Raw genomic sequence first — 230,686 nt, 5'->3', positions numbered from 1 at the left:
CGTGCCAGCGACCAGCAGCCGCTGACTTCGGCGGAAATGACTTCGGATGAAAAGAACGCCATTTCGCACAGGGGCAAGGCCTTGGCGGCCATCATGCCGATTCTCATCGGCTGGGTGCTGGGGGACGGCCATATTAGAGGCTGATAAATCCTTATGGATTCCGTAAGGTGAACGGTCGCGACACATCGACGATCATGCTCTGAGTGCCGGTCGCACTTGAATCATGCAAAGAAACGCGAAGGTGCGATTTTTTTATCTCTATGATACAGTCGGCGGTATTGGGGACAAGTTAAAAGTAAAGTCGATCTGTTCTAGCAGATGATTCCATCGGGATTTGGGGGTTTCGTATTGAAGCGATTGCAAGAACGGAACAACAAGGGATCACTGCACGTGAACCGTTCGATCATCGCTGTTCTGATAACCCTTCTGGCGACTCTGGCCATGGTTGTTCCGCTAGGGTTGAGCGCTCTGTCGGCCAGTCAGGCCAATGCCGTTGATGGACAGGACGAGACGGCGAGCAGGAAGCCTCTGCTCTATAGGATGTTGGCCTTCAACGACAAGATTGATTCCTGGCAGGATGAGCTGCGCATGGACTTCATCCTGCGCGTGAAACATAACGAGTTCAAGCCGGATTGCGTCGACCTCGGCAAGTCGGACACCGGTGGCAAGGCGAAATGTAATTTATCTTTTATATATCAGTATGTAGGTTCTGATAACCCTGCAGATTACTATCGGATAAGGTATATAAATAGTATAACTCCAGATAATTATCTTGAAAATAACAAAAACGGGCATACATATGATGGAGCTGTATCATGGGCTGGGAATCATGTGGAGCGTTTTACGGTTCATAAGATAATCAATTCAGGTTTATATGACTACTTGGCCGTATCCATCGAAGGCGACATGAACATTGCGGATAAGTCTACAGATCCTGCAAAGTTCGTGGCTGGTGGTCACCCTGAGCCTTTGAATGTCTTTGCTATTGTCGGTGAACAGAATGATGCCCTGTCCTGTGGTAGCTCTTCGTGGGCATGGGGTACCGCCACCTGCTCAACTTTCGATCCAGCCTCCATGAGTAACTTGCAGGATAGATCTTCAAATATCACCGCGAGTTTATCGAAGGATAAACAGATGAAAGTGTATATGGGTGACTGCTTGGGTAGCGGAGGAGACGACCTGAAATGCAGTGGCCCATATTCTTGGGTTGGATGGGACTATTGGCCACAACTTTATAACATGTACCAGGCCAACTGGGGTATGGTGACCGATTATGGTTTTCCGGCTTATAGCGATGGTACGGTTGGAAAAATAAATGCCACAGCCCCGGGCACGGCTCCGGCACGGTCTTTCTTCGTGTATTGGATGAACTTGCGTGGTCCAGGCAACAAAACCAATGGCATATGTTCTGAGACCAGTTCCTATTACTATCAGTGGGTGGCTCTTAAGGACAGCCAGTGGGTGCCAGTTAAGGAGCTGACTCCTGAGCCGGTCCTGGTGACAGGCCAGCAGCCGAGTCCCAACACTTTGACTACCACCTACGGACTGCAGGGCATGGTCAATACCAATGCCGCTTATAACGTCAATCCGACTGACCCAAAGTATGCGAATACCACCAACGTGCTTTTTGCGACTGATAAGGATGGCAATCCCATGCCTGCTCAGAAGGCTGATGGCGGGATTGATTTCAAGGAGGCCAAGGAGAAGCAGGATCTTGACGGCTATTTCAAGCTGGTGACCTGGCCTGACACCAGAAATTCTGATGGCACGGAATGTACAGCCGTCAGCCCTGAGGTGTACAGCCCCAAGAGCGCTGGTCTTGTGGGGATTGACGATAGTATGTCCGCCGCGCAAAAGGATACGAATCTCTCTGCGGGTTGGACGATTGATACTGCTTTTTATAAGTATGATGTGCCCCGTCCTGATGATCCGACAATCACCAAGATCGAGAATGATGCGGATGCCGGCTTGGATGCTTCTGGGAGCGTGTATACGTCGAAGCTTGACCCGATAATCAGCGGTGAGTGCACGCCTTCCAAGGATGAGAAGCATCCCAATACGGTTGTTCTGTATGGCGAGGATCCCAGCAATCCCATTGTGGAGGGGCAGGGCACAAATGGCGATGACCTGGTGAAAAGCTCGGACACCTGGGGCTTCAGGCTGGGCGAAGCTGTTTGCGAGACCGACACTGGCAGCAAGCAGGGAGGGTCCTGGTGGATACAGGACACCAATAAGCAGTATCCGTCGCCGGACCCCGGCAATAAGTACAACGGCTACAGGCGTTATCATGCCTGGGTGGTTGAGTCCACGTCAGGGTTCGGCTTGACCTCCTACTTCTCGAATATTGGCACGGCTTATTTCGTCTCGGGCGAGAACGTCCCGGATGCGAGCAAGTTCTCGGTCACGGTGCCCCATACGGTCAACGGGAGCCTGCCGACAGGTTCAGTGGTTACGTTCCAGGGTGAGGTGTCGCCTGTGTATACGGCCTGGTCCTCGGGGAAGTTGGGGATGACTGATTCGAGGATGGTCGTTTCGATGAAGCAGAATGCTGCCTCGGACTGGACGCCCTTGCTGACCACTCCGGCCAACACCTTCCAGAGGGATGCGGCGGCCGGCGCTGCTCCTTCCGTCACTGACCCCACATCAGGTCTCACGCTGAGCCTGACCAAGACGGCGGCTTCCACCTGGTCCTGGTCGCTGAACATACCTGCTGACAAGTTCACCGGTTACAACGGTGACGACGAAACGCAGACCTATACTTTCCATGTTGAGATGATCAACCCGATGAACCTCCGTTCGGGCCCGGCATCCATCGAGCGGAAAATCGACATGACGCCCACCACACTGACCATTGACCGCCATGACGTCTTCCAGGTGGCCGGCAGGGCCTACAAGTATGTGGACGGGGACAGGAAGATTCCTGAGACCAAAGGCACCCTGGTCCATATAACCTGGCCCGGCAAGACCAATAGCAGCACTGATGTCGCAGTGGGGGATCAGGGTTCGTGGCAGGCAACTCCGCCTGAGGGCGTCAATCAGGGGCAGTTCTCTGCTCAGGTGCTTTCGGATGATGCCGAGGGCTCTGACGCGCAGGGCAGGTTCCAGGGCGGGAACCAGTCAGCCTCGGTGTCGCATGAGCTGGACTTCCGGCCTTCGACCTCCTCCTTGCCGCTTACCGGGGGATGGCCGCTTTCCGTGCTCAGGATCCTGCTGCTGATAGCCCTAGGCCTGGTGGGCTTCGTGGCCTGCCTGAGGAACAGGCAGGAAAGCCGGCACTGACCTCGGTCGTATAAGACAGGGCCCGCCCTCATCCTTCCAATTTCATGGAGATGAGCGCGGGCCCTGTTTTTTTAATTCCCGTGTTGCTGCCGTTGCCAAGGCAGTGTTCGCCCCCAATCCAGACCGGTCGGAAGACGACAACATTTTGCCTCTCGCAGCTGTGTACTGGCCCTGCCGTGGTCAAGAACTTGAACGGACGCAAAACACCCCACCTGAATCCCAGATTATGCCCTTGATTTCTGTAGCCTTGGAAAGGCAAAGAAAATTTATATGCATTGTTGTGCTCTATGTGCAGTTGCCTTAATTGGGGGTAGGTCAAAAGCAGACTTGATTTGTTCTGGAGCATGATTTCATTGTGGTTTGGGGGGTATTGTATTGAAGCGTTTGCAAGAACGGGGCGCTAAGGGTTCACAAGGTGTGAACCGTCCGATAATTGCCGTTCTGGTAACCCTTCTGGCGACGCTGGCCATGGTTGTTCCGCTGGGGCTGAGCGCGCTTTCGGCCGGTCAGGCCAATGCCATCGATGGGCAGGACGAGACGGCCAGCAGGAAGCCGCTGCTCTATAGGATGTTGGGCTACAACAACAAGATTGATTCCTATCAGGATGAGCTGCGCATGGACTTCATCCTGCGGGTAAAACACAACGAGTTTGACCCTTCTTGCGCCGACGCCACTTCTGGTGCCGATACCAAGGGCAATTGCAATCTGGCCTTTGTCTATCAGTACAAGGGGTCAGATGACACTTCCTTTTATCGCAGAATAAAGTATCTGAACACCATAGCCTCAGCATCATCCTCGGATCAGCCCTGGTCCGGAGCCTACAAGTGGGCGCAAAATCAAGATGAGTATTTCACCGTGCACACCATAATAAACTCCGGTTTATATGACTATCTGACCATTTCCATTGAGGGTGATCTGGCGCTGAAGAATTCTGCTGATGCGTCATATTACCAACCTGGTGGTGCCAACGAGCCGGTGAATATCTACGCAGTCGTTGGTAAACAGGACGATGCACTGTCCTGCCTGCGCCCTAGCAACTCGTGGAGTTGGTCTAGCGGAATCGATAATTGTCGCAATTTTGACCCTGACACCATGATCAATGCGCCGGACAGGGTATCCAACATTACTTCAACTTTAGCGGCGAACGACAAGAACTTCACCCTATATATGCAAGAATGCCTTGGCACGGGTGCTGATCTTCAGTGCAGCGGCCCGTATTCTTGGGTTGGTTGGAACAGCAACCCAAATCTCTACGGAGGCAATCAGGCTAACTGGGGCATGGTAACCGATTACGGTTTTCCTGACTACAAGAGCAATGCTACTGGGCCAATCGCCGGCACTGATCCGGGCACAGCTCCGGCACGGTCGTTCTTCGTGTACTGGCTCAATGTGCGCGGCAGTACCAAAGCTAACCCTGATGGCATATGTTCTGAGACCAATTCCTACTATTACCAGTGGGTGGCTCTGAAGGATAGCGAGTGGGTGCCAGTTGATGAGCTGACCCCTGAGCCGGTCCTGGTGACAGGCCAGCAGCCGTCCCCCAATACGGCGACTACCACGACCAGCAAGGCGGCCCAAGTCAGTAAGTATTCGGCTTTCAACTTGCCCAAACAGCCGGATAATCCCAATGAGATGTTTGCCACTGACAAGAACGGCCAGCCCATGCCTGCCCAGAAGGCTGATGGCGGGATTGATTTCAAGGAGGCCAAGGAGAAGCAGGATCTTGACGGCTATTTCAAGATGGTCACCTGGCCTGTCACCACGAACCGGGACGGCAGCGCTTGTACCGTCAGCCCTGAAGTGTACAACCCTGATCAGAAGGGCCTCGTCGGTATACGTGACGGCATGAACAGCTCGGATATAGAACGGAATATTTCAGCGGGCTGGACGATCAATAGTGCCTTCTATAAGTACGATGTGCCTCGTCCTGATGATCCGACGATTACGAAGATCGAAAACGATGCTGATGCCGGTTTGGATGCTTCGGGCAGTGTGTATACGTCGAAGCTTGATCCGGTGGTCAGTGGTGAGTGTACGCCTTCCAAGGATGCCGCGCGTCCCAACAAGGTTGTTCTCTACGGCGAGGACCCAGCCAATCCGATTGTGGAGGGGCAGGGCACGAATGGCGATGACCTGGTGAAAGGGACGGACACGTGGGGGTTCAGGCTGGGCGAGGCTGAGTGCCAGGTCGATCCCAAGAGCAAGCAGGGGGGTTCCTGGCGGATACAGGACACGAACAAGCTGTATCCGTCGCCGGATTCTGGCAACAAGTACAGCGGCTACAGGCGTTATCATGCCTGGGTGATCGAGTCCATCTCCGGATTCGGTTTGACCTCCTACTTCTCGAACATCGGGACGGCCTATTTCGTTTCGAGTGAGAACGTCCCGGATGCCAGCAAGTTCTCGGTCACGGTGCCTCATACGGTCAACGGGAGCCTGCCGGCGGATTCGGTCGTCGTGTTCAAGGGTGAGGTGTCGCCTATATATACGGCCTGGTCTTCGGGAGGGCTGGGGATGACGGATTCGAGGATGGTCGTTTCCATGAAGCAGAACACTGCCTCTGATTGGACCAGTCTGCTGACCACTCCGGCCAACACCTTCCAGCGGGATGCAGCAGCCGGCACCACGTCTTCCGTCGCGGATTCCGCAACGGGCCTTACGCTGGGCTTGACCAAGACGGCGGCTTCCACGTGGTCTTGGACGCTGAACATCCCTGCTGACAGGTTCAGCGGCTACGACGGCAGCGACGAGACACAACTGTATGATTTCCGCATTGAAATGGTCAACCCGATGAACATCCGTTCGGACCCGGCATCCATCGAGCGGAAGGTCGACATGACGTCCACCACACTGGTCTTGGAGCGGTACGACGTCTTCCAGGTGGCGGGGAAAGCCTATAAGTATGTGGACGGGGACAGGAAGGTTCCCGAGACCAAAGGCACCCTGGTGCATGTGACCTGGCCCGGCGGCAGTGGTACGGATGTCGTTGTGGGGGACCAGGGTTCGTGGCAGGCGGTTCCTCCTGAGGGCATCAACCAGGGGCAGTTCTCTGCTCAGGTGCTTTCCGACGATGCCGAGAGCCCTGACGCCCAGGGCCGGTTCCAGGGCGGGAACCAGTCGGCCTCGGTGTCGCATGAGTTGGAGTTCCGTCCTTCCAACTCGGCTTTGCCTCTTACTGGCGGATGGCCGCTTTCCGTGCTCAAAATCCTGCTGCTGATAGCCCTCGGCCTGGCCGGCTTCGTGGCCTGCCTGAGGAACAGGCAGGAAAGCCGGCACTGACCCCGGCAGCATCAGACAGGATCCGCCCCCGCCCCATGAAGTTGAGAGGATGAGTGGGGCCCTGCCGTTGCCAGTCACCCGCACCCCTAACTCAGACTGTTCTTAGTCAAGACTAAGGACGGTCGCGAAACACCCTTTCTGAATCCCAGATCACGCTTTCAGTCTCGGTACTCTTAAAGCATGTAAAGGGGACAAGAAGATGCCATAAGTGAGGATACGGTACTTGTGCTCCAGGGTTTCGTGGCCTGCACCGGGGACCAATCAAGCGTGCAGTCCATCTGATTCTGGAGATGGTTGCATTGAGGTGTGGGGGGTAGCGTGTTGAACCGATTGCAAGAAGGGGTCAATGAGGGTCCACGGCATGTGGATCGCCCTATAGTGGCTGTTTTGATAACCCTTTTGGCGACGCTGGCCATGGTTGTTCCGCTAGGGCTGAGCGCGCTTTCGGCCAATCAGGCCAATGCCATCGATGGGCAGGGCGGGACGGCCAGCAGGAAGCCTCTGCTCTATAAGATGCTGGCCTATAACGACAAGATTGATTCATACCAGGATGAGCTGCGGATGGACTTCATCCTGCGCGTGAAGCACAACGATTTCAATCCGCAATGCGTTCCGATGCGTGATACTTCTCCCTATGATTCAGTAAAGTGCAATCTGTCTTTCGCATATCAATATGAAGGAGCGCAAAGTCCGTCCCACTATACCCGGATTCGGTACCTGAATACTATTTCAACAAATCCCAACGACCCCACTGGCGGTGCTGAGCAATGGGCGGAAAATGAGGAGCAGTTCTTTACGGTTCATAAAGTGATCAACTCTGGTTTATATGATTTCCTGGCTGTATCCATAGAGGGTGATTTGTCCTACATGGATACCTCCTTGGATCCGAAATATTATGTGACTGGCGGTTATCCGGAGCCTTTGAACGTCTTCGCAATTGTTGGTCAACAAAACAATACGCTCTCGTGTGGAGGTTCTCCATGGGACTACACCACGAATGACTGCACATCCTTCGATCCGAGCTCTATCGGCAGCAACGTCCAAGACAGGGTCGCCAATATCACTGCAGACCAGGGTAAGGGCATCAAGCTTTACATGGGCAACTGCCTAGGTAACAGTCCCCACCCTCAGTGCAGCGGACCTGCTTCTTGGGTTGGCTGGAATGGTAATCCCCCTCTTTATGGTGGTCACCAGGCCAATTGGGGCATGGTAACGGATTATGGATTTCCTATAGGAGCCAATCCGGTTCCAGGAGTAGCGCCCCCCAAGTCCTTCTTTGTATACTGGTTCAATTTGCGTGGAAATAACAGCGCTGGTGGAATATGTTCCACGACCAACTCCTATTACTACCAATGGGTGGCGCAGAAGAATAGCCAATGGGTGCCTGTCGATGCGCTGACGCCTAAACCGGTGCTCGTAACTGGTCAGAAGCCAGCAGTAAACGGCTTGACCAATTCCTGGGGTCTTCAATATCAGGTCAATGACAATACGGCTTACAACGTCGATCCGACTGACCCAAAGTATGCGAATACCACCAATGTGCTTTTTGCGACTGATAAGGATGGCCAGCCTATGCCTGCCCAGAAGGCTGATGGCGGGATTGATTTCAAAGAGGCCAAGGAGAAGCAGGATCTTGACGGTTATTTCAAACTAGTTACTTGGCCTGTCACTACTAATGCCGATGGCACCCAGTGCAAGCCGACGGCAAGCACTCCTGAAGTCACCACTAAGATATATGACCCTCAACAGGATAGCCTTGTTGGGATAACAGACGATATGTCTACAGCCCAGAAAAACACGAATCTGGATGCAGGATGGGCTATCGATACTGCCTTCTATAAGTATGATGTGCCTCGTCCCGATGATCCGACCATCACCAACATTCAGAATGACACCGATGGCTCCTTGAATGCCTCAGGAAGCGTCTATACCGGCAAGCTTGATCCGGTGGTCAGCGGTGAGTGCACTCCCTCCAAAGACGACACGCATCCCAACACGGTTACTCTGTTCGGCGAGGATCCCGGCAATCCTTTCAAGGAGGAGCAGGGCAAGAGCAGTGACGACCTGGTGAAAAGCTCGGACTCCTGGGGGTTCAAGCTGGGAGAAACGGTGTGCAAGGTCGATCCCAAGAGCAAACAGGGAGGGTCCTGGCAGATACAGGACACCAATAAGCAGTATCCGTCGCCAGATCCCGGCAACAAGTACAATGGGTACAGGCGTTATCATGCCTGGGTGACTGAGTCCGCCTCCGGGTTCGGCCTGACCTCCTTCTTCTCGAACATAGGAACAGCCTATTTCGTCTCCAACGAGAATGCTCCGGATGGCAAGCTCTCCGTCACAGTGCCCCACACGAAAAACGGGATTCTGCCGGCAAACTCGGTCGTCACCTTCAAAGGCACTGTTTCGCCTATAAATATGGCCTGGTCCTCGGGTGGGCTGGGGATGACTGATTCCAGGCTGGCCATTTCCATGAAGCAGAATGCTGCCTCGGACTGGACGCCCCTGCTGACCACTCCGGCCAACACCTTCCAACGGGATGCGGCGGTCGGCACTGCTTCTTCCGCCGCGGATTCCGCCTCGGGACTCACGTTGAATCTCACGAAGACGGCGGCTTCCACCTGGTCCTGGACCTTGACCATATCGGCTGACAGATTCACCGGTTACAACGGCGACGACGAAACGCAAAAGTATACCTTCCAGGTCAAGATGATCAACCCTCTGAATGTCCCTTCGGACCCGGCTTCCATCAACCGGACGGTCGACATGACGCCGACCACGCTGACCTTGGAGCGGTACGATATCTTCCAGGTAGCAGGCAAGGCCTATAAGTATGTCAACGGAAACATCAGGGTTCCTGAGACCAAAGGGACTCTGGTCCATATAACCTGGCCCGGCAACAGCAGCACAGATGTCGCCGTGGGAGACCAGGGTTCATGGCAGGCGACTCCGCCTGAGGGGATAAACCAGGGAAAATTCACCGCTCAGGTTTCTTCCGATGATGCCGAAAGCGCTGATACTCAAAGCAGCAACTTCCGAGGTGGAAACGAGTCGGCTGCGGTGTCACACGCACTGGAATTCCGGCCCTCCACCTCATCCCTGCCCTTCGCCGGAGGATGGCCGCTTTCCGTGCTCAGGATCCTGCTGATGTTGATACTGGGTCTGGCTGGCTTTGTGGCCTGCCTGAGGAATAGGCAGGAGAGCCGATACTGATTTTCGGGCGGCATAAGGCAGGGCCTGTGCTCATCTCCGCGGAATTCGGGGGATGAGGGCAGGCCCTGCTTGTGTTTCCTGTGCGCGAGATGGGACTCGAGCCCAGACATCTGAAGGACAGCTGGCGGGAGAGCCGCTTGGCAGCGTCGAACTGTCTACCTTTCCATGACAAGGTGGTCTCCACCTCCAACCCGGACCAGCCAGATGAAGACCATAAACGGTTGTGAAATACCGCTCGTGAGACACCCTATGGGAATCCTTGATAATGCTTGCAATTCCAGTGCTCCTGGAGCATGTATGGAAAAGGCGAAGATGCTATTTTTTTATCTCTATGATAGAGTCTAAACAGTTGGGGACAAATGAAAAAGCAAAGTAGAGCTGCTCTGGCGAATAATTATATCTTGATTTGGGGGTATTGGATTGAAGCGATTACAAGAACGGGACGCTAAGGGTTCACAGCGTGTGAGCCGTCCGATAATTGCCGTTCTGGTAACCCTTCTGGCGACGCTGGCCATGGTTATTCCGTTTGGGCTGAGCGCCCTTTCGGCCAATCGGGCCAATGCCATCGATGGACAGGACGAAACGGCCAGCAGAAAACCCCTGCTCTATAGGATGATGGCCTTCAACGACAGGATCGATGCCTACCAGGATGAGCTGCGCATGGACTTCATCCTGCGCGTGAAGCACAATGAATTTAAGCCGGATTGTGTCGGTGTTGGTGGGACTGACACCAAAAATCCGTCACAATGCAATTTATCTTTCATATATCAGTTTGTTGGTTCCGAAAACCCTGACTATTACAGGCGCGTGCGGTATATGAACACTATCACCCCGGATGATTACGTAGACAGCAATAAAAATGCCTACGCTTATGATGGTGCCTTAGCCTGGGCCAGGAACCAGGCTGAGTTCTTCACCGTTCATAAGATTATCAATTCTGGTTTGTATGACTACCTGACCATATCCATCGAGGGTGATATGAACATTAAGGATACGTCTACAGATCCCGCAAAATTTGCTGTTGGCGGTCACCCCGAGCCCTTGAATGTCTTTGCCATCGTTGGTGACCAGAACAAGGCCCTGTCTTGTGGCAATTCTTCCTGGTCCTGGACTACCAATAACTGCACAAATTTCGATCCGGCTTCCATGAGTGATTTACAGGCTCAGGATAGATATTCAAATATCACAGCGAGCATGTCCCAGGATAAACAGATGAAAGTGTATATGGGTTACTGCTTGGACAGCAAAGAGGATATGAAGTGCAGTGGCCCGTATTCCTGGGTCGGTTGGGACTACAATCCAAATCTCTACCAAAACAATCAGGCTAATTGGGGTATGGTGACGGATTACGGTTTTCCTGATTATAAGAGCAATGTTACTGGGCCAATCGCCGGTACTGCTCCGGGCACAGCACCGGCACGGTCTTTCTTCGTATACTGGCTGAATCCGCGTGGCAGTACAAATGACAATCCTGATGGCATATGTTCTGAGACCAATTCGTATTATTACCAGTGGGTGGCTCTGAAGGATAGCGAGTGGGTGCCTGTCGATGAGCTGACCCCCGAGCCGGTCCTGGTGACAGGCCAGCAGCCGTCTCCCAATACGGCGACTACCACGACCAGCAAGGCGGCCCAAGTCAGTAAGTATTCCGCTTTCAACGTGAGTCCGAAGGATCCTCAATATCTCGACAACCCCAACGTGCTGTTTGCCACTGACAAGGATGGCAATCCCATGCCTGCCCAGAAGGCTGACGGCGGGATTGATTTCAAGGTGGCCAAGGAGAAGCAGGATCTTGATGGCTATTTCAAGATGGTCACCTGGCCTGTTACCACCAATCGGGACGGCAGCGCTTGCACCGTAAGTCCTGAAGTGTACGACCCCAAGAGCGCTGGTCTTGTAGGGATAAACGATGGTATGTCCGCCGTGGAGAAGGATACGAATATTTCTGCGGGCTGGACAATCAACAGTGCCTTCTATAAGTATGATGTGCCTCGTCCCGATGATCCGACAATCACCAAGATCGAAAATGACGCTGACAGTGCTTTGGATGCTTCGGGGAGCGTGTATACGACCAAGCTTGATCCGGTAATCAGCGGTGAGTGTACGCCCTCCAAGGATCCTGCGCGTCCCAACAAGGTCGTTCTCTACGGCGAGGATCCCAATAATCCTATTGCGGAGGGGCAGGGCACGAATGGCGATGATCTGGTGAAAAGCTCGGACACATGGGGATTCAGGTTGGGCGAAACCGCATGCGAGGTCGACACCGGTAGCAAGCAGGGGGGTTCCTGGCGGATACACGACACGAACAAGCTGTATCCGTCCCCGGATCCGGGCAACAAGTACAGCGGCTACAGACGTTATCATGCCTGGGTAACTGAGTCTATCTCCGGGTTCGGCCTGACCTCCTTCTTCTCGAATATCGGCACGGCTTATTTCGTCTCAGGCGAGAACGTCCCGGATGCGAGCAAGTTCTCGGTCACCGTGCCCCACACGGTAAACGGGAGTCTCCCGGCGGATTCGGTGGTCACATTCAAGGGTGAGGTGTCGCCCGTGTATACGGCCTGGTCCTCGGGAGGGCTGGGGATGACGGATTCAAGGATGGCTGTTTCCATGAAGCAGAATGCTGACTCGGACTGGACGCCCCTGGTGACCAGTCCGGCCAACACCTTCCAGAGGGATGCGGCGGTCAGCACTGTGTCGTCCGTCGCGGATTCCGCGACAGGTCTTATGCTGGGCTTGACCAAGACGGCGGATTCCACCTGGTCCTGGTCGCTGGATATTCCTGCTGACAAGTTCGCTGGCTACAACGGCAGTGACGAGACGCAGACCTATACCTTCCAGGTTGAGATGATCAACCCGATGAACCTCCGATCGAATCCGGCATCCATCGAGCGCAAGGTCGACATGACGTCCACCACACTGGTCTTGGAGCGGTACGACGTCTTCCAGGTGGCTGGCAAAGCCTACAAGTACGTGGACGGGGACAGGAAGGTTCCCGAGACCAAGGGGACCGCTGTCCGGATAACCTGGCCTGGAAGTGGCAACAACAGCACCGATGTCATTGTGGGGGACCAGGGTTCATGGCAGGCGACTCCGCCCGAGGGTGTCAACCAGGGTGAGTTTACTGCTCAGGTGCTTTCCGACGATGCCGAGGGCCCTGATGCCCAAGGCAGGTTCCAGGGTGGAAACCAGTCGGCCCCGGTGTCGCATGAGCTGGAGTTCCGTCCTTCCAACTCGGCTTTGCCTCTGACCGGCGGATGGCCGCTTTCGGTGCTCAAAATCCTGTCGCTTATGGCGTTGGGCCTGGTCGGCTTCGTGGCCTGCCTGAGGAACAGGCAGGAAAGTAGGCACTGACCCCGGCAACATTAGATAGGGCCTGTCCTTGCAGGCCCTGTTCTTAATTCCCGTGCGCGAGATGGGACTCGAACCCACACGTCCGAAGACACAGGAACCTAAATCCTGCGCGGCTACCATTACGCCACTCGCGCGTAAGACATGCCCTGCTGTTGAAAAGGCAGCTGGAGAAAGAGCCACTTGACAGAATCGAACTGTCGACCTTCTCATTACGAGTGAGACGCTCTGCCAACTGAGCTAAAGTGGCCTTCGCCTCCCGTCCGGACCCGCCGGAAGAAGACAACATGCTACATCATACTGGATGCGCGCGATAAAAACGCCTTGGGCTTCGGGCCAAGGGTGTACAAGCTTCTTGACACAATGGAGGGCATGGATCTCGATGATTTCTATGCCGTCATTCCGGCCGGTGGCGTGGGTACCCGGCTCTGGCCATTGAGCCGCCAGGACCGGCCCAAGTTCCTCTACGATCTGTTGGGATCAGGCAGAACAATGATCCAGGGCACCTTTGACCGGCTGGCTGGCATCTGCGGGACCGATCATGTGGTCGTCTCCACTGGCCAGCGGCATGTGGATCAGGTGCGTCAGCAGCTTCCTGATCTGGCTGAGGACGCGCTCTTCGCCGAGCCTGTTCCTCGCGATTCCACGGCGGCCATTGCCCTGGCTACTGCTGTGCTGGCACAGCGGCACGGCGGGGAAATCATCGTGGGCTCCTTCGCCGCCGACCACGTCATCCGAGACGACAAGGCGTTTGCGGCCTCAGTGGGGCAGGCGGTGGCAGCGGCCCGAGCCGGGTATGTGACCACCATCGGTATCGCAGCATCCCGTCCTTCAACAGCTTTCGGCTACATCCACCAAGGCCCCTCCCTGGCCGATCGCATTCCCGGTGCCCCTGATGCCCGCCTGGTCAGCGAATTCGTCGAGAAACCGGATGCCTCCACGGCACAGGCCTACCTGTCCACAGGAGAGTATCGCTGGAACGCCGGTATGTTCGTCATGCAGGCGCAGGTGCTCCTGGACTGCCTTCGTCGTTACAAGCCGGAGCTCCACGCCGCGGTCATGGCCATCGCCCAGGTCTGGGACCAGGGCGGGCAGTCCCGCAGCCAGGCTATGGAGAAGCATTGGCCGGGCATCGAGAAGATCGCCTTTGACTATGCCGTAGCCGAGCCCCTATCGGCGGCCGGCGGCGTGGCGGTTGTTCCCGGGGGTTTCGATTGGGATGACATCGGCGACTTCAATTCAGTGGCGGGTCTGCTGCCGTCCTCCAACAGGCGCAACATCAAGATTCTTGGGGATGCCGACCGGGTCATGTATCTGGATTCCGCTGGAGACATGGTCGTGCCAGGCTCCGAACGCACGGTCGCCCTTCTCGGTGTGGATGACATGATCGTCGTCGACACTCCCGACGCGCTCCTGGTGGCCCCCCGGGCCCGCAGTCAGGAAGTCAAGGACATGGTGGCCAAGCTGGCCCAGTACGGCTGTGACGACATACTCTGAGAGCAATCCGGATCGGTTAAGAAGATTGACCGATTTTGTTGTCTTCTGTCTGCTTTTGTGAGTAGTTTGGGTTACAGAACCGGGTGCTCGTCAGACCGGGCATCACCTCATGAAAGGACCCGAACAACCATGGCCATCAATCCTCCAGTGGACGCTACCAGCACCAAGGCCTGGGCGGCCTTGCACCAGCACTTCGACGACATGCAGCGCCAGGGGATCGATCTGCGCGCATGGTTCGCCAAGGATCCGCAGCGCACCGAAAAGCTCAGCTTCGAGCTGGGTGATCTCTATATCGACCTGTCCAAGAACCTGATTCAGCCCGAGACTCTGTCACTGCTGGCGCAACTGGGCCGTGAGGTCGGCCTTGAGGAGCGGATCGAGGCCATGTTCAATGGCGAGCACATCAACAACACCGAGGACAGGGCCGTCCTGCACACAGCCCTGCGCCGTCCCGAGGAGGATCGCGGCCGACTGATTGTGGACGGTCAGGATGTGGTGGGTGACGTCCGCGACACCCTCAAGCGCATCTATGCCTTTGCCGACCAGGTCCGTTCGGGCAGCTGGACCGGTCTGACCGGCAAGCGGATCACCACTGTGGTCAACATCGGCATCGGCGGCTCCGACCTTGGCCCGGTCATGGCCTATGAGGCCCTGAAGCCTTATGCGGATGCCGGCATCAGCGCCCGCTACATCTCCAACATCGACCCCAACGACCTGGCCGAGAAGACTCGCGATCTGGATCCGGAGACCACACTCTTCATCATCGTCTCCAAGACCTTCACCACCCTGGAGACCCTGACCAACGCCCGCCAGGCCCGCGCCTGGCTCCTGAAGAGCCTGGGCGAGCGTGGCCTGCTGTCCAAGGACGGCGAGGACCTTTCGGCCGAGGCTATCCGCCGGCATTTCATCGCCGTCTCGACCGCCCTGGACAAGGTGCGCGACTTCGGCATCGATCCGGACAACGTCTTCGGCTTCTGGAACTGGGTCGGTGGCCGGTACTCGGTGGATTCCGCCGTGGGCACCTCCCTGGCCATCACCATCGGCCCGGACCGCTTCGAGGAGTTCCTCAAGGGCTTCAACACTGTAGACCGCTACTTCCGCGCCACCCCTCTGGATCGGAACGTGGTGGCCCTGATGGGTCTGCTCAACGTCTGGTATGTCAACTTCTTCGGCGCCCACTCGCACGCCGTGCTGCCCTATGACCAGTATCTGCACCGCTTCCCGGCCTACCTGCAGCAGCTGACCATGGAGTCCAACGGCAAGTCCGTGCGCTGGGACGGCACCCCGGTGACCAGCCTGACCGGCGAAATCTTCTGGGGGGAGCCCGGCACCAACGGACAGCACGCCTTCTACCAGCTGATCCACCAGGGCACCCGCCTGATCCCCGCCGACTTCATCGCCTTCGCCAACACCCCCAATCCGGCCAAGGACGGCGACCAGGACGTGCATGAGCTCTTCCTGGCCAACTTCCTGGCCCAGACCAAGGCATTGGCCTTCGGCAAGACCGCCGACGAGGTCCGCGCCGAGGGCACCCCGGAGGCGATCGTCCCGGCCCGTGTCTTCACCGGCAACCGGCCCACCACCTCTATCTTCGGTGATGCGCTGACCCCGGCCGCCCTGGGCGAGCTGATCGCCCTCTACGAACACATCACCCTGACCGAGGGCACTGTCTGGGGCATTGATTCCTTCGACCAGTGGGGCGTTGAGCTGGGCAAGAAGCTGGCCCGCGAGATTACGCCGGCCATCTCCCGGGACGACCAGGCGTTGGCTGAGCAGGATCAGTCCACAAAGTCCCTGATCGCCTTCTACAGGGCCCACCGCCGCTGATGTCCGGCCGGGCCCATGCAGGTCCGGCTCGTGGTATATTATTGGACAGTTGTTTGCCGGAAGGGTAGCTGCCGCATGGGCTCCCTTCCTTTCAGGTCCAGCCGGATGCCCCGGCGGATCGGCACCCCCGACGGCAGACCGTCGGGTTCCGTCCAGGATCGCCTCCTTTGGTGGTTGCGGTCCATGTCATGGGTCGATGTGCGGCGGCCATGGAGGAACAGCATGAACGCGATTCAGGAATTCGACGCCAGCCACATGAAGCCTGCGGAGCAGATCCCCGACTTCCGCCCCGGCGATACCGTCGAGGTCAACGTCAACATCACTGAGGGCAACAACTCCCGTATCCAGGCTTTCACGGGCGTGGTGATCGCCCGTCAGGGCTCCGGCGTGCGCGAGACCATCCTGGTGCGCAAGGTCAGCTTCGGCGTGGGCGTCGAGCGTCGCTTCCCTCTGCACTCCCCGCAGATCGACTCCATCAAGGTGCTGCGCCACGGCCGTGTCCGCCGAGCCAAGCTCTACTACCTGCGTGGTCTGCATGGCAAGGCCGCCCGCATTGTCGAGCGTCGCGACAACAAGGCCGAGTCCAACAAGTAGGTTTCGACCAGGGCGACCCAGCCCAAGGCTGGCCGCTAACACCCGGGATGCAATTCTCCCGGGTTTTTCCATGCTTGGGTGTGTACGCTATGAGGCATGCGGAACCTGTTCGTGTGTGGGTTCCGGCGGATGACAAGGAGTGGATATGGCCTTTCGGGATGAGGCAGCGACCTCGTCGGGACTCTGGTACCCGGACGGCAGACAGGCCACCTCAGCCCCGGTGCCGCCCCGTCATGCCTTGGACCGCCCCGGTGGACGCGGTTCCACCAGGGGAAGCCACCCGCGGCTGGGTGAACGCGGTTTCCTGCCCGAATTTCTGTTCGAGCTGGTTGCCCTCTTGGCCGTCGTCGCCGTCCTGCGCATATTTTTGTTCAGCATCTACGTCATCCCCTCCGGCTCCATGGAGAACACCCTTGGCGTCGGGGACAGAATCCTGACCACTCATCGGCTGACCAGATCCATGCTGGCCCCCCGCCGAGGGGATGTGGTGGTCTTCACTGACCCTGCCAATTGGCTGGGTGAAGAGTCCACACCCAGCTTCCGTGGCAGTCACCTGGTCAAGCGTCTGATCGGCATGCCCGGCGACACCGTGGCCTGCAAGGGTCATGGCGCCCCGGTCACCGTCAACGGCGTTGCCCTGGACGAGAGCTCCTACCTGCGCCCAGGAGTGGAGCCCAGCTCCTTTGCCTTCAATGTCAAGGTGGACCCTGGTTACGTCTTCGTCATGGGCGACAACCGTTCCAATTCCGCCGATTCCCGTCTGCACAAGGACGACGGCCACAATGGCCTGGTCCCCATGGACAACATCAAAGGCACCGCGCTGCTTACCTATTACCCGGTGGGCAGCTGGAAGCTGCTCAACAACCAGCACAAGGTCTTCGACGCCGTGCCCGAGCCGACGCAGGATTGAACCGGCTGTGAGGCGGATCCTGCCGACCCTGGCCACCGAGGCTGCCTTGGCCGGCCAGGGAGCCGAGTATGTGCTTGGTCTGGATGAGGTCGGCCGCGGAGCCCTGGCGGGTCCGGCCATGGTCGGCGTGGTGGCTGTCCGGTCCGCTGACCTGCCCAATTTGAAGGTCCCTGACGGGGTGGCTGATTCCAAGATGCTGACTCCTGCGCGCCGGCTGGCCATGTACCGTGACCTGGAGGACTGGGCTGCCGGCTGGGCGGTGGGGGCCTGCTCCAACCATGAGATCGATCAGTGGGGCATCGTCCATGCCCTGGGCATCGCCGCCCTGCGTGCGCTGGCTGAATTGGAGCAGGGGATGGACCTGGGGCCTGGCCGCCGTCTGGCCGCCATCCTTGACGGCCCCAATGACTACATCACCCCGGCCGCCGACAGTTTTGACGCCCCCGACCTTCCTGTTCTGCCCAAGGTCTCCACCCAGGTCAAGGGCGACGCCCACTGTGCCAGTGTGGCCTGCGCAGCGGTCATCGCCAAGGTCACCCGTGACCGGCTTATGGTCCGTCTGGCCGCCTCCGACCCCGCCCTGGCCCCATACCAGTGGGAGCACAACAAGGGCTATGGTTCGCCTGCACACCTGGAGGCCATTCGCCGTCTGGGGCCCAGCCGTCTGCATCGGGTCAGCTGGCATTTGCCCTCGTCCGGTCCCGGCAGGGGCTAATATCGGAACGGTCGACACGGCTATCGGAAGAAGGTCACATGCCCGCAGGCAACGGGGGCAGGTCACGGTCCAAGCGCCCCTCCATGTTCGAGGTTGCCCGGCTGGCCGGGGTCTCCCACCAGACCGTTTCCAGGGTCATCAACAATTCCAAGGACGTTTCTCCGGCGACGCGGATCAAGGTCCAGCAGGCCATCAGGAAGTTGGGCTACCGACCCAGCAACTCTGCGCGGGCCCTGGCATCCAGCCGCAGCCGGACCATCGGACTGGTGGCTGGCGGCGTCAGTCTCTTCGGGCCTGTCTCATCGATCACGGCCATCGAGACCGTGGCCCGTTCCCATGGTCTGTTCATGTCGGTCATGATGGTGGACGAGTCAGCTTGTACGCTTGCCGGATTCCAGGAGCTCTGCGGCACCTTCCTGGAGCAGAATGTGGATGCCTTCATCTTTCTGACCCCCACCGACACCATGTTCCAGGCCGCCTGCCAGGTGGAGGTGAGCCAGCCCCGGGTCATCGTCACCTCCACGCATGGCATCACCAGCGTCGAAGAGGCCCTGAGCCGCCGGCGGGGTGAAGGCCGGATAGCCATGACCGGAATCGACCAGTGGGGCGCCGTGCAGCGGCTGGCCCGGCTGCTGGTCTCCCGGGGCCATAGGCGGGTGCTCTATATGGCCGGTCCCTCTCAGTGGCGGGATGCCTCCACCCGACTGGCCTCCTGGAAGGTGGCCTGCGCCCGTTGCCGCATACGCACGGCCGTGGTCCACGCCCGCAGCTGGGAGGCGGGGGAGTCCTACACGCTGATGAACCACCTGATCGATCAGCGGGGCATGAGTGGCACCTCCCTGCCTTCAGCCGTGGTCACCGCCAACGACAACCAGGCCGTGGGCGTGGCGCGGTCCTTGCAGGAGCACGGCATCCGCATTCCCAGTGACATCAGCTTGGTGGGCTTCGACGACGTACCCACGGTTGACAACATGTTTCCGCCGCTGGCCACGGTCCGTCCCCGCTTTGAGGATCTGGGGGTGGCCACCATGCGGCAGGTCCTGGCCCTGCTTCACCAGGGGCAGCCGGTGGACTTCCCGGTCACCCACCACGGTGTGGGGCTGATCCAGGCGGATGTGATCCAGCGTCGGTCCCTGGGCTACGCAGTCGAGCGCATCTGACCACTGTTGGCTCGCATTGAGCGGGCTTGCCTGATGACCTGGTCTCAGTTACAATCGTAAGCAGACTATGTGAGCGTTAACATATCAGGCAAAGGAGCGGACATGGCTGTTGGCGAACAAGGCGTCATCGTAAGCGAACTACAGGAGGGCGCGACCAGTCTGGGCATCGAATTCGGCTCCACCCGCATCAAGGCTGTGCTGATCGACCACGACTACCGGACGCTGGCCACCGGGGACGTCGAGTGGGAGAACCGGCTGGAGGACGGCCTGTGGACATACTCCATGGACCAGATTCACCAGGGTCTGCAGGCGGCATATAAGGCCATGGCCGAGGATGTCCGTCGCCAGTACGGGGTGACGCTGACCAAGATCGGCGCCATGGGGATCTCGGCGATGATGCACGGCTACCTGGCCTTCGACAAGGATGGCCAGCTGCTGGTGCCCTTCCGCACCTGGCGCAACACCAACACCCGCCAGGCCCATGAGGAGCTGTCGCAGGCCTTCAAAATCAATATTCCCGAGCGCTGGTCCATCGCCCACCTCTACCAGGCCATCCTGAACGGCGAAGAGCATGTGCCCAGGGTGGCCTACATCACCACCCTGGCAGGCTACATGCACTGGAGGCTCTCCGGCCGCAAGGTCATCGGCATCGGCGACGCCTCGGGCATGTTCCCCATTGACTCCTCACGCAAGGAGTTCGACAAGGGCCTGCTGGACATCTTCTCCCGACTGCCCCAGGTTCAGGACCAGCCCTGGGACATCCACGACCTGCTGCCTGAGCCGTTGACCGCCGGCAGCGATGCGGGGGCACTGACCGCAGAAGGCGCCGCCCTGCTCGATCCCAGTGGTCAGCTGCAGCCCGGCGTGCCCATGGCCCCGCCCGAGGGCGATGCGGGGACCGGCATGGTGGCGACCAACGCGGTTCGTCCCCGCACCGGCAACGTGTCTGCAGGCACATCCATCTTCGCCATGGTGGTCCTGGAACATCCCCTGCGTGACTTCCACCCCGAGGTGGATCCGGTCACCACACCGGCTGGGGATCCGGCCGGCATGAGCCATGCCAACAATTTCACCTCGGACCTGAACGCCTGGGTTGGACTGTTCGGGGACTTCGCCAAGGCCGCCGGTCTGGACCTCAAGGGAGATGCGCTCTACGCCACCCTGTTCAACCAGGCCCTTCTTGCAGACAAGGACGCCGGCGGACTGATCAACTACTGCTTCTATTCCGGGGAGTTCTTGGCTGGCCTGGAGGAGGGCCGGCCGGTCTTTGCCCGCGGCCCCGAGGGACGGATGACCCTGGCCAACTTCATGCGCGCCCAGCTCTTCTCGGCCTTCTCGCCGGTCACCATCGGCATGGATGTGATGACCCGGCAGGAGCATGTCCAGGTGGACACGATGGTCGGTCACGGCGGCATCTTCGCCACCCCCAAGGTGGCCCAGCGAATCCTGGCCGCCGCCTTCAATGCCCCCATCAAGGTCATGTCCACCGCTGTGGAGGGGGGCGCCTGGGGCATGGCCGTCCTGGCCGACTATCTGGGCCATGCCGACCAGACCCTGGCCGACTACCTGGATGCCAATGTCTTTGCGGGCGTCCAGTCCACAACCGAGCAGCCGGACCCGGCTGATGTGAAGGGCTTCAGAACCTTCTTCGACCGCTTCACCAAGGGCCTGCCCATCGAGCAGGCGGCCGTGAAGACCATTCCCCTGCAGGGATGAGGCCGGGAGCTGAAAACGTCAAGCGGCCGGATCAGCGGGATCGGGCCGGGAAAAGGAGTTGCTGATGGTGTCCTTGGCTGATTATTCGCCCGAGGTGCGCGACGAGGTGAAACTGGTGCGCGAGCAGGTGGCCACCCTGCATGCGCAGCTGACCAGGTGGAATCTGGTGGTCTGGACGGCGGGCAACGTCTCGCAGCGCCTGCGCTCCGCCGATCTGATGGTTATCAAGCCCTCGGGGGTGCGCTATGAGCACCTGACCCCGGGATCCATGGTGGTCACCGATCTGGATGGCAATGTGGTCGACGGAGCCGAGGCTCCCTCTTCGGACACGCTGTCCCACGCCTATATCTACCGGCACATGCCCGAGGTCTACGGCGTGGTCCACACCCATTCCACCTATGCCACCGCCTGGGCGGCCACCGGCAGGGACATTCCCTGCGTGCTGACCATGATGGGCGACGAGTTCGGCGGCCCCGTGCCGGTGGGTCCCTTCGAGCTGATCGGCTCCGAGGCCATCGGCAAGGGCGTGGTCGACACCCTCAAGGATCACCCGGGCTGCCCGGCCGTGCTCATGCGCAACCATGGGCCCTTCACCGTGGGAGCCGATGCCGAGGCAGCGGTCAAGGCGGCTGCCATGACCGAGGAGGTGGCCCACACGGTCTGGGCAGCTGAGCAGATCGGCACGCCCAAGCCCATCGATCCGGCCGACATAGCCAAGCTCAACGACCGGTACCAGCACGTCTACGGCCAGCGCTGAGCTGGAAAACAAAAGCAAAGGAGCAAGAAGTATGAGCATGAAAAATCCCTTCGAGGGCAAGGAACTCTGGTTCGCCGTTGGTTCGCAGGACCTCTACGGCGAGGAGACCCTGCGCCAGGTGGGCGTCCAGGCTGCGGACATCGCCAAGTCCCTCAACGACTCGGGTCGGATCCCAGTCAAGCTGGTCTTGAAGCCCACGCTGAAGGATTCGGACTCCATCCTGAATTTCATGGTCGATGCCTCGTCGAACCCGGCCTGCATCGGCGTGGTGGCCTGGATGCACACCTTCAGCCCGGCCAAGATGTGGATCAGGGGTCTGGAGAAGCTGCGCAAGCCGCTCCTGCAGCTGAACACGCAGCATCATGTGGAGATTCCCTGGGACACCATCGACATGGACTTCATGAACCTGAACCAGTCGGCCCATGGCGACCGTGAGTTCGGCTACATCCTGACCAGGCTGGGAATCCCGCGCAAGATCGTGGTCGGCCATTACACCGACCCCGAGGTTGCCGACAAGATCGGCGTCTGGGCGCGTGCATGCGCAGGCTGGGATGCCGCCAACAACATGAAGGTCTGCCGCTGGGGTGACAACATGCGCGATGTCGCCGTCACCGAGGGCGACAAGACCGAGGCTGAGAGGGTCTTCGGCGTCTCCGTCAACACCTGGCCGGTCAACGAGCTGGTGGACCATGTGAACGCCGTCACCGACGACCAGGTCAAGGATCTGATCGAGGACTACAAGCGCAGCTATGAGGTGGCTCCCGAACTTCTGGACTCCCGGTACGACTCCCTGGTGGTGGCCGCACGCGAAGAGCTCGGCATGCGGGCCATGATGGAAGAGGTGGGCGCCACCGCCGCCGTGGACAACTTCCAGGATCTGGGAGGCCTGCGTCAGCTGCCCGGCGTGGGGGCCCAGCGGCTGATGGCTGACGGGTACGGATTCTCGGCAGAGGGCGACTGGAAGACCTCGGTTCTGATCCGGATCGGCAACGTCATGGGCTACGGTCTCAAGGGCGGCTGCTCGCTCATGGAGGACTACTCCTACAACTTCGTGCCCGGCCACGAGGAGATCATGGGCGCCCACATGCTGGAGGTCTCGCCCACGCTGCTGACTGAGGGACGGCCCCGCCTGGAAATCCACCCCCTGTCCATCGGCGACAGGGAGGACCCGGTGCGTCTGGTCTTCACGGCCACCCCCTGCACTGATGCTGTGGTCGTCTCCCTGGCGGATGTACGCGAACGCTTCCGCCTGGTCATGAACGTGGTGGATGTGGTCGAGCCCGGCGGTTCCCTGGCCAAGCTGCCTGTGGCACGTGCCCTCTGGAAGCCCCGGCCCTCGCTCAAGGTCTCGGCTGAGTGCTGGCTGCGCGCCGGCGCAGCCCACCATACCTGCATGACCACCACCGTTGGTCGCGAGGCCTGGGAGGACTTCGCCCGGATGGCCGGCGTGGAGCTCGCCGTCATCGACGAGAACACCGAACCGCGCCGTTTTGAGGCCGATCTGCGTGCAGCCGAGCTCTACCACCGGCTGGACAACCGGCACTGATCACCTGTTCCAGGAAAGATAACAAGGCCCTGCCGCTGTATAAGTGGCGGGGCCTTTACATGTTCGGCTTGTCGGTTTGCGTTGTCCCTCCTTTGTCGGTACAGTGATGATTAGGCAATGGGAACAGTGGCATGTCCCAAAGTTGACATATTGCCCACCCCCCTGAGTCGGGGAAGTGATCGGTTGGGGAGGCGAAGATGTGCCTGGCCATCCTGTGCCTATTAACAAAGAAGGGAATGCGTGCATGCACATGCAACGAGATAATGAAGGGATAAGGCTCCCTAAGCTTTTAGGCTTGGCGGTTGCCGGAGCGACGCTCCTGGCGGGCATGGTAGTTTTGCCTGCCACCCAGGCTTCGGCCGCTACTGACTATGGATATAATGCCGAAGATGACTTCAGGCCGGGTGCAGTTCAGAGCGACGTGCACCCCCAACTGACAGTTACCAAGTACCTGTCGCTGGCTCAGGGGTACAGCCCCACGGGTTCTTCTAAGGATGCCGTTGAGTTGAGCAAGAATGCCGACTTGGTTCCTGCCAAGGGCATTGCTTTCAATGTCAGGGAAGTCATTCCCCAACCCGGTCAAAATCTATCTGACATTAGTGCCTCGGATGAGAACACATATAAGGTCACGGCCAACTATATCGGTATCACTGACGGCCAAGGTGTGATCAATACCTGGTATCCGGCTGACACTGCAACCAACGCTCCAGCGGTTGATATTTCAGATTCGTCGAAAGCTGTCAGCTTCCCCGGAGGTGCCAACCATTGGTACGTGCTGGTAGAGAATCGTGATGAGTCGCCGGCTTTCAAGGCTAACAATCCGAATAAGCTTGATAGCAACAAGTATCAAGATGCAGCACCGTCGTTCTTTGGTCTGCCTTATGCGGCTAACTCACTCGATGCCACCGATACTGCAAGCCAGGTTCAAGGATACATTTACCATCTGCACCTGTATCCGAAGAACATGAACATCACGCAGTTCTCCAAGACCGTCCAGTCGGTCAAGGATTCGCAGAATAATGTGAAGCCTCAGCGGACAGCTGTTGCTGGAGATACGATTAGCTACAAGCTGACTCAGAAGCTCTACAACACTGGCGTGAAGACACCAAAAGACGGCAAGCTTGATGTCAGTGAGCTGAATGGCGACGGTAAGGATCTGCGTATTGTTGATCGCATGTCCAGCTCTCTGAAGCTGAAGGGCGAATTCAAGGTTGTGCTTCATGCAGATGGAGTTGATGATGTGCAATTGGCTGAAGGTGCTACTGCTGATTATACGGAGTCACAGCCAACATCAAATCCTAACTCTTTTGGGGATAATAAGATGTTCGCCAATGAAGCCCCGAGCAGTAATGTATCTTATTACCAGTTTGATTTCTTCAATACTCTAACCAAAGTAAAGAACTTCACTCCAAAGGCTTTCCTGCTTGTCATAACTTATGATGCCACGGTCACTGGAGATGGTGATTCGACTGGCACCGATGGTGTGGCCAACGATGCAGCTTCCGATTTCACCGAAAACGTTGACGCAGATGGTAACCACCAAGATCCAATTCGTGAGCATACGAATGTGATCAATGCTGTTATTGCTTTCGGTGCTGTGCAGAATGAAAAGACAAAGTTTGCAGCTCTGCCCGACACTGAGTTCCGTCTGATCAAGTCTGAGAAAGAGCCGGATGAGTATCTTGCATCTGATGGAAACTTCTATGCCACCGATAAGGTGCCTGAAGGCGTCGTGCTCTACAAGGCCACGGCCAACAAGAATGGTTTGGTAGCGTTCGCTGCTTTGCCTGTCTTCGGCACGCCAGCTCCAACTAAAGACGCCGGCAAGACAGTGCAGGCCGGTGATTGGTTGCTGAAAGAGACCAAGACCCCCAAGGATTGGCGTAACCCTGGCATTCCCTTCCACACAGTAACATTTGGGGATGCCGGTAAGACTGAGGAGCAAGTCGCTCAGGAGTATGGACCTCATGCCACAATTCAGCCTGATTATACAAAGCTTGGGTTTGGAAAGTTCGGAAGGACACCTAAGCAGATCACTGACGGTGGTGGCACAGCGATACAGTTCAATAATGTGCCAGTACAAACTTACTTGGCACATTATGCGACTTCTGATGCTGATGCGCCTCTGGCCCTGCCCCTGACTGGTGGTCGTGGCATCCTGCTCCTGCTGGTTGTAGGTGCCCTGATCATGGGTGGTGCCCTGTACGCCCGTAATCGGCGAAATAACGCCGCCCGGGCCTGATGATCACGGTCACATCAAGAATCATGTGAGGTGACCCGATGGCGGACGGTTCCTCCGTGAATCGTCCGCCATTTTCATACGGACCGTTGAACTTTTACGATCCGCACATGTCGGGACGCTGGTTTGGTTTCTTCGGACCAGCAGAACTGACGCAACCACGTCGTCGAAAGGCGGCCTTGGAAGGGAAGGTTTATGAAGGGAATTGCCTTGCCGAAATGCCTCGCCCACCGGGTCCTGCCCTGTCTGATTGCGGCCGTGGCCTGTTTAGGCCTTACCGCTTTCGATATGACGCCGGCGGCAGAGGCGGAGACGGTCAACCCGACCCTGACGGTGCAGCTCAAGAGAGGGCATTCAGGTCAAGGTGGTCAGAGCGACATCCTTCCGAGTGCTCCTGTATCTGCTGGAGCAGGATATGTCTTTCGTGCCCTGAGGCTGGATGCTGGTACTCTGAAGAGCCGGGTGGAGGCACTAGACCATAATCCTGGCGCTGATAAGGCGCAAGGGGCCATCAGTAACGAGGTGGCAGCCAACCCAGATGCTTTCAAGGACAAGACGCAACCCGCTGAATACTATGGTGTCTCTGATCAAAATGGCACTATAACCAACGCATCAGAAGCCAAATCACAAGGTGTCTGGCTTACAGGAGCCAATCTTGATTTAGACGCATCCAGTCTGACCGGAGGTAGTCCCGCTGTTTTTGATGGCGACTATTTCCATGCTTCATACTGGTTGGTCACCCTGGTAGCCACACCCAAGAATGCAAAGGTAAAAACCGATCCAGTGGTCGTACAGTTGCCGCTCTACCGCGAGCAGGGTGAAGTCCATCCACTTTATGATGTGACTATAAGCCCCAAACTTGTGGACATACCTCAGGTCGTCCCAGTCGTGCGATCTGGAGGTCATGGCAAGCTGGCAGCTACCGGCGTCTCCATGGTGGCGCCTGGCATTCTGCTTATGATCCTGGCCATGATGGGCCTCTACTTGGCGGTAGTCGCACGATCCTGGAACAGGGATGAGCGTTAGGTATTCTCATGGCAATGTCGGTGTGATGCCATCAAACGGCATCGTAGACATCTGTGAGGATGTGTAAAGACCGGCGGTATCATACAGGTGCCGCCGGTCTTTGTATGTCAAGAACTAACAATCGGACTATTTGAAGCGGGCATGAGAAAGGCTATAGATGGACCAGTACACTGACTCGGCTACTATGAGCCCATCCCAGACGACCGGAAACGGTGATGCCAACGTATCCATCCCGGCTGAGTCAGCCTCGTCAGACATGCCTGTTGAGCAAGGGGACATGCCACCTTCCTATGCTCCTAGTTCCGAGGTGCCGCCCTCCTATCCACCTTCGGCAACACCTGAGGATCGCGGAGCTTCAGAATCGGATGATTCAGATGTAATAGCAGCTCCAGTGACAGTTCCAGGCCACGCTACAACGTCTGCTCCGATAATTGTCGTTTCGGGAAATCATTCCCAGGACACAGATCAACAAGGTAAAGCAGATCAGGAAGCTGCGACTGCATCCAAACAGGCCAAGAACGGCGGCAAGGCTAGCAAGTCAGGGCGGGGGTTCGGCCTCCTAGAGACCTTGGCCTTCCTGATTGGTCTGGCAATCTTTCTCTATCCCCTGCTGGCAGCCTATGTGAACTATTCCAAGGATTCCTCCGCAGTAGACAACTACGATCAAATCGTGGATGCACTCTCGCCTGCACAGCGCAGGGCGATGTGGCGTGATGCCAAGAAGTATGACGAGGAATTGGGCAAGCCTACGCTGAGGGACCCCTTCAAGTACAAGGAAGTCAAGGAACCACTGGGCCGCTACTACAAAATCCTCAATGTGGACGGTAAGGGCATGATGGCCTATGTGGAGATCCCCAAGATCAATGTCAAGCTGCCCGTGCGGCACGGTACCAGCGATGAGGTGCTCAAGGACGGCACCGGGCACATCGCCACAACCCACGTGCCTACAGACAACCGAACAATCCACTCCGTTATTACCGGACACACCGGCGAAGTCGGCTACATGCTTTTCGACAACCTGACGCAGTTGCGCAAGGGGGACGTCTTCCAGATACGAGTGCTCAAACGGCATATGAGCTACAAGGTGGATCAGATCAAGATCATCCTGCCTACTGATGTGAGCGCACTGCAGCCAGTCCAGAATTCCAACTATGTGACCCTACTGACCTGCTACCCCTATGGTGTCAATTCCCACCGTCTGATTGTGCGTGGGCACTATATCGGCGATGACGTACCTCCCACCCAACCTGAAGGGGCGCCCATTTACATGGTCTGGGTGCTTCTGGCCCTGTTTTTGGCCTGCCTGGTGGGCTGGTACCTGCTCTCACGTCGTCGGCGCAACTGTCGTCACGAACTGGAGCAGATGGAACATCTGGAATCCCGCGCGACAGGACCGGGGGCCATGGGCGAGCCGCTGGCCACGATCATGGTCAGCCATGAGCAGGAGACCCGTTCAGAAGCCACCCGCCGCCGTCGGTTGATCAAAACCAGACGGATTTGCAGCGCGCTCATGTGGCTGTTGGCTGTGCTCGGCCTCTTCTTCGCCTGGGGTACGGTCGGCATGATGATGAGAATCAGTCTGCTGCCCGTATTCGACCTTGGCTACCACTGGTTCGACACCCACGTGCTGTACTTCTTCGGCATTAGCAAATTCTAAGCCGGTGTATGAGCGCACGCTTGACCACATGCGCCAGTTCTGCCGTAATCGGGCTTTTGCCTGGTTCTAGAATGGAGCGAGCATGGCCCGGCAGACTGCTGGGCTGCATCCTGGGAAGGTGTGGACCATGACAGCAGTTCCTGACATCTTATTGTCTGACGGCAATCGCATTCCGCAGGTGGGCCTGGGCGTGCTCAGGATCGACGATGATCAAACCGCTGGGGTAGTGCAATCCGCCCTGGAACTGGGTTATCGCCACATCGATACGGCGGCGGGCTATCGCAACGAAGGCGGCGTGGGCCGTGGCCTCAAGGCATTCGGTTGCCAGAGCGGTCCTGGGCGTACCAAGCTGTGGCTGACTACCAAGCTGCGTGACTCCGAACAGGGGTATGACAGCGCCCTGCGGGCCTTTGACCGCCAGCTGGCTCTGCTGGGCACTGACTATGTCGACATGTATATGATCCATTGGCCAACACCGTTCGATTGGCGGGCCGACCAGGTTTGGCGCGCATTCCATCGGCTGCGTGATGAGGGGCGGGTGCGGACCCTGGGGGTCTGCAACTTCCTGCCGGAACATCTGGAACGGCTGCGCCAGGAGACAGGGGAGTACCCTGCCGTGGATCAGATTGAATTGCACCCCAGCTGGCAGCAGCGCGCGGTGACCGCCTTCTGCAAGGAGCATGGCATAGCCGTCCAGGCATACTCTCCATTGGCGCGAGGCGCAGACCTGAGAGCCGGTGGCGGCAGGCTGGAGAAAATAGCCCAGGCCCACAGGGTCACGCCGGCCCAGGTGGTGCTGCGTTGGCACATCGAAAACGGGACCATCATCATTCCCAAGTCTGTCCACCGCGAAAGGCAGGCGGAGAACCTGGACCTGTTCGGCTTCAGCCTGACCCCTGAGGAGCATGCCGCCATCGATGCCATGGATTCCCCGGTGCGCGCAGGACACGACCCGATGACCTATGCCTACGCCTGACCGCTATGATGGATGATTCATGCAAGCAGTCGACATAGGAGGTATCGGCGGTAGATGACCGGTCCGAGACGCAGAAGATATCGGTATCGAGGCCGCAGTCGGTACGGTTCGGTTTGGAGGAATCCCGCCCCGGCCCGCTTCCGTCGCGAATCACTCACGGAACGGGTGCTGATCCTTCTGGTAGTGGCTGTGGTTCTGGGCATCAGCATCGGTCTGATACTGCCAAGGGTCAATGGTGGAGTCGGACGGCTGACCGGACGATATACGGCAACTGGCGACGCGGCTCAGACCCTGCAGAGTCTGACAGTGGATGATCATGCACGCCCTGGCCGTCAGTACCGGCGTGAGGCCTTCGGCTTCAAGGAGACCGATGAGGACGGCAACGGCTGCAACGTGCGCGAAGATGTGCTGACCCGTGACCTGACTGATCTGCGCACTACTACTCCTGGCGGGTGCAAGGTGGCCAGTGGTCGTCTGCAGGACCCTTATACCGGGCGGACCATCGAATTCGTCAGAGGGCCGAAGACCAGCTCGGCTGTGCAGATTGACCATGTGGTCGCCCTGGAGAATGCCTGGCGGTCAGGAGCCAGTAAGTGGGACACGGCCCGCCGCTACCGTTTTGGCAACGACCCTTACAATCTTCTCGCCGTGGACGGCCCCGCCAACCAGGCCAAGGGGAGTGCCTCGGCCGACTACTGGCTGCCCGAGAACAAGGACTATCAGTGCTCCTATGTGGCCCGTCAGATAGCGGTCAAGGACAAGTACTCCTTGAGCGTCACCAGCTCGGAAAAGCAGGCCATGCTGGCCGTTCTGCATACCTGCCCGGGCCAGCCCCTTCCGCAGGATCGCTGATCGCTGGCATACAGGAGACCGATACTTCCACCGAAAGAACAAGCTGACAACTGACATCTTTCAGTTGACGTCTTGTGTTTACCAGTCTGTCGATCCTGCACCTTGCGATGAATCTGGTCAGATCTAGCGGGTACCGGAGAAAGACACCCCGGTGATCAGTCCTGGGTTTTGGATTCGGCGGTGGAGGCGGTGACGGCAGGGGAGTCGGTGTGGATGATGTGCATATGACGCAGGAGCATGCGGGTCATCTGGCGTCCGGAGCCGGCGCCGTTTCCGCGAACTCCGAAGTAGACCAGCAGGACCATGCCCAGGCAGATCAGTGCCGAGATGCGCAGGGCCCACTGCACGCCGAAGATGTTGGCTGCGATCTGGGTGGAGTGGCCGCCGCCCAAGGCGTTGTGGCGCAGGGTGGTGATGGTCTCCATGAGGATGACCAGGATGGGTGCGCCGACAGCGCCGGCGATCTGCCGGGCCGTGTTGGTGACGGCCGAACCGGCAGAAACGTCCTTGGGAGCCAGGTTGTTCAGGGACCAGGTGGTCAGGGGCATCAGGGTGAAGCCCATGCCGATCTGACGGATGAACTGGCAGATGGAGACCAGGCCGATCCAGGTGTTGGCACCGATCATGCTCATGGCGATGGTGCCCAGCAACAGGACCGAGCAGCCGGTCATGGCCACGGGTCGAGCCCCCCAGCGGTCCAGCAGCCGGCCGCCGAAGAACTGGGCGATGGCGGTGCCGATGGCTCCAGGCAGCATGACCAGACCGCTCATGGTGGCTGAGAATCCGCGATCCGTCTGGATGTACATGGGCAGGATGACGGTGACCGAGCTGAAGGCGAAGAAGGACATGGATGCGATGATGGTGCCCACGGTGAAGTTCTTGATCCGCAGCACATGCAGGTCCAGCAGGGGCTTGTCGTGGTGGAGCTGGCGAAGAACGAACCAGATGATCCCGATCAGGCCGACCAGCATGAAGGGCCAGGTCATGAAGGAGGTGATGGGGAAGTTCTCGATGTTGGTGAAGCCGAACATGAGTCCGCCGAATCCGAAGATGGACAGGGCCACCGAGAAGAAGTCCGCCTTGACGCTGGTGTCACGCTGGCCGAAGTTGCGCAGGCCGAAGATGGACAGGAGCAGCGCCACAGCCCCGCAGATGCTCAGCGTCAGGAAGATGGAGCGCCAGCCGTTGGCATCGGTCTGCCATCCGCCCAGGGTGGGGCCGATGGCCGGGGCCACGCTCATTGCCAGGCCCACGGTGCCCATGGCCATGCCGCGCTTGGACAGAGGATATATGGAGAAGACGGTGATCTGCAGGACGGGCCACATGGTTCCCGTGCCTATGGCCTCAAGGATGCGGCCCAGCAGAACCAGGGCGAAGGTCTGCGACTGCCAGCTCAGCAGGGACCCCAGGGTGAAGACGGCCATGGAGGTGATGACGATCTGCCTGGTGGAGAAGCGTTTGGTCAGAAAACCGGTCAATGGCACCATGACGCCCATGACCAGCTGGAATACCGAGGTCAGCCACTGGCCGGTGGTCAGGGTGATGTGGAACTCGTCCACAATGGTGGGCAGGGCCGAAGCCAGCTGCAGCTGGGTGAAGTTGCCCAGGAAGGTGATGACGGTCAGGATGGCCAACGAAAGGAAGGCTTCATGGGTGAGCTTTCCGTTGACGAAGGCTCCATCCTTGCTGAGGGTCCGCCCTTGCTTGGCGAGCTCCTGCTTCCTCATGCAATCACCACTTCCTTTAGGTTCAGTTTTCGCTGCGCATACCACTCCCTGCGGTGCCGTCCTAGAAAGCAAATCAGGGCATACCGATACCGGTGACACTAAGAAAAGAACAAGAGGGCTAAGCGTCTGACAATGACCTTATAATATACCCGGTAGTGGATTGTGATTGGGTTTTTCCACATGGCTGACGCGGATGTAGCGACCTTGTCCGGCGGTCAGCGTTTCCAGTATGCTGTGTGAGGCGAGCTTCGGTAATGTGAATACGGGAAGGTCAAGCACGGGCTGATGAGGACGGACGTTTGAAATGCAACGGCGGTCAAGGTAGGTAGCATGCACGCACATGGTCATGGTCGTGGTAGATTCGCGGCCCTCCTCATGTCCCTGGCAATGATGATTTCCCTGGCTGCCTGCGGCGACAACGTCCCCGTCGATGGCGGCGAGACAGGCAATACTGCGGATCAAACCCTCTTCCAAGGCGAGTTCGCCGGATCTGGCGCATCCTCCCAGCAGAGCGCTGACGAGGCCTGGATAGCCGGCTTCCACAAGCAGCATCCGGGGGCGCGTATCTCCTATGACCCGGCAGGTTCCGGTGCCGGGGTCAATGCCTTCCTTTCGGGTTCGACCATCTGGGCCGGCACCGATGCACCGCTGACCGCCGATCAGCTTGAGCGCTCGCGAAAGGTCTGCGGTTCCGGTATGGCCTTTGACCTGCCCGTCTATGCCACTCCAATCGCCGTGGCCTACAATCTTCCTGATCTGTGGCCCAAGGGTTCAGACGGCCATCTGCGGATGGACCCGGCTCTGATCGCCATGATCTTCTCTGGAAAGGTCACCAACTGGCGGGATCCGCGCATCGCAGCCCTCAACCCGGAGGCCAATCTGCCCGACCTGGACATCACTGTGATTCATCGTTCGGACAAGTCCGGCACCACGAAAAGCTTCCTGTCCTATCTGCACGACACCGCCGGGTCCGCCTGGCCTTATCCAGCGGGTGAGAATTGGCCCAACGACCTGGGGCAGGGTGCCAAGGGCACTGCCGGGGTGGTCATGACCATGAACCAGGCAGAGGGCACCTTCGGCTATGCGGACGCGGCACAGACCACCGGGTTGGGGACCGTGGCCGTCCAGGTGGGGAAGACCTGGCAGCCGCCTACAGCAAAGACCGTGGCCAACCTGCTGGATTCGGCCCAACGGGATCCCCAGGCCAGCCAGCCCGGCCGGGTGGTCCTGACCGTGGACCATCGCACCACACGGAAACACACCTATCCCATCGTCCTGGTCTCCTACGATGTGGCCTGCACCGTCTATCGAAACGATCAGGACGGATCCAAGGCCCGGTTCGCCAAGGCCTGGTTGACCTATCTGCTGAGCGAGCAGGGCCAGCGCATGGCTGCGGCCAATGCGGGCAGCGCCGAGCTGGGGCAGGGGCTCCGCAGTCAGGCCATGGCCTCGGTGGAGACCATTGGGGGGAAGTCATGAGCGAGAAACCGGACGAGGCTGCAACCCTGAACAAGGCCAAACGGGTGGACCGGATCTTCAAGGCCTGTGCCACCGGGGCGGGCATCCTGATCCTGCTGGCCCTGGCCGCGGTCACCCTCTTTCTGATCCTGCGGGCCTTTCCGGCCTTCACCGGGGATACGGATTCCCGCACCCAGGCCATCCTTTCCCTGAGCGGGGGACGGGCCAGCAGTTTCCTGGGTTATGTGGGCCCGCTGGTTTTCGGCACCGTTCTGATTGCCGGCCTGGCCCTGCTCCTGGCCTTTCCCGTCTCCCTGGGTATCGCCCTCTTCATCGGCTACTACGCCCCCGCCCGCCTGTCCACGCTGCTCAGCACGGTGATCGACCTGCTGGCCGCGGTGCCCTCGGTGATCTACGGGCTCTGGGGGGCTCTGGTCCTGGTTCCCAATATCACAGGCTTCTGGCGCTGGCTGTCCGTTCATTTGGGCTGGATCCCGCTCTTTTCCGGACCCGCTGCAGCACCGGCCCGGTCCGTGGCCACGGTGGCCCTGGTGCTGGCGGTCATGATCCTGCCCATCATCACCTCGGTCACCCGAGACATCCTGATCCAGGCCCCTCGACTTCAGCAGGAGGCCGCCTTGGCCCTGGGTGCCACCAAGTGGGAGATGATCCGGCTTGCGGTCCTGCCCTTCGGCCGCTCGGGCATCATCTCGGCCTCCATGCTTGGGCTGGGGCGCGCCCTGGGCGAGACCATGGCGGTGCTGATGATCCTTTCGCCCGGTTTCAGCTACTCCCTGCGGCTGCTGCAGGCTTCAAAAAGCCAGACCATCGCCGCCAACATCGCCGCCCAGTTCCCCGAGGCGGACTCCCAGGGCGTGGCCCTCCTGGTTGCCACCGGTCTGGTCCTCTTCATCATCACCTTCATCGTCAACTATCTGGCGCGCAGGATCACAGCAAAGGCGGGTGCATGATGGCAAGCCGAACTGATCGTGGACCGGTCATCGATTTTGACCGCTTCAGGCCCACCAGGTCCTCCATCCGGGCGCGCAAGCGTAAGGACCGGCTGATGACCGTCCTGATCGGGCTCTCCTTCCTGGTGGCCCTGATTCCGTTGGTTTCGGTGCTCTGGGTCAGCCTGTCAAAGGGGGTGCAGCGGCTGACACCGGACTTCCTCACCCACAATATGAGCGGGGTGGTAGGGGGCAACCCCACGCCGACCGGAGGTTACGGCGGCATCCTGCACGCGGTAATCGGCACCCTGGAGATCACCTTTGGATCCATGGTCATATCCATTCCGGTGGGTGTCATGTGCGCGGTCTACCTGGTCGAGTACGCCCATGGAGGCCGTCTGGCCAAGGCCATCAGTCTCATGGTGGACGTGATGAGCGGGATCCCCTCCATCGTGGCCGGCCTCTTCGCCTTCTCCATGTTCGCCCTGGTGGTCGGACCGGGCACCGTCAACGGCCTGGCCGGTTCGGTGTCCCTCTCCCTGCTCATGCTGCCCACGGTGGTCAAGACCTCCGAGGATATGCTGGCCGTGGTTCCCGACGACCTGCGCGAGGCTGCCTACGCCTTGGGAGTGACCAAGCAGCGGACCATCACCAGCATTGTTCTGCGCACGGCCCTGCCCGGCATCGTCTCGGGCACCATCCTGGCTGTGGCACGGGTCATCGGCGAGACAGCGCCCCTGCTGATCGCCTCGGGCTTCATCGCCACCACCAACCCCAACCTCTTCTCCGGGAGGATGACCACCCTGCCGGTCTTCGTCTACAACGAGTATTCCCAGGGGCTGGCTGTCTGCGGACTGGGGGCCGATCCGGGATGCCTGAGCGACATCCACATGCAGCGGGCCTGGGCTGCGGCCCTGGTACTGATCCTTATCGTCCTGCTGCTCAATCTGCTTGGGCGGCTGGTCTCGCGCATCTTTGCTGTTGGGCGGACCCGTTGAGCGCCGCCATGAGAGAAACGGAGGCCGGAACATGGGCCAACGCATAGACATCAACCACCTCAACGTCTACTACGGCGATTTCCTGGCCGTCCAGGACGTGAACATGCGAATCCAGGCCAACAAGGTCACCGCCTTCATCGGCCCCTCCGGTTGCGGCAAGTCCACGGTCCTGCGCACCCTGGACCGCATGCACGAGATCACCCCGGGGGCGCATGTGAGCGGGCAGGTGCTCTTGGAGGGTCGTGACCTTTACGGACCGGATGTAGACCCGGTCGAGGTGCGGCGGGACGTGGGCATGGTCTTCCAGAGGGCCAACCCTTTCCCGACCATGTCCATTCGGGAGAACGTCCTGGCCGGCATACGGCTGAACAAGAAGCACATCGCCAAGTCGGACGCCGACGATCTGGTGGAGTGGGCCCTGCGCGGAGCCAACCTTTGGAATGAGGTCAAGGATCGCCTGGACAAGCCGGGCATCGGGCTCTCGGGCGGTCAGCAGCAGCGGCTCTGCATCGCCCGTGCCGTGGCCGTACACCCCCAGGTCCTGCTCATGGACGAACCCTGTTCGGCCCTGGACCCCATCTCCACCCTGGCTGTGGAGGATCTGATCAACGAGCTCAAGCGGGACTACACCATCGTCATCGTCACCCATAACATGCAGCAGGCTGCCAGGGTCTCGGACTATACGGCCTTCTTCAACCTCAAGGCCGTGGGTCAGCCTGGCCACCTGGTGGAGATGGACGACACCACCACCATCTTCTCCAACCCGCACGAGCCGGACACCGAGCGCTACATCTCCGGTCGCTTCGGCTGAGACGGAACCGGTCTGCGCACCCGCCCGTCAGGTATCATGGTCCCGGCATCCACGGAAGGAGCGAGGGCATGGGAGTATTGCTGGAACCGGCCACCCTCTTGGGCATCATCCTGGTGGGCTACCTGTTCAAGCGTTTTGGTCTCTTTCGTCCACTGGACTACCGGGTGTTACAGACCGTTGTGTTCGATCTGGTCCTGCCTGGGGCCATCATCTACTCCTTCGCCACCAACCCACACGATCCCAGCCTTCTTCTGGTCTCGGCCTTCGCCTTCGTGGCCTCGCTGATTCCGCCCCTGGCCATCTTCCTGACCAGCAGACATCGGCCCACGGCTCAGCGGGCTTTTCTTATGCTCAATGGATCGGGTTTCAACATCGGATGCTTCTGCTTCCCCATGCTTCAGTCGTTGCTGGGCACGGCGGCCCTGGTGCCCGCCGCCATGTTCGACATCGGCAACTCGGTCATGGTCTCTGCCGGGACCAACGTCATGACCCAGGGGCTTCTGCATATTCGACCGGGCCAATCCCTGGATCCCGATGCGGGGGAGCCGGTCAAGCTGGATGACCCAGATGCCCGCAAACTCCATCGCAAGGCTGCAGCCATCTCCATAGCCAAGGGCTTCCTGAGCTCGCCATCCTTCGACACCTACATGGTCATGGTGTGCTTTACCTTGGCCGGAATCTCGTTGCCGGACTGGTCGGCCCAGATCACCCGTCCATTCTCGGCCGCCAACGCCTTCTGCTCCATGCTTATGGTGGGCATGCTCATGGACCTGCCCGGCGGACGGGATGATGTCAAGTCAGTATTGCAGATTCTGGCCTGGCGACTGCCCTTCGGCATCCTGTTCGCGGTGGCCGCATGGTATCTGCTGCCCTTCGATCCTCTGATCCGTCAGGCGGTGGCCCTGTGCTGCCTGGCTCCGACGGCGGTTTTTGCCACCATGTTCACCGACAAGGTCCTGGGGAACGCCCGTCTGGCGGGATTCACCCTGGCTCTGACTGCGGTGATCGGTGCCGTGCTCATGGTTGTGGCGCACCTGCTGATGGGTGCCCTCTGAGATTTCAGTCCTTCTTCTTGTCTTTGCCCTGGTCGCGGCGCTCCTGCTCCTGACGCAGGGTGCGGCCCTCGCGGGTGCGCTGCTTGTTGACCGTGGCGGCTGCAATCCGTTCGGCAGCTCGTTCATCCTGACCACGATCGACCTCGCTGTCATGCACGTGCTGATACTGCTTCTGATCGTCCGGATCCCAATGATTGTTCCTGGCCATATGCCCCTCCTCGAAAGCGCCGTGCCCCTCAACTCATCCCCATGCGGGAGGGCTTCAGGGCCGTGCCGGTATGCCGATTATAGGTGAGCGGAAGGTTCTGCAGCGGTATTGGAGCTCAATAGGAGGGACCTGTAACAGAAAAAGCCGAGTGCTCGTGATATTCTTTCCTTGTCTCATCGCCAAATAAGACAATAAGGAATCGAATATGCATAAGCTATTTCGGCTTTCGGATAATAATACCACAGTCTCTACGGAAGTGGTAGCAGGCATCACCACCTTCTTCGCCATGGCCTACATCATCGTGGTCAATCCCTCGGTGCTCTCCACGGCGGGGATGCCTTGGGGCGCCGTCTTTCTCGCCACCCTGATCGCTGCCATCATCGGCACCCTGATCATGGGTCTGGTGGCCAACGTGCCCTACGGCGTGGCGCCAGGAGTCGGACTGGATGCCTTCTTCACCTTCACCGTGGTCAAGGGGCTGGGCTTCACCTGGCAACAGACCATGTGCATGGTCTTCCTGTGCGGCCTGATCAACATCCTGGTCACGGCCACCAAGCTGCGCAAGATGATCATCCAGGCCATTCCGCCCCTGCTCCAGCACGCCATCGGCGGCGGCATCGGCGTCTTCATCGCCTATGTGGGTCTGCTCAATGTGGGCATCATCAAGTTCACTCCTGACAAGACCTCGGCAGCCGGCGCCAACCCAGGGCTGACCACCTTCAACACCCCCGGTGTCATCCTCTTCGTCATCGGCTTGTTGCTGACCGTCTTCCTCCTGATCTTCAAGTTCAAGGGCCATCTGGCCTTCATCAACAAAGGCGCCTTCGTCATCGCCATCATCGCGGTCACGCTCCTGGGCATCCCCATGGGGGTCACCAGCATGGCCAAGTCGGTCGATCTGGGCCAGGCCTGGTCGCAGCTGCCGCAGACCTTCCTGGCCATTTTCAGTCCGGAGGGCTTCCCCGCGCTCTTTTCCGACCCGGCCAAGCTACCGGTGGTTCTGGTGACCATCTTCGCCTTCTCCCTGTCGGATACATTCGACACCATCGGTACCTTTGTGGGCACCGGTCGGCGCTCAGGCATCTTCTCGGCCGAGGACGAGCAGGCTCTGGAAACCGGTCGCGGCTTCAGCTCCAAGATGGATAGGGCCCTGTTCGCCGACGCTACGGCCACCTCCATCGGCGCCCTCTTCGGCACCTCCAACACCACCACCTATGTGGAGTCCGCTGCGGGCATCGCAGCCGGTGGCCGGACCGGACTGACCTCGGTGGTCATCGCCGCCTGCTTCGCGCTCAGCGCCATCTTCGCTCCGCTGATTTCGGCTGTGCCTTCGGCGGCCACTGCGCCCGTCCTGGTCATTGTGGGTTGTATGATGATGAGCTCCTTCGCCGAGATTGAGTGGGGCCAGCTGTCTGAGGCCATTCCGGCCTTCTTCACGGCCATCTTCATGGGCTTTGCCTACTCCATCTCCTACGGTGTGGCCGCAGGTTTCATCACCTACTGCCTGACCATGGTCTGCAAGCGCAAGGGCAAGGAGGTCCACCCCATCATCTGGGCGGTCTCGGCCCTCTTCATCCTGGACTTCGTGCTCCAGGCCGTGCTCTGAGCACGGTTTCGCAAACACAAGGCATCCACAAGCAGCCATTCGTCAGAACCATTGCTCAGCTGTGCAGATAGTCGTCATGCTGTTGTCGGGTTGATCTGACTGTTTGAGGGTGTGAATAGAGCAAATCAGGCACAGAGACCGCAGCGGGGCCCCGCCACTACATGGGTGGCGGGGCCCCGCTCGTTTGTGCTTGTCAGTGCTTGCGGCGAGCGGCAGTCTTTCCATTTTGTCCGCTTTGCGTTTCAAGGCGCTGTCGTTTGGCGGCCAGTCCACCGACCGCAGCCAGCGAGCCAACCATGAGGATGACTAGGATGCCTGCCTCTCCGGTCAGAGGGAGGACACCATAGTGGATGAAACGGAAGGCATTGGTCTCATCGTTGGGCTGTGGAGCCCCATTGAGTGTCCAAGCGATGCTGACAGTCGTATCGCCGGCATTATGGTTCGGTGTCAGCACGGTCCAGGCGCCGTCCTGTTGCCCTGTGGAGTTTAGGCTGGTTCCACTGACGCCTCCGAATTGCACTGTGGACGGGGTGCCCAGTCTGAAGGGGAAGAGCACGCTGACAGGGGAATAGACCGTCTGCGTCGCGTTGTTCCCCAGCCTTCCCTGGCCATTGTCTCCCCACCCCATGGAGCTACCGGTGGAGGCTATGGCCAGGGTGTGGCCAGTCCCGGCGCTGATCTTGACGAAGTGGTCGATGCCTGACGGATTGCCCATTCTGGTTGGCTTGTTCAGGCTGCCTGTGCCTCCGGTCCCCAACATGCCTGATGAGTTTCGGCCCCAGCCCCAGATGTTTCCGTTCTGGTCCAGCGCCAGTGAATTGCCGCTGACCCTGCTGCCTGTCAGCTGTGTGAAGGTGCTGACGTTTGCAGGCATGGCTACCAGGGACGGAGCAGTCCTCGTGGTGGTGTCGCCCAGGCCGAGTTCTCCATTGCTGTTCCCGCCCCAGGACCATAGGCGTCCCAGATCATCGAGGGCGGAGGAGTGGCCGCTGCCCGCGATGATCTGAACAGGCCTGAATCCGCCTGTCGGGTTGGTGCCGGGTTTGGCCTGGACGGGTGTGGAGGTGTAGCCGTTGAGTGCTACATCGCTCGTGTTGCCCAGATCGCCGTTCTGGTTCGATCCCCAGCCCCAGGCACGGCCCTGGGTGTCAGTCGCCAGGGAATGTGAGCCGCCCGCACTGACCTGTGCGTAGCGGAATCCCGTCGTCTCGCCCTGAGGGGTTGCGACCTGGACGGGTCTGGTGGTGATCCCCGTCGTCGCCACAGTGCTTGAAGGAACGCCCAGTTTGCCGAACTCATTTGATCCCCAGCCCCAGGCTCTGCCTTGCTCGTCTACGGCCAGGACATGAGTGATTCCTGCGCTGACACCAGTGAGTGTGAAGTTAGTTGCCGTCATACCGCTAGGGGCTTGCACACGAATCGGGTTGGAGCTGTATGCAGCTGAGCCATTGGTGGCAACGGCATTGCTGCCCAGCTGTCCAGAGCTGTTAAGCCCCCATGCCCAGACATGGCCCTGGCCATCCAAGGCCACTGAGAAGGCTTTTCCTGCGCTGACCTGTATGAATCGGTTCACGCCTGTTGGTTTGGGAATCTGTACCGGGGTCAGGCGGTCCGTCGTGGTCCCATCGCCCAGCTGTCCGTATTTATTGGCACCCCAAGCATAGATGTTTCCATCCGACCCGAGGGCCAATGAATGATCATCGCCGGCGCTGACCTGGCTGAACCTATTGCCCCGCGCTGCAGGAGGTACCAGTGTCACTTTGGTCTGACCGCTGTCGGGCCCCTGCTTGGGAGAAGTGGTCCATCGCCCGGTGCCTGCCGTCCAGTGGGCTGTCAGTTTCAGGGGACCCTTGACGGGGGAAGTAAAGTCATAGGCCGCATCGCCGTTGAACCAGCCGTCGAAGAGGAAGCCAGGACGGGTCGGGTCTTGATTCGGTCTGGAAGCTGTCTGGTCTTCGACGACCGACTGGCTGGTGGGCTGGCTGCCGTCAGCCTTGTCAAAAGTGACGACATAGGAGGGCGGGTCATAGGTGTAATCCAGGATGTCATCGGGCTGCGGACCATAGAGATTCCAGGTGATGGTCGTATCCACTCGACCCTTCCTGTGGGCTGGCGTCACCACCTGCCAGTTCGTACCTGCTTTTTTCAGATTGCTGCCCAGTGTTTGATCGAATTTGACCGCAGTAAGATCCGGTGTAAGCGGGAAGGCCGCCAAACCAGGTGTCAGCCTCATTGCTTTGCTGTTGTCATAACCCGTGGGGATGGTCGGGTCACCCAGTTGGCCCCCGCAGTTCCACCCCCAGGTATACAGGTTCCCATCTGACCCCAGGGCTAAGGATTGCTCCCAGCCAGCATAGAGCCGAACCCAGCTGGTTTCCTGTCCGGGCACGGACGATTTCGGCTTTTGCACAGGCCGGGGTCTGATGATGTGGCTGGTCTGGCCGGTGGGGACGTCTGGCAAGCCCAGATCGCCGTACCAGTTGACGCCCCAGGTATAAAGATTGCCATCTGAGCCGATTCCCATGCTGTGGTAGTCCCTGCCCATGACCTGCTTCCAGGTGAATCCTGCAGGTGTCCCATTCGGACGAGGTATGAGAGTCGGCACATGCCTGTCTGTTGTGGTGCCGTCTCCCAGACGCCCGCTGTCGTTCCACCCCCAGCCGTAAAGATCCCCGTTCGTAGTGATGGCGAAACTGTAATCGGCTCCTACATTGAATTGCGAGAAGGTGACCCCATTGGGCTGAAGGACTTGGGTGGGTGTCAAACGATCTGTTGTGGTACCGTCTCCTAGGCGACCATAACTGTTCCATCCCCAGGCATAGAGTTTTCCGTCGGATCCCATGGCCATGGAGCTGTACCGTCCCGTGGCCGGCTGGGTAAAGGTGATTCCCGCCGGCTTGCTTACGGGGACGGGTTTAGTGCTGTATGCAGCTGGATTGTTGGGACCTCTCGGAACGCTGGTATTGCCGAGTTGCCCATATGCGTTGAGTCCCCATGCATAGAGATTGCCGTCTGATCCCAAGGCCACAGTATGGTCCCACCGGGTTTCTGCCTGCTTCCAGGTAAATCCTGGCGCGGCCCCATCAGGCTTTTTCACCGGGGCAGGTCTGCTGCGGTTTTCGGTGGTTCCATCGCCCAGCTGTCCAGAAGCATTGAATCCCCAAGCGTAAAGGTTGCCATCCGAACCCATGGCCAGGGCTGAATGATCACCAGCGTCTACTTTCGTGAAAATGAATCCTTTTGGTGCATTGGCTGGCTTAGATACTTTTATTGGGGCTTGGCGATCGATGTTTGTGCCGTCGCCTTGCTGACCGTAAGCGTTTTTGCCCCAGGAATAGATGTTGCCGTCCGAGCCAAGAGCCAGTGACTGGGTGGATCCTGACGTGATTTGTGAGAATTTGATGCCCCGGGTTGCTGGGGGAGTTACCGTCACGGTGGTGCCCCCCGATATAGCTCCATGTGCAGGTGCCAGGGACCAATGGCCATCACCGGCTGTCCATTTTGCAGTCAGCTTCAGGCTGCTGGTGACGGGCTGGTTGAAGTCGTAGGCTACTTGACCGATGAACCAGCCATCGAAGAGGTACCCATGCCTGGTGGGGTCGGTCGGTCGTTTCGCCAGACCTCCCGAAAGGACAGTCTGAGAGTCAGGGGTTGCTGTGTCGGCTTGGGTGGTGTCAAAGGTGACCGAACATTGATTATTTGGGCAGGAGCTCGTCGATCGGGTGGAAGGGGCAGGGCTTGCTGAGCCTTGTGAAGTGGGGGATGGAAAGGCTGGAGAGGGTGTTGTTTGGATAGGGGAATCCAGCTTCTGAGTTTCTGTTGGCGAGGGGGCAATAGAAGGAGTTTGGGTTGAGCTGGGTATACCAGGGGTCACCCCTTCGCCTTGATTTTCCATGCTTTGCGATGCTGTCGGGGATGCGGTGGCATCCGCCTGTGCCAGGTCAATTCCCGAGAGATTTCCTAATATGAGCCCTGAGGCGATAATGGCTGCAAGAGAAGCTATACAGCATGCACGACTTCTGGATGACGATTGCATACGGTCCCCTTTGAAAGCAACGGCGCATGCAACGTGGCACCTGCATTCCCAGCTCAATCCCCATGACCGACGTGCATGACGTTCAATCAAAATCAGTTTATATCATGTGGTTCTGGAATACCAAGTTCTCATTGAGGCCTGTCTTTTGCCTTGGTGGTCGGATTCGCGGCAGGAAATTGGGATTGGTTGTTTCGTGGATATAAAAAGAACTTCCGGCAAGCCGAACCAGCCTGCCGGAAGTTCCTGATTGAGTTGTATGAAAAAGGATCAGTACCAGTTGGTTGACTGGGATTGGGCCCATGCGCCGCAGGGGTTTCCGTAGCGACCCTGGATGTAGCCCAGTCCCCAAACAATCTGGGTGTGGGCATCGGTCTGCCAGTTGGGGCCGGCCGAGGCCATCTTGCTGCCGGGAAGCGCCTGAGGAATGCCATAGGCACCAGATGGGTTGGAGGCATTGGTCCGCCAGCCGGACTCCTTGTTCCACAGCTGCACCAGGCAGGTGAACTGGTCCTCGCCCCAGCCTCGGGAGGTGACCAGACCGTGGGCGATGCTTTGGGCCGTACCCACGGGGACCGTGGTGGTGGTCGAACCTGACTTTGCGGGAGTACCGCCGCCGGTGCCCACCAGAACCACCTTGTCGACGGGGACCGTCTTGACGAAGGAGGCGAAAATGTTGCTGGTCAGGTGCTTGTTGCCGGCTGCCGTGACCAGGCTGGTGGTCTCCATGACGCCGTTCTGTCCCTCCGTCTTGACCTTGGTGGTGCCTGCCGGGAGGGAGTTGGTCTTCTCTTCGATGGTGTTGAAGGGAATGGGCGACTCCTCCGTCTTGACCTGGGCGTCGGCCCGGTCGATGCGGATGACGGTCTTCTCAGTGACGCGAGCGGTCAGGGACGGGGTGATCTGGTCCCCAGGCTGCAGGGTGATGTCCCCGGCCTCCAGCACGGATTTGACATCGGTGAAGCCTGTACCCAGGACCACCTTGTTCTTCCCATTGATCTGCACATTTACATAGGATGTGTTCGCGTTGGCTCCGCCCGCGCCGTTGCGGATGGCCTGCCTGGTGCTGCCGCGGGACACCGTGTCCACATCCTGGGTGGCTGAATAGGATGTTACGCCTGACTTGGCCGAGCTCTCAGTGGATGTGTAGAAGTCGCGCGAGACGAAGCCCGCGCCAACGACCATGCCGAGAACAGTGACGCCGGCAGCCAACCGCAGCCACTGACGCCTGGTCAGAGCCTTGACCGCACTCATCCGTCCTCTACGGTGGTTCGCCATTACTCTCCTCTGTTGGACCGACAGATCCTCAGTGATCAGTCGACGTAACGCTTCCTATCGACCGCATGCTTCCGGTAGCGCCGAAAGGGTCACTGGACAAACACATCACTACTTTAGTGCAAATCGGTCTTGGAACCAACTCGACTGACTCAGGCCTGTGCGGGGGTTGACAAATCGGCCTTGCGTGCCTGGTCGATCAGGTCGTTCAGATCCGAAGACCTGAGTGCGCCGGCCTGCTTGAAGATGATCTGTCCCTGCTTGGTGATCATCAACGTGGGCACTGCCTGGATGTCGGCGGCCGCGGCCAGATCCTGGTTCTGGTCGATGTCCACCTTGCCGAAGACGATGTCGGTGTTGGCCTGCGAAGCCTTCTCGAAGATGGGGCCAAAGGCCTTGCAGGGTCCGCACCATGTGGCCCAGAAGTCAATCAACACCAGGTCGTTGTCCTTGATGGTCTGCTCGAAGTTTTCCGAAGTAATAGTCGTGGTGGCCATGGTAACGCTCCTTGAAGTCGTTTGTCTGTCGCGCGGGAAGCTCCCGTGCTTAGCAACCGCTTTCAATCATCAGCATTCCATCAAGGCTGGAGAAAGCGCCCGAATATGCTCTGGGTGGAGATGTCCGCCGGGGTCCCGTGGCCGGTCAAGCCTGGTACGGATAATGGAGACATGCCAGTGCTGAACGACGAGATTCCCAATGATGACGACTTCGATGCCGATCGCGACCGTGGCGCCTTCTCACACATCACCCCAGAGGACTTCAACCGGGGTTTTTCAGGCTCGAATCCCCCCGGATGGCTGGACCGTGACGCCATCGACCGTGCGCGGCGATGCCTGCCCATGCCCTATGTGGAGGTGGTTCCGGTTCGCGTGGATGAAATGAGCGCCGTCACCCAGGTGGGCACCCTTCTACGCGTGGATGATCAGGGTAACATCGAGCGCACCCTGATCACCGGACGGATCCTCTACCACGAGACCATCAGGGAGGCGCTGGCCAGAAACATCGCCAAGGATCTGGGCCAGCTGGCCCTGCCCATGCTGCCTGCCAGCCCCCAGCCCTTCACCGTGGCTGAGTTCTTCCCCACGCCGGGGGTCTCGGAGTACTACGACCCGCGTCAGCATGCCATCGCTCTGTGCTACCTGGTGCCGGTGGCCGGGGACTGCAAGCCCCAGGATGAGACCCTGGATGTGGAATGGATCGATCCCAAGGGGGATATGCTGGAGTCCTTCATGAGCCAGATGCCCGGCGGGCATGGCAAGGTGCTGATGAGCGCCCTGACCTGGGCCGGTGCACTATGAGCCGCGAATCCTTGGAGGCGGGCATGAGCATTGTCAATACCGTATATCGCCAGGGGGAGGGGCTGCCCCTGGTGCTGGTCCATGCCTTCCCTGTGGACCACCGCATGTGGGATCGGTGCGCGGCCTCACTGATCGCCCAGTCGGATCGTGTGGGTATGACCCCCTTCCCGGTCTATGCCCCGGATATGCCCGGTGCAGGCGATTGCCCCCTGCCCGGGCCGGCATCCTGCGGCCAGGCAGACTCTGACGGTGCCCTGCCGGGTGCGCTGGATGCCATGGCTCGAGCCTTTGTGGACATGATTGTCGCCACGGGGGCGCAGAAGGCCATCTGGGTCGGGCTTTCCATGGGAGGCTACCTGGTCGAGGCCGTAGCCAGGCTTTACCCGCAGATGGTGGCCGGTCTGGCCCTGTGCGACACCACCATGATGGCTGACCGTCCGGCCTCCCGGGCCAGGCGGCTGCAGATCGCCCGAACCTGCGAGGAGGAGGGGACGCTTGATCCGGTCATGCACTTCGCCAGGCCCCAGGAGGGTGATTCCACGGTCAAGCGTTCTCCTGCCTTCGTGCAGACCATGACCGAATGGATACAGTCCCAGGATCCCCGGGGCATCGCCTGGCGGGAGCGGATGGCTGCGGGTCGCCCGGATCAGAGCGATCTGGTCGGCCGCATCAGAGTTCCCGTGGCCCTGGTCAGCGGCCGCTGCGATCCCTTCAGCCCTCCACGCGCCATGGAGCCTCTGGCTCAGGCCATGCGTCAGGCCGGCACCGACGTTACCTTCACTGCCATTGACGACTGCGGCCACTTCAGCGCCGTCGAACATCCGGATCAGGTGGCCAAGGCCCTGCTGGATCTGGTTCATCGTGTAGGGAGGCTCTCATGAGCGATTCTGAGACGGTCTTCTCCCCGCTGGCCCTTACCGAACCCCTGCCCTTCCTGCCCCTGGCTCAGGGGGATGTGGACTACGACACGGTAGCGCGGCAGCAGCCCGGTCTGCTTGACCAATTGCTGGACCAGGACGGCACTGGGGTCATCCTGGTGCGGGGCGAGAAGGTGGCTGTGCCCAAGGGCAAGGGGGCGCTGGCTGGTCGCACTGGAGCCAGCATCCGTCTGGCCACCCTGCCTGCTGCATACTTGCGGGATCCTCTGACAGGCTCGGCAGACCAGTGCGAGCCGCCCTGCTACTACCTTGGGAAGGCCGACCAGCAGGCCTGGCTGGCCCTGGATCTGGATCTTGCCTGCACCAATCAAGCTGTTCAGGACCCTCTTCGTGATCTGGCTCAGGCCGCGAATCAGCGCTTCGACTGGCTTGGCCTGCGCGAGTATGCCCCTCATGGCCGTCCGCGTCAGGTGGGCCTGGCAACCTGCGCAGTCGCCCTGTCCGTATGGCATGGACGTCAGGCTTTCTGCCCCCACTGCGGCGCGCCGGTTCATCCCTGCCAGGCCGGATGGGCCCAAATCTGCCAGGGGGATGAATCAGGGGACCAACACACGCTCTTTCCCCGCATCGAACCCGCAGTGATCATGGCCGTGGTGGATGGCCGCGATCGGCTCCTGCTCCAGCACAACCAGAAGTGGCCTTCCGGCTTTCGTTCGGTCACTGCCGGATTCGTCGAGGCTGGGGAGAACCTGGAGCATGCAGTCCGGCGGGAGACACTGGAAGAGGTGGGCCTGAACCTGGGGGAGATGCGGTACCTGGGCTCCCAGCCCTGGCCCTTCCCAGCCTCCCTGATGGTGGCCTTCAGAGCCAGATCCCTGGATACGGACATCCGGGTGGACGGTCAGGAGACCGATGAGGCCGACTGGTTCACACGGGAGGAATTCAGCGCCGCTCTGGCCTCGGGCCGGTTGCGCATACCCCAGGCGGCCAGTGTGGCCAGGCATATGATTGAGCAGTGGTACGGCAGCGAGCTCTGATTCATCCGAGTGGTGTTGCGCCCCAGGACCTGGTCTCGTCGTAAGATATTTCAAGGAACTGTCAGCAGCGAAAGGTGTGTTATGGCCATGGAGGGGCAAGAAGAGCCTCGTATCTCGGATGTCGACCAGGCCGAAACAGTGACCATGCCGCCGACGATCGGGGAGGGGCCTGACCCTGTGGACCTGTTCGCCGACGAAGAGGCAGAGCGGGCTTTCGGGGCAGGTGCCGCCCACAAGGCTCCTTCGACCGGCCATCGAGGACGCACCATCCTGGCCCTGCTGCTTCTGGCTGTGCTGATTCTGGTGGGTTGCTGGTTTGGCGTCCGCGCCTTCTTCCGTGATCGGGTGGCCCCCGGCGTCACCCTGGGTGGGCAGGTCATGATGGGGCGGACCAAGGACCAGGTCAGGCAGATCGTCGATCGGCAGGTTCGTGACTCCCAGGTGGAACTCAAGGGTGAAGGCACCTCTGCCCGGGCAGGACTGAAGGACCTGGGCGTAAGCGTGGATTCGGATGCCACGGTCACCAAGATCATGAACGCCAAGGGCTCTGCAGGCCTCTCCCGGCTGAACCCATTCCATGGCGAGGCGGTGCCGCTGGTGGCCGAGCGGGATCAGCTGGCCATGGACAAATATCTGACTGAACGGTTCATTCCCCGCCAGGATCGTTCCGTTCCCTCCACCATCGTTTTTGATCAAGGTGCACACGCCTTCCGGCCCCAGGAGGGTCGTGGAGGCAAGGCGCCTGAGCTGGGCCGCGTGCAGGATGCCGTCTCATCCTTGATAGACAAACCTGGAAGGCGTCTGGCCGTAGGGGTGGTCTACAAGGATGTGACCATGCCCATCAGCCTGGACACCGCCAATCAGGTGGCCTCTCAAGCCAACCAACGACTGGCCAAGGACCTGGTCATCAAGGGTGCTGATGATGATCTCATGACCGTCCCGGCGGCAACAGTGGCCACCTGGGTCAAACCGGTCACCGATCTTGACAAGGGGACCATGGAGCTGGGCTTTGATCGGCAGGCCATCAAGCAGTATCTGGACCAGGAGCTGGCCCGGCAGCTGGACCGGGATATGGTCACCGCCGTCAACGTCAAGAACACCAAGGGTGATGTGGTGGCCGAGACCACCAAGGGAGTGGACGGTGTCCGGGTCACGGATGTGTCCGCCACGGCGGACCTGGTCGTCAAGGCCCTGGAAGAGGGCGACACGAATCCGGTCCAAGCGAGCGCCGAGATCACGCCCCACAAGGAGCAGACCAGGGTGGCCCGCTACGATGTGCCCGACGGCGACATCTGGATTCAGGTCAACCTCAGCGACCAGACCGCCACCGCCTACCACGGCACCACCCAGGTCAAGACCTTCCCCATATGCTCAGGCAAGCCTGATAACGGGAAATGGTCCGACACCGGCACCTTCTTCATCAATGTGCGCTACGCGGTCCAGACCATGCGTGGGCAGGGTTACGTCACTCCCAATGTCAAATGGGTGTCCTACTACAACGGCAGCGAGGGCTTCCATACGGCCAGCTGGAACTCTGCCGGCATCGCCAAGGGAGACCCTGCCCAATACGGATCCCACGGCTGCATCAACATGTATGAGCAGGACGCCAAGTGGATCTTCGACAACGCCCCCATCGGAACCATGGTCAAGGTGGAAGGGCAGGTTCCGTCGGGTCCGGCCCGCTAGGAGCACTTGCTCTGACAGACGGTCGAGTAGGCTGGAACCATGAGCGATGAACACAGTGATGGAACCTCCCGCCTGGATGTGCCCGAACACCTGCGGTATTCCCAGGATCATGTCTGGATCGACCCCAGCCAATCCCCGGCGCCCATGGGCGTGACCGAATATGCGGCGGACCAGCTGGGAGACCTGGTTTTTCTGGACCTGCCCGAGACTGGCACCCACGTCGATGCCGGCGATGAGGTCATCGAGCTGGAGTCCTCCAAGGCAGTTGAGCCGGTGGTCTGCCCGGTGGCAGGCACCATCGCCTACGTCAACAGGGCAGCCTCGGACGATCCTGAGGTCATCAACTCCGATCCCTATGGGGAAGGTTGGATAGCCAAGATCGACCTGGAGGACGATGAGCCCGATCTGATGAGCGCCGAGGAGTACGGTCAGCTGCTGAAGACCCTGAACTGACGGGTCCGGTTATGACAAGGCGATCCGGCCGCAATGAAGACCTCTTACGGGTCCATTCGGTCAGCACCACCTTCGATTCAGCTGCGCCCGGGGAGGGCATCGAGAGCAGGCCGGCCCCGGTCCGCCTGCTGAGGCGGCTGATTACTGGCGCTTTCGACCTTTGGGTAGGGCTGTCCATCAATATGACCGGGCGTCTGGGCTGGTCGGCCGACGTTCAACCATACGTGGGCTACGGTACCGAGTCCTACTCCCGGCTGGTCTGCCGTACCATTCTGACCGACGGGCGCAGACGTGAGGATCCGGCCATACGTGGCATCCGCGGTCTGCTGACCGTACCCGCACCCAGGACCAGGGTCAGGCTGGCCATCGACAGCACGGCCATCGGGAGGGTCCAGGTGGGAGACTCCGCGGTCTACGATGCCGTCGATCCCAGTCGCAGCCTGAGTGCGGATGCGGTCTTTTCCGACCGGTCGGGCTACCTGGATCTGGTGGCCGAGCATCGACTGACCCCAGGCGTGCACCGGGTCTCCTACCAGGTGCGGGGCCGCCGGCCGGTGGACGCGCCTTTATACATCGTGCCCGGTCAGACCCCTGTCGGCGTCATATCCGACGTGGACGACACCATCATGATCAGCCAGGTGCCCAATCATTGGAAGGCTGCCTGGAACCTGCTCCTGTCAGATCCACATCGCCGGGCCTCGGTGCCGGGCATGGCCGTGCTCTACAACCGTATCCGTGACCTGGACCCCCGGATACCCTTCTTCTATCTGTCGGCCTCGCCCTGGAATGTGGAGGGATCCATACGCGGCTTCATTCGCGACCACGGCTTTCCGGCCGGCCCCCTGTTGCTGCGGGACCTGGATCCCAGACCCAAGACCTTCGTGCCCTCCATCGTGCAGCACAAGATGGAGTTTATCCGCCAGCTCATGGCCGACTTTCCCAAGATGCGCTTCGTGCTCATGGGCGACGATGGGCAGAGCGATCCCTCCACATTCGCCCAGGTGGTGCGGCAGTATCCGGGACGGGTCCTGGCCATCGGCATCCGTCAGTTGAGCCCCCAGGAGACCGGGCTGGGAACCTTGGTCAAGCGGACTGCCACACAACCGGTACCGGTGACGCAGGTGCCGGTCTTCTACGGGACCACGGGTGCCAATCTGATGCGAACCCTGCTGCCCTATCTGCGTCGTCGCGCCCGAATATAATCGCCCCATGAGTTTTTCGGCCGTCAATTCCGCGCCTCCTCGTGCACAACGCCGTCCCACTGATCGATGCTTCCATGGGGATCACTTCGAAGATCCCTACGAGTGGATGCGCAACCGGGAGGATCCTGCCACCAAGTCCTACGTGCGTGACCAGAACCGTTACTGCCAGGAACGGCTTGCCGGTCAGGAGGGTTTGCGGGCCACCCTGCTCAAGGAGTTCACCGACCGGGTACAGCAGACCGACATGTCGGTGCCCACCCGGATGCATGGATACTGGTATTTCTCCCGGACGCTCAAGGGCCAGGAGTATGGGGTGCAGTGCCGCCTGCCGGTGCGCGACCAGGATGACTGGGACCCTCCTGCTGTTAAAGCCGATGCGGCGCCTGGTTCCATGCCGGGCGAGGAGGTCATCTTCGACGCCAACGCCGAGGCCAAGGGGCATGACTTTTTCTCTCTGGGATGCCTGGACCTGAGCGCCGACGGCCGGTGGATGCTCTATGGACTGGACACCAGGGGCAATGAGCGCTACGACCTGCGCATCCGGGATCTGAAAGACGGTCGAGACCTGCCTGATCGGATCGACCAGGTCTCCTCAGGGGCGGTGCTGACCCCCGACGGACGCTGGGTCTTCTACACCGGCCTGGATAAGGCCTGGCGTCCGGACACGGTCTGGCGGCATAAGGTGGGCACTTCGGCCGACCAGGATGTCATGGTCTACAAGGAGGACGACGAGCGCTTCTGGGTGGGGCTGGGACTCAGCTACGACGAATCCGCCATGCTGATTGCCACCGGGTCCAAGACCACCAGTGAGGTGCTCATGCTGGACCTGAAGGATACGCAGGGCGAGTTTGTGCCCTTGATCCCCCGCAAGGAGGGGATTGAGTACGACATCAGCCTGGCCCGGTTCGAAAATGCCGGTCCGGCGGGGGAGGACCTGCCGGTGGCCGTGGTCTACCACAATGTGAACAACCCCAACTTCGAGGTGGATCTGATCGACCTGCGCAGCCACCGTCCGCCCTTCCGTCTTGGAGAAGGGGTGCGGTTGGCCCAGGGTAGTCCCTACGGCTGCGAGCGCTCCGGAGACCTGGCCTCCCTGCCGCCCGAGAAGCCCTATCGGGATCCAGGCAATCCGGCCATACTCCAAGGCGCTCGCGGGCTGGGCATCGAGGGGCTGGGCATCCACCGCAGCTTCGTGGTCCTGACCTACCGGGCCGACAGCCTGCCCCACATGGCTGTCATCGCCAAGGACCAGGCATTGGAGGATCTGCGGGCGGGCCGACCCTGGCGCTTCCGTGAGGTCCTGCCCGATCAGGCCAGGGACGGCATTGACCGTCTCTACAGCATCGGTCCCACAGACAACCCCTCCTATCAGGCCCCTGGGCTGCGCTACATCCGGGGCAGCTATGGAACCCCGGCTGAGTTGCGGGAGCTGGATCCGGTCAGGGGCGTGGACCGATTGCTCAAGCGGGCCCGCGTTCTGGGCGACTTTAGACCTGAGCGCTATGCCGAGCGTCGAATTCTGGTCCGCGTCAGGGATGGGGCCCTGGTGCCGGTCTCTCTGGTCTGGCGGCGGGGCATGCATCCGGCGCTGGACACATGCGGAAAGACCGGGCCCGATGACACGGTCATCCAGGCCCCCGGCCACCCCGAGCGCCGTCCCTGGCCGGACCAGGATCCGGACAAGCCTGCTCCCATGTTCATCACCGGGTATGGAGCCTACGAGATCAGCCAGGACCCCGGTTTCTCCACAGGTCGGCTCAGCCTGCTTGACCGAGGTGTGCTCTATGCCGTCCCCCATGTGCGCGGCGGCGGGGAGATGGGCCGCGCCTGGTACGAGCAGGGTCGTCGGCTGCACAAGGTCAATACCTTCCTGGACTTCATTGATGTGACCGCCGCACTGCAGGATCAGGGCTGGGCGGATCCACGTCATACCGTGGCCAATGGCGGGTCGGCAGGTGGCCTGTTGATGGGGGCCGTGGCCAATATGGCTCCACAGCTCTATGCCGGCATCGAGGCGGACGTGCCCTTCGTGGACGCGCTGACCAGCATCCTGGATCCGAATCTGCCGCTGACCGTGACTGAATGGGATGAGTGGGGAGACCCTCTGCATGACCAGCAGGTCTACCGGTATATGCGCTCCTACTCGCCCTACGAGAACGTTCCTGACGCTGATCGTCGGCGCCGGCTCTTCGGCAGCGACCACTTCCCCGCCATCCTGGTGACCACCTCCATGAACGACACCCGCGTGCTCTACGTGGAACCGCTCAAGTGGGTGGCCAGGCTGCAGGAGCCGCAGGTGGGGGCCGACGCGCTCATCAGGATCGAGGTCCAGGCAGGGCACGGGGGCATAAGCGGACGCTACCGGCAGTGGGAGGAACTGGCCTTCGAGAACGCCTGGTGCCTGTCCATCATGGTCCCCGCAAGCCGCTGATTCCGGTCTGTCCGGGATTCGGTCGGGGTCGTGAAAGGGGCTTGGTTGGCTCGTTATGCTCGGGGTATGACAAATAGCAAGCAGAAAACATATCACATTGCGGTCATTGCCGGTGACGGCATCGGCAAGGAGATCGTTCCCCAGGCTCAGGCCGTCCTGGAAAAGGTGACCCGGGGCAAGGCAGACATTCGCTACGAGGACTTCGACCTGGGCGCTGAGCGCTACCTGCGTGATGGAGCTGTTCTGCCCGATGAGGATCTGGACCGGCTCAAGCAGCAGGACGCCATTCTTTTGGGGGCCATTGGCGACCCCCGCATCAAGGCTGGCATCCTGGAGCGGGGACTGCTGCTCAAAATGCGTTTCGAGTTGGACCAGTATGTCAATCTGAGGCCTTCCAAGCTTTACAAGGGTGTGGTGTCGCCCCTGGCCAATCCGGGCGACATCGACTTCGTGGTCGTGCGTGAGGGCACCGAAGGGCTCTACGCCGGGGCCGGCGGCTCAATTCGCCGGGGCACCCCCCAGGAGGTGGCCACCGAGGTCTCCATCAACACGGCCTACGGGGCGGAAAGGGTCATCCGCTATGCCTTCCAGCTGGCCATGAAACGTCGCCGCCGTCTGACCCTGGTCCATAAGAAGAACGTGCTGACCAATGCGGGAGACATGTGGCAGCGGCTGGTCGACCAGGTGGGCCAGGAGTATCCCGATGTGGAGCGCGAGTACCTGCACATCGACGCCTCCACCATATTCATGGTGACCGAGCCCAGCCGCTTCGATGTGATCGTGACCGACAACCTCTTCGGTGACATCCTCACGGACGAGGCGGGAGCTGTGGTAGGAGGCGTGGGTTACTCGGCCTCCGGCTGCATCAACGCCTCGGGCACCTACCCATCCATGTTCGAACCCATCCATGGATCCGCTCCTGACATTGCCGGCAAGGGAATCGCCAACCCCACGGCGGCCATCCTCTCGGCCGGAATGCTCCTGGATCATCTGGGTTTCGAGGACGAAGCGGCCAGCATTGAGCGGGCTGTGGAGGACGACATCGAGCGCTCCGGCTCCGCCCAGAGGAGCACCGAGCAGATCGGCAGGGATATTCTGGCCCGGCTGTGATTGGGCTTGACGGCGGCTAGACTGGAGGGCATGACTATGGATGATGCCCCCCAGCCGGACGACCGGCAGTCCAGCGATACGCCGACAGGGAATCCTGGTTTCGGCCCCTCTCCGTCCCCACAGGTACCGCCCGAGCATCGGGGGCCTGCCGGTGGGGATGCTCCTGCTGGAGCAGCTGATGGACAGTGGCAGGCCCCGGGCTACCCGACTGGCCATGATGCCGGCGTCGGGAATCAGAATCCTTATCAGACCGGTCAATATCCCAGTAGCCAGTATCCCCAAAATGGGTACCCGACGGGGCAGAGGTCCAATGCCGGATATCCGTTCGCCCCTCAGTACGGCGGTCAATATCCAGGGGTCTATCAGACAGGACCCTACCGGCCCAGTCAGTACCCGACCGCCGGTTATCCAGCTGGTCAGCAATATCCTGCTGGCCCGTATTCCGATGGACGGTATCCGGGCGGGCAGTATCCTGGCAGTCAGAATCCTCAAAGGCCATATCAGCCCGGACCAGGCTATCCCAGCCAGTATCCGGCTGGCCAATACCCCCAGGGTGGGTATCCGGGCAATCAATACCCGGCGGGCCCGTATCCCGGCACTCAGTATCCTGGCGGGCAGTATCCGCCGCAGTCCTCCATGCCCTGGCCCTATCCTGGCATGCCCAACGGCAGGGGCCCCTATCCCATTTCACCCACCCCGCACAACAAGTTGGCAGCCGGTCTGCTCAGCATCTTCCTGGGCTGCTTCGGCGTGGGCAACTTCTACCTGGGCAGGACCGGCCGTGGCGTGGCTCAGCTCATGCTAACCCTGATCGGCTTTCCCTTCTTCTTCATTGGGCCGACCATATCCATGATTTGGGGGCTGATCGAAGGCATCCTGACTCTGACATCCTCGACTGGTTCCTTCTGGCATCGTGATGCTCGCGGATGGGAGCTGACGGATTGAATCCGGCCCGTCTGCGCGGCGTCGGCAAGCAGATGGGCGGCAAACTGGCGGCCGTAACCCTGACTCTGGGCCAGGGATCCGACACCTGTCCGTTTATCGCCTCATGCAGGATTGACGGCGATTTCTTCACGGAGCCAGCCCCGGCAGCCTCTCAGGAATCCGAAGGGAATCATGGGCCGGTATCCCGGCTGGAGTCCGCAATCTGTGGCCTCCCGTTGCCCCTGGACCCCGGTCTGGCTCTGGAGAGGCTGGACAGGGTCATGGCAGAAGGGGATGGCCAACGGGTAGTCGGTGTGTCCCCTTGGACCCTGGTGACCGCGCTGGAGCGTGCCCTGCCGGATGGACTGGTCATTGACGGACAAGGGGAGTCCGACCAACTGCCGTCGGCACCGGACAGGACACATTCCAGGCAGTCTCAGCCGGATGAGGCCGAGTGCCGCCGTCGTTGGTCTGGCCTGAAGCTGGACCTGATCAGGGACCGTCCACGTCAGCCGGTCATGCAGATGGCCATGGACCAGGCTCTCAATGATGCCGTGGCCCAGGGCCAGTTGCCACCCACCTTGCGCATCTGGAACTGGGCGGCGCCGGCGGTGATCCTGGGGCGTTTCCAGTCCCTGAGCCAAGAGGTCCACGTCGAGCGGGCACGCAGTCTGGGCTTTACCCTGGTCCGCCGCTGCACGGGGGGAGGCACCATGGTCATTCAGCCTGAACGAGCCATTACGTATTCCCTTTATCTGCCTTTGGATTTCGTGAAAGGGGCCGACCTGATCGACTCCTACCGTATTTGCGACTATTGGCTGGTTCGTGGTCTACGCATACAGGGGGTTCAGGCCGGCTGGCAGGGCATGAATGACATCGCCTCCCCAAGGGGCAAGATGGGTGGCGCCGCCCAGCGCAGGTTGCCAGCAGGCTCCCGCGGGCCGGGCGGGCTGCTCCACCACACCACGCTTTCTTATTCGGTGGATGCTGATCTGATGGCCCAGGTGCTCAACGTGGACCCGGAGAAATTCCATGACAAGGCCGTGACCTCGGTCAGAAGCCGGGTGGACCCCATCGACAGGCAGACCAGTCTGTCCCGCCAATCCCTGATCGATGCCCTCCTGGACACCCTGCCCTCCCTGGTGGCGGATCTGCGCATATCCAGACCAGCGCCCGGGGTCGAGCAACGGGCCCGCACTCTGGTCGGGCAGCGCTACGGCCGTGAGGAGTGGACCGCCCAGATCGCCTGACCGGGAAGGGGGGTTGATGTGTGTGGGTATAATCGTGCTCAGTCGCGTCGAACCCGGCGTGAGGTCATCAACCATGCGTGAGTCGGTGCAGACCCGCCAGACATGGCGAAAAGGAGTGCGGAGTATGGCGGTTCATAAGCCCAACGAGATTCCCGATGACGGGAACGCCCTCAGGCAGACCGCCCTATTCAAACAGGTGCCCAGACAGGACGCCGACCAGCTTTTGGACAGCATGCACGAGTCCACCTACGCCAAGGGGTCCACGGTCTTTCGACAGGGGGACACCGACCACCGCATGTATCTGCTGGAGGAGGGCCGGGTCAAGCTGGTCCGCCAGTCACCCGACCGTCGCATTCAGCTGCTCAGCATCCACGGACGCGGGGAGATCCTGGGCGAGATTCCCGTCTTTGACCCCTCCGGCGGGCCGCGTACCGCCTCGGCAGTGGTCATGGTCAACAAGACCAAGGTGGCTGCTCTGGACCACGATGCCCTCTTCGACTGGCTCAACCAGCATCCCAAGGTGGCTGTGGATATGCTTCAGGTGCTGGCCCACCGCCTGCGGACCGACAACGAGCGCATCTCCGACCTGGTCTTTCTGGATGTGCCGGCCCGACTGGCCAAGACCCTGTTGGATCTGGCCACACGCTTCGGCGAACCCTTCGAGCAGGGGCTGATGGTCCCCTACGATCTGACTCAGGAGGAGCTGGCTCAGCTGGTCGGCGCTTCACGCGAGACCGTCAACAAGGCCCTGATGGACTTCTCCAACAGGGGATGGATCTCTCGCAAGGGCCGCACCATCATCATTTTCCAGCCCGGACCGCTGATTCGACGCTCGCGCATGTGAACGCCACTGTTCGGTAGAGCCGACGGCCTAGGATGGAGACCATGCCCGAACAAAAGAAATCCATGTCGGTCAGGCGCTTCTTTACGCTGTTGCTGGCTTACCTCATCTTCTGCGTCGCAGGTGGCGTGGTAGTCTCTGGTTTCCTGTTTCCCGCTGTCTTCGGCATCAACGCCGCCTCCAGGAATCTGATGCCTGCCCTGAAGACGGACAACATCGACTTCAACGTCAACGATCTGCCCCAGCAGTCCCGGCTCTACGCCTCCGACGGGCACACGGTCATCGCCACCTTCTATGCGCAGAACAGGATCGTGGTGCCCATCAAGGACGTCTCCGACTACATGCAGAAGGCCGTGGTGGCCCGCGAGGACCGTCGTTTCTTCGAGCATGCCGGCGTGGACACCCAGGGCGTGCTCAGGGCCTTCATCCAGACCTACATCAAACAGGGCGACACCCAGGGCGGCTCCTCCCTGACGCAGCAGTATGTCAAGAATGTGCTCATGAGCCAGGCTGAGGAGAACAACGACCCCATCGCCGAGTACCACGCCCAGGAGGAGACCATAGCCCGCAAGATGCGGGAGATGCTGATTGCGGTGCAGATGGAGAAGAAGTACTCCAAGGCCGAGATTCTTCAAGGGTATTTGAACATAGCCCAGTTCGGCACCAACGTTTACGGGGTTGAGTCGGCAGCCAGGCGGTACTTCAGCAAGTCGGCCAAGGACCTGGATCCGGGCGAGGCCGCCACCATCGCCGCCGTGACCAAGAATCCCGCCCGCTTCGATCCAACCGTCAATATCAAGGCCTCCCAGGAGCAACGGGACATCGTCCTGGATCTGATGCGTCAGGAGAACTACATCACCCAGCGCCAGTATGACGAGAACAAGGCCAAGCCTCTGGACCAGATGCTGCACGTGCAGTCGGTCGATGCCGGATGCCAGGCGGCTGGAGACGCAGCCTTCTTCTGCGATTACGTGACCAAGCAGATCCTCAACTCCAAGGAGTTCGGCAAGAGCCAGGAGGAGCGCAACAAGCTCCTCAAGGAGGGCGGCCTGGATATTTACACCACCATGGACGTCAACGCCAACGCCGCAGCCATGAAGGCGGCCCGGGACACCATCCCCGTCGATGATCGAAGCGGCTTCGAGGTCACGATAGCCTCCATCCGCCCGGGCACAGGCGAGGTCCTGGGCTTCGGCATCAACCGCATCTACGATGCCACCCAGGACTCGGGCGGCGGCACACGCACGGCCATCAACTACGCTGTGGATCAGGTCGACGGCGGTGGCTGGGGTTTCCCTGTGGGATCCACCTGGAAGCCCATCAACCTGGTGTCCTGGATGAAGGCCGGCAAATCCATCAACCAGCCCCTGCGCACCTCCACCAGCTACCCTCAGACCTCCTTCGCCTGCAAGATGGCGGACGGCACCCCCTACGGGTTCGGCACCGGCAGTTGGCATGTGGAGAACTCCGGCGGCGGCACCACATCTCCGGAGACCCCCCTGCAGGGTCTGGTGCGTTCGCACAACACCACCCAGGCCTCCATGGCCCAGCAGATCGGTCTGTGCGCCATAGCCGATACGGCCAAGGAGATGGGCTACCACAATTCGCCCAAGGATCAGATGGACATCCACTCGGTCAACACCTTCCAGCCGCCTATGGTCATTGGTGCGGTCCAGGCCTCCCCGCTGACCATGGCCAACGTCTACGCCACCATCGCCGCCAAGGGGGTGGCCTGCAGCCCCATAGCCATGACCAAGGTGATCGATAAGAACGGCAAGTCCGTCAAGGTGCCCAAGGCCAACTGCCATCAGGCCATCGATCCGGGCATCGCCGAGACCGCCGCCTATGCACTCAACCAGGGCGTTGTCCAGCCAGGAGGCGAGGCATCCACGACCCAGCTGGACGGGGGACGCAAGACCTTCGCCAAGACCGGCACCCATGAGGACAAGTACATGCTGACCGGCGGATTCGTGCCCCAGGTGGCCGCCTTCGTCACCGTGGGCAATGCGGAGGGTCAGGTCTCCTTCACCAACAGGACCATCAACGGAAGGTCCATGCACACCTGGTACGGCATGTATATTGCCACCCCGGCCTGGAAGGACTTCATGAACACCTACCTGGCCGCAGCCAATATCCAGCCGGACAACTCCTACGGCAATCCCGATCCCCGGTTCACCGGCGGGGTCCAGCAGCCTCAGCCGTCCCAGCAGTCCCAGCAACGGTCCTCGGGCAGACAGCGGCAGAGCTACCGTCACAGCCAAGGAGGACAAGAAGGCAACCAGCGGACCAGTCAGGACCAGTCGCAGACGGTGGATTCGCCGGAGGACTAGGGCCTGTGCCTACAATGGAGACCATGAGGGATTCGTCAACGGGCGGACCACGAGGGGTGCGGCCGCCCGCCGGGAGAGGCAGGAACTGATGGTCCAGGAATACTCAGAGCTGGATGACAAGGCCCCTCGGGCCGACAGCCGGGTCAAGGAAGATCAGGCGATGCCGGGGCCGGTGAGCGGCTCCGGCAGGCTGGATGTCTCCAAACCGATCCGGCCCTTCGAGTCGGATGCCGCCGACGGAAAGAAGAAGGCTGGCAAGGCTGCCAAGGGGGTCAAATCGGCCAAGAAGGGCAAGAAGGACAAAAGGGCCAAAAAGGCTGGGAAATCAAAATCAGGCAGAAGGCGGGAGAGGGCCCTGCCTGCGCTCTTCCAGCCCATGGAACTGCGCGACCAGCATATCCGCAACAGGATCTGGATGCCGCCCATGGACACCTATTCGGCCCTGCGGCACGACGGGGTTCCTACCAACTTCCACTACCAGCACTATGTGTCCCGGGCCCTGGGCGGCTTCGGAGTCGTCATCGGGGAGGCCACGGCCGTCAATCCCCAGGGGCGGATCTCGCCCTGCGATGTGGGACTGTGGAACGACGAGCAGACCAGGGCCTGGCAGGGCATCGTCCGGGATGTCAAGGCCGCCGGGGCAGTGCCCATCGTCCAGCTCAACCACTCTGGTCGCAAGGGTTCCTCCGGGTGCTCCTCCATGGGCTACATCAACGCCACCGTGCCCGTGGCCGAGGGCGGCTGGCAACCTGTAGGCCCAAGCCCCATCGCCTTTGGGAGGATGGCGGTCCCCGTCCAGCTTTCGCGGGCCCAGATAGCCTCCATCGTGGCCGACTTCCGCTCCGCTGCCGTGCGAGCCGTTCAGGCCGGCTTCCTGGCAGTGGAGCTGCATGCCGCCCACGGCTACCTGCTCTCCCAATTCCTTGATCCCCTGATCAACCGACGAAACGACGAGTACGGGGGTGACCTGTCCGGCAGGATGCGCCTGCTGATCCAGGTGACCGATGCCGTGCGCGAGGTCATTCCCTCGGGCATGCCCCTGCTGGTGCGCATGTCCGCCACCGACTGGGCCACCGGCGGTTGGGGCCTGGACGAGACCATCCGCGCTGCCAAGGTGCTCAAGCTGCATGGGGTGGACCTGATTGACGTTTCCACCGGGGGTCTGGTGCCAGGCGTGAAGATTCCGGCCGCTCCCAACTACCAGGTGCCCTTCTCCTACCAGGTGCGCAGCCAGGTGCTGATTCCCACCACCGCGGTGGGGCTGATCACCAAACCCAGGCAGGCTGATCGGATCGTGCGCAAGGGCCTGGCCGATGCGGTCGAGATCGGTCGAGCCAGCCTGCGCGACCCCTACTGGCCGCTCAGGGCCGCCTACAAACTGGGGCTGTCCGCTCAGCAGGCCCCCTACCCTGAGCCTTACCGGCGCGGGGCCTACGGCATCGCACGCTGAGAGCGGCCATGGACGTTGTTCGTGGCGGAGCAGGGATCGTTGTGGTCATGCCCACCTACCAGGAGGCTGACAACATCGGGGTGACCCTTCCTCGGCTTTTGGCATGCTGCCCCGAGGTCGATGTCCTGGTCGTCGACGACAACTCGCCGGACGGCACCGGCGCCCTGGCTGAGGATATGGCCAGTGGCAATCCTCGCGTGCACGTCATCCATCGGCATGCCCGCCGCGGGTTGGGTCCAGCCTACGTACAGGGGTTCCGTTGGTCGCTGGAGCATGGCTATGACCTGATCTGCGAGATGGATATGGACGGTTCCCACCGACCTCAGGATCTGGCCAGGATGCTGGCTGTGGCCCGAGGAGAAACGTATCCGGGCTTGGTCATCGGCTCGCGCAGGGTGCGCGGAGGCCGCACTCAACATTGGCCCTGGCATCGGGATCTGATTTCGCGCGCGGGATCCTGGTATGCCCGCACCGCCCTGGGATCCTCGGTAAGGGACATGACCGCCGGCCTGCGGGTCTATCGAGCGGACGTGTTGAGGCGGATCGATCTGGGAAGGGTCCGATCCAGCGGCTATGTCTTCCAGGTGGATATGTTGCGCCGAGTCCAGGCCATGGGCGTCAGTGTGGTCGAAGTGCCTATTGTCTTCGTGGAGCGGGTTCGCGGCAGCTCGAAGATGGATGCCGGGATCGTGCTGGAGGCCATGGCCCAGGTGACGCTGTGGGGATTTGAACGGTTGACCCGTCGAAACTGACATTGGCTCATATTCGTGTTCGTTTTCATAAGCGACCCTGCAGGCCTTGTTGGGACCTTAAAGGACAAGTTACACTTCGGTGATTGGATTTCTGTAAGAGTCCTGGCAAGCCTCAGGTGTATGGAAGAATGGTCTCAGTACCTGAGAAATGTCGATTTTCGCCCTTGCATCTGGGCAGCGACCGCAGTCCGATTGCCAGCTTGCCAATTTGGGCGAATGTGTGCGATAATGTTCGAATGATATCGTCACAACGCCAACACCTGATATTGAACCGGTTGCGTACTCGTGGCGCAGTCCGTATCACCGCCCTCTCCAAGGAGCTGGGCGTCTCCGCCATGACCATCCGCCGTGACATTGCCGACCTGGCGGACAAGGGCCTGCTCAAGAGGGTCCACGGAGGGGCCGTCACCACCAGCTCGCTTCTGGCTGAGCCGCTCTTCTCGGTCAAGTCGCAGATGGACATGGGCCTTAAGGACACCATCGCCCGTCGCGCCATCGACTATGTCTCACCGGGCGACGTCATCGCCATCGGGGGAGGGACCACGGCCTATGTCTTCGCCCAGCACCTGCTGGAGAGCCGCCAGTGCGCGGGCGTGACCCTGCTGACCAATTCCATCCCCGTGGCCGAACTGGTCCAGGCCATGGAGAGCAAGGATGTGGAGGTCATCGTCACCGGCGGTGTCATCACCCGATCCAACTCCCTGGTCGGCCCCATTGCAGACAAGGTCATCGCCTCCCTGCGGGTCAACACGGTCTTCCTGGGGACCCACTCGGTCTCCATTCCGCGGGGTTTCCTGATGCCAAACTCCTTGGAGGCGGCTACGGATATGGCCCTGATGGACATCGCCGACCGGACCATCATCCTGACCGACCACACCAAGTGGAGCTGCACCTCCCTTTCCCTGTTCGCCTCCTTCGACCAGGTGGACACCGTCATCACCGACGACCAGCTGGACCAGGAGTCGGCCGAGGCAACCCGGTCCCTGGTCAAGCGGCTGGTCCTGGTCCCGGTCAACCCCGAGGAAGGCCAGGCTCAAGAGGGTTCCTCCGACGTGTCTAAGGCCGATGCCGGGAAAGCAGCCCAGATTCAATGAACGACCGGTCACACAGGGGTGCGCAGGTTGCCATAGCGGGTTGCCATGGATTGTCAATCATCACGGACGATGAAGGAGCAGCATGAAGTCAGAGCAGTATGTCCCCCAACGGTATGTTCCCGGCGACTATGCCAAGGGGCACATCCGCATCACCCCCACCAGGCTGGCCGACGGGCGTCGGTTCTTCTACCTGGACGATGATCCCGAGTATGTATCCGGCCGCAGGACCAGGCGTCTGGACGATCCTCGTCCGCTGACCGACCGGTTCGCCCCGCACCAGGATCAGGAGGGCAGGACGGTGCCCTTCCAGCCGCCGCAGATGCGCCGGGACCCTCTGACCGGAGACTGGATCCCCATGGCCACGGCCCGGATGAACCGGCCCATCACCGCCGGGCCACAGGCCACCGCCAAGGGCAACCCCCTGGCCGCCAGAAAGCCCGGAGACCCCTACCAGGATGGGGAGATCCCCGATGTGGACTACAACGTGGCGGTCTTCGAGAACCGCTTCCCCTCCATGATGCAGGTGCCCGATATGCAGGCGGCCGACCAGCCATCCCTGGTGGACGGCAATCCCCTCTGGCCGGTGCGCGAGGCCAACGGACGCTGTGAGGTGGTCTGCTTCGACCCTGACGAGCATGCACTCCCTGCCGATCTGCCTGTCTCGCGTTTGCGGACGGTGGTGGAGGCCTGGGCCTTCCGCACTGCTGAGATCTCGGCCATGGAGGGCATCGAACAGATCTTCCCCTTCGAGAACCATGGACAGGAGATCGGCGTCTCCCTTGCCCACCCCCACGGACAGATCTACTGCTATCCCTTCATCGCCCCCCGCCTTGAGCAGGAGCTGAGGCAGTGCGCCGCCTACCGGGAACGCACCGGCGGCAACCTCCTGGCGGACATCCTCAAGGCCGAGCTGGACTCCGGTCGACGGGTCGTCTTCCGCAACGCCACATGGGTGGCCTATGTGCCCGCCGCCGCCCGCTGGCCGCTGGAGGTCCACATGGCCCCCGTGCGCGACGGGATCCTGAGCCTGGACCAGCTGAACGACCAGGAGCGCTGGGACCTGGCCGTCATGTATTCCACCCTGCTCAAGCGGGGCAACGCCTTCTTCGACAAGGGCGACGGCAGGGGGATGGATCTGCCCTACATCGCCGCCTGGCACCAGGCCCCGCTGCACGATCCGCGACGGGAGGACTACCGGCTCAACCTGCAGTTCTTCTCCTTCCGCCGTGCCGTGGACAAAATCAAGTATCTCGCCGGGTCCGAGTCAGGCATGGCCGCCTGGGTGTCGGACACCACCCCTGAGCGGATCGCCGACCGATTCCGCCAGCTGGGGCCCCTGGACCTGGAGAATGGAGAGAATCAATGACGACGACAGTCCAATTCATACAGGCCTGGACCCATGGCGCTGACGGCCAAGGGGCCACCAAGGCCCGCGAGCTCTTCCAGAAGGTCTATGGCGAGGATCCCCAGGGCGTCTGGAGCGCTCCCGGACGGGTCAACCTGATCGGCGAGCACACGGATTACAACGCCGGGCTCTGCCTGCCCATCGCCCTGCCCAACCGTACCTATGTGGCTGCCAGTCCCAGGACGGACAGCCGGGTCCGCCTGGTCTCTAGCATGGATCCGGAGAACCCGGTCCAGGTTGACCTGGATGGTCTTCAGGCCAGGGGAGTCAGCGGCTGGGCGGCCTATCCGGTCGGCGTGGCCTGGGCCCTGCAGCGGGATGGCTTCCCCCAGGTTCAAGGGTTCGACCTGGCCCTGGCCTCCTGCGTGCCAGTCGGGTCCGGGTTGAGCTCCTCGGCGGCCATGACCTGTGCAGTGGCCCTGGCCCTGGATGACCTGTTCGCTCTGGGGCTGGGCGGTGACGAGGCTGGCCGGGTCAGGCTGATCCAGGCCGCCATCACGGCTGAGAATGATATGGCCGGCGCCTCCACCGGCGGCATGGATCAGAGCGCCGCCATGCGGTGTCGATCCGGCTGCGCCCTGCGACTGGACTGTCGGCCGGAACTGGATGCCATGAGCAACGTGCGCCAGGTTCCCTTCGACCTGCAGGCTGCGGGCCTGGAGCTGTTGGTGGTCGACACCAGGGCCCAGCACCAGCTCAACGACGGCCAATACGATCAGCGACGGGCCACCTGTGAGCAGGCTGCACACCTGCTGAGGGTGGCCAACCTGCGCCAGGTGGCTGACCAGGTCAACGGGGCCGCTGATCCTCCGTCCGCCCTGGCTGCCCTGCTGGAGCAGCTGCCCAATGAGACCATGCGTCGGCGGGTCCGCCACGTCATCAGCGAGATAGGACGGGTGGACCGCTTCATCGAGGCCTTCGGCAGGGGCGATTACGTCCTGGCCGGCCGCTTGTTCAACGCCTCCCATGACTCCTTGAGAGACGACTACGAGGTCACCTGCCCGGAGCTGGATGAGGCTGTGGACGCGGCACGTCAGGGTGGGGCCTATGGGGCTCGTATGACCGGCGGCGGGTTCGGCGGATCCATCATCGCCCTGGCTGACGCCGGCAAGGGCTCCGATCTTGCCCGTGACATCGCCGAACGATTCGCCTCCAAGGGATTCAAGGCCCCCAGAGCCCTGATCGCCCTGCCCTCCTCGGCGGCCACGCGCGAATCCTGAATCAGAGTGCAGACCTCTACGACCCCGCTTCTCCCGGCGCTCCTCTAAGCTGGGGGAGCGGGGTCCCGGTTTTCAGGGGGTCCGGTCAAGGGCGAGGTGGATGAGGAGGACGGTCATGGACAAGGCGATCATCACGGTGGTGGGCAAGGATGCCATCGGCATCATCGGCAAGGTCTGCACAGACCTCTCCCAGCAGGAGATCAATGTGCTGGATATTTCGCAGACCATTCTGGATGGCTTCTTCACCATGATGATGATTGTGGACTGCACCGCCTGCAGGGATGATTTCGATGCGCTGAGCCAGAGGATGGAATCTTTGGGAGAAGATATCGGAGTCTCCATCCGTTGCCAGCGCGAGGAGATCTTCACCAGGATGCACCGGGTCTGAGGAGGCAGCCATGATCACGCGCGATGAGGTCCTTGAGACCAACGATATGATCGACCGGGAGCGCCTGGACGTGCGCACCATCACCATGGGTATCAGTCTGCTGGATTGTGTGAGCGGGGATGTGGACATGCTCTGTAGAAACATCCATCGCAAGATCGTCTCCCTGGCCGGCGACCTGGTGTCCACTGGAGACTCCATCGCCCGCGAATACGGCATTCCCATCGTCAACAAGCGCATCACCGTCACTCCCATATCCCTGGTGGCTGCCGGAGCCTGCCATACCGTGGAGGACTATGTGGCCGTGGCCAAGGCCTTGGACCGCTCGGCCCAGGAGGTCGGGGTCAACCTGATCGGCGGCTATTCGGCCCTGGTCGGCAAGGGCATGACCCCGGCCGAGCGGCTGCTGATCAAGTCCCTGCCCAGGGCATTGAGCCAGACGGAACGGGTCTGCGCCAGCGTCAACGTGGGCTCCACCAGAACCGGCATCGATATGGATGCCGTAGCCCTGATGGGCCGGGTCGTCAAGGCCACGGCCGAGAGCACCGCCGACTCGGACAGCTCCGGCTGCACCAAGCTGGTGGTCTTCTGCAACGCTCCGGACGATAACCCCTTCATGGCCGGCGGTTTCCATGGGGTCAGCCAGGGGTCGGCCGTCATCAACGTGGGGGTCTCCGGACCCGGCGTGGTCAAGACCGCCTTGGAATCAGCCAAGGGAGCGGACTTCGGACAGCTCTGCGAGACCATCAAGAGGACGGCCTTCAAGATCACCCGGGTGGGGCAGCTCGTGGCCCAGGAGGCCAGCCGTCGTCTGGACGTGCCCTTCGGGATCATCGACCTGTCCTTGGCTCCCACCCCTGCTGTCGGAGATTCAGTGGGCGAAGTCCTGCAGACCATGGGCCTGGAGCAGGTGGGCGCACCCGGGACGACTGCGGCCCTGGCCATCCTCAACGATCAGGTCAAGAAGGGCGGCATCATGGCTTCCAGCTCGGTGGGCGGGCTGTCCGGGGCCTTCATCCCCGTATCCGAAGACGCCGCCATGATCCAGGCTGCGCAAGAGGGGAGCCTGACCCTGGAGAAGCTTGAGGCCATGACCTGCGTCTGCTCGGTGGGGCTGGATATGATTCCCATCCCCGGGGACACTTCTGCGGAATCCATCTCCGGCCTTATCGCCGACGAGGCGGCCATCGGCATGATCAATCAGAAGACCACCGCAGTCAGGGTCATTCCTGTCATCGGCAAGCAGGTGGGCGAGTGGGCCGAGTTCGGCGGGCTCATGGGTGGTGGGCCGGTCGTGCCTGTCAATACCCGCTCATGTGTCGACTTCGTCAACCGGGGCGGACACATCCCAGCGCCAATTCACAGCTTCAAGAACTGAGCGCGCTCGCGGGGTTCAGCGGCCGCCTTGGAATCCCAGCTGCCGCCAGGCCTCGTAGATGGCGATTGAGGCGCAGTTGGTCAGGTTCAGGCTGCGCAGGCTGGGCCGCATGGGCAGTCTGACCTGTTCGGCCACATGAGGGCCAGCCATGATGTCCATGGGGTCGGGGATGTCGCCCGGCTCAGGGCCGAACAGGAGGATGTCGTCCGGCCGGTAGTTGACTTCGGTGTAGAGCTTGTCTGCGTGGGCGGTGAAGGCGATGATCCGGCTGTCAGGCATGGAACGGACCAGGTCGTCGAAGTCCGGGTGCAGGACCACGTGGGCCATGTCATGGTAGTCCAGGCCGGCCCGGCGCAGCTTGGTGTCCTTGAGGTTGAAGCCCAGGGGCTCTATCAGGTGCAGGATGGTGCCGGTCACGGCGCACAGACGGATGGCTGAACCCGTATTGCCCGGGATTCGCGGCGAGTAATAGCATAGGTGGGGCGTGGAGGTCTTCACTCGGCTGGCCTGATCGGCCTTCATCATGGCATCCACCACGGAGATGGGGTTGCCATGGGCGTCAGTGACCAGCTCGTCGGGACCATAATTCGATTTGCGGTATCCGTACTCGTACATGCTTTCGACGGCCTTCGATGGGTCGCCGGACCGCTCCTGCTCCTGCCTGTTCATGAGGCCAACCTACCGTCGCCAAACGACAGGCCAGACAGGGCTGGTCGGCACCGTCGGGCAGAATACGGCGGTTGAATGAGGCAGAATCGGATGGCGAAGGGCGGTGTGACCATGGAGAAGGCGGAGACGTCCTCGGCGGAGATTGAGCCCATCCGCCTGCGGCTGTTCGACTGGTGGAGCCGATACGCCCGCGACCTGCCCTGGCGTTTTGGACGAACTACGCCCTGGGGGGTTCTGGTCTCCGAGGTCATGAGCCAGCAGACCCAGATGAGCCGGGTGGTGCCCTACTGGACGGCCTGGATGAAGGTATGGCCGGATGCGGCCTCCTTGGCCGCTGCGCCCAAGGCCGATGTCATCACGGCCTGGGGTCGGCTGGGCTACCCGCGCCGAGCCCTGCGCCTGCAGGAATGCGCTCAGCAGGTGGCCGGCCGGTATGCAGACCGCCTGCCCCGGGATTACGACCAGCTGGTGGCCCTGCCCGGCATCGGCGACTACACGGCCAGCGCTGTCATGAGCTTTGCCTACGGCGAGAGGATCGCCGTCATCGACACCAACATCCGCAGGGTGCTCTCCAGGGTCTTCCTGGGGCGCGAATCCACCGGTGGCGCTGCCAGCCGAGAGGAGCGCCAGCTGGCATGGGAGGTCCTGCCTGAGGACGAAGGACAGGAGCGTGCTAGTGCCGATGACGGAGGGCCACAGGATGCCGGTGTTAAGGACAGCGGCGACCAGGACGATAATGGTCGTCTGGGACTGGCTGATTCGAAGGTCAAGTCGGCAGCCTGGCGGGAGCCGCCCTCGGCCCGATGGAACCAGGCCGTCATGGAGCTGGGAGCCACGGTCTGCATCGCCCGCAAGCCGGCCTGCGACATCTGCCCTCTGGCCGGCCACTGCCGCTTTCTGAAGGCTGGACTGCCCGGTCTGGGCGAAGGCAGGACCAGGCCCCGACAGCACTTCGCGGGTACCGACCGACAGGTCCGCGGTGCCATCCTTCAGGCCCTGCGGCAGGCTTCGGGCGTGCCCGTCTCAAGGAAGGACCTGAAACCCCTGTGCGAGGACACAATCCGACTTGATCGGTGCATCGCTTCACTGGACGAGGACGGTCTTCTGGAGATTGGCCAGGACGGCAGCCTGAGTCTGCCGCAGTGAAGGCCGCCCTGGCGATTAGACTGGAGAAGTATGGCCAAGCGACGCATGAGCGAGAAGAAGCGGCGGATGTACCGTCGCCGCAGGATTGCGGCCGCCCTGCTGGCGGTGCTCTTCCTATTGGTCTGCGCTGGCCTGGTTTGGGGCGTGGGGGCCGGCATCAGAGCCCTGCGCTCAGGCGATGGGGGCCAGGGAGCCTCGACCAGCGCCCGGCAGGACGTAAAGACCAAATCCAAGGATAAGGACAAGCAGGGCAAGGAGCAGAAGAAGGACGCCGGCAAGAAGCGTTCCTCCGGAGCTCCTGACTGCGACAAGGGGGATCTGGCTCTGGAGCTGGCCGCGCCTAATCCCAGTACTGGGGTCGGCGGATCCATCGACTTCACGGTGACCATCTGGCACAAGGGGACAGGCTCATGCTTGGTGGACGGTTCCGATGGCGGCCGAGTGCTGGTCATCACCAGCGGCGAGGATACCGTCTGGCGCTCCGATGCCTGCCCGGTGGGGGCTCGCACCCTGCTCATGGCCACCGGCGACAAGGATGTGCAGACCATCACCTGGCATGCCGACAGGAGCCAGGAGAGCTGTCAGCCTGATCAGAAGCTGCCCCGGGTCAAGGCTGGTTCATACCAAGCCAAGCTGGTGCTCAAGGCCGACTCCAAGGTGGTCTCCCAGCCAGTGCCGATCATGGTCCAATAGCAGCTTTTCCAAGTCGACACGCCGATTGCGTCCAGAGTTCTTGTCTGCTATAGTTTTGTCTTTGCATGAGGTGTGTCATATAGCGGGCATGCATCATCGAGGAGATGCCCGCGAATAGGCATATGGCGGCCATTCGGCATCTCCCTGGGGTAACAGGAATGATCGAGTACGGCGAGCGATAAGGAACGTCCATTTTGGCTGCCAATAAAGCTGTAAGTAGTACCACCGCCACGCAGGCACGCGCTGACGAACACGATATCAAACTGCACAAGGCCACCGATCGTGTCAATTTCGGATCCATCCGCGAACCCATCGAGGTACCCTACCTCCTGGGCGTGCAGACCGATAGCTTTGACTGGCTGGTCGGCAACGACCGTTGGAAGAAGCGGGTCGAGGAGGATCAGGTCAACGGAACCCATACCGTGGCCCCCGTCTCCGGCCTGGATGAGGTCTTCCAGGAGATCTCTCCCATTGAGAACTTCGCCCAGACCATGAGCCTGACCTTCTCGGATCCCTACTTCGAGGAGCCCCGGCACACGGTCCAGGAGTGCAAGGAGAAGGACTACACCTACTCCGCCCCCCTGTACGTGAACGCCGAGTTCGAGAACGGGGATACCGGCGAGATCAAGTCGCAGACCGTCTTCATGGGCGACTTCCCGCTGCAGACCCCCCATGGCACCTTCATCATCGGCGGCTCGGAGCGTGTCATCGTCTCCCAGCTGGTCCGTTCTCCCGGCGTCTACTTCGACCGCACCCAGGACCGCAACTCCGACAAGGAGATTTTCGGGGCCAAGATCATCCCCAGCCGGGGCGCCTGGCTGGAGTTCGAGATCGACAAGCGCGATGTGCTGGGCGTGCGCGTGGACCGTAAGCGCAAGCAGTCCGCCATCGTCTTCCTCATGGCCATCGGCATGACCAAGCCGCAGATCCGCAAGGCCTTCAAGGGCTACCCGCTGGTGCTGGATGCCTTGGAGAAGGAGACGATCGAGACCCAGGACGAGGCCCTGACCGACCTCTACCGCAAGATCCGGCCTGCTGACACCGCCTCGCCCGAGGCAGGCCGCAACCTGTTGGACTCCTTCTACTTCAATACCAAGCGCTACGACCTCGCCCGGGTCGGCCGCTACAAGATCAACCGCAAGCTTGGGCTTGAGGCCGACTTCAACGACCGCAGCCTGCATCCCGAGGACATCATCGCCACCCTGAAGTACCTGGTGACCCTGCATGCCGGCGGGCAGACCTTCCCCGGTCGCCGCGACGGTCAGGACATCGAGCTGCGGGTGGACGTGGACGACATCGACCACTTCGGCAACCGCCGCATCCGTCAGGTGGGCGAGCTGATCCAGAACCAGCTGCGCACTGGTCTGAGCCGTATGGAGCGCGTGGTCCGTGAGAGGATGACCACCCAGGACGCGGAGGCCATCACCCCGCAGTCCCTGATCAACATCCGCCCCGTCAACGCCACCATCAAGGAGTTCTTCGGAACCTCCCAGCTGAGCCAGTTCATGGATCAGAACAACCCGCTGGCCGGCGTGACCAACAAGCGTCGTCTCTCGGCCCTGGGCCCCGGCGGCCTGTCCCGCGACCGCGCCTCCATGGAGGTACGCGATGTGCACCCCTCCCACTACGGACGTATGTGCCCCATCGAGTCCCCTGAAGGCCCCAACATCGGTCTGATCGGCTCCCTGGCCACCTTCGCCCGGGTCAACCCCTTCGGCTTCATCGAGACCCCCTACCGCAAGGTCATTGATGGCCAGGTGACCGACGACGTGGTCTACATGACCGCCGACCAGGAGTCCGAGCACACCATCGCCCAGGCCAACCAGGAGATCGACGAGACCGGACATTTCGTCGAGGACGAGGCCCTGGTGCGTGACGCCGAGGCCGAGGCCAAGGATGTGCCCGTCTCCCAGGTGGACCTGATGGATGTCTCCCCGCGGCAGATGGTTTCGGTGGGCGCCTCCCTGATTCCATTCCTGGAGCACGACGAGGGCCACCGAGCATTGATGGGCACCAACATGCAGCGTCAGGCCGTCCCCCTTGTCAAGTCCGAGCGTCCCCTGGTGGGCACCGGTTCCGAGTGGCGTTCCGCCATTGACTCGGGCGATGTCATCCTGGCCGAGAAGCCGGGCGTGGTCACCTACGTCTCCGCCGACATCATCCGCGTCATGAATGACGACGGCACCCAGTCCTCCTACAAGCTGGCCAAGTTCCAGCGGTCCAACCAGACCACCTGCTACAACCAGGTCCCCCTGATCAAGGACGGGGAGCGGGTCGAGGCCGGCACGGTCCTGGCTGACGGACCCGCCACCGAGAAGGGCGAGATGGCCCTGGGCAAGAACGTCCTGGTGGCCTTCATGCCCTGGAACGGCTACAACTACGAGGACGCCGTCATCATCTCCCAGCGGCTGGTCCAGGACGACACCCTGAGCTCCATCCACATCGAGGAGTACGAGACCGACGCCCGCGAGACCAAGCTGGGTGCCGAGGAAATCACCCGGGACCTGCCCAACGTGGGCGAGGACGCTGTGGCCAACCTGGACGAACGCGGCATCATCCGCATCGGTGCCGAGGTCGAGGCCGGCGACATCCTGGTCGGCAAGGTCACCCCCAAGGGCGAGACCGAGCTGACCCCCGAGGAGCGACTCCTGCGGGCCATCTTCGGCGAGAAGAGCCGCGAGGTGCGCGACACCAGCCTGCGGGTCCCCCACGGCGAGACCGGCACGGTCATCGAGGTCAAGGAGGTCACCCGTGAGGATGCCGAGGAGGACGGCGACGAGCTGCCCAACGGCGTCAACCGGATGATTCGGGTCTACATTGCCCAGCACCGCAAGATCACCCAGGGCGACAAGCTCTCGGGACGCCACGGCAACAAGGGCGTCATCTCGAGGATCCTGCCCGAGGAGGATATGCCCTTCATGGCCGATGGCACCCCCATCGACATCATGCTCAACCCGTTGGGTGTGCCCTCCCGTATGAACCTGGGCCAGGTCCTGGAGCTCCACTTGGGGTGGATCGCCCACTCCGGCTGGGACATCAGCCTGGATCCCGACCTGGAGGCCGAATGGAAGAAGCACATTCCGGCAGGCGCTGAGAAGGCCGAACCCGGCACCGCCGTGGCCACCCCGGTCTTCGACGGCGTGCGTCAGGATGCCCTGAACGGCCTGCTCAAGACCACCCTGCCCAACCGTGACGGCGAGCGCCTGGTGGGCGACGACGGGAAGGCCGTGCTCTACGACGGCCGCACCGGCGAGCCCTTCACCAAGCCCATCTCCGTGGGCTACATGTACATGCTCAAGCTCCACCACCTGGTCGACGACAAGATTCATGCCCGGTCCACCGGCCCCTACTCCATGATCACCCAGCAGCCCCTGGGCGGCAAGGCCCAGTTCGGCGGCCAGCGCTTCGGCGAGATGGAGGTCTGGGCCCTGGAGGCCTATGGCGCCGCCTATACCCTGCACGAGATGATGACCACCAAGTCCGATGACGTGGACGGCCGCGTCCGGGCCTATGGAGCCATTGTGCGCGGGGAGAACCTGCCGGCGGCCGGCATCCCCGAATCCTTCAAGGTGCTGCTCAAGGAGATGCAGTCGCTCTCCTTGAACGTGGAGGTGCTCAACGCGGAAGGCAACGTGATCGAGATGAAGGACGAGGACGACGACCCGAGCGCCGCCTCCGACGACCTGGGCTTCAACATCGGCGCCCGCCCGGACGCCGCCGCCAAGGCCGACCAGTCCGCTCCCGAGCCGGAGTACCGCTGAACCACCAGTCACAGGGATGCCCGCCTGACGGGCATCCCGCCAAGAGGCAAACTTCAGAGCAGTTACAAGATCAGAGACAGGACACAGAGTGCTGGACGTCAATGCATTTGACAAACTGAGAATCGGACTGGCCACGGCCGACGACATCCGCGGCTGGAGCTATGGCGAGGTCAAGAAGCCTGAGACCATCAACTACCGTACCTTGAAGCCCGAGAAGGACGGCCTGTTCGGAGAGCAGATCTTCGGACCCACCCGTGACTGGGAGTGCGCCTGCGGCAAGTACAAGCGCGTGCGCTTCAAGGGGATCGTCTGCGAGCGCTGCGGCGTGGAGGTCACCCGCTCACGCGTCCGCCGCGAGCGTATGGGCCACATCGAGCTGGCCGCCCCCGTCACCCACATCTGGTTCTTCAAGGGTGTGCCCTCCCGGCTGGGATACCTGCTGGACATCGCGCCCAAGGACCTGGAGAAGGTCATCTACTTCGCGGCCTACATGGTCACCAAGGTGGATGAGGAGCAGCGCCACAAGGACCTGCCCGATCTGCAGGACGAGTTCGACAACGAGATCAACCAGCTGGAGAAGAAGCGCGACCTGGAGATCGACAAGCGCGCCAAGAAGCTGGAAGAGGACCTGGCCGAGCTGGAGAAGACCGATGAGGTCAAGGGTTCCATGAAGGCACGTCTGCGCAACGGTGCCGAGCGGGACATGACCGCCATCCGCAAGCGCTACGATGACCAGATCCAGAGGATCACCGCCGTCTTCGACCGCTTCAAGACCCTGAAGCCCGGCGATATGGAGGGCGACGTGGATCTGTGGCGGGAGATGCAGGACCGCTACGGTGACTACTTCGAGGGCTGCATGGGCGCCGAGGCCATCAAGAAGCGCCTGCAGGACTTCGACCTGGAGGGTGCCGCCAAGGAGCTCCGCCACGAGATCGACACCGGCTCCGGCCAGCGCAAGGCCCGTGCCTTGAAGCGGCTCAAGGTGGTCTCCGCCTTCCTGAACACCGGCAACAAGCCCGAGGCCATGGTCCTGGACGTCGTCCCGGTCATTCCGCCCGACCTGCGCCCCATGGTGCAGCTGGACGGCGGCCGCTTCGCCACCTCCGACTTGAACGACCTCTACCGGCGCGTCATCAACCGCAACAACAGGCTCAAGCGCCTGATCGAGCTGGGCGCCCCCGAGATCATGCTCAACAACGAGAAGCGCATGCTCCAGGAGGCTGTGGACTCCCTCTTCGACAACGGCCGCCGTGGCCGCCCCGTCACCGGAGCCTCCAACCGTCCGCTCAAGTCCCTGGCAGACATGCTCAAGGGCAAGCAGGGCCGATTCCGTCAGAACCTGCTGGGCAAGCGTGTGGACTACTCCGGCCGTTCCGTGATCGTGGTCGGGCCCTCCCTGCGCATGCACCAGTGCGGCCTGCCCAAGCCCATGGCCCTGGAGCTCTTCAAGCCCTTCGTCATCAAGCGGCTGGTGGACCTCAACTACGCGCAGAACATGAAGAGTGCCAAGCGTCTGGTCGACCGCGGTGACCCCGAGGTCTGGGGCGTGCTGGAGGAGGTCATCTCCGAGCACCCCGTCCTGCTCAACCGTGCGCCTACGCTGCACCGTCTGGGCATCCAGGCCTTCGAGCCCATCCTGGTCGAGGGCAAGGCCATCCACCTGCCCCCACTGGCTTGCGCGGCCTTCAACGCCGACTTCGACGGCGACCAGATGGCAGTCCATCTGCCCCTGTCGGCCGAGGCCCAGGCTGAAGCCCGTTCGCTCATGCTGGCCTCCGACAACATCCTCAAGCCCGCCGACGGCCACACGGTCACCATGCCCTCCCAGGACATGATTCTGGGTCTGTACTACCTGACCACCGTGGTTGACGGCGCCAAGGGCCAGGGCCGGATCTTCTCCAGCCTGGCCGAGGCTCGGATGGCCCTGGACCTGGGCGAGATCGACATGCAGGCCAAGATCCTGCTGCGGGTCCCTGCCGATTTCGTCATGCCCAAGGACTGGGAGCCCGGTGACCTCAAGGTCGTCGACCCCGAGCCCGGCAGCCCTGACGTGGTCAAGGAAGAGGTCTTCAAGGACGGTTCCAGGCTCTTCGCCACCAACTACGGGCGGGTCCTGTTCAATCGGACGCTGCCTGTGGACTACCCCTTCATCAACGAGCAGGTGCCCAAGGGCAAGCTGTCCGGCATCGTGGACGACATCGCCACCCGGTACTCGACCGCACAGGTCGCGGCCACCCTGGATGCCCTGAAGGATCTGGGCTTCACCCGGGCCCAGTGGTCCGGCGTGACCATGGCCTTCTCCGACATCGTGGTGCCGCCCGAGCGTGAAAAGATCGTCAACGAGTACCAGGGGCAGGCTGCCAAGGTCAACTCCCAGTACGACATGGGTCTGCTGACCGACGAGGAGCGCCGTCAGGAGCTGATCAACCTGTGGACCGAGTGCACCGACAAGGTGGCTGAGGCCATGCAGGAGCACTTCACTCCGGACAACAACGTGAACATCATGGTCCAGTCCGGGGCACGAGGCAACTGGATGCAGATCCGCCAGATTGCCGGTATGCGAGGCCTGGTGGCCAACCCCAAGGGCGAGATCATCCCTCGACCGGTCAAGTCCAACTACCACGACGGCCTGTCGGTGCTGGAGTACTTCATCTCCCAGCACGGCGCCCGCAAGGGTCTGGCCGACACCGCACTGCGTACCGCCGAGTCGGGCTACCTGACCCGTCGTCTGGTCGACGTCTCCCAGGACGTGATCGTGCGCGAGGAGGACTGCGGTACCATGCGCGGTCTGACCATGAAGGTGGCCGAGCGCGACGAGCAGGGCAACCTGGTATTGGTCAAGGCCGCCGACGGCGGACCTTACTCAAGGCTCCTGGCCGCCGACGTCATCGACCCCAAGGACGGCAAGACCGTGCTCTACAAGCGCGGCGACGCTCTGTCCATGGACGTGCTTCGCGACATGGTCGCCCACGGCGTGGAGGAGGTCAAGGCCCGTTCGGTCCTGACCTGCGAGTCCACCCGCGGTGTGTGCGCCAAGTGCTACGGCTGGTCCCTGGCCACCAACAAGCTGGTGGACGTCGGCGAGGCCGTGGGCATTGTGGCCGCCCAGTCCATCGGCGAGCCTGGTACCCAGCTGACGCTGCGTTCCTTCCACTCCGGCGGCGTGGCTTCGGCCTCCGACATCACCCAGGGTCTTCCCCGTGTCACCGAGCTCTTCGAGGCCCGTACCCCCAAGGGCGAGGCTCCCATCGCGGAGTTCCCCGGCACCGTCAAGGTGGAGGACACCGACCGCGGCCGTCAGGTGACCCTGACCCCCGACGACACCTCCGTGGAGGCGCTGACCTACCCGGTCACCCGCCGTGCACCCATGATGGTCAAGGATGGACAGCACGTCGAAGCCGGCACCCAGCTGATCGAGGGCTCCGTGGATCCCAAGAAGATCCTGCGCATCCTCGGCCCGCGCGCCGCCCAGGTGAACATCGTCAACGAGGTGCACACGGTCTATCGCTCCCAGGGCGTGGACATCCACGACAAGCACATCGAGGTCATCGTCCACCAGATGCTCCGTCGCGTGACGGTCATCGACTCGGGCGACACCGACCTGCTGCCTGGTGAGCTGGTCGACCAGGCCAAGTTCAAGGCCGCCAACATGAAGGCCGTCAAGGCCGGAGGCAAGCCGGCCGCCGGACGCCCCGAGCTCATGGGCATCACCAAGGCCTCCCTGGCCACCGACTCCTGGTTGTCGGCCGCCTCCTTCCAGGAGACGACCCGCGTGCTCACCGAGGCCGCCCTGAACCAGAAGGTCGACGACCTGAAGGGCCTCAAGGAGAACGTGATCATCGGCAAGCTGATTCCTGCCGGCACCGGCCTGGCCAGGTACCGCAACGCCACCGTGGAGCCTGACAAGGCCATCCGCGACACCATCTACCCCAACTTCGGTCTGGGTGGCGGCGATGTGGATCTGAGCGACGCCGACCTGAACGATGTGGACTTCTCCAACATCGACTTCGGGGACCTGAAGCTGGGCGACGACTTCAACCCGGACGACTTCCTCAACGACCAGGGCGGCCAGAGCCATCTGGACACCCCTAACGTGCAGGATTCGTCAGCCGGGGCCGGCGATCAGACGGCTGCCACCACGGACACGGGATCCTCGGATGCCGCCAATGGCAGTGACTCCGATCAGAAGCCTTCCCAGCAGCCTGGTTCGGCCACCTTCTCCTCCTCGGAGGACCAGCACTCCAACCAGTGAGTGCATATACGGCAAGTAGCCGCAGATCTGCTTGGGCCGGATAACCCGGCCCAAGCAGAGTCGGCTGCAGGATATGTGATAAACAATGAGGGCTCGTGTGATCTTGGCGATCGCATGGGCCCTCATTGTGTTTTCCTGCTGTTCAGGTTGTCGGCGGACAGGTCAGTGCAGATGCCTAGGGGAAAGCAGGGTGCGCCAACGTCGGGTTCGCGGCAGGGATGCCAGGATGGCGGATCGAAGCTTGTCCACCAGTTGCCAGCAATCCTCGGCCTCCTGTTCATCTGAAGGGTTCTGGTCGAACGAGGCCTGATCGGCCATACTGCGCAGTCGATCCAGATCCCCGCGCAGTCCGGACGACGAGGACCCTGGGGGGTCGGTCAGCAGGGTCTGGGCGATCAGAGCCGCCTGTTCGCTGCGGGTGCCATCCAGGGATAAGCCGGTCTGCCTGCCCAGGTTGCCGATCTGTCGCCAGCCGGCACGGATACGTGTCTTCGGATCGCCGTTCGACCGGGCCCGTCGACGCAGCCAGGACTTGACGGCCAGCAGGAGCAGAACCAGGAGAGCCGGCAGCCAGAGTGGCATGGTCCAGAGCGTCACTTTGGCTAGCAGGGGTCCGTACCGCTTCCAGAAGGAGGGTGAAGACTGCCGGGATGCCTCCTGGCCGCCAACGGTGGTTCTGCCTTGGGTGGTTCTGTCGTCACGAGGAGGATCGACCAGCGGGGGCGGTGGCTGACGGACCACGGTGCGCGGATCGGGCGGTGTGGAGTCCAGAGACCTGTCCGGGGTCTTGGTCTCCGGTGGCGTGGGGTAGAAGGGGACCCACCCGAGTCCCTTCAGATTGATCTCCACCCAGGCCTGGGCATCGCGTCCTGTGAAGTCAATTCGGGTGCTCCCGTCCGCTTCAGTCCTGGTCCGTGCCCGGCTGATGGAGCCGTCGCGATTCTTGGGTAGGAATCCCAAGACCACCCGGGATGGCAGACCCATCTGCCGGGCCAGGAGGGCCATGGCCGAGGCATATTGCTCGCTGTCGCCCACCATGGCCTGGCCCTGCAGGAGCTGATTGATTCGATAGTCGCCATGGCCGGAGGGTGAGGGATAGTCGCCGGCCAGACCATGGGAAAACCATCCCTCCTTGTGCAGCCGTTCCTCGATGGCCAGCGCCCTGGCGCCGCCGCGCGCCTGCATGGAGGTCATGGAGGCAGCCGCCTTGGGCAGGCTCTCAGGGGTATCCGCCAGGGGAGGCACCTGTGCATCTCCCGGATCGCTGTCGGCTATGCGACGGGCTGCGGGTCGGTCTTCGGCCACGCCGTGCACCGTATATCTGGCCCCGGCCTGCAGGGCCTGATTGGTCAGTACGGTGTCTGTGGCCTTGTTGAAGTAGAGGTCCTTCCGTTGCAGGCCCTGATCCGTATCTATGCCGTTGACCTGTCCGGCGGAAGGCAGCCAGGCGTGGTCGAATCCCTCCCGAATCAGAAAGGTCGCGGTAAAAGGCTGTCCGGCCTGTTCACCGTTTTTGGCCTTCACCTGATGTGTTTCTGTGCGGATCTGGGCACCGATGCGCCGGTAGTCGGCGGCTCCAGCGCCTGACGAGTCGGACAGATTCCAGACCTTGCCGTCATAACGGTCCATGACGGCCATTCGGACCGGCGTGCCGGCGGGCAGGTTGCGGACCGTGACCAGGGTATCGTCGCGATGGCGTTTGATATAGGCGCGGTAATCGCTCAAGGGGCTGGTGAACTGGTAAGGGTCCATGGGGGGCTGATAGTGGTCTCGGATGACCAGCCGGGTCGGGGCAGGCAGCAGTCCAGCGGAGAAAATCAGTCCGGCTGTCAATGCCAGGGTCAGAAGCGTGGATGCGAGTCCTTGCAGGCGCAGCAGACCCAGTCCGCTGGCGCACCAGATCAGCAGGAGCAGCCATAGGATGCCGCCCGTCAACGCCGGGTGGAGGCCTCTGCTGGTGCCCAGGACGGCTGTCACAGCCATGGTGGCCAGGATGGGCAGGGTGGCTGCCAGGACGGCCACCGGGTGCGCCGGCCGTCCCAGGTTGCGACCCAGGCCATGGCGGGCCAGCAGCACGGCCAGATAAGAGATCCAGAGCATCAGCGTCCACAGGGCCATCAGCCCTCCTGCCTCCTGGCCAAGTGGCGGGTCGATGGCTGCCAGGGTCTTGAACGCGCCGAAGGTGGCGGACCACCCTTGTGTCAGGGTTGCCCAGGTGGGCAGGACGTGTGCCAGAGTGGTCCCGTTCAGAGCGAAGATGGGACCCAGCAGGAATTGGGCTGCAATCAGTAGCAGAGGCTGCAGGAGGGTTGTGGCAATACCACGCTGGGGAAGCAAGGCGATCAGCAGTCCGGTCAGGCAGGCTGCGGCTCCCACTGTAAGCCAGAGGGGCAGGCTGCCGTAGACGGGCAGCAGCTGCAGTCCGGCCAACAGATTGAGGGGCGCCAGTGCGGCGATCAGAATGATGGGAGAGCGGTGCCGGGTGGGGTCGACAGTGGATTGCAGACCTGCCCGGTCGATCAGACGGATGGGCTCTCTCTGCGCTTGGTCAGGCCATGATGCGGATGTGCTCATGGCTGGTTCTCCATAAGAATGGGAAGGTCCCTTATATTGCCCAAAACGGCGTTGACAAGGCCCGGCTGCGTCTGCAGACTTGGATTGGCATCCAGGTCAGCAGCCAGCAGCATGACCGGGGAGACGCTCTGGGCCGATTCGCCCATCAACGTAGAGGGTTGACGGTCGCCCATCGATCCGGTTACCAGAATGGTCAGGCTGGTTCGCTTGGGAGCGTCGGACAGGTCTGGCTTGTCGTAGCTGTCCTGGCTGGGGCGGATGGCACTGCAAGCATCCAGAAAGCTTCGGGGATCCTCCGTGGGCAGGGTGGTTCCATGGGCATCGGAATCGTCGGGTTCCGGGGCCAGCGCTTGCAGCTGACGGCCATCAAGCAGGCATCGGCAGCCCAGGGAGGCGTAGATTTCAACTGCCAGCTCGAACTCATCCGCATTCCGGTATGAGGTGGCCTGGCCGTCCAGAATCAGGTTGGTCCTGGTGCGCAGGGTGGGCTCGTACTGGCGGACCATCATGGTACCGGCCCGGGCAGTGGACAGCCAGTGGACCCTTTTTATGTCGTCGCCGGGCGCATAGGGGCGAAGGGCATGGAATTCCAGGTCGTCGTCGACAATGCCGGGACCAGGATTCCCCTCCAGGTCGCGTTCCAGTCCGGCTTCAAGGGGCGGCAGGGCCACAGTGCGGGGATGGATATAGAGTTTTCGGGCGCCAGTCAGGATTCGGCGGCGGCGGATGAGTCCCATCGGGTCCCCGGCCTCCATGGTCACGGGTCCCAGATCAATCACCCCACGGGATCTGGCTTCCAGTTTCAAACGGATCTGGTGAGTCTGGCCGGGAGCCAGGGCTGGCAGCGAGGCCATGATGGTTCCTTGGCCTAGAGCCAGACCAATTCGGCCACGGCGGGTGGAGTGGCTGCCCGGATTGCTCAGAACCAGGACCAGCTCAGCCTGGCCACCCACCTCCAGATGGCCTTGGTCCAGACTCGTTTCAGCGCTACAGGACAGGTTGCCCAGGCTCATCAGCAACCCCAGCAGCAGCATGCCTGCACCTAGCAGAGCGCCCGCCATCAGCTCACGCCAACCTGTAGGGACGAAGGCCAGAGCGCACAGGAGCGCAGCCAGCGCCATGCCCCAGCCAAGAGCAGTGACCGACTGCCACAGGTCAGCGGCACGGGATCGCAGGCCCTGTCTGGACCCTGTCGAGGATGCCGATCGTGACTCCGGGACAGATCGACGGGCGAAAGCGGTCATGGCTCACTGCTCTCCTGTGGGGACGGGGACCTTGGCCAGGGCTTCAGCCAGCGCCTGGTGTTCATCCATGTCCGCCAGCCTGCTCTGAGCGGTCAGAATCAGCCGGTGGGCCAATATGGGGTCGACCAGGTCCTTGACATCATCGGGGATCACGTAGTCGCGGCCCTGGGCACAGGCCTGGATCCTGGCGCAACGGACCAGAGCAAGTCCGCCTCTGATGGAGGAGCCGACCAGGATGGCGGGGCTGTGCCGTGTGGCTTCGATGATGTGGATGACGTATTCCATGATGGAGGAATCGCAGAAGACCTTGGAGGCGCAGGCGGCCATGGCCTCCACCTGTTCGGCGTCGACCACCGGTTCGACCAGGCCGGCCCGGTCGCGGATGTCGGCCTCTTGAAGGATTCGCATGCTGGCATCGTGCCCCGGTGCCCCAAGTGAGGTGCGGATCAGAAAGCGGTCCATCTGAGCTTCGGGCAGGGCATAGGTACCCAGCTGCTCGATGGGATTCTGGGTGGCCATAACCATGAATGGCCGGGGGAGGCGGTAGGTGCGTCCATCCACGGTTACCTGGCCCTCCTCCATGACCTCCAGCAGGGCCGACTGGGTCTTGGGGGAGGCTCGGTTGATCTCGTCGGCCAGAACCAGGGAGGCGAAGACCGGACCGGGTCGGAAGGAGAATCGTCCTTGAGACTGGTCGTAGAAGGTCACCCCCAGCAGATCGGAAGGCAGCAGGTCGGGGGTGAACTGGATTCGCTTGCAATCCACCGCGATTGAGGCAGCCAGGGCGCGTGACAGCTGGGTCTTACCGGTGCCCGGATTGTCCTCCAGGAGCACATGGCCTCCTGCGATCAGGGCGGTGACGCATAAGGCGATGGTTTCCTCCTTGCCCAGCACAGCCTGGCCGACGTTGTCGACGATGGAGCGGAAGAGGCTGGCGAAGGTCGGCACATCCACGGCGGCCTGGCTGCTGCCTCCTGTATGGCTGTTGCTGCCGGCCTGGCCTGCTCGTCTTTGCTGACTGGTTTCTGCTGCCTGGTTTCCTGCCTCGGTGAAAGGCTGTTGGTTCTGCCCGGTCTTTTCTGCTCCCCTGGGTTCGTCGGTCCTGACTTCGTATCTGGGGGCCGAGGTCCGCTCCAGCTGGGGGTTGCGGGACTGATCGGTCGCATCAACCAGATCAGGTCTTGCAGAAGCTGACGAGGACCGGGCGAACAGGTCACGGACCGGCTGGCGGACGGGGATGGTCCCGTCTTCCACCATGGTGCGGTCCGATGTGCTGGATTCCTGTCTGGCAGCCACAGGGATGCGGCCGGGTCGGGTCCGGTCGTCGTTCACTTCCGGGGAGGATTCCTGCTGACCCAAACCTGCCATGAGAGCTTGGCGCTGCCGCTTCAGTACATCCAGTCGGTCGGCAGGGATCCGCCGGCTTTCGTTGCCCGCCTCGCGGGCGGCCATGGGGGTACTCCTCCTGGTCGCGTCATCCGGGATGGTGCCGTCCTGCTGGATGGGTTCCTGTGCGTTTCGTTCATCCATGGTCATTCATCCTTGTCTGCTGATGGGACCCCCGATGGGTTAAGGGTTTTGTCGCTTGGCTTGTCGGCATCCTTGGGGAGGGTCAGCTCCTTGGTGGCGGCGGGTGAATGGCCTTCGTACCCCACTCCACGGATGCGGGCGACCGCACGGAAGTTCAGCGTGGCGCCCGGCTTGGCAGACCCAGCGGGCAGAGTGATGACTTCACTGACCTCCGGCTGGTTGCAGGGCAGGGTCCAGGAGGCCTTGTCAGGGTCGAGGCCATCGATACTCACCTGGATGTCTGCGCAGGGTCGGCCGTGTTCGGCGCCCGGGTTCAGAGTCAGTTTGACTTGGTTCTTGCCCTGGTACTCCAGAGTCTGGAATGCAGGCGGATCCGGATGAGACCAGGTGGCTCCGGAGGCTGAGGCCACAGGACCAGATCCGGCCATATTGGCTGGGGTCACGCTCACTGTACAGGTGCCTCCTGCCTCATCATGACCTACGTCAAAGACCGCCTTGGTGGATGTGGCCGACCGCCATCGTGGCGAACCGCAGCCGGAACCATCTCCGTGGACTGTATAGCCCTGGATGGGTGAGCCATGATTCTCTGGCGGACGCCAGGTGACGGTCAGGGTCTCCTTGCTGCCGCCGTCCACGGTCAGTCCCTGCACGCCTCCGGGAAGCACGTCCGGTCTGGCTGCTGCCGGAGAGGAGGCGGGGGACCAGCCCACCTGGTTGTGGGCTTGGACGGTGAAGGAATAGTCATGGCCGTTGGCCAGCCCGTCAATCCGGCAGGTGACGGCATTGCCGCAGGAGCGTTGTCCCGAGCCTGCCGATGAGGTGTAGGAGACCCGGTACTCGTCCACCGGACTGCCGTTGACTGCACCCGGCTCCCAGGCCAGGATAACCGTTCCGTCGCCTGCCTGGGCGGCGCCCGCTAGCATTCTAGGGGCCTGTGGCCGGTCGATGATGCCCACCGTGATGGTGGCGCTGACTCGGCGTCCCGGATCCAGACTGCCATCCTCGACCGTGGCCAGAATGGTGTTTGTGGAGGCGCCGATGTCGCGATCGGCTTTGATGGCAATCCTTCCGTCGCCAAGGTTGGTGGCTGTCAGACGTGAGGTGTCGTCGCTGACCAGGCCGACCAAACGCAACGGAGTGTCGGGGAAGGGGTTGAGGGCGCCGTCGAACAGGTCCAGCTCCAGACTCTGCCCGGCCTTGAGCCCTACCTGACGTGAGGGGACCGAAGCCAGAGGTCGGGTGGTAGCCACGATGCGGAAGGCCAGGACCGTATGTACATCGCCGGATGGACTGGTGATGGTCACCGGCAGGGTGGCCTTGGTGCCGGGTGTCGCGGTCTTGTCGGCGGCCACGTTCAGTTGGCCCCGAGGACTGAGCTTGGCATGGATCGGCCCCTGAGGGCCCCCGGAGGAGAAGGTGCTGTCGGCCGGATCGCTTCCCTGGGGCCAACGGGTCATGGCGGACAGGGAGATGGTCTGTGCCGGTTCCCCGGCCACCAGATCGATGACCGGTGCTGAAAGTACCGGTGGGGATGCCTTACCGCCTACCACGGTGATGGGCAGGGTCAGCACCGACTCGTTGACGATGACCTGGCCGCCTGGATCCCCGTCTCGGACGGCAAAGGTCAGTGAGGCTGGGCCGGCATAATCCCTGGCGGCGGTGAACTTCAGGGTGTGCTCGTCCACGTAGGGGTCGGATCCGTCGGACTTGGTGGCCGAGACGGACTGACGGGAGACGATCCGTGCGGTCTTGCCTGCACCTACCCTGACCTGATCGGCGATGTCGATGGTGATGCTCTGCCCAGCCCTCACTTTCAGGGCCGGAGCGCGGGGTCTTAGGACCGGAGGGAATACTCCGTAGGCTGGGACTTTCACAAAGGCCATTGAAGTGATCTTGTACCGGGTGTTGGTGACGGTGTAGGGCACGGCCCTGGCCTGGTCGGTCAGGTCGATGACCAGCTTGGTGGAGCCGGCTTCGCCTACGATCCTGGCATGGGCACGGGCACTAGGATGAATCCCAAGGCGCAGGTCGTCGAGGGTGCCGGATGGGTTGCTGATGGAGTCGGTCAGATTGACTTCCACGCTGCGCTTGTCCACCGTGTCCTCGGGAGCCACCTGGTAATCCTGGGCTATGGGCGGCTGGATGGGGGCCTGGGGATCCGAGACCACGGTCAGGGTTGCCTGGTCGCTCAGCCCTGCCCGGTTGCGGGCCCCGTAGACCAGATAGGATGTGCCTGGCTGTGAGGGGGCGGTCAGCCGTATCATGTCGTCCTCTACGCTGGCCTGGTCCAGGCCCTGGCGCTCCAGATGGGGGTCCAGGCTCAGGGGCTCGTCGTCCCCGGAGATGTCGTTGAGCAGGACCGGCACATCGGCGACGGTTCCGGGCCGCAGCCTGACCTTGTCGTCCCGGGCGAAGACTCCGGTCACCGATGAGTTTGGGAAGACACCGATACGGACGCGCGCCTGGGCACGCTGCCCCACCCAGTCCTCCACGGCGTAGGTGAACTCGTCAGTGCCGTGCGAGTCGGGGTAGGCCTCATAGATCAGGTAGTCGGCACCGGCTTTGACGATCCTGCCCAGCCTTGGCGCCTGGTTGCCCAGGCCTGACAGGGTGTCGCAGTCTCCGTCCGGGTCGATGCCGGTCAGGGGGACGGGGATGCGCACCTTGGTCCCGGCAGCCACCTGGGCCCGTAGGTCCTTGGGGGTGGGTGCGGGCTTGCTGGCGGGGTCGGAAGCGTGCACCTGGAAGGTGATGGTGCCAGAGGCTGCGTTGCCCAGATCGTCCCTGACAGTATAGGTGGCGGGGAAGTCCCCGGTGCGCTCGCTGGCCTGATACCTGACCGTATCCCCGGATACGAAGGCCAGTCCCGCAAAGTTCTGCTGATCCGTAGTCAGCTGCTGGTCCAGGGTGATGCTGGTTCCGTCAGCGTGGGTGACCTTATCCATGACCGGAACAGTGACCAGGCCCGATGAACGGACCCCAACCGTCAGATTCGGGGCCTTGGGAGCCGAGGCTGCCCTGCTCAAGGAAGGGGGCTGCAGGACGATGGTCCCCTGAGCGCTGCCTTCGGCGTTGGCGACCGTGTAGGTGATGCTCAGCGGGCGTGTAGGGATTTTTCTTGCCGACAGGTAGACCCGGCGGTGGTCCACAATGCCTACCTTGATGCCGGAGTCCGGATCCACGCGCACATCGGTCAGGGCCAGCACTCCGCCCATGGGATCCAGGTCGTTGTCGAGCGGATCGACGATGGCGGTCTGGTCGGCTCCCAGCAGTGCCACGTCGTTGACAGGAACCGGCGGCGCGGATCCGCCCTGGTCATGTTCCACCTCCAGCCTGACCAGCCCTTGGGTCTCCTGATCACCCTGGGCCACCCGGTAGGGCACATAATAGGTGCCCGGGTTGGCGGCAGTGGCGGTGAAGGAAAGGCTCTCGGCGTTGACCTCCACCTGGATTCCATCAGTCTTGTCGACCCGGATCAGGCGGAGGGGCTGAGCGGCATTGGCATGTACGCTCCTGCTCAGGTCCACGGTGACCTCTCGGCCGGGGGTGGCCTGGCGGATGACCGGATCGACCAGCGGAGCCAGGGTGTTGACGGGTCTGACGGTGAAGTAGATGAGTCCCTGGCCGCTCATGAGCCCGTCCGAAACGGTGACTTTGACGGCCAGCCGACCGGAGGTGGCCGATCCGGCGCTCATGGTCAGCTGCCCATCAGCCCTGGTGGACAGGGATATGCGATCGGAGTTGATCGGTTCGGCACCGACCAGCGTCAGAGGGTCTCCGTCGGGATCCTCGAAGCCGGCCAGAGCGTTGACGGTTGTCGCGGCGCCCTGCTCCACCTCATATTCGGGCGGGGTATCGTTCTGTACCGGTGCCTGATCGCCTCGGTCCATCCTGGCCGGGGCTATGTTGAGGTCGATGCCAGCCGAGGAGACCTGGCCGCGTCCGTCGGTGATGGAGTAGTTGATTCGGGCCCGGCCGACGGGTGCATCGCTGGCATCCACCTGCAGGTAGCGGCCGTTCATGACCGGGGTCAGATGCAGATTCCCCTGCGAGCTGCGCGCATCCTCGATTCGCAGAACCGAGCAGTCGGTCTGGTGGTCGTTGCGCAGGGGATCCAGCAGGGCTCTGGAACCGGTCCGAATGCCCAGACTGTCGTCCTCGGCCTGGATGGGTTGGGAACCTGATCGACAGGTGGCCGCGAACCGCTGGCGATTGTCGGCAGAGTCCTGGCGCTGATCGGTTTTGTCTGTGTGCTTGATTTCCATGGTCTGCCACTGCGGCCGGATCACCTTGGTGGAGGATTGCGGGTTCCAAACATCGCCGGTCAGCACGTCGTTGAGGATGACCCTTCGGTGGTTGGCCCGGAAGACCAGGTCCGAGGTGGGGCTGATGGCCTCCAGTGTGGTGGGACTTGGCTGGTTTGACTGGACTTTGGGCACGGCTGTCCCCGTTGCACACAGTCGTAGGAAATTCCGCCCGGAGGAGGCCCAGGCCGTCCAAAGGCATCCGCCCGAGGAGACCGGCTGGGCGGGTTGGCCGCTGCCGCCGGTGCGTACGGTCTCGACCTGATTCCGGGGATGGTCAAGATCAATCAAGTGGACGCTTTCCTGATCAGTCAGGCCCACCCAGGGTCCTTGGCGGTCCATATCCACTGGAGTGGACTGGAGCTGCAGGTCTCCCCGGTGCGGTATCCGGACGGATCCCTGGGGCCAGTAGAGCCGATCACCTGCCAGGAGTACAGGTCTTCCGTCGATGACGCTGAATGCGGTGGCCCGGACGGGGGCGTGGTCGGTCAGTGAGTCCAGCTCGCGGTGGGCCCGGGAGTCTGGTCCGTCGATTCTTAACACGACCCCGTCCGAGGGCCGGTAGGCGTAGACGGTTCCAGACGCATCCGCGGTGACCGCAGCCCCGGATCCCAGGGTCAGCACGGGGTCGCGGCGCTGTGGGTCCATATCTCCTGGAGAAGCGGCATGACCCACCCAGACCTTGCCGGTCCGTGCCTGGAAGAGCACCAGAGTGGGCCCGTTGACCATTCGCTGCACCCTGGCATCCGACCGGGTGGTGTCCCCCAGGGTGGCGGTGGAGGCCGCTATGGGAGCCATGCCTCCTTCACGGCCCAGGATGACCGCGTATCCGCTCTGGGCCAGGTCGAAGTGGTCCGTGCCCGTCGACAGGGCCACGTCCGCCTCGCCGATGTCGGGTTTGAACCGGGCGACCTTGCGCTCGTTCTCGGAGGTGATCCAGATGCTGCCGTCGTCCACCTGGACGGCTCGGCGGTCCACCCCATTCATGAACAAGGCACCCAGGACGAGCAGGACCAGCGCCGTCAGCGTTACGGCCAGGATGGCGGCAGGGCTCTTGAAACGGACGGCCAGGGTATGCCGCAGGCGCAGCCCGGCCCGGCGCATCCGTAGGAAGCGTCCCTGCAAGTCCATAATTCCCTGGGTTCCTTTCCTGCTCTGCTGCACGGGCCAGGATGCCTGACCTATGTCTTTGCCTTTTAATTAATCCCGGACCGCCGTCGATGCTCTCTCTGACGACTGATTTTAGCTGGTTTGCCAGGTCCTGGCGGTCTGTGAAAGTCGGGGTGGTCGAATGTGAAAATTCATCCACCGAGGGTTCATTGGACGGCGCAGATGATGGTGGGTTCCTGGGACATGCTCCTGTCGGCCCGCACCAGGGTAACGCTGATGCAGGTCTGGCCCCCCTGCGGACTGTCGATGCGGGCGGTCGGCTCTCGGGTCTGCACGCTGCGGCCACGGTCTCCGGCGCCGCCCTGGTCAAGGAGATGCCAAACATAGGTGTCTCCCGGTTTGGGATCGGGATTGGCCCAGGTGAAAACAGCCGTGGTGCCCTGGTAGTGGCCCTGACCCTGGGTGGGCGAGGGAACCGGTCCCTCCTGCAGATCCTGGGGGTCACTCGAATCCGTCGGGTCCGGGGACTGCACCTGTTGGGATTGGACCTGGGAGGAGCCCGTAGTCGGCTGTGAACCGCGTTCGAAATGGTTCGGGAGGCCGACAATCAGGGCGTAGACCAGGACTATGGTCAGGACGGCAGCGAGAATCAGTGCCAGCAGGATCAGACGGCGGCGGCCGCCGGGAAACCACTTGGCCTGGCTGTCTCCATGATCAGGGACCGCCTCCCTGTCTGGGTGCAGAAGTGGTTGGGAGATGGCCCCTGCCTCGGTCCAGGGGTGGCCGGACTCCTTATTCTCTGGTCGATTTTCTCCTCGGCCTGCGATGGCCCCGGTCCGGGCGTGTGAGCGTGCATCCGCCGCGGGGTAGGGATCGATTCCCTCGCCGATGAAGGGTGTTGCATGCCCGTAGAGCTGCTGCTGGACCTCCTGGAGGGCGCGGCCGAACTCCAGCGCCGAGTAGTAGCGGTCGTCCCGGTCATGGGCCATGGCCTTCTCCAGGACGGCGGCCAGCATAGGGGAGGCCTCGCCCATGTGCAGAACCGGGGTTTCCGCTGTCAGGATCAGCTGGGCCAGGTGATCCTCATCCCGGGCCCGGTAGGCGTACTCGTAGGGGGAGCGGCCGGCCAGCATGCCGAAGAGCGAGGCTCCCAGGGAGTAGATGTCGCTTGCCTCGGATCCTCCTGAGCGGTTCTCCAGGACCTCGGGGGCCGCCCAGGGTATGGAAAGCCCGCCGGCCCGTTCGCCTCCATAGATGCCCGAGGAGATGCCGAAGTCGGCCAGGACGGGCAGACCCTGGTCGGTGATCAGGAAGTTGCTGGGTTTGACGTCCCGGTGCAGGATCCCCCGTTCATGGGCGCAGTAGAGGGCCGAGGCCATGCGTACTCCCAGGTCCAGCACGCCTTGCTGGCCCATGCCCCCATTGAGCATGATGGTCTTGCAGCTGCCGCCCGGGGCGTATTCGAGTACCAGGCAATCCCGCCCGTCATCGCTGACCAGGGCCTGGTGGATGCTCAGGATGCAGGGGTGGGTGGAGAGCTTGGCCATGGTCTTGGCCTCGCGCAGAAAGAGCTGATGGGTCTGCTGATCCATGCTGCCTTGGAGGGCCACTTTGACCGCCACTGGTCGGTTGAGCCCCTCCTGTTCGTACAGGTAGACGGCGGCGGTGCCTCCCAGGTCCAAGGGGCGCATAAGCCGCAGCCCGGGCAGCACTGGCGCATCGTCCATGGATGGAACCGCACCTGGGCGTCGGGCCTGGGAACCATTCTGCTGCAAGGGACATCACCTCCTAAGGACTGCCTGAGAACTGCTATCCACGATAACAGCACGACGCTCCCGATCAGGCATCCTTTCAACCTCTCGCGGACAGTCCTGGACCAGCGGGTTCCGGACCCTGTAGATGGACCATGCCGGACCCTATTCTTGTAGCTATGAGCAAGCAGCCACCGGTGGATCCGCAAGAGGCCATGGAACCGGTCCGTGCCCTTATCGGCGATCGGCTCCAGAACGAGGAGGGCCGGCCCACCCGGGCCCTGGTGGTGGCTGGTCCTCCCCGCAGCGGCAAAACCAAGCTGGCTACTCAGGCCCTGCTGGCCGGTATGGAGCAGTTCGGCGACGGTGCCAGTATGGCCGTATCAGGTAGGATCGCGGCCGACCAGGTCAGCCGTCAGGTCATTCTCAAGCGGGGCAGGTCCGACCGCACCCGACCTGTGGGCACCCTGCAAGCCCTGGCTTTTCGCCTGCTGACACGGTCCCGACTGGCCCAGGGTGGCCACGATCCGCTCCTGCCCAGGCTGCTCAACGGCGCCGAGGAGGATGCCCTGCTCAGGCAGGTCATGACTGCTCACCTGCAGCATGTCCAGGCCGGGGACGACTGCGCGGTCTGCCGACTCTTGGAACGCTACTTCCGCAACGGGGCGGGTTGGTCCTCCGTCCTGATCGGCGACGGACAGGGACGGGTCGTCGGGGTCGCCGACAGGTTCATCGCCCAGCTGCGGGACATGTTTGCACGCATGACGGAATTGGGACTGGACAGAGGGGACCGGGATCAGCTTCTTGATGCCCTTGCAGTCCAGCCCATGGACCCCGACCGCCGCGACCGCCTGGGTCTGCAGTGGCGGCTGGCCTTCGCCCTGGAGGACGAATACCGCCAGAGCATCACCGAGAGTTACCCGGATGAATTCCGTCTGGACCCCTCCATGCTTATGGTCGAAGCCTCCCGTAGCCTGGACGGGTTGGCTGATGACGACCTGCCTGACCTGCTGGTCGTGGACGACTGGCAGGACATCACCCTGGCTGGTATGGACCTGCTGCAGGGTTTGAACCAGGCCGGTTGCCGACTCCTTCTGGTGGGCAATCCCGACCAGTCGGTCCAGTCCTTCCGCGGCTCCTACCCGGAATTCTTGGCCACTCGCCTGACAGCCCTGTCCAAGCCCATGCAAGGTGCCTCCGCCCCCCTTCTGGCCCGGGACTTCGCCTGTCTGGGCGCCGCCAACGTGACCCTGAAACCCCGGAGGATGGTGGCTCCGAAGGCAGCCGCAGAGCATACCGAAAGCGGTCAGGGGCCCGACCCGGCGGCTCCAGGTTCCTACGCCGATCTGGTGGCTGCCAGGGTCAGCCTGGGCATCGCCGGGGTCGAGGAGAACGACACCCCCCTGCCGGCCAGACCCGGCAAGCTGCCCGCCTGGCCCGGCGCCGGACCGGTGGCGCCACTGACCGACGGAGACAGTCTTATCCGCGACGGCAGCGTGCAGACCAGGCTCTTCCACACCCCCGACCAGGAGGACGACGACCTGGTCTGGCAGATCAAGCACGAGTTTCTGGCCGAGAAGCGTGACTGGAACGACATGGCCGTCATCGCCCACGACAACATGACCCTGCGCACCTTGGGCCGCAAGCTGCGCGTTCAGGGTGTGCCGGTGCGCTTCTCCTCGGTGACCCGTCCGCTCAGCCAGGAGCCTGCCATCCAGGGTCTCTTTGCCCTGGTCGAGCTGGCCCAGTCGGTACTGGATCCCACTACCGCCGGAAGCGACCCGGACGATCCGGTCCAGGTGGCCGCCTGGATCCGTTCGCGCCTGCGCACCCTGATGGCCGGCCCCCTCTTCCGTGTTCCCGCCACTGCCGCTCGTGCAGAGCGTCCCGTCAGGATGGAACGCCTGGAGTCCATCATGGAGACCATGGCCGCCTTGGCCCCCCTGTCCGGCCAGCAGGGGAGCGAGGCGGACTCGTCGCGCTCCTTGCAGGACCTGCCGCTCCTGGGACAGGCCTGGCAGAGCTGGGTGGAGGATCTGGCCGAGCGGCGGGCTCAGCGGGATCGTTCATCCGGTATCAGTGTCGACGATTCTTTGTTGACCAGGCATGACTCCGTCGAGCCGGTGGGCGGGTCTGGTCCCTTCTCCACTGCCTCGGCCCCCGATCAGCCCGTGGATCTGGGCGACCGGGATGTTCAACGGCCAGCCATTCTCTCTGTCCAAGCCCTGGAGACCCTGCTGGTTCTGGACCCGGATGACCGATCCTCGGGAATCATCCTGGAGACCATGACCGCCATCGCCGGGGGCCGCCGGGAGGATCCTGACGTTCAGGTCCTGGACAAGGCCCTGCAGGTTCTGCGTCTGACGGCCAGCCGCACCAGCGTCCTTGAGGACCGTCAGCCCCAATATGTGCTCTGGGAGGCCTGGCGGAGCCTGGATCTTGCCGACGACTGGCAGCGAAGGGCCTTGATGGCCACCCAGGAGGGGGAGGAGGCCAACGACCGTCTGGACGCGCTCATGCGGCTCTTCCAGTACGCGGCCGGGTCCCGTCGTTTCCCCACGGTCGAGGCCTTCATGGACCAGGTGCGCACCATGCAGATCGAGGCCGACTCCCTGGCGCGGATCGGGCCTATCGAGCACGCCGTCACTCTGACCACACCCGCCGGCGCCGCAGCTCTGGCCACCGACTGGCCCCTGATCTGGCTGCCCGCTGTCCAGGACGGTGTCTGGCCCAATCTGATTCCCCGCGACACCATGTTCGGAGCCGAGGAGCTGGCCGACCTGGTCCTGCACGACCGCATTGGTGACCCCCTGGCGGACACGCTCAGCCACGATCCTGCCCTGCGCTCCATCCTTTACGCCGAGAAGAAGGGTTTTCTGGAGGCGCTGACCCGGGCCCGAACCCAGGTGCGCATCAGTGCGGTCTGGAACGATGACCTGGTTCCTTCAGACTTTCTCTACGGCTACCTGCCCGAACGCTATCCACGCACCGCCGATATGAGTCAGGCCGAGTTCAGCATGGTCGGCGCTGGCTCAGGCGGCAGTGAGCGCTATGGGGGACTGGAGGTGTCTCCTAGGGGCCTGACTGCGGCCGCCCGATCCATCCTGGCTGTCCAGGCGTTGCTTCCGCAGGACCAGGTCGACCGTGACCGAGTGGACGATGCCGTGCAAACCTTGCGGTTGCTGGCCGACCAGGGCCAGGATTCGGCCGATCCACGTCATTGGCCTTTCCTCTACAACAATGATGACAACAATGATGAGGATGGTGTTGCCGAGCCGACATTGGATCAGCATGTCCCAGACGAGCAGTCCACGGTTGGGCCGGCCTCGGACCGGCATGCCCCAGATAAACAGTCCGCAGTTGGCCAAGTCCCGGATAAAGAGGTTTCGGTTGAACAGGCTGCCGTGTCAAGGGCTGTGACCGCTGCCGCGGGCGTCGCATCGGTTACTGAAAGAGACCATGCCTCCCGGACCGCGCCTGCTTCCGTCAATCAAGCCGGGCAGGCAGATCGAATACAAAACGGTGACCGGGGTCATGGGCACCGCCATGAACACCGATCCGACCGCCAGGTGGTTCTGCTCTCGCCCTCGGCGGTCGATGCCATCTGGAACTGCCCCCTGGAGTGGGCCCTGGGCGATCAGTTCTCCGGCCCATCCCCATCCAGGGTGCCCACGGAGTTCGGCTCACTGATACACAAGGTGGCCAGCGAGGGTACAGCCCAGGGTTTGGACCGTCCCGGCCAGGGCGATCCTGATGCCCGCCAGCAGCAGGTGCGGGATGCGCTTCTGGGCATCTACCAGGATCTGGCTCCCCAGGAACAACGCCTGCGGGACCCAGACGAGCTCTATGACCAGCGCGGCCGCAGCAGCCGGGTGGAGTCCATCCTGGACAACCTGGCCTCTTATTTCGTCCACTCTTCGGATTCCGAATACGGCCTGGATGGCAAGAGCCCGGTACCGGTTGGTGATCTGCTGGGTGTGCAGAGCGAGCGATCCTTCGATGTCAGCCTGTCCATGGAGGACCTGGTCCCTCTTTGGAAGGCCACTTTCCCTGACAGGCCCTTGGATGCCGACGGGCTCTTCGCCCTGATGTCCGGCCTGGTCGACGGCTTCCCTTCAGCCCTGGATGCCAGGACCACGGTCAGGCTGACCGGCCGCATAGACCGTCTGGAGGTCAGGTTCCTGCCCGAGGGCATCCGTCTGCGGCTGGTGGACTACAAGACCGGCAGGGTCCCCTATACCCAGGGACAGCTCTTCAACGATCTGCAGCTGGTCTGTTATCAGCTGGGCCTGGCCTTCCCGCCCACACCCGGCAGCAGACCGGAGGTGGGGGCTGCCTGGAGCCTGCCCCAGGCTCCCGATCTGGACAGGACCGAGGGGATGAAGCTGAGTCAGTCCCTGCTTTTGCAGCTGCAGGCCCCGCCCAAGGATGTGCAGACGGGGCTGCGCCGGGAGGAGATGGCCTACCAGCCGCCACTGTTCGAGCGTGACAGGCTGGTCACTGTCGCTCAGCCCAGAACCGGCATGCCCTCCCCGCTCAAGTCCAAGGCCGAGCCTGCGGACCTGCCGGATCAAGTTCCGCCCGGGGTGGATGCGGACCTGTGGGCCATGGTCCGAGCCTCCAGAGTCTCCTCCCAGGCTGTATGGGGGCTGACCATGATAGCCAGGGTCTTCTTCGCTGCCGGGGTCAAGCTGACGGCTGGCCAGGATGATGCGGTCTTCGACCCTGCCCGTTGCCATCGGGCCAGCAATGGCCAGGAATGTCAGGCATGGCAACTGGTGGCGCCCAATCTACTGGAGGATCAGGAATGAAGCAGACTGCCGAACAGTCCGCCATCGTCGATGCGGATGTCAATGAGGATCTTCTGGTGGTGGCCGGTGCCGGCTCGGGCAAGACCATGACCATGACCAGCCGGATCATCGCCCTGATACGTCGCGGAGTGCCCTCCGAGCAGATTCTTGGACTGACCTTTACTCGCAAGGCTGCCTCCGAACTCCAGTCCAGGGTTGGGGCGGCGGTCATCCGACGCGACCAGGGCAAAGGCGCCTCGGGCGTGGATCCCGAACGCAACTTCCTCAAGCCGACCGTGTCCACCTATGACGCCTTCTTCCAGTCCATCGTGCGCCAGTACGGCCTACTGGTGGGTATGGATCAGGACACCCGTCCCCTGAGTTCAGCGGGAGCCTACCAGTTGGCCTCCCAGGTGGTCGCCGACCATCTGGATCTGATCTTTCCCGCCGGCGCCTCGGCCCAGGATGGCGACTCCGACGACCTGGGCTCCGCGACCTTCTCGACCACGGTCAACCGGGTTCTGGGGCTGACCGGGGCGGTGACCACCTCCATGATCAGCAGCGACTGCCCGGATTTCGACCAGGCAGTGGAGCGGATTCGCGCCTGGGACCGTGCCTTTGTGGATCGTGCGGACCAGCTCATCGGCGACCAGCCCGTGCCGGACACCGAGCCCACAGTCAGCACGTCACCGCCCAAGCGAAGCAAGAAGGAGACCGACGAGCACTATCAGGGTAAAATCAAGGACTTCCGAGACAAGCGGCAGAACATCCGCCTCTACCGGGTGGATGCCATGCGACGGGCCGTCCTGACACGTGAGAAGCTGCTGACCCTTGTCCAGGACTACCAGCGTGCCAAGCGCCAGGCCAACATGGCCGAGTTCGGCGACTTCACCCTGGCCGCCTTCCAGCTGGTCGAGCGTTTCCCCTCCATCAGCGCCCAGCTGAGACGCCGCTACAGCCACGTCTTTCTGGATGAATACCAGGACACCTCCACCACCCAGGCCCTGCTTCTGGCGGCTATCTTCCACCCGCAGAATCGGCAGGAGAATCAGGGGAGTGCGGACCAGGCTCCCGGCAGGTCGGCCGTGACTGCCGTGGGCGACCCCTTCCAGTCCATTTATGCCTGGCGTGGGGCCAGTCCCGGGGCCTTCCGCACCTTCCAGGCCCAGTTCGGCATGTTGGCCGACCGACCTGACTCCGGCAGCGGGCCTCTGTCTGGCGTGACAGCCTTTGGGCGCTCGCAGGACCAGGACCCGCTGACCCTGTCGCGCACCTTCCGCAACTCCAGCTGGGTGCTCAAGGCCGCCAACCAGCTGACCGTCCCCTTGCGCCATCGGGGCCAGGAGAGCCGGTCGGAAGCGGAACTGCGCGAGGTGGACGTGGCCAGGCTCCGTCCCCGTGAGGACGCTGACCCGGGTACCGTGGGTCTCTTGGGCTACAGCACCGGTGGCCAGGAGATCGATGGCGTGGTCAGGTTCGCCCTCAGGGCCCGCGAGCTCTATGGCAACCAAGGTGACGCGCCGCACGTGGCTGTCCTCTTCCGCTCCAAGGCCGCCCTGCCCAGGTACCGTCAGGCCATGGAGGCTGCGGGACTGAGTTGCCAGGTCGTCGGGTACTCCTCTCTCTTCGACCGGCCCGAGGTCATGGATTTGCGGGCCCTGCTCTCCCTGATATGCGACCACACCGACAGCGATTCCCTGATGCGCCTGCTGGCCTCGGCCCGGTTCGGCATGGACGCGGCCGATCTGAGTGCTCTGGCCTCCCTGGCCGCCAAGGTCAACGAGGACAGCCAGTACCGGGCCCTGGTCCGGGCCGGACTGGTCGAGTCCGACCCCGATCCGCGCCGCCGTCGCGAGGATCTACACCGTTACCGTGACCAGGTTCCCAACGACGTCTTCCTGGTGGACCTGCTTCTGCGTGATGACCTGCCAGACCTCTTGAAGAACTCCGGGCTCTCTGCCAGGGGACGGGTCCTGGCCGCCGAAGCCGCCCGGGTCATCTGCCAGGTCCAGGCCGAGTCCTCGGCCCCCCTGCGCCAGGTGGTCATCGCCGCCATCCGTGCCCTGGACCTGGACGTTGACCTGGTGCTGGCCCGTTCCCTGGCCAATCCTGAACGTCCGCTTGAGCCCAGCCAGGCCAAGGCAGGCATTCAGGCCCTGCTGGACCAGGTGGATGTCTATCTGTCCGAGCTGCCCCAGGGCCTGGGGCCCAGCCTACGTGGGTTCGTTTCCTGGCTGTCCTCCCTGGACCAGAGCCCTGAAATGCCCACTGACGGGGACGACCGACAGGCCGACGTGGCCCTGATGACCGTCCACCAGGCCAAGGGTCTGGAGTGGGATGCCGTAGCGGTGGTCGGGCTCAAGCGTGGAGCATTCCCCAGCAGCCAGGGCGACCGGCTCACGGTCAAGCCAGCCTCGGACCAGCCGGTTGTCCAATCCCCGGATGGCCCGGTCTACCAGTACAACTGCACGGCTCGTACCTGGCTGGTCGATCCTCAGTCCGTGCCGGTGCCGGTCCGGGCTGATGCCATGATCCTGCCCCGCTTTCCTCATGATGCCCCCCTGGGAGCTGACCCCGAAGACCTGCTGGGTCGGCTGGACCTTGTGGGCTTGGAGGAGGAGGCCATGGGCCTGTCTCGGGAGAGCGGGCTGGACGACCAGGCCCGCACTGTCCGGGCCGATGCCATCGCCCCCTCTCAGCGCGAACAGTACGGCCGTCGGCTGCTGGACGACGAGCGACGGCTGATCTACGTGGCGGCGACCAGGGCCCGGCATGATCTTCTGCTGACCTTCAGCCAGGATTCCCAGGCGGAGTCTGCCGCTTTGAACACGCCGGCTCCGGACCCGGATAAGGCCTCCAATTTCTGGACCGAACTGGTGGAGCTCTTCCAGGAAGAGCCCGATGCGGTCAAGCTGGAGCAGGCAGAGGACGCCCAGGAGGGTCAGCCAACGCCACCCCTGGGGCTCTTTGTCGGTGAGAACGCCCAGTCCTACCGTCAGGCCATCGTCGACCGTGCCCTGGAAGAGGTGGACCAGGTCGCCGCCCGAGACGGCGAGCGTGATCAGACGCTCTGGCCTCCGGTTCTGAATGCACGCACACGCGAGGCCCTGAATCGCTCGGCCGCCTGGGCGCGCGCCGGGGAACCAGGCGACCAGGAGATCCCTGAGGAGGGCGATGACGGGCTCTATGCCAATGCAGTCCGTGTCCTCCAGGTCAGCACGGGTCGTCTGGGGGTATCTGACGACCAGCTGCTCACGGACCTGGATCTGCTGCGGCGCACCGGCCGTCGGATCCTGGGGCATGGGGCTAGCAGTGTCACCGCCATCCAGGCCGGTTCGGCAGGGGGCAATCCCAAGATGGAGAGGGACTACTGGCAGGGGCTGGTCAGACCCATACCCAAGGTGGCCTCCCCGCAGGCCGAGGCGGGCACCCGCTTCCACGACTGGGCCAGGCGCTTCATCCTGCCCGAGATTTCCGCCCCCCAAGGACTGGTGGACCTGCCGGATCAGGCGGAAGCACCGAATCTGCTTGATGGTCCGCTGGGTCCTGGTGCCATGGCTGAGAGGGCCCGCATGCTGGCCGGGCTTGACCAGGAGCGGGAGTCCTTGGATTCCAAGACCGATCCCGTTAAGGCCCGTCTGCTGACCTGGGAGCAGCGACTGGCTGAGTCCGATTGGGCCCAGCGCACCCCCGTCTGGGTGGAACGGCCCATCGTCGCGGTGCTGGCAGGCCAGATCGTCAAGGGCAAGCTGGATGCGGTCTTCGCAGGCGGACTGGACCCGGATCGCCCGGATTTGCGCTACACGATTGTGGACTGGAAGACCGGAGCCCGACCCCGTGGGGAGGAGTCGACCAACCGCCGTCTGGTTCAGCTGGACTTCTACCGGCTGCTCCTGTCACGCTTGGAGGGTATCGGCCTGTCGACCATCGACGCCTGCCTTTATTATGTAAGCGAAGACCGGCCCCAGGATCGACTCATCAGGGCCCGTGCCAGGACCGAAGAAGAAATTCTCACATCCCTGGCCGAGGGCATACCCGAGCAGTCGGACGAGGACTGAGTCTGCGGCAGACCCCGCCGGACAAGGGCGATGGGTGCCGCGCATCAGCAATCATGAACAGCAGGCGATCGGCAGACGGCCAAGGGCCGTCGAGGGGCCGGGCACGCCCGAATGGAGCAATGAGACAGATGACAACGTCCAGTAGTCACGACCAGGCCTCCCAGCGGAGGGGGAGCGTGGAAATAAGACCTATGGTCTGGGCGGATATGCCCGACCTGGTGGGGACCTTCGACGCCACCTGGAAGGTGCAGGAGGATCCTGAAGGGACTGTTTCGCGGCTGAGTGCCGCCCACTTCATCCTGCATTACCTCGTGGGTGCCACCAGGGCCCGGATAGCCGTTGATGGGCAGAACTTTCTGGGGGTGACCCTGCTGGCCGAGGGGCGTGGCGAACTGTGCTTCCCCCAGGCCCAAGAGGAGCTGGACCGAGTGGACCAGCAGCTGTCCGCCACGACGCTGGGCGCTCAGACCCTGGACCGAGCCCGCCAGTGGCAGCTGACCGAGGTCAAGCTGGAAGAGAAGTGCGGTTTGGCAGTCCCGCCCCAGGCCGAACTGAGGCTCTTCCTGGTCTCCAGCCGTGCCCGGGGCCGCGGCGTGGGCGGTGCACTGTGGCGTGACACCTTGGAGCATCTGGACCAGGCGGGCATCGAGCGCTTCTACCTGCATACGGACTCTTCTTGCGATGTGGGCTTCTACGATCACCAGGGCATGGAGCGGCTGGCCGAGCTCAAGGGGCGGGACCATGCAGCCTTCGCCGGGCGCGACCCTTCCGACGACCCGCAGTTCTTCGAGGGAATCGACGACATCTTCATCTACGGCGGCCGTGTGAGCGACCAGCTGGGCAAGGACGGTGACCGTGGCGGCCGCTAAATCCCCCTTCCTGCGCCTGTTCACCTATCCGGGCGCCGCCGGCTTCTGCCTGTCGGCCGTTCTGGCCCGCCTGCCCCTGGGCATGATGGGTCTGGGCATCGTACTGGCCTTGAACCACATCTATGACAACTGGACCTCGGCCGGTCTGATGAGTGCCGTCTACACGCTCTGCGCGGCCCTGGTCACCCCCTTCTACGCCCGCCTGTTCGACCGGTTCGGCCAGCGTCGGGTCGGCGTGACCGCCCTGATCGTGCAGGCTCTGGCCATCCTGGGATTTGCCGTGGGTGCCATGCGCCGGGTTCCCCTGGGAGTGCTCTTTGTGCTGGCGGCCCTGATGGGCCTGACCCAGTTCGCCTTCGGAGCCCTGGTGCGCACCCGCTGGGCTTGGGTGCTGCGCGATGACAAGACCAATCTGCTTAACACCGCCTACGCCTTGGAGTCTGGCCTGGACGAGTGCGTCTTCATCCTGGGCCCCATCCTCTCCGCCTACCTGGCAACCTCGGTCAGCCCGGTCTCCCAGCTCTACCTGCCTGCCCTGGCCCTGCTGGCCGGCGGACTGACCTTCTTCGCCATGCGTTCCACCGAGCCTCCGGCCGTCGTTCGTATGGAGACCGTTAACCAGTCTGCGGCGGATCATTCGCCGGTGGACACCCATGGGGACGTCCTGCCCAGTGACACTGACAGCCACCAGGGCTCCCGCTCGGCTCTGGTCTACCCGGGCATCCTTCTGCTGGTGGTGATCTTCGTCGTCTTCAACATGAGCTTCTCGGCGGTGGACGTCTCGGTGACCGCCCTGACCAAGTCCATGGGCCGCGAGGGTGCGGTGGGTCTGCAGCTGGCCCTGTTCGCCCTGGGTTCCCTGTGCGGGGCGCTCATTTTCGGCTCGGTCAGGCTCAAAGGATCCCGCTGGCGCTATCTGACGACCTTCCTGGTGCTGCTGACCCTGGGCTATGTGGTCTTTCGCCTGGTCATGGACAATCTGATCCTGCTGGGTCTGGCCGAGGTGCTGACCGGCCTGTGCGTCTCGCCCATCTTCGCCACCGGCAACCTGATCGTGCGCGAGAACGTGGATGCCAGGGCCCTGACCGAGGGGCTCTCCTGGCTGTCCACCGGCGGATCCATCGGCACCTCCCTGGGATCCACCCTGGCTGGAGTCGCCCTGGATCAGTTCGGACCCCACGGCGGCATGACCATTCCGGCGGTGGTCACCTGCTGCGCTGTCCCTCTGGCCCTGTTGGGCTGGGCCAGGAGCCGCAGGAGGGGTATGGTCGTGAAAAAGACCGAAAATGCACAGTGAAATGAAATGAACAGTCGAGAAGGAGGCAGCCGATGATTCGCGTATCGGTGCTGGGCGCAGACGGACGCATGGGAACCGAGGTGGTGCGTGCTCTGAATGACGCGCAGGATATGCAGACGGCCCTGCTGCTGGGCCCGGGCGATGATCCGGCGGCCATCAATCCGAGCAACACGGATGTGGCGGTCGACTTCACCAGCCCCGATGCCGTCCTTAGCAACACCCTGACCCTGATAGGGCAGGGGGTCCACTCCGTAATCGGCACCACCGGTTGGACCAAGGAGCGCCTGGACCAGGTCAGGCAGGCCCTGGACGGACATCCCGGGCTCAGCGTTTTCATCGCTCCCAACTTCGCCATTTCTGCGGTGCTGGCTGACCGATTCGCAGCCATGGCAGCCCGTTACTTCGAGTCGGCCGAGGTGGTCGAGATGCACCATCCCGACAAGGTCGACGCCCCCTCTGGCACGGCTCTGGGTACTGCTTCCGCCATTGCCGAAGCCCGCCGTCAGGCTGGCATGGGTCCCATGCCCGACGCGACCCAGCAGGCTGATGCTTCCAGGGGCCGGGTGGTTGACGGTGTTCATGTGCATGCCGTCCGGCTGCGGGGCCTGAACGCGCACGAGGAGATCCTCATGGGCAACCCCGGCGAGCAACTGACCATCCGCGCAGACAGCTTTGAGCGCGTCTCCTTCATGCCCGGAGTCCTCCTGGCCGTGCGCCGTGCTGGGAGTATTCCCGGACTGACTGTAGGCCTGGACCACTATCTGTTCTGATATCCGCAAGAGCATCCCCGTCTGCAAGGAGCGTGAAGATATGACTGAGACCGTTGCCCATCTGCTTCCTTCTGCCCCATTTGGCCGGGTGATCCCCGCCATGGTCACGCCTATGAACAAAGACGGATCCGTGAATTACGAGGCTGCCGCCAATCTGGCCCGCACCCTGGTGGCCGATGGGGCCGACGGCATCCTGGTCAACGGCACCACAGGCGAGTCTCCCGTCACCCACATGGAGGAGAAGGTCAACCTGGTCAAGGCCGTCAAGGATGCCGTCGATGTGCCGGTCATTTCGGGTGCGGGCTCCAATGACACGGCGCACACGGTGCGCATGGTGGAGATGGTCCAGGAGGCCGGGGCGGATGCCCTGTTGGTGGTCATGCCCTACTATTCGCGGCCTTCCCAGGATGGTGTGGTGGCGCATTTCCGTTCGGTCTGCCGGTCGGCTGATCGGCCGGTTATCCTCTATGATGTGCCTGGACGGACCGGGTTGCACGTGACTGTGGATACCTATCGTCGTCTTGCCGGATTGCCGCATGTGGAGGCCGTCAAGGATGCTACGGGCGACCTGGCTTCCATGCCCCGCAAACGTCGGGAGACCGGCCTGACCTGGTATTCAGGTGATGACGGGCTTTTTCTGCCTTTCCTGGCTTTGGGTGCGGTCGGCGTCATTTCGGTGATTGCCCACGTGGCCTCCGGACCGATGAAGCGTCTGGCCGACGACTTCGATGCCGGGGACCTGGATGGCGCACGGGATCTGGCCGTGCGTCTGGACCCGCTGGTCCAGGCTCTGAACGGCCAGGGGCAGCAGGCGGTCATGGCCAAGGCTGCCCTGAAGGCGGCCGGCAGGCTGGATCAGACCGCCATGAGGCTGCCCAATCTGGGTCCCGATGAGGATCAGGTGGCTCTTGCTCGAAAGGGCATGAAGGCTGCCGGGCTGATCTGAATCAGCCCTGAAAGTGACGGCGCCATCGCCTGTGACAAGTGCACTCAGGCCGGGCAGTATTTGGTGGCGCCTCTCCAAGTACCGCAAGGGCTCCATGCTTATCGTCCCGCTTGGGGGTCTGGGGGAGATCGGTCGCAATATGAATGTGATCGAGTACAACGGCCACATCTTGCTGACCGACTGCGGCGTGCTGTTCCCGGAGGAGGAGCAGTCGGGCGTGGACCTGCTCATGGTCGATTCCACCAATGCCGAGGTCCCCGGCTTGGAGGGTGACAAGACGGGGATCCTGACGGTTTCGAAATGGGCGGAGGGAGCCAAGTCCTTGGCTGTGTCTTCGTCCAAACGTATGAGCATACCCTGCTGTGGATGAAGGGATTCGGGCGCGGAGTGTGGTCATCTGCAAAAGCTGTCGGTCTGTATACATATGCGAAGTTCGACAACGAGGTGTTGAAATTCGTTTCCCATGATCCGGGAAAACCCTCTGTACGGGACCGTTACCCGCGGAACCCGTTCCGTGGCCAAAGACGGTGTAAATGCCTTGAAGTGTCGGGACTATAATCAGAATAAAGGCGGTGTCGGGCGGAAGACGTCGGTGTCTGAGGGCCGTGGTTATTTGAAGCCTTTCTCGCCTATAGCCGGGTTTTGGGTCCCGTGCTAGCGAAGGTGCAGGGCGAAGGGTGAGTGGTGGTGATGTCAGAGCCGAGCGGCGGGGGTGCTGATGCCGGTGAGGTGTCGGATGACGTAATCGATTGGATTGATAAGGTTGATAAGTTTGCCCTGTCGTGGTTCTTGTCGAGCATGCTCGAGAGAGTCCCGCATGCGCGGCTTGGCGCCGTTGAGTTCTCCCTGGGAGGGGTCCTGTGGAAGACGGTGCTGTACGGGCTGGCCTATGTAGCCGGGTTCGCCTGCGGCTGGTACTACCTGTTTGACCAGGACCAGGATTGGGTGCGCACCTGGATAGTTTGCCTTCTTTTGCTTGCTTTCTTTGTCGGATTTGCTGTTCGGAACCTGTTGGGGCGGTATGAGTATGGAAAGGAGCGTCCGGGGCCTTGGTTTGTGGTCTTGTCTTTCTTGTTTGTTCCGGTGATCGGCGTCGTACTCGGGGCTGCCAGTTCTACCTCGGGTGGCGTGTTCCGGTGGGTTCCGGTGTCGGTGACTGTGTTGGTGGTTGTTGGGGTGTTGGTGTTTCCGGTGGTGATGCGGCTGGTGCGCAACAGGTTTGCGTCGTGGGCGGTGATGGTGGTGTTGTGTGTGGTGCCGTCCTGGATGCTGCTCAAGCCGACGGGGTCGGCTGGCGCGTCCCTGTTCTGGTGCTGCCTGGTGGGCGTCGTCGGCGCCTTGTGGTTCGTGCTGGACATGTTGGGGATCGGGAAGTGCGCGAGCATGCATCGTGACGCGACTTTCGAGTGGCTGGCGGCCTGGGCGCTGGCGTTCGATCTGACCCTGACGATCGCCTCCATTATTGGAAACTCCAATTCTTATATGGGAGTCTACAAAGATGACGATGATGTCGGCCGGTGATGCCGGACGGCGGGTTGTGCCATGGGTGTGCCTGGGTTGATGCCGATATCGGATGTTCCGCCTCGATGGACCGTCGGGACGGGTTTATGAAGAAAGGAAAGGTGAGGATTATGGCCAGTGCCCTGTTCTCGAAGAGGCCGCGTCGCGTGGATGTGATGAAGGGGTACGAGCCCATGTATGATGCGACCTTGCAGGAGTGCCTGCAACGGCCCTTCTACCTGTACGCGAGGGGGAAGGGGCGTTCCTGCCGCAAGGAGATGTGGGTTTTCTCCCTGTTCGTCTCGTTCATGGACACCTGCGTGACCCGCGTGTTCTCTTCTGGTCCCCTGACCGTCATACCGGTGCTGTTCTCCCTGGCGATGCTGGTGCCTATGTATGCCCTGACGGTGCGGCGTCTGCATGACCTGGGCCTGTCGGGGTGGCTGGCGCTTGTCCTCTACCTGCTGATTGTGGTGGGCTTTGGTCTGGTTGTCGGTTCGATGGTGTCGGATACCTTGGAAGGGCTGGATCCCTCCGCCCCTTCGCCCCTGGGGATCATCATCCTCCTTCTGGCCGTGGTCATCCGGCTGGTCATCATGTGCGTCCCCTCGCGTCGCCGTCATCCAGTTGTCGATAACGGGAGCTTAGGTACGAGTCAGACTGGCACAGCGCAGTACCCAGTGGACCCGAACGGACAGTGATTCCCCTGCAGTAGCGGAAAGAGTGAAAGATGGGTGGTGGTGATGTCTGAGTCGAGCGGCGGGGGTGTTGGTGTCGGCGGGGTGTCGGATGGCGCTGGGGATCGGGTTGATGCGTTTGTCCTGTCGTCGGTGATGTCGCGTGTGGTCGGGAGCGTCCCGCATGCGCGGCCTGGCGCCCGTGAGTTCTCCTTGGGCGGGGTGCTGTGGAAGACGGTGCTGTACGCGTTGACCTATGTGGCCGGGTTCGCCTGCGGCTGGTACTTCCTATACGACGATAGCCAGGATTGGGTGCGCATGCGGATAGGCCAAGCTGCGTTTCCCGTACTGTTCTCTATTTTTGCTGTGGTTGTCCTGTTGGGGCGGTATGAGGATGGGAAGGGGCGTCCTGGGCCTTGGTTTGTGGTGTTGTCGCTTCCGTGCGCTCCGGGGTTCGGCATCGTATTCGGGTCTGTCGGTCGTACCTCGGGTGGCGTGTTCCGGTGGGTTCTGGTGTCGGTGGCTGTGCTGGTGGTTGTCGGGGTGTTGGTGTTTCCGGTGGCGATGCGGCTGGTGCGCAACGGGTTCTTGTCGTGGGCGGTGATGGTGGTGTTGTGCGTGGTGCCGTCCTGGATGCTGGCCAGGGTGACGGGGTCGGCTGGCGTGTCCTTGTTCTGGTGCTGCGTGGTGGGTGTTGTCGGTGCCTTGTGGTTCGTGCTGGACATGTGGGCGATCGGGAAGTGCGCGAGCACGCATCGTGACGCGGCCTTCGAGTGGCTGGCGGCCTGGGCGCTGGTGTTCGATCTGATCGTGCTGATCGCCTCCCTCCTGGGAGCCTCCAATGATGACGACGACGCCAGCCGATGATGTCGGCTGCGCGGGGCGGGCTGGACCGGTCCGTCCCCTCCGTGGTCAAAGACGATGTCGTGCCTTGAAGCGGCGAGTCTGTAATCAGGATAAAAACGGTGTCAGTGGAAGACGCTGGTGTCTGAGGGCCTTGGTTATTCGAAGCCCTTCTCACCGTTGGTCGGGTCTTGGGGTCCGTGCTTGCGCAGGAGTAGGACGAACTCCGACGATGTGAGATGGAAAGAGACCAATATGAACGGCACTGATACAAGACCGGAATCAACGCTCCGGTGGGCCAAGTGGTGGATTCGATGCTTTGAACGGGAGGGTTGTGTGTGATGGCTGATGGTGTTTCTGGTTCCTTGCGGCTTCCTGTGGGGAGGTCCTGGCTGGAGAGTGCGTCTTCGGTCATGTCGCGGGTGGCGGGGTGTGCGCGTCATGCGCCCGCGGGGGAGCGTGCCTTTTCCCGTGCCGGCGTGGTGCGCAAGCTGGCGGTGTACGGGGCGGCTTTCCTGGCGGGGTTTGTGCCTGGCTGGGCGTTCCTGTACGACCAGGAGGAGCTGTGGGTACGGTACCGTTTTGTGGAGTTCGGCTTGGCGGGCCTGCTCTCGGTTTTTACGATGTGGTGGTTTTTGGACCGGTTTGAGAGCCGTGGGGGGCGTCCGGGGTTCTGGTGCCTGGCGCTGACGATGCCGATGATGCCCTGCTGGGGGGTGACGTTCGGCGCGATGACCGGCGCGAATCCGGGGGTGATGCGTTGGGTGCTCGTGTCGGTGGCTGTGCTGGTGGTGGCCGGGGTGACCTGGCTGCGGTTTGTGTCTGATTGGGTGCGTGGCCGTGTGGCGGCCTGGGCGGCTTCGGCCGTGTCGTGTGTGCTGCCGTCGTGGATGCTGTGCCTGCTGTTCGGGGGTTCCCCCTTGTCGTGCCTGCCCTGGTGCGTGGCGGTGGGCGCAACGGGCGCCTTGTGGTTTCTGCAGGATCTGTGGGCGATCGACTATTGTGCGGGCGACGACCGTGATGCCTCCTTCGAGTGGCTGGCGGCCTGGGCGCTGATCTTCGACCTGATGACCCTGGTGGCCGCCCTGTATCGCGGCGGCACCGCCGCACAGGATCAATGAGCTTGCCCCGGGATGCTGCTCTCTGCTTGGCTGAGCAGTGCCAGGTGATGGATAGGCACGGGTACGCGCAGCGTGGGAGGCGGCAGGGTGACCTGGCTGGCCCTGCCTTCTGGCTTATGTTGCTGGGAACCGTCTCTTTCCCCTTTTATTGATTTGGGCAGGGACGGTGGAAGTTCGGCGCACGTTGCCTGTCCAAGACTGACAGTGGGAGGGGGAGGGTGTCGCGAGGGCGATGAGTCCCCGTCTGCAAGTAGCGTTGAGGTATGTCTGAGCTTCAAACCCATCTGTTGGACAAGGCCCCGTTTGGGCGGGTCGTGCCGGCCATGGTCACCCCCATGAACCATGATGGGTCCGTGGATTTTGAGGCCGCCGGCAAGTTGGCCCGCAGGCTTGTGGCTGATGGGGCGGATGGGTTGCTGGTCAACGGCACCACCGGTGAATCCCCGGCCACCCACATGGAAGAGAAAGTCGATTTGGTACGAGCCGTCAAGGATGCCGTCGATGTGCCCGTCATCTCTGGAGCAGGCTCCAATGACACGGCGCACACGGTACGCATGGCCGAGATGAGCCAGGAGGCCGGGGCGGATGCCCTGTTGGTGGTCATGCCCTACTATTCGCGGCCCTCCCAGGATGGGGTTGTAGCGCATTTCAGGTCCGTCTGCCGGTCTGTGGATCGTCCTATCGTGCTCTACGATGTACCTGGCCGCACTGGGTTGCACGTGACTGTGGATACCTACCGTCGTCTTGCCGAATTGCCGCATGTGGAGGCCGTCAAGGATGCCACGGGCGACCTGGCTTCCATGCCCCGCAAACGCCAGGAGACCGGCCTGACCTGGTATTCAGGCGATGACGGGCTCTATCTGCCCTTCCTTGCCCTGGGTGCGGTCGGTGTCATTTCGGTGATCGCCCATGTAGCCTCCGGACCCATGAAGCGCCTGGCCGACGACTTCGATGCCGGGGACCTGGATGGCGCACGGGATTTGGCCGTGCGTCTGGACCCGCTGGTGCAGGCTCTGAACGGCCAAGGGCAGCAGGCGGTCATGGCCAAGGCCGCTCTGAAAGTGGCCGGTGTCTTGGACAGCACGACGATGAGGCTCCCTAATCTTGGGCCCGGCAAGGACCAGCTGATCCAAGCCGAGAAAGGCATGAAGGCCGCAGGGCTGATGCGTTCCTGACAAGCAACCAAGCGTCGCCCCTGTATCAGACGGGGGTACAGATAATGGAAACACAAGTGACAATGGCAAGAAAACAAGAAGAATCAAACACGACCGGCAAGAGCAGAAATCGTCGGTCCTCCTCCAAGAACGGTAAGCAGGGGTCAAGCAGGTCCCGGGGTGAATCCCGTAGTCGCCGCAACGGCGCCATCGCCCGCGGCAAGGGCACCCAGACCGAGCAGCATCTGGTTGCTCCTCCCAAGTACCGCAAGGGCTCCATGCGTATCGTTCCGCTTGGGGGTCTGGGGGAGATCGGCCGCAATATGAACGTGATCGAGTACAACGGTCACATCCTGCTGATCGACTGCGGTGTGCTCTTCCCGGAGGAGGAGCAGCCGGGCGTGGACCTGATTCTGCCTGACTTCAGCTATATCAAGGACAAGCTGGACCAGGTGGATGCCCTGGTGCTGACCCATGGGCATGAGGACCATATCGGTGGCGTGCCCTACCTGCTCAAGCTGCGTCCGGATATCCCCCTGATTGGCTCCAAGCTGACCCTGGGATTCGTGGATGCCAAGTGCGAGGAGCACCATCTCAAGCCCACCGAGGTTGAGGTCAAGGGCCGTGACAAGCTCAAGGTGGGCCCCTTCAATCTGGAGTTCGTGGCGGTCACCCACTCCATCCCTGACGCACTGGCCGTCTCTGTGCGCACTCCTGCGGGTCACATCATCGACACCGGCGACATGAAGATCGACCCGCTGCCTTTGGATCACCGCCTGACCGATCTGCGCGAGTTCGCCAAGTTGGGCGAGTCCGGCGTGGACCTGCTCATGGTCGATTCCACTAACGCCGAGGTCCCCGGCTTCGTCAAGCCTGAGATTTCCATCGCCCCCGCCCTGGACAAGGCCTTCGCCGAGGCCCAGCGCAAGATCATCGTGGCCTCCTTCTCCAGCCACGTCCACCGGGTGCAGCAGGTGGTCGACGCCGCTCACAAGTTCGGCCGCAAGGTGGTCTTCGCCGGCCGGTCCATGGTCCGCAACATGTCCATCGCCTCCGACCTGGGCTACCTGCATCTGCCCGAGGACACCGTGGTCGACCTCAAGGACGCCCACAGCATCCCCGACGAGAAGATCGTCTACATGTGCACCGGATCCCAGGGCGAGCCCATGGCGGCTCTGGGCCGCATAGCCGACGGGACCCACCGCGACATCACCATCAATGAGTTCGACACGGTCATCCTGGCCAGCTCGCTGATTCCCGGCAACGAGCATGAGGTCTACAAGGTCATCAACAAGCTGGTGCGCCTTGGCGCCAAGGTGGTCAACCGCGACAACGCGGCCATCCACGTCTCCGGCCACTCCGATGAGGGCGAGCTGCTGCACTTCTACAACATCGTGCAGCCCAAGTGCGCCATGCCTATCCACGGCGAGAACCGGCATCTGGTGGCCAACGGCCTGATTGCCGTCAAGACCGGCGTGGATCCGCAGAACGTGGTCCTGGCCGAGGACGGCGACGTGGTGGACCTCTACCATGGCCAGGCCGCCGTGGTCGGGTCCGTGCCCTGCGGATACGTCTATGTGGACGGCGACTCCGTGGGCCAGCTGACCGATGATGAGCTGGAGCAGCGCAGGATTCTGGGCACCGAGGGCTTCGTCTCCGCCTTCGCCGTGGTCGACACCGAGACCAGCAAGGTCGTCTCCGGCCCCAAGCTCTACCTGAACGCCGTGGCCGAGGACGAGAGTGAGTTCAAGTCCATCAATTCCCAGATTGTCGATCAGCTTGAGGATGCCATGTCCAAGGGGACCACCGGTACCTACCAGCTCCAGCAGATGATGCGCCGCACCCTGGGCGGCTGGATATCCCGCAAGCTGCACCGTCGGCCCATGATTGTGCCCGTGGTGGCCGACATCGCCACCGACGTGCAGTCGCAGGACTGATCGCCGCTGCCTGCATACTGATACTGAAGGCTCCGGTCGCCCAGATGGACGGCCGGAGCCTTCAGTGTTATCAGTAAAAAAGGGAGTGCTTACATGCTCACGATGATCTTGACGTGGTTTTCCGCGTCCTCACGCAGCGGACGGAAGCCCTTGTCCACGATGTCCTCGATCTTGATCCGGTCGGTGATGAAGGTGGACAGGTCGATGTTCCGGTCATGGATGAGCTTGATGGCATCGGCATGATCGTTGGCGTATCCCATGGACCCCGACATCAGCTTTTCGCCGAAGCCCATCTCCATGGTCAGGTCCAGGCTGATGGGCTTGACGTGGATGGCCACGACGACCAGGCTGCCCTGGGCCTTGAGTGCCGACAGAAGCTGGTGGACCACCGGTCCGGCGCCAGCCGCGTCGAAGGCCACATCGGCGCCACGGCCATCGGTCTCGGTCTTGACCCGCTCCAGCAGATCCTCCTTGCTGGGGTCGACGACCAGGTCAGCGGCACCGGACTGCAGGGCCTTGTCCTTGCGGGCCTGGGAGAGCTCGGACATGATGACCTTGAGTCCCTTGGCCTTGAGCACGGTTCCCAGCAGCAGGCCGACAGGTCCTGCTCCGCCGACCAGGGCGGTCTGCCCGGGCTCGGTGTGGATCAGACGCACGGCGTGGTAGGCCACTGAGAAGGGTTCGATCAGGGCTGCCTGATCCAGGGGCAGGTCGCCCACGGGGAAGACGCGCTCGGCGGCCACCACCATGTGCTCGCTCATGCCGCCGCCCCAGCCGTTGATGCCGATGAAGCCCAGCTTTGAGCAGTCGTTGTAGTTGCCGGCCTTGCAGGCTGGGCATTCTCCGCAGGCCATCTCGGCCTCGACTACCACGGAATCGCCCACCTTCATGTCGGTGTGCACATCATCGGCAATGGCCTCAATGGTGCCCGAGATCTCATGGCCGAAGACCACTGGCAGGGTCTCCCCGGAAAGAGGGTGGGGGGTGTCTTTGGAGTTGCCGCCGTTTTGCTCGCCATCATAGTAGAGGTGAAGGTCGGAACCGCAGATGCCTGTGAAGGCGGGATGGATCTTGATGGTCCCCGGCTTGAGCTCGGGCTCGGGAATGTCCTCCAGGCGTACATCTTCCTTGCCGTAGTACATCAATGCTTTCATATCGTATATCCTCTCTGATATGCGTGTAGCCCTGCACGGACGAAGTTGAATACCCAACATGACATCCCTGCGGGCAGGTGACGCTCCCTCATTGGAGACCGCCCAATTCTCATATTACCGCGGATATGTGGCCACGGTAATAGGAGTTTCGGTCAGGACCTCGCCACCCTGGTCGAAACCGAAGTCGCCCAGCCAGTGTCCTAACCTGCTGGGCCCCTTGCCGCACCAGACCACACAGGCGCTGCGGTCGGCCTGTCCGCTCAGTAGACGGTTGGCGGTTCCTGTCACCCTGTCGTTGCCTAGACGGTAGTCCAGGAACTTGCCGTCCCCGTGGTGACGGGCCACCCGCTGACGCTGCTCCTGGTCCAGCACCCGCCAGGGGTCGGCGGCGCAGAAGACCCTGGCGGGCAGGTCCTGCTCAGCTGCCTGGATCAGGGCCAGTCCTCCGCCCAGGCTATGTCCGGTAAAGAACAACCCACGGTCGGTTCCAGTTCTGCGTCGGGCCAGGTCAAGCGCCTGCTTGGCCAGGATGTCTGCCTGCTGTGTCTGTCCCGGCTCTCCGTTCAGCGGTGGCAGGAAGCAGGTCAGCGCGGCATGGATGTCGTGGCGGGGGTCGTCACGCAGATTGGTGCCTGCATAGACCACGACCAAATGGGCATAGTCCGGGCCATCTTCCAGATTCGGGGCGGCGATCATCCCTTCGAAGCCGTTTTCGGGGCAGTAGCGGGATCGCAGCACCCAGTAGCTGCCCAGGGCCGGATCCTCGAACCAATGCAGGCCCGGACGGGTCTTGACATCCCCTCGACCGATTCCGTAGGAGTACTGGCAGAGCATGTTGAGCTGCTGTGTGGTAAACCCGGTCCGGACCTGCATGACGCTTCCTTTCTGCCAGACTCATAAGGCAACGACCATGAACAACCGCCTGGAGGTCCGGCTATTCCCGTCCGGACTGCGCCGTGAGAAAAGAGGGGAATCCTCCTGCTGGCCCGTCGGCTGGTGCCCGCATTAGACTTGACATGCCATATCCATACAGGACCTATGCCGATGCCGGTGGGGGCACCGACATCCATGCACGAAAGGAAATTCATGCCCGGAGCCAATCTGACTCGTGTGGAAGCAGAAGAGCGAGCCGTCGTCGTATCCAATATCAGCTACAAGGTCAATCTGGACCTGACCAAGGGGCCTGCCACCTTCCCCTCCACAGCCCTGATCGACTTTGATGCACGGCCAGGGGAGTCCACCTTTGTGGATCTGATCGCCGACCAGGTCAGTCTGATCGAGCTCAACGGCCAGCGTTTGGACCCGGCCCTGGCCTTCCGGGACGACCGGATTGAGCTGAACGACCTGCGCGAGCACAACCAGCTGCGGGTGGAGGCCCTCTGCCGTTATTCGCGCACAGGCGAGGGACTGCATCGCAGCGTGGACCCCTCGGACGGCAACGTCTACCTCTACTCCCAATTCGAGGTGCCCGACGCCCGCCGGGTCTATGCCGTCTTCGACCAGCCGGACATCAAGGCGGTCTTCGACTTCACCGTGGACGCCCCGGCATCCTGGACGGTCCTGTCCAACATGCCTCCCGCCTCCCATCAGGACCTGGACAGCCGCACCGCCGAGGGAACCCTGGAGGGCGGCCGGACCGAGGGCGTGACCCGCTGGGTCTTCCAGACCACCCCGGTCATGAGCTCCTACCTGACCGCCTTCGCCGCCGGACCCTACGCCCAATGGACCAGTGAGTATCAAAACGAGGACGGACGGACCATCCCCATGGGCCTGTACTGCCGGCAGGCGCTGAAGGACTCCCTGGACGGGGATGCCGAATACCTCTTCGACGTGACCAAGAAGGGCTTTGCCTTCTACGCCAAGACCTGGGACCTGCCCTTCCCCTGGGCCAAGTACGATCAGATCTTCGTGCCCGAATACAACGCGGGCGCCATGGAGAACATCGGCCTGGTCACCTTCCGCGACTCCTACGTCTTCGAGTCCAAGGCCACCGGGGCCCAGATCAACCGCCGTGTGGAGACCGTCCTGCATGAGCTGGCCCACATGTGGTTCGGCGACCTGGTGACCATGAAGTGGTGGAACGACCTGTGGCTGAACGAGTCCTTCGCCGAGTTCATGTCGACCCTGGCCACCGCCGAGGCCACCGAATGGACCGACGACTGGGCCACCTTCTGCTCCGGCGAGAAGAGCTGGGCCCTGACCGAGGATCAGCTGCCTACCACCCACCCGGTGGTGGCCCCCATCCGCGACCTGCATGACACCGAGGTCAACTTCGACGGCATCACCTACGCCAAGGGCGGCTCTGTCCTGAAGCAGCTGGTCGCCTACGTGGGCCGTGAACGCTTCTTCCAGGGCATCCACAACTATCTGACTGCCCATGCCCACGGCAACGCAACACTGAAGGATCTGCTGACCGAGCTGGAGAAGACCAGCGGCCGCGACCTGGGCAACTGGTCCCGGCTCTGGCTCGAGGAGGCCGGCATCACCACGCTGACCAGCCAGGTGCAGACCGACGAGCGGGGGATCATAACCGCCATGCGGATCGACCAGACAGCCCCTGAGGAGCATCCTGTCCTGCGTCCCCACCGCCTGGCTGTGGGCTTCTATGACGAGGACCAGTCCGGCAAGGTGGTGCGTACAGACCGGTTCGAGCTGGATCTGGACGGCCAGGGAGCCGAAGTGCCCCAGGTTGTTGGCAAGAAGCGTCCGGCCCTGATCCTGATCAACGACGACGACCTGACCTACGCCAAGCTGCGTCTGGATCAGGATTCCCTGGAGTATGCCACGCAGAACCTCTACCGGATCGAGGACCGTCTGGCTCGGGCCGTGGTCTGGCTCAGCCTCTGGGATATGACCCGGGATGCACAGTTCCCTGCTGAGCGCTTCATCAGCCTGAGCCTGAAGGCCCTGGCCACCGAGCATCAGTCCACCACCTTCCGTTACGCCCTCTCTCAGATCTCCACGGCCGCCCACCACTTCACCGCCTCCCGCCGCCGTCAGCCCATCCTGCAGCTGGTGGCCAGCACGCTCTGGGAGCTGGCCATGAAGGCCCAGCCCGGGTCCGACGAACAGTTCCAGCTTGTCCGCGCCTACCTGGGCTACGGGGACGACGCCGACTTCGAGGATCACGCCCGCGGTCTGCTGAATGGCGACCTGAAGCTGGAGGGGCTGACCATCGACAACAACACCCGCTGGCTGATCATCCACGCCCTGTCCGCCCACGACATGCTGGCTGACGGGGAGATCGACCGGGAGCTGGCCGCGAAAGACACCACGGAGAACCGCGAGTTCGCCATGGGCGCCCGGGCTGCCCGTCCGACGGCCGAGGCCAAGGCCTGGGCCTGGGATCAGGCCCTGCACAACGAGGATCTGACCAACTCGCAGATCGAGGCCCTGGCTGACGGCTTCTCCGGCTCAGGGGACCAGGAGCTCTTCGCGCCCTACGTGGACCGCTTCTTTGCGGCTGTGGACCAGGTCTGGGCCCAGAAGACCTTCCACATCGCGGAGACCCTGCTCAACCCGCTGTCGGCAGGAGGGCTCTACCCGACCAAGGCTGATCCGGCCGCCCTGGTCAAGGCGGGTGACGCCTGGCTGGCCGACCACGCCGAGGCCCCCAAGGCCCTGCGCGGGATGATCATCCAGAACGTGGAGTCCTCCAGGCGCATCCTCAAGGTCCGCGAATACAACGAGCGTCTGCGCTGAGTATTCCGCCCGCCCCGACCCGGGTGGCGACGGGTCAGGGGCGGGGCCATAATGAATCTGTTGCCTGAATGCAGGCTGGTACGTTCGGAGGAGAGCAAATGCCCAGATTATTCGGTACCGATGGTGTACGCGGTTTAGCCAATAGAGACCTGACTGCACAGCTGGCCCTGGATCTGGGCGATGCGGCAGTCCGTGTCCTGGGCCGTGGCGCGGATCGGTCCGCAGGCCGCCGACGGGCCCTGATCGGCCGCGACACCAGGGTCTCCGGGGACTTCCTGGCCTCGGCCCTGGCCGCCGGCATGTCTTCGGGCGGCTTCGACGTGATTGACGTGGGCATCATTCCCACCCCGGGCATCGCCTACCTGACCAGCGTGCTGAACGTGGAGATGGGGGCGGTCATCTCCGCCTCCCACAATCCCATGCCCGACAACGGCATCAAGTTCTTCGCCCGGGGTGGTTTCAAGCTCCAGGATTCCAAGGAGGACGACATCGAAGCGGTCCTGGGCCAGGACTGGGAGCGCCCGGTGGGTGAGGGCGTGGGTCGCGTCTCCCATGACACGGTGACCGCCACCAACATGTACATCGACCACCTGGTGGAGGCTGTGGCCCCCGTCGCACCCGACAAGACCCAGCCCAAGCCCCTGGACGGCCTGCGGATTGTGGCCGACTGCGCCAACGGCGCCACCTCGGTGGTAGCCCCCGAGGCCCTGCGCCGGGCCGGAGCGGATGTAGTGGTCATCAACGCCTCGCCCGATGGCTACAACATCAACAAGCACGCCGGCTCCACCCATCCCGAGCAGTTGCAGGCCATGGTCAAGGCCTCGGATGCGGTCATGGGTGTGGCCTTTGACGGGGATGCCGACCGTTGTCTGGCCGTGGACGAAGAGGGAAACATGGTCAACGGCGATCAGATCATGGGCATCCTGGCCCGCGCCAAGCAGCGCGAAGGCAAGCTGGCCAACGACACCCTGGTGGTCACCGTCATGAGCAACCTGGGATTGAAGCTGGCCCTGAAGCAGATGGGCATCGTCACCGTCCAGACGGCTGTGGGCGACCGTTACGTTCTTGAGGAGATGCTGCGTGGCGGCTACACCCTGGGCGGTGAGCAGTCCGGGCACGTCATCAACCGGGAGTTCGCCACCACAGGAGACGGTACCCTGACGGCCCTTACCCTGGCCAAGGAGGTCGTGCGTTCGGGCAAGAGTCTCAAGGAGCTGGCCGCCGACTTCCCACAGCTGCCCCAGCAGTTGATCAACGTCTCCGGCGTGGACAAGAACGCGGCCCGCACCAACGCCAAGGTTCAGGATGCGGTCGAGGCGGAGGAGCGGATGCTGGGCAACACCGGCCGGGTCCTGCTGCGGCCCTCGGGCACCGAGCCCTTGGTCAGGGTCATGGTCGAGGCGGCCACCCAGGAGCAGGCCGACCAGGTCTGCCAGCGGCTGGCCTCGGTCGTGGCCGACGAGCTGGCCATCTGAACCAACGACCCAGGAAAGGCGGAATCATCCATGTTCGGCAGAAAGGCGGCCTTCGATGCCGATCTCAACTATCGGGTGGAATCCATGCTGGCCGAAGCCGGCAACGAGGAGCTCCTGCCCATCGTGCAGATGGGCGAGCCCGTCCTGCGTCAGCAGGCCCGGCCCTACAAGGGTCAGCTGGCAGCCAAGACCCTGAACAGGCTGCTCAAGGCCATGCGGGCCACCATGCTTGAGGCCCCGGGCGTGGGGCTGGCGGCACCCCAGGTGGGCCTGGGCCTGGCCATCGCCGTCATCGAGGACCATGTCCGCGACGATGAGGATGATCCGCGCCAGATCGACGAGCTGCCCTTCAGGGTCATCATCAACCCTTCCTATGAGCCTATCGGGCAGGAGACCGCAGCCTTCTATGAGGGATGCCTGTCCCTGGAAGGATTCCAGGCGGTCCGGCGGCGCTGGCTGGACATCACGGCCAGCTGGGAGGACCGTTCCGGGCGCAAGCATCACCAGCACATGCACGGCTGGCCGGCCCGCATCTTCCAGCATGAGACCGACCATCTGTCGGGTGAGGTCTACATCGACAAGGCCGAGATTCGCAGCCTGTCCTCCGATGACAACCTGAGCGAGTACTGGGCCTACGACCCGGTCCCCACCGAGGCGGCGCGGGAGCTGGGCTTCACCATCTGAATCCTTCGAACCCTCTAAATTCTCTTGACCCTCTGGTCCAGGGCCATAGCCTCGGTCAGCTCCGGACCGTCCCCCTTCAGGGGCGCCACCGGGTGCATGGTCAGTTCTTCAGAAGCATGACGGCCAGGCTCCACAGCCTGGGGCAGGATCGTGCTGCCCTCTATGCCTGGGTCCAGCCAGGGGTCCACGTTCTCATCAGTGATCAGCAGGGGCATCCGGTCGTGCACCCGGGCGGCCCCCGGCGTGGCCTGCGTCGTCAGGATGGTGGCCGTCAGCAGCCAGGGTTGACCAGGCCTGGCACGCCACCAGGAGTAGAGTCCGGCGATGTTCAGGGTGTGGCCGTCGGGGGCCTGGAAGTAGTAGGGCTGGTGGTCAGTTGTCCACTCGTAGTAGCCGCTGGCCGGAATGATGGCCCTCTGACTCCTGGCCGAGTCCGCGTAGGTCCGCTTGGTCAGGGCGCTCTCCACCCGGGCGTTGTGGGTGGGGTAGGTCATCCGATCGCTTTCGGACCAGGAGGGGACCAGGTTCCAGCGGGCCGGATGCAGGTGCCGCTGCCCGTGTCGGTCCTGGGCCACCAGGGCGATGACCGACCCGGGGCTGATGTTCCATGAGGGTTCGGGCAGTCCGGGAGCCTGCCGGGCACTGTAGTGTTGGGCCAGGCTGGAGTAGTCCAGGTCGGCCGCGAATCGTCCACACATGAAGCCCATTCTATGGATGCTTGGGGCCCCCCGTCGAGGAATCGCCGTAGGCCCTTTCCCGGGCCAGTCTAAATGCTGATTGGCCTCTCTTTACTGCTAGCATGAAAGTGGTCTGCGGTAGCGGTGCATACATTGAGGATGGCCGTGGCCACAGCGGAATATTCAACGTTGTTTTTGCCCTACCTGGCATGAGGCCGGTGCGGCATTGTGATTAGGAGATGGTTTATGCCTCAGAAGATCAAGGCGTCGATTGCCTACGGCATCGGCAAGGGCTTTGCCCAGCCCGAGGAGATCATCATTGACGACCCCATCGGTGCGGAGGTCCTGGTGGATGTGCAGGCCTCGGGTCTGTGCCATTCGGATCTGCATCTGGTCGAGGATGACGACAAGTTCTTCCCCTTCCCGGCTGTGATCGGCCATGAGATCTCGGGCATCGTCGAGGCCGTGGGCCCAGAGGTGTCCGGGATCAAGGTGGGCGACCACGTGGTGGCCTCCCTGGAGCAGGTCTGTGGACACTGCGCCAACTGTCTCAAGGGCCAGCCCCAGTCCTGCACCCAGCAGCAGGAGTGCGTGCGTGGCGCGGGCGAGAAGCCCCGTCTGTCTTTCCCTGATGGCCGGCCCATCACCCAGGCCTTCGGCACCGGCGGTTTCGCCGAGAAGGCCCTGATTCACGAGAACCAGCTGGCTGTGGTCAACAACCAGGTCAAGTGGGATGAGGCTGCCTGCATCGGCTGCGCCACCATCACCGGAGCCGGAGCGGCCATCAACACCGCCCATGTGCGTCCTGGCGACACCGTGGCCGTCATCGGTACCGGCGGCATTGGCCTGAACATCATCTCGGGAGCCCGGATCTCCGGTGCCAAGCGGATCATCGCCATCGACCTGCTGGACAACAAGCTGGAGTTCGCCCGCAAGTTCGGCGCCACCGACGTCATCAACTCCAAGAACGAGGATCCTGTGGCCAAGGTGCGCGAGCTGACTGACGGCGGCGTGGACCAGGCCTTCGAGGCCATCGGTCTGCCCGTCACCATGAAGCAGGCTTGGGACATGCTGGGCGTGGGCGGCACCGCCTACCCGATCGGTCTGACCAAGCCGGATGCCACGGTCTCCCTGGAGATCAACCCGGCCGACCTGCTGGTTCACCAGCGCGGCTTCAAGGGCGTGTGGATGGGCTCCACCAACATCAAGCACGACATCCCCATGTATGCCGACTTCGCTGTGGACGGGCGGCTGAACATGCATGACATCGTCAGCCAGCACATCAAGCTGAGCCAGATTGATGAGGCTTACAAGCAGCTGGTCAACGGCGAGGTCATCCGTTCGGTCATCACCGAATTCGACTGATCACTTCTCACTTCCCACTGTTCGGCATGGTTGCTGAAGGTTATGCCAAACAGGGGTTATGACAGGGGTTCTGATTACAGGAGGCTCCGGGTGTGCAAGGCATCCGGAGCCTCCTTGTTGTTTTGCTGATCCGAGGGCCGAATCAGGCCAGAAGCCTGCCGATGTTCTCGGCCACTGCGGATAGGTTGTCGGCGGCCTTGGCCATGGCATCCTCAAGACTGACGGCACCGGGGCTGATGCTGAAGATGGCGTCGATGCCCACCTTGTAGAGTTTTTCGGTCCCGGCTCCCACGTTGCCCGCCAGGGCGATGACCTTGCAGTCTGGGGAGGACTCCTTGACGGCCTGGGCTGTGCCCATGGGGGTCTTGCCGAAACCGGTCTGGAAGTCGATGCCGCCCTCGCCGGTGAAGCAGAGATCGGCGCCGTGGGCCAGTTCCTTGAGACGGGTGGTCTCCACGACGATGTTGACGCCTGAGGCCATGACGGCCGGGGTGAAGGCCAGGAATCCTGCGCCCAGACCACCGGCGGCCCCAGCACCCGGCTTGGTCTCCACCTCCCGATGCAGGTCCTTGCGAATGACGGCAGCATAGTGGGTCAGGGCCGCATCCAGGGTGGCCACCATGGATGGGTCCGCCCCCTTTTGCGGTCCGAAGACGGCCGAGGCTCCTTCGGGGCCGGTCAGGGGGTTGGTCACGTCCGAGGCCAGGCGAATGCGGGTGTGGGCCAGACGGGGATCCAGCCCGGAGATGTCGATCCGGTCCAGCCTTGCCAGCGCCGCTCCACCCTGGGTCAGCTCATGTCCGTCAGCGTCCAGGAGCTGGGCACCCAGGGCCTGGGCCATGCCGGCGCCGCCGTCGTTGGTGGCCGAACCACCAAGGCCGACGATGATCTCCTGCGCGCCCTGGTCCAGGGCTTTGCTGATCAGTTCGCCCGTGCCGTAGGTGGTGGTGACCAGGGGGTCACGGGTCTGTTCGTTGACGAACTGGATGCCGCTGGCCGCAGCCATCTCGATGGCGGCAGTCCGTCCGTCGCCCAGAATGCCGTAGCTGGCGTTCACGGTCTGACCCAAGGGGCCGGTGACCTGGGTCTGGATCATGTGGCCTGAGGTGGCATCGACCAGGGACTGGACTGTGCCCTCGCCACCGTCAGCCATGGGCACCAGGACCATTTCGGCCTTCAGGGGGCTGCGTCGCAATCCGCGTTCGATGGCTTTTGCAGCCTCCTTGGCGGTCAGGCTGCCCTTGAAGGAATCGGGTGCGATGATGATTTTCATGGTTTGTTGCCTTTCCTGACTCGTCGATTCAGAAGACCAGATAGACCAGCATGGCCACCAGGGTCATGGTCAGACCCACCAGGAACTCAAAGGGGACCACCTTCATCCGCTCGCCCAGGGTCATGTTGATGGACTTGGCGGTGACGTGGAAGTAGTTGCCGTGGGGCAGCTGGTCGATGACCGTGGCGCCCGCCTGCATGGTGACGGCGGCGGCCACCCCCGAGGTGCCAAAGGCCAGGATGGACTTGCCGAAGGAGCTGCTGCCCAGGATGACGCCCGTGGAAGTGGAGGCTGTGGCCGCGGCCATGAGAATGCCGGCGATGGGGGCCAGCATGGACCCAGGCACGCCCATGGCGTGGATGAGGTTGACGATCTGCTTGGGCAGGTCGGAGCTGGTGATCAGCCCGCCCAGGGCTCCGGCTCCGATCAGGATGAGAACCACATCAACCATGCGTTGCAGGCCGGCGCTGGTGTATGTGAGGATTTTGCCGCCTTGTCCCATGGCCAGCAGACCCAGGATAGATGCCAGGGGCAGGATGTACATGGCATCCACCTGGAACCGCTCCAGCAGACCGATGTGCAGAATGGAACCCACGGGATTGAGCAGGAGCAGGACCACGGCGGTGATCGGGGCCACCAGGGAGCGTCCCAGAGAGGGCAGATCCTTGTCCTTGGAGGCTTTAGCCGCATCCTCGCCCAGGTCGTCCATGGTGACGATCCGCCCGCGATGCTGCATGATGGTGGCCAGCAGGACGGCCATGGCCAGTCCGCATAGGGCCGGGATGAAGCTACCGATCATGACTGCCGAGGGCTGTACGTGGAACCCCGAGGCCACGGCGATGGTGTTTGGGTTGGGGGAGATGATGTTACCGGCCTTGCCACCCCCGGATAGGGCGATCAGCAGGGCCAGCTTGGAAATCTTCAGCCTGCTGCCGACCTCGATGGCAATGGGTGCCACGATCAGGACGGCCACGGGGATGAAGACCCCGACGGCGCAGATGATCATGGTGGCCAGGGCCAGGGAGAGGATGGCCATGCGTTCGCCCAGGCCGTCCACTATGGCTCGGGCTATCCGGTTGGCGGCGCCGGACTCCATCATGACCCCCGCCAGCACGCCGGCAGCCAGGACCCGGATTACCGTGCCCATGACGCTCTGGGAGCCGGCCACCACGATGTTGACGGTCTGGCCCAGGGAGGCGCCCCCGATCAGGCAGCCTACGATGGCTCCAAGCATGAGTGCATAGGTGGTGTTGAGCTTCCAGAGAATGAGGATGATGGCCAGGGCCAGGCCCAGCAGGGCGGCCCACCATGACAGGGTAATGTCCATGTCAGTTCCTTTGATCCGTAACTTGTGCCAGGGACCAGGGTCGGCATCGTCGTAGCTGCCGGACCAGTAACGGTCCCATAATTTTTCTCACTTTCAGTGTGGCGCTGTTATGCACTTTTTGCCAGGTCACCCATACTCGAAAAGCGATGGGTGACGCTGACAAAAATGGTTCATGTACCATGTTCGTAAGGAGGCGAACCATGACCATAGACCCTGCGACGGCGCAGACAATCGTCGACAATCTCAAGGATGTAATCGAGTACAATATCAACTTTTTCGACACCGAGGGAACCATGGTGGCCAGCACTGATCCTTCCCGCATAGGCAGCTTCCATGAGGCGGCCCGCCAGGCGGCTGTTGACGGCCAAACCGTTGCCGTGGATCGTCGGCATCCTTATCAGGGAGCCCGTGACGGGGTCAACGTGCCGGTGGTGCTCAACGATGCGGTGGTGGCGGTCATCGGAATCACGGGACCAGTGAACAAGGTGGGCGCTCTGGGCGGGATCATCGAGCGCATGACCGAGCTCATGCTCTGCGCCAACATGGAGCAGATCGCCCGATTCAACCGGCGGATCATGACCAGCAATCTGGTCAACCTGCTGACCCTGGAACACAAGGACGACGAATTGATGAACGCCCTGGCCCTGGCCTTGGACCTGGATCTGTCTGGCCCGCGGCGGGCTCTGGTCGGGCGGGCGCCAGGTATCCGGCTGGAAAGGCTCAACCAGGATCGGCTCTACGAGAGGCTCTGCCAGACATGCCTGTCCTTCGGGGTTCCCCTTTTCGCCGTGAGCCCCAGGGATTTTCGCATCTATGCGCCTCGGATGGAGGATGCCCAGCTTGATGAGTTTGTGACTGCTCTGCGTCAGGCCCTGGGTAGGGTAGTCGGCTCCAAGGTGGTGCTGGGTGCGGGGATGATTCAGGCGAATCCGGGCCAGTACTGGCACAGCTACCGGCAGGCCTGCGTCGCTGCGCGCTGGGCCGGGTTCACTGCCGATGATCAGCAGTATCGGTATGAGCAGATGGGCGAGGGGCTGCTGATTACCTCACTGCCCACTGAGCAGTGTCGGGCCTTTGTGGATCAGGTCTTTGCGGGCCTGGAGCCGGATCGCGTCGATCGGTTCGAGAGGGTTTTCAGTGCCTACACACGCCACAACGGCAGCATCACCCACGCTGCCCAGGAGCTCTTCATCCACAAGAACACCATGCAGAACCGGCTGGATGCCCTGGCCAGAGAGACAGGCTACAACCCCCGCCGCCTGAGCGATTATCCCATCCTGGCCACAGCCTTCGAACTCCGCAGATACCTGGCCTACAAGGATGTTCCCGACGAGAGCGCCTAGTTGCGTGACCATGCTGAGACCGCTGACCAGCCTAAAGGGACGGACTGGACCTGGCCAGACTCTGTGTCCTAATTCTCTGCCGTCTGATGATCGGCGGAAAGCTGCTTCAGCTCGGCACGGACCTTCTGGAGCTTGGCGAAGGCTGTGTTGCGGTTCTGGGTGGTTCTTGCCCGGCCGTGGTCCCCGGCCAGCTTGGCCTCCTGGGCCTTGAGCAGGTCGATGCGCTCGCGGACGGCGAGGCGGCTGTCCAGATCCGTGCCGTCAGTCCGGTCCAGGGTCACCTGGGCACACAGGCTGTCCCAGAGCTGGTCCATATCGTCGCCGACCAGGGTCAACTTGGTCTTATCGGCAGGGCGAGGCCTGCCCAGGTGGAGCGTATGTCTGGTCTCATGACCGGCTTTGGTGGGCAGGGCCCGGCGGACGGCCGGGGTGCAGACGAGGCCCTCTTCGCCCTGGTGAATGGTGATGAAGACCATGCCTGAGGAGCGCATGGCGGCGATATGTTCCAACACGTCCTCCGGCACATCGGGGGTCTTCAGCCCGATGGCCATGACCAGCACCTCATGGCAGTGCGCGCCATCCGTCACAGGGATGGTCCCGGGCCGCAGCAGGGCCAGCATGACGATTCTGTCGACGCTGGTGGAGAAGTGCTGGCGCAGCCGTGAGGAGACGGGCGGTCGCGTGGTGAAAGCCCGTATGGGCAGTTCGCCCTTGGCTGCTGGAATGGCGGTGGTGGGCGGCAGGCCCAGGGAGAGCGCGGATACGCCTTCGTAGCTTGCGATTGTCATCCTTGGCCTTTCTGTCGCTGTTTCCGTCATTCTACCGGCAGCAGCGCGACCAGGGGCAGGAGTGTCCGTTTGCCGGCATTGTATATTAGCTGTAAACCCACAAGACCGGATGCAAAGAGCAGTGCGGGTTGGAGTTATGAGGGCTGAATGATGAGCAATGATGCAAAAATGACCGTAACCGACGAGGAACGCGAACTCCTGGAGGGCTGGACCGAGGTCGACGGGGATCTGGATGGTTGCAGTCCGGATATTGTTCGGGCCGTTCTGGGCTCCAGGCTGGCCTTCGGACGTATGGACGCTCCCCGCTCCCGTCACTGGCAGGTGCCCGAGGGGGTGGACTGCCTGAACGATATCGCCTATGTGGACGATGGTCTGCGAGCCCACAAGCTGGATCTTTACCTGCCTCATGATGCCCTGCTGCGCAACGGCAGGGTTACCCCGGTCTACATTGACATCCACGGCGGCGGGTTCATGTACGGCTACAAGGAGCTCAACCGGAACTTCTGCACCCACCTGGCCCAGCGCGGCTTTGCGGTCTTCTCGGTCAACTACCGGCTGGTCCCCAGCACGGACTTCATGGGCCAGCTGGATGACGTGCTGACGGCCCTGACCTGGATCAAGAACCACATGGACGAGTATCCGATTTCGCCTGATCGTATCTTTCTAACGGGAGACTCGGCCGGAGGCACCCTGGCCCTTTATGCTCTGGCTGTGGAGTCCGATGACCAATTTGCGCAGAGGCTGGGTCTGAAACCTGCCGGGCTGCGGCCCCGTGGCGCTGCCTTGGTCTCAGGGCTTTTCGACCTGACTCCTTACCTATCGGTGAATCTGGATGGTTTCCAACCCAGTGGCTCGCCCACCGATGCCTTGACTATGGTTGCTCCATCCTTCTTCAGGAACTTCGTGCAGGCTGGGGGCGACCAGGTTGCCGACCTGACGACCATGGTTGATATGGTCCACCTGCCGCCGGTATTCCTGAACACCAGCGCCGATGACTTCCTGCAGGGCGACGCTCTGAAGCTGGCCGGGATTCTGTGCAGGAAGGGCCGCGACTTCGAGCTGCATGACCCGAGGCCCAACCGCCTGCAGACCCTGGGGCACGTCTATCCGGTGGCCATGACCTGGCTGGAGGAGAGCCAGCAGGCCCTGGACCAGATCCACGATTTCTCATACGACCTGATTTGAGCCCCCGTGCGCGCCCGGTTCATCCGTTCGCTGGCTATGATGGGAAGAGAAAGGTGGGCATCGATGGCGTAAAGCCCCCGGTGTCTGCACCGCCGCTTACAGAGGAGTGATTCATGGACGAGAAGACCTTGGTAGAGAAGCTGAGCAACCTGGAGACCATCGACCAGCTGGTGGACCTGTCCAAGGAGATCGGCCAGCCCCTGTCATACAACGACGCGGACCAGCTCTTCGGCAGGATCAACCAGTGCAAGAATGATGTCGCACAGCTGGGCGGCGACACCATCGCCAAGCTGGCCAAGAAGGTCTTCAATATCTGAGGTATCAGAATCTGCAATATCAGATTCCATAAGGGCGGGTCGGCATGCGGTTCCGCCCTCTTTTTATACCCGATTTCATGCCCGGGACCGGGCCTCCTGCTCAATCTGGGCCAGGCTCTTGCCTCGTGTCTCGGGCACCATGACCCAGGCGAACACCAGGGCGCACACATTGATCAGGGCGAAGAGCAGGTAGGTGCCGGTGCCGCCCAGCCGGGCCAGCAGTGTGGGGAAGACCAGGGAAAGTCCGAAGTTGGTCAGGTTCATGGCCACGTTGGCGTAGCCCATGCCACGGCTCTTGACCTGCTGGGGGAAGATCTCGGACAGGAGCAGCCAGGTGACCGGGGCCACCAGGCCCTGGACGAAGACCACGTAGATCATCATCATGCCGATCATGATCCAGGCGGCAGTCCGTGACCCGCTGCCCGGGATGCCGACGAACCGGTAGCAGACCCCGATGGCCGCCAGAAAGATGATGGTGCCTGCAAGTCCCACAGCCAGAATGGCGCGGCGGTCGAAGCGGTCGATCAGTCCCAACCCTCCGATGATGGCCGCTATGGCGGAGACCAGGATGACGGGCACGGTGGCCACCATGGACAGGGAGGGGTCGAAGCCCAGGGTGTCGGTGAAAATGGTCGGTGCGTAGTAGTTGACGATGTTCAGCCCGGTCAGCTGGTTGATCATGGCCACGCCGATGCCCACGATCAGCACCCGCCGGAGCCAGGGGGCCTTGAAGCCGGCGGTCTTCGCGCTCGCCGGATGCGACAGCTCCTGCATGGTCACCCGGGCCTCTGCTTTGTCGCGGGTGGATTCCAGGAAGACTGCTGCCTGGTCCGATTGGCCACGGCGGATCAGGTGGGCCGGGCTGTCATGCAGGAAGCAGGCCAGCAGGGTCAGCAGGATGGCCGGAGGCACCAGGGCCCAGAGCATGGTCCGCCAGTCGGCACCCATCCGGTCCAGGATGGCGTTGACACTGACCGCCAGCAGCTGCCAGACCACGATCATGACCGAGTTGACCGAAACCACCCGTCCGCGTTCCTCCGTGCCGACCATATCGGCCAGGTAGATGGGTACGATGGTGGAGGTCATGCCGATTCCAGCCCCGATGATCAATCTTCCCAGACCAAGCAGGATCAGGCTGGGGGCCAGGGCGCTCAGCAGGGCTCCGGGGATGGCCAGCAGGGCGCCGGTCAGGATGATGCGCTTGGGACCGAAGCGGTCGTTGAACCTGCCTGCCAGGTAGGATCCCAACGCGGCACCTATCAGCAGGGCTGATGTGACCATGCCCTGTTCGCCGGCAGTCAGATGCCCGCCCGGGCCGGAGCCCAGGTTCATGCCGATCAGCGCGCCGGAGATGACGGTCAAGGTATAGCCATAGAGGCCGCCGGCCAGCACACCCAGGGCGGTCATCAGTTGCAGATTGCGCCGCCGTCCTTGAATCGCAGCCATGGGCTCCCCTTTCGCCAGATCATCCGGGCATAATCAGAGTAATCATAGGCATCTGGGGGAGTGGCCCGTCGGTCCGGCTCGCCATTGTGGATAGTGGAATCAGCCGGAGAACCAGCTGCTGGATTCGCTATCCGGATTCGTCATCCGGGCCCTGGTTGCGGGCGATATGAACATTTGAGGACATTGTCCACGACTTGCGCATGTCATAGGGGAGCGAAACCGCTCGATTTCGCATATGATAAACAAGCATCCACCACAAGGACATCGTGGATGCATACGGCCATGGTTCCATACAGCCATGGCGATGAAAGGAAACATTGTATGCGTAAGCTGATTCTCGATCTGGACACTGGTGTCGACGACACTCTGGCTATCTCCTATGCCCTGGGCAGCCCCGAAGTTGAGCTGATCGGCATAACCGGCACCTATGGCAACGTGCTCCTGGAGCAGGGCATCCGCAACGATCTGGCCATCACCGACCTGCTGGGTCATCCTGAGGTCAAGGTCTACCCGGGTCTGTCCCACGCCTGTAAGGCGGACTCCTTCGAGGTGCTGCCCGTCTCCGCCTTCATCCACGGCGAGAACGGCATCGGCGACGTGGCCATCCCCGACTCGGACCGCAAGGCGGAGACGGAGTCGGCCGTGGACTTCATCATCGATGCGGTCAACACCTACGGCAAGGATCTGGTCTACGTGCCCACCGGCCCCATGACCAACATCGCCGCCGCCCTGGCCAAGGAGCCTGACATCGCCCAGCGCATCGGTTCCATCGTGCTCATGGGCGGGGCACTGACCGTGCCGGGCAATGTGGACGCCTGGCAGGAAGCCAACATCTCCCAGGACCCGGACGCGGCCGACGTGCTCTTCCGCTCCGGCGCGCCTGTGACCATGGTCGGCCTGGACGTGACCCTGCAGACCCTGCTGACCTACAAGGAGACCGCCCGCTGGCGGGAGCTGGGCACTGCGGCAGGCAACTTCCTGGCTGACATGACCGATTTCTACATCAAGGCCTATGAGACCACCTCGCCCCACCTGGGTGGTTGTGGCCTGCACGATCCGCTGGCCGTGGGCGTGGCCGTGGATCCCACCCTGGTCACCACCCTGCCCATCAATATGAAGGTGGAGACCGAAGGCGCCACTCGTGGGCGCACCATTGGGGACGAGCAGCGGCTCAACGACCCGAACAAGACCATGCGCGTAGCCGTCGGCGTGGATGTGCCCCGCTTTCTGGACGAGTTCATGACCCGCATCACAAAGCTGGCCTCCCAGGCCGACTGAGGTCCTCCATCCCCGGCAAGTTCACGCAAAAGAAAGAGAATTGAAGACATTATGTCCGAAAAGCAATCCACCGAGGATTCGACAGCCGTACGATCGCTGATCCTGCTGCTGATCACCTTCGTCCTGGGCACCCTGTGCCTGCAGGGCTTCAACCTGGTCTTCCAGCAGGTCGGCAAGGATGCCGGCGCCCCCGACCAGGCCTCGCTGATCACGGCCCTGCCCAGCATCGTCCTGGGCATCGTCTGCTTCATCTACGGGTCCCTGGGTGACTTCGTATCCCTGCGCAAGCTGGTCACCTTCGGCCTGTGCATACTGTTCATCGGGTCCGTGTACGGGTACGTGGCCAACACGATCATGGCCCCCAACATCTGGAATGTGATCGCGGCCCGGCTGCTGCAGACCGCCGGCGAACAGGTGGCTGGCTCGGCCTACCTGGTCGTGGCCACCAAGTACCTCAAGCCCTCCCTGAAGGTGATCTTCTTCGGCATCTTCACGGCAGGCTACCAGGTGTCTGCAGCCATCGGCATCTTTGCCGCCGGCCTGCTCAGCTCCATAGCCTGGCAGTACCTCTTCCTGATTCCCGCGGTCACCATCATCTTCCTGCCCATCCTGCTCAAGAGCCTGCCCACCGGCGGCGGCAACGGCGAGAAGGTGGACTGGCTGGGCTTCGTCATCTTCGGACTGGCCACGGCCCTGCTGACCCTCTTCTTCTCGTACACGGCCTGGTGGCTGCTGGCGGCCTCCGCTGTCTGCTACCTGATCTTCGCCGTGTACATCAGCCGGGCCCGGAGCCCCTTCATCACCCCGGACTTCTTCCGCAACAAGCGCTGGCTGATGGGCATCGGGCTGATCCTGATCTTCTACTTCATGAACTACTGCATGTCGCCCATCTTCAACGCCATCGGGCGTGACGTCTACAAGGTGTCGACCACCACGGTCTCCCTGCATGTGGTCTGGGCCTTCCTGGTGGCAGCCGTGCTGGGCACCACCTCGGGCGCCATCGTGGACAGGATCGGCCGCAAGCCCGCCATCATCATCGCCGCCTGCCTGATGATCCTGGGCTTCGCAGGGACGGCTCTGGTGGTCAACTCCGGCCTGCTGGCCCTGACGCTGACCGCCTGCGTCTACTATGCCGGGGTCGGTCTGATGTATTCGCCCATCGTCTCCACCGTGCTGGACACCCTGCCCCAGGACCAGTCGGGCCGCGGCGTGGGCATGAATGATCTGGTCATGAACGTGACCGGCTCCATCGGCATCGCCATCATCGGCGGTCTGATGGGCAAGCCCAGCCTGGAGGGCTTCAGCATCATGGGCGCCACCGGTCCGGCCGCCAACTACAGCAACCTGCTGCTGATCGGGGCTGCCGTCTCCCTGCTGGGTCTGGTTGTGTATCTGGCCTGCAAGAAGACCATCTACGCCACGACTGCCGACGAGCAGTAAGCAGTTGTAGTCGACCGTTCGAGCTGGATAAGAGGAGTCGCTTCCTCTGTTCCGTTCGGGCGGTCGACTGATATGTGCGGTGGGGGCGCGGGAGGAAGTGTCAGCTCTCTTGGGGTTGAGCCTTAAGTGGCACTGGCCTCCCTGCTCCCCCTGTTCTGGCCTGGGGCGGGGGGATTGATATGCGCCCCCCGGCCTTTTCTTACTCGTGCGAAGCGTGCAATAGACGGTGTTGTTCTCTCCTGTGTTGGCGTGATGCCAGGACCCCTCCCATGCCGGTCATGCCGGTGACCAGGGCGAGCAGGATGCCCTCCCCTCCGGCGCGGGGAAGCACGCCCCCAGGCAGGTATGTGTAAGTCAAAGAGGTGTCGGTCAGGGTGCGTCCTGCACCGCCCATCGTGTAGGCGACGCTGACCGTGACCGGGCCAGGTAGGTGTTCGGGCGTGAACACAGTGACGCTGTTGTTGCTTATATGGCTCAGGTTCGTGCCGGGGCTGGTATCGAAGGTAACGCCGCTGATCACCGGAGACAGGTTGAACATCACCGGCATGGGAGCCGGGCTCGGGTTTCCTGCGTCGGGATTGCCGATTGCGCCATATCGGTTGTCTCCCCATGCTCTGGCATATCCGTCCGTATCGATTGCTGAAGAATGAAAGTAGCCGGCACTTACTTGCGCGGCTTTCAGCCAGGGGCCGGCTGAGCTAGTGGATTGCGCGGAGGCGAACACCCTTACGGGAGAATACCGGTTGTACCCGGCGTTGTCGCCAATCTGATTGTAGTTGCTGATTCCCCATGCCCAGGCGTTTCCGTTTGTGTCGATAGCCAACGTGTGACTGTCTCCGCCGCTGATCTGTATGGCTGTCACTGTGCCCGCATCCGTCGGGTATCGCACCTTTTGGGGAATAGGATTCGGGTCCTCGCCGCTGTTGCTGCCATTGCCGAGCTGACCAACGATGTTGCGCCCCCATGCCCAGGTGTTCCCGTCTTCATCGATGGCCAGCGCATGCCAGCCGCCGGCGCTCACCTTGGTCGCTTTCAGCCAGGGGCCCGCAGCAGCCGTGGATTGGCTGGAACTGAATACACGCTTGGGTGTTGGGTGCGCGGTATTGGTATTAAGCCCGTCGCTCGTATTGTTGCCGAGCTGGCCGTAGTTGTTGTAGCCCCAGGCGTACACGTAATGGTCCTGGCCGATGGCGAGATTAAAAGACCATTGGGTGCCTATCTGCAGGGCATGAAAGACCCCGCTCGCATCAGCAGGGTCCATGACCGCGGCGGGGACGGTCTGCTGGCTTGTGTATTGACCGTTGCCTGCGGATAAGCTTCCCCAGGTGTAAACGGTTCCGTCGGCACCCAGCGCTATGGAGCTTCGCATTCCGGCGGAGACCTGGATTGCTTTTAGACCTGTACCGGAGCCGTTCGGGCTGTGTACGCGCACAGGGACTGACGAATTCGCTGTGGTGTTGTTGCCGAGCTGGCCGAAATCGTTATTCCCCCAGGCGTACGTGTATCCGTCGCTGCCGATGGCCAGCGAGTGGTAGCCGCCTGCAGCGACCTGTACATAAGTGAAGTCGGTCGGCACGCCTGCAGGCTTTTTCACCATGACCGGCGTAGTCCGGTTGGCGGTCGTCCCGTCGCCGATTTGGCCAAAGCCGTTGTATCCCCAGGCGTAGGCGTTCCCGTCGCTGCCCACAGCCAGCGAAAACCCCATCAGATCATTCATAACGTATCCGCCGGCGCTGATCTGGTTGAATCTGATGCCGCTGGTGCTGTCTGGTGGGGTGATGGTGGTGGCCTCGTTGCCCAGCTGGCTGCCCTTGTCTGGGTTGATTCTCCAGGAGGTGTTGGGGGTTTTGCTGGTCCATTTGGCGGTGAGTATGAGGTTTTTTGTGACGGGCGTGCTGAAGTCGTAGGCGACTTCGCCAATGAACCATCCGTCGAACTGGTAGCCTTCGCGCACCGGGTCGGGGGCGGGGCGTTGGACCCTGCTGTAGGGGTAGTCGATTTGTTGGAGGCCGGGTGTCGGGCTCCCTCCTGCCGTGTCGAAGCTGACCGTGTGGGTGGAGGCCGGTCTTGTGTCTCTTAACAGGGTCTGGTCGACGGTGTAGTTGAGGCTTCTGGTGAAGTGCTGGCCGTCTTGTTTGCCGGTGATGGTGATGGTGGCTTGTCCGGGTTGGCGTGCGGGAACCTCCGTCTGCCAGGCGTCGCCGGTCTTGTCGGGTGTCAGTGGCTGGCCGTCCATGCTGGCTGTTTCCAGGGTGGGCGCCTGGGTGGTGTTGAGTCTGGCTGGTTTGCCGGGCTGTCCCTGCTTGTCCAGGCTCCACTGGTATAGGCCGCCCTGCCTGCTGATGGCGGTGATCCTGCCGCCGATGCGGACCGCTTGCGTGTAGGCCTGGTTGCCGTTGTGGGCACGGATGGGTGTTCCGCCGGGCTTCCAGGCCCAGACCTTGCCGTCCTTGTCTGTGATGATGGCCTGGCTGTCGTTGGTGGTGATCCGGCTGGCTTTCATGCTTTCCGGCAGGCTGGCCGCTGTGATGCTGGTGGTGCTGTCGGCCAGGTACCGGGTCTGCCCGTCCTCGTCCAGCAGGAGGAATCCCTGGTTGATGGCCTGGGCCTGGATGATGCGCATGCCTGGGTCCTGTCTGATGGGTTCGGGTTTGACGTTGCCGGTCCTGTCTGCGTCCCGGGTCCAGGCCTGCCCGTCCGCGTCCACGATGAGGGTCCGGCTGCCGGAGGCGACGGCGGTGACGGCCTGCGCCTGCCCGGGCAGGATGGTTGTTTCCTGTTCGTCGGGCTTCGGGTTCGGATTCCGGCTGTCTTTCTGGCTGTCTTGGATGGCGTGGACCTGTCCTTGCCGGTCCACGGCCAGCAGCAGGTCGTTGTTCATGCTGATGCTGGTGAACAGGGTGTCTGGGCCGGTGTCGAGGATTGTGGGCGTGGTCTGTTGGCTGGTCCAGGTGTAGATGTGCCGGTCGGATCCCAATGCGGCCTGCAGGCGGCGGCCTGCTGCGGCCTGCAGGTAGTGGAACCCGTCGGCGGCCTGGGCGGGGGCGGGCACCTGTTCGGGAATGCTGTCCTGTGTCCAGGTGTGGATGCGGCCGTCGCCGGTCAGGCCGAGGATCTGCTCTCCTGCGGCTTGGACGTTGACATAGTAAGGCTCTTGCAGGCTGGGTGGCTTGATGGTCAGCCTGGTGCCGGTGGCGGGCCCGTGCTCCGGGCTCAGTGTCCAGTCCCTGGTCTTCGACCATTGGGCTTTCAGGGTGGTGTCCTGTAGGACGGGGGTCCGGAAGTCATAGGGCTGGCCGTCAAGCATCCACCCGTCGAACCGGAAGCCCCCACGCACAGGGTTGTGTTGCGGAGGGGATGCTAGGGTGCCGGTTTCCACAGTTGATTGGGTAGGCGTGCTCGCGTTATCCGGGTCGAAGCGCACCACATGCGAAGTTTGATCAGCGGTATCGGATGGCTTGGCTGAAGTAGATCCTGTGTTGTCGGGTGTTCCCGTCGTCGATGATGGGGTTCCTGGGCTTGTTCTTGGGCTCAATGGTGTGGTGGTTTGTATCGGCGAGGGCGAGGGCAGTGGGGTGCTTGCTGTGCTGCCGGTGGGGATGCCGGAGGTGTGCTCAGCTACGCGAGGGGTATGGAGGCCCCCCTTGATGGATGGGGGAGTGTCCGCGTCGGCGGTCGCGGTGCCCAGGCCTGCCAGCAGGCCCAGCAGGAGGATCGTCGTCGCCGAGGCGCGACGCAGACGGGTACCCTGATGCATAAGCCGACAACCTTTCGCCCACACCGGACACAGCCACTTTGAACATCCCCAAGAACGTGCCGATGAATCCCTGCCTACAGCGTCCTATCCGTCAGGAAGCGACTCTTTAATCCGCATCGAAACCCAGCCAACTCCCCAACACCACTACACTCATCATGCTACCTGAAAAAACAAGAACACACGACGCCGTTTGTGATATCGGATCCGTATAGGTCAAGCCAGCCTCGGGCTTCGTGCCAGCACAGCGTCTCTGTTTACCGCCTCACTGAAGACAAAGCAAGCAAACATCGTATTGCAACCCGTATTTCAGCTTCAAGTTCCTTGTCTGCCCGGCGATAGAATGGTCTGACGAATCAGGCGCGAGGGAAGCGACGGCTAAAAGTGACGACTCTGGATGATGTAGCTGGCCAGGCCGGGGTGTCGCGGATGACGGCATCCAATGCCTTGCGCGGCAAATCCTCGGTCAAGCCCGCCACGGCGCGTCGTGTGCTGGAGGCGGCTCAGCGGCTGGGATACCGGCCCAATCTGGCGGCCCGGCGGCTCAGCTCGGGCAGGTCCGGAATCATCGGCTTCTCCACTGTGGAACTGGATCGTTCGCCCTTCTCGGCGGCCTTGGCGGCGGCGGTATCAGATCAGGCCGTCAGCATGGGGTATCAGACACTGATTCAGCAGACCAGGCAGATGGCCAGCTATGAGTCCTCCATGGTGGCCGACATCGCCACCCAATTCTGCGAGGGAACCATCCTGTCCGCGCCGGCCCTGTCCGCTGACTTTATAGCCGCGCTCAATCGGCGCTATCCCTTGGTGGTTTTTGATGGCCCTCGACTGGACCGATCAGTAGACACCGTGCGCAGTCCTAACCGCCAGGGTGCCGAGGCTGCGGTGGGGCATCTGCTAGACCATGGTTGCCGACGGATTCTGGTTCTTGGCGCTTCCTACAAAGCCCCGGACGAGCTGGCCCAGTCCAGCCTGGGGTGGGAACAGCGGCTCTTGGGGGCCATGCAGGCAGCACGAGGCCATGGAATCCGCATAGGGCCCGAAGATGTGGTCGACTGTGACTGGAATCAGGGCAGCGCCGACCAGGCCATGGCCGCCCTGCTGGCTCGCCGCAGGGATTTTGACGGGGTCTTCGCCCTGACGGATGTGGTGGCCATCGGGGCCCTGCACGCGCTGGGGGAGCATGGGGTTCGGATGCCCGGGCAGGTGGCCCTGATCGGTTTCGACGGGCTGGAAGTGTCCCGATTCCTCACGCCTGCCCTATCGACCATCCGCGTGGATACGGACCGGGTGGCGGCCGAGTGCCTGCGACTGCTCATGGCTCGGATGAAGGATCCGCCCGGCAGGCATCAGCCCGAGCAGGTGGTCCTGCCTTTCACGCTGGTGGAGGCTGGCAGCACAGCCCGGTCCTGAGCCCTTCAACCGCGAATCAACGCCAGAGTCAGCAGGTCAGGGGTGGGATCTTCGGCTCCGGCCTGGATCTGCACCCTGACGGCCCGGTCGGGCAGGGCATCCAATCCATGACCGTTCAGGGGGTAGCGGTCCAGTGTTCTGCCGTTTTCACGGCTTCTTACGGGCTGGCCCAATTCCAGGCCTTCCGTCCGCAGCCAGTAGGGTGCAGCGCTGCCCTGGTCCCGCATGGCCACCTCCAGCATTTTCGCACCGCTGGAGGCATCCCGCAGCCGGTACGAGAAGCAGCCTCCAGCCAGGGCGTGACGGGTGTTGATTCCTTCGATCAGCTCCTGCCGGTCATTCCTGCCCTGATACTCGTGGTCGATTTCGGACTGCTGGGACCCGCAGTCCACCCGGTCGCAGACCTGCAGCTCGTGGGCCTGCTCCTGTGCATCAATTTCTTCCAGGGCCCGGTGAACACGGTCCGTATCGCCATCCTGCGCCCAGGGCAGGTAGACCGAGTATCGGGAGGCCTCGATGGATGTGAAGGGGACCAGCAGCAGGCGTGAATCGGTCCACCCTTGTTTTCCCTCCACGGGTCGGGAGACGGCCACCTCTATGGCGCCGTCATCCTGGGGGTGGGGCAGCAGGAAGTCCTGGGGCTCTCCCTGGAGCACGGGCAGGTCGCCCAGCGGACGCAGGGGGCCGGAAGCGATGTGCCCGGCACGGGAGTCGTCGGCCTTCAGGCCAATCAGGTCGGCATCGTCGCTGCGGGCGGCCATGACCTTGACGCCGCGCAGCAGGCTGACCCAGTCCGAACCGTCCGGCAGGGGCTCTGCAGTCACCCGGACCCGGTGGCACAGCTCCAGGCTAACTCGGCCGTTCCAGGTCAGATGCAGGTGGTCGAAGCGGGGGTTGCCTTCCGAATCGGGCTTCGCCGGCTCGATGGTCATGTTCGCCTGGCCTTGCGCGATCCGGTAATCGGCATTCTCCAACCACCAGGGATGGCGTATGTCGAGGTCCAGGGTCTGCTGGCTTTGGTCGTCGGCCTCCAAATCGATTCGGCCCAGGTTGGTGGTCCCGGGGCCGGGAGCGTAGGCCAGGCTGACCCGCAGCCCGCGCTGGGACCAGTCCAGGCTGGCGGGGATGAAGAGGTTGACCGCCAGGGACTCGGATTCCTGGCCGGGATCCTTTCCGGGTCGGCGCTCGAAAATCATGGCACCGTAGCGGGCGTGGTTTTCCAGGCCGGTGCCCACGCAGCACCAGAAGGAACGCTGGGCGCTGGAATAGACCCGATAGTGCCGGGGTCGCATGGGGGTGAAGTAGACGAAGCCGTGCTCGCGGATGCCCACCGTGGAGACCAGGTGGTTGACCAGGACCCGCTCATAGAAGTCCAGGTAGCGGGCCTGTCCGGTGCGGTCGTAGAGGTGCAGGGCCAGCTTGGCCATGTTGTAGCTGTTGCAGGTCTCCAGGCCCTCGCGGGAGGTGACCATGGCCGAGAAGTCGTCCGGCGGATTGAAATGCTCGGAGATGGAGTGGGCCCCGATGGAGACCGTGCGCTTGTCCACCACCCCATGCCAGAAGGTGTCCACGGCTGTGCGGAAGGCTTCGTCTCCGGTGATCTCGGCCAGGCGCTCGTAGCCCAGGACCTTGGGTATCTGGGTATTGGCGTGCAGGCCGGTCAGCTGGTCCTTGCCGACGGCCAGCGGCTCGAAGAAGGGACGGTCGGTCAGGCGACGGGCCTGGCGAAGATAGCGGTCGTTCCCGGTCAGCTGATAGAGGCGGGCGAAGGCCTCGTTCAGGCCCCCGTACTCGCAGGTCAGCATGGTCTGAAAATCCTGTTCGTCGATATTGTCTGCCAGGTCGCACCACCAGTCGGCCAGGCGCAGGACCATGACGCGGGCCATGTCGGAGGCGCTCTTGGTTTGGAAGGATTGCCAGCAGTCCAGCAGGCCGGCGAAGAGCTTGTGCAGATTGTAGAGGGGCACCCAGGAGCCCAGCAGATCGAAGGACTGGGCCTGCACCTGGCCCTCCCGCAGGTTCCGGAAGAGCTCGGCGCTGTGAGGCATTCCGCCCAAAAAGCCGTCGCCCGAGGCCTCCTGGCACTCGAGCAGGCCTGTCAGCATGCGGGTGGCGCGCTCCAGGAAGGGCCAGGTTTGCAGAGTCTGCCAGTAGGCCGCCAGCCCGGACAGGTAGTGGCCGCCGATGTGGCCGTCCAGGCCCATGGACTCCCAGTTGGGGTATGGATCCGCCTTGTTGGTTAGACCTGCCTCGCGCCGGTAGGGGGCCAGAAGGCGATCGGGATCCAGGCTCAACAGGTAGTCCGCGCCGGCCTGCTGTGCATCGGCGTAGATGCTGCCGGGGGTCAGGCGGACCTGCGATGGGTTGAAGCGGGCATCCGGCCCAGTATGGTCCTGCACGGACTGGGATTGATGGCGCGCGTCGGTCATGGCTCCTCCTTGTAGTGCCGTTCGGACAGGTCTGCGATGGCTGAGTCGGCGGCATTGCTGATGATAATTGTAGCGCTACATATATTGTCCATTCCAGCAATGCCGCTATACGATGCCAAAGCCGTCTGGCGGAAGAATATGGGTGGCCCCGTTGCGTTGGGGGAGTTGGGGCCACCCGTGTGGTCCGGGCCTGTGTTTGGGGATAGTGATAACCCGGACCTGCTTACACGAGGGAAGTCTTTATTGTTGTCGGCTGAGGGTTTCCAGCCGGTGGCGCCTGGCTGCTGCGGCGCATGCGAAAGCGAGCAGCCCGGCGATCAGCAGGGGGACCAGGCCGCCTCCGCCGGCCCTAGGCAACACGCTGATGGAGTTGTATCGATACGTATTGCTGGTGTCGGGGGTCTGGTCTGCTCCGTTCAGCCTCCAGTCGATGGTGACGGTTGCCATGCCGGGCATATGCGCCGGCGTGGCAACCGTCCAGGTGCCGTCGGGGTTCCTGGTCAGGTCGGAGACTTCAATATTGTCGAACAGGACATGCGTGGGGATGCCTAGTTCGGGGAAGTTGTCCTTGGCTGGACTGGCGGACCAGGTGTCGCCGGTGTCGCGGCCCAGCTGGCCCTTGGCGTTGTCCCCCCAGCTGTAGAGGTTGCCGTCAGATCCCAGGGCCAGGCAGTACGATGCACCTGCGCTGGCCTGGGTGAAGGTGATCCCTGCCGGGGTATCCACCTTGTTGGGCCTGCCTGCCGAGGTTTTGCCGCTGTCGCCCCAGGTGTACAGGCTGCCGTCGGAACCCAAGGCGATGGAATGCTTGCCTCCTGCGCTGGCCTGGGTGAAGGTGATGCCAGCCGGGGTGTCGGCTCTGCCGGGCTTGTCTGCGGGGGTGCTGCCGGTGTTGCCCCAGGTGTAGAGGCTGCCGTCGTCGCTTACTGCCACAGAGTGGCTTGCGCCTGCGCTGGCCTGGGTGAAGGTGACGCCTGCCGGGGTGTCGGCTCTGCCGGGCTTGTCTGTGGGGGTGCTGGTGGTGTCGCGCCCGAGCTCGCCGTGGGTGTTGTCTCCCCAGGTGTATATCTCGCCTTGTGTGTCCACGGCCACCGTGTGGCCCTGGCCTGCACTGACACTGGTGAAAGTAACATCTGCCGGGGTGTCGGCCTTGCCGGGTTTGTCAGCGGGGGAGCCGCTGGTGACGGTACGTCCCAGCCGGCCGGTGCCGTTGTCACCCCAAGTGTAGATGTTGCCGTCCGAGCCCAGAGCCACGGCATGAGATCCTCCTGCGCTCGCCTGGACGAAGGTGATGCCTGCCGGGGTCTCAACCTTGTTGGGCCTGTTGGCTGGGGTGCCGCTGGTGACTGTGCGCCCGAGCTCGCCGTGGGTGTTGTCCCCCCAGCTGTAGATGTTGCCGTCCGAGCCCAGGGCCACGGAAAATCCGTAGCCCGCGCTGACATGGATGAAGTTGACGCCTGCAGGGGTATCCGCCTTGCTCGGGTGGCTGTCCTGCTTGCCGGCGGTGTCGCGGCCCAGCTGCCCATGGCTGTCGTTGTCCCCCCAGGTGTAGAGGCTGCCGTCGGAGCCTACGGCTGCGGAATGGATGTCTCCTGCATCGGCTTGGCTGAGCCGGATGCCGCGTTCCGGTGGCGGGGTCAGCGTGACGGTTTGGCCACCGGTCTCAGGCCCGTTGTCCTTGTCGAGCTTCCACCTGTTGCTGTCGGCACTGCTCCAGTGGGCGGTCAGAGTCGCCGAGCCGGTGACCGGCCTGCTGAAGTCATAGGCTGTGTCGCCGATGAACCAGCCGTCGAACAGGTGTTTATTCTTGGTTGGATCCTTGGCGGGGGGTTTCAGTCGGTTTCCCTCGGTCACGGGTTGGAAACCGAACCCAGTGCCACCGTCGGGGTCGAAAACGATAAGGTAATTGCCCAGGTATCTGTAGGACAGACGCGCGTCTGGACGCTCACCGTTCATCCTCCAGGTGATGACTGTATCTACTCTGCCGTGGTCATGTGGGGGCGTGGTGACGCTCCAGGTGCCGTCCGGGTTGGCGTCGAGGTTGCTGCCGGGCGTCCCGCCGAAACTCACATTATCGGGCTTGGGATCCTCGGGGAAGGCGACCATGCCGGGGCGGCTGTCGTACCTGCCACTGGTGAGGCGTCCCAGCTGACCGTACTTGTTTTCTCCCCAGCTGTACAGGTTACCGTCGGAGCCAATGGCTAGGGAGTGGGAATAGCCGGCGCTGACCTCGGTGAATTGTGAGGCACCTGCTGGTGTAGGCACTTTGCCCGGCTTGACGTCGTATTTGGCTGACCCGGTGTCGCGGCCCAGCTGTTCGCAATCGTTTAGTCCCCAGCTGTAGAGGTTGCCATCCGAACCCAAAGCCAGGGAATGTCTGTGTTCTGTGCTGACCTGGGTGAATTTCGTGACGCCTGCCGGCATGGTCACTTTGCGCGGCGTGCGGTCTTGCCTCGCCGGGGCGGTGTTGCGTCCTAGCTGGCCATATTCGTTCCATCCCCAGCTGTAGAGACTGCCGTCTGAGCTGGTGGCCAGGGATGTCCACTCTCCAGCCTTGATCCAAGTGAATTTCTTGACGCCTGCTGGCATGATCATCTTGCGCGGTGAACGGTCACGGAAGGGATATCCGCCGGCGTAGCGTCCCAGCTCGTCATAAGTGTTGTCGCCCCAGCTGTAAAGGTCACCGTCCGAGTCAAGAGCCATGGAGTAGAAGGTTCCTGCGCTGATTTGAGTGATTTTTGTGATGCCCTTCGGCAAGTTCACCTTGCCTGGCTTGACGTCGTATATGGCAGAACCCGTGTCGCGTCCCAGTTCGCCGTACTTGTTTTCTCCCCAGCTGTAGAGATTGCCGTCTGATCCCAAGGCCAGGGAATGCCATTTTCCTGCACATGCTTGGGTGAAGTGGACACCGGCCGGTGGAGTGACCAGCCTCGGCTGATTGTCTATCTGGGGGTTGTCTTTTGGTGTCGTGCTGACAGTTTCGCGTCCCAGTTCTCCGTCGGCATTGTGCCCCCAGCTGTAGAGATTGCCGTCTGAACCGATGGCCAGGAAATGGGAGTAGCCTGTGCTGACCTGGGTGAAGTGGACGCCGGTCGGCGGGTTGACCAGGCTTGGCGTGCGCTTTTCGTCTTCAGGAGTCTCCAATTTGTAGTTGTTGTCTCCCCACCGGTAGAGGTTGCCGTCCGAGGCGATGGCCTGGGAACCTTCTTCTTTTGCCGGGATGATGTGGCTGAAGCGTATGTCTGGTTTGGTGGGCGGGGTCAGGGTGATTTTGGCGTATCCTCTGGTCTTCCCGGAGGCGGGGGAGAGGCTCCAGGCGCTGGTGCCCTTGGTCCAGTGGGCGGTCAGGGTGAGATCCGTGGTGACGGGCTGGGTGAAGTCGTAGGCCACCTTGGAGTCGCCGTTGGCGTCTTTGGCGAACCAGCCATCGAACAGGTAGCCGTCCCTGGTCGGGTCTTGTTCGGGACGGCTGGCCAAAGCACCGTCCTTGACGTTCTGGGAGTCGATGCCGCTGCCGTCTGCGCTGTCGAAGACGACCCGATACGAAGTTGAACCTGCCTGAGCACGGCTTGCTGCCGTACCGACGGATGCGTCTGTTTGCCGGTCTGCTGTAGTTTCTTCCAGTCTGGTCGGCTGGGCCGGGCCGATCGGTTTCGCGATGGCGTCGGCCGCAGTGAGGCCGCCGATGATCATGCTGGCTGGAAGAATGACAATAACTTTCAAAATGTCTACAACAATGGCTGACCGGGAAGACGCGTCCGGATGGCACATGATCGCTACAAACCCCTTTCCCAAGGTAAGGCGGTCCGATGATGAAAACCCCAAGTTTTTTCATCGGCTGCTTGCCGGGCACGTTCCCGGTAGCTAGAAAGAACGCTAGCATGCAGGTTCGGGTCTGAAGGGGAGCAACACTCGGATAAAACGAGTAAAAAATATTATGTCAAGTTAAGAAGCTGATATTTTCCTCTAGGCGCAGAGATAAAAAAGAAAATGGGTGGCTCCCTGATTTCAGGGGGGAGTGCGGAGCCACCCATCATGGCCGGGCCGTTCTTGGGGTGCGGTCCAGCCGCTTACTCAAGCGAAGTGAATTCGTGCCTGTGGCGTTTGGCTGCTAGGGCGCCGGCGGCGGCAAGCAGGCCTGAGGCGAGCAGGAGGAGTACTCCCGTCTCGCCTGTGAGGGGCAGGATGCCTTTGAAGGTATAGCTGAGGTGGGTCGGGGTCTGGTTGGCGGTGCCCTGGGACCAGTCCACGATCACATCAGACAGTCCCGGATTGTGGGCTGGCGTGGTCAGGGTGACTGACCCGTCCGCGTTCTGCCGCAGACTGTTGGCTGCCGTCTGGTCGAACCTGACGCCGGTAATCAGCGGCGGCGGATATAGCGCCACCAGCGTCGGCGTAATGATCTTCGTGCCGTTGTTGCTGCCCGTGCCGAGTTGCCCACGGTAGTTGTATCCCCAGCTGTAGCTCTTACCGTCCTGACCGATGGCCAGGGAACAAGCCGATCCTGCGCTGATCCGCGCGACCGTGAACCCCTTGCCTGCGTTGTCCTGGCCTGCGGGGGGTGACACTTGTGTGGGGACGAGCAGCTCGGAGGTTCCCTGGTTGCTGCCCAACTGGTCAAAGGTGTTTTCTCCCCATCCCCAGGCTGTGCCGCTCTGGTCGATAGTCAGCGAATATGTGGCTCCGGCGATGATTTGGGCGGCCTGGAATCCCTGGCTGGCATCGGCAGGGTTTTTCACCTGCGTGGGTGTGGACCGGTCGGTCAGCGTGCCATCGCCGATCTGGCCTGATGTGTTCCTTCCCCATGCCCAGGCTGTGCCGTCCTGACCGATGGCCAGCGCGTGGAGTTCGCCCACGCTGATCATCCTGGCCTTAAAGGTCTTGCCGGCGTTCTTGGGATCGGGCACGGGGGCTGGGTCGGCAGCATATACGGTGCTGTATTTTCCTGTGCTTTGGCCGTTGCCGAATTGTCCGTGGTTGTTGTATCCCCAGGTGTATACGTTGCCGTCGGCGTCCATGGCCATGAGGAAGCTGTATCTTGCGCTTACCTGGACCGCCTTCAGCCCCTTGTCGGAGCCGCTGGGATCCTTGGCCAGGGCCGGTGTCAGTTTGGGCGCGCTATAGGTGTCCTGGTCGTTGGTTTCGCTGCCCCAGACGTAGACGCGCCCATTCAGGTCGATGGCTGCCGAATCGGTGAAGCCGGCGGTCACCTGGGTGGCTTTGAAGGGTTGTCCGTCTGGGCCCTTGACGGGCTGTGGCTTGGAGTGGTCTTGCCTGCTGCCGTCGCCAAGCTGGCCATATTGATTTTGTCCCCAGCTGTAGACGGTCTGGTCGGAGCCAATGGCCAGCACGTGGGTTCCGCCTGCGGCGACCTGCGTGTAGGTGAACCCGGTAGCTGCGCCGTCAGGTAGGGGGACCTTGGTCGGCGCGTACTGTGTGGCCGTCGTACTCGGATCCTGGCCCAGCTGCCCGTAGTCGTTGCCGCCCCAGGCGTAGGCATTCCCATCGCTGGTCACCCCTACAGAAAAACCGGCAAAATTATCGCTGGCGCTTATCTGGTTGAAACGGATGCCCCGGCTGGTTTTGGGCGGGGTGATGGTCACCTGCTGGCCGCCCTGGGCATCGCCATTATTCGGGCTGATTGCCCAGCTGCCGATGTCTACAGGGCTCCAATGGGCGACCAGGGTGATGCTGCTGGTGACGGGCTGGCTGAAGTCATAAGCCACCTTGGATTCGCCTTTTGAGTCCTTGAGGAACCAGCCGTCGAACAGGCAGCCGTCTTTGGTCGGGTCTGCGATCGGGCGTGTGGCCTGCCTGCCTTCGGTGACGGACTGGGGTCCGGGCATGCCCGAGGGTGCTGTAGGGGAGTCACTGTCGGAAGAAAAAGTGACATGGTAGGTGTTCACGTATTGGTAGGTCAGGTGGGTGTCGGGCTGCTGGCCGTTCATGCCCCAGATGATGGTGACATCGGTCTTGCCTGCTGCATGCTGGGGCGTGGTGACGCTCCAGGTGCCGTTTGACTGGGCGTTGAGGTTGGTGCCGGGCGTCCCGCCGAAGCTGACGCTGACGGGTCTGGGATCCTCGGGGAATGTGACTGTGCCGGGGAGGGCTTCAGAACGACCAGTGGTCGTGCGTCCCAACTGGCTTCGGCTGTTGTCTCCCCAGCTGTAGAGGTTGCCGTCCGAGCCTAGGATCAGGGAGGAGGTATTTTCTGCGTTGATCTGGATGCAGCTGATGCCTGCCGGCAGGGATACTTTGCCCGGTACGAAATTTCTCAAACTGTTGGCATCACGCCCCAGCTGGCCGAATTTGTTGCTCCCCCAGCTGTAGAGGTTGCCGTCCGAGCCTACGGCCAGGGTGTGTTGGTTTCCTGCGCCGAACTGGGTGAATCTCGTGACGCCTGTGGGTAGCGTCACTTTGCCTGGATCGATGTTTTGTGTGGGTGTGTCGGTGTCTCGTCCCATCTGGCCGTAGCTGTTGTAACCCCAGCTGTAGAGGTTGCCGTCTGAGCCCATGGCCAGAGAACACCATCCCTGTGCGGCAATCGCGGTGTATTTCGTAACGCCTTTCGGCAGGATCACTTTGTTCGGCAGGGTTCCTGGCTGTTCGCTGTTGGTGTTGCGTCCGAGTTCGCCCTGAGTGTTGTCCCCCCAGCTGTAAATGTTGCCGTCCGAGCCCAGAGCCAGGGAATAGAAGGTTCCCCCGCTGATCTGGGTGCAGGTGATGCCTGTCGGCATTGACACTTTGCCTGGCGTGGCGTCGTAGGTCGCTGATCCCGTGTCGCGTCCCAACTGGCCTCGGCTGTTGTCTCCCCAGCTGTAGAGGTTGCCGTCCGAGCCGATGGCCAGGGATTGCGAGTATCCGGCGGTGAACTGGGTGAAGTGGACGCCGGTCGGCGGGGTGACCAGGCCCGGTCTGTCAGCTGGCGTGATGGTGGTGCTGCGTCCCAGCTGCCCGTTGTCGTTTAGTCCCCAGCTGTAGAGGTTGCCGTCCGAGCCCATGGCCAGGGAAAGGCTCATTCCTGCGCTGGTCTGGGTGAAGTGGACGCCGGTCGGCGGGGTGACCAGGCCTGGGGTGCCTTCTGGCGCCTTGCTCGGTGCGGCGGCTGGTATCTCATTGGTGTCGCGTCCCAGACTTGCTTTGTTTTGTCCCCAGCTGTAGAGGTTGCCGTCCGAGCCCATCGCCAAGGTATGCCATAGACCCGAGCTGATGTGGCTGAATCGTACGCCGGGTTTGGCGGGTGGGACCAGGGTGATCTTGTCGCCTCCGGCGGCTGACCCGGAGGTGGGGGAGAGGCTCCAGGCACTGGTTCCCTTGGTCCAGTGGGCGGTCAGAGTGAGGTCTGCAGTGACGGGTTGGGTGAAGTCGTAGGCAAGATTGCCGGTGAACCAGCCGTCGAACAGGTAGCCGTCCCGGGTCGGGTCCTTGGCGGGCCGGCTGGCCAGTGCGCCGTCATCGACGTTTTGAGGGTCGATGCTGCTGCCGTCGGCGCTGTCGAAGGTGACGGTGTGCCTTGTTGAGCGTGCCTGGGGGCGGCTGTCAGGTGTTTGATCGTGTTCGGGTGTGGTGTTCGGTGGCGATGGTGTGGTGTTCAGTGGCGAGGGTGTTGGTGTCAATGGGGACCGGGGTGTCGTCGGCGTGGTCTGCAGCGTTGGCTGGCTTGTGTCGGTGTTGGTGTTGGTGTTGGTGTCGGCTGAGGCGAGGCTGCCCATAATCAGACATGCGGGCAGGATGATGGCAAGCAGAAGGCTCGCGGCAATGCATGGCCGGGCAGAAGCATCCCTATGGTGCATGATGGCTGCGAACCCCTTTCCCCAAACAGGTGGCTCGATGATGAAAATCCCCAAGTCGCTTCACGAGACGTGTGCCGGGGACCATCCCGACAGCTGTATCGCAGTCTATCACGCGCGGACGGGCAAGAGTGAAAGCAACACCCGGGTGAATGCAACACCCGGTTGAATAAAGAAGGGTGGCTCCGCTGTGTTGGGGGATTGCGGGGCCACCCTGTAGGGCCAGGATCGTCATAATTTGGGGATAGACGTAATCCGGGCCTGCTTACTCGTGCGAAGTCTACTGATTCAGGCTTCCGGCCTTTCTCATGCGTCGCGCTGCCATGGTTGCCGTGATGATGAGCAGACCAACGGCGAGGGGCAGGAATATGCCGGTGCCGCCGGCCCGAGGCAGGACGCTGATGGAGGTGTACAGGTAGGTGTTGCTGGTGTCAGGGAGTTGCGTAACCCCGTTCAGCGTCCAGTTGATGGTTACCGTAACCGGCCCTGGTGTGTAAGGCGGCGTAGTCACATTCCAAGTGCCGTCATTGTTGGCTGTCGGATAAATTCCGCTCGTATTGCCGAACTGAACGAGTTTGGGAATGCCGACTCCAGGGAAAATGATCTTGCCTGGATGCGGATCATGGTCACCGCTGATGTCGCGTCCCAGCATACCTTGGTCGTTCTTTCCCCAGCTGTAGGTGTTGCCGTCCGATCCTATGGCTGAAGAGTGATTGCCTCCTGCCTGAGGCTGGATGAGGGTGATGCCGGCTGGAGCGTCCACTTTGGTGGGCAGATGGTCGGATTTGCCGCTGGTGGTGCGTCCAAGTTGTCCGCAATCGTTGTATCCCCAACTGTAGAGGTTGCTGTCCGATCCTGTGGCGAGGGCAAAGTAACTTCCCGCCACAAACCGGGTGAAATGAACACCTGACGGCATGACGACCCTGGAAGGGGTCGCAGAAATCAGTTCCGTGTTTCCCAGCTGATCTTTGTTGTTGCCTCCCCAACTGTAGAGATTATTGTCGGAGCCGAGAGCCAGCGAGAAGTTCAGGCCCGTGCTGGCTTGCGTAAATGTGACGCCGGTTGGGGCCTTTACTTTGTAGGGCAGAGGGTCATATAGGTCAGTTGTCGTACTACGTTGGCGGCCCAGTTGGAACGAATTGTTGTATCCCCAGCTGTAGAGGTTGCCGTCCGAGCCCAGGGCGAGGACATGCTTGCTGAATGGACCTGTGAAAACCTGGGTGAATGTGATGCCTTCGGGTGCAGCGACTCTAAGAGGGTCTCTGCTCTTTAATCCTGACCTGCCTTGCCCTAGTGCACCTTCCCTATCGTCTCCCCAGGCGTAGAGGTTGCCATCGGAGCCTAATGCCAAGGCGAAGCTATCGCCCGCGTAGACTCGAGTGTAGTGGATTCCCGCAGGCGGCGCCACTTTGTCTGGGGGATTGCGATTGTTGGCGAAGGTGTTGCGTCCCAGCTGTTCACAATCGTTGCTTCCCCAGGTATATACATAGCCGTCTGAGCCAAGGGCCAAGGCGAACTTTTGTCCTGCAGCGGCCTGGGTATAGCGGACTCCGGCGGGAGTTTCCACCACGACAGGCTTATCTGAGGGGGTGTGTCCAAGTTGGTAATTATAATTTGTTCCCCAACTGTAAAGGTTGCCGTCTGAACCGAGAGCCAGGGAAAAATCCTGTCCCGCTTGGATCCAAGAGAAGCGGATTCCATGTGGGCCTTGCGGCGGGGTGAGTTTGACGCTCTGGCCGCCGGTTTGCGGTCCTTCCTTCTTGTCGATGTTCCAGTGCGAGACGGGACTGAAGTGGGCGACCAAGGTGATGTCGCCGATGACGGGCTGATTGAAGTCGTAGGCTATATTGGAGTCGCCCTTGGAGTCTTTGAGGAACCAGCCGTCGAACAGATAGCCGTCCTTGGCCGGATCCTTGTCGGGGCGGAAGGCCTGATCGTCATCCATGACCCGCTGGGCATCTGGTGTTGGTGTACCGCCTGCGCTGTCGAAGGTGACTGTGTACGTGGAACCATCATACTTGTAGGGCAGGTGTGCATCGGGCTGATGGCCGTTCCTGATCCATGCGACTGTTAAGTCCACCCGGCCCTTTTCGTGCGCTGGGGTGCGGAAACTCAAGGTGCCGTTCTGGTTCTTGGTAAAGTCGGTAATCGGGGTTCCATCCAGCTTGGCGCTGATGAATTTGAATGCTTGTGGGAAGTCGGCCTTGTTTGGTGTGGTAACTGGCACACTGCTGGTGTTCCCGGCACCCAGCTGGCCGCTGCTGTCGTCTCCCCAGTCGTAGAGGTAGCCGTCCGAGCACATAGCCAGGATGTGCCTGTACCCCGCACTGAATTGAGTATAGGTGATGCCGTCGGGCATGTTCGCTTTGTCCGGCTGGTTTGTGGTTTCACCACCTGTATCTCGTCCCAGCTGGCCGCTGCTGTTGTCTCCCCAGCTATAGATGTTGCCGTCGGAACCAGTCGCCAGAGAGTAGTCGTATCCCGCGCCGACCTGCCTTGTTCTGATGCCGTCAGGCAGGGCTACCTTGCTGGGCTGGCTGGTGCTGCCATACCCCCAGTTGTATGCATTGCCATCTGAATCAATAGCCAGTGTGTGGCGGTATCCTGCGCTGACCTGGGTGAAGCTCAAACCGTCCGCAGTATCCATCTTGTATGGCTGATTGGCCGGTTCGCTGGCGGTGGGTGTGCGTCCCAGCTGGCTGTTGCTGTTGTCTCCCCAGCTGTAGACGCTGCCATCAGAGGCGAGTGCAAAGGAAGCCGTGCCGCCCGCGGACACCTGGGTGAACTTTACGCCTTTTGGAAGCGGTATTGGGTTCGGGTACGCGTGCCCATAAATCGACGAGTCACCATGGAGTTCGCCGGTTTCGCGTCCCAGCTGGCCGCTGCTGTTGTCTCCCCAGCTGTACACAGTTCCGTCCGAGCATGTGGCCAGCGCATAGTTTGGTCCTGCGCTGACTTGAACAAAGCTTTTGGAGGAATTTGTAGATGGGACCACCTGATTTGGCACGGGACTTGATGAGTGGACGAGACCTAGTCCTGACTGGCCTTTTTCATTGCTTCCCCAGCTGTATAGATGGTTACTGATATCGATGGCCACAACAAATTCGTCTCCTGCGCTGACCTGGATGAAGCGGGTGCCACCTGGAACGTCTACTCGTCCAGGCCGATCGGCAGGTTCGCTGGCGGTGGGTGTGCGTCCCAACTGCCCCTCGCTGTTGTTGCCCCAGCTGTATAACACTCCGAGCGAGTCAAGGGCTAGTGAAAAGTCTTTTCCTGCGCTGAACTGGCTGAAGCGAATATCTCCTATGGCCGGCGGGGTCAGGGTTGCTGTCGTGTTGCCGGTGGCAGGACCATGGTTGGGGCTGAGACTCCAGGAATTGAGACCCTTGACCCAGCGGGCTGTCAGCGTGAGGTTTTCGGTGACGGGCTGGGTAAAGTCATAGGCGACATCCCCAATGAACCAGCCGACAAAGGAATAGCCTTTGCAGTAGGGGTCTGGGGGACGTACCACCCTGCTTCCACGGCTGAGCGTTGACTTTTGTGTTGACGAACCTATTGTGCTGTCAAAAGTTACTGTGTATGTTGTGGCCAAGCGTGGCTGGACCGAGTTTCCGTTGCTTTCGTCTGCCTTGTCAGCATTATTGGAATCACTGTCAGACGGGGTGGCCGTAGGAGCAGGGGAGGAGTCGGAAGAGGGAGTCGGCTTGGTGGGATTCTGGGGTGCGGTAGTAGCCGACGGCGATTCCGATGTGTCTGGGGCAGTGGAAGGCGTTGATGGTGTTGCTGAGGTGTTTGGGGTTGCTGTAGGTGAAGAAGGTGTCGCGGGTTTTGTTGACGGGCTCTGCGAGATTACGGTGCTGGAGGAAGTGCCGGGGTTTTGCTTATCTACCCGAGCGGTCGGTCGACCCCCCCCCCCCGGTGCCTTCTAGAGCAGTCTGCGCGCTCGCGCTGGCTGCACTGGAATCGTTCGTGACTGGCTCGGCAGTGGCAGCAAGGCCAGTCAGAAGGCTGGTAGGCAGGATAATCGCGAGCAGAAGGCCAGCAACAGTGGATGACCGAATCTGCTTTTTCCGACGATGACGCATGATGGGTGCGATCCCCTTCCTCAAAATCAACGGCCCGTTGATAAAAATCCCAAGAAAAACGAGCTGCACGCCGGGAACGGTCCCGGCTTCTACTTCATCATGCTACCACGCTCTACACACATTGACTGCGGGACTGGAATTCGGCGGAAGTGCCGGTGTCAGCCGCTGCCTTGTGGGTGTCTATATTGCGTTGTTTTCCTTTTGCTGCTGGGGTTGAAGGGGGAGGGTGGGTGGCTCCGCTGAGTTGGGGTCTGCGGGGCCACCCTGTCTGACCGGGCCACCTTGGGGTATGGCCTGGCTGCTTACTCGTGTGAAGTCTTCAGGCTTGCAGGCTTTGTGCTTCCCGCTGGTGGCATCCGGCTGCGATGGCACCAGCGGCGGCAAGTATTCCAGCGGCCAGCAGGATCATGGTCCCGCCGCTGCCTGCGCGAGGCAGCATGCCTTCGTAGGTGTAAGCCAGGTGCGCCTGGGTCTGGCTGGTACCGCCAAGTGTCCAATCCACAATCACGTCAGCCAGGCCCGGATTATGGGCGGGAGTGGTCAGGGTGACGGAACCGTCAGCGTTCTGCCGGAGGGCGTCGACCACTGTCTGGTCGAAGCTGACGCCGGTGATCAGCAGCTCCGGGTTGAAGGCGATCAGGGCCGGGGTGCTGCTCTGAGTCGTGCCCCCGTCGCCAAGTTGGCCGTATGCGTTGTCGCCCCAAGCGTAGGCGTTACCGTCCTGGCCAATGGCCAGGGAGTGGTTTCGTCCTGCGCTGGCACGTGCGGCTGCGAACCCGCTGCCGGCCTTGCCTTGGCCGGCGGGCGGCGATACGCGCGCGGGCTTTGGCTGGTCGCTGGTGGTGCCGTCGCCGAGCTGGCTGTCGGTGTTCCATCCCCATGCCCAGGCTGCGCCGTTCTGGTCGATGGCCAGGGAGTGATGCACGCCGGCGCTGATCCATGTGGCCTGCAATCCTTGGCTGGAGCCTGTGGGGCTTGGCACCCGCCTGGGAGAGGGCTTGCTGGTTTTCGTGCCGTCGCCCAGCTGTCCGTGGTCGTTGTAACCCCATGCCCAGGCTGCGCCGTCCTGGCTGATGGCCAGGGCGTGGTTGGCTCCTGCGCTGATCTGCGCGGCTTTGAAGGTCCGGCTGGTGTTCCCGGGGTCGGGCACGGGTGCCGGATCTGCGGTGTATGTGGTGCTGTACTCTCCTGTGGCCGTGCCGTTGCCAAGCTGCCCGTAGTTGTCGTATCCCCAGCTGTAGAGGCTGCCGTCCGTGTCCATGGCCATGATGAAGCTCCATCCGAGGCTGACCTGGGCCGCGTGCAGTCCCTGGTTTGAGCCATTGGGGTCCTTGGCCAGTGTCGGCGTCGGTTTGGACCTGCTGTATGCGGTGTAGTTGTTGTTTTCGCTGCCCCAGGTGTAGACACGCCCCTCCTGGTCGATAGCGGCCGAGTCGTAGGCGCCGGCGCTCACCTGGACGGCTTTGAAGGGCTGTCCATACTCGCCTTTGACGGGTTGTGGCTTGGAATGGTCTGTGGTGGTGCCGTCGCCCAGCTGCCCGTGGTCGTTGGCCCCCCAGCTGTAGACGATGCCGTCGCTGCCTACGGCCAACACGTGGTAGCCGCCTGCCACGGCCTGCGTGTAGGTGAAACCGGCTGGCACGCCGTCGGGCAGCGGGACCTTGACCGGCGTTTTCTGCGGGGTGCTGTTGGCGGTGTCCTGGCCGAGCTGGCCCTGCTGGTTGCTGCCCCATGCGTAGGCGTTCCCGTCGCTAGCCACACCTACGGAGAATCCGCGGAAGTTTCCGGCCTGGTAGCCGCTGGCGCTGATCTGGCTGAAGCGGATGCCCCGGCTTATCTTGGGCGGCGTGATGGTCGCCTGCTGGCCACCCAGGGAACTGCCCCTGACCGGGTTGATCGACCACCCGCCGGTGTCGGCTGGGCTCCAGTGGGCGATCAGCGTGATGTCTCCGGCGACCGGATGGCTGAAGTCATAAGCCACATTGGAACCGCCTTTGGCATCCTTGAGGAACCAGCCATCAAACAGACAACCGTCTGCTTTTGGATCCGGATAAGGGCGCTTGACCTGCCCGCCCTCTATGACGGACCGGTCTGCCGGCATGCCTGAAGGCGTCGGACAGGCAGCGTCCGTGGATGTGAATCCCACCTTGTATTTGGGCCCGGTGTATGTGTAGGACAGGTATGCGTCCGGCTGCGGTCCGTTCATGCTCCAGGAGATGGTGACATTCACCCATCCCTTGCTGTGCGGCGGAGTGGTGACGCTCCAGGTGCCGTCCGCGTTGGCGGCCAGCCCTGTGCCCGGTGTCCCGCCGAATTCGATGCTGGTGATCACGGCATGGTTGGTCAGGGGAATCGTACCTGGCTGATAGGAATCCCGTTTCTTGGTGTCTCGTCCCAGTTGGCCGTTGGAGTTGCGTCCCCAGCTGTAGAGGTTGCCGTCGGAGCCGATTGCCACAGCATGATCGCCGCCTCCGATAACCTGGGTGTAGTCGACGTTCTTCGCTGGCGGGTCGATTTTGGTTGGTTGGGGATCTGTCGTATTCCAATATGGCCTTGCCAGTTGCGCATGGCTGTTGTTTCCCCACGTGTATAGGATCCCTTGGTCGTCCAAGGCGAAGCCATTCCAGTCTCCCGCACTGATTTGGATTATGCGTGTCTTTGTGGGCACGTTGACCTTGCCTCGCGGGTTGATCCTTGCGCTGCCGGTGTTTCGTCCCAGCTGGCTGAAATTGTTGTATCCCCAGCTGTAGAGCACCCCATTCGAATCCAAGGCCAGGCAGTGCATGCCTTTGGCAATTACCTGCGTGTAGCGGACTCCGGCAGCAGGAGGATCCACTTTTCCCGGACTGTCGGCCGGCGTGGTGCTGGTGTCGCGGCCTAGCTGACCATGACCATTGCCTCCCCAGCTGTATAAGTTCCCATCAGTGTCGAAGGCCATGCAGTAGTCATATCCGGAGGTGATGCGGGTGAAACGGATTCCGGTCGGGGTGTCCACTTTGCCTGGCCTGGTGCTCGGCGTGGTGATGGTCTCGCGTCCCAGTTCGCCGTCGCTGTTGTATCCCCAGCTGTAGATGCTGCCGTCCGAGGCTAATGCTTCTGAGTGGTACTTTCCTGCGCTGACCTGGGTGAAACGAACTCCTGCAGGGGCGTCCACCTTTCCCGGAGTGTCGGCTGGCGTGGTGCCTGTGCCACGCCCAAGCTGACCATAACTGCTGCTGCCCCAGCTGTACAGGTTCCCATCCGAATCAAGGGCCAGGGAGTGATCGTAACCTGCACTGACCTGGATGAAACGAAGTCCGGCTGGGGTGTCTTCCCTGCTTGGCTGCCAGTTGTAGTCGGAGCCATACATTTCTCCCCAGTGGTAGATGCTGCCGTCTGATCCCACTGCCACTGAGTATTGGTATCCTGCACTGAACTGGCTGAAGCGGATGGTCCGGGCAGGAGGTGCAGTAAGGGTGATAAGAGTGTTGCCAGCTGTGGGGCCTTGGGTGGGTGAGAGGTCCCAGACATCACCGTTTTTGGTCCAACGGGCTTCCAGAGTCATGTCGCCGGTGACTGGCTGGCTGAAGTCGTAGGCGGTCAATGTGCCGCTGATGAACCAGCCATCAAACGAATAGTCTGGTCGGGCTGGGTCGGCAGGCCTCTGCGCTTGGGCGCCTTCATCGACGGTCTGATCAGGTGTGGTGGTCCCGCCCTCTGTATCAGTGAACTTGATGGTGTACTGGGTGGTTGAGCGGGTCTGGGGATTTTCGACGTTCGTGCTTGGCGCAGCGGATGCTGTAGGTTGAATTGGCTCCAGGGGCGACGATGTGTGTAAAGGCGATGGTGTGGCCAGTGATGGCTGGGGCATCGAAGGTACGGTTGTCGGCGTTGCCTTACTGGGGGAAATGCCGGAATTTTGCTTAGCTACGCGAGGGGTCTGACGACCCCCCCCCCCCGGTGCCTCCTGCTATGGCTGGCGCGCTCGCGCCGGCCACAGCAGGCTCGCTGGCGGTGGTGCTGGCATCGGCGCTGGTGCCGGCGAGGAGGCCTAGAGGCAGGACGAAAGATAGCAGAAGACTGACGGCCGCGGCTGGTCTGATCGACATGTGCTGATGCTGACACCTATTAAGCATAATCCCCTTCCCCAAAGGCTGACCCACCGGCCCCTACCGGTTGAAATACCCTTGGAGGCTTCCATGACGTAGCGTATATCCCCATCCCTCTGTGCGAGGGTACAAGCAGGAAGCCTTGCGTCTTTCAACTATACTACGTGCCGATAAGGTTCTCTCAGGTGGAATGTCGGGGAAGTAATTCTGAGTAGAACATGAAGTTTATGAGTGCGTGTTATGGGTACGTGGCAGGGAACGATCCATTGGCCACTGATCAGGCAGGCCATCCGGCGATGAGGGCGTGCAGGCCCTTGCGGTAGCTGGTCTCCATAAGGGCACTGATTCCATTGTCCTTAGAGGCGAAGAGTGTTTTCAGGTCATCGAATCCTTGGGTATCCTCGGCCAGTCTTTTGGCCAGATCCGTATTGGTCTGGCCGCCCGCACCGCCGACAGGGGGAGAGGCCTGGGCGATGGCACTGCCCAGGGTCAGTCCGGCCAGGCTGTTGAGCAGGTGGATGGTGTCGGAATCGACCTTGAGCCCATGGGCGGTCAGCTGGTTCAACCAGGTGCTGACCATGTGGAAGGACTGGTCGGTGTTGATGGGATGCGTGGCCATGAGCGGGAGCGCCCGGGGATGCGAAAGCAGCGTCCGGTGAACCTGAAGCATGACATCTTCAAGCGCTTGCCGCCATCCCATGTCCTGGGGTATGGAGTTCAGGTCGGTGGCTGACTGCCAGATGAGCTCGACGATTCCATCAAGCAGGGCGGCCTTGCTGGGTACATGGCGGTAGATGGCTGGTCCTGACACCCCCATTTGCTTGCCCAAGGCGCGGATGTTCAGGGCCTCCAGTCCGTGCTCGTCGACGAAATATAGGGCAGAGCGCAGAATGTAGTCTCGGTTGAGCGTCGTCTTGACGGGTGCCTTGGGTGGGTCAGCCATGCTTCCTCACTCCTTCCGCTGTACTCCTCTCTTGAATAGTACCGTTGCCAGGAGAGCCAGGGCGAGCAGGAAGGCCAGCAGGATACGCAGGTCAGGCCATACATCCGCCATTCCGGCACGGTCGAAATTGATTTTTCCTACGGCATCCATGGCCCAGTAGACGGGACTGCCCTTGGCCAGCTTCTGTGCCCAGTCCGGGAATCCGGAGACAGGGCTGAGGGCTCCGCCCATGCCAGCCAGGAGCATGCCAAGAATGTTGTTGAAGGACATGGCCATGTTTTGCGAGGACGAGAAGATGTAGAGCAACAGGCCGAAGAGGGTCAGCACAATCGAAATGACCAGGCAGACCGCGGCCAGGGCCAGGACTGATCCATTGGGCCGGTAGTGGTAGAGCGCCGTCCCGATCAGCATGACTAGAGAGACCTGGACCACCTGCACTATGAAGGACACGCTCAGTTTGGCCATGACCAGGTCGAAGAGGGAGACCGCCGACACCCGCATCCTGTCCCAGGTGTGCCATTCATGCTCCTGAAAGAAGAGTTGGAGGACCAGCTGCAAGGAAAACATGGCGAAAAGAATGGCGAACCCAGGAAGCGCCTGCTCGGATCCGTTGGCGCCCAGATGCCCTTGGGCTCTCAGCGAGTCCCGGTAGGAGGGCAGCATGAAGGGGATGATGATCAGTGGAATGGCCACGATGACCGCCTGCAGCCAGATGCTTCGCAGCTCGATTTTGAAATTGAGGCGGAATGTCGCTAAATATCCGTTGAAATGCACGGCGTTCACCTGTCTTCCCATGCTCGTGACCCGGCAGGGTCGCTTGAGGATGTGCCCATGACGGTCATGTAGGCCGACTCGATGTCAGGCTGGACGATGGTGATTGATGCCAGACGGGCACTTTTCATGGCCGGCTCCTGCAAGAGGCGGGCCAACTCCTGCTCTGGACTGGACACCGGGTGATCGGGCTCCAGGAAGCCGTCTGCCGTCCGCCATCCCGGGACCTGGCCTGGGGCAGGGCCGACGAATGAGATACGCAGGGATGCCCGGGCATATTTATGGAGTACCTCCTGCAGGGAGCCCCGGACCTGGATCCGCCCGTCGATCAGGAAGGCCAGGTCCGCGCCCATCTCTTCCATTTCTTTGAGGTAGTGGGTGGTGTAGATGATGGTGGTGCCCTGTCGGCTCATGGCCTTGACCATGTCCAGTATTCTGGAGCGAGCCTCCACATCCGCTCCAACAGTGGGCTCGTCCAGGAAGAGCACCGGGGGATTGTGGACCATGGCCATGGCGGTGTGAAGGCGTCGTTTCTGTCCTCCCGATAGATTCTCGGCTGCTGTTCCTGACTGGGAACCCAGCCCCATGAGCTCCATCAGCTCGTCGGCCCTTCTGCTGCCCTGCTTGGTGTTCAGCCCTTGCAGGCCGACCATGCCACGTAGGTTGTCTCGGACGCTGAGATGGGGATAGATGCCCAGGTCCTGGGGAGCAAGTCCGATGACCCGGCCGAAGATGCGCGAGGGGGTTCGATAGGGGTTGCGCCCCTCTACTGAGATGTGGCCTGAGTCCGGCTCGCCCAGCCCGGTCAATGCCGAGATCAGGGTTGACTTGCCTGCTCCATTCCTACCCAGCAGACCCAAGATGCTGCCGCGCCTGACCTGAAGATCCACACCCTTGAGCACCTGCCTGCTCCCGAATGATTTACGCACCTGGCAACAGGACAGGGCATATTCCCCCGAATCGTTTTTTGCGGGTTGCAAGGTATACCTCCTGACTATTGTAGTTTAACAACGTTAACTATAATAACATCGTTAACAACCAAGTTTCATCATGCTTTTCGAAGGCAGCGGGATTCTGGCGTGGCGAGGCGGGGATATACGCCTCGGACCGCCTGGAAGAACTATGCTTTTCCTTAGCAGTGTTGGGAATCCGATAATTGCTCTTCAATGAAGAAGACTCGGGGGATTTCAAGCGTGAGCGGGACACGATCCTGTCCCTGCTGCTGTGCCTCCGGTTGGCCGTTATCCTGGCTTAGCGATTCCGCAGATGCCAGCCTTCAGGGACCTGGTGGGCGATGGCAATAGCTGGCGTATACAGTAGCTGGCCTATGACAGAAGGACAGAAGAATGATGGCCCTGCTTGCGAGGAAGCTCCAGCTGGAGAGCAAAGCAGCAGGATAAGGAAATGGGGTGGCCCCGCAATCTTGGGGTTTGCGGGGCCACCCCGCTTACTCGGGCAAAGAGCTCAGTGGCGCCGTCTGCTGGTTTCTCGCTGATGGGAGGCTGCTGCCGTGGCGCCTGCGGCGGCGAGCAGTCCTGCGGCGAGCAGGACCAGAAGGCCGGTGCTGCCGGCCCTGGGCAGGATGCCCTCGTAGGTGTAGCCCAGGTGGGCGGTCGTCTGTGCGGCTTGGTCTATGGTCCAGTCGACGGCCACGTCGACGGGTCCTGCGTCGTGGGGCGGGTTGGTGATGCTCCAGGTGCCGTCCGTGTTCCGGTACAGGCTGGTCCCGGCGATGCCGCCGAACTTGACACCAGTAAGAACCAAAGGCGTCGGATCGAAGGCAACCGCCAGGGGGGTTGTGCTTTTGGCTGTCGTTCGGTTGCTGCCCAACTGCCCGTATTGGTTGTCTCCCCAGGCCCAGAGGTTGCCGTCCTGCCTGATGGCCAGTGAATGGAGCTGTCCGGCGCTGCTTCGAACGGCTTTGAAGGTTTGGGCCTTGTTTGCGGGGTCCTTGAGGGTCGCAGGCTTGTTCTGATTGACGGTGCTGCCGATGCCAAGCTGGCCGTTGCTGTTCCATCCCCATGCCCAGAGGCTGCCGTCCCGGCCGACGGCAAGGGAGTGGTTCACGCCCGCGCTGATCTGGTCGGCTTTGAGGCTTTGGCTAGGATTAGCAGGGTTCTGCACGGTTTGTGGCTTGTATTTGTCGCTGGTGCTGCCGTCGCCCAGCTGGCCGTACCCGTTGTATCCCCAGGTCCAGGTGTTCCCGTCCGCATCGATGGCCAGGGCGTTCCAGCTTCCTGCGCTGATTTGGGTGGCTTGGAAGGACTGATTGGGCAGTCGGGCCGGATTGGATGAGTAATTGGTGCTGTCGCTGGTGCCGTTGCCGAGCTGGCCGTTCGTGTTGTATCCCCAGGTGTACACGTTGCCATCAGCATCCAGGGCCATGACGAAGCTCCAGTTGAGGCTGACCTGGACCGCATGCAAGGTCTGTTCAGGATTGCCCGGGTCGGCGGCTGGAGTCGGGTTCTTCCTGGCTGCGCTGTATGCGGGCCTCTGTCCCTTGCCGGTGCTCTCGCTGCCCCAGGTGTAGACGCGGCTTTCGGAGTCGATGGCGGCTGAGTCGGCGACGCCGGCGCTGACCTGTACGGCTTTGAATGGCTGGCCGCTGGTGTCCTTGACGGGCTGGGGCTTGTACCGGTCTGTGGTGGTGCCGTCGCCCAATTGCCCGTGATCGTTGCGTCCCCAGCTGTAGAGGATGCCGTTGGATCCGATGGCCAGGACGTGCGAGTCGCCGGCTGCAACCTGAGTGTAGGTAAAGCTGGAATCCGCGCCGTCGGGCATGGGGATTCTGACGGGAGTTTTCTGCGTGGCGGCATCAGCCGGTTTCTGAGCAAGCTGCCCGTACTTGTTGTTGCCCCATGCGTAGGCGTTTCCGTCGCTGGCGACGCCTATGGAGAAGGAGCCTCCGGCGCTGGCCTGGTTGAAGCGGATGCCCCGGTTGATGGTGGGCGGGGTGATGGTCACATGCTGGCCGCCGAGCACGTTGCCCTTGTCGGGGTTCAGGGCCCAGTGGGTGTCCATTTTGGTCCAGTGGGCGGCCAGGGTGATGTTGCCGGTGACCGGCTGGCTGAAGTCGTAGGCGATCCAGGAGTCGTTGCTGGTGTCCTTGATGAACCAGCCGTCGAACAGGCAGCCATCCGCTTTCGGATTGGGGAAGGGGCGTTTGGCCTGTTTGCCTTCGGTGACGGTCTGGTTTTGGGGCATGCCGGAGGGTGTCGGGTAGGAGCCGTCCGTGCTGGTGAAGGTGACGGTGTAGGAGTCCAGGTATCTGTAGGCCAGGTGGGCGTCCGGCTGCTGGCCGTTGAGAGTCCATGAGACGGTTGTGTCCACTTTTCCCCGCACATGCGCGGGTGTGGTGACGTTCCATGTACCATTCGCGTTCTTGGTTATGTTCGTACCTGCCGTCCCGCCGAAGCTGACCGCAGTGACTGTGGTGGTACCGGGCAGGTTCACCCGGCCGGGGATATGCCGATCGTTGGTGGTGTTGTCGCCCAGCTGGCCGTTGGCGTTTTTACCCCAGGAGTACAGGTTGCCGTCCGAGGCCAAGCCGAAGGAGTTGTTGTCCCAACCGGCGCTTGCCTGAACCCAGGTCAGTCCGGTTGGCGCGTTCTGCGGCGCAGCAACCCGGACAGGGGTGTTTCGCTGGGTAGTGGTGTTGTCGCCCAGCTGGCCATTGTTATTGGCACCCCAGGAGTAGAGGTTCCCGTCTGAGCCAATGGCCAGTGATGCAACAGAGAGGAGACTTACTTGTTTCCAAGAGAAATTAGGTAGCACTCCATTGGGTTTATGTGCTTGAGTTGGCCCGTACACGTCAACGGTGGACCCATTGCCAACGTTGCCGTTTCCGCCATAACCCCATGTATATATGTTGCCGTCGGATCCGATGGCTTGCGAGTAGTAGTCCCCCATTTGGAATTGTCCCCAGGTCAATCCGGAGGGGGCCCCTTGTGGCCAGGCGATTCGTACGGGCGTGATCTTATTATCGGTGATTGATCCTGTACCCACTTCACCACGGGTATTTGCGCCCCAGCCGTAGAGCCAGTTATCCGATCCCAAGGCCAGAGAGTGCCATCCCCATCCGCTCATCTGCTTCCATATGAATCCGGAGAGCACTCCTTTCGGCATCTTCACCTGGACGGGGGTATGCCGTTCAGTGGCAGTGCCGTCCCCCAGTTGGCTATGATCGTTGCTGCCCCAGCTGTAGAGTTTGCCGTCAGATCCTAGGCCAAGAGCATGCAGGCTACCTACCGCTTCCTGCTTCCATGTGAACCCGGATGGGGCATTTTGTGGCAAGTTAACAGGTTCGGGGGTGTAATGCGGGGTTGTAGTGTTGTTCCCCAACTGGCCATAGGTATTGTCGCCCCAGCTGTAGAGCTTGCCATCTGATCCCAGACCGACGGAGAACAAGTATCCGGCTGAGGCCTGGACCCAGGTAAAATCCTGGGATACGCCCTGGGGTTTCTTCACCGGGACCGGCTCATGACGTTCAGTGGTGGTCCCGTCGCCGAGTTGGCCATGATCATTGCTTCCCCAGGCGTAGAGGTTGCCGTCCGAGGCGACTGCAAGAATGTGCCCCCTTCCAGCGCTGACCTGGCTGAAGCGTATTCCTCGGGGTCCGGGCGGGGTCAGGGTGACTTTCGTGCCGCCGGCGACCGGCCCCTGCACAGGGCTCATGCTCCAGGCATCCGCCTTGGTCCAGTGGGCGGTGAGATTCATATCGTTGATGACGGGCTGGTTGAAATCGTAGGCGACGGGTGTTGAACCGATGAACCAGCCGTCGAACAGGTAGCCGTCTCGGGTTGGATCCGCTGGACGTTTCACACGCTCTCCGTCAGCTATGGTTTGTGTTGTGTCGGTGCCTTGGGGATTGCTGAAGGTGACGGTGTGCGATGTGGAGGCGCGCGCCTGCAGCTCGGCGCTGTCTTTCTCGTCGGGAGTGCTGGTCTTGTCCGGCGTGGGGGAAATGGATGGGGTCGGCTGTGTGGGATTCAGAGGGGAGGGTGTGGCCAGGGGAGATGGCGAAGTAGGAGCGGTTGCTGTTGGAATGTTTGCTGTTTCAGTTGGCTGGGTGGTGATGTCAGGAGGATTGCTGGACTTTTGTTCAGCTTCACGACCCCCCTCCTCCCCGCTAATTCCAGGTGTAGTCGGCGCGACCGCGTGGGCCGCGCTGGATTCGGTTGTGGCGCTGTCTGCTGTGGCATAGGTGCAGACCAGGAGGCTTGCGGGCAGGATGATGGCCAGCAGGAGGCTGACCAACAAAGCCGGTCGAGCGGATATAGGTATATCAGAGTGCTGACGAGGCATAGTGTGATCCCCTTCCCCAGGAATCGCAGCCATATTGTCAAGAATCCCCAACATCCGACGAGTCACGCGCCGAAGACAACTTTGGCCACTCATATAATTTTACCATATATGTGAAAGCAAAGTGAAAATAAAACATGGAAAACTGTCGTCAATCATATGGTGCATGACCGTCTTTTTTCTTCTAACCGTGTAGATGAATGCGTGACTTCAAGTTGTTAGTGATTATAGAGCCATCCTATTGGTCTGGCTGTTTACTTGATGTAGCTTCGGACTGTTGCAACGGTCACGGAGAAAAGCCCTGAGGAGAGCTGAAGAAGGATTCTGATGCTGCCCATACATGGCCGGTTGTCCTTGTATGTATAAAGCTAATTGGGCTGGAGCATGGTTGCCCAGCTGATGCTATCGAGAGTGAGCTCCAGTAGCGGCAAAGGTGAAGCAGTTCTTTGACGATCTGTCTGCAGACTATGAGCTACTTTGGCGTTACCTCGGATGCTGTTCGTGTTGGTGGTCAGGAGTGCTTTGCCGGTCAGCCGTTTGCGAGCTGCTTTTTTTGAATTGCTGGTTTGAACTATTGCGACTCAAGATGCAGGATGCTCCTGATTGCTATGGCTTGCTTGATAACTAACGCCCCAATCTCGCATAGCGTTGATGACCGGTCTCAGGCTCTTGCCTGTTTCGGTCAAGGAATATTCCACCCGAGGAGGTACCTCCGCATATACTTTGCGGTGCACAAGGCCATCACGCTCCATTTGGCGCAGGTTCGAGGTCAGTACCTTCTGCGAGACATTGCCAACGGAACGGCGCAGTTCGCCAAATCGCATGGTTCCGTTCAACAAATCGCGCAGGATCAGTGCCTTCCACTTATCGGAGATCATCAGCAAAGTGGTCTCCACGGGACACGTCGGTAACTCGCGCTCCATCTAAGCTCCAATCTAAAGAATGCAGGGAAATCAGCAAAAGTTCCCAACAAGTAACTATAGAACATATTTATGCCTACTTCTATTTTATTCAGTATGGCAATAAGGTACATCATGACAGCAGAAAACAGAACGAGTCCGTAACGAATATGGAGGGAACCATTATGAAGATTGCAGTAATCGCGGCAAATGGTAAAGAAGGCCAACTTGTTGCCAAGGAAGCCTTGTCGCGTGGAGACGAGGTAACCGCTGTCGTACGAGGTGAAAATAAGTCGGCAGCTCCACACGCCATAGTTAAGGATCTATTCGATTTGACCACAGCAGATTTGGCTGACTTCGACGTAACTGTGGATGCCGTCGGCACATGGACACCGGAGACTCTGCATGTCATTCCGGATGCAGCCAAGCATCTTGCTGACATATTGTCAGGAACTGGCATCAGATTGATTGTGGTAGGGGGTGCCGGAAGCTTGTTTGTTAATAAGGAGCACACTTTGGCACTTAAAGACACCCCTGATTTTTTAGATGACTACAAGCCGGTGTCCGCTGCCCACAGCAAGGCGCTTGAGGGCCTGCGTAGCCGTTCCGAGGTTAAGTGGACCTACATCAGCCCTGCCGCTGATTTCCAAGCCGATGGAAAGCGCACAGGTTCATACGGGTTGGCAGGTGAAGAACTGACTACAAATTCTAAGGGAGAGAGTTTCATCAGCTATGCCGATTATGCAATTGCTGTGGTGGATGAGGCCGAATCGGGCAAACATGTCGGTGAACGCATCTCCGTTTATGCCGAGTAGTTGCATAGAGCCCAAGCCGTTTTAGTTGAGAACACAGTATTAATCTGCTCCTTTTCAAGGAGCGCCGTTTCCGTCATGGGAAGTTGAAGTAGATGCCTATAACCTAGGTGCCCTCATAGATGTATCCCATCAGGACGGTCGTCTGTAAGGCTCGGTTTATGGTTCAGTCCATGGCCATGCCGACATGTCCTGCTTCGTGGGGCGGGTCGGTGATGCTCTAGGTACCGTCGGTGTTTCGGTAAAGGCTGGTGCCAGATATGCCGCCGAACTTGACACCAGAGAGCCACAGGTGTCGTATCGAATGTTACTTGGGCAGACATCAGGCTGTTTGCCGCATTCTCGATCCAGAGTTTGCCCGTACTGGTTGTCATTCCAGGTCCAGATTGAGAGCCCCCTATGTTGATAATGGCTGTTGTGAACCGTTGGCTGGAGTTTCTCGCACCTGTTCAGGCACTGATGTATCCTTCGTGCTTTTGATACCTAATTGGTTACGGCAGTCACCCGCTTACGCGTAGTTTTTTGCTGAGGGATCCTAGGAAAAGTCTTGGGTGTTATTTGCTTGGAACCCTTGGCGCTGCCCTGGTTGAAGTGGATACAAGGATTGATTGCGTGTGGTGGCGTTCAATGTGTATCCGCGTTTAGCTGTGTCCGTGCCTGCCGATCTGCCGCGTCCGGCGGCCTTTGAATCGCCATTTCATGTGCAATCTGACTCCTGAACAATATCCGTCCATCAAGAGGCTTCGTCTATTTACAAATAATTGATCAACGTATCGTAAGTGTATGGATAGAAGGATAGTGCGAAGTAGAAAAGCTCGAAGAAGGGCTGCGCGAAAATGGGGAGTACGCAGGACGATCGTATCGAGCGAACAACAACAAGTGCTTGATCGATTTAGGGATAGCGTGAAATTATAAGGGAAAAGTCGACCGGAGAAAGCAGGGACGATAATCCTTATCAACAATATTGTGATCGCCATTCTGGCAAGTATTTTGCTCGTCTTTATGTTTATCTTGCAAGCTAGCTTGGCTCCGCAGCTGAGTTACTGTCTCATGATCGCTATAACCGATCTTTTATCGCTGCATCTTCTGGTTTGTCTTTTTCTTACCGTCATAACGCCTATGGATCTGACTGTAGAGATGTCCATTTTTGTCCACAACGTCTACGTTTTTTGTCTAACAAATTCTGTGATGTATTTTGTTAACCTATCTGCTGGCAAGCTAGTAAAATTGAATCATCGAAAGGAATCTACCGCTGTGCTGAATGAACTGGCACCTTTTGTATGTTTTACTTTTATGGATTTGGCTGAAATAGCTGCCTTGTTTTTCTGTTTTTATGATGTCATTCATGGTCGAGTTGGGCGGTCATGGGATAGTTGGTGGATTCAGACTGCCGTTTACCCCATTTTGGGTGTAATACTCTTAATAGTCTTCTGGATATTGTTAGAGGATAGTGGCGAAGCAGGTATTCATAGTTCGAATATCTGCTCTATGTTCATTGCTCTGCCTGTTTCCGGCTATATACTGCAGATATTCAACCAACGCCTTGCTCCTAAAGAGGATGTATTTAAGCAGAAACAGGTCCACCTGCTCTCTATTCGGTAACCTTTAAAATAACGCAGGTTTGTGCTCGACTCAATGTCGATCAGAGTGCTGATTAACACACTGATGGTTTGTCTGGAATTCTAAAATGGAAAATTACGTGAAGTCTTTGTGCTCATTTTCGACGAACCCTTTTATAGGTACTCTTCTCCCTCGAGAGTCTCAGGGCCCACCGCAAGGTCTACGGTCTTTTCAGGATGACGGCAAATGATTTCAGTGCCGACATCTGTAATAACAATTGTTCCTGCACTGCCGCTTTCAGCTGGTGTGGTTTGCACTAGCTTGTGAGTTGTCAGGAGCGTTAGCAAGTCCCTCCAACACCAGCGTTCCATATGGAAGTCTTTGGCGTTGATATGCGAGCTTATGTCCAGATCAAGATCCAGCTTTGCCTGATCCGTGCTGATAGGGGTCTGTATGGAGGGCTGCAACATCTGCAATAGCTTGGGAACACCGACCTTTCCCGTGAACTTCAGGAAGACGAAGCTACTATTCCCGTATTCCGGAATAAGTGCTTTCCCAGAGCCGGTTATCGTAGTTGTTGCTTCCAAGAGGTCGAGCTCCGCATCTCTGAGGGTTTGATTCTGAGCATTCTTCGGCTCTTGTCCTCTGACCCAGCCCTGTAGATTACTCTTGTCCTGCTGATTCAGGGCTTTGTAGATCATATAAGCGATGTCTTTGGGGCTGTCGCTGGCGTTCCAAAATTGAGCAAGTCTGCCGTTTGTGGCCTCATTTCGAAAAGTAAAAAGTTGCTTTTGTTTGTCAGGATCCTGCTCGTAGCTCTTGTACGGAAGGTCCTCTGGATCCTTGCATACGAAGGCCAGCACCTTGATGTTGGGCATCGCTTGAGCCATCCTGTATTCTTTATGGGTGTAGCTTATGTTTTCGCCAGGGATAAGGCTGCCGTATCGGCCGCCTAAGATAAGTACATAAAGGTCGGTGACCTCCATCTTGTCCCGAATGTAATCGAGTTGGCTCTCATCTATGGCTGTGAACTGTTCCATGCCGATTGGGTTGTAGTCCTCAGTGTACTGTAGTTGTTCTAGTACAGCCTTTCGGATGTCTGCCATGTCCTCAAAGGTAGAGCTGATAAACACGTTATAGAGCTTCTTCTGACTTGTCATTTTATGATCCATAAGACGCGGGTTTGTTGTCAGGCTGCCTTTTGCAATTTGATTGGGGATATGCAACGGCGGATCCAATAAGAATACAGGTGAATTTCGCAATAAATATAAGTTGAATTCCGGCGTACCCTCTGGGATGTCACTTCCGTAGGTTTGTTGTAGAAATTTTTGATCGTATTCAATTTGCTTTTTAAGACATACTGGCTTGATCAGTAGCGTGCATCCAGTTTCTACCTCAATGACTTGAGTGAAGCTTTTCAGCACATTATGTAAAGTTATCAGGACGCGACTGTCTCCAGCCCTCAGTCGGCGGCCGATTCTGTCATTGAAATGCAATGCCGTCACCGCAAGCAGGGCTTGCGCCGTACAGAAGAATCGAGTGGTTTGTGGAGGCAGACCAACATAGAGTGGAGCTATCCGCTTGAAGGCTTGACTACACTCATTACTGGACTCGTCATAGTCTTCTGGATTTTTTAGTAGACGCACGGTATGTGCATGTGCGGCACGCTCAATCTTGTCTGTAATCCCAGGATCCATATACAAATCATAAGCATGCCCAGGCAGACCTAGAAACTATTAGTAAGTGTTCAGGTTGTGATATAAAGACATATCTGAATTAGTCTAATGTCAATGTGGCCCGAATATTAAGGACCTTGATTTTAAATTTGCCTTACTCTGGATTCCTCCATGAGAAACTGCTGTTTACTTTCTGACTGTTTAATAGTGTCCGTCGGTTTTCATTCGTGGCCGACCTTTCGTTCCCTGGGAGTTCATTACGGATTTGGTATGTGAAACAGAAGGAATACCAGGAAAATAGATATGGTCATCAATGCAACGGCGAAGAGAGCAAACTCAAAACAGTGTTATGCATGTCAGGAGTTCAGCAGGTAAAACCGATAGCTATGGGACCATGTAGCACTATGTAGGACGGCCACTGAGAGATTCATAACGGACGATTTGGGTTCGTCGATGTGTTAAGTATGCGGTGTTGGCAGTAATACAGGTCATGGTTGACGTATCACCCAGGTTTTCTATTCGTGTGCTAGTGCACACGTTCTGATTGCAGTTGATCTTATGCTAGTTGGCCATAGTTGATTACTTGATCAAACCTGGTTTCCGCGTCAGCAATTTATCGAGGTAGTGGCAAATACCGATACAAAGTGCAGCGACTCGGTATGCTTTCGTGCCAAAGCTTACTAGGCAAATGCCGACTCTTTCTGCCGTTATACGCCAGGCAGCCCAACAGTATGCAGCAGCGAACGAGCGACGTTCAGGGTGCTGATTTAGGTGTGAGTCCCCATGAGCAGACTTTCGGTCTGGGCTATCTTGATACGTCCAGATGGGACTGCACCAAGATTTTCTTGAGACGAAACTCCAACGGCGATAGTTCGTCTCAAGCCTGAAGGTCTGCTGCAAGATGTCATAGAGATAGGCAAAGGGGCAGCGAGATGGTACTGAACACGTCGACTCACTTGCCTTCTATTTCCATGGTCGTCCCATGTGGTCGCTGATATTTGGCCGAGTGCAGCAAAAGGGCGAGGCTGGCGTTGGGTGCCAGCGAAATGGAGCACCGACAGATGGATGGGATGGTCTTGCAGTGCAGGCCGAGCGGAGTGGGTCTTTAGCATCAGCCATTCCAGCAAGCCACCCGGCTCTGTAAAGCATAACAATCGGCGATACAGTCCCCCTGGTTGTCGATGGCCGGCCCCTCATGGCCTTGCTGCAATTGGTTCCACAGGTTGGGGTAGTCCTGAAGATTGAATCCACCGCTGTGTTGAGTAGTTGGGGCGGATCCGCCTCCTCCGCCGCCATGTTGACCGGTGGTTGGACGGGATTGTGTGTAGCCTTTCCGCCTGTTGCTGGAGGTCGCCGATTTTCGTTGCGGAGATCCTGACCTTTGGGCTGCCTGCTGCGAGGCCTATGCTGCCGCCACCGAATCCACCACCTCCGTCAGCATACGCAGCAAGCGGTGAAAACAGCGTAGAAAGCACAGCAACCACAGCAGCCGCTATGGTCGCTCCATTCTTCCACTCTCTCGTATTCTTCCCTTATCATTAAAAAGGCAGCCCCTTATGGGCTGCCCTAACTGGCTCCCCACTATCGCGCTCATCCGGCAAGATAGAACCGCGATAGCGGGGCGCATTTTTTATTGGTTTATTGGTTATAAGAATTGATTACCCTATCGGGCACACACTGTTACCGTCTACACAGCCTTGAATAGGCTTCGATGGAGTCAGATCAAACCCTGAACCCGATCCGGTGGAGCCGCCAGAATTGGAATGGTTCGAGCCAGAGCCGAAATGAGAATTGTTGTCTGATCGATTAGTGGTAGCGGATCCTGACGAGCCACCGGTCAAACGGCGCTTAGTGGATCCCGAAGAGCCGGAAGACGAGGATCCCGAGGAGGACTTTGACTGAGGCTGAGACTGCGACTGAGCGGCCTGCGCGGCAGCCGCGTCAGCAGCGGCCTTAGCGGCCACACTATCGTTCACGCTATTGACTGGAGCAGTCAACGATGTCTCAGCATCCCGATACTTCTGTGGATTCTTCACGTCCTTACCGGCAAGCACCTTGTTCGCCATATCGATGGCCTGCTGCAACGTCTCGCGGGTCTTGTTGTCGGCAACCTTACCGTTCGTGGAGTCAAGCGTGCCCTGGGCTGCACTCACCGCCTGGGCCAACGACGTCTTCGCATCCTCCAGGGCCTTCGCATCCCGGGAGGCAAGCACGGCATCCGCCGCTTTGGACACGGCCGCGTATTCACCGTCAAGCTTCTCGGCCCTTCCGGCCTCCGTGTTCAGCCCGTCGGTGGGCATGGAAGTCTTGCATCGGATTGTCGGCTGCCTGATCCCTTCGGCGTCCTTCACGCTGCGCGCCAGGGCCACCACGGTGCTCGCATCCTTGACCTGGTCGGACTTTATGCCCGCCGCCTCACGGTAGCGGGCCATCCTGGCCGGACCGGTCTTGTCCTGCAGGGCCTTCACCGTCCGGCTGCAGGAGTCCAGCGCCGCATCATGCCGGCGGGATTCCACCACGCGCCAGCCCACAAGGCCGGCAACAACCACCACCACGACCACCAAGGCGACAACCGCCGGAACCAGCCACTTCGCACGCCGCCCGCCCGACGGGGCTCCCCCGACCGGATCGGACACGCTTTGCAGGTCCATGGTCCCCTCATCAGCGTGGTCCGCCATGAGCATCCTCTCTTCCCATCCGCGCGGATTGCTGTTGCCCCCCCCCCCCCCAGGGTAACCGACCGCACAGTGCCAAAGTGAACTCCTGTACTTAAGCCAGCCGTCCTTACCTCAGAATCCTGTCGATGTTAGACACAGATACATCTTGGCTGGCAATCTCCGACTCACGGCAGGGGCTGGATATGCATCTACAGGCCAAGCTGGAGCGCAGGCGCAGCAGCCGGCCCGCCCATCGTCCGATCTTTCCAGGAGTCATCATTTATGTTTCCCTTCCACTATCATGAAGGGGACGGCCAATATGGTCGCCAACAAACAACGCCAGCGGGATGGGAGACCTGGTAAGAAACCGGTCCCGCTGGCAAATTCTCAATCAATCAGCCAAGGACACACACGCCAGCCGAATTACAACCATGGTTCCCAATCGGCTTTTGATTCTTTAATTCATCAATCCAGCTATTATCCTCACCGCCGCCTTGCGGAGTAGATGGAGCGGATCCGCCGCCTCCGCCGCCCCGGTTGCCGGACGGCCGGTAGGCGGGCCGGCGGGATTGCGTGGAGCCTCTCCGCCCACTGTTGGAGGAGGTCTGACGGTGTCGGGTGGTGCCCTGACGTTGCGCCGGCTGCTTCTGCGCCTGCTGCTGTGCGGCCTGCGCTGCCTGGGCTGCGGCCTGCTGGTCGGCCTGGCTCTTGGCCTGCACGGAGGCGTTCACCCGGTCGATGGCCGCCTGCAAGGCGCCTACCGCATCCCGGTAGGCCTTGGCTTGATCCCCCTTGGCTTGGCCGGCCTGGTCGATGGCCTGCTGCAGGCCGTCACGGGTCGCATTGTCGGCAACCTTCCCGTCGGAATCGGCCAGCAGCCTCGCCGCCTCCTCCTTCTTCGCGTCCAGGGCCGCCTTCGCGTCCTCAAGGATCTTCGCATCACGGGACGCGGTCACCGCCTTGGCAGCCCTGTCCACAGCCGCATATCTGCCGTCGATTTTTCTCGCCTGGCCGGCCGCCGCGTTCAGATCCCCGGTGGACATGGCGGCCTTGCACCGGACCGTCGGCTTCCTGAGCCCCTCGGCGTCCTTCACGCTGCGCGCCATGGCCACCACGGTCTTCGCATCCTTGACCTGGTCGGACTTTATGCCCGCCGCCTGGCGGTAACCGGCCAACCGGTCCGGACCGGTCTTGGCCTGCAGGGTCTTCACCGCCCGGCTGCAGGAGTCCAACGCCGCACCATGCCGACGGGATTCCACCACGCGCCAGCCCACAAGACCGGCAACAACCACCACCACGACCACGGCGACAACCACCGGCACCATCCACTTCGGGCGCCGCCCGTTCGAAGGGGCTCCTCCACCCTCGGGCACAATCGCCGGAGGAGCAGAAACCTCACTCACAACCGGAGCGGGCATGCTCTCCAGACCCGCAGCCCCCTCGCCATCATGGTCCGCCATGAAACACACCCTCTTTCCCTCAGCCTCTGTCTCTTTTCAGGATCAGTGATTGATTGGGCAGGCGCGCATTGCCACCTCGCATATTTGTGGCGATGCCACTCTGTCACCCATCAGAGTCTGCCTCTGCTGCACAGTCTTCGTGGTCTCGTCAAGGCTGCAAACAACTTCCGTGCGCTGCTGTGCAGTGAATCATTGATGCATTGATATTCAATATTTTATCAGGAAGCCGATTATGAATCCTCTGACGATACAAAATTTAGTGTAATTCGATAGGTGGATGATTAAATGAGAGTGAAAATACTGCCGGAAGGTATATGAGTGTATCAGGTTCAGAACAGGTTTGCGGTCGTCTCTCATGCATCAGTAAGAGCAATTGAAGGGGAAATGCTAAAAAGAGAACAGTTAACCTTTCTCATACAACCTGTGTCTTCTTGTTCAGACTTTCTGCCTTTGTTGATATAGCTTGGTTTGACTGGCAAAGTGAGGGCACTGTCATCCATAGAGGTTTGGGGCAGAGAGTCGGTCAACGCTTTTCAACGCTTTCATGTTCACATAGGAAAACAAGGTCAATTGCCGGATATGGCTTCTCTCGGTACCGCTATCTGTATGTCTAGGTGCGAACTGTGATTGGACCCGACTATTAATTTGGAATTTAAACAATCGCATTCCGACATCACCAATTACGGGGATCTGCGATGCAGGCACGAGACTTAAACCTTGTCGGGGGATGGGCTCGCAATAGTTGCATACATATCTTTATTGGTGATAGCTTGAGGCCTCTTTTGATTTTGCATGAGTGATAATAAATTCGTAGTTATCTTTCAGCCTGGTACGTTGTGTGTGATGCTCGGCGAAGAGAATCGGAGAAAGGGTTATGGGCGATAAGGATCAGGAATCAGAAGTTGAGGAAGCAGACGAAGAGGCCAAGGTCGATAAGGCTCCGCCGACGGTCGTGCCGGGAGATGAGGATACCACGTCAGGTAGGCGATATCGGAAGTGGCTGGTTGCGGTGATTGTCGCCGTTGTGGTGGTGGTCGTGGCTGGTCTTGCGGGCTGGCGCGTGGTAGAGAACCGCCGGCATGGTTCGGCGCTGGAATCCTGCAACCGGGCTGCCAAGAGCCTGCAGGAAAGGACTAGCTCTGCAAAGATGGCCCGCTACCGTGAAGCATCAGGTGTGAAAGCAGACGAGGTCAAGGATGCGAAGACCGTGGTGGCCATGGCGCGCAGCGTGAAGGACGCCGAAGGAATCAAGGAGCCGACAATCCGGTGCAAGGCCTCCATGTCCACCGGTGAGCTGAACACTGCAGTCAGCAAGGCTAAGAAGCTGGGCAGCGATTATGCGGCTGTGGACAAGGCTGCCAAGGCGGTGACCGCGTCCCGTGATGCGAAGGCCCTTGAGGACGCGAAGGCGGCCCTGGACGGGAAGAAGGGCGAGGCGTCGAGGCTGCTGGCCGATTCCGACGGGAGGGTGGCCGACAACGCGACCCGTGACGCCCTGAACCAGGCCATCGGCCAGGCCGGCCAGGCCAAGGGGGATAAGGCGAAGGCCTACCAGGATGCGGCGGATGCGCTGCAGGCGGCCATCGACCGGGTGAACGCGTCCGTGCAGGCCAAGAGCCAGGCCGACCAGCAGGCCGCAGCACAGGCGGCGCAGGCCGCACAGCAGCAGGCGCAGAAGCAGCAGGCGCAACGGCAGGGCACCACCCGACACCGTCAGGCTTCCTCCAACAGTGGGCGGAGAGGCTCCACGCAATCCCGCCGGCCCGCCTACCGGCCTTCCGGCAACAGGGGCGGCGGAGGCGGCGGATCCGCTCCATCTGCTCCGCAAGGCGGCGGTGAGGATAATAGCTGGATTGATGAATTAAAGAATCATAAGCCATATGGACAAGCATGTAATTCAGCTGGTGTGTGTGGCATTGGCTGATTGATTGAGAATTTGCCAGCGGGACCGGTTGCTTGGAAGGTCTCCTATCTCGCCGGCCTTATTTGTAAAAGGCCATCGGGCTGTCGCTTCTCATATTCAGATGTAGGGGAATCTTAAACGATGGCTTTGGGAAGATTGGACGTTAGGTCGGCCGAATTCTGCATCTGGGCTCCGGCATAGGTGGGCTTAAGGCTACGCCCATCGCTGTCTTTGAGGAATAGATCGCATACGGAGCTGTATCGACAGTGTGGGCTGTGAGCATGACATGTGCCTAGCTTCGCAGACAGAAAGAGAACGATTGAATGGGAAACCACGGTTTTGCCTACGGTGGGGTCTACATTTTCGACCCTTGTGTGAATTGAACACTTATCGGCCAAGAGTCATCTTTGATTTGCTCCGACGGGGTCTTGTAGGTGGGAATGGCTGGCTTTTGGGCTTGAGCCCACTTTAGATTTGTGCGGGCCGTTACGCTGGAGGAAGACAGTAGCTCGTTTCAGTAAGAAAAAGGGATTTGTCATGGTGGATCACGGGGATGAGGGGACTACAAATTTGCGGGGTGTGTCAGACACGATTGAGGGTGAGTCTTCGACTCCGCCGAGAATTGTATCGGAGGATGGGGGTGCCCCGTCTGACAGACCGCACCCCAGGTGGTTGGTTCCGGTAGTCGTGATAGTGATTGTGGCGGTGGCGGTAATAGCAGGTCTTGTAGGCTGGCGCGTGGTTGAAAACCGTCGGCATGATGCGGCACTCGAATCCTGCAACCAGGCGGTGAAGCCCCTGCAGGAGAAGACCGGATCGGCCAGGATGGCCCGCTACCGTGAAGCATTCGGCGTGAAGAGGGACCAGGTCAAGGATGCGAAGACGGTGGCGAACATGAGCCGCAGCGCGAAGGCCGTCGGCGGGCTCAAGCAGCCGACTGTAGCGTGCAAGGCCCCCATGTCCACCGTTGATCTGAATGCCGAGGCTGGCAGGGCAAGGAAGCTGGACGGTGAATACGCGGCCGTATCCAAGTCGGCTAGGGCAGTTCTCGAATCCAAGGATGCGAAGACTCTGGAGGATGCTAAGACGGCCTTGAACGCGAAGAAGGACGAAGCGTCAAAGCTGTTGGGCGATTCTGACGGGAAGGTGACCGACAACGCGACCCGCGACAATCTGCAGCAGGCCATCGATCAGGCCGGACAGGTCAAGGGGGATGAGGCGAAGGCTTACCATGATGCGGCTGGATCCTTGCAGGCGGCCATTGATCAGGTGAACTCCTCCATGCAGGTCAAGAGTCAGGCCGATCAGGAGGCCGCGGACCAAGCGGCCCAGCAGCGGACACAACGGCAAGGTACCACTCAACGCAGGGCAACTACCTCCAACAACAAGCGGGAAAGCAATATGTCCCACCAGCCAGCATCCAACAAACGAGGTGGCGGATCCTCACAGGCGCCTGCAACTCCATCAGTCCCACAAGGAGATGACGGAGGCTTCGATTGGCACCAATGGTTCGAAGAACATAAAACTCCGAGCCGCTGTCATCCCGGGGAATTCTGCCCTATTGGCTGATTCATTGAAAATTGAGAATTTCCTAGCGAGACAGGTTGCTTAGCAGGCTTCCTATCTTGCTGGCGTTTTGTATGCGACCGTAATGGAGTCCTCTTTATAACAGGAGATGCAAACCTCTATAAGTGTCCTGAAAGATCAGAAGGTAGGCTGGTTAGTTTTTGCACCCGGGCTCCGGCATGGTGGGCTCAAGCGCCTGCTATGGCCGCCTCTCTTGGCCGCTGTGATCGTTATTCAGAAATAAATTGTATGTGGGGGGGGGCATCTGCAGTTTGCGTTGTATTCCCAGCACATAGGTCAAGGACGTGAGCTGATTCCCATTCCTGGGAGAATGGATGCGTAAAGAGATCCCCTCATTTTTCGCCGGAGCTACATATACGGATTATGTGAGAGCTAAACGCTCAATGGTCAAGATCGTTTTGTTTTATGCCGACGGTCTTTGTGGTAGGAGCTGCTGCTTATGTATTTGGGGACACTCTAGCTTTGTGCGGTCGGTTACGCTGGGAGAAGGAAGTAGACAGCGCAAGTGGGAAGAAGGGTTACCTCATGGCGGACCAGGGAGATGAGAGGAGTACGGACTTGGAGAGTTCGTCTGATTTAGTTAAAGACGAGGCTTCGACTCCGCCGACGGTCGTGCCAGAAGATGAGAAAGCCGCGTCGAGGAAGCGGCGCCCCAAGTGGCTGGTTCCGTTGGTGGTGGCAGTAGTTGTAATTGTTGTTGTGGCTGGTCTTGTGGGCTGGCATCTAGTGGAGTCTCACCGGCATGATTCGGCGCTTGAATCCTGCAATCAGGCCGCCAGGTCCCTGCGGGGCAAAACCGGCTCAGCGCAGTTAGCCGAGTATCAGGAGGCTTCTGGTGTAAAGGTGGACCAGGTCAAGGATGCGAAGACGGTGGCGGATATGAGCCGCAGTGTGAAGGCTGCCGGCGGACTCAAGCCTCCTACTATTCAGTGCAAGGCCTCCATGTCTACTAGCGAGCTGAACACCGAAGCCAGTAAAGCCAAGAAGCTTGACGGTGAATATGCGGCCGTATCCAAGTCGGCTAAGGCGGTGACCGCGTCCCGTGATGCGAAGACGCTTGAGGGCGCGAAGACAGCCCTGAACTCGAAGAAGGACGAAGCGTCGAAGCTGCTGGGTGATTCTGACGGGAAGGTGGCCGACAACGCGACCCGTGACGATTTGCAGACAGCTATGGATCAGGCCGGCCAGATCAAGGGGGATAAGGCGAAGGCCTATCAAGAGGCGACGAATTCGTTGCAGGTGGCCATTGACCGGGTGGACGCCTCCATGCAGGCCAAGAGCCAGGCCGACCAGCAAGCCGCAGCTCAGGCGGCGCAGACACAAGCCTCGCAGCAGACTGCCAAGCGCTCAAAATCTTCGCAACAAGGATTATCGTCCTCACACAGCAGAGGGAGGAGAGGCTACACGCCCTCTCGCCCAACCACCAGTCAACATGGCGGCGGAGGCGGCGGATCAGCTCCAACACCTGCGACACCGCAGGAAGATCATTCAAACTGGAGAGAAAGGCTTCAAAATGGCACTGTTTCAAATGGCGGAAAGCCGGTCTGTCAAAAGGGTCAGGCTTGTGGCATTGGCTGATTGATTGGAAGATTGAGGATTTGCCTGCGGAGCCCGCTGTTTGGAAGCTCCTCTGTCCTGCTGGGGTTGCTTGTGGGTGGCTATGAGGTTTGTTGCATTTACGGTGAGGTATGGGAACCATGACCGGCGACCGATGTCTCCTAGGAAGTTTGAATGCTGGGCAGGCCGGCTGCTGCGCCTGGGCTCCGGCTTGGCCTATGGGTGCATATCCAGCACCTGTGTGAGCCGGAGACTCATTAGCTAAGATTTATCTCCGGTTTATGCACTGGGTTCTGTGGTAAGGATGGCTGGTTTATGTACAAAAATTTACTTTAGTACTGTGCAGGCGGTTATCCTAAAAGGGGGAGGGGCAGCCATAATCCGCGCGGATGGGAAGAGAGGATGGTCATGGCGGGCCAGGATGATGAGGGGGCTGCGGGTCTGGAGAGCGTGCCCGACCCGGTCGGGGGTGAGGTTTCTGCTCCTGCGGCGATTGTGCCGGAGGATGGTGGAGACCACTCGGGCAGGCGGCGCCCGAAGGGGCTGGTGCCGTTGGTTGTCGCCGTGGTCGTGGTGGTGGTGGTCGTGGCTGGTCTTGTGGGCTGGCGCGTGGTGGAATCCCGTCGGCATGATGCGGCGTTGGACTCCTGCAGCCGGGCGGTGAAGGCCCTAAAGGGGAAGACCGGCTCGGACCGGTTGGCGCAGTACCGTGAGGCGGCGGGCATAAAGGCGGACCAGGTCAAGGATGCGAAGACCGTGGTGGCCATGACACGCAGCGTGAAGCACGCCGAAGGGATCAGGCAGCAGACGATCCGGTGCAATGCCTCCATGTCCACTGGGGATCTGAATGCGGCGGCCGGCCAGGCCGGAAGAATCGACGGTGAATATGCGGCTGTGGCCAGGGCTGCCAAGGCGGTGACCGCGTCCCGTGATGCGAAGGCCCTGGATGATGCCAGGACCGCCCTGGACGGGAAGAAGGGCGAGGCGGCGAGGCTGCTGGCCGATTCGGACGGGAAGGTGGCCGACAATGCGACCCGTGACGGCCTGCAACAGGCCATCGGCCAGGCCGGCCAGGCCAAGGGGGATAAGGCGAAGGCCTACCAGGATGCGGCGAATGCCCTGCAGGCGGCCATCGACCAGGTGAACGCCTCCGTGCAGGCCAAGGCCCAGGCCGACCAGCAGGCTGCAGCAAAGGCCCAGGCCGCACAGCAGCAGGCGCAGAAGCAGCCGGCGCAACGGCAGGGCACCACCCGACACCGTCAGGCCTCCTCCAACAGTGGGCGGAGAGGCTCCACGCAATCCCGCCGGCCCGCCTACCGGCCTTCCGGCAACCGTGGCGGCGGAGGAGGTGGATCCTCGCAGGCGCCGGCAGCCCCATCAGCCCCACAAGGCGGTAACGGTAATGGATCTGGCGGGCATAAAGTCTTGCCCCCGTTAGATACAACGCATCATGGTTGTAATCCGGATGGTTCCTGTGGCATTGGATGATTGATTGAGAATTTGCCAGCGGGACCGGTTTCTTACCAGGTCTCCTATCCCGCTGGCGTTGTTTGTGGGCGACCATATTGGCCGTCCCCTTCATGATAGTGGAAGGGAAACATAAATGATGACTCCTGGAAAGATCGGACGCTGGGTGGGCAAGGCGGTGGTTGTGACGGTTGCTGTCAGCTGTTGTAGCCGTTATTGCGAAATAAATTGCATGCGGGAATGTACTCGGAGTTCGGGTTGGAGGTCCTGTATATGCCAAGGATCTGTGCCGACTCCCCTTCCTGGTGAGACTGGCTGGGCAAAGAGACCTCTTTATTATTTGCCGGAGCTGTATATCCAATCCCTATGCGAGTAGAAGATTTCATTGGTCAGGATTGATCTTTGGTTTTACAGGGAGTGTTTCAGATAGGAACGGCTTGCTTCTGTGCAGGAGGAGGCTTGAGTTTTGTGCGGGCGGTTACGCTGGGATAGGACGGCAGTAATCCGCGCGGATGGGAAGAGAGGATGGTCATGGCGGATCAGGATGATGAGGGGGCTGCGGGTCTGGGGAGTGTGTCCGCTCCGGTCGGGGGTGAGGCTGCGACCCTGCCGGCGATTGTGCCCGAGGGCGGAGGAGCCCCCTCGGGCGGGCGGCGTCCGAGGTGGCTGGTTCCGGTGGTTGTCGCCGTGGTGGTGGCTGTGGTGGTGGTCGTGGCTGGTCTTGTGGGCTGGCGCGTGGTGGAATCCCGCCGGCATGATGCGGCGTTGGGCTCCTGCAGCCGGGTGGTGAAGGCCCTGCAGGACAAGACCGGTCCGGACCGGTTGGCCGGCTGGCGTGAGGCGGCGGGCATAAAGACGGACCAGGTCAAGGATGCGAAGACCGTGGTGGCCATGGCGCGCAGCGTGAAGGACGCCGAGGGGATCAGGCAGCGGAAAATCCGGTGCAAGGCCTCCATGTCCACGGGCGATCTGAACGAGGCGGCCGGAAGGGCCGAAAAGCTGGACGGTGAATATGCGGCCGTGGACAAAGCTGCCAAGGCGGTGCTTGCCTCCCGTGATGCGAAGGCCCTGGAGGATGCGAAGGCGGCCTTGAATGTGAAGAAGGGCGAGGCGTCGAAGCTGCTGGCCGATTCTGACGGGAGGGTGGCCGACAATGCTACCCGTGACGGCCTGCAGCAGGCCATCGACCAGGCCGGCCGGATCAAGTCCGGCAAGGCGAAGGCCTACCAGGATGCGACTGGATCCTTGCAGGCGGCTATCGACCAGGTGAACGCTTCCATGCAGGCCAAGAGCCAGGCCGACCAGCAGGCCGCAGCCCAGGCGGCGCAGGCCCAGGCCGCACAACAGCAGCCAGCGCAACGTCAGGGCACCACCCAGCGCCGTCAGGCCTCCTCCAACAGTGGGCGGAGAGGCTCCACGCAATCCCGCCGACCCGCCTACCGGCCGTCCGGCAACCGTGGCGGCGGAGGAGGTGGATCTTCGCAGGCGCCGGCAGCCCCATCAGCCCCACAAGGCGGTAACGGAGGTATCGATTGGGACCAATGGATAGAACAACATAAAACACCCAGCCCATGTAAAAAGGGTGAAGCTTGCGGTATTGGCTGATTGATTGAGAATTTGCCAGCGGGACCGGTTTCTTACCAGGTCTCCCATCCCGCTGGCGTTGTTTGTGGACGACCATATCGGCCGTCCCCTTCATGATAGTGGAAGGGAAACATAAATGATGACTCCTGGAAAGATCGGACGCTGTGTTCGCCGGCTTGGCCTGTAGGTGCATGTCCGGTCGCTGCCGTGAGTCGGAGACTTGTCGGCAAAGATGTGGCTGTGTTTCGCATCGACAGGATTCAGAGGTATCGACAGGATTCTGAGGTGAGGATGACCGGCTTAAGTACAGGAGTTCACTGCAGCACTGTGCGGTCGGTTACCCCGGAAGGGGGGTGGCTGTAATCCGCGCGGATGAGAAGAGGGAGTGTTTCATGGTGGACCATGATGATGAGGGGGCCGAGGGTCTGCAGAGCGTGTCCGATCCCGTCGAGGGGGAGGATCCGGCGCCGCCGGCGATTGTGCCGGATGGTGGGGGTGCCCCGTCGGGAGGGTGGCGTGCGAGGTGGATGGTGCCGGTGGTTGTCGCCGTGGTGGCGGTGGTGGTGGTCGTGGCCGGCCTTGTGGGCTGGCGCGTGGTTGAGAGCCGCCGGCATGATGCGGCGTTGGACTCCTGCAGCCAGGCGGTGAAGACCCTGCAGGCCAAGACCGGTCCTGACCGGTTGGCGCAGTACCGTGAGGCGGCGGGCATAAAGGCCGACCAGGTCAAGGACGCGAGCACCGTGGTGGCCATGGCGCGCAGCGTGAAGAACACGGAAGGGCTCAGGCAGCGGACGGTCCGGTGCAAGGCCTCCATGTCCACCGACGGGCTGAACGCGGCGGCCGGCCAGGCCGGAAAAATCGACGGCAAATATGCGGCTGTGGCCAGGGCTGCCAAGGCGGTGATTGCGTCCCGTGATGCGAAGGCCCTGGAGGATGCGAGGGCGGCCCTGGACGGGAAGAGGGAGGAGGCGTCGAGGCTGCTGGCCGATTCGGACGGGAGGGTGGCCGACAACGCGACCCGCGACAGCCTGCAGGCGGCCATCGGCCAGGCCGGCCAGGCCAAGTCCGATGAGGCTAAAGCCTATGAGGATGCGGTGGATGCGCTGCAGGCGGCCATCGACCGGGTGAACGCCTCCATGCAGGCCAAGAGCCAGGCCGACCAGCAGGCCGCCGCCCAAGCCCAGGCGCAGGCTTCCACCCCGCGGCAGGCAGCCCAGAGATCAGGATCTTCGGAACGAAAGTCGGCGACCTCCAACAACAGGAGGAAAAGCTCCACGCAATCCCGTCCAGCCACCGGTCAACGTGGCGGCGGATCCTCGCAGGCGCCGGCAGCCCCATCAGCCCCACAAGGTGGCGGATCTAATTGGCGCGACAGACTAAATCGTCCGGATACTTCAATGCATGGTTGTAATTCGGCTGGTCTGTGTGGCATTGGCTGATTGATTGAGCATTTGCCATAGGTTTTGATTTTTTGGAGAGTTTTTATTCTGCTGGTGTTGCTCTCGGGAGATCAAGGGGCTGTCTCTTTCATAGCACTCTGCTGTACTCGCGAGAGAAAACGATATGGTTCGGCCTGGTTCGAACGTTGTAAGTATGGGCAATGATGTCAATGGCATTTTGAATAAGCCCTTAAGCCACACACGAACGTGAGAAGTTATTCTTAGATTTCATACTTCGCTTTAGGTTCATGTTGCCTCACTAATGGGGTTCAGGTAGTAGCTTGTCGCAGGAGATGATCCGCACTGGATGCGGGCCGTCACTGTTGCTATGGCGGGTGCTGATACAGTCGTTGCGAATGTGACCAATACTGGGAAGGGTTTGCGTCACACCTTCCCATCTCATCCTCGCCTGTCTGGCCTTCTAGTGCATCAATAGGGCGACGTGCCGGATCAGTGTGGGAAGGCTGTACCCGGAATTATGCGGTCTGCTTCGGCAAACTCCGAACATGTGGATCGAGCAATGCAAGCAATTTGACACCATTCGGCTGGTCGCATGAGAGTTTGTGCGGATTACCCTGTTTAATGTCGATCTTTGCAAAGGGGAAGAAATTCTGCCCGTCACCTGCCGGGTAATTCAAGTTCGAAGAAGAGCGCTGCATGGCTTGTCCGTTCACCTTGCATTGTGCGGCTTCTGTCTGCTTAAGGTCGGCCCGTTTTGCTAGTACATACAGGGTTCCCGACTTGTTCGCGGAGATGGTTGTGACGCTGCTGTCGCCAGAAACGTCGTACTTTGTCAAAGATGAAAGATAATTGGAGACCTGTTCCACGGACGGCTCTGAACGGTTCGATCCCTGGCAGCCCGAGAACAGGGCCACACTCATCAATACTGCTACGAGGGCAATTATCTGTTTCTTCCAGATAGCCCTAGCCGTTCTTGCCTCGCTACGGAACGGGGCTGACAATGCCGTGAGCCGTCCCATGTGTCCCTGGTGATCCCGCTGATGCGCATCTGCCGGATCAAAGTCCGTCTGTCCCAAAGCCTTTGTCTTCTTCATCAGTTCTCCTTAGGTAGGTGGGGGGAGAGTTCACGACGCTGTTGATTAGATTTAAGTTTCATAACCCAGAAGAGCGGTTATTAGTTCAAGCAAGTTTAGCTCTTTATTTAAGATATACAAATATTTGCCGATCGGTATCTGCAGTGGTCGAATGCTGGCCATATTTACCTGGTTGGCCGTCGCTCTTAGCATCACGAGCGCGGTCTCTAACCTCGGTAGGCCTGAAAACACAACAGGAATTGTGCTCTGCTTTGGGGAAGTCCTTGAAGGTGTGTCATTGTCACAACGTTGTCTTACTGGCCATTTATCAATACAGAAGCAGCGGCTGGAAAATTAATATGAGTCTGCCTGCATTCCTGGGTTGTGCGGCAAGCTCAGTGAATGTCTTCTGCCCTCTGGCCATTTCTTGTATCCAGCAATACATGCCATTGCGCATCGGCTTGTCTGAATCGTTAACATCCAATTCGATACCCATTTTGAAGAGAAAAAGAAAGTGAAGCGCGCATGGCAGTTCTTTTGTTACCATCACCGAAAATATGGTTTTTGCCAACATTTCTGCCAACCTGCTTACCTGAATGAAAATGTCAGTGAATTCATATCGCACAGCAGGGCTGATGCCAAAGCAAATGCAGAAGAAAGCAAATGCAGAAGACTAAGTAAACCGGAGTCAGCAATTTGCTCTCAACTACTAGGTGTTGTTTCTGTTTGCCCCGAATATCAGTTTTACCCAAAACTCCAGTTTGCAGTATTTCCAGCTTGTGCAAATCAAATATTCTGCTGGTTTGTTCTTTGCAACCAACTTCTCATTCTTCATGTGTCCTTCAACAGTTTCAGTGCGTTGGGGAATCGCTCATTCACTGCACGGACACCACCGGCCAAGGTCCTGCGCAGATCAGGATGATCAATGCCATCGTGAGAGCTGAGTATGGCTTTTTCAGTGATTTCGTTGTTCTTGCGGGGTTGATACACCGCTTTCCAAGCGGAACCGTTGCGATGTGAATAGTCCATAAGTTCGAAGGCTGCCAATGGTCCGTATAAATCGACCATCCTTTGAACCACATCCTTTGCCTCTTGGAGGTCTGCTAAGGAATTGGCCTGATCATGATCCTCTGACATGGCTGGGGGGACCCATAGTCTACTGCGCCGAGGAAAGGGACAACGGGGCCAACCTGCACCTGCTGCATCTGGACGGCAACGCCTTGTCGGGTGATGCAAGCCGCGTGAAAGTCGAGCCTTTCACTTTCCAGGCTGGGGCGTATCTTGATGATCCTCAGGCCGAAGGCTATCCTGATTCCCTATTTTGCCTGGTCCAACCGTGGCGAAAACGAGATGAGGGTTTTCCTGGACGTGGGCTGAAGGCCAGCATCACTCAAGCACGTTGCGGTTTCTGAGATTGACGCATGGCGGTCAAGATCAGCAGCAGGATCAAGGCGTGCTGGAACCGTTGATGGTGCCCCACCTCTGTACGGTCCTGCCGAGCAGCAGGGGGGGGGGCGGTGCCAGTGTGTCGATGACCAGTCCGTTTGTCTCCATTTGCCGCAGGATTTTTTGTTGTGGACGGGCGGATGTTGAATTCCATCTCGATGTCCCCCCCCCCCCCGGGGTGTGGTCTTGGGACTCGCCTTGGCTGCTTTTCTGGATCCCTTGTGCAGAGCTCCGTATGGAATAGTTCCAAGATTCAACCGGTCTAAGGACGCGGTGGACGTGCATTGCTGGATTTCGGCAACAAATATCATCTTCTTGCTATGCAGGGGAAATGCCCGATTCCCGGGCTTACCGTATAGGCAAACAGAGGTTTTTCCTTCCGGCTCATATGTAGGTGGTTGGAAGTTGGCTACTCCCGCATGGCATGGTCTGAGACAGTGCAGCGCACGTAATCATGTCACTTGACAGGGTCCTTATCTGTAGCAATGGCGCCTTGAATGCCAGGACCCCGGGATGAGCTGACGGGTGGACAGTTTGACTATTCAGAGAAGAATGAAGGTACAGGACATGAGCATATCCCACAAGGTCTTTGCAGGATTGATGGCAGGGGCCGTTCTTCTGACTGGTGCATCGATGGCGACTCCAGCCATGGCATCGGAGGATGAGCAAACAATCAATGTGACGCCGAATCCCTGGTATGCCGATGGCCCCTTCCAGGGTTGGGGAACTTCCCTGGCATGGTTTGCCAATGCCACAGGCAACTATGGAGAACCCGGTTCAATCAGTCAATCCAGCGGAGACCCTCAGACCGATGCCAAGGCTTTGGCCTATGGGCGGCAACTTCGTGAGGATTTCTATACGAGCATCTTCGGTAAGGAGGGTCTTGGTCTCAACAAGGCTCGCTACAACATAGGCGGTGGCAATGCTTCGGACGTGGCATATGGCTATCCGTTCATGCGGCAGGGAGCCGCTATGCCCGGCTACTGGGCCCAGGACCCGGACGGCTCCTTGGGCCTTTACGGCGGTCTGGCGACGACGATGGCCAACAAGGCCGGCATTGATCGGGCTTTCGATCCTCACAACGACGCCTCCTATGTGTGGGGATCTGCGACCTCTGATTCCCCGCAGGCCCGCGACGTCAAGGCTCAGGAGTGGTGGCTGAAAAGGGGAGCTCAGAACCATGACATCGACCACGTCGAAGCCGCAGCCAACGCGGCTCCCTGGTTCATGACGGAAAGCGGGTATGTGAGCGGCGGCGATAGCGGGAATGCCAACAACCTTGCGGATGCGGACAGATTCGCTCAGTATCTGGCTGCGGTAACCCGGCATCTGTCACAGCTCAAGGCTGACAATGGGAACCGGGTTGGGATCAATACGGTCGAGCCTCTCAACGAGTCGGAGACCGGATACTGGAGTTCGCCGCGAGGCCGGGCTTCGGATTCCTGGCCAGCCGAGGACAGGGCTCTGATCGACCGATACTGGAATCGGTATTACCAGGGTAAGAACAAGGCTGTTACGCCGTATACCACCGAGGTCAAAAAGCCCCAGGAGGGTATGCATGTCGATACTGGGACAGCCGGCAATGTCATACGCGCGCTCAGATCGGCTCTGGATGCAGAAGGCCTGCAGCAGACTTTGGTTTCAGCTACCGATGCGACGGATTCAGGCCAGTTTGTCGATTCCTACCATCGCTATCCGCAGGATGTCAGGGATGCCATCGGCCAGTACAACACCCACGGGTATGGCACCAACCGCCAGCGGGCTGCCCGGGACATTGCCCAGGGGGATGGCAAAGCCTTGTCCATGAGCGAGGTGGATGGCTCCTGGCAATCCGGAGGCTTCAATCCCTATGGTTTCGACAATGCCTTGGGCATGGCCGGAAAAATCAACGCCGATGTCTACGCCTTGCAGCCCAAGGATTACACCTTCTGGCAAATCGGTGAGGACCTTTACAATGTGGCCACTGGCGACAAGGATATGAATGGCAACAGTGCCAATCCCAAGGGGGAGGACACCAATTGGGGCACTGTCTTTCTCGATTATGATTGCTCGGTTGCCGGCGTTGACGGCAAGCTCTACTCTCGCAGGGAAGTGGACAACAATGGAGGCCAGACCTCGGGAATTCGCCCCTGCCGGATCGTGGTCAACGCGAAGTACAATGCTGTTCGCGCCTACACTAAATTCATTCATCCAGGGGATTTCATCACCGCCAATAACGCTACCAAGGACAATATGACCGCCAGCTCGGCAGATGGCAGGACCCAGACGGTGATACACCGTAACGGCAGCGATCAGCCGCAGACGCTGGTCATCGATCTGTCAAACTACGGGGGCATCGATTCCGACGCGAGCGGAAAGCTCTTTCTGACTACCGAACCTGATCATCAGCAGGATATATACACGGCTGATATGAGCTATATGAACAAGTACTCCAATAAGGAGCAGCCGCATGGAGTCACCATTGATGCGGCAGCCAAGACGGCCACAGTCAAACTGCCGGCCCGTTCCATCGCCTCCATACAGCTCACCGGCGTATCCGGGGTCTCCCCGCAGGCCCAGGTCAAGGATGGCAGCACGGTTCAGCTTCAGGGGCAGCAGTCAGGAAAGATGCTCACCGCATCGTCCGATGGTATTCTCACGCTTGAAGGCATGGCCAAGAATCCGGATCAGGGACGAGCCCAGGCTTTCACCGTCCACAGCGTCGAGTCCTCTGCCGTCAGTCCCAAGCTGCCTCGGTACCTGATCTCTTCTGCAGACGGGAGCAGGTTCCTTTGCGCGGACGGCCGGATGCGGGCGGGTACCAGGGCATCCATCGGTACCGATGCACGGTTCATCTGGATGCTCAATACGGAAAACGGCAAGACCTTCAGCCTGGTCAACCAGGCAGATAAGGTTGCCCTGGACGTGACTGGCCAGCGGACCGATGCGGGTGCCACGATCTCTGTGGCAGAATCGACGGGAGCTGACAACCAAGGTTGGTACTTCAGGTCTACGGAGCCGACTGGTGCCGAGAAGACTAAGGTCCAGGTTCCGCTTGGCGGATCCGTGATCATGCCTCAAACAGTGATTCCCTATTATTCCTGGGGTCAGGGAGAGCCAGTGCCAGTGGTCTGGAAGACCGAGGCCGTTGATGTGGGCAGGGAGGGAACCTATCAGGTTCAAGGTGTTGCCACTGATTTCTTTGGCAATACATTCCCTTGCCAGGCATCGGTTTTCGTGGGCGAATTCACCGTGACCGATCCTGTCTCCGCCACTATTCTCTTCGGTTCAGATGCCCAGGAGGCCCGCAAGGCGATGGAATCCACCACTGTCTACGCCCATGTCAAGGCTTCGCCGGCCATCAAGGTCGACCCTCATGCTGTCAGCTGGGATTGGGCTGATCTTCAAGGAAAGCTGGACCGGGCGCACGAGGGTGATGTGGTGCCTGTGAAAGGTACCCTGGCCATAGGCGGAGAGCGTTCCCTGCCCCTGTCTTTCAGTCTTTACCTGGAGGCGGCCAAACCACAGAATGTGGCTGATGTCAGCTACAACCTGACTGTTACCGACCAAGACGTTGAGTATGGCAAGGAGGATCAGTGGAGGAAACTCACTGATGGCAATATGCGGGAGGAAGCCTGGGCGACATGGAATTCGGCCGGCAACTACCGCCATAGCCCAACTGCCAATCTTGACTTCGGGCAAGTGCGTCAGCTGGATCGGGTGGCCATCACATACAAGGATCATCCGCCGGTGTCGGCCAAGGCTGAATACACCAACGATGGTGCCAACTGGAAGCCGCTGGGGAAGGTCGTCAACAACCCGCAGCCTGGTCAGACCGTGACCTTCCAGGCAGCAGGCATGGTAGGAGCCAGCAAGGTCCGCATCGTCAACACGGTAGACAACGCCTGGATGGATGCGGCGGAAATCGAAGCCTGGGCCCGTCCATGGGTAGGCCCGGTCAGAAATCTGGCTTGGGGCGCCGGCACCCACTTCTCAGTCAACGTTCAGGATGGTGATACGGCTGGAAAAGCCATTGACGGACATGTCGCCTCGGGGTGGTCCACCCAGTCGGCATCTTCGGATGTCGATCCGACAGCCACCTTCAACTTCGACAAAATCCGGACTATCAGTCAAGTCAAGACCGTCTTCCACTGGGATGGGCGAGCATCCTGGCCAAAGTCGCAGACCTTGGAATATTGTGATCAATCCGACAACTGGCACCGGCTGGAAACCAAGACGGGATGGTATCTTCCCCAGGCCGGTGGTACTGATACCTCCACACAAGCCGATGCGCCTACGGTGACCTTCACCCTTTCCAAACCTGTCCAGGCAAAGGCGGTGCGGCTTGTCAACAGTCTTCAGGACACGAAAACCTATATCAACGTGGCCGAGATCGAGGTAGACGGCACGGAGAGTCTTTCGGCCTTCGAGCCTGAGCCAGGCAATGATTCCAACCTGGCTGATTTGCGCTTGGACGGACAAACCATTACAGATTTCTCGTCCGAGCGCAATGATTATGTAGTCGATTTGCCGGTTGGTTCCGAAAGCAACCCGGTCTTGCAGGCCTTTAGCAGGGACAACGCGGCTAAGGTGGTTCAGACTGATGAAGGAATGACGATTGGCGGCAAGAGCCTGATTACCGTCACCTCTGCTGACGGTTCGCGCTCCAGGGTCTACTCGGTCCGCTACCGATCCTTCGATTTGCAGGGTTTGCAGGTCGTCCCGCCAACGAAGACCAGCTATGCCATCGGCGAGCGGTTTGACCCAAGCGGATTGGCGGTCAGCGCTGTGTACATCTCCAAGGATAAGGATCGCGTCGAAGTCAGGTCTTTGGCCTTGGACGATCCCGAACTGTCTGTGACGGGCTTTGACTCTACTGTGGCCGGCAAAAAGACCGTTGTCGTGGCCTACCGTGGAGTGAACGCCAGCTTCAGTATTTGGGTAAACGCCGCCGGGCGGAATGCGTCCGGTACAGGCGCTGGCGGTGTGTACGGGAATCATTCTCCGCTCGGTGGACCTTCACATGCGGTTCTCGCGCATTCAGGAGCCTCCATAATCTCGGTAGCCCTGCTGGTCGGAGCTCTGGCGCTGACGTCGTTCGCGGCATTGCTCGGCAGGCGGTACCTGTCAAGTAGGCGATAAGGGCACTTCGGCTTTCTTGGCTTCTCACCCTATGCACGGTTCTGGTTCGTCAATGTTGCAATTGCCGAACCAGAACCGTGCTCAGGTGGTCAGACGACAAACCCTTTACAGCGAAAGCAATATTTCAATATTAGATAGCAGTTTTCATGTACGGAGCGTTCTATTTGTTTATAGACTGAAAGTACGTTAATGATTGCACTATCAACGTAATGAAAAGAGGCACAAGGATGTGTGCATGTGAAAAACAGTCGTGACCGTTTACAGCAAAACATCTACATTCAACAGAGTTGTCTGAATGGCTGACAGTTTCTGACATCTCGATGCCCAACGACCAATTGCAGGGGGTCCGTTCCCTCAATTCCGGTTTGTTGACCCAGTTCTTCTTCGTCGTTGTTGACGGTGGGGTTGGGTTCACGCAATCAGACATCTCAAAGGAGAATAATGACATTTTCCAAATCGGCGGCAGGGCCAGCTGATGTCGCGAACAATCAGCAGTCGAGCACCGTCAACAAGCACAGACGGGATTGGCGCGGTTGGAAGTTCATGGGGCCTTTCGCTGTGGCTTTCCTGCTGGTGTTCATCATCCCGATCATCTACGCAATTTATATTTCTTTCTTTGAAAAACGGATGGTTGGCGGCACGGTTTTCGCCGGGCTCAGCAATTACAAACGTTTGTTCGCAGATGGTCATTTCTGGAGTTCGGTCGGCCGTGTCAGTGCTTTTACCCTGATCCAGGCGCCGCTCTGCCTCTTTCTGGCAGCCTTGCTGGCTCTGGCGATTGACTCCATGAGATTGCATGGAACCAAGTTCTTCCGAATTTCCACATTCATGCCGTATGCCGTTCCCGCCGTCGTGTCCACGCTGATCTGGGGATTCATGTACGGGGCCAAGTATGGACTGGTCGGCTCTTTCAATTCATGGACCGGCTTGCATCTGGACCTGCTGGCTTCCAATATTCTTCTGGTATCTATCGGCAACATCGTGACCTGGGAATACACCGGCTACAACATGCTGATCTTCTATTCCTCCCTGTCTACGATTCCGCATTCGCTCTATGAGGCGGCGGCAATCGACGGGGCCAGCGAATGGCAGATCGTCAGGCGTATCAAGATGCCGGAGTTGCGTGGAAGTCTGGCCATCACCGTGATTTTCAGCATCATCGGCTCCTTCCAGCTTTTCAATGAACCCTCGATCATGCAGAACATGGTGCCTGGGAACACCATTACCAGCTACTACACGCCGAATATGTACGCCTACAGTCTGAGCTTCGCGGGCAACCAGTCGAATTACGCTGCGGCCCTGGCCATCGTCATGGCGGTGATCACCATGGCGATCGCGTATGCGGTCCAGCTGAACAGTCTGAAGGAGCAGATGAAATGACCTCTGACATTTTGGATGAGTCGCCTTCAGCGATTCGGGCGCGTGAACGCAGACGTGCCAAGCGAGTAGCCAGGGATGAAAGGGCGGAACGCAAGCGCGCCGCAAAAAACGGATTCTCCAATCCCGCGAACCCTCGTCGCTCGATGACCCTGACGCTGGTTACCGGCATCTTCGCGCTATACTGCCTGTTTCCATTCGCCTACCTGATCATCAACGCCACCAAGACGCAGTCCGACTTCACCTCGACCTTCGGTCTTTGGTTTGGTCACACCTTCGCGCTTTGGGACAACATAACCACGGTCTTCACCTATGAGGACGGCATATTCGGACGTTGGCTCTTGAACACGCTGCTCTACGTGGTTGTGGGAGCGGGTGGCGCAACCGTACTGGCCATCATGGGCGGATACGCCTTGGCCAAGTTCGCTTTTCCTGGCCGCAAGGCAGTCTTCGCGGTCGTACTGGGTTCCATCAGTGTGCCCGGCATTGCCCTGGCTGTTCCGCAGTTTCTTCTGTTCGCCAAGATGGGCTTGACCAATACGCCCTGGGCCATGATCCTGCCCAGCCTTATCAGTCCCTTTGGCCTGTACCTCATGTGGATATTCTCCGAGCAGGCTGTTCCCACAGAGCTCCTGGAGGCGGCCAGGGTTGACGGTGCAGGGGAGTTCAGAACCTTCCTGACCATCAGTCTGCCCCTGCTGGCTCCCGGAATCGTAACCACGGCCCTGTTCGCCATAGTGGCCACCTGGAATAACTACTTCCTGCCCCTGATCATGTTGAAGGATGCCAATTGGTACCCCCTGACCATCGGGCTGAACCAATGGAAGAACCAGGCCAACACTGCCGGCGGTCACGCCATACAGAATCTCGTCATCACCGGATCGCTGATCACTGTCATTCCTCTGATGATTGCTTTCCTGATTCTCCAGCGGTACTGGCAGTCCGGACTGGCTGCAGGAGCAGTCAAGGAATAAATGAATTTTTGAAAATTGCGGTCACTTAAGCCATCACAAGGTGAGTGGCCGGGAAGGGAGTCTCTCGTCTGTCATATGGCAAGGATTCATCCCAATAAAAACCTGATGAATAGTACTAAGAGAAAAGAGTGATGTAATGAAACATGCAAAAGGGCTGAAGCGTCTAGTAGCTTGTGCCGGCGTGCTGGCCATGTTTCTCGGTGTCACTGCCTGCGGAGGTAACAAGCAGAGTAGTGGTGACGAAAATGTGGAGCTGAGCGTCTGGGCATGGGAGCCCACCTTGAAAGCCGCAACCAAGGAGTTCGAGAAGAAGTACCCGAACATCAAGATCAAACTGCAGAATGCCGGGACAGCCAAGGAGCAGTACACTGCACTTGACAATGCCTTCCAGGCAGGCAAGGGAGCACCTGATGTGGCGCAAATCGAACTCTATGCCCTGAGCCAGTATGCCATCAATGATCGGCTGACCGATCTGAGTGACAGGACCAAGGGTTACTCGAAGTTCTACAATCCCGGCACTTGGAATTCGGTTCTGGTCAACAAGAAGCCCTACGGGCTGCCCTTTGGCTCTGGAGCCATGGCCTTCTTCTACAACAAGGATGTGTTCGACAAGGCAGGCGTCGATGCGACCCAGATCAAGACCTGGGATCAGTATTACGAGGCTGCTAAGAAGATTCGGGCGGTGGGTTCCTACATCGCTGCGGATTCAGGTGACGCGGGCTTCTTCGACGCCATGATCTGGCAGGCCAACGGGCATCCTTACAAGCTGTCCGCAGACGGCAAGGATCTGTCCATTAACCTCGATTCCGACAAGGGGACTCAGAGTTTCATCAAGTGGTGGCAGAAGATGATTGACGAGGATTTGGTCGACACCAAGACCGTCATCTGGACCGAGGACTGGAACAAGAGCCTGAACAATGGCAAGCTCGCCTCTGCGCTGATCGGTTGCTGGATCCCAACTACGCTGGTCAACGTGGCACCCGACCAAGCTGGCAAGTGGAGGGTCACAACCATGCCCACCCAGGATGGGTCTGCTGTCAACTCCAACCATGGCGGTTCGTCGCTGGCGATTATGGCCTCGAGCAAGAAGACCGATGCAGCCTATAAGTACATCGATTTCATCTCGCGGAACCAGGCCAGCATTGACGCTCGTGTGGCAGGTGGTTCATTCCCTGACGATGTGAAGACCACTGAATCGAAGAAGTTCAAGGAGGCCACCACTGTCAAGAACACCAAGGGCGAGGACATCGAATACTTCGGCGGTCAGAAGTACAACGAAGTCCTGGCCCAGGCGGCAAGCGATGTGATCCCTGGTCACGCCACGCTGCCCTTCGAGGTCTATGCGCGGACGGTATTCGCTGACGACGTCGGTTCCGCCTATACCGACAAGAAGATCACTCTGAAGCAGGGTGTGGATGCCTGGCAGAAGCACCTTAAGGAATACGGTAAGCAGCAGGGCTTCAACGTGCACTGATCTTCATAAAGTAATGGGAACTCTGCCGTTGCCTTGTATTGTTTGAGTATGAGGCAACGGCTTTGCTGTAAGGGCAGGGACGATGCCCTGTGACTGATGAATGTATTGTCTCGTGGCTTCATGCGTAAGGTTGAAGCTGCTGGTTGCTTGCGTATTCCTGCGTTTGTTTAGGGGTCGTCAAGAGCGGCTGTCCTGATTTGTAGAACGTGTTTTTGCGGAAAGGAGGGTGCATCGTGGCGAAGCCTGCTGAACACGGCATTGATGTCATGGCCTCTGACTTTTTGATTCACACCCCTTCGGCTATTGCGCGAACAACATTTTTTTATCCGCTACGGGTGGGCAAATTCTCCTATGAACCCGGCTACAGGTTGGAGCGACGGTCCTTTGACAGCTATCTGATCATTCATATCGATAGCGGCAGGTTGACACTGGACCTGCCTGAAGGGTCCTTCGTAGCCGAGGAGGGCCGATTTGCGCTGCTCAACTGCTACGCACACCATGCTTACGGCACCGATGTCCCGACGACCGCCCAATGGCTCCACTTCGACGGCGTCATGGCCCAGCCCTACTACGACTACATCATCAGGAAGCTGGGCAATGTCTTCATGCTCTCCTCCGAGACCTATGCCTTGGAGCGGATGCGGACCATTACCTCTTTAATGACGGCGGAAAACGGGTATTCGGAGGCGCGGATGTCCAAATACATCACCGACCTGCTCACCGAGTTTGCCGATGAGCAGCCGCAATCCTTCAAACGAAAGCAGGAGGAGGTGGTTGAGGACACGATCGCCTATGTCTCCTCCCACTTGCATGAGCCGCTCACTGTCTCGGAGCTGGCAAAACGGGTCTTTTTGAGCGAGTACCACTTCATTCGGTTGTTCAAGCAGGAGACCGGCATCACACCCCATGCCTACCTGGTGGATTCCCGGATCCATGCGGTCCAGTATTTGCTGGTAAACACAGGGATGTCCATACGACAGATTTGTCAGCAGTGCGGTTTCACATCCGAATCCTCACTGTGCGCATCCTTCAAAAAGAGCACGGGCATGACGCCCATGAAGTATCGCAGGCTCAAGCAAGGCGAGTAACTGACACGTATTGATTGTGCTGTCGGCTCCAGCGGCTTACCCGTATAAACGCATTTCTAAAATGCGCGGTTTACCCAATCTCACAGCCTGGCCTTCCACGGATCTGTCCCTCGACATTGGCGGGATCGAAGGTGAACGATAATGCGTTATCGTAATTCGGCACGGAGTACTTCTGTTAATTGCGTTGCGCAAGTTATGCTGCAACGCAATTAACAGAAGCCAATCTGCTGGACGGGCCGCCGGGCCAAGTCAGACCATGTCTAAGCAAAACCACGCTCGTACCTGCTCAGCTAGGCTTTCTTTCTGGCTACCATTGAGAAGGTCAGGGGGATCTGAGGCTGATCGTGGGGCATGACCCATCCCTGGAGATTAGAACTGTACTCAAGCATTGGCAGTGACTGCCAGTCGTCCACATTGTGCTCGCCGATGGCCTCTATGGTCAGTCCAGCATCCAGAAGAGCGCTGCTTATTTCCTGGAAGTCGTGAGCCCAATTGTGATTGGTGGTGTGGGTAATTTGGGGTTTTGTCCCATCTTCGAGCGAGTCGGTTGCTGACGTGTAGCTTTGATCCGTCTCGTAGGTCGTTTCTGTTCCGCCAAAATAATCTTGAACTATCGACATGCCCTCATTGTTCAAGGCGAAAAGCAGTGGATGGTTGTCGCGGATCATGAATATTCCACCGTCTGCTAGCAGGGAGGCGATTGAACGAGCCCAGTCCTTCAAATCGGGAAGCCAGGTGATGGTTCCGCAGCTGGTGACGATTACATCGAATGAGCCTTTCTGCTCGGGCATGGCATCGGCAGCGCAACGAGCATCACTTTGAACATAGGTTATGGATGCGCCGGCCCGTTCAGACAGTTTCCTGGCATAATCCAGCGAGGTGGGAGAGAAATCCAGGCCATATACATCTCGTGCTCCCAAGCGCCACCATGACAGGGTATCAGAGCCTATATGGCATTGCAGATGCAAAAGGTGCAACCCTTTGATGCTGTGTCCTGGCAGATGGGGCTTCAAGACCTCGAGATCTCGCAGGGTTACTGACGACAGGGCCGATGGGTCATCCGCAAATGCGTCAAGGTCTCCATAGCCACCGTTGGCATGCACAACTGCCCTGTCATTCCAGTTGAGGAGATTATCCTCTACATCCTCGTTCTGGTGCATTTGATGAGACACGGTATTCCTTTCTGATTAGGCTTATCAACAGTGATCGAGCCGGACAGTATCCAGAGCAGGTTTTCAAGTGCATATTTGCGCAGACTCGTCAGTCATGTGCGAATATGCAACTCTTTATTATCCTGAATATTTACTTCGTTGGCAAATATAGGGTGCTTCGGATGCGATTCGAGCACTTTTTCTTCTTGGTTACTTCTGATTGGTTTTGGACTTGCGACGTGTCTTGGAGGTTCGCTGGGTTTCTGGCCGATGGGGCGTTTTTAGGTATCCCGTTATAAGTTTTGGTGTCCTCCCTTGTCTGATTTCCGATTCTGTTACGGCTTTTAGGTTGTGTCTTTCATGGTTTTGTCGCTTAGTGGTAGTGGGCAGTAGGAGAATGAAAGGTGAGCAAGAGGCATCATACTTGCAACGCGTGGGTGAGCGTCTTCTTGAAATGGGGCAAGGATGACTGGGTGATTGCATAGCTGGCTGATAACCTAGTCCCGTCGATCAAAGCAAGCGGTCAGCAGTAGTTCGTTCCTGACTGAGGCCTATGCTTGGCTGGAAACGGATTAAACAACTGGAGCAACAAAGGACGGATCTGGGCAGCAGAATACAAAAGTTGGACAGATCTGTATGACCAGGCTGTGATAAAACGGCGACCTGAATTAGGTAGATCGTATGCTGCCGTTGAAGATGTTCGCCTGTTTATTTATAGAAGACTATTGACCACCAGTCATCGTATCTTGATGCCTGCTAGAGCAGTGGTTTGGGGATGCTCTCAGAGATGTGTGTGGAAGGGAATCGGAGGCTCTTTTCAATCATTAAACGTATAGTTGGGTTTGCGGTGGTGAGGCTGTAAAAGGAAGGAATTATCTTGTCGTGCGATAGCCAATTGTTAATCCTTGGGAATGGTTTTGATCTCCAATGTGGATTGAAGTCGAGTTTCAAAGATTTTATGAAAACTAGGCAGGCCGTGTTCTTCAAAACACGTGGTATGGTTGCGTCTTCACCTATCCCACCCGATACAGGCTATATGGATGCGGCGCACAACCAAAAAGTAAAAGGTAATTCCCCAGTGTATTGGTATCGGTATAAAGGATTGACGATTTGGGACTTCATCCTTTACGAAGATCAGCAACAACGGGCATGGTATGACGTCGAGGAATGCATCAGAAAATGGGTCGATTGCCGGCTGAACCCCAGCAACCCTCAGTATGTGCCACCTATACAGCAAGTGCACTCGGACTATCTGAAATACAGGCAATCGCATCAGCATCAAGATTTTTGGAAACAATGGGAGCGGAGGTATAATCCAGAAATTTCCAAAGAAACGGAAAATGTCATCCTGACCTACGCGCAGGATTTCTATCTATGTGATGAGGGAATCGGAGGGCTTTTCCATGAATTCATGGATGAGCTCCATCAATACGAGCAAGCATTTGCCACATACCTCAAAGAACAACAAACGCAAAACAAGGACTATTTCAGCTCGGCCACTAATTTGCTCTTGAATTTGGTTAATGATCAGATGTCTAGTCCAGTCCTCAGAGCCAATCCTCTCCGGTGGACGTATACATCACACCCAGAATCAATCGGCATACTGAATTTCAATTACACAGATCCGCTAAATACTAATTGGGGAGGCAAACCGGACGCTCTCAACATCCACGGCTTGGCAAGCCAGGGGGACATCATCTTTGGCATTGACGGAGCGAACCTGAGTGAAGTGCAGAACCACTATGCGGATACCGTAAAATTCACCAAGACATACCGTCTCATGGCGTTCAGCAGTCACTCTCACCGATCCTTGGTCCGCCCGTACCTTCCTAATTCAACAGAGGGTGCGACAGACATGATCAAGTTCTTCGGCCATTCTCTGGGCGACGCGGATTACTCGTACTTCCAGGCCATTTTCGACGAAGTGAACCTCTATGAAAGCAACACGCACCTGATTTTCTACTATAACGCGAACCGCAGTAACGATAAGGAGAAGGGGGCGGCAGAAAAGACAAAGGACAAGGCGCAGCAGGAGATGTTCGAGAAGGTCAACCGTCTCATAACTACCTACGGGCGGACCTTGGACAACGAGGATCACGGCAAGAATCTTTTGCACAAGCTACTGCTGGAGGGCAGGCTGACCATCAAGCAGGCCCCCATAGACTTTAACCCGGCGTATTGGGAATACGACTGAAGACGCCGCATCCCCTCATAGGTAGGGACCCTGAAAGACCGGCATGGGATTCAGCACCATTTGCAAGAGAGCTAGAAGCTCTTGGTCTTGCACGGATTCGTGCACCTGTGGTAGATGTATTCGAGGCACCTGATAATCTGTGCCATTGTATCGTCTTTCCAACTGGTGTCGGCCGATGTCATGCTGCCTCCCGATAATGCCTGGGTGTCTCGTAGGTGCTCGAGGAGGGATTCTCAGCGTTCCGCCGTCAATCGGACCTGTGACTCCACAGTTAGACTAGGCACTCGTATGGATCATTGTTCCACCCCTCAACGGCAGCATGGACCTCGTTATCCGCCAGGCTTGCGGGCATGCATACGTGCCATCGGTCGTGATGGAACCTTGTCGCAACGTACACCTATACACTCCTGCCGGGTGACAATGAAGTCCCCAGCACCAAGGAGATGACATCCAACGTCAGCACGATTTAATCATGGCCGAGCAGTATGTCACGCCACCCCTTCTTTTTGCTCTTATTTCGCTACTTACCCGATCCAGTTTCTTACCCGATCCAGTTTCATGTCGACGATCACCGCATGCGGGATGATCCTTTTTCATCTGGTTCCTTCCTCGGCAACATTTTGCATACGACACTGAATGTTACGGAAAGATGCGCGGATAGGTGGACGTGTGTCTTCACGCTCATCAGCACACTGGACACTCCTAGTGAGGTGTAACCGGTCCTCGCTGCGGTCATGTCCGCGGGCTTCGACGTCGAGGACGTCCGACACGCACAAGAAAAGGGAACAAGCCAAGGTTTGTACGACCTGACAGGTCTGTATAAAGGCATGAACAGGACCATGGGAATGACGACCTCCGCCACACTTCAGACTATGCAATCCTTGTGCGAAGCTGAACTCGTCACCTACCCGCGAACCGATAGCCGATGCACCACCCATGACGACACAGTTGGGTTGAGGTTACTGGCGTGACTCGGAATCTCGTCGACGGTTTCACCGGACACTGGCCCATAGCTACCGAACCGAAGTACGTCGTGGATGACCGGGAGAAAGAGGGAGACAGCGTCATCCTGTCCACGGCCAACTTCGATAAGAACCATGTCGACCGCTTTTGCAGGACCCCGAGTTGGTTATCGTCAAGGTTGGATGAGGAGGCCGGCAATCCCCGATGTGTACGACTGCACCACCGGCACAGCACACATACTGGGGTGGGAGGCATCGTCTCACCGCCACTGCTGGCATCTCTCTGGTCATGCCTTTAGCTGTGGAACGGCACTGGGAGATGGAGGGCAATCGGTACGGATGATTCAAAGAGTCAGGAACTCATGCGCACGCGTGTGGAGATCCACTGCATCGGCTGTAACGTCAACAGAGCGCCCACCTCGTCAATGCCAGATTCTGCGTTGATCCGAACCAGTCCGCCAACATGGCGGCGTTTTTATCTGCGGCGAGGACCTGCTCGCTAGGGTCAATGCCTTGATAGGAACTTCGGTTGGAATCCGGGCGAGAAGAGCATATGCAGTACACGCTCGGTATGAGAGAATCTTAAGCAGAACAAGAACGGAAGGAAACGCACATGAGCGAGTACGAATCGCTGAGCACCAAACAACTTGCCGGGCTCTTGTACTCCATGGGCCGCACCTTTGATGGACTGCAGTCGACCTTCATGGCTACTGAAGAGTTCCTGCGTACGGGCAACCCCCAAGTTGTCAATTCCAAGGCTGACTACAACCTTCTGCTTGATTTGCGACAGGCTGCAGAGTACACCCTGCACTATGACTATGTGCGCAAGCCAATCGACCTGGCGTACGTAAAATCTATCAATGCGCAGATGACAAGGACCGCTGCCATGGAACCCGGCAAGCTGCGCGACGAACGCACTCCCGTCATGGTCAACACCCCTTTGGGAAGGTACGAGCCGCCCGTACCTGATCCTGTTGCTATCGCATCTCTGATAAAAAGCACCGTTAGGGGAGCAGCTGAGGAGGATATTCTGAAAGATGCGGTGCGTCTTTTCGTTGGCTTAGCAAAAATGCAGCCATTTGGTGACGGCAATAAGAGGACCGCGCTGCTCGCCGGCAATGGGTTGCTGATCGGGCACGGTGACCAGTATTTGCTCACTGTGCCTACAAGTGATGAGGACAGAACCTGGTTCAACCGGGAATTGGCCGCTTATTACCTCAACAATGATCAGACGATCATTCGCCACTTGGCCGAGTGGAACAGGCAGCAGGCACTGCAGGCCGAGCAGAAAGAGAATCGGGACGACGTGCCGTCCTCTTTTCCCCAACAGACTCGCGGAACTCAGATGGATAGCCCCACTCTGTAGCGTCTTCTTACTTTCGGTTTGGGAAGGTCAAACGAGCATAACGATCAGCACATGGTGTGAATCAGCCCGTGCCCGATTGACCGCTCTGACTTCGATGGACTGCCCGGCATCTGCATTCAGCCGGACCGCGTATAAGCTCGACTAACGGTACCGACACCTAATCCGCGACGGGCCACCCATGCCAATGTACACGTGTGGAAGCAGGCAGCGGGGGTTACTTAAGGCGTCGCGTCAGAGTGCATAAGCCATAGGGTTGGGAAACTATTGCAGAGAGTAAAGCCTGGTACTTCCTTATTTCTGAACTTTCAGGGTGCCCCGGATGCGATTCGAACGCACGACACCTTCTTTAGGAGAGAAGTGCTCTATCCCCTGAGCTACCGGGGCAACGGAAACTACTGTACCACGAAGTGGGACTTGGGCAGGTCGCCGGTGTGCAGGCCCAGGGGGAGGCCCTGTAGCCGTGCTCTTCCTGGAGAAGTTGGCTCCCTATTCCAGCCCACCATACGTCCATGGTTTACAATTGCTCAACGGCCGAACTGACTATACATCCCTAAGAGGGGGATCGGGTCGGCGATGATTTGCTGGAGGAGACCATGGCGAGATTCAGACAGTCCTTCCTGGTGAAGCATGTCTTTGGGTGGACGGCCAGGTTGCTGGCGTTGGCCAGCTTGGTGGCCCTAGCGGCGCGTGCCTGCCCGGCATGGCTGTCATCGATCCCATACCTGCCGGATCTGGCCGCTCTGACACCCTGGTTCATCCTCTTGGGCCTGCTTGCCCTGGTCCTGGCTCTTATGGCTTCAAGATGGTTTACGGCTTTGGTTCTTATCGCCGCCTTGGCTCTGAATGTCTACTGGCAGTACCCTTTCTACCAGCAAGGATCCGAGCTCAACGGGCAAGCTGATCAGCTCATGGCCCTTGAACATCCCGATCGCTACGACGATGTGGCCCGGGTCATGACCCTGAACGTCTACAAGGGTCGGGCCGATGCCGATCAGATAGTCAAGACCGTCAGCGACAACCGGGTCGAGGTGCTGGCCCTGCAGGAGGTCAGCGAGGATTTTGTGGACCGTCTGCACAAGGCCGGCATCGACCGCTATCTGCCCCACGAGCAGCTTTCCACATCTTCGAAAGAATATGCCAACGGTCTTTGGACGGCCGCGCCGATGCAGTCGCCCTCAAAGGACGATGTGGGTTCTCGCTCCTCCATGATGCCGGCGGCCAGCATTGACTTCGGCAGGGGGAAGACCAGCGTCAGATTCGTCTCGGTCCATACCACCTCGCCGCAACCGGGTAGTTGGAATGCCTGGCGACGCAGCGTGTCCGACCTGGGGAAGCTGCGAAAGCACGAGCACACTCGATACGTGCTGATGGGAGACTTCAACGCCACCTATGATCATGCCGTTTTCCGAGACATGCTGGGGGAGCGGTTCAGCGATGGGGCACGTCAGGCCGGGCATGGCATGAGCATGACCTGGCCGGCCGACAGGGCCCCTTTGCCCAGGTTGGCAGCCATCGATCATGTTGTGGTGGACCGTGACATCAGGGCCAACCGTCTGCAGGCCGTACCTATTGCAGGTTCGGATCATGCGGCCCTGCTGGCCACGGTGATGGTGGAGTAGAAGAGATGTCGGAGTAGGGGACTTCAGGCATCCAGGTTGGACTGGGTGCCGGCCTGGGCCCCGGCGCTCGCCTGCTCCTGCTGGGCTGCATCAAGCTTGGCTCGCACCTGGCCCAGCAGCTCCTGGGCGCGCTTGGCCAGGGCTTCGCCGATCTCCCACTGACGCATGGAGGCATCCAGATCCAGGCCGCCGGCCTCCAGCGCCTGAACCGCCTGGATCAGCTGGTCCCGGGCCTGCTCATAGGGCAGTTTGGCGATGGTCTCGCGTTCCTTCTGGCTCAGGGCCGAGGCCAGTACCGGCTCTTCCTTGCCCTGCCCCTTGGTCTGCTCCTCGTCGGTGTCGCTCATGCCTGCTCCTCTTCCTGTCTGATTCTTATCTGGTGCGTTATCCAAATCCCTGATGACGCGGATGGTTATCGCGGACGATTATATGTGGCCGACCACCTGGGATCGGTCACTGCCCGCTGACGACCCTGGTCTCGATCCGGCCCTCTTTGACGGTCAGGGTCAGATCCTGATCGGCCTGAACCTGCTGTGGGCTGACGACCACCTTCCCGTCCAGAGTCTGCACGACTGCGTATCCGCGGTCCAATGTGGACTGGGGAGAGAGGGCGGTCAGCGAGGACTGGAGCTTCTCCACGGTCAGGGAGGCGTCATCCACGATCCGTCGCAGGGCGATGTCCAGGCGGACCAGCGACTCGTCGACCAGCCGCTGGGGCTTGTCCAGCATGGTCTGCGGCTTGGTCAGGCTTGGGCGGTTGGCGTATCCCTCAATCAGCCGTATCTCGCCTTCGACCATATTTTGGATGCGCGCGTTTATGCGCATCCGGGCCTCCTGAATGATGCCATCCTGCTCGACCAGGTCGGGCACCACCCGCTTGGCTGCGTCCGTGGGGGTGGAGGCGCGCAGATCCGCCGCCAAGTCGATCAGGGTCCAGTCATCCTCGTGGCCGATGGCCGAGACGATGGGGGTGACGCAGGCTGCCGTGGCCCTGACCACGGACTCGTCCGAGAAGCCCAGCAGATCCTCGAAGCTGCCGCCGCCCCTGGCCACGATGATCACATCCACAGCCGGATCAGCATCCAGCTTTTGGATGGCCTCGACCACCTCGGGCGGGCACTGGGGACCCTGAACGTGGGCGTGCACCACGGAGAATTCGATGGTGGGCCAGCGCAGACGAGCGTTGGTGATTACATCCCCTTCGGCTCTGGCCTTGGGTGCGCAGATCAGGCCGATGCGCCGGGGGAATTCGGGCAGGGGAACCTTGTTTTCAGCATCAAAGAGGCCCTCGCCCTTGAGCTTGCGCCTGAGCTGGTCGATCTGCTCCTTGAGGTCGCCAGTGCCCACACGCTTGATCCGGTCGGCCATGAAGCTCAGACGGGTCTGTTTGATCCACAGGTCGGGCCGCCCGTGCACCACCACCCGGTCGCCCTGGCGGAATTCCCTGGCCTGGGTGGCGAAGGCACGGAAGCCCATGACGTTGATGGAGATGTCCTCGAAGTTGTCGCGCAGGGTCAGATATGCTGAACCGGTCCGGCGGGTGTTGATCTCCACGATCTGACCCTCCACCCAGGCTCCGGGCCAGCGGGCCACTGCGTCGTGGTACTTCTGGCTGAGCACGCTGACCGGCCAGGGATCTTCCTCGGTGGTATCGCGTGCCAGGCGGGGCAGTTGATCCAAGGGTTTGGGGGTCGGTCCCGACGAGGTTGGGCCAGCCGGTGCGCCCATCGACCCGCGCATGTTCGAACCCGTGTATGCTCGCACCTGATGCCTCCTGACCATCGGTTCCGCCAGCCTGACCAACCCATCCGGCATGGCCTGTGCAGGACGGTATGCGGGTTGGTCAGCGAAGGAAACGTCCTTTCAGGGTCTCTCAATACGGGGACAATTCCATGTCCTCTGCAGGTCCGCTGCAGGCCCTCTCTCGATTGTTCCTAAGCCGATTTCGCCGAGGGCACAGTGTCATTTCTCCCGTTTGCCGGGAGGCCGTGATTGAGGTGAAAGTGTGGAGGAGAAGGGTTGGAACAACGCCTTGAGGCAACTGCCATCGTCTGCGGCTTGCCTGCAGCAGAGGCGGTTTTCCCGGCGGCTGTGTCATAGGAGGCTGTGTCATAGGAGACAGTCTTGTTTCCCCTGGATCGCGAAGTTATTCATGCTCTGGCGGTAACATAAATAAAGTAAGCCGGATATGATGTGGTGTCTGCTTTTCGAACCCATCATGCGGCGGTCTCACGGATTGAGGTTGTTTCATGTCTGATGGCGTCGACATAGCGGGTCGATATAAGGGCACAGGACCGCGGGATCTCCTGCGTGTGGGTTTGGACATCGGTTCCACCACAGTCAAGGCCGTGGTTCTTGGCACAGGGGATAGATTGGATCAGGCGCTTTTCAGCGACTACCGCCGTCACCACGCCAATGTGCGGCAGTGCGTGGCGGAACTGGTCACGGACATCAAGCTTTCCCTGTCACGGGTTGGCCTGGCCGGCAATCCCATCAGCCTGGTGATCACCGGCTCGGGCGGATTGGAACTGGCTAGCCAGCTTCAGGCCGAGTTCGCCCAGGAGGTCATTGCTGAGACCGAGGCCATCAACGCCACCTATCCCGAGGGGGACGTGATCATCGAGCTGGGCGGCGAGGATGCCAAGATCACCTATCTGAAGCCCACCCCGGAGCAGCGGATGAACGGGTCCTGCGCTGGCGGAACCGGAGCCTTCATCGATCAGATGGCCACCCTGCTCAACACCGATGCTTCCGGCCTGAACGATATGGCCTCCAAGTACAAGACCATTTATCCCATCGCCTCGCGCTGTGGGGTCTTCGCCAAGTCCGACCTGCAGCCCCTGATCAACGACGGAGCCGCCAAGGAGGATCTGGCTGCATCCATCTTCAACGCTGTTGCGACTCAGACCATTTCAGGTCTGGCCTGCGGACGTCCCATCCGCGGCAACGTGATCTTTTTGGGTGGACCACTCTTCTTTATGAGCGAGCTGAGGGAAGCCTTCAAGCGGATCCTCCAGGACAGGGTCAGTCGCTACATCATCCCTGAGAACGCGCACCTCTACGTGGCCTATGGCGCCGCCATCATGGCTGGCCGCCACGACCAGGACGACCAGGACAAGGCATCGCAGGTCAAGACCGACTACTCGCCGGAGACCGATGTGAACGACCCCTTCGGCCCGGCCTGGGGGCTGGACCAGGCGGAGGTCGACAAGGCACGGTCCGAGAAGGCTTCGAACCTGGACAAGATGGCTCTGCAGGATGCCATGCAGGATGGCCGCACCACCACCTTGGTGAACGGTGAGAATAAGGTTCAGGCGACCGAGGCCACCAAGGATGCCGGCAAAAACCAGGACATGCACTTTGATCTGACTTCCTTGGATGGTGTCCTCTCCGCCCTGAAGGGCCTGGAGAACATGCCTTCCACAGCCAGAACGATCCGCCCACTCTTCCTGAACGAGGAGGAGCGCAGGGAGTTCAACGACCGTCATGGTGCCCAGGTCATCCCCACCGGGGATCTGTCCGGAGCCAAGGGGCCGCACTTCCTGGGCATCGATGCGGGCAGCACCACCATCAAGGCCGTGCTGATCAACGACGACAAGACCATCGTCTGGTCCACCTACGGAGTGCATAAGGACAGCCCGCTGATCGCCGCCGCCAACATCGTCAAGGAGGTCAGGAAGTCCCTGCCCGAGGGCGCCTACATCGCCCGGGCCTGCGCTACCGGATATGGTGAGGGCCTGGTCAAGGCCGGCCTGCATGTCGACGAGGGCGTGGTCGAGACCATGGCCCACTACCGGGCCGCCGAGGAAATCAGTCCAGGCGTCACCTCGGTCATCGACATCGGCGGGCAGGACATGAAGTACATCGCCGTCAACGACGGAGTCATCGATTCGATCTGTGTCAACGAGGCCTGCTCGGCCGGCTGCGGGTCCTTCCTGCAGACCTTCGCCCAGTCCATGGGCATCAGCATCCAGGAGTTCACCAAGCAGGCGCTGGCCTCCGAGGCCCCGACCGATCTGGGCTCCCGCTGCACGGTCTTCATGAACTCCTCGGTCAAGCAGGCTCAGAAGGAGGGCGCCTCCCCGGAGGACATCGCCGCCGGGCTCTGCTACTCGGTGGTCAGGAACGCCCTCTACAAGGTCATCAAGCTGCGTGACGCCAACGCCCTGGGGCCGGTGGTCGTGGTCCAGGGAGGCACTTTCCTCAACGATGCCGTCCTGCGGGCCTTTGAGCTCCTGACCGGTCGCCAGGTGACCAGGCCCAACATCGCCGGACTCATGGGAGCCTACGGCGCCGCGCTGACGGCCCGCATGCACTGCCCGCAGAATGAAGAGGTCGAGGATTTGGCTGCGGCCAGCTCCCACGTGGCCCACCCCTCCATGAACGTGGTCGACAGGGAGAAGTCCGTGGCCAGCACGCCTACCACCCCCAATAGGGCGCCGGCTTCCACCAAGACGAAGTTGTCGCCAGCCGCCGTCAACAAGATTGCCTCCAAGAACGACCAGGGGTTCAAGGCGACCCTGCCCGATCTGAAGGTGCAGGACGGCCATGTGGTCAGCTCCATCCTGGCGGGGGGCGATCTGGACAACCTGTCCATGACCACCACCCACGATGTCTGCAAGCTCTGCCAGAACCACTGCAAGCTGACCATCACGGAATTCGAGGACGGCGGCCGCTATGTGACCGGGAACCGCTGCGAACGTGGCGGGGACAAGAACAGGAAGCGCTCCGACCGCCCCAACCTTTACGACTTCAAGTACAAGCGGGCCTTTGCCTACCGTCGCCTGACCCCGGACAAGGCCACCAGGGGTGATATCGGCATCCCCCGTGTGCTCAACATGTACGAGGACTACCCCTTCTGGTTCACCCTGCTGACCTCACTGGGCTTCCGTGTCATGATATCCGGGCGTTCCAACCATGAGCTCTTCGAGAGCGGGATGGAGTCCATCGCCTCCGAGAACATCTGCTACCCGGCCAAGCTGGTCCACGGGCATATTCACTCCCTGGTCGACAAGGGCATCAAGACCATTTTCTACCCCTGCGTCACATACGAGCAGGAGCTGGTTCCCGATACGGACAACCACTACAACTGCCCCATCGTGGCCAACTACCCGGTGGTGATCGAGGCCAACATGGCCGAGCTCAAGGAGAACGGCGTCCGCTTCATGCGGCCCTACTTCAACCTGTCCAACAAGGAGAAGATGGTCGAGCGGATCGTCAAGGTCTTCGACTGGGCCAAGGTGAGCGAGGAGGAGGCCCGGACGGCCGTCCAGGAGGCCTATCGTGAGGATGCCCGGTTCAAGGAGGACGTCCGCCAGGAGGGTCTTCGCGCCCTGGCCTACATGCAGGAGTACGGGGTCAAGGGCGTGGTCCTGTCGGGACGCCCCTACCATGTGGATCCCGAGGTCAACCACGGCATTCCCGAGACCATCTGCTCCCTGGGCATGGCCGTGCTTTCAGAGGATTCGATCTGCGAGCTGGACGTGCATAAACTGCCCAAGCTGAGCGACTATATCATTCCGGCGGCGGGAGAGCGGGCCCTGGCCTCCAACAACCCCACGGCCGCCAAGTTCCGCAAGACCGTGCCGAGTTTCGGCGACGACCATCAGAAGATGCCCTTGAGGGTGACCGACCAGTGGGCCTACCACTCCAGGCTCTACTCGGCAGCCAGGTTCGTCTCCGAGTATCCCGACCTGCAGCTGGTCCAGCTGGTCAGTTTCGGATGCGGCGTGGACGCCATCACCACCGACCAGGTCCAGGAGATCCTCGCCGATAAGGGCGATGTCTACACGCAGCTGAAGATCGACGAGGTCTCCAACCTGGGTGCGGCCAAGATCCGTCTGCGCTCGCTGAAGGCCGCCATGGACGAACGCCATCAGCGGGATCTGGCCCAGGAGGACAGCGAAGACCAGGAGGAAACCGCCGTTATGGAGCAGGCGCCCGCGAAGGTCCCGGCTAAGGTTGCTGACGACCCATCGCCTGACCGGGTCCAAGCGGAGGATTCATCCGATTCTCAAGATTCGCAAGACTTTGCCAGCGATATGGAAGCAGTAGACGAAGATGCGTCTGACAAGCTGACATCCGATGGGTTCCGGTCCACCAATGCGCAGAAGATCAACCTGTCCCAGCGCAAGGCCGATATTGTGGCTTTGGCACGGTTCGTGGCTCTGCACGATAAGAGCGACCAGGGTCTGATAGGCCTTCACCCCATGGGCATCAGGCCCATTCGGGAGACCATGGCTTCGCGGCAGAAGGAGCAGGAAGCTGACAGCCAGGGCAAGGATGTTCAGGCTAGCGGGGCCGCTGCCAAGCCGACCCTGTCCAAGTACGCCACCGAGCATCGCTTCACCAAGGAGATGGGGCACAAATTCACAGTGGTGGCACCGCAGATGTCCCCCGTGCATTTTTCCCTCCTGGAGGCGGTCTTCTCCAGCGCCGACTATCACTTCGAGCTCCTGAAGCATGCCACAGCCGAAGACATCAATACCGGGGTCAAGTACGTCAACAACGATGCCTGCTTCCCTGCCATCATCGTGGTGGGGCAGCTGGTCAACGCCTTCCTGTCCGGCAGGTTCGACCCGCACAAGTGCGCGGTCATCGTCACTCAGACCGGCGGCATGTGCAGGGCAACCAACTACTATGGCCTCCTACGCAAGGCCATGGCTGATGCGGGCTATGGCTACGTCCCGATCATCACGCTGAGCGTTCAGGGATTCCGGGCCAATCCCGGTCTTCAGGTAACCCCAGCCCTGCTGCACCGGGCCGTCAAGGCCTTCTACCTGGGCGATGCCATGATCGAGTGCCTGCTCAGGGTCCGCCCCTACGAGCAGGAGCCCGGCTCTGCCAACAGGCTCTACAAGCTCTGGGACACGATCTGCAAGGAGACCATCGAGCACCACGGGTACTCTAAGACCGCCAAGCAGGTCTACGGTCACGGCTATCTGCCTTATCGCACGCTGATGAAGCGGATGATTCGGGCCTTCGACCAACTCCCGCTGCGCAATATCCCCCGCAAGCCCCGGGTGGGCGTAGTAGGCGAGATCCTGGTGAAGTACCATCCCGATGCCAACAACCACGTGGTCGACCTGATCGAGAGCCAGGGCTGCGAGGCCGTGCTTCCCGGTGTCTGCGACTTCATGGTCAACGGCATCTCCAACGCTGAATGGAACGAGGAGATGCTGGGCACCGGTGGCCAGGTGGGTGTCAAGAAGATCGTCCTCAAGGCGGCTGACGCTTATCGAGCGCCCATGATCGCCGGCTTCAAGGCCTCCCATGGAAAGTTCGACATTCCCGCTCACATCACCGACCTGAGGGAGAAGGCCGCCTCGGTCACCTCCCTGGGCGTTCAGGCCGGAGAGGGTTGGCTCCTGACCGGCGAGATCATCGAGCTGATCCAGTCCGGCGCCCCCAACATCGTCTGTGCGCAGCCCTTCGCTTGCCTGCCCAACCATGTGACCGGACGTGGCATGTTCGGCAAGATCCGCAGGACCTACCCTGAGGCCAACATTGTCTCAATCGACTATGATCCCGGCGCCTCAGAGGCCAATCAGCTCAACAGGATCAAGCTGATGATCGCCGCTGCCAAGAAGCCGGGCGACCAGCAAAAGCTCAGCCAGGACCGTAAGGCTGCCGTCGAATCCCATCCTGCGGAATCGACCGTTCAGGACGAGGAGAAGGTTCTGGAGAGTCTGTAGTCGGTCGAGGCCGGTGTTCGGAGCCAACGCGCCGGCCTCGGAATTGCTGAACCACGAAGATCAAGGAAAGAGGGGGTTCCCATGACCAGCCGCGAGGAGATCAAGGCTCTGCTGGACACCGACCAGATATACATCGCCGATACGCCTGAAATGAAGCAGGTCCAGGACGCCCAGCAGGATCTGGTCTTCGAGTTCAACGCATGCCGTCCCAGTCAGGTGGAGAAAAAGCAGGACCTCTGCAAAAAGATGTTCGGCTCCTTCGGTCAAGGCAGCTGGATTGAGGGACCAGTGCGGGCCAACTGGGCCTGCAACACCTACTGGGGGAGCAAATGCTACGCCAACTTCAGCCTGGTTCTGGTTGACGACGGACGAATTGACATAGGTGACCATACCATGTTCGGACCCAACGTCACCATCGTCACCACCGGGCATACAATTCGGCCCGATATACGCATATATGGAACGCCCCAGTTCACCGTCCCGGTCAGCATCGGCAAGAATGTATGGATCGGAGCAGGCGTCATCATCATGCCGGGTGTGACCATCGGAGATAACACGGTCATCGGCGCTGGTTCCCTGGTCACCAAGGACATCCCCTCTGACGTGGTCGCCTACGGTCATCCCTGCAAGGTCGTCCGTCCCATCGACGAGCACGATTATGAATACTTCTGGAAGGATCGCCGGTATCAGGCGCCTTATGATGCAAGGCCTTTCAGGATGGATCAAGTGGGTTGATTCCCCGGATACCATCATCACTTGAGGCTAGGTAGTTTCTGATGACTGGTCTGCGCATCGGCAGAGGGTGGTTCCTACCACTATGCAGCCTGTGCTGATCAGCGGCACCCATCCCAGAGCGGCAAGGGGAAAAGCAAGTCCTTGAACAGGTTCCATTCCTGGACATAGTCGATTTTCGGCTCCCGCAGCAGTCGTATTTGTATGCCGTCCATGACTTCCACGCTCATCCTGACGCTGTCTTGCATATCGCTGGACCAATTCATGCCGTCGGGGAGCGCCCAGGGGAACTTGGAATAATGCTCCCACACTTCTTCTGGTCTGCGGAGAAAATAATCATGCAAGGGATGGTTGGTGGAGATGGCTTCGGTTTCCAGGACCGTATATAGCTGGGTGAGTTCAGGCTGACCCGCGTTGTGGGCTACCAGATAGTCAAAATAGGCCGGAAGATGCGGGTGATCGGGGTCGGACCCGGGCAGGCCTGTCTGCACGAATTCCTCTGGAGTGCCATTGGCGTCATAGATATCCGTGACCAAGAGGGAGAGCAGTCCTTCTTTGCTGCCTACATAATGGAGGACGCCTGGTTGGGACATCCCCACCATGTCAGCGACATCTTTGAGTGATATGCCGTTGTATCCATGTTGGCTGATGAGATGGGCGGCAGCCTGTGTGATTTCGGCCCGTCTCACCTCTGGTGATTTTCTGGTTCGGCTCGCCATTGTCTGCTCTTTCGGCTCCTTTTCACTATCCTTGAGCGCCTGGGTACTGCCGGTCGTCTGATACTCATGGTACCTGGGGGCCGGATTCATAACAGTGACGCCCGCAGATTCAATAGGGTTTCGACTCGGTAGAGTAAAGAGCAAAGAAGTTCTGGTGATTTAGGTTCTGCGCCGGATCGATGATTTGACAAAGTTATCGAATAACTGTTAGATATATGATTATCTAATGGTTGGTAGATATGGTTGTCTGCCACACATTGGACGTGTCAGAGAAGACTAGTTGAAAGAGGTCGACACCATGAGCGACTCAACAACCCCGGCATCGGACGATTCTGAACTTCTGCAGGCGCATAAGGCCGCCCTTGCTGCAGCCCAGCGGGATCCACTGTTATCGCCCGAGACCGGCAAACCGGTTCCCAAGAAGACCCTGTTTCGGTTTGGCGCGAGCTTCCTGGCCTTCGGCATTCTGTGGATGTCGGGCCTGGGAATTGTCAGCATCGTGCTGCTTCCAGAGCATCTCAAGCAGGTCCCAGGCATTGCTCCCGAGGCGTTGATGGGCATAGTCAATGCCTGTACCGCTGTGGCTTCGCTGGTCTCCAACCTGCTCTTTGGAAACTTCTCTGATCGTAGCCGCTCCCGGTACGGGCGTCGAACGCCGTGGGTCCTGGGCGGTGCAGTCCTGGGCGGTGTGACCCTGTTCCTGACGGGCATGACCACCAACCCGGTCCTGCTGACCATCGTCTATTGCCTCTGCATGTTCGGCCTGAACTGCATGATCGCCCCTATGGTGGCCATCCTGTCCGACCGCGTGCTCTCCGGTGTGCGCGGGACCCTGTCCGCCTTCTATGGAGCAGGCTCTACCATCGGTTCACCCATCGGCTCTCTTATCGGCGCGGCCCTGGTGACCCATATGTTCACGGGCTTCGTTCTCGCCGGTCTACTCATGTTCCTGGGTGGTGTCGTGGCCATTCTAATCATGCCCAGGGAAGGCTCGGCTGCTTACCTGCCCAAGGATGAAGGCACCCTCATGGATGTGCTCAAGTCTTTCCAGCCTCCGCGCTTTCATGGGGCCCATGACTTCTATAAAGCCTTTGTCGGAAGACTCTGCATGCTGTTGAGCTATCAGATGATCTCCGCCTATCAGCTCTACATCATCGAAAAGTATGTAGGTCAAACCGTAACCCAGGCTGCCGCAACCATTTCGGTCATGTCAGTCATCACTATGGTGGTATCTCTTTTGGGTTCTTTGGTCTCCGGCCCGATTTCGGATTTGATCGGACGGCGCAAGGTGCCGGTGGTCGTCGCCTCCGTCCTCTTCGCTCTCGGCATTGCCATGCCCTGGATCAGCCCCACGGTCATGGGCATGTATCTATACGCCGGCATCGCCGGGTTCGGTTATGGAGTCTATTCTTCCGTCGACCAGGCGCTTAACGTCGATGTTCTGCCCAGCAAGGAGGAAGCCGGCAAGGATCTCGGCATCCTCAACCTGGCCACCACGCTGGGGCAGATGGCCGGCCCTCTGGTCATGTCCTTCATCACGCTGAACTGGGGTTATGCGGCGGCCTTCCCCACGGCCATCGCCTTCGCCCTGCTGGGATGCGTCTTTATCCTGATGATCAGAAACGTCAAGTGACACCGGCGTCTGTGGACATACGGGAAAACCATGTAAAGGAGCAGAAGATTCATGAATAGGAAGGCAGAACTGATTTGGGTTGCAACCACTCGGCAGGAGGCCATGCAGGAACAGCACTTGGCTGTCTCTGCGCTGGAGTCATCGCCCGATCTGGAATACACCGGCGGTAAGTTGCAGGCTCTGCGAGGGTTTGGTGGCTGCTTCAATGAGTTGGGGTGGCTGCCCTTGCAGGAGCTGGGGGAGGAGAAACGTGATGGGGTCATCCGTGAGCTCTTCAGTCCGGACGAGCTGAACCTGACCTTCAACAGGACCCCGGTGGGCGCCAATGACTTCGCCGCGGGTTGGTACAGCTACGACGAGACCGACGGCGACTATGACCTGGAGCATTTCAGCGTCGAACATGACGAGCAGACCCTGATTCCATACATCCGCCAGGCCCAGAAGTACCAACCGGACATGGGACTGTTCGCCAGCCCTTGGAGTCCGCCCACCTGGATGAAACGGCCCAAGGTCTACAATTTCGGGCGAATCGACATGAGCGAGCGCAACCTATCTGTTTATGCCCGTTATCTTCTGCGGTATGTACGCGAGTATGACCGCCGCGGCATCCACATCGACCAGCTGCATGTGCAGAATGAGGTCTTCGCGGACCAGAAGTTTCCATCCTGCCTGTGGTCCAGCGAGGACATGCGCATCTTCATCCGCGACTACCTGGGTCCTCTCTTTGCCAAGGAGGCGCCGAACACGGCCATCTTCCTGGGAACGCTCAATGGTCCCGAGGATATGAAATTCGCTCCCGAAGGCATGATCCTGGAAAACTACAACCGGTACGTGGACAACATTCTCTTCGACGAGAACTGCCGCAGGTACATCGCCGGCATCGGTTACCAGTGGGCCGGCCAGCATGTCATCGAGCGCACCCACCAGTCCTGGCCGGAGATTGAGCTGGAGCAGACCGAATCCGAATGCGGTATGGGCGGCAACACCTGGGAATACGCCGAATACGTCTTCTCGCTGGTCAACCGGTATCTTCGGGCTGGAGCAACCTGCTACACCTACTGGAACATGGTCCTGGGTCAGGGCATATCCACCTGGGGCTGGCGACAGAACTCCCTTTTCTCCGTCGATACTGCCACTGGCCAGGTCAGACGGAATCCCGAGTACTACGTCATGCGCCACTACTCACACTATGTGCGCCCGGGCGCCCGCCTGCTGGATACCCGCGGTCATTTCAGCTCCATGGCCACAGCCTTCGAAAACCCGGATGGATCGATCGTTGTCGTGGCACAGAACGCCTTGGATCGTGCCATGCCCTTCTCCTTCTCCGGGCCGGAAGAAGACGGCGAAGGGAGTCAAGGTTTTAAGGCGACCCTTGAGCCACGATCCTTCAACACCTTCGTCCTATAAATTGAGATTCTTAAAGTAAGATTGGAGTTCATCATGACAGACAACGCAGTCCGCACGCGCCTTCCGGACAGGCTCATCTTCGGATGCGCCTACTACGACGAATACATGCCCTATGAGCGGGTGGACAAGGACATGTCCATGATGAAGTCCGCCGGCATCACCACCATTCGTATCGCCGAATCCACCTGGAGCACCCTGGAGCCCCAGCCCGGCGTATTCGACTTCAGCCATGTGGACCGGGTGCTGGAAGCGGCTGGACGCTTCGGCATTCAGGTCATCGTGGGCACGCCCACCTATGCCGTCCCCGCCTGGCTGGTCGCCATGCATCCGGATGTTCTGGCGGACACCCCCAAGGGCCACAACCGGTATGGCGCTCGTCAGATCATGGACATTGTCAATCCTTCCTACCGGTACTATGGCGAGCGCGTCATCCGCAGGCTGATAAGCCATGTGGCCGATAACCCCCAGGTGATCGGCTACCAGGTCGACAATGAGACCAAGTACTACGACTGCGTATCGCCCGACATGCAGCGGCTCTTCGTCAAGGATCTGCGACGGCGCTTTGACAATGATCTGGACCGTCTCAATGCGGCCTTTGGCCTGGACTACTGGTCAAACAGGATCGACTCCTGGGAGGATTTTCCCGATTTGACCGGGACCATCAATGCATCCCTGGGGTCGGCCTTCGATCGCTTCCGCCGAAGCCAGGTCAGCCGCTACCTGGCTTGGCAGGCTGGCATCGTGCGCGAATATGCCCGCGACGACCAGTTCGTCACCCACAACTTCGATTTCGACTGGGGCCCGGGCTGGTCATATGGCGTCCAACCAGCCGTCGATCACTTCGAGGCGGCCGAATGCCTGGATGTGGCCGGTGTGGACATTTATCACCCCACTGAGGATGACCTGACCGGAAAGGAGATCGCCTTCGGCGGGGACATGACCCGCAGTCTGAAAGGTGGCGCCAACTACCTGGTCCTGGAAACCGAGGCCCAGGGGCAGAATGGCTGGTTGCCCTACCCGGGCCAGCTACGGCTGCAGGCATACAGCCATCTGGCATCGGGTGCTGACGGAGTCATGTATTGGCACTGGCATTCCATCCACAACTCTTTCGAGACCTACTGGAAGGGGCTGCTTTCGCAGGACATGGAACCCAACCCCACCTATGAGGAGGCCGGCCAGTTCGGCAGGCAGATAGCGCAGAAGGGTGTGGGGGAGCGCCTGGTCAACCTTCAAAAGCGCAACAAGGTTGCCATCATGGTGAGCAACGACTCCCTGACCGCCCTGGACTGGTTCTCCCTGGAGACCGGCTTCCCCCGTCAGCAGGGGCAGATCTCCTACAATGATGTGGTCAGACGGGTCTACGATGCCCTCTTCGAACTCAACATCGAGTGCGACTTCATCAGCGACAAGGCTGACCGGTCCCAGCTGGGCCGCTATGCCATGGTCCTGGTTCCTGCCCTCTACAGCAGCAATGAGGATACGCTGAAGGCCCTGGCTGATTATGTCCGTCAGGGAGGTCACCTGGTGGCCACGCTGCGCTCCTTCGTGGCGGACGAGAACCTCAAGGTCTGGCATGACAAGGCTCCCCACCTGCTGACCGACGTGTTCGGCATCGACTACAACCAGTTCACTCGTCCCGGCAAGGGTCTGACCCTGGATCTGCACGGGTCCGACCAGGCCGGACTGGCCTGCCAGGGACTGATTGAGCTGCTGAATCCGAGACCAGGCACTCAGGTCCTGGCCTCTTATGACCACCCGGTCTGGAAGCGGTACGCAGCCGTGACCCGTCATGATTACGGCCAAGGCAGCGCGGAGTGGATCGGCACCCTGCCGTCGGCTCAGGGCATGCAGATGTTGCTTTCGGATGCGGCGGATGCGGCTGGCTTGAACGGTCCCGCCCGGGACCTGGCTGGTCTGGTCACCGTGCGGGAGGGCATCAATTCCCTGGGGGAGCAGGTTGCCTACCTGCTCAATTATTCCTCCAAGGAGGTCAAGCTGGAAGCGCCTTACGGAGGGCATCTGCTGGTGGCCGACGGGCAGGCTGATTCTCAGGCGCAAGTGGACCAGGGCCAGCCCATGACCATTGGACCCTGGGACCTGGCGATCATCGTTCGATAGACCGGCTTCAGGTTGACCGGACTAAGTATATGAGTGGATGAGTGCTCCGAAAGAAAGGAAGGTGCCCAGATGGTATCAAGAAAGTTGACGGAAGACCTGCCCTACCGCAATCCCGACCTGAGCGTGGATGAGCGAGTGGCCGACCTGCTGGGCCGGATGACCCGTGAGGAGAAGGTGGGCCAGATGATGCAGCTGGATGCCCACCAGGGGGTCGACAAGGAGGTGGTGGACCAGCATGCCGGGTCCCTGCTGCATGTCTCTCCGCAGAACATGATCAAGGCTGACAAGGCCGTTCATCGCACCCGTCTGGGCATTCCCCTGCTGATTGGCGACGACTGCATCCATGGCCATTCCTTCTTCCGCGGGGCCACCATCTTTCCCGAGCAGCTGGGCATGGCAGCCTCCTTCGACCCTGAACTGGTCCAGCGGATGGGGCGAGCCACAGCCCAGGAGGTCGCCACAACAGGCATCCACTGGACTTTCTCCCCGGTGCTCTGCATCGCCAGGGACACCCGCTGGGGCCGGGTGGATGAGACCTTCGGCGAGGACCCCTTCCTGATCGGCGAGATGGCCTCGGCCATGGTGCGCGGCTATCAGGGCGGATCAGCCATGACCGGAACCCTGCCCAAGGACGCTGTGCTGGCCACGGCCAAGCACTTCGCCGGCTACTCCGAGACCCAGGGCGGGCGCGACGCCTCCGAGGCCGACCTTTCGCACCGCAAGCTGCTCTCCTGGTTCCTGCCGCCTTTCGAGCGGCTGGCAAAGGAGGGCGTGGCCACCTTCATGCTGGGCTACGAGTCCATCGACGGGGTACCGGTCACCATCAACAACTGGCTACTCAACGACGTGCTCCGAGGACAGTGGGGCTACCAGGGCACCCTGATCACCGACTGGGACAACGTGGGCCGGATGGTCTGGGAGCAGAAGGTGCAGCCCGACTACACCAGGGCCGCCGCGGCCGCCGTCAAGGCCGGCAACGACCTGATCATGACCACGCCCGGTTTCTACCAGGGAGCCTTGGATGCACTTGATGCCGGGCTTTTGCACGAGGAGGACCTCGACCGGGCGGTCAAGCACATCCTGGCTCTGAAATTCCGCATGGGGCTCTTCGAGGATCCACGTCTGCCCGACCCAGAGGCCCAGAAGGTGGTCATCAACTCAACGGAGCACCAGGAGCTCAATCTCCAGGTGGCCCAGGAGTCGGTAGTTCTTTTGAAGAACGACGGCATCCTGCCCCTGTTCGGCGGGGTTGATGCCGATGGCCGCCCTGGCGATGATTCAGCACATAGCATCGCCCTGGTGGGTCCGCTGATTGACGATGCCCAGAACCAGCTGGGGGACTGGGCCGGCGGCTCGGGTCAGTGCGACTGGATCAAGGACCAGCCGCGGGAGATGATCTCGACCGTGGCCGACGGTCTGCGCCGGGAGCTGCCTGAAAACTGGCGGCTCGACTGCGAGCAGGGCGTCGACGTGCTCCGTCTGGTCGACGACCCGGCGGGCAAGCTCTTCCCCGACGGCCAGCCCAGGCCCAAGGTGGCAGCCCCGGCCAGGATCAATCAGGACCGCTTCGACAGGGCAGTGGACCTGGCCAGGCAAAGCGACCTGGTGGTTGCCGTGGTCGGCGACGTGGTCCAGCTGGTGGGCGAGGGCCGTTCGACTGCCACCCTGGAGCTCTACGGTCCTCAGCGTGATCTGCTGGATGCCCTGACGCAGACGGGCAAGCCCATGGTCATCGTGCTCATGTCCTCCAAGCCGCTGATCCTGCCTCCGTCCGCACAGTCTGCCAGGGCTCTGATCTGGCAGCCCGACCCAGGCATGCAGGGCGGCCGTGCCCTGGCCGGGATTCTCACCGGCAAGGTTGAGCCCACAGGCAGGCTGCCCATCACCTTCCCCAGGCATGCCGGGCAGCTGCCGGTCTACTACAATCAGATCCGGGGCCAGCATGGTGACCGCTATGCCGATCTGACCCAGGATCCGGCCTTCGCTTTCGGTCAGGGTATGGGCTACACCACCTTTGCCTACGGAAAGCCCCAGGTCGATGGACCGGATACCGTCGGACCCGAGGACGCGGTCAGGGTGACCGTGGACCTGACCAACACCGGCCAGCGGCCAGGCACTGAGGTGGTCCAGGTCTATATCAGCGACCTGGTGACTTCCGTCAGCTGGGCTGACCGCGAGCTCAAGGCCTTCCAAAGGATTCAGCTGGATCCAGGGCAGACCCGGAAGGTGGTCTTCGATCTGCCGGTGTCCGAGTGGACCCTGGTCGATGCCGACTGCAACCGCAGGGTCGAGCCTGGTCAGTTCCAGGTGCTGGTGGGTTCCTCCTCGCGCAGGGAGGACCTGCAGGCCGTGACGGTGACCGTGGGTTGACCACTGTCCGGTAGCGGAACTCCTCGCGTGTTGGTTGCCCAGGGCCCTCGCCCGCTCCTACCATGACAGCATGAGCAAAAGCGTAGGCGCTGGGTATGCGCACCTGTTGACGGTCCCCAATCCGCGGCATGTGGCCAGCCTGGTCGACTACTTCTCGCGCGGGTCAAAGCCGCGGTCCCAGTGGCGGTTCGGCATCGAGATTGAGCATCTGCCGGTCCGCAACGATGGGTCCGATGCCCCGGTTCCCTATGAGGGTGAGCGGGGTATCGAGGCCCTGCTGTCGGCATTGGAGCCCTGCTACGACGGCGATAAGGAATACCGGGAGGACGGTCACCTGGTCGGGCTGAGTAGACCGGGTTGCGTGGTCTCTCTGGAGCCCGGGAGCCAGGTGGAGTGCTCCTTAGGCGTGGTCCGGGACAGCCGAGAATTTGAGGATCTCTACCGTCGCTTCCGTGCCGAGGTCGATCCCGTTGCTGAGCGTCTGGGGTTCCGGCTGGTTGAGTACGGGTACCGTCCGGCCGGGTCCTACGCGGATGTGGGGGTCAATCCCAAGGAACGCTATGCGGTCATGAACACTTACCTGGGTCGCATCGGCCAGTGCGGACCCATGATGATGCGCAGCACCGCCTCCACCCAAATCAGCATCGACTACCAGGACGAGGACGATGCCATCGTCAAGATCCGTCTGGGCACGGCCATCGGGCCCATTTTGGCCTACTTCTTCCGCAACACTCCAATTTTCGAGGGCAAGCCCAACCGCATGCCCCTGCGGCGCCAGCGCATCTGGGACTGGCTCGACACCCAGCGCACAGGTCTGATTCCTGGGCTGTTCGAGGACGGCTTCGGCTGGGAGGACTATGCCGTGGATATGCTATCCACCCCGCTCATGGTGGCCGACGTCTCCCACACTCCGGAGGTGGAGGGGCCGCAGGGGCAGCAGGTCTTCATCGCCTGGCATGAAAACGCCGGTGAGATCTATCCTGACCGCCGTCTCAACGATGCTGAGATAGCGCACATCCTGACCACGCACTTCAATGATGTCCGTCTGAAGAATTACATCGAGCTCAGGCACTGGGATTCCCTGCCCATGGAACGTGCCAGCCGACTTCTTGAGGTCGTCGGTGGCATCTTCTATGACTCGGATCGATTCGCCAAACTGGTCGGACTTTTGGACGGGGTGAGCGAGGAGGATGTGCTTGCAGCCAAGGCCGACCTGCAGGTCCGTGGCGGCCAGGCCAGCCCCTATGGTCGCTCCCTGGACTTCTGGCGGCAGGCGCTAGGTGCAGAGGACACTCTGGATGAGCTGCCGGGTGATTCTCGTCATCCCGATCGCTTCCAATCCTGACGACTGTTCGTTATGCGAACGGGCGAGGACGGTTTCCTGAGGATGGTATAATCTGGTCACCAATGGGCCTTGATCCGTCATCAGCGGGGAGCCCTCGGAAGAACAGGATTGCTCGCGGCGGTCCTCAGTAGAACCGACGGGTGGGCCCGCATAGCCCAGATCAAGCGGTCCGACGTGGGTCATTGGCCGGGCAAGCGAGGTGGTACCGCGGTGGGCCCCATGGGTCCCTCGTCCTCGACATGGCGATATGAACGACCAGCGAGGAGTGTGAACGGTGAATCAGACCACTGATACCTCAGATGCGAAGAATCGGGACGGCGAAGTCTATCCCAAGGCGGTGGTGGACCCGGCTCTGGCCAAGGTGACGCCCAATCCCTCCTTCCCCCACATGGAGGAGTCCGTTCTGGACTATTGGGATCAGGACGACACCTTCAACAAGTCGGTGGATCGCCGCCCGTCCGGCGATCACGCCGACAACGAGTTCGTCTTCTTCGACGGTCCGCCCTTCGCCAACGGCCTGCCGCACTACGGGCACCTGCTGACTGGCTACGTCAAGGATGTCATTCCCCGCTACCAGACCATGAAGGGCCACAAGGTCAACCGGGTCTTCGGCTGGGATACCCACGGTCTGCCTGCCGAGCTGGAGGCTCAGCGCGAGCTGGGCATCGACAGCGTGGATCAGATCGAGCAGATGGGCATCGAGAAGTTCAATGACGCCTGCCGCGCCTCGGTGCTCAAGTACACCAGCGAGTGGAAGGACTACGTCCACCGCCAGGCCCGCTGGGTGGACTTCGACCACGGCTACAAGACCCTGAATGTCTCCTACATGGAGTCGGTCATGTGGGCCTTCAAGACCCTCTACGAAAAGGGTCTGGCCTACGAGGGCTACCGGGTGCTGCCCTACTGCTGGAAGGATCAGACGCCTCTGTCCAACCACGAGCTGCGCATGGATGCCGACGTCTACCAGGACCGGCAGGACACCACCGTCTCCGTGGCCGTCAAGCTCAGGGACGAGGACGCTTATGCGGTCTTCTGGACCACCACCCCCTGGACCGTCCCCACCAACCTGGCCATTGTGGTCGGCGCCGACATCGAGTACTCGGAGGTCAGCCCGGTGTCCGGGCCCTTCGCCGGCAAGCGCTTCTATATCGCCACGGCCCGCCTGGGAGACTACGCCAAGCAGCTGGGGGAGGACTACCAGGTGGTCCGCACCCTCAAGGGGTCCCAGATGGAGGGCTGGCGTTACTGGCCGGTTTTCCCCTACTTCGCTGGAGAGCAGGCCGAATCCGAGGGCGGCACCCCCGGCCCCAACGCCTATACCATCTACACGGCCGACTACGTCGACACCGTGGAGGGCACCGGCCTGGTCCACCAGGCTCCCTATGGCGAAGATGATATGAACACCCTGAACGCCAAGGGGATCCGCAGCGTGGATGTCCTCGATGCCGGGGCCGTCTTTACCGAGCAGTGCCCTGAGTACCAGGGCATGCAGGCCTTCGATGCCAACATGCCCATCGTTCGCAACCTGCGCGCAGGAGATGGCCCTCTGGCACAGATCCCAGCCGAGCATCGGGCTCTCCTCTTCCAGGAGAAGAGCTACGTCCATTCGTATCCCCACTGCTGGCGTTGCGGCACACCACTGATCTACAAGCCGGTCTCCAGCTGGTTCGTCTCCGTGACCAAGATCAAGGACCGTCTGCTGGAACTCAACCAGCAGATCAACTGGATCCCCGGAAACGTCAAGAACGGCCAGTTCGGCAAGTGGCTGGCCAACGCCCGTGACTGGTCCATCTCCCGCAACAGGTTCTGGGGCTCGCCCATCCCGGTCTGGGTTTCGGACGATCCCAAGTACCCCCGGGTGGATGTCTACGGGTCCCTGGATGAGCTCAAGAAGGACTTCGGCCGTTACCCGACCGATGACAAGGGACAGATCAACATGCATCGGCCCTGGATCGACCAACTGACCAGGCCCAACCCGGACGACCCGACCGGCAAGTCCACCATGCACAGGATCACCGATGTGCTGGACTGCTGGTTCGAGTCGGGATCCATGCCCTTCGCCCAGTTCCACTATCCCTTCGAGAACAAGCAGTACTTCGAGGACAGGGATCCCTGTGATTTTGTGGTGGAGTACATCGGCCAGACCCGCGGCTGGTTCTACACCATGCACATTATGTCCACGGCCCTCTTCGACAGGCCGGCCTTCAAGAACGTGATCTGCCACGGCATCGTCCTGGGCTCCGACGGCCAGAAGATGAGCAAGCACCTGCGCAACTATCCGGATGTGAACGAGGTCTTCGACAAGTACGGATCCGATGCCATGCGCTGGTTCCTGATGAGCTCTTCCATCCTGCGCGGCGGCAACCTGGTCGTCACCGCTGATGGCATCCGCGACACGGTCCGTCAGGTCATGTTGCCGGTCTGGAGCTCCTACTACTTCTACACGCTCTATGCCAACGCGACCAATAAGGGCGCCGGCTACCAGGCCCAGGCACTGACACCGGACCGTGTGGCCGACCTGCCGGAGATGGACCGCTTCCTGTTGGCACGGACGCGTCGGCTGATTCAGTCGGTGCAGAAGGCCCTGGACGACTTCGCCATCTCGGATGCCTGCGATGCGGTGACCGACTTCATCGACGTGCTGACTAACTGGTACATCCGCAACAACCGCGACCGCTTCTGGGGCGAGGACCACCAGGCCTTCGACACCCTCTACACGGTCCTGGAGGCCTTCGCCCGCGTTTTGGCCCCCCTGGCACCCATGGAGGCCGAGCAGATCTGGCGTGGTCTGACCGGCGGCGAATCGGTCCACCTGGCCGATTGGCCCTTCCTGGCCGATGAGGCCACCGGGCGGGAGACCGAACTGGGACAAGTCCTGCGCGACGATCCTGCCCTGGTAGCCGCCATGGAGAAGGTCCGCGAGGTGGTTTCGGCCACCCTGGCCCTGCGCAAGGCCGAGCAGATCCGTGTCCGCCAGCCCCTGTCCCGGTTGACCGTGGTGGTCCGTGACCCCGATGCGGCCCGGCCCTACGTGGATGTGCTCAAGTCCGAGCTCAACATCAAGGATGTGGAGTTCTGCACCCTGGATCAGGCCGGCCAGCACGGCCTGCGAATCATCCACGATCTCAAGGTCAATGCCCGGGCTGCCGGACCCCGACTGGGCAAGCAGGTCCAGTTCGTCATCCGGGCCTCCAAGCAGGGCGACTGGTCCGAGCAGAACGGGCATGTGGTCGTCACTACCCCCGACGGACCGGTGGCCCTGGAACCAGGCGAATACGAGCTGGACAACCGGATCGAGCAGGAGGATGGCTCCCAGGCCGACAGGTCGGCCTCCGCAGCCCTGCCCACCGGCGGCTTCGTCATCCTCGACACCCAGCTGGACGACGACCTCCTGGCCGAGGGCTATGCCAGGGATCTGATCCGCCAGGTTCAGGATGCCCGAAAGACCGCCGGTCTGGACATCGCCGACCGGATTCGGCTGACGCTGACCCTGCCTGCCGAGGATGCCCCCAAGGCCCAGCAGTTCAACGACCTGATCGCCCACGAGACATTGGCCACCAGCCTGACCGTCAATGTCGGCGATGTGGACCAGCCGCAGGTGGACCTGGTCAAGGCCTGACCCGTAGTCGCATAAAAGGGCTCCCATCCTGTATTGGACGGAAGCCCTTTTCATTCGATCTGTCTGCTGGGAAGGCCGATTGCCTCAAAATCGGCCCTGCTGCTGGCAACGAAGCTTGCAGATCAGCCCTTGACCTTGTCGCTGACCTGATCCAGGGTCTGCATATCCTGGTCGCTCAGTTCCAGATGGGCAGCAGCAAGCAGGGCCGGCAGCTGCTCAGGGGTGCGTGCGGAGGCGATGGGGGCCGCAATCCCAGGTCTGCGGTTGAGCCAGGCTAGGGCTACGGTGGCCAGTTCGACCCCGTGAGCCTTGGCGATGCCGTCCATGGCGGCGACCACGTCCAGTCCCTCCTGGGTGAAGAAGTCCTTGACCATGCCCTCGCGCTTCTTGCCCTTGAGGTCGTCCATGGTCCGGTACTTGCCCGTCAGGAAGCCCGAAGCCAGCGAGAAGTAGGGGAAGACCGCCAGATCCTCGTCCTTGGCGACCTGCATGAGGCCACCCTCATAGGTTTTGCGGTAGACCAGGTTGTACTGGGGCTCCAGGGCCACCGGCTGGGTCAGACCCTCTTTGCGTGCAATGCTGAACCACTCGCGGATCCGGTCCGGGGTGTAGTTGGACACTCCGATGGCCCGGACCTTGCCCTCCTTGACCAGCTTGTCGAAGGCTGTCGCAGTCTCCTCCAAGGGGGTGGAGCTGTCGTCGAAGTGCGCGTAGTAGAGGTCGATCACATCCAGGCCCAGTCTGAGCAGGGAGGCATCGGCGGCCGCCTCTATGTTCTTGGCCGAAAGACCGGAGTACTGGGGGTGCTGGCTGACCTTGGTGGCCACCAGGACCTTGTTGCGGTTGCCGTTCTTGGCCAGCCAGCGGCCCAGGACGATCTCGGACTCGCCGCCGGAGTGGCCGGGGGCCCATGCCGAGTAGACGTCAGCTGTATCGATCAGGTTGCCTCCGGCTTCTGTGTATGCGTCCAGGACCCGGTCAGACTCGGATTCGTCGCTCGTCCATCCGAAGGTGTTGCCTCCCAGGACCAGGGGGAAGATATCGGCGTCAATGTCGCGTAGCTTTGCCATGTTCATCCTTTCAGTCTGAAGTCTTGTTACGCCGAGTCTATTACCGCTTTATCGTCAGAGGGGATTAATCCAGTCGGGTTCATCATGTATAAAGGATGGGAAAGGCTGGAATGGTGCGGTTTGTAGGTCCGGCATCCAAAGGTTTTAAGCTCGAAGGAGAACGCTTATGAGTTTGGGCATTGTCATTCTGGTCGTTGTGCTGGTCATCTTCCTCCTGGGAATCTTCGTGGTGCCTCAGCAAAAGGCATATGTCATCGAGCGCTTCGGCAAGTACCAGCGGGTGGCCCTGGCGGGCATTCATGTCAAGATTCCCCTAGTGGACCGGGTGGCGACCAAAACCAACCTGCGGGTCAACCAGCTGAACGTCAAGCTGGAGACCAAGACCAAGGACAACGTCTTCGTCACGGTTGAGGTCTCTGCACAGTTCCGTGTGGAGGCAGCCAACGTGGCTACGGCCTACTACGAGCTGGGCGATCCGGAGGGCCAGCTGCGCTCCTACATGGAGGACGCCCTCAGGTCGGCCATTCCGGCCCTGAGCCTGGATGATGCCTTCGCTCGCAAGGACGATATCGCCTCCGACGTGCAGCAGACTGTAGGCCAGGAGATGCAGCGTTTCGGTTTCTCGGTCATCAAGACCCTGGTCACTGCTATCGATCCCTCCAACGAGGTCAAGCAGGCAATGGACTCCATCAATGCGGCCCAGCGTGAGAAGGAGGCCACCAGGGAGCGTGCCGAGGCGCGTCGGATCGAGATCGAGACCCAGGCCAGGGCTGATGCGGAGAAGACCAGGATGCAGGGCGAGGGCCAGGCCAACTACCGGCGGGAGATCGCCAACGGTATTGTGGACCAGATCAACAGTCTGCGGGCCGTTGGCATGGATATCGACGCTGTCAACAATGTTGTGCTTTTCAACCAGTATCTTGATGTGATGCGTTCGCTGGCCGAGTCCGGCAATGCCAAGACCCTGGTTCTGCCTGCGTCGACCCCCGGCGGGTACAACGACCTCTTCAACCAGATGACCGCTGCATTGATGACCGCCCAGAGCAGCCAGGAGAGTCAAGAGAGTGTGAATCCCCGAGACGGCCGCGGGGAGGTACGGACAGAGGGCGGGACCGAGGCACCGTCTCTCTAAGATCTCATGGAGGAGCCGAAGAAAATCCGCCCTTTACGTGGCAGGCCCGGCGGAGGCGGATTTCAGCTCTTCAGGAAGTCGGCTATGGCCTCGGCAGCCCGATAGCCCTTGTCGTACATGGCGTTGAGTCCCTTGAGTGACTTGCTCAGCGTGGTCAGCCCGCACAGACTATCCGGGGCCAGGATGAGTACCTGGCCCTTCTTCTCGGCTTGTTTGGCTATGGCCACCTCGTCGTTGTAGGTGCGATAGCGCTCCATCAGGCGCTCGGCGGCCGCCGGATAGGTCCTGGCCAGGATTCGGGCCGGCAGGACATCCTTCTTCTGCTCGCGCAGAATATCCCTCTGGCGCGTCAGGACCAGAACGATGCGCTCGTAGCCCTCGTCCATGGCCTTGCGGACCGGGACTGGATCGGCGATGCCGCCGTCCAGATAAGGCACGCCATCGATCATGTAGGGCTTATTGGCCACCGGCACAGTGGACGAAGCCTTGAGGACGTCATAGTTGTCCTGGGCCAGGTCCGACTTGTCGAAGTAAGCGGTGGATCCGTCACTGGCCTTGCAGGCCACAATGGTGAACAGGGCGGGATTGGCCTTCAAAGCAGGGTAGTCCAGCGGGCATTCCCCATCATGGGCTGACAGTTTGCCATAGACGTAGTCCAGGTCGACAAAGGTGTGCTTGGTCAGGAAGTTGCTCACACTCGCGTACTCCTTGCGGGAGGAGTAGACGGTGTAGAAGCGGTAGCAGCGTCTGAGCTGGCCCGACAGGAATGAGGCCAGATTGGCGCTTCCGGCCGAGACCCCGTAGCAGTGATCGAAGGTGATGCCCTGCTCCATGCAGCGGTCGAAGACTCCGGCGCCGAAGATGGACCGGTAGCCGCCGCCTACGTCGATAACGGCTGTTCTTTTGCGTGCCATGGACACCTCGTTTCCTGACAGAAATCCGCGCTTGATGACAGCTTATGCGTGAACGTTGGACAAGCTGTTCAGGGGCGGCAGGAGGCCAGCAGCCGCTTGGACAGATCCAGCATGGCTGGTGAGGAATCAGAGTTGGCGATCTCTACTCTGCCGGGGCCAGGGCCCGGGTTGAGGGCATCGGCTTGGGCTAGCAGATCCTTGAGGTGGCGGGCCGTTCCCGGGTTGCCGTCGATCAGCGCCAGGTCCGGCGGGCAGATGCTGGCGATGGACTGGCGGAAGAAGACGAAGTGGGTGCAGCCCAGAACCAAGGCATCCAAATTCTGCAGATCATAGGGGTCCAGATAGCGGTGCAGGGTGGCATCGACCAGAGTTTGATCCTTTAGCTTGTCAGACTCCACAATGGTCACCAGGTCTGGGCAGGGCTGGGTCAGGATGGTGTGCTTGTCGGAGAACCGTGCCATCAGGCGCGAGAACTTGGCCTCCTTCAGGGTCAGCGGGGTGGCCGTGACCAAAACTCGTTGAGGCCGGCCTCCGCCTCGTGTGCAGGCCAGTTTCAGCGCCGGCTCCATGCCGATGACAGGGACCGGGTAACGTCGGCGCATCTGATCCACGCAGACGCTGGTGGCGGTGTTGCAGGCGATGACCAAGGCCTTGACACCCTGGTCCATGAACCGGTCGCCGATGACCTGGCAGCGCTGGGTGATCTGGGCCGGCTCCTTGGTGCCGTAAGGGGCGTAGGCTGAATCACCGAAGTAGAGCAGATTTTCTTGCGGCAGGAGGCTCTGGATGGCCGCGGTGACGCTCAGACCGCCCAGCCCGGAGTCAAAGATCCCAATCGGTGCATCTGATGCCATGTGATCCGCTCCTTCCGCAGCCGAAAAACCAGCCTAGCCTGTCGCCGAAGGGCCGTACGCTACAAGCATGAGTATTCCCCGGACTGTTTACAAAATGCAAGCCACCGGCAACGATTTCGTGGTCTACGCCGATCCCCGGGGGGATCTGGAACCTACGGCCGACCAGGTGCGATGGCTGTGTGACCGGCATTTCGGGGTCGGAGCCGACGGGGTCATCCGGCTGACCCACCCGGCTGATGTCAGCGATCTGAGCCAGGAGCAGGTGGATACCTGCGACCATTTCGGTTGCCAGTGGTTCATGGATTATCGCAATGCGGACGGTTCCTTGGCCCAGATGTGCGGCAACGGGACGCGGGCCGTCACCCTCTTCGCCCAGAAGCAGGGGCTGACGCCGACCATGGAGGGCTCATCCTTCCTGTTGGGGACCCGGGCCGGGGTCAAGCGGATCGTCTCGCGCAGTCCTATGCAATGCGAGGGCGAGCATGTGTTCAAGGTCAAGGTCGGATCCTGGCGGATGGGTCCAGTGGGGGACCAGCTGGTCGACGGCGCGGCCCTGTCAGGCTCGGCTCCCGGCACCCTGGTGGATATGGGCAATCCCCACGCAGTCATTATGAACTCAGTCGCTGCCGAACCAGAGGCCGATGGGTTGCCCGAGACTATGACTGACCTGCTGGCCAGGACTGATCTGCCTGGCCTGGGTGATCTGGACCTGTCGGTCCCGCCGCGGGTCAGGCCTGGGCTGGACGAAGGGCAGAATGTGGAATTCCTGCGTCTGGATGCCCTGGATGCTGAGAATGGCAGCGGCCGGGCCACCATGAGGGTATATGAGCGTGGCGTCGGCGAGACTCTGTCCTGCGGGACCGGTCTGTGCGCCAGCGGTGTGCTGCTGCGGGCCTTGACTGGGATCGATCACTGGACCATTCAGGTGGGTGGAGGCCGTCTGCAGGTGGACGTGGACCCGCAGGATGTATGGCTGACAGGACCGGCCAGAATGGTGGCCCGTCTGACCCTGGAGAATGTTCCCGGCTGCTGATCAGCCGAAGAGGGCGGATCCTTCCACAGCCAGAACGATGGTTGCCAGGGCGACCAGCCAGATCAGGTCGACCATCAGGTCGAAGTGCCGCTGGTAATAGGTCTGTAGCCATCCTGGCCGCTTGCGAGGCAGCCCCTGCTGGATGACCGTGGCATGGCTGAAGGCCATGAATTGCAGGCTGGTCGCGAAGGTCATGACCAGGCACCAGGGGCAGAGGGCATGGATGACGAAGAGCGACTGGGTGAACAGCCAGAGCGCATAGGCCAGGGCGGCAAGAGAGGCCAGCCAGGTCCCTGCTGCCAGCAGTCTGGGCATCTTGATCCGGCACAGGCCCACTACGGCCAGCGTCAGGAATACAGATTCTGCTATCAACCCCAGAAAGGCATTGGGGACCGGCAGGGTGCCCAGGCGAATCAGCTCGGCCTGGGGCGACTGGGCCACGGCTGAGCAGGAGACCACCGAGTTGATGTCACAGCTGAGCTGGCCCTGGGGGTGACGTGCCAGCTGAAGTGTTTCCGCTGACAGGACCAGGCTGGCATAGAGGGTTGCGAGTGAAGCCAGGGCGGCAATCAGATAGCTGGAAGTGGCTGAAGAGGTCGGTTCGCTCATAGGGTCCATCACCTCGGTGGTCGGGAGGGTTCTCTGAGACGGGAACGCGTTCACGAGTTTAGGATGGAGGCATGACGCATGAGGATACTGTCACGACCTCCGGCTGGGACCTGCACTGCCACACCGTGTTCTCCGACGGCACCGTGACGCCGCGAGGGATGGTCGAGCAGGCGCAACAGCTGGGTCTGGAAGGTCTGGCCATCACCGACCATGACACCAATGCGGGCTGGGATGAGGCCCGTCAGGCGGCCCAGAACCTGGGAATGCCTCTGCTGCCGGGCACCGAAATCACTGCGCAGGATGGCCGTGTCTCGGTTCACATGCTGGCCTATCTCTACGATCCCAAGGATCCGGTCATCACCGGACTCTTCGCCAAGACCAGGGAGGCCAGGCTGACCAGAACCAGGACCATGGTCGAGCGGATATCCCGGGATTATCCAATCACCTGGCAGGATGTGCTGGACCAGGTCAAGGAGGGGTCGAAGACCACGGTGGGTCGTCCGCATATCGCCGATGCCCTGGTCAAGGCCGGTGTCTATGCAGACCGGAGCCAGGCCTTTGCCGGGGTCTGTTCCTCCGGAAGCGCTTACTACCTGCCTACGCCATCACCGACCACCCATCAGGTGCTGGCAGCGGTCAACCATGCGGGCGGAGTCCTGGTCATCGCCCACCCCGGTGCGGTCAACCGCAATCCCGTCCTACTCTCCGATCAGCAGATCGCCGCGTTGGCCAGGGAGGGGCTGGGCGGTCTGGAGGTCTGGCACCGGGACAATCCGCCTGAGCAGCGCCGACGGCTCCTGGCCCTTGCCCAACGCTGGGGGCTGCTGGTGACCGGAGGATCGGACTGGCACGGCCAAGGCAAACCCAATCGGATGGGGGAGAACAGCACCACTGATGAGGTGGTGGCGCGAATAGTGGATAGGGCTCGGGGGAGCCGTCCGGTGGCCTGGAAGGGTTAGCGGATACGAATCGGGGGCGGTCGGACCACCAAGGACCCGGCCGCCCCCATCAGGCAATCACAACCTCAGTCAGAGGAACCTCCCAGAACGCCGAAGCCCACAGGATGGGTGGTGTCGGAACCGACCACTGCGTAGCCCAGGGATTCCTTGGGAACGATGATGTGCCGACCCTTGTCGTCCACCAAATCGATGGGTCCGCCCTCGTTCAGGGCCTGGGCGATGTGGGCAGCCACCTCGTCCGCCTTGGCATTGGTGCTGAAGTTGACCGTGCGGGCCACGTTCTTGATGCCGAATTCGATATCCATTGCTACCTCCAAGGTTGTTCTCCGTCGCCCAGACCTGCCGGTCCACGGATCTTCCGGTCTCATTATTCGCTGACCCGGATGATTACGCTCTAAGCGTCCCCGTGGGGCTCCTCCGGGGAAGAGCCGGTTTCCGGCGGCGATGCCGATGTCTGTCCGTCTGTGGTGAGTGTGGGGGTCTGCTCGGGCAGGGGTTTTCTGGGAAGGACGATGGTCTCTGCCTGATCGCTTGCAAGAGCCTGAGCTGGCGAGGCATCGTGCGGCTGGGAAGCAGCCGAGGGCTGGCCGTCTCCGGATGGGTCTGCGGACGAGCCGCTTACTGCAGCCTTCGGGTCCGCTTCGCCATCCACATCCTCGTCACTGGTGGTTGGGTTGCCGATGCCGCGGAAGTGATCGCTCAGGCCTGATTCCTCCTCCTTGGGAATAGGAGCAACAGCTGGTGGCTTGGATTTATTCCTGGCATCGGAGTGGTCCATGGCGGTCTGGGCCAGAGCCAGGTCAGCCATTTCCGCCCTGTTGATGGCGATGGTGGCAGAACTTTCATCCGACGCTTCTGCTGAGTCGAGGTCCGGCTTTGGTGTTGGATTCTCCTGTACCTTGGCGGCAGAGGGATCTTCAGCATTGTCGTCGCCCAACAGGGTGCCCACGGTGATGGTGGAGGGTGCGCCAGCGGGTGACGGACTTGGCGTCTTCTGCTGCCGACGGGCGCGCTGGTCCTGCTCATGGTCGCCCAGCTGCTGGGCCAGGCGCTCAACCTGGGCCTTGAATTGGATGATCCGTTCGTTGTCTGCATGATCCAAGGCGGTGATGAAGTCGCCCACCTGCTCCATCTGCAGCCAGAGATTGGCCCGGAGCATGATCAGATCGTCCAGTCGGGCCCCCATCATCCTGCCGTAGGCTGCAATGACTGCGTTGCGGCGTGATCCGTCAAGCTTGGCGAAGATCCAGGCCAGGTCACGGGCAGGATCGTTGATCTGCATGTCCTGCCAACCGTAGACCCCGCTCAGTCCTGAACCTGCATAGAGCAGATCACCGTCTGAGAAGCCCCCATGCACAGTGCAGGTGTCGAAGGACCAGAGTCCGTCGGTTGCCACGATGGAAGCCCAGGAATCGGTGATTTCCTTGGGCACATGGCCGTCCATGCGCAGCCGCTTGATCCATCCGCGCAGTTGTGCCGCGATTTGAGCGGTGGAGAAGGCCGGATATCCGTGGGTTTTCAGAAAATCAGGGCGCACCCTGTGGATGGCGCCGATGGCTGTGCCCGCGGCCGTGCATTCGTTCAGGGTCAGCAGATGGAGGGGACGGATTCGGCCTGGGCAGTGGGTCATGACGGCAACAGCTGTGGTGCCGGTCGGGCTGTCGGCCTTCCCGCCTGGCTGGTAGGCCAGGATACGCTCGACCTGGAAGCCCATGGCCGCCATCTCCTTGGCATCGGCCAGGGCCTGGGCCGCCTTGACTCGAGCGGCCAACCGACGTTTGCCAGCCTCCGAGCTGGTGGCCCAGACGTCGTAGACGTTGCCGGTCGCGTCCTGGACCACCGCACAGTCCACGCCCTGTGCACGGTCCAGGCTGCTGAGCTGGTCGCAATCCCGCGCGCCGGTCACGGGCACCTCGGGCATGGCGGCCGACGCCAGGGCGGCCAGGGTCAGCTTCGTTCGTTCAGTCACATTCTCAAGGATAATACAAGGACTGTTGTGGATACGGTTGTCCACTTGACCACATGGGCGCGCCGCCGCCGGTTCCGGTACCGGCCTTTGACACAATGGGGGTGTGCATGAGGATGAGGAACGATTGCTGGAGGGGCTGGATCCCACCCAGCGGCAGGCGGCTACCGTGCTTGACGGGTCTGTGCGGATCGTCGCAGGGGCCGGGGCTGGCAAGACCAGGACTATCACCCGGCGGATGGCCTATGCCTGTGCATGCGGCAGCTGGGAGCCCTCCAGAACCTTGGCAGTGACCTTTTCGGTCCGTGCTGCGGCTGAGATGCGCGATCGACTGACCAGGCTTGGCGTGTCGGCCTCCCTGCAGGCGGCGACCTTCCATTCGGCGGCCCTGCACCAGCTCAGGCGGGTCTGGCCCCAGGTCAGCGAGACCTATCCTCCCGATTTGATTGAGGATGTGGGCCCCTTGGTGTCTTCTGCCTACCAGCGGGTCTGCGGGCAGGAGGCCGACCCGGGCCAGGTCAGGGACCTGACTGCGGAGATCAACTGGGCCAAGGTGGGGCTGATTGCCCCCCAGGACTACGTTCGGGTCTGCGCAGCCAGTCACCGTCTGCCGCCGGCCGGTCTGGAGGCTGATCGGATGGCCGATCTGTACACGGTCTTCGAGAGTTCCAAGGCCGCCCATAATCAGATGGACTTCAACGATATTCTCCTGCTGGTCTGTCACATATTGGAAGAAGACGGCCAGGCTGCTGCAGATATTCGAGACCGAATCGGCTGGCTGACGGTGGACGAGTACCAGGATGTCTCGCCCCTGCAGCACCGGCTGCTCAAACTTTGGCTCAACGGCAGGCAGAACATCTGCGTGGTGGGGGACCCGGCCCAGACCATCTACTCCTTCGCGGGGGCCACCTCCTATTACTTGCTGAACTTCCCCCAGGAATTCCCTGGCATCAAGGCCGATCTGGACCTGTCCACCGACTACCGGTCCACAGAAAGGGTGGTTCGATACGCCAACGGTATTCTGGCGCGCTCGCCGGTGCGTGACGACTATCTGAAGCTGACCTCCGCCCGTCAGGAGGGTAGCAGGGTCGCGATGACCCGTTATGAGGACGATGCTGATGAGGCTGGGGCCGTGGCCTCCCGTATATCCTCCATGATCCGGAAGGGGGCCCGGCCCGGCCAGTTTGCAATACTGACTCGGATCAACGCCCAGCAGACCCTGATCTGCCGTGCGCTACACGAACA

Annotated in this window: 147 protein-coding genes, 3 tRNA genes and 3 pseudogenes (2 of these 153 cut by a window edge); 102 read left to right on the top strand and 51 right to left on the bottom strand. The window is 60.8% G+C overall.

Going from position 1 to position 230,686, the window contains the following annotated elements; translation table 11 throughout:
- Together rdgB and AACP62_RS08385 are read left to right on the top strand one after the other, a co-directional pair.
- Positions 1-144 carry the 3' portion of an RdgB/HAM1 family non-canonical purine NTP pyrophosphatase gene (gene rdgB, locus AACP62_RS05845; protein ID WP_339347015.1) on the top strand. It extends 543 nt beyond the left edge of the window, so 144 of the gene's 687 nt are visible here — the last part of the coding sequence; its start codon lies beyond the left edge, outside the window; the stop codon is at positions 142-144.
- Between the two features lie 174 nt (positions 145-318).
- On the top strand, positions 319-3,279 hold the full coding sequence (locus tag AACP62_RS08385) for a hypothetical protein (RefSeq protein ID WP_425332916.1): 2,961 nt from the start codon (positions 319-321) through the stop codon (positions 3,277-3,279).
- A 28-nt stretch (positions 3,280-3,307) separates the two neighbouring features.
- On the opposite strand, the gene AACP62_RS05835 is transcribed toward AACP62_RS08385, so the two are convergent.
- Positions 3,308-3,625: a hypothetical protein gene (locus AACP62_RS05835; RefSeq protein WP_198178741.1), complete on the bottom strand. Its 318-nt coding sequence runs from the start codon at positions 3,623-3,625 to the stop codon at positions 3,308-3,310.
- Between the two features lie 71 nt (positions 3,626-3,696).
- Here AACP62_RS05835 and AACP62_RS05830 point away from each other — a divergent pair, with 71 nt between their 5' ends.
- The 3 genes from AACP62_RS05830 (at position 3,697) to AACP62_RS05820 (ending at position 13,122) form a co-directional block, all read left to right on the top strand.
- On the top strand, positions 3,697-6,558 hold the full coding sequence (locus AACP62_RS05830; RefSeq protein ID WP_332460513.1) for a hypothetical protein: 2,862 nt from the start codon (positions 3,697-3,699) through the stop codon (positions 6,556-6,558).
- A gap of 513 nt (positions 6,559-7,071) precedes the next feature.
- Positions 7,072-9,768, top strand: a complete 2,697-nt coding sequence (locus AACP62_RS05825; RefSeq protein ID WP_339347010.1) for a hypothetical protein — start codon at positions 7,072-7,074, stop codon at positions 9,766-9,768.
- Positions 9,769-10,383: 615 nt separating this feature from the next.
- Positions 10,384-13,122: a hypothetical protein gene (locus AACP62_RS05820; protein WP_339347008.1), complete on the top strand. Its 2,739-nt coding sequence runs from the start codon at positions 10,384-10,386 to the stop codon at positions 13,120-13,122.
- Positions 13,123-13,175: 53 nt separating this feature from the next.
- Here AACP62_RS05820 and AACP62_RS05815 read toward each other — a convergent pair.
- Both AACP62_RS05815 and AACP62_RS05810 read right to left on the bottom strand, forming a co-directional pair.
- A tRNA-Leu gene (locus tag AACP62_RS05815) sits at positions 13,176-13,256 on the bottom strand.
- A 40-nt stretch (positions 13,257-13,296) separates the two neighbouring features.
- Positions 13,297-13,369 (bottom strand) — tRNA-Thr (locus AACP62_RS05810).
- Between the two features lie 122 nt (positions 13,370-13,491).
- On the opposite strand from AACP62_RS05810, the gene AACP62_RS05805 reads away from it, so the two are divergent.
- The 14 genes from AACP62_RS05805 (at position 13,492) to AACP62_RS05740 (ending at position 30,591) form a co-directional block, all read left to right on the top strand.
- The gene (locus AACP62_RS05805) at positions 13,492-14,616 is read left to right on the top strand and encodes a mannose-1-phosphate guanylyltransferase (RefSeq protein WP_339347006.1); all 1,125 of its coding nucleotides are present in this window, start codon (positions 13,492-13,494) and stop codon (positions 14,614-14,616) included.
- 129 nt (positions 14,617-14,745) lie between these two features.
- Positions 14,746-16,443, top strand: coding sequence for a glucose-6-phosphate isomerase (pgi, locus tag AACP62_RS05800; RefSeq protein ID WP_198178747.1), 1,698 nt, complete (start codon positions 14,746-14,748; stop codon positions 16,441-16,443).
- A 222-nt stretch (positions 16,444-16,665) separates the two neighbouring features.
- Positions 16,666-17,037 carry a 50S ribosomal protein L19 gene (rplS, locus tag AACP62_RS05795; RefSeq protein ID WP_024627419.1) on the top strand — a complete coding sequence of 124 codons (372 nt, stop codon included), beginning with the start codon at positions 16,666-16,668 and terminating at the stop codon, positions 17,035-17,037.
- Positions 17,038-17,182: 145 nt separating this feature from the next.
- Positions 17,183-17,947 carry a signal peptidase I gene (gene lepB, locus AACP62_RS05790; protein WP_198178749.1) on the top strand — a complete coding sequence of 255 codons (765 nt, stop codon included), beginning with the start codon at positions 17,183-17,185 and terminating at the stop codon, positions 17,945-17,947.
- A 7-nt stretch (positions 17,948-17,954) separates the two neighbouring features.
- Positions 17,955-18,662, top strand: coding sequence for a ribonuclease HII (locus AACP62_RS05785; protein ID WP_045935060.1), 708 nt, complete (start codon positions 17,955-17,957; stop codon positions 18,660-18,662).
- Positions 18,663-18,700: 38 nt separating this feature from the next.
- Positions 18,701-19,822, top strand: a complete 1,122-nt coding sequence (locus AACP62_RS05780) for a LacI family DNA-binding transcriptional regulator (RefSeq protein ID WP_045935061.1) — start codon at positions 18,701-18,703, stop codon at positions 19,820-19,822.
- Positions 19,823-19,924: 102 nt separating this feature from the next.
- On the top strand, positions 19,925-21,538 hold the full coding sequence (locus AACP62_RS05775) for a xylulokinase (RefSeq protein ID WP_198178751.1): 1,614 nt from the start codon (positions 19,925-19,927) through the stop codon (positions 21,536-21,538).
- Positions 21,539-21,602: 64 nt separating this feature from the next.
- Positions 21,603-22,295 (top strand): L-ribulose-5-phosphate 4-epimerase, encoded by a 693-nt coding sequence (locus AACP62_RS05770; RefSeq protein ID WP_198178753.1) that lies wholly within the window; start codon positions 21,603-21,605, stop codon positions 22,293-22,295.
- A gap of 31 nt (positions 22,296-22,326) precedes the next feature.
- Entirely contained in the window at positions 22,327-23,841 is a 1,515-nt protein-coding gene (araA, locus tag AACP62_RS05765; protein ID WP_121912563.1) for an L-arabinose isomerase, read from the top strand.
- A gap of 244 nt (positions 23,842-24,085) precedes the next feature.
- Complete coding sequence (locus AACP62_RS05760; RefSeq protein ID WP_339346999.1) at positions 24,086-26,083, top strand: LPXTG cell wall anchor domain-containing protein; 1,998 nt, start codon at positions 24,086-24,088, stop codon at positions 26,081-26,083.
- A 192-nt stretch (positions 26,084-26,275) separates the two neighbouring features.
- A complete protein-coding gene (locus AACP62_RS05755) occupies positions 26,276-27,106 on the top strand; it encodes a hypothetical protein (protein ID WP_198220133.1) in 831 nt (276 codons plus the stop codon).
- A gap of 568 nt (positions 27,107-27,674) precedes the next feature.
- A complete protein-coding gene (locus tag AACP62_RS05750) occupies positions 27,675-28,763 on the top strand; it encodes a class C sortase (protein ID WP_198220134.1) in 1,089 nt (362 codons plus the stop codon).
- A 127-nt stretch (positions 28,764-28,890) separates the two neighbouring features.
- Positions 28,891-29,739 carry an aldo/keto reductase gene (locus AACP62_RS05745; RefSeq protein ID WP_339346994.1) on the top strand — a complete coding sequence of 283 codons (849 nt, stop codon included), beginning with the start codon at positions 28,891-28,893 and terminating at the stop codon, positions 29,737-29,739.
- A gap of 54 nt (positions 29,740-29,793) precedes the next feature.
- A complete protein-coding gene (locus AACP62_RS05740) occupies positions 29,794-30,591 on the top strand; it encodes an HNH endonuclease family protein (protein WP_339346992.1) in 798 nt (265 codons plus the stop codon).
- Between the two features lie 155 nt (positions 30,592-30,746).
- Here the strand turns inward: AACP62_RS05740 and AACP62_RS05735 are convergent, their stop codons facing one another.
- Complete coding sequence (locus AACP62_RS05735; RefSeq protein WP_339346990.1) at positions 30,747-32,318, bottom strand: MDR family MFS transporter; 1,572 nt, start codon at positions 32,316-32,318, stop codon at positions 30,747-30,749.
- Positions 32,319-32,648: 330 nt separating this feature from the next.
- Here AACP62_RS05735 and AACP62_RS05730 point away from each other — a divergent pair, with 330 nt between their 5' ends.
- The 5 genes from AACP62_RS05730 (at position 32,649) to AACP62_RS05710 (ending at position 37,590) form a co-directional block, all read left to right on the top strand.
- Entirely contained in the window at positions 32,649-33,797 is a 1,149-nt protein-coding gene (locus AACP62_RS05730; RefSeq protein WP_339346988.1) for a phosphate ABC transporter substrate-binding protein PstS, read from the top strand.
- The gene (pstC, locus tag AACP62_RS05725; RefSeq protein WP_198206083.1) at positions 33,794-34,747 is read left to right on the top strand and encodes a phosphate ABC transporter permease subunit PstC; all 954 of its coding nucleotides are present in this window, start codon (positions 33,794-33,796) and stop codon (positions 34,745-34,747) included. Before AACP62_RS05730 ends, pstC begins: the two co-directional genes overlap by 4 nt.
- On the top strand, positions 34,744-35,724 hold the full coding sequence (gene pstA / locus AACP62_RS05720; protein WP_339346986.1) for a phosphate ABC transporter permease PstA: 981 nt from the start codon (positions 34,744-34,746) through the stop codon (positions 35,722-35,724). The genes pstC and pstA overlap by 4 nt, the downstream gene beginning before the upstream one ends.
- Before the next feature lie 31 nt (positions 35,725-35,755).
- Complete coding sequence (gene pstB / locus AACP62_RS05715) at positions 35,756-36,535, top strand: phosphate ABC transporter ATP-binding protein PstB (protein WP_024627440.1); 780 nt, start codon at positions 35,756-35,758, stop codon at positions 36,533-36,535.
- Between the two features lie 68 nt (positions 36,536-36,603).
- On the top strand, positions 36,604-37,590 hold the full coding sequence (locus AACP62_RS05710; RefSeq protein ID WP_198206081.1) for an AEC family transporter: 987 nt from the start codon (positions 36,604-36,606) through the stop codon (positions 37,588-37,590).
- A 4-nt stretch (positions 37,591-37,594) separates the two neighbouring features.
- Here the strand turns inward: AACP62_RS05710 and AACP62_RS05705 are convergent, their stop codons facing one another.
- Complete coding sequence (locus AACP62_RS05705) at positions 37,595-37,798, bottom strand: hypothetical protein (protein WP_198206080.1); 204 nt, start codon at positions 37,796-37,798, stop codon at positions 37,595-37,597.
- Positions 37,799-38,003: 205 nt separating this feature from the next.
- Between AACP62_RS05705 and AACP62_RS05700 the strand changes: the two genes are divergently transcribed.
- Positions 38,004-39,404 carry an NCS2 family permease gene (locus AACP62_RS05700; RefSeq protein ID WP_339346979.1) on the top strand — a complete coding sequence of 467 codons (1,401 nt, stop codon included), beginning with the start codon at positions 38,004-38,006 and terminating at the stop codon, positions 39,402-39,404.
- Positions 39,405-39,597: 193 nt separating this feature from the next.
- Here AACP62_RS05700 and AACP62_RS05695 read toward each other — a convergent pair whose 3' ends face one another.
- The 4 genes and pseudogenes from AACP62_RS05695 to trxA form a co-directional block, all read right to left on the bottom strand.
- Positions 39,598-42,837, bottom strand: a complete 3,240-nt coding sequence (locus tag AACP62_RS05695; RefSeq protein ID WP_339346977.1) for an RCC1 domain-containing protein — start codon at positions 42,835-42,837, stop codon at positions 39,598-39,600.
- 69 nt (positions 42,838-42,906) lie between these two features.
- Positions 42,907-43,299: pseudogene (locus tag AACP62_RS08380) on the bottom strand (InlB B-repeat-containing protein); the annotation flags it as partial.
- A gap of 408 nt (positions 43,300-43,707) precedes the next feature.
- Positions 43,708-44,715 (bottom strand): resuscitation-promoting factor, encoded by a 1,008-nt coding sequence (locus tag AACP62_RS05690; protein ID WP_339346975.1) that lies wholly within the window; start codon positions 44,713-44,715, stop codon positions 43,708-43,710.
- A 149-nt stretch (positions 44,716-44,864) separates the two neighbouring features.
- Positions 44,865-45,209 carry a thioredoxin gene (gene trxA / locus AACP62_RS05685; protein WP_045935079.1) on the bottom strand — a complete coding sequence of 115 codons (345 nt, stop codon included), beginning with the start codon at positions 45,207-45,209 and terminating at the stop codon, positions 44,865-44,867.
- Between the two features lie 171 nt (positions 45,210-45,380).
- Here trxA and AACP62_RS05680 point away from each other — a divergent pair, with 171 nt between their 5' ends.
- The 19 genes from AACP62_RS05680 (at position 45,381) to AACP62_RS05590 (ending at position 67,836) form a co-directional block, all read left to right on the top strand.
- Complete coding sequence (locus tag AACP62_RS05680; protein ID WP_339346974.1) at positions 45,381-46,010, top strand: NUDIX hydrolase family protein; 630 nt, start codon at positions 45,381-45,383, stop codon at positions 46,008-46,010.
- Positions 46,011-46,033: 23 nt separating this feature from the next.
- Positions 46,034-46,891: an alpha/beta fold hydrolase gene (locus AACP62_RS05675; protein WP_198186811.1), complete on the top strand. Its 858-nt coding sequence runs from the start codon at positions 46,034-46,036 to the stop codon at positions 46,889-46,891.
- Positions 46,888-47,925, top strand: a complete 1,038-nt coding sequence (gene nudC, locus AACP62_RS05670; RefSeq protein ID WP_198186812.1) for an NAD(+) diphosphatase — start codon at positions 46,888-46,890, stop codon at positions 47,923-47,925. Before AACP62_RS05675 ends, nudC begins: the two co-directional genes overlap by 4 nt.
- 87 nt (positions 47,926-48,012) lie before the next feature.
- Positions 48,013-49,611, top strand: coding sequence for a L,D-transpeptidase family protein (locus AACP62_RS05665; RefSeq protein WP_339346971.1), 1,599 nt, complete (start codon positions 48,013-48,015; stop codon positions 49,609-49,611).
- 39 nt (positions 49,612-49,650) lie between these two features.
- Entirely contained in the window at positions 49,651-50,064 is a 414-nt protein-coding gene (gcvH, locus tag AACP62_RS05660; RefSeq protein ID WP_029677771.1) for a glycine cleavage system protein GcvH, read from the top strand.
- A gap of 11 nt (positions 50,065-50,075) precedes the next feature.
- Entirely contained in the window at positions 50,076-51,266 is a 1,191-nt protein-coding gene (locus AACP62_RS05655; RefSeq protein WP_029677772.1) for an App1 family protein phosphatidate phosphatase, read from the top strand.
- Positions 51,267-51,273: 7 nt separating this feature from the next.
- A complete protein-coding gene (locus AACP62_RS05650) occupies positions 51,274-53,697 on the top strand; it encodes a S9 family peptidase (RefSeq protein WP_339346968.1) in 2,424 nt (807 codons plus the stop codon).
- Positions 53,698-53,763: 66 nt separating this feature from the next.
- Entirely contained in the window at positions 53,764-54,807 is a 1,044-nt protein-coding gene (locus tag AACP62_RS05645) for a 3-isopropylmalate dehydrogenase (protein ID WP_029677774.1), read from the top strand.
- A 30-nt stretch (positions 54,808-54,837) separates the two neighbouring features.
- Positions 54,838-55,752: an NINE protein gene (locus AACP62_RS05640; RefSeq protein WP_339346966.1), complete on the top strand. Its 915-nt coding sequence runs from the start codon at positions 54,838-54,840 to the stop codon at positions 55,750-55,752.
- On the top strand, positions 55,734-56,981 hold the full coding sequence (locus AACP62_RS05635) for a lipoate--protein ligase family protein (RefSeq protein ID WP_339346964.1): 1,248 nt from the start codon (positions 55,734-55,736) through the stop codon (positions 56,979-56,981). Before AACP62_RS05640 ends, AACP62_RS05635 begins: the two co-directional genes overlap by 19 nt.
- Positions 56,982-57,105: 124 nt before the next feature.
- A complete protein-coding gene (locus AACP62_RS05630; RefSeq protein WP_045935086.1) occupies positions 57,106-57,825 on the top strand; it encodes a Crp/Fnr family transcriptional regulator in 720 nt (239 codons plus the stop codon).
- Positions 57,826-57,866: 41 nt separating this feature from the next.
- Positions 57,867-60,152 carry a transglycosylase domain-containing protein gene (locus tag AACP62_RS05625; RefSeq protein ID WP_339346962.1) on the top strand — a complete coding sequence of 762 codons (2,286 nt, stop codon included), beginning with the start codon at positions 57,867-57,869 and terminating at the stop codon, positions 60,150-60,152.
- Between the two features lie 88 nt (positions 60,153-60,240).
- Positions 60,241-61,602 (top strand): NADH:flavin oxidoreductase/NADH oxidase, encoded by a 1,362-nt coding sequence (locus tag AACP62_RS05620; RefSeq protein WP_339346961.1) that lies wholly within the window; start codon positions 60,241-60,243, stop codon positions 61,600-61,602.
- 8 nt (positions 61,603-61,610) lie between these two features.
- Positions 61,611-62,354 (top strand): polyprenol monophosphomannose synthase, encoded by a 744-nt coding sequence (locus AACP62_RS05615; protein WP_339346959.1) that lies wholly within the window; start codon positions 61,611-61,613, stop codon positions 62,352-62,354.
- 218 nt (positions 62,355-62,572) lie between these two features.
- Positions 62,573-63,448 (top strand): DeoR/GlpR family DNA-binding transcription regulator, encoded by an 876-nt coding sequence (locus AACP62_RS05610; RefSeq protein ID WP_045936018.1) that lies wholly within the window; start codon positions 62,573-62,575, stop codon positions 63,446-63,448.
- A gap of 82 nt (positions 63,449-63,530) precedes the next feature.
- Positions 63,531-64,814: a galactose-1-phosphate uridylyltransferase gene (gene galT, locus AACP62_RS05605; RefSeq protein WP_339346956.1), complete on the top strand. Its 1,284-nt coding sequence runs from the start codon at positions 63,531-63,533 to the stop codon at positions 64,812-64,814.
- Positions 64,811-66,073 carry a galactokinase gene (gene galK / locus AACP62_RS05600; RefSeq protein ID WP_339346953.1) on the top strand — a complete coding sequence of 421 codons (1,263 nt, stop codon included), beginning with the start codon at positions 64,811-64,813 and terminating at the stop codon, positions 66,071-66,073. Before galT ends, galK begins: the two co-directional genes overlap by 4 nt.
- Before the next feature lie 115 nt (positions 66,074-66,188).
- A complete protein-coding gene (locus AACP62_RS05595; RefSeq protein ID WP_339346951.1) occupies positions 66,189-66,461 on the top strand; it encodes an ACT domain-containing protein in 273 nt (90 codons plus the stop codon).
- Positions 66,462-66,471: 10 nt separating this feature from the next.
- The gene (locus AACP62_RS05590) at positions 66,472-67,836 is read left to right on the top strand and encodes a PFL family protein (RefSeq protein ID WP_339346950.1); all 1,365 of its coding nucleotides are present in this window, start codon (positions 66,472-66,474) and stop codon (positions 67,834-67,836) included.
- A gap of 15 nt (positions 67,837-67,851) precedes the next feature.
- On the opposite strand, the gene AACP62_RS05585 is transcribed toward AACP62_RS05590, so the two are convergent.
- A complete protein-coding gene (locus AACP62_RS05585) occupies positions 67,852-68,505 on the bottom strand; it encodes a tRNA (cytidine(34)-2'-O)-methyltransferase (RefSeq protein ID WP_081708983.1) in 654 nt (217 codons plus the stop codon).
- Positions 68,506-68,616: 111 nt separating this feature from the next.
- Between AACP62_RS05585 and AACP62_RS05580 the strand changes: the two genes are divergently transcribed.
- The 4 genes from AACP62_RS05580 (at position 68,617) to AACP62_RS05565 (ending at position 78,357) form a co-directional block, all read left to right on the top strand.
- Complete coding sequence (locus AACP62_RS05580; protein WP_425332925.1) at positions 68,617-69,651, top strand: HhH-GPD family protein; 1,035 nt, start codon at positions 68,617-68,619, stop codon at positions 69,649-69,651.
- 30 nt (positions 69,652-69,681) lie between these two features.
- Positions 69,682-70,344, top strand: a complete 663-nt coding sequence (locus AACP62_RS05575) for a hypothetical protein (protein ID WP_339346948.1) — start codon at positions 69,682-69,684, stop codon at positions 70,342-70,344.
- A gap of 194 nt (positions 70,345-70,538) precedes the next feature.
- Positions 70,539-74,105 (top strand): DNA-directed RNA polymerase subunit beta, encoded by a 3,567-nt coding sequence (gene rpoB, locus AACP62_RS05570; RefSeq protein ID WP_339346946.1) that lies wholly within the window; start codon positions 70,539-70,541, stop codon positions 74,103-74,105.
- 88 nt (positions 74,106-74,193) lie between these two features.
- Complete coding sequence (locus tag AACP62_RS05565) at positions 74,194-78,357, top strand: DNA-directed RNA polymerase subunit beta' (RefSeq protein ID WP_339346944.1); 4,164 nt, start codon at positions 74,194-74,196, stop codon at positions 78,355-78,357.
- A 162-nt stretch (positions 78,358-78,519) separates the two neighbouring features.
- Here the strand turns inward: AACP62_RS05565 and AACP62_RS05560 are convergent, their stop codons facing one another.
- The 5 genes from AACP62_RS05560 to AACP62_RS05540 form a co-directional block, all read right to left on the bottom strand.
- A complete protein-coding gene (locus tag AACP62_RS05560; RefSeq protein ID WP_339346942.1) occupies positions 78,520-80,931 on the bottom strand; it encodes a transglutaminase-like domain-containing protein in 2,412 nt (803 codons plus the stop codon).
- Positions 80,928-82,175: a DUF58 domain-containing protein gene (locus AACP62_RS05555; RefSeq protein WP_339346941.1), complete on the bottom strand. Its 1,248-nt coding sequence runs from the start codon at positions 82,173-82,175 to the stop codon at positions 80,928-80,930. The genes AACP62_RS05560 and AACP62_RS05555 overlap by 4 nt, the downstream gene beginning before the upstream one ends.
- A gap of 3 nt (positions 82,176-82,178) precedes the next feature.
- Positions 82,179-83,705 (bottom strand): AAA family ATPase, encoded by a 1,527-nt coding sequence (locus AACP62_RS05550; protein ID WP_425332915.1) that lies wholly within the window; start codon positions 83,703-83,705, stop codon positions 82,179-82,181.
- A gap of 2 nt (positions 83,706-83,707) precedes the next feature.
- A complete protein-coding gene (locus tag AACP62_RS05545) occupies positions 83,708-89,140 on the bottom strand; it encodes an Ig-like domain-containing protein (protein WP_339346940.1) in 5,433 nt (1,810 codons plus the stop codon).
- Between the two features lie 185 nt (positions 89,141-89,325).
- Positions 89,326-90,894, bottom strand: coding sequence for a serine/threonine-protein kinase (locus AACP62_RS05540; protein WP_339346939.1), 1,569 nt, complete (start codon positions 90,892-90,894; stop codon positions 89,326-89,328).
- Between the two features lie 155 nt (positions 90,895-91,049).
- Between AACP62_RS05540 and AACP62_RS05535 the strand changes: the two genes are divergently transcribed.
- The 13 genes and pseudogenes from AACP62_RS05535 (at position 91,050) to AACP62_RS05475 (ending at position 110,832) form a co-directional block, all read left to right on the top strand.
- Positions 91,050-95,681 (top strand): PD-(D/E)XK nuclease family protein, encoded by a 4,632-nt coding sequence (locus tag AACP62_RS05535; protein ID WP_339346937.1) that lies wholly within the window; start codon positions 91,050-91,052, stop codon positions 95,679-95,681.
- A complete protein-coding gene (locus tag AACP62_RS05530; protein ID WP_339346935.1) occupies positions 95,678-99,718 on the top strand; it encodes a UvrD-helicase domain-containing protein in 4,041 nt (1,346 codons plus the stop codon). The genes AACP62_RS05535 and AACP62_RS05530 overlap by 4 nt, the downstream gene beginning before the upstream one ends.
- A gap of 128 nt (positions 99,719-99,846) precedes the next feature.
- Positions 99,847-100,587 (top strand): GNAT family N-acetyltransferase, encoded by a 741-nt coding sequence (locus tag AACP62_RS05525; RefSeq protein WP_044097633.1) that lies wholly within the window; start codon positions 99,847-99,849, stop codon positions 100,585-100,587.
- Complete coding sequence (locus tag AACP62_RS05520; RefSeq protein ID WP_044097634.1) at positions 100,574-101,884, top strand: MFS transporter; 1,311 nt, start codon at positions 100,574-100,576, stop codon at positions 101,882-101,884. The genes AACP62_RS05525 and AACP62_RS05520 overlap by 14 nt, the downstream gene beginning before the upstream one ends.
- Before the next feature lie 32 nt (positions 101,885-101,916).
- On the top strand, positions 101,917-102,654 hold the full coding sequence (gene dapB, locus AACP62_RS05515) for a 4-hydroxy-tetrahydrodipicolinate reductase (protein ID WP_029677800.1): 738 nt from the start codon (positions 101,917-101,919) through the stop codon (positions 102,652-102,654).
- Positions 102,655-102,694: 40 nt separating this feature from the next.
- Positions 102,695-103,600 (top strand): 4-hydroxy-tetrahydrodipicolinate synthase, encoded by a 906-nt coding sequence (dapA, locus tag AACP62_RS05510; protein WP_029677801.1) that lies wholly within the window; start codon positions 102,695-102,697, stop codon positions 103,598-103,600.
- A gap of 7 nt (positions 103,601-103,607) precedes the next feature.
- Positions 103,608-103,838 (top strand): annotated as a pseudogene (locus tag AACP62_RS08375) (RNase J family beta-CASP ribonuclease); the annotation flags it as partial.
- Positions 103,839-104,290: 452 nt separating this feature from the next.
- The gene (locus AACP62_RS05500; RefSeq protein WP_339346931.1) at positions 104,291-105,121 is read left to right on the top strand and encodes a hypothetical protein; all 831 of its coding nucleotides are present in this window, start codon (positions 104,291-104,293) and stop codon (positions 105,119-105,121) included.
- A gap of 110 nt (positions 105,122-105,231) precedes the next feature.
- Positions 105,232-105,801: a DUF805 domain-containing protein gene (locus AACP62_RS05495; protein WP_339346930.1), complete on the top strand. Its 570-nt coding sequence runs from the start codon at positions 105,232-105,234 to the stop codon at positions 105,799-105,801.
- Positions 105,802-105,843: 42 nt separating this feature from the next.
- Positions 105,844-106,644 carry a hypothetical protein gene (locus AACP62_RS05490; RefSeq protein ID WP_339346928.1) on the top strand — a complete coding sequence of 267 codons (801 nt, stop codon included), beginning with the start codon at positions 105,844-105,846 and terminating at the stop codon, positions 106,642-106,644.
- A 455-nt stretch (positions 106,645-107,099) separates the two neighbouring features.
- Positions 107,100-107,741 carry a hypothetical protein gene (locus tag AACP62_RS05485; protein WP_339346926.1) on the top strand — a complete coding sequence of 214 codons (642 nt, stop codon included), beginning with the start codon at positions 107,100-107,102 and terminating at the stop codon, positions 107,739-107,741.
- Between the two features lie 263 nt (positions 107,742-108,004).
- A complete protein-coding gene (dapA, locus tag AACP62_RS05480; protein WP_339346924.1) occupies positions 108,005-108,916 on the top strand; it encodes a 4-hydroxy-tetrahydrodipicolinate synthase in 912 nt (303 codons plus the stop codon).
- 62 nt (positions 108,917-108,978) lie between these two features.
- Positions 108,979-110,832: a ribonuclease J gene (locus tag AACP62_RS05475; protein WP_029677821.1), complete on the top strand. Its 1,854-nt coding sequence runs from the start codon at positions 108,979-108,981 to the stop codon at positions 110,830-110,832.
- Between the two features lie 89 nt (positions 110,833-110,921).
- Here AACP62_RS05475 and AACP62_RS05470 read toward each other — a convergent pair whose 3' ends face one another.
- Both AACP62_RS05470 and AACP62_RS05465 read right to left on the bottom strand, forming a co-directional pair.
- On the bottom strand, positions 110,922-111,986 hold the full coding sequence (locus tag AACP62_RS05470) for a 2,3-butanediol dehydrogenase (RefSeq protein ID WP_339346922.1): 1,065 nt from the start codon (positions 111,984-111,986) through the stop codon (positions 110,922-110,924).
- Positions 111,987-112,100: 114 nt separating this feature from the next.
- Positions 112,101-112,859, bottom strand: a complete 759-nt coding sequence (locus AACP62_RS05465; RefSeq protein WP_339346920.1) for a Tle-like phospholipase domain-containing protein — start codon at positions 112,857-112,859, stop codon at positions 112,101-112,103.
- A 213-nt stretch (positions 112,860-113,072) separates the two neighbouring features.
- Between AACP62_RS05465 and pepN the strand changes: the two genes are divergently transcribed.
- From pepN to AACP62_RS05450, 3 genes are all read left to right on the top strand, one after another.
- A complete protein-coding gene (gene pepN / locus AACP62_RS05460) occupies positions 113,073-115,688 on the top strand; it encodes an aminopeptidase N (protein WP_339346919.1) in 2,616 nt (871 codons plus the stop codon).
- A 98-nt stretch (positions 115,689-115,786) separates the two neighbouring features.
- Positions 115,787-117,163, top strand: a complete 1,377-nt coding sequence (gene glmM, locus AACP62_RS05455) for a phosphoglucosamine mutase (protein ID WP_029677825.1) — start codon at positions 115,787-115,789, stop codon at positions 117,161-117,163.
- A gap of 30 nt (positions 117,164-117,193) precedes the next feature.
- Positions 117,194-117,847 (top strand): peptide deformylase, encoded by a 654-nt coding sequence (locus tag AACP62_RS05450; protein WP_339346915.1) that lies wholly within the window; start codon positions 117,194-117,196, stop codon positions 117,845-117,847.
- Between the two features lie 14 nt (positions 117,848-117,861).
- Here the strand turns inward: AACP62_RS05450 and AACP62_RS05445 are convergent, their stop codons facing one another.
- The gene (locus AACP62_RS05445) at positions 117,862-118,545 is read right to left on the bottom strand and encodes an SOS response-associated peptidase (protein WP_339346913.1); all 684 of its coding nucleotides are present in this window, start codon (positions 118,543-118,545) and stop codon (positions 117,862-117,864) included.
- 225 nt (positions 118,546-118,770) lie between these two features.
- Between AACP62_RS05445 and AACP62_RS05440 the strand changes: the two genes are divergently transcribed.
- On the top strand, positions 118,771-119,889 hold the full coding sequence (locus AACP62_RS05440; protein ID WP_339346911.1) for a zinc-binding dehydrogenase: 1,119 nt from the start codon (positions 118,771-118,773) through the stop codon (positions 119,887-119,889).
- Positions 119,890-120,031: 142 nt separating this feature from the next.
- On the opposite strand, the gene AACP62_RS05435 is transcribed toward AACP62_RS05440, so the two are convergent.
- Both AACP62_RS05435 and AACP62_RS05430 read right to left on the bottom strand, forming a co-directional pair.
- Positions 120,032-121,162 (bottom strand): glycerate kinase, encoded by a 1,131-nt coding sequence (locus tag AACP62_RS05435; protein ID WP_339346910.1) that lies wholly within the window; start codon positions 121,160-121,162, stop codon positions 120,032-120,034.
- A 28-nt stretch (positions 121,163-121,190) separates the two neighbouring features.
- Positions 121,191-122,489, bottom strand: coding sequence for a GntP family permease (locus AACP62_RS05430; RefSeq protein ID WP_339346908.1), 1,299 nt, complete (start codon positions 122,487-122,489; stop codon positions 121,191-121,193).
- A 200-nt stretch (positions 122,490-122,689) separates the two neighbouring features.
- Between AACP62_RS05430 and AACP62_RS05425 the strand changes: the two genes are divergently transcribed.
- Positions 122,690-123,832, top strand: coding sequence for a CdaR family transcriptional regulator (locus AACP62_RS05425; protein WP_339346906.1), 1,143 nt, complete (start codon positions 122,690-122,692; stop codon positions 123,830-123,832).
- Positions 123,833-123,900: 68 nt separating this feature from the next.
- On the opposite strand, the gene AACP62_RS05420 is transcribed toward AACP62_RS05425, so the two are convergent.
- Positions 123,901-124,620, bottom strand: a complete 720-nt coding sequence (locus AACP62_RS05420) for a DUF4391 domain-containing protein (protein WP_339346904.1) — start codon at positions 124,618-124,620, stop codon at positions 123,901-123,903.
- A gap of 168 nt (positions 124,621-124,788) precedes the next feature.
- Between AACP62_RS05420 and AACP62_RS05415 the strand changes: the two genes are divergently transcribed.
- Together AACP62_RS05415 and AACP62_RS05410 are read left to right on the top strand one after the other, a co-directional pair.
- Complete coding sequence (locus tag AACP62_RS05415) at positions 124,789-125,805, top strand: alpha/beta hydrolase (protein ID WP_339346902.1); 1,017 nt, start codon at positions 124,789-124,791, stop codon at positions 125,803-125,805.
- A 113-nt stretch (positions 125,806-125,918) separates the two neighbouring features.
- Positions 125,919-126,122: a hypothetical protein gene (locus tag AACP62_RS05410; protein WP_029677833.1), complete on the top strand. Its 204-nt coding sequence runs from the start codon at positions 125,919-125,921 to the stop codon at positions 126,120-126,122.
- Between the two features lie 75 nt (positions 126,123-126,197).
- Here AACP62_RS05410 and AACP62_RS05405 read toward each other — a convergent pair whose 3' ends face one another.
- The gene (locus AACP62_RS05405) at positions 126,198-127,568 is read right to left on the bottom strand and encodes a sugar porter family MFS transporter (RefSeq protein WP_339346899.1); all 1,371 of its coding nucleotides are present in this window, start codon (positions 127,566-127,568) and stop codon (positions 126,198-126,200) included.
- 321 nt (positions 127,569-127,889) lie between these two features.
- Here AACP62_RS05405 and AACP62_RS05400 point away from each other — a divergent pair, with 321 nt between their 5' ends.
- Positions 127,890-128,846, top strand: coding sequence for a nucleoside hydrolase (locus AACP62_RS05400; protein WP_339346897.1), 957 nt, complete (start codon positions 127,890-127,892; stop codon positions 128,844-128,846).
- Positions 128,847-128,897: 51 nt separating this feature from the next.
- Entirely contained in the window at positions 128,898-130,286 is a 1,389-nt protein-coding gene (locus AACP62_RS05395; RefSeq protein ID WP_339346896.1) for an MFS transporter, read from the top strand.
- A 199-nt stretch (positions 130,287-130,485) separates the two neighbouring features.
- Here the strand turns inward: AACP62_RS05395 and AACP62_RS05390 are convergent, their stop codons facing one another.
- Complete coding sequence (locus AACP62_RS05390) at positions 130,486-134,043, bottom strand: RCC1 domain-containing protein (RefSeq protein WP_339346895.1); 3,558 nt, start codon at positions 134,041-134,043, stop codon at positions 130,486-130,488.
- Positions 134,044-134,424: 381 nt separating this feature from the next.
- Between AACP62_RS05390 and AACP62_RS05385 the strand changes: the two genes are divergently transcribed.
- Positions 134,425-135,453, top strand: a complete 1,029-nt coding sequence (locus AACP62_RS05385; RefSeq protein ID WP_339346893.1) for a LacI family DNA-binding transcriptional regulator — start codon at positions 134,425-134,427, stop codon at positions 135,451-135,453.
- 5 nt (positions 135,454-135,458) lie between these two features.
- On the opposite strand, the gene AACP62_RS05380 is transcribed toward AACP62_RS05385, so the two are convergent.
- The 11 genes from AACP62_RS05380 to AACP62_RS05330 form a co-directional block, all read right to left on the bottom strand.
- Entirely contained in the window at positions 135,459-137,882 is a 2,424-nt protein-coding gene (locus tag AACP62_RS05380; RefSeq protein ID WP_339346891.1) for a beta-L-arabinofuranosidase domain-containing protein, read from the bottom strand.
- Positions 137,883-138,122: 240 nt separating this feature from the next.
- Positions 138,123-141,575, bottom strand: coding sequence for an RCC1 domain-containing protein (locus AACP62_RS05375; RefSeq protein WP_339346890.1), 3,453 nt, complete (start codon positions 141,573-141,575; stop codon positions 138,123-138,125).
- A gap of 377 nt (positions 141,576-141,952) precedes the next feature.
- Positions 141,953-145,675, bottom strand: coding sequence for an RCC1 domain-containing protein (locus AACP62_RS05370; protein ID WP_339346888.1), 3,723 nt, complete (start codon positions 145,673-145,675; stop codon positions 141,953-141,955).
- 277 nt (positions 145,676-145,952) lie between these two features.
- On the bottom strand, positions 145,953-149,264 hold the full coding sequence (locus tag AACP62_RS05365; protein WP_339346886.1) for an RCC1 domain-containing protein: 3,312 nt from the start codon (positions 149,262-149,264) through the stop codon (positions 145,953-145,955).
- A gap of 812 nt (positions 149,265-150,076) precedes the next feature.
- Positions 150,077-153,607, bottom strand: a complete 3,531-nt coding sequence (locus AACP62_RS05360) for an RCC1 domain-containing protein (RefSeq protein WP_339346885.1) — start codon at positions 153,605-153,607, stop codon at positions 150,077-150,079.
- Between the two features lie 52 nt (positions 153,608-153,659).
- Positions 153,660-153,845, bottom strand: a complete 186-nt coding sequence (locus AACP62_RS05355) for a hypothetical protein (RefSeq protein WP_198217760.1) — start codon at positions 153,843-153,845, stop codon at positions 153,660-153,662.
- A gap of 277 nt (positions 153,846-154,122) precedes the next feature.
- Positions 154,123-154,788, bottom strand: a complete 666-nt coding sequence (locus tag AACP62_RS05350; RefSeq protein WP_339346880.1) for a TetR/AcrR family transcriptional regulator — start codon at positions 154,786-154,788, stop codon at positions 154,123-154,125.
- Positions 154,789-154,794: 6 nt separating this feature from the next.
- On the bottom strand, positions 154,795-155,571 hold the full coding sequence (locus AACP62_RS05345) for an ABC transporter permease (RefSeq protein WP_339346879.1): 777 nt from the start codon (positions 155,569-155,571) through the stop codon (positions 154,795-154,797).
- On the bottom strand, positions 155,568-156,488 hold the full coding sequence (locus AACP62_RS05340) for an ABC transporter ATP-binding protein (protein ID WP_339346878.1): 921 nt from the start codon (positions 156,486-156,488) through the stop codon (positions 155,568-155,570). Before AACP62_RS05340 ends, AACP62_RS05345 begins: the two co-directional genes overlap by 4 nt.
- A gap of 535 nt (positions 156,489-157,023) precedes the next feature.
- Positions 157,024-160,863, bottom strand: a complete 3,840-nt coding sequence (locus tag AACP62_RS05335; protein WP_339346877.1) for an RCC1 domain-containing protein — start codon at positions 160,861-160,863, stop codon at positions 157,024-157,026.
- A gap of 578 nt (positions 160,864-161,441) precedes the next feature.
- On the bottom strand, positions 161,442-161,783 hold the full coding sequence (locus AACP62_RS05330) for a winged helix-turn-helix transcriptional regulator (protein ID WP_339346875.1): 342 nt from the start codon (positions 161,781-161,783) through the stop codon (positions 161,442-161,444).
- Positions 161,784-161,944: 161 nt separating this feature from the next.
- Here AACP62_RS05330 and AACP62_RS05325 point away from each other — a divergent pair, with 161 nt between their 5' ends.
- Positions 161,945-162,574 carry an NAD(P)-dependent oxidoreductase gene (locus AACP62_RS05325; RefSeq protein WP_339346873.1) on the top strand — a complete coding sequence of 210 codons (630 nt, stop codon included), beginning with the start codon at positions 161,945-161,947 and terminating at the stop codon, positions 162,572-162,574.
- Positions 162,575-163,537: 963 nt separating this feature from the next.
- Complete coding sequence (locus AACP62_RS05320) at positions 163,538-164,173, top strand: hypothetical protein (protein ID WP_339346872.1); 636 nt, start codon at positions 163,538-163,540, stop codon at positions 164,171-164,173.
- Between the two features lie 131 nt (positions 164,174-164,304).
- On the opposite strand, the gene AACP62_RS05315 is transcribed toward AACP62_RS05320, so the two are convergent.
- The 3 genes from AACP62_RS05315 to AACP62_RS05305 form a co-directional block, all read right to left on the bottom strand.
- Complete coding sequence (locus tag AACP62_RS05315; RefSeq protein ID WP_339346870.1) at positions 164,305-165,828, bottom strand: DUF4062 domain-containing protein; 1,524 nt, start codon at positions 165,826-165,828, stop codon at positions 164,305-164,307.
- A gap of 1,637 nt (positions 165,829-167,465) precedes the next feature.
- Positions 167,466-168,485 (bottom strand): FIVAR domain-containing protein, encoded by a 1,020-nt coding sequence (locus tag AACP62_RS05310; protein ID WP_198206032.1) that lies wholly within the window; start codon positions 168,483-168,485, stop codon positions 167,466-167,468.
- 374 nt (positions 168,486-168,859) lie between these two features.
- Complete coding sequence (locus AACP62_RS05305; protein ID WP_339346869.1) at positions 168,860-169,924, bottom strand: hypothetical protein; 1,065 nt, start codon at positions 169,922-169,924, stop codon at positions 168,860-168,862.
- A gap of 874 nt (positions 169,925-170,798) precedes the next feature.
- Here AACP62_RS05305 and AACP62_RS05300 point away from each other — a divergent pair.
- The 6 genes from AACP62_RS05300 (at position 170,799) to AACP62_RS05275 (ending at position 179,461) form a co-directional block, all read left to right on the top strand.
- On the top strand, positions 170,799-171,848 hold the full coding sequence (locus AACP62_RS05300) for a hypothetical protein (RefSeq protein ID WP_339346867.1): 1,050 nt from the start codon (positions 170,799-170,801) through the stop codon (positions 171,846-171,848).
- 684 nt (positions 171,849-172,532) lie between these two features.
- Positions 172,533-173,396 carry a hypothetical protein gene (locus AACP62_RS05295; protein WP_198206029.1) on the top strand — a complete coding sequence of 288 codons (864 nt, stop codon included), beginning with the start codon at positions 172,533-172,535 and terminating at the stop codon, positions 173,394-173,396.
- A gap of 861 nt (positions 173,397-174,257) precedes the next feature.
- The gene (locus tag AACP62_RS05290; RefSeq protein WP_339346866.1) at positions 174,258-174,992 is read left to right on the top strand and encodes a hypothetical protein; all 735 of its coding nucleotides are present in this window, start codon (positions 174,258-174,260) and stop codon (positions 174,990-174,992) included.
- 387 nt (positions 174,993-175,379) lie between these two features.
- The gene (locus tag AACP62_RS05285) at positions 175,380-176,459 is read left to right on the top strand and encodes a hypothetical protein (protein WP_339346864.1); all 1,080 of its coding nucleotides are present in this window, start codon (positions 175,380-175,382) and stop codon (positions 176,457-176,459) included.
- A 510-nt stretch (positions 176,460-176,969) separates the two neighbouring features.
- On the top strand, positions 176,970-178,043 hold the full coding sequence (locus AACP62_RS05280) for a hypothetical protein (RefSeq protein ID WP_339346862.1): 1,074 nt from the start codon (positions 176,970-176,972) through the stop codon (positions 178,041-178,043).
- Positions 178,044-178,414: 371 nt separating this feature from the next.
- A complete protein-coding gene (locus AACP62_RS05275; RefSeq protein WP_339346860.1) occupies positions 178,415-179,461 on the top strand; it encodes a hypothetical protein in 1,047 nt (348 codons plus the stop codon).
- A 476-nt stretch (positions 179,462-179,937) separates the two neighbouring features.
- Here AACP62_RS05275 and AACP62_RS05270 read toward each other — a convergent pair whose 3' ends face one another.
- From AACP62_RS05270 to AACP62_RS05260, 3 genes are all read right to left on the bottom strand, one after another.
- Positions 179,938-180,516: a hypothetical protein gene (locus AACP62_RS05270; protein ID WP_339346858.1), complete on the bottom strand. Its 579-nt coding sequence runs from the start codon at positions 180,514-180,516 to the stop codon at positions 179,938-179,940.
- A gap of 307 nt (positions 180,517-180,823) precedes the next feature.
- The gene (locus tag AACP62_RS05265; RefSeq protein WP_339346856.1) at positions 180,824-181,069 is read right to left on the bottom strand and encodes a hypothetical protein; all 246 of its coding nucleotides are present in this window, start codon (positions 181,067-181,069) and stop codon (positions 180,824-180,826) included.
- A 257-nt stretch (positions 181,070-181,326) separates the two neighbouring features.
- On the bottom strand, positions 181,327-181,632 hold the full coding sequence (locus AACP62_RS05260; RefSeq protein ID WP_339346854.1) for a hypothetical protein: 306 nt from the start codon (positions 181,630-181,632) through the stop codon (positions 181,327-181,329).
- Here AACP62_RS05260 and AACP62_RS08370 point away from each other — a divergent pair.
- From AACP62_RS08370 to AACP62_RS05235, 7 genes and pseudogenes are all read left to right on the top strand, one after another.
- Positions 181,581-181,706, top strand: a pseudogene (locus AACP62_RS08370) (hypothetical protein); the annotation flags it as partial. The gene AACP62_RS05260 and the pseudogene AACP62_RS08370 sit on opposite strands and share 52 nt — an antisense overlap.
- A gap of 73 nt (positions 181,707-181,779) precedes the next feature.
- On the top strand, positions 181,780-181,872 hold the full coding sequence (locus AACP62_RS08365) for a hypothetical protein (protein WP_425332914.1): 93 nt from the start codon (positions 181,780-181,782) through the stop codon (positions 181,870-181,872).
- Positions 181,873-182,508: 636 nt separating this feature from the next.
- On the top strand, positions 182,509-187,062 hold the full coding sequence (locus tag AACP62_RS05255) for a discoidin domain-containing protein (protein ID WP_339346853.1): 4,554 nt from the start codon (positions 182,509-182,511) through the stop codon (positions 187,060-187,062).
- Positions 187,063-187,503: 441 nt separating this feature from the next.
- The gene (locus AACP62_RS05250; protein WP_339346852.1) at positions 187,504-188,442 is read left to right on the top strand and encodes a carbohydrate ABC transporter permease; all 939 of its coding nucleotides are present in this window, start codon (positions 187,504-187,506) and stop codon (positions 188,440-188,442) included.
- Positions 188,439-189,413, top strand: a complete 975-nt coding sequence (locus AACP62_RS05245; RefSeq protein ID WP_045935133.1) for a carbohydrate ABC transporter permease — start codon at positions 188,439-188,441, stop codon at positions 189,411-189,413. The genes AACP62_RS05250 and AACP62_RS05245 overlap by 4 nt, the downstream gene beginning before the upstream one ends.
- 136 nt (positions 189,414-189,549) lie before the next feature.
- Positions 189,550-190,887, top strand: coding sequence for an ABC transporter substrate-binding protein (locus tag AACP62_RS05240; protein WP_339346850.1), 1,338 nt, complete (start codon positions 189,550-189,552; stop codon positions 190,885-190,887).
- A gap of 233 nt (positions 190,888-191,120) precedes the next feature.
- Positions 191,121-191,975: an AraC family transcriptional regulator gene (locus AACP62_RS05235; protein WP_339346849.1), complete on the top strand. Its 855-nt coding sequence runs from the start codon at positions 191,121-191,123 to the stop codon at positions 191,973-191,975.
- Between the two features lie 290 nt (positions 191,976-192,265).
- Here AACP62_RS05235 and AACP62_RS05230 read toward each other — a convergent pair whose 3' ends face one another.
- The gene (locus tag AACP62_RS05230; protein WP_339346847.1) at positions 192,266-193,135 is read right to left on the bottom strand and encodes a class I SAM-dependent methyltransferase; all 870 of its coding nucleotides are present in this window, start codon (positions 193,133-193,135) and stop codon (positions 192,266-192,268) included.
- Positions 193,136-194,003: 868 nt separating this feature from the next.
- On the opposite strand from AACP62_RS05230, the gene AACP62_RS05225 reads away from it, so the two are divergent.
- The 3 genes from AACP62_RS05225 to AACP62_RS05215 all read left to right on the top strand — a co-directional run bounded on the left by AACP62_RS05225 (position 194,004) and on the right by AACP62_RS05215 (position 197,648).
- Positions 194,004-195,320, top strand: a complete 1,317-nt coding sequence (locus tag AACP62_RS05225) for an AbiH family protein (protein ID WP_339346845.1) — start codon at positions 194,004-194,006, stop codon at positions 195,318-195,320.
- A gap of 734 nt (positions 195,321-196,054) precedes the next feature.
- Positions 196,055-196,291 (top strand): DNA topoisomerase, encoded by a 237-nt coding sequence (locus AACP62_RS05220; RefSeq protein WP_425332913.1) that lies wholly within the window; start codon positions 196,055-196,057, stop codon positions 196,289-196,291.
- A gap of 604 nt (positions 196,292-196,895) precedes the next feature.
- Positions 196,896-197,648: a Fic family protein gene (locus tag AACP62_RS05215; RefSeq protein WP_339346843.1), complete on the top strand. Its 753-nt coding sequence runs from the start codon at positions 196,896-196,898 to the stop codon at positions 197,646-197,648.
- A gap of 311 nt (positions 197,649-197,959) precedes the next feature.
- On the opposite strand, the gene AACP62_RS05210 is transcribed toward AACP62_RS05215, so the two are convergent.
- Positions 197,960-198,032 (bottom strand) — tRNA-Arg (locus AACP62_RS05210).
- A 209-nt stretch (positions 198,033-198,241) separates the two neighbouring features.
- Between AACP62_RS05210 and AACP62_RS05205 the strand changes: the two genes are divergently transcribed.
- Positions 198,242-199,267 carry an endonuclease/exonuclease/phosphatase family protein gene (locus AACP62_RS05205; protein ID WP_339346842.1) on the top strand — a complete coding sequence of 342 codons (1,026 nt, stop codon included), beginning with the start codon at positions 198,242-198,244 and terminating at the stop codon, positions 199,265-199,267.
- A 23-nt stretch (positions 199,268-199,290) separates the two neighbouring features.
- On the opposite strand, the gene AACP62_RS05200 is transcribed toward AACP62_RS05205, so the two are convergent.
- On the bottom strand, positions 199,291-199,614 hold the full coding sequence (locus AACP62_RS05200; protein WP_045935136.1) for an exodeoxyribonuclease VII small subunit: 324 nt from the start codon (positions 199,612-199,614) through the stop codon (positions 199,291-199,293).
- A 106-nt stretch (positions 199,615-199,720) separates the two neighbouring features.
- On the bottom strand, positions 199,721-200,995 hold the full coding sequence (gene xseA / locus AACP62_RS05195) for an exodeoxyribonuclease VII large subunit (protein WP_339347310.1): 1,275 nt from the start codon (positions 200,993-200,995) through the stop codon (positions 199,721-199,723).
- Between the two features lie 521 nt (positions 200,996-201,516).
- On the opposite strand from xseA, the gene AACP62_RS05190 reads away from it, so the two are divergent.
- Both AACP62_RS05190 and AACP62_RS05185 read left to right on the top strand, forming a co-directional pair.
- Positions 201,517-206,961: an acyl-CoA dehydratase activase-related protein gene (locus AACP62_RS05190; protein ID WP_339346841.1), complete on the top strand. Its 5,445-nt coding sequence runs from the start codon at positions 201,517-201,519 to the stop codon at positions 206,959-206,961.
- Positions 206,962-207,042: 81 nt separating this feature from the next.
- Positions 207,043-207,696, top strand: coding sequence for a sugar O-acetyltransferase (locus AACP62_RS05185; protein WP_029677865.1), 654 nt, complete (start codon positions 207,043-207,045; stop codon positions 207,694-207,696).
- Positions 207,697-207,794: 98 nt separating this feature from the next.
- On the opposite strand, the gene AACP62_RS05180 is transcribed toward AACP62_RS05185, so the two are convergent.
- Positions 207,795-208,502 (bottom strand): TetR/AcrR family transcriptional regulator, encoded by a 708-nt coding sequence (locus tag AACP62_RS05180; RefSeq protein ID WP_339346838.1) that lies wholly within the window; start codon positions 208,500-208,502, stop codon positions 207,795-207,797.
- A 208-nt stretch (positions 208,503-208,710) separates the two neighbouring features.
- On the opposite strand from AACP62_RS05180, the gene AACP62_RS05175 reads away from it, so the two are divergent.
- From AACP62_RS05175 to ileS, 6 genes are all read left to right on the top strand, one after another.
- On the top strand, positions 208,711-210,045 hold the full coding sequence (locus AACP62_RS05175) for an MFS transporter (protein WP_339346837.1): 1,335 nt from the start codon (positions 208,711-208,713) through the stop codon (positions 210,043-210,045).
- Between the two features lie 51 nt (positions 210,046-210,096).
- Complete coding sequence (locus tag AACP62_RS05170) at positions 210,097-211,452, top strand: glycoside hydrolase family 30 protein (protein WP_425332912.1); 1,356 nt, start codon at positions 210,097-210,099, stop codon at positions 211,450-211,452.
- A gap of 33 nt (positions 211,453-211,485) precedes the next feature.
- On the top strand, positions 211,486-213,570 hold the full coding sequence (locus tag AACP62_RS05165; protein ID WP_339346835.1) for a beta-galactosidase: 2,085 nt from the start codon (positions 211,486-211,488) through the stop codon (positions 213,568-213,570).
- Between the two features lie 69 nt (positions 213,571-213,639).
- The gene (locus tag AACP62_RS05160; RefSeq protein WP_339346834.1) at positions 213,640-215,940 is read left to right on the top strand and encodes a glycoside hydrolase family 3 N-terminal domain-containing protein; all 2,301 of its coding nucleotides are present in this window, start codon (positions 213,640-213,642) and stop codon (positions 215,938-215,940) included.
- Positions 215,941-216,010: 70 nt separating this feature from the next.
- On the top strand, positions 216,011-217,285 hold the full coding sequence (locus tag AACP62_RS05155; protein ID WP_339346831.1) for a glutamate-cysteine ligase family protein: 1,275 nt from the start codon (positions 216,011-216,013) through the stop codon (positions 217,283-217,285).
- A 274-nt stretch (positions 217,286-217,559) separates the two neighbouring features.
- Positions 217,560-220,904 (top strand): mupirocin-resistant isoleucine--tRNA ligase, encoded by a 3,345-nt coding sequence (gene ileS / locus AACP62_RS05150; RefSeq protein ID WP_339346829.1) that lies wholly within the window; start codon positions 217,560-217,562, stop codon positions 220,902-220,904.
- A 122-nt stretch (positions 220,905-221,026) separates the two neighbouring features.
- Here ileS and AACP62_RS05145 read toward each other — a convergent pair whose 3' ends face one another.
- Entirely contained in the window at positions 221,027-221,974 is a 948-nt protein-coding gene (locus AACP62_RS05145) for an aldo/keto reductase (protein WP_339346828.1), read from the bottom strand.
- Between the two features lie 166 nt (positions 221,975-222,140).
- Between AACP62_RS05145 and AACP62_RS05140 the strand changes: the two genes are divergently transcribed.
- Positions 222,141-223,106, top strand: a complete 966-nt coding sequence (locus AACP62_RS05140) for an SPFH domain-containing protein (protein ID WP_339346827.1) — start codon at positions 222,141-222,143, stop codon at positions 223,104-223,106.
- 62 nt (positions 223,107-223,168) lie between these two features.
- Here AACP62_RS05140 and AACP62_RS05135 read toward each other — a convergent pair whose 3' ends face one another.
- Together AACP62_RS05135 and murI are read right to left on the bottom strand one after the other, a co-directional pair.
- Positions 223,169-224,020 carry a patatin-like phospholipase family protein gene (locus AACP62_RS05135; protein WP_029677877.1) on the bottom strand — a complete coding sequence of 284 codons (852 nt, stop codon included), beginning with the start codon at positions 224,018-224,020 and terminating at the stop codon, positions 223,169-223,171.
- 68 nt (positions 224,021-224,088) lie between these two features.
- Positions 224,089-224,874, bottom strand: coding sequence for a glutamate racemase (gene murI, locus AACP62_RS05130; protein ID WP_339346825.1), 786 nt, complete (start codon positions 224,872-224,874; stop codon positions 224,089-224,091).
- Positions 224,875-224,941: 67 nt separating this feature from the next.
- Here murI and dapF point away from each other — a divergent pair, with 67 nt between their 5' ends.
- Positions 224,942-225,907 (top strand): diaminopimelate epimerase, encoded by a 966-nt coding sequence (gene dapF, locus AACP62_RS05125; protein WP_339346824.1) that lies wholly within the window; start codon positions 224,942-224,944, stop codon positions 225,905-225,907.
- On the opposite strand, the gene AACP62_RS05120 is transcribed toward dapF, so the two are convergent.
- Positions 225,908-226,516, bottom strand: a complete 609-nt coding sequence (locus AACP62_RS05120; RefSeq protein WP_339346823.1) for a vitamin K epoxide reductase family protein — start codon at positions 226,514-226,516, stop codon at positions 225,908-225,910.
- Positions 226,517-226,587: 71 nt separating this feature from the next.
- Between AACP62_RS05120 and AACP62_RS05115 the strand changes: the two genes are divergently transcribed.
- The gene (locus AACP62_RS05115; RefSeq protein ID WP_339346822.1) at positions 226,588-227,475 is read left to right on the top strand and encodes a PHP domain-containing protein; all 888 of its coding nucleotides are present in this window, start codon (positions 226,588-226,590) and stop codon (positions 227,473-227,475) included.
- A 65-nt stretch (positions 227,476-227,540) separates the two neighbouring features.
- On the opposite strand, the gene AACP62_RS05110 is transcribed toward AACP62_RS05115, so the two are convergent.
- Together AACP62_RS05110 and AACP62_RS05105 are read right to left on the bottom strand one after the other, a co-directional pair.
- The gene (locus AACP62_RS05110) at positions 227,541-227,780 is read right to left on the bottom strand and encodes a DUF3107 domain-containing protein (protein WP_024627268.1); all 240 of its coding nucleotides are present in this window, start codon (positions 227,778-227,780) and stop codon (positions 227,541-227,543) included.
- Positions 227,781-227,869: 89 nt separating this feature from the next.
- The gene (locus tag AACP62_RS05105) at positions 227,870-229,444 is read right to left on the bottom strand and encodes a phosphotransferase family protein (protein ID WP_425332911.1); all 1,575 of its coding nucleotides are present in this window, start codon (positions 229,442-229,444) and stop codon (positions 227,870-227,872) included.
- A gap of 103 nt (positions 229,445-229,547) precedes the next feature.
- On the opposite strand from AACP62_RS05105, the gene AACP62_RS05100 reads away from it, so the two are divergent.
- Positions 229,548-230,686: the 5' portion of an ATP-dependent helicase gene (locus AACP62_RS05100; protein WP_339346821.1), read on the top strand. The gene runs 352 nt beyond the window's last position; only the first 1,139 of its 1,491 coding nucleotides appear in the window; it begins with the start codon at positions 229,548-229,550; the stop codon falls past the right edge of the window.

Source organism: Bifidobacterium apis (assembly GCF_036986835.1).
Classification (GTDB): Bacteria; Actinomycetota; Actinomycetes; order Actinomycetales; family Bifidobacteriaceae; genus Bombiscardovia; species Bombiscardovia apis_A.
The sequence above is the reverse complement of the archived record's forward strand: the minus strand, read 5'-3'. Positions and strand labels throughout refer to the sequence as shown.

Bases quoted from the DNA above. Each gene is read 5' to 3' on its own strand.
- AACP62_RS08385 (WP_425332916.1), top strand. From the start codon at position 319: ATGATTCCATCGGGATTTGGGGGTTTCGTATTGAAGCGATTGCAAGAA.
- AACP62_RS05835 (WP_198178741.1), bottom strand. From the start codon at position 3,625: ATGCTCCAGAACAAATCAAGTCTGCTTTTGACCTACCCCCAATTAAGG.
- AACP62_RS05825 (WP_339347010.1), top strand. From the start codon at position 7,072: ATGCTGGCCTATAACGACAAGATTGATTCATACCAGGATGAGCTGCGG.
- AACP62_RS05820 (WP_339347008.1), top strand. From the start codon at position 10,384: ATGGCCTTCAACGACAGGATCGATGCCTACCAGGATGAGCTGCGCATG.
- AACP62_RS05805 (WP_339347006.1), top strand. From the start codon at position 13,492: ATGGATCTCGATGATTTCTATGCCGTCATTCCGGCCGGTGGCGTGGGT.
- pgi (WP_198178747.1), top strand. From the start codon at position 14,746: ATGGCCATCAATCCTCCAGTGGACGCTACCAGCACCAAGGCCTGGGCG.
- rplS (WP_024627419.1), top strand. From the start codon at position 16,666: ATGAACGCGATTCAGGAATTCGACGCCAGCCACATGAAGCCTGCGGAG.
- lepB (WP_198178749.1), top strand. From the start codon at position 17,183: ATGGCCTTTCGGGATGAGGCAGCGACCTCGTCGGGACTCTGGTACCCG.
- AACP62_RS05780 (WP_045935061.1), top strand. From the start codon at position 18,701: ATGCCCGCAGGCAACGGGGGCAGGTCACGGTCCAAGCGCCCCTCCATG.
- AACP62_RS05775 (WP_198178751.1), top strand. From the start codon at position 19,925: ATGGCTGTTGGCGAACAAGGCGTCATCGTAAGCGAACTACAGGAGGGC.
- AACP62_RS05770 (WP_198178753.1), top strand. From the start codon at position 21,603: ATGGTGTCCTTGGCTGATTATTCGCCCGAGGTGCGCGACGAGGTGAAA.
- araA (WP_121912563.1), top strand. From the start codon at position 22,327: ATGAGCATGAAAAATCCCTTCGAGGGCAAGGAACTCTGGTTCGCCGTT.
- AACP62_RS05760 (WP_339346999.1), top strand. From the start codon at position 24,086: ATGCACATGCAACGAGATAATGAAGGGATAAGGCTCCCTAAGCTTTTA.
- AACP62_RS05755 (WP_198220133.1), top strand. From the start codon at position 26,276: ATGAAGGGAATTGCCTTGCCGAAATGCCTCGCCCACCGGGTCCTGCCC.
- AACP62_RS05745 (WP_339346994.1), top strand. From the start codon at position 28,891: ATGACAGCAGTTCCTGACATCTTATTGTCTGACGGCAATCGCATTCCG.
- AACP62_RS05740 (WP_339346992.1), top strand. From the start codon at position 29,794: ATGACCGGTCCGAGACGCAGAAGATATCGGTATCGAGGCCGCAGTCGG.
- AACP62_RS05735 (WP_339346990.1), bottom strand. From the start codon at position 32,318: ATGAGGAAGCAGGAGCTCGCCAAGCAAGGGCGGACCCTCAGCAAGGAT.
- AACP62_RS05730 (WP_339346988.1), top strand. From the start codon at position 32,649: ATGCACGCACATGGTCATGGTCGTGGTAGATTCGCGGCCCTCCTCATG.
- pstC (WP_198206083.1), top strand. From the start codon at position 33,794: ATGAGCGAGAAACCGGACGAGGCTGCAACCCTGAACAAGGCCAAACGG.
- pstA (WP_339346986.1), top strand. From the start codon at position 34,744: ATGATGGCAAGCCGAACTGATCGTGGACCGGTCATCGATTTTGACCGC.
- pstB (WP_024627440.1), top strand. From the start codon at position 35,756: ATGGGCCAACGCATAGACATCAACCACCTCAACGTCTACTACGGCGAT.
- AACP62_RS05710 (WP_198206081.1), top strand. From the start codon at position 36,604: ATGGGAGTATTGCTGGAACCGGCCACCCTCTTGGGCATCATCCTGGTG.
- AACP62_RS05705 (WP_198206080.1), bottom strand. From the start codon at position 37,798: ATGGCCAGGAACAATCATTGGGATCCGGACGATCAGAAGCAGTATCAG.
- AACP62_RS05700 (WP_339346979.1), top strand. From the start codon at position 38,004: ATGCATAAGCTATTTCGGCTTTCGGATAATAATACCACAGTCTCTACG.
- AACP62_RS05690 (WP_339346975.1), bottom strand. From the start codon at position 44,715: ATGGCGAACCACCGTAGAGGACGGATGAGTGCGGTCAAGGCTCTGACC.
- trxA (WP_045935079.1), bottom strand. From the start codon at position 45,209: ATGGCCACCACGACTATTACTTCGGAAAACTTCGAGCAGACCATCAAG.
- AACP62_RS05680 (WP_339346974.1), top strand. From the start codon at position 45,381: ATGCCAGTGCTGAACGACGAGATTCCCAATGATGACGACTTCGATGCC.
- AACP62_RS05675 (WP_198186811.1), top strand. From the start codon at position 46,034: ATGAGCATTGTCAATACCGTATATCGCCAGGGGGAGGGGCTGCCCCTG.
- nudC (WP_198186812.1), top strand. From the start codon at position 46,888: ATGAGCGATTCTGAGACGGTCTTCTCCCCGCTGGCCCTTACCGAACCC.
- AACP62_RS05665 (WP_339346971.1), top strand. From the start codon at position 48,013: ATGGAGGGGCAAGAAGAGCCTCGTATCTCGGATGTCGACCAGGCCGAA.
- gcvH (WP_029677771.1), top strand. From the start codon at position 49,651: ATGAGCGATGAACACAGTGATGGAACCTCCCGCCTGGATGTGCCCGAA.
- AACP62_RS05655 (WP_029677772.1), top strand. From the start codon at position 50,076: ATGACAAGGCGATCCGGCCGCAATGAAGACCTCTTACGGGTCCATTCG.
- AACP62_RS05650 (WP_339346968.1), top strand. From the start codon at position 51,274: ATGAGTTTTTCGGCCGTCAATTCCGCGCCTCCTCGTGCACAACGCCGT.
- AACP62_RS05645 (WP_029677774.1), top strand. From the start codon at position 53,764: ATGACAAATAGCAAGCAGAAAACATATCACATTGCGGTCATTGCCGGT.
- AACP62_RS05640 (WP_339346966.1), top strand. From the start codon at position 54,838: ATGACTATGGATGATGCCCCCCAGCCGGACGACCGGCAGTCCAGCGAT.
- AACP62_RS05635 (WP_339346964.1), top strand. From the start codon at position 55,734: ATGGGAGCTGACGGATTGAATCCGGCCCGTCTGCGCGGCGTCGGCAAG.
- AACP62_RS05630 (WP_045935086.1), top strand. From the start codon at position 57,106: ATGGCGGTTCATAAGCCCAACGAGATTCCCGATGACGGGAACGCCCTC.
- AACP62_RS05625 (WP_339346962.1), top strand. From the start codon at position 57,867: ATGCCCGAACAAAAGAAATCCATGTCGGTCAGGCGCTTCTTTACGCTG.
- AACP62_RS05620 (WP_339346961.1), top strand. From the start codon at position 60,241: ATGGTCCAGGAATACTCAGAGCTGGATGACAAGGCCCCTCGGGCCGAC.
- AACP62_RS05615 (WP_339346959.1), top strand. From the start codon at position 61,611: ATGGACGTTGTTCGTGGCGGAGCAGGGATCGTTGTGGTCATGCCCACC.
- galT (WP_339346956.1), top strand. From the start codon at position 63,531: ATGAAGTCAGAGCAGTATGTCCCCCAACGGTATGTTCCCGGCGACTAT.
- galK (WP_339346953.1), top strand. From the start codon at position 64,811: ATGACGACGACAGTCCAATTCATACAGGCCTGGACCCATGGCGCTGAC.
- AACP62_RS05595 (WP_339346951.1), top strand. From the start codon at position 66,189: ATGGACAAGGCGATCATCACGGTGGTGGGCAAGGATGCCATCGGCATC.
- AACP62_RS05590 (WP_339346950.1), top strand. From the start codon at position 66,472: ATGATCACGCGCGATGAGGTCCTTGAGACCAACGATATGATCGACCGG.
- AACP62_RS05585 (WP_081708983.1), bottom strand. From the start codon at position 68,505: ATGAACAGGCAGGAGCAGGAGCGGTCCGGCGACCCATCGAAGGCCGTC.
- AACP62_RS05580 (WP_425332925.1), top strand. From the start codon at position 68,617: ATGGAGAAGGCGGAGACGTCCTCGGCGGAGATTGAGCCCATCCGCCTG.
- AACP62_RS05575 (WP_339346948.1), top strand. From the start codon at position 69,682: ATGGCCAAGCGACGCATGAGCGAGAAGAAGCGGCGGATGTACCGTCGC.
- AACP62_RS05560 (WP_339346942.1), bottom strand. From the start codon at position 80,931: ATGAGCACATCCGCATCATGGCCTGACCAAGCGCAGAGAGAGCCCATC.
- AACP62_RS05555 (WP_339346941.1), bottom strand. From the start codon at position 82,175: ATGACCGCTTTCGCCCGTCGATCTGTCCCGGAGTCACGATCGGCATCC.
- AACP62_RS05550 (WP_425332915.1), bottom strand. From the start codon at position 83,705: ATGGATGAACGAAACGCACAGGAACCCATCCAGCAGGACGGCACCATC.
- AACP62_RS05545 (WP_339346940.1), bottom strand. From the start codon at position 89,140: ATGGACTTGCAGGGACGCTTCCTACGGATGCGCCGGGCCGGGCTGCGC.
- AACP62_RS05535 (WP_339346937.1), top strand. From the start codon at position 91,050: ATGAGCAAGCAGCCACCGGTGGATCCGCAAGAGGCCATGGAACCGGTC.
- AACP62_RS05530 (WP_339346935.1), top strand. From the start codon at position 95,678: ATGAAGCAGACTGCCGAACAGTCCGCCATCGTCGATGCGGATGTCAAT.
- AACP62_RS05525 (WP_044097633.1), top strand. From the start codon at position 99,847: ATGACAACGTCCAGTAGTCACGACCAGGCCTCCCAGCGGAGGGGGAGC.
- dapB (WP_029677800.1), top strand. From the start codon at position 101,917: ATGATTCGCGTATCGGTGCTGGGCGCAGACGGACGCATGGGAACCGAG.
- dapA (WP_029677801.1), top strand. From the start codon at position 102,695: ATGACTGAGACCGTTGCCCATCTGCTTCCTTCTGCCCCATTTGGCCGG.
- AACP62_RS05500 (WP_339346931.1), top strand. From the start codon at position 104,291: ATGTCAGAGCCGAGCGGCGGGGGTGCTGATGCCGGTGAGGTGTCGGAT.
- AACP62_RS05495 (WP_339346930.1), top strand. From the start codon at position 105,232: ATGGCCAGTGCCCTGTTCTCGAAGAGGCCGCGTCGCGTGGATGTGATG.
- AACP62_RS05490 (WP_339346928.1), top strand. From the start codon at position 105,844: ATGTCTGAGTCGAGCGGCGGGGGTGTTGGTGTCGGCGGGGTGTCGGAT.
- dapA (WP_339346924.1), top strand. From the start codon at position 108,005: ATGTCTGAGCTTCAAACCCATCTGTTGGACAAGGCCCCGTTTGGGCGG.
- AACP62_RS05475 (WP_029677821.1), top strand. From the start codon at position 108,979: ATGGCAAGAAAACAAGAAGAATCAAACACGACCGGCAAGAGCAGAAAT.
- AACP62_RS05470 (WP_339346922.1), bottom strand. From the start codon at position 111,986: ATGAAAGCATTGATGTACTACGGCAAGGAAGATGTACGCCTGGAGGAC.
- AACP62_RS05465 (WP_339346920.1), bottom strand. From the start codon at position 112,859: ATGCAGGTCCGGACCGGGTTTACCACACAGCAGCTCAACATGCTCTGC.
- pepN (WP_339346919.1), top strand. From the start codon at position 113,073: ATGCCCGGAGCCAATCTGACTCGTGTGGAAGCAGAAGAGCGAGCCGTC.
- glmM (WP_029677825.1), top strand. From the start codon at position 115,787: ATGCCCAGATTATTCGGTACCGATGGTGTACGCGGTTTAGCCAATAGA.
- AACP62_RS05450 (WP_339346915.1), top strand. From the start codon at position 117,194: ATGTTCGGCAGAAAGGCGGCCTTCGATGCCGATCTCAACTATCGGGTG.
- AACP62_RS05445 (WP_339346913.1), bottom strand. From the start codon at position 118,545: ATGTGTGGACGATTCGCGGCCGACCTGGACTACTCCAGCCTGGCCCAA.
- AACP62_RS05440 (WP_339346911.1), top strand. From the start codon at position 118,771: ATGCCTCAGAAGATCAAGGCGTCGATTGCCTACGGCATCGGCAAGGGC.
- AACP62_RS05435 (WP_339346910.1), bottom strand. From the start codon at position 121,162: ATGAAAATCATCATCGCACCCGATTCCTTCAAGGGCAGCCTGACCGCC.
- AACP62_RS05430 (WP_339346908.1), bottom strand. From the start codon at position 122,489: ATGGACATTACCCTGTCATGGTGGGCCGCCCTGCTGGGCCTGGCCCTG.
- AACP62_RS05425 (WP_339346906.1), top strand. From the start codon at position 122,690: ATGACCATAGACCCTGCGACGGCGCAGACAATCGTCGACAATCTCAAG.
- AACP62_RS05420 (WP_339346904.1), bottom strand. From the start codon at position 124,620: ATGACAATCGCAAGCTACGAAGGCGTATCCGCGCTCTCCCTGGGCCTG.
- AACP62_RS05415 (WP_339346902.1), top strand. From the start codon at position 124,789: ATGACCGTAACCGACGAGGAACGCGAACTCCTGGAGGGCTGGACCGAG.
- AACP62_RS05410 (WP_029677833.1), top strand. From the start codon at position 125,919: ATGGACGAGAAGACCTTGGTAGAGAAGCTGAGCAACCTGGAGACCATC.
- AACP62_RS05405 (WP_339346899.1), bottom strand. From the start codon at position 127,568: ATGGCTGCGATTCAAGGACGGCGGCGCAATCTGCAACTGATGACCGCC.
- AACP62_RS05400 (WP_339346897.1), top strand. From the start codon at position 127,890: ATGCGTAAGCTGATTCTCGATCTGGACACTGGTGTCGACGACACTCTG.
- AACP62_RS05395 (WP_339346896.1), top strand. From the start codon at position 128,898: ATGTCCGAAAAGCAATCCACCGAGGATTCGACAGCCGTACGATCGCTG.
- AACP62_RS05390 (WP_339346895.1), bottom strand. From the start codon at position 134,043: ATGCATCAGGGTACCCGTCTGCGTCGCGCCTCGGCGACGACGATCCTC.
- AACP62_RS05380 (WP_339346891.1), bottom strand. From the start codon at position 137,882: ATGACCGACGCGCGCCATCAATCCCAGTCCGTGCAGGACCATACTGGG.
- AACP62_RS05375 (WP_339346890.1), bottom strand. From the start codon at position 141,575: ATGATCATCGGCGGCCTCACTGCGGCCGACGCCATCGCGAAACCGATC.
- AACP62_RS05370 (WP_339346888.1), bottom strand. From the start codon at position 145,675: ATGCACCATAGGGATGCTTCTGCCCGGCCATGCATTGCCGCGAGCCTT.
- AACP62_RS05360 (WP_339346885.1), bottom strand. From the start codon at position 153,607: ATGCCCCAGCCATCACTGGCCACACCATCGCCTTTACACACATCGTCG.
- AACP62_RS05355 (WP_198217760.1), bottom strand. From the start codon at position 153,845: ATGTCGATCAGACCAGCCGCGGCCGTCAGTCTTCTGCTATCTTTCGTC.
- AACP62_RS05350 (WP_339346880.1), bottom strand. From the start codon at position 154,788: ATGGCTGACCCACCCAAGGCACCCGTCAAGACGACGCTCAACCGAGAC.
- AACP62_RS05335 (WP_339346877.1), bottom strand. From the start codon at position 160,863: ATGCCTCGTCAGCACTCTGATATACCTATATCCGCTCGACCGGCTTTG.
- AACP62_RS05330 (WP_339346875.1), bottom strand. From the start codon at position 161,783: ATGGAGCGCGAGTTACCGACGTGTCCCGTGGAGACCACTTTGCTGATG.
- AACP62_RS05325 (WP_339346873.1), top strand. From the start codon at position 161,945: ATGAAGATTGCAGTAATCGCGGCAAATGGTAAAGAAGGCCAACTTGTT.
- AACP62_RS05315 (WP_339346870.1), bottom strand. From the start codon at position 165,828: ATGGATCCTGGGATTACAGACAAGATTGAGCGTGCCGCACATGCACAT.
- AACP62_RS05310 (WP_198206032.1), bottom strand. From the start codon at position 168,485: ATGGCGGACCACGCTGATGAGGGGACCATGGACCTGCAAAGCGTGTCC.
- AACP62_RS05305 (WP_339346869.1), bottom strand. From the start codon at position 169,924: ATGGCGGACCATGATGGCGAGGGGGCTGCGGGTCTGGAGAGCATGCCC.
- AACP62_RS05300 (WP_339346867.1), top strand. From the start codon at position 170,799: ATGGGCGATAAGGATCAGGAATCAGAAGTTGAGGAAGCAGACGAAGAG.
- AACP62_RS05285 (WP_339346864.1), top strand. From the start codon at position 175,380: ATGGCGGGCCAGGATGATGAGGGGGCTGCGGGTCTGGAGAGCGTGCCC.
- AACP62_RS05280 (WP_339346862.1), top strand. From the start codon at position 176,970: ATGGCGGATCAGGATGATGAGGGGGCTGCGGGTCTGGGGAGTGTGTCC.
- AACP62_RS05275 (WP_339346860.1), top strand. From the start codon at position 178,415: ATGGTGGACCATGATGATGAGGGGGCCGAGGGTCTGCAGAGCGTGTCC.
- AACP62_RS05270 (WP_339346858.1), bottom strand. From the start codon at position 180,516: ATGAAGAAGACAAAGGCTTTGGGACAGACGGACTTTGATCCGGCAGAT.
- AACP62_RS05265 (WP_339346856.1), bottom strand. From the start codon at position 181,069: ATGTTGGCAAAAACCATATTTTCGGTGATGGTAACAAAAGAACTGCCA.
- AACP62_RS05260 (WP_339346854.1), bottom strand. From the start codon at position 181,632: ATGTCAGAGGATCATGATCAGGCCAATTCCTTAGCAGACCTCCAAGAG.
- AACP62_RS08365 (WP_425332914.1), top strand. From the start codon at position 181,780: ATGATCCTCAGGCCGAAGGCTATCCTGATTCCCTATTTTGCCTGGTCC.
- AACP62_RS05255 (WP_339346853.1), top strand. From the start codon at position 182,509: ATGAGCATATCCCACAAGGTCTTTGCAGGATTGATGGCAGGGGCCGTT.
- AACP62_RS05250 (WP_339346852.1), top strand. From the start codon at position 187,504: ATGACATTTTCCAAATCGGCGGCAGGGCCAGCTGATGTCGCGAACAAT.
- AACP62_RS05245 (WP_045935133.1), top strand. From the start codon at position 188,439: ATGACCTCTGACATTTTGGATGAGTCGCCTTCAGCGATTCGGGCGCGT.
- AACP62_RS05240 (WP_339346850.1), top strand. From the start codon at position 189,550: ATGAAACATGCAAAAGGGCTGAAGCGTCTAGTAGCTTGTGCCGGCGTG.
- AACP62_RS05230 (WP_339346847.1), bottom strand. From the start codon at position 193,135: ATGCACCAGAACGAGGATGTAGAGGATAATCTCCTCAACTGGAATGAC.
- AACP62_RS05220 (WP_425332913.1), top strand. From the start codon at position 196,055: ATGTCCGCGGGCTTCGACGTCGAGGACGTCCGACACGCACAAGAAAAG.
- AACP62_RS05215 (WP_339346843.1), top strand. From the start codon at position 196,896: ATGAGCGAGTACGAATCGCTGAGCACCAAACAACTTGCCGGGCTCTTG.
- AACP62_RS05205 (WP_339346842.1), top strand. From the start codon at position 198,242: ATGGCGAGATTCAGACAGTCCTTCCTGGTGAAGCATGTCTTTGGGTGG.
- AACP62_RS05200 (WP_045935136.1), bottom strand. From the start codon at position 199,614: ATGAGCGACACCGACGAGGAGCAGACCAAGGGGCAGGGCAAGGAAGAG.
- xseA (WP_339347310.1), bottom strand. From the start codon at position 200,995: ATGGGCGCACCGGCTGGCCCAACCTCGTCGGGACCGACCCCCAAACCC.
- AACP62_RS05190 (WP_339346841.1), top strand. From the start codon at position 201,517: ATGTCTGATGGCGTCGACATAGCGGGTCGATATAAGGGCACAGGACCG.
- AACP62_RS05185 (WP_029677865.1), top strand. From the start codon at position 207,043: ATGACCAGCCGCGAGGAGATCAAGGCTCTGCTGGACACCGACCAGATA.
- AACP62_RS05180 (WP_339346838.1), bottom strand. From the start codon at position 208,502: ATGAATCCGGCCCCCAGGTACCATGAGTATCAGACGACCGGCAGTACC.
- AACP62_RS05175 (WP_339346837.1), top strand. From the start codon at position 208,711: ATGAGCGACTCAACAACCCCGGCATCGGACGATTCTGAACTTCTGCAG.
- AACP62_RS05170 (WP_425332912.1), top strand. From the start codon at position 210,097: ATGAATAGGAAGGCAGAACTGATTTGGGTTGCAACCACTCGGCAGGAG.
- AACP62_RS05165 (WP_339346835.1), top strand. From the start codon at position 211,486: ATGACAGACAACGCAGTCCGCACGCGCCTTCCGGACAGGCTCATCTTC.
- AACP62_RS05160 (WP_339346834.1), top strand. From the start codon at position 213,640: ATGGTATCAAGAAAGTTGACGGAAGACCTGCCCTACCGCAATCCCGAC.
- AACP62_RS05155 (WP_339346831.1), top strand. From the start codon at position 216,011: ATGAGCAAAAGCGTAGGCGCTGGGTATGCGCACCTGTTGACGGTCCCC.
- AACP62_RS05145 (WP_339346828.1), bottom strand. From the start codon at position 221,974: ATGGCAAAGCTACGCGACATTGACGCCGATATCTTCCCCCTGGTCCTG.
- AACP62_RS05140 (WP_339346827.1), top strand. From the start codon at position 222,141: ATGAGTTTGGGCATTGTCATTCTGGTCGTTGTGCTGGTCATCTTCCTC.
- AACP62_RS05135 (WP_029677877.1), bottom strand. From the start codon at position 224,020: ATGGCACGCAAAAGAACAGCCGTTATCGACGTAGGCGGCGGCTACCGG.
- murI (WP_339346825.1), bottom strand. From the start codon at position 224,874: ATGGCATCAGATGCACCGATTGGGATCTTTGACTCCGGGCTGGGCGGT.
- dapF (WP_339346824.1), top strand. From the start codon at position 224,942: ATGAGTATTCCCCGGACTGTTTACAAAATGCAAGCCACCGGCAACGAT.
- AACP62_RS05120 (WP_339346823.1), bottom strand. From the start codon at position 226,516: ATGAGCGAACCGACCTCTTCAGCCACTTCCAGCTATCTGATTGCCGCC.
- AACP62_RS05115 (WP_339346822.1), top strand. From the start codon at position 226,588: ATGACGCATGAGGATACTGTCACGACCTCCGGCTGGGACCTGCACTGC.
- AACP62_RS05110 (WP_024627268.1), bottom strand. From the start codon at position 227,780: ATGGATATCGAATTCGGCATCAAGAACGTGGCCCGCACGGTCAACTTC.